We start from the raw sequence: 222,803 nt of genomic DNA on the forward strand, positions 1-222,803 counted from the left end.
CCGAGCATCGCGTTCTCATCGGCGGGTTCGCGGGTGCAGTCCCGCAGTGCCGATGACGCGGCGTCGACATCGATGCCGGTGCCGATCAGGACCAGTGTGGTGCCCCGCCCGGCCGCACCCCGCTTCTCGAAGCGCAGCGAGCTGCCCACCAGCTGAACGGAATAGCGGCCGCCGGCACCGAAATCCACGAAACCCTTTGCGCGATAGAGCCCCGCGGGCCGGTCGTGCAGGAACGCCAGGAAGCGGCGCGGGTTCACCGGCTCGTCGGCGCTGAACTCCACACTCTGATACTCGGGGTGGTCGTGGTGATGATCGTCGTCCAAGAGCAGCTCATCCAGTGACAGCTGCGCCGGACGCTCCCTTCGCTGCACGGGGGGGTCGATCAGCAGGGCGGGGTCCACCCGGGCGAAATCCGTGTACACCATGGGAACTCGGGGGTTCTCGGCGCGTACCGCGGCCGCCACCGCGTCGGCGTCACCATCGGAGGCCTTGTTGAGCACCACCAGGTCGGCCACCCGCACCCCGTGGCCCAGCTCGGCCGGCTGGGCGGTATCGACCACCAGCACCAGCCCGGCGTAGTGGAACCGGTCATCGCCCGCGCTGGCGATGGTGCGCGCCAGCACCGGCGGCTCGGCGATACCGCTGGCCTCCACCACGATCAGGTCCAGTGCGGGCCGGACCGCGGCGAGCCGGCCCAGCATCTCGGCGGCTTCGGATGCGTCGACCGCGCAGCAGATGCACCCGTTGGACAGCGAGGCCATCGCGTCGACCTGCCCCGCCACGAACATCGCATCGATGTTCACCGCGCCGAAATCGTTGACCAGCGCCCCGATCCGCACGCCGCGGCTGTTCCGCAGCAGGTGGTTGAGCAACGTCGTCTTGCCGGCCCCGAGGAAACCGGCAAGCGCCAGGACCGGAACGCTCACTACGACGCGTGCGGTTTGACCGCGGCGTGCAGCGCGACGATCCCACCCGTCAGGTTGCGCCACCGCACCGACTCCCAGCCGGCCTCGCGGATCCGGTCGGCGAGCTGCGGCTGCGTCGGCCAGGCCCGGATCGACTCCGCCAGATACACATAGGCGTCCGGATTACTCGACACCGTGCGCGCCATCATGGGCAGCGCCTGCATCAGGTACTCCTTGTAGACGGTGGCGAACAGAGCGTTGGTCGGCGTGGAGAACTCACACACCACCAGCCGCCCGCCCGGGCGCGTCACCCGGGCCATCTCCCGCAGCCCCGCCACATGGTCGACCACATTGCGCAGCCCGAAACTGATGGTCACCGCGTCGAACGAATCGTCGGCGAAGGGCAGCTTCGTCGCGTCGGCGCCCACCCTGGGGACGTTGCGGGAGGCACCGGCGGCCAACATGCCGACCGAGAAGTCCGCGGCGACGCACCACGCCCCCGAGGTCGCCAGTTCGACCGTCGACACCGCGGTACCGGCCGCCAGGTCCAGCACCGCGTCCCCGGGACCGATGCCCAGCGCCGAGCGGGTCTCGCGCCGCCAGAATCTGTCCTGCCCCAGCGACATCACCGTGTTGGTGATGTCGTAGCGGCGGGCCACGCCGTCGAACATCGACGCGACCTCGTGCGGGTCCTTCTCCAGCGATGCCCTACTCACCGAATTAAAACTACCTGTGAGTCCCGAGGTTCCGGGAATGGGGATTGCGTGATGTCGTTGGTAACGCAGGGACACGAGCCGACAAAGAGGAGAGCGACATGGCGCAGAAGGTCTGGTTCATCACCGGCACATCACGCGGCTTCGGCCGGGAGTGGGCGATCGCCGCCCTGCAGCGCGGCGACAAGGTGGCCGCCACCGCCCGCGACACCGCATCCCTGGACGACCTGGTGACCACCTACGGCGAGGCGATCCTGCCGCTGCAGCTCGACGTCACCGACCGGGACGCCGACTTCGCCGCCGTGCGCCAAGCCCACGAGCATTTCGGGCGGCTCGACGTCGTGGTCAACAACGCCGGGTACGGACAGTTCGGGTTCATCGAGGAACTTTCCGAGGCCGAGGCGCGCGACCAGATCGAGACGAATGTGTTCGGCGCGCTGTGGGTGACCCAGGCCGCGCTGCCCTACCTGCGGGCCCAGCGCAGCGGGCACATCATCCAGGTGTCCTCCATCGGGGGGATCACCGCGTTCCAGAACGTCGGCATTTACCACGCCTCCAAGTGGGCGCTGGAGGGCTTCTCGCAGTCGTTGGCCCAGGAGATCGCCGGATTCGGCATCCACGTCACGCTGATCGAGCCGGGCGGGTTCGACACCGACTGGGCCGGGTCCTCGGCCCGGCACGCGACACCCCTGCCGGAGTACGCCGACGCCCACGCCCAGGCCCAGGCGGCCAGGGCCAAGCGCACCGCGAAATCGGGCGACCCGCAGGCCTCGGCGGCCGCGGTGCTCAAGATCGTCGACGCCGAGCAGCCCCCGCTGCGGGTGTTCTTCGGGGAGATCCCGCTGCAGCTGGCCGAGGCCGATTACGCGCAGCGACTGGCGACCTGGCGGGAATGGCAGCCGGTGTCGATCGAGGCTCAGGGCTGATTCCCGCCGCCTCCCGCCGCGAGCAGACACAAAGGGCCGCCATATTGCCCTTTTTGGCGACCCTTTGTGTCTGCTCGCCGGAGATGGGTCAGGGGTTGCGCACGGCCAGGTAGTGCTCGGAGACGGGCACCCCGTCGGTGTAGCGCTCCACGGCCTGTTCGATCAGCAGGTCCTGGCCGGTGAGCCGGGTGTGGTGCTGGTGCATGTGCTCACCCCAGGACCGCACCACGAACGTCTCGACGTACGTCGATTCGCGTTCCACGCTGCGGAACAGCCGCCACTGCGACGCCCCGGTGCGTTGCCGGGACCGGCCCAGGACGTCCATCGCGGCGAGGAAGTCCCGCTCGTCCTCGGGCGCCACCCGGTAGGAGGTGAGCACCAGCACCGGTCCGTCCAGCGGAGCCGGATCGAAGACCACGTTCGGCTCGGGCCAGTGCGAGGACGGGGTGAGGTCGAGATCGCCGGTCCTGGCGTGCAACGGCCACCACAGCGAGGACAGTCCGCACACCACCAGAAACCCGGCGCTGATCAGCAGGCTGGTCACACTGCTGGTGGCGGCGGCCACCAGCCCCCACACCAGCGAACCCACCGCCTGCCCGCCCATGAACACCAGCTGATACACCGACAGGCCGCGGGCACGCACCCAGGCCGGCAGGCTCAGCTGCATCGACGCGTTGAGCGTCGACAGCGACAGCAGCCAGGACGCGCCGCCGACCAGCAGTGCCAGCAGCACCGCGACGAAGTTGGGCACCAACGCCAGCACCGCGGTGGTCAGCGCGAAACCCACGGCCGCGGTGGTCAGCAGCGCGTTCTGGCCGAACCGGGTCCGCAGCCGCGACAACAGGAAAGCGCCGAGCACCGCGCCGGCACCGAGTGCACCCAGCAGCAGCCCGTAGCCCGATGACGACAGGCCGAGCCGGTTACTCGCGATCACCGGCAGCAGCCCCCACAACGCGCTGGCCGGCGCCACGAACAGCGCCGCCCGCAGCAGGATCCGCCGCACGATCGGTGAGCTGCGGATGAAGCGCCCGCCCGCGCTCAGGGCGGCCAGGGCGCGCTCGGGCGGTTCGCTGCGTTCCACCGTGGCGGGACGCCAGACGAAGAGCACGATCACGATCCCGGCGAAGGACACGGCGTTGAGCGCGAAGACCAGGGTCGGCCCGGACAGCGACACCAGCACCCCGGCGACGGCGGGCCCGATCGCCCTGGCCAGGTTGATGCTCATGCTGCCCAGCGCCGCCGCGGCCGGGATCTGCTGGGCGGGAACGAGATCGGGCTGGATGGCCTGCCAGGCCGGCGCCACCAGCGCCTGCCCACACCCGATCATGAACAACAAGGTCAGCAGCACCGCCGGAGTCGTCAGCCCGGCGCCGGTGAGCGCGGCGAGCAGACCCACACCCGCGGCCATCGCGCCCTGGGTGGCAATCAGCAGCCGACGCCGGTCGATGAGGTCGGCCAGCGCGCCGGACGGCAGCGCCAGCAGCATCACCGGCAGTGTGGTCGCGGTCTGCACCAGGGGCACCAGCACCGCGGCACGCGGGTCGGCCACGAGCATCCACTGCGCGCCGACGGTCTGCATCCAGGTGCCGAGGTTGGACACCAGCTGCGCGATCCACAGCGCGCGGTAGACCGGGGATCGCAGCGGCGCCCACGTGGAGGTGGACGGTGCCGATCCCATCGTTGCCCCCCACCGTCTTTTTCGACCACTCTAGAGGGGCGGTCGGGCAGATTCGCTAGGCGGCCTTGCGGTGTCGCTGACCGATCACCGACTCGTAGTGTCCGAGCAGCTCGTCGCATACCGCCGGCCAGGTGCGGGCGAGCACGCTGCGCCGGGCGGCGGCCGAGTACCGGGCCCGCTCGGCGACCAGGTGATCGACGGCACCACAGAGCCGGGTCTCGAATTCACCGACACCCAACAGCAGACCGGTGTGCATCGGGGTGACCAGGTCGCGCGGCCCGCCGGCGTCGGGGGCGATCACCGGCAGGCCGGAGGCCATCGCCTCCTGCACGGCCTGGCAGAACGTCTCGTGTTCGCCGGGGTGCACGAAGACATCCATGCTGGCATATGCCGCGGCCAGTGCCGCGCCGCGCAGCTCCCCGGTGAAAACCGCTGCCGGCATCAACGATTCGAGTTTGCCCCGGTCGACCCCGTCGCCGACGATGACGACCTGCAGGTCGTCGCGGGCGGCCACGGTGGCCAGCCGCTCCACGTGCTTCTCCGGCGCAAGCCTGCCGACGAAACCGACCACCGGCTTCCCGGCCGGCGACCACGCCGCCCGCAGCGACTCGTCGCGCGCCGACGGCACGAAGCCGGTGATGTCGACACCGCGCCCCCACTTGTGCAGTCGCGGAATACCATGGGCAGCAAGATTTTCCATCGCCGAGGTGGACGGCGCCAGGGTACGGTCGGCCTTGCTGTGCAGCCGGCGAGTCCAGGCCCAAGACGCCCGCGACAACACGCCCACACCGTAACTCTCGGCGAACCCCGCGACATCGGTCTGAAACACCGCCACCGCGGGCACGCCGAGGTGACGGGCGGCGTGCACGCCACCCCAGCCCAGCAGCGCCGGCGAGGCCAGATGCACCACGTCGGGGTCGAAACCACGTAGCACGCCCACGATCCGAGGTAGGGGCACACCGAGCGGCAGCGAGGTCACCTTCGGGAACATGTGGGCGGGCACCCGGTGCACGCGCACACCGTCGTGCACGCGGTCCGCGGGCGGCTGGCCGCGCGGCGTGTCCGGCGCGATGACCAGAACTTCGTGGCCGGTGCGCCGGAGATGCTCGATCACCCGAAGCACCGAATTGGTCACGCCGTTGACGTTCGGGAGGAAGGACTCGGCAACGATTGCAACGCGCACAGGTGGACTGTCGCACCGCCGGTTAACAGCACGGTTGCGTGCGGGCATATGGCATGCGAACACCACGACAGCGGTACGGTGGCGTCGTGCATCGAATGTTGGCCTTGCTCACCGGTTTGACGCTGCTGACCGCGGTGGGCTGCACACGCCAGATCGAAGGTAGCGCCCAGTCCGATCCCAACAAGCCGTTGACGCAGGTGAGTGAGGACGGCTTCGGCATCCGAGCCGGATTCGACGACGCACCCGTGCAGATCGAGATCTTCGCCGAACCGCAATGCACGCACTGCGCGGACCTGCAGCACGACTTCGGGGAATCGATCCGGGGCCATCTCGCCGGCGGTCGGCTTGCCGTCACCTACCGGCCGATGACGTTCCTGGAGATGTCGGGCTCGCACTACTCCGAGCGGGTCAGCAACGCACTGTTCGTGGCGGCGCAGGACGGCCGCACCCCGGCGGTGGCGTTCCAGAAATTCGTCGAGGAACTCTGGGCCGACCAGGACCCCTCCGGCAAGGGCCCGACCGACGACGAGCTGGCCGACAAGGCCCGCACCGCCGGGATACCCGATGAGTTGGTGCAACGCATCGCCGACGGGGAGGCCGCGGTGGACGCCGTGGAGATGGATGAGACCAACTACGACTACCTGTACCTGGTCGACTCGGTCAACACCGGCACACCGACGGTGTTCGACCTGGTGAACGACGAAAAGGTCGACATCTACGACAAGGACTGGCTCGACAAACTGGTCGCGTCGTCCTGATCCTGGCCGTCGCCCTCCTCGATCCGCCGGGCGATCACCGCCACCACCAGCAGCGCCGTCCCGGCGATCAGCCAGCCCAGCACCGCGATCGATCCGGCCGGGATGATGGACAGCGCCGCGTTACGGTGCTGCACGCGCACCAGGTCGGGATCCGAGCGGTCGTACTCGACATAGATCCGCATCCCGGTGTCGAGTTCGGAGGGATAGAGCACACCCAGCTCCGGCCGGTAAGTGACCCGGTCGGGGGTGACGAACTCGATGGTCGAGCGCCGCGGGCCGGCGTCGAGCACCTCGGCGGCCGCCACACCCATATCGGCCTCGATCCGGCGGTCGTTCTCCCACGCGCCCAGCACCAGCAGCACCGACTGGAACGTCACCAGAGCTGCGCCCAGGATGATGCCGACCCGCACCCGCCGGATGACCCGCTGGGAGCGGGTTTCGGTGCCGTCCCCGAACATTCGCGGAACCCGGTGCCACCACCGGCTTTTCAGCGTGGCCAGCAGCTGCACTAGAGCGCCGCCCGGATGGACGCGTGCAGCGCGCGCAGCGAGGACCGATCGGCCTTGACTTCAAGCACCCGCATCCCGTCGAACGGTTCACCAAGGGCATCGGCCAAGCCGTCCACCTCGACCTGCCTGCTGTCCACGTGATAGGCCCGGCACAGCGCCGCGATATCCACATCGTGCGGGGTGCCGAAGATCCGCGAGGACACATCGGCGAACCGCGGGTCACCCTGCTCCAACAGCTCGAAGATGCCGCCGCCGTTGTCGTTGGACACCACGATGGTGAGGTTGCGCGGGCGCGGCTCGGTGGGGCCGATCAGCAGCCCCGAGCTGTCGTGCACGAAGGTCAGGTCCCCGATCAGCGCCACGGTGCGGCCACCGTCGGCACGTTCGTGGGCCAGCGCGGCACCGATCGCCGTCGACACCGTGCCGTCGATACCGGCGACCCCGCGGTTGGACCGCACCTTGACCCCCGGCGCGTTGAGGCCGACCAGGGCGATATCGCGCACCGGGTTGGAGGCGCCGAGCACCAGCTGGTCACCGTCGCGCAACCCGGCGGCCACCGCCGCCGCCACGTGCAGGCCGGTGGTGTGCGGATGCTGGTCGAGCTGGGTGCGCACGGCGGAGCGCGTCCGTTCGTTGAGTTCGGCACAGCGCCGCAGCCAGGCCGGGTCCGGCGTGCCGGAGACCACCGCACGGGTACCGGTGGCCTGCGAGTTACCGGACACATCGGGCCAGCGCGGCCCGGTGGTCAGCGCGAAGACCGGCACGGCCGGGTCGGCGAGCAGCGTGGAGACCGTGCGATGCAGGGTCGGGCGACCCGCCATGATGACCTGCTTCGGGTGCAGCAGCGGCAGCGCGAGCGGGTGCAGCGGGTTCACCGCCGCCGGTGCCGTCGGCTCGGAGACGGTGGGCAACCCGGCCAGGTTGGGATGCGGGCCGGCACCGTGACCGGCGATGACGACGGTGTCCGGGGTGAGGTCGATGTCCAGCGGCTGGTCGAAGCTGACCGGCGGGGTGTAGGTCCAGGACCGACCGTCGGGCCGGCCATCCGGCGTCTCGCCGTCGCTGTCGGCATCCGGGACCAGCGGCTCGCGCAGCGGGATGTCGAACTGCACCGGACCTGCATTCGCACTGCGAGATCCGGTGGCCGCCACCAATACCCGGCAGGTCGCCGATCGCCACTGCGCGTTGGCCGCGGCAAGATCGCGGTCCTCGGCCAGGCCCAGGCTGATACTGGCCCGCACCTGCCCGCCGAAGTAGCCGAGCTGCTCCATGGTCTGGTTGGCCCCGGTGCCCAGCAACTCATACGGTCGGTTCGCGCTCAGCACGATCAGCGGCACCCGCGCATAGTTGGCCTCGACCACGGCCGGACCCAGGTTGGCCACCGCGGTGCCGGAGGTCATCGCGATCGGCACGGGCGCCTGACCGGAAACCGCCAGTCCGATGGCCAGAAAGCCGGCGGTGCGCTCGTCGATACGCACGTGCAGGCGGATGCGTCCGGCCCGGTCCGCGTCGTGCAGGGCGAAGGCCAGCGGGGCATTGCGCGAGCCGGGGCACAACACCACGTCGCGGACCCCGCCGCGGATCAGTTCGTCGACGACGACGCGGGCCTGGGTCGTCGAGGGGTTCACCCGGACAGCCTAAAGCTTGGCTTCGGCGAAGAATTCCAGCATCGCCTCGTTGACCGCGTCGGGGTGCTCGATGAAGCCCAGGTGACCGGCGTCCGGGATCTCCAGGTAGCGCCCGCCCGGGATGGCCTCGGCCACCTCGCGGCTCAGGTGCGGGGCCATCAGCACGTCATCGCCGAAACCGATCACCAGCACCGGGACCTTGATGTGCGCATAAGCGGGCAGCCGGTTGCCTTCCGGGGCGACCGCGAGCTGGCTGCGCAGGCCGGGGGTGTATTTGGTGGGCCACATGGTGAACATCTCCCCCCAGTCCCGCACGGCCCGGTCGTCGTTCAGCGTCTTCGGTGAAAAGTTTTCCAGCAGACGGATTTTCGCGTCATAACTGGGCGGCAGCGTGATACCGGCATCGTGGAATTCACGTTCGGCCTTGTTGAAGAAGTCCCGCGCGCCGTCGTGCCGGCCCCGGGTAGCCATCAGTACCGCCTGGCTGACCAGTTCCGGGCGGGACACCATGAGTTCCTGGGCGATGAACGACCCCATCGACACCCCGACCACCCGGACCGGCCCGCCGACCACCTTTTCGATCAGGGACGCGGTGTCGGACACCACCTGCTCGGTGGTGAAGCCGCTGGCATTCTCGGTGGCGCCGACACCGCGATTGTCGAAGGTGATCACGCGGTAGCCGGCCCGCTGGAAGGCCGGCACCTGATGCAGGTGCCAGGTGCGGCCCGCGCCCCCGCGGCCGGCGATGAAGAGCACCGGTTCGCCGGTGCCGCCCTTGTCGACGTAAGCCAGATTCACCCGCTCGAGCCTACGTGCGGGCCCGCACCTTGCGGATCGCCTGGTCCCAGAGCAGCTGGGTGGTGGCCTTGAGCTGGGCGGGCTTGAGCAACTCCTTCGACATCAGTGCGGTCGCACTCGCCTTTGTCGCGGCCGACGCCTTCGACAGGTGGCCGGAGTCGAACGGCGGCTGCGGGTCGTACTCCATCGACAGCTGGATGGCCTTGGCCTTGGCCTCGCCGCCGATCTGGCCGGCCAGCCACAGCCCCAGGTCGATGCCCGCCGAGACGCCGGCGCAGGTCACGATGCGCTCATCGGCACGCACGATGCGCTCATCACCGACCGGCTGCGCACCGAAAGCGCGCAGGGCCTGCACGGCGGCCCAGTGCGAAGTGGCGCGTTTGCCCTCGAGCAGACCGGCAGCCGCCAGCAGCACCGAGCCCGAGCACACCGAGGCGGTCCAGGTGGTCGTCTCGTGGGTGCGGCGCAGCCAGTCGAGGAGTCGTTCGTCACGGGCATGCTCCATCGTCGAAAATCCGCCCGGCACCAGCACGATGTCCGGTGCCGGCGTCTCGTCGAATGAGTGCGTGGCGCCGATGACCAGCACACCCGAGTCTGCGGCAATCGGGCCCGGCTGATGCCACACGAAGCGCACCTCGGCGTCGGGCAGCCAACGCAGCACCTCGTAGGGACCGATGAAGTCCAGGGCGGTGAATCCGGGGTACAGCACGACGGCGATCTGCATGGTGTCTCCTTCAGGCGAACGTTCTGCGGTAGTGGTCCGGCGATACGCCGACGCGGCGAACAAAGTTGCGCCGCATGGTCTCTGCGGAGCCGAATCCGCACCGGGCGGCGATCACCGTGACGGTGTCGTCGGTCTCCTCCAGCTGACGGCGGGCGGCCTCGGTGCGGACCCGTTCGACATAACTGCCGGGCGCCTCGCCCACCTCGTGGGTGAACACCCTGGTGAAGTGCCGCGGGCTCATCGCCGCGCGACGCGCCAGGGCACCGATGCTGTGAGCGCCACCGGGCTCGGTCTCGATGAACTCCTGCACCTCCCGGATGGGTGCGCGTTTGGCGCGCGGAGCCCACACCGGGGCGGCGAACTGGGTCTGGCCGCCCGGGCGACGCAGATAGAGCACCAGCCAACGGGCCACCGTCTGCGCGAGTTCGGTGCCGTGATCGTCTTCGACCAGGCTCAGCGCCAGGTCGATACCCGCGGTGACCCCGGCCGCCGTCCACACGGTGTCCGAGCTGCGCACGAAGATCGGATCGGGATCGACTGTCACGTCCGGGAATTCGGCGGCCAGCCGGTCGGCGAAGGCCCAGTGGGTGGTGGCCCGGCAGCCGTCGAGCAGACCGGCCTCGGCCACCAGGAAGGCGCCGGTGCAGACGCTGACCACCCGCCGGGCGGTCGCCGCCGCACGCCGGATCCAGTCCAGCACATCGGCATCGCGGCGCAGCTCGTCGATCCCGGCGCCGCCGGGCACCAGGACGGTGTCCACCGGACCGCGCGGCAACGGCTGCGCGACGATCTGCAGACCGTTCCAGGTGCTGGCCGGGCCGCCGTCCGGGGACGCGATGCTGATCTCGTAGCCGTCGTGGTGGCTGCCCTGGCTTGCCAGGATCAGGGTGGCCGTGCTGAACACCTCGAACGGGCCCACCAGATCGAGCGCTTGCACACCCGGGTAGCCCAGCAACGTCACCGACCGCTTCACGTCTCCCATGGTGATCGCGATTCTCGATGGCGTCTACGCCGGGTATCCCACAGATCAGGACAGCCCGGCCGAGCGCCTCACCGGCACACCAACGGATAGCAGGCGCGAATCCGGTCGATCCACCATTGCCGCCGCGCCGCCGGCGCGGCCAGCGCGGCCAACCGGGCCGGGTCCGGGATCACCGGCCCCACCGGCAGAACGCCACCCACCGGGACAACCGGCGCCACCACGTCCTCGACGAACAGCCCGCCGGTACCCAGCCCGCAGGCGTAGGGCAACTCCGGCAGGCAGCCCGCGGCCAGCAGCCCGCGGGACATGCCGACGGCACTGTCCAACGCGCTCGACACCACCACCGGGATGCCGATCGCGGCGGCGATGCCCAGCAGCGGGTGCACCCCGCCCAGCGGCGCCACCTTCACCACGGCGATATCGGCGGCCCCCAGCGCGACCACCCGAAATGGATCCGCCGCCTTGCGAATCGATTCGTCGGCCGCGATCGGCACATCGATCCGGCGCCGTAGCGCCGCGAGTTCTTCGACTGTGGCACAGGGCTGTTCGATGTACTCCAGCTCCCCCAGCGCCTCGGCCGCGGCCACCGCTTCGGGCACGCTCCAGCCGCCGTTGGCGTCGACGCGCACCTTGGGCAGCACGGCGCGCACCGCCTCGACCCGCGCGACATCATCGGCCAGCGTCTGGCCGGGCTCGGCGACCTTCACCTTCGCGGTCTGCGCCCCCGGAAACCGCGCCAGCACCTCGGGCACCCGCTCCGGTGCGACGGCGGGAACGGTCGCGTTGACCGGGATGACATCGCGCAGCGGGTCGGGCGGCCGCCGGTAGGCGGCCTCGATGGCCGAGGCCAGCCAGTGTGCCGCTTCGGGCGGCTCGTACTCACCGAAGGCACCGAACTCCCCCCAGCCGGCCGGCCCGTCGAAGAGCGCCACCTCCCGCACCGTGATGCCGCGGAACCGCACCCGCATCGGCAGCGCGACGACGTGCAGGCGATCCAGCAGGTCGGCGCAGGGCGGACACTCAAACGGTGGCGCGATCGCGACCCTCCCAGTGCGGTTGCCGCAGGTCTTTCTTCAGGATCTTGCCGGTCGGGTTTCGCGGCAGGGCGTCCATGATATCGACGGTCTTGGGGCACTTGTAGGCGGCCAGATGCTCGCGCGCCCAGGCGATCAGCTCGGCCTCGGTCACCCCGTCGCCGTCGAGCGCCACCACCGCCTTGACCGCCTCACCCCATTTCTCGTCGGGCACACCGAACACCGCCACCTCGACGACCGCGGGATGCTCGGCCAGGATCCGCTCCACCTCGATCGAGTACACATTCTCGCCGCCGGTGATGATCATGTCCTTGATCCGGTCCTCGACGAACAGGTACCCGTCGGCGTCCAACCGGCCGATGTCACCGGTGCGGAACCAGCCGTCCGCGGTGATCGCCTCGGCGGTGGCTTCCGGCTTGTTCAGATAACCCTTCATCAACTGCGGTGTGCGGAACCATATTTCACCCTGGGTGCCGGCCGCAACGTCCTGCAGGCTCTCGGGATCGACGATGCGGACCTCGACACCCGGGATCGGCCTACCCGCACTCACCAGGCGCTCTTCGTCATCGCCGCGGTGATCCTCGGGTCCCAGCAGCGTGGCCACCCCGCACACCTCCGTCAACCCGTACACCTGGATGAAGTCGGTGTCCGGCCATGCCACCAGCGCCTCACGCAGCAGCGGCAACGGCATCGGCGACGCCCCATAGGCGAACGTCTTGAGCGCACCGAACAGCTTGACCGCGTCGGGCCCGGTCTGCAGCACCTTGGCCAGCACCGCGGGCACCAGGAACGTGCGGGAGGCGCCGGCCAGGATGCCGGCGGCCAGCGCCGCCCCGTCGACATCACGGGTCATGTACGTCGGGGCCCCGTTGTGCAGGCCGAACTGCATGTAGGAGGTGCCCCCGACGTGGAACAGCGGCATCGCCACCAGGTTCTTGTCACCCTCGTCGAAGGGCCAGTCGCCGAACGCGTGCACGGTGTGGGCGATGAGGTTGGCGTGACTGAGCGCCACCCCCTTGGGTCGCCCGGTGGTGCCCGACGAGTACATCACCACCACGGTGTCGCCGGGATCCACATCCGCTGAGCGGTGCACCGGGGTGGCCGCGGCCAGCATCGCCTCGTACTCGTCGTCCCCCTCGGGCGCGACCTCGATGACATCGGTGACCCCGGGCAACCGGTCCCGGATCGCGGTCACCGCGGGTAGCAGTTCGGACCCCACGAACAGCACCTTGGTACCGGAATCGTTGAGCACATAGTCGATTTCGTCACCGGCCAGCCGGAAGTTCACGATCGCGGTCGCCGCTCCCAGCGAGCCCGCCGCCAGGGTGACCTCCACACAGGCCGGGTGGTTCTTGTCCAGGAAGGCGACCACGTCACCGCGGCCGACGCCGCGGGCGGCCAGTGCGCCGGCGACCCGGCGGATCCGGTCGTCTAACTGCGACCACGTCCAGGTCCGGCTCAGGTAGGTGATCGCCTCGGCATCGGGTTTGACGGCCGCCCAGTGGGCGACGCGCTCGTCGAGAAACCGCGGGGTAGCCAGTTCAGACATGCCAGACAGCCTGCCACGACGGCTACCCGCTCATGCGGGTTTCGGATGAACCTGCCGGCCCGCCATGTAGGTGGCCAGGACCTGCAGTTCGGCGATCTTCTCGGGGTCGACCGCGCGTGGATCAGCAGACAGCACAACGAGATCGGCGTACTTGCCGACCTCGATCGAACCGATGCGGTCGTCGGCGAACAACTGGTAGGCGGCGTCGAGGGTCTGCGCCCGGATGGCCTGCTCCACCGTGAGGCGCTCCTGCGGTGCGAGCACGCGACCGCTGGGCGCGCGCCGCGTCGCGGCCACACTGATATTGCGCAGCGGCTCTTCGGGAGTCACCGGAGGGTCGTTGTGCAGCGAGATGCGCATCCCGGTCGCCGCCGCCGAACCGCACGGCATCCACCGCTCACCGTGCTCGGGTCCGAAGAGTCCGTCGACGATGACATCACCCCAGTAGTGCAGTTGGTCGACGAACAGGCTGCAGGTCACCCCGAGCGCGTGGGCACGGGCCAGCTGCGCATCGGTGATGGCGCCGACGTGCTCCAGGCGCAACCGGTGATCATCGCGCGGGTGGGCCCGCAGGGCGTCCTCGTAGACGTCGAGGATGGTGTCCACCCCGTTGTCACCGTGCACGTGGCAGGCCAGCTGCCAGCCCTGCGGGTAGAACGCGCCGACGATCTCGGCCAGCTGCTCGCGGGTGTAGTTCGCGTGCCCGCAGGACCCGGGCACCACCCCGATGGTGCGGGTGGCATCGGTGTCCAGATACGGGAAGCTCAGGTCGATGTTGCCGACCCACGGGGACCCGTCCACCCAGATCTTGATGCCCACCTGACGCACCACATCGTCCCCGTCGAAGGGTGCGGCGTCGGTGTGCAGCTGGGCGGTGGACATCTCGTAGGTGCGTAGCCGAACGGTCAACCGGTCGTGCAGGGCCGCCAGCATCGGCCGAAACATCGGATCGAAGGCCATCTCCGAGCAGGTGGTCAGGCCGGCCCGATTGAGGCGCTCGCACTCGGCCATCAACATCGCCGGGTAATCCGCCACCGAGATGGCGCCACCGATCAGGGGGAACACCGCGGCGGATTCCTCCGCGGTGCCGTCCAGATCGCCGTTGCCGTCGCGGCCGAAGCGCGCCCCCTTGGGGTCCGGCGTGTCCCGGGTGATGCCGGCCATCTCGGCGGCCGCCGAGTTGAAGAACGCCTTGTGCCCGGAGTTGTGAATGATGACCAGTGGGGTGTCGGCCAGCCCGTTCAGCCACTCCAGCGTCGGCTCGGGTAACCCTCTTTGCAGCAGCGGGTCCCACCCGTTCAGGTAGGCGCCCTGGGCGCCGCGGCGGGCTACCTCGGCGCGCACCGCCGCCACCACGTCGTCGGCGTCGGGAAGTGTCACCGGCCGGATGTCCACCATCCGGTCCGACAGCGCCACCGCCTCCATCAGCGGATGCCCGTGTGCCTCAACGAAACCGGGCAGCACGCAGCCGTCGCCCGCCGAGACCACCGCGGTATCGGGGCCGATCCAGTTGGCCAGCTCATCGTCAGGCAGGTCCACCGCCGCGATCCGCCCGAATGCGACGGCGAGGTTGCGCGCGGTGGGCAGCGCGTCGTCGACGGTGAGGATCGTGCCCGTGATGATCAGATCGGCCGGCTGCGCTGGGCTGCTCATGCCGGAAAGGCTAGATCGCGGCGGGGGTCGGACGTGCGCGATGAGAAAAGTTCGCGGCCCGTGTCGATTCTGGGTGGGTTCCGTTCGACGTGTGCATGAGGGCACGATGGACGTGCCCCTTCCCGTATCAGAAGGAGACACCGATATGTCGCGTTACATGCTCATCATGCGAGTTGCCGATCCCAGCGCCGCCGAGGCCGCCATGGCCGGGGTCGAGTTCGACCAGATCATCGAGTCGATGGGCCGCTACAACGAGGAACTCATCAAGGCCGGGGTGATGCTGGCCGGTGAGGGCCTGTGCCAGCCGGAGGACGGTTTCGTCGTCGACTTCGACTCCGATCCGCCGGTGGTGACCGACGGGCCGTACGTCGAGGCCAAGGAGTTGTTCAACGGGTTCTGGATCATCGAGACGTCCTCGGTCGAGGAGGCCAAGCAGTGGGCCCGCAAATGCCCCCTGGGCCCGGGCGTGAAACTCGAGGTGCGCCGCGTCAGTGAGATCGAGGACTTCGCCGCGGACAACCCGTGGGTGCAGAAGGAGATCCAGTGGAAGGCCGATCTCGCGGAGAAGGCCGCCAAGACGGCGCGGGCCGCCGCCGGCCGCTGAGCGCGACGAGGCGCGGATCCCGACGGGTCCGCGCCTCATCGTGGCCGATCTCGACATCGTCTTGAAAGTAAATCTGTAACACGTTCTAATCTGTAGCTATGAGTGACGAGCAGCTGCGCCATTTCCTGCACTCCGGCCACCTCACCGTCGGCGCGCTCAAGCGCCACAAGGACCGGCCGGTGCTGTTCCTCGGGGACACCACCCTGACCGGTGGCGAGCTCGCCGACCGCATCAGCCAGTACATTCAGGCCTTCGAGGCGCTGGGCGCCGGTACCGGGGCGGCCGTCGGGCTGCTCTCACTGAACCGCCCGGAGGTGCTGATGATCATCGGTGCCGGGCAGACCCAGGGTTTCCGGCGGACGGCACTACACCCTCTCGGCTCGCTGGATGACCATGCCTACGTGCTCTCCGACGCCGGGGTCACTTCGCTGATCATCGATCCCAACCCCATGTTCACCGAGCGCGCGCTGGGACTGCTGGAGAAGGTGCCCTCCCTCAAGCAGGTGCTGACCATCGGCCCGGTGCCCTCCGAGCTCGCCGATGTCGGGACGGATCTGAGCGCCGAGGCCGCCAAGTACGCCCCGCAGCCGCTGGTCGCCGCGGACCTGCCCGCCGACCACATCGGCGGCCTGACCTACACGGGCGGCACCACCGGCAAGCCCAAGGGCGTCATCGGCACGACCCAGTCGATCACCACGATGACGACGGTGCAGCTGGCCGAATGGGAGTGGCCGGAAAATCCCCGCTTCCTGATGTGCACACCGCTGAGCCACGCCGGCGCCGCGTTCTTCACCCCGGTCATCGTCAAGGGCGGCGAGCTGATCGTGCTGACGAAGTTCGACCCGGCCGAGGTGTTGCGGATCATCGAGGAACAGAAGATCACCGCGACCATGCTGGTGCCGTCGATGATCTATGCGCTGATGGACCATCCCGACAGTCACACCCGCGACCTGTCCTCACTGGAGACCGTCTACTACGGCGCCTCGGCGATGAACCCGGTGCGCCTGGCCGAGGCGATCCGGCGGTTCGGGCCGATCTTCGCGCAGTACTACGGGCAGTCCGAGGCGCCGATGGTGATCACCTACCTGTCCAAGAAGGACCACGACGAGAAGCGGCTGACATCGTGCGGGCGGCCCACCCTGTTCGCGAAGGTGGCGCTGCTGGGCGAGGACGGCCAGCCGGTTCCTCAGGGCGAGGTCGGCGAGATCTGCGTGGCCGGCCCACTGTTGTCCGGCGGCTACTGGAACCTGCCCGAGGCGACCGCCGAAACCTTCAAAGACGGCTGGATGCACACCGGGGACCTGGCCCGGGAGGACGAGGACGGCTTCTATTTCATCGTCGACCGCACCAAGGACATGATCGTCACCGGGGGGTTCAACGTGTTCCCCCGCGAGGTCGAAGACGTTGTGGCCGAACACCCGTCGGTCGCCCAGGTGTGTGTGATCGGCACCCCCGACGAGAAGTGGGGTGAGGCGGTGACGGCCGTGGTGGTGCTGCGGCCCGACGCCGACACCTCGGCGGCGGCGGTCGAGACGATGATCGCCGAGATCCAGGCGTCGGTGAAGGAACGCAAGGGGTCGGTGCAGGTGCCCAAGCAGGTCGTAGTCGCCGACTCGGTGCCGATCACCGCCCTGGGCAAGCCCGACAAGAAGGCCGTCCGCGCGCAGTTCTGGGCGGGTGCGGGACGTTCGGTGGGTTGATTCGCGGCGTAGCGGGGTACAGAAACGCTGACCCCGTAGCTTCGCCCGGATAGGACCCGCCGCCATGGACGACCGCACCGCCACGCCCGCCACCCGGTCCGAGGCGCTCAGCACCTGGGCGCTGTTCCTGAGCATGATCGCCATCGTCGGGTTCGCGATGTCCGTCGGCACCTTCGGGTTCGACAACATCGGGCTGTCGATGGGCGCCGGCCTGCTCTCCCTGACCAGCTTCGTGGCCAGCATGTTCTTCTTCCACGCGGACGCGCAGGATCACGACACCGTCTAGGGGTTAGCGTGGCGGGGTGCCGGACACCGATCTGCGTGACACCGTCGACGCGGTCTGGCGGATGGAAGCCGCCAAGATCGTCGGCACGTTGACCCGTGCGGTCGGTGACGTCGGACTGGCCGAGGACTTGGCGCAGGAAGCGCTGCTCGATGCCCTGACCCAGTGGCCGTCCACCGGCGTCCCCCGCAACCCGGGCGCCTGGCTGACCACCGTCGCCAAACGCAAGGCGGTGGATCTGTGGCGTCGGCGGGACAACCTGGATGCCAAGTACGCGGTGTTGGCGCGGGAACTCGAAACCGGCGTCGAGGACGCGTGGGATCCCGACCGCATCGACGACGATGTGCTGCGGCTGGTGTTCATCGCCGCCCACCCGGCGCTGTCCCGCGAATCGCAGATCGCGCTGACCCTGCGCGTCGTCGGCGGTTTGAGTGCCGACGAGATCGCCCGGGCCTTCCTGACGTCCCGCGTGACGGTCGCCGCGCGGATCACCCGGGCCAAGAAGGCACTGGCCGGGATGGCGTTCGAGGTGCCCGATCGCGCCGATTTCGGCGCCCGCCTGTCCGCGGTGCTGGCGGTGATCTACCTGATCTTCAACGAGGGCTATGCGGCGTCGGCGGGGCAACGCTGGATCCGGGACGAATTGTGCAGTGAGGCCCTGCGGCTGGGGCGGGTGCTGGCAGCCCTCGTCCCGGACGAGTCGGAGGTGCATGCCCTGGTGGCCCTGATGGAGTTCCAGGCGTCGCGGTTCGCCGCCCGCACCGATGCCGACGGGAACCCGGTCCTGTTGGAGGATCAGGACCGCACCCGGTGGGACCGCGCCCAGATCCGCCGCGGCGTCGCCGCACTGGAACGCAGCAGCGCCGCACGCGGGCAGCGGGGCTGGGGCCCGTATGCGCTACAGGCCGCGCTCGCCGAATGCCATGCCGTGGCGCCGACGGCGGCCGACACCGACTGGGACCGCATCGTCGCGCTCTACGACGCGCTGCGCCAGATCGCCGCATCCCCGGTCGTCGAACTCAACCGAGCGGTGGCCGTGGCGATGGCCAATGGCCCGGCGGTGGCCCTGCCGATCGTCGATGCCATCGGCGGACTCGAGGGCTCCTATCTGCTGCCCAGCGTGCGCGGTGAGCTGCTGGCGCGGCTCGGCCGCGACGACGAGGCCGCAGCCGAGTTCACCGCTGCTGCGGCGTTGGCCGCCAACGCTGCCGAACGCGCCGTGCTGCTGAAGAAGGCCGCGCGCGCCTCCGGTTCGGCACCGCGAGTCATCTGAACGCGGCTCGGTACCGAATACCTCTGGACAGGAAGGGAGCGTCGCCATGAACCGTGTCATCACGCTGGCCGGCCAGGTCGGGGAGTCCGTGCTCTCGATCGTCGGCATCCGCACCGTCGAGGAGCCGCACCACATCAGCCGGCCACTGACCGACAGCGTCGAGATCCGGCAGTACGGGGGCCGGATCGCCGCCGAAACCACGATCACCGGTGACCGGCAGGACGCCCTGTACCGGGGCTTCCGCAAGGTGGCCTCCTATATCTTCGGCGGCAACCACCGCAACACCGAGATCGCGATGACCGCGCCGGTCAGCCAGCAGCGCTCCGCCGAGAAAATCGCCATGACGGCGCCCGTGGCCCAGACCGGCAGCGCCGACGGCGGATGGACCGTCCGGTTCTTCATGCCGTCGACATGGTCGATGGAGACACTGCCGACACCCGATGACGAGGACGTCCGGCTGGTCAGGGTGCCGCCGGAGACCGTGGCGGTGGTCCGGTTCAGCGGGGACCGGAGCCCGTCGGCGGTCGCGCGGCGGACCGAGGAGCTGACGCGGACGCTACGGGACAACGGCATCGAGCCGGCAGGCGATGCGGTCGCGTGGTTCTACGATCCACCGTGGACACTGCCTTTTCGACGCCGCAACGAGGTCGCCATCCCGATCTAGCGCCGCCAAAAAAGGACGCGCATTCACGCGGGGCGGCACGGTAGACATGAGTATGTGGTTGAACTGATCCTGCGTACCGTCCGCGATGACGACGACTTCCGAGCGTTCAATGCTGCGTTGTATTCGGTGTTCCTGGAGGAGCCGCAGGACGACGAGACCGAATTATCGCGCAAGATCACCGATTTCGACCGCATGTTCGGCTTCCACGACGGGAACCGCTGGGTCGCCACCGCGGGTGATTACCGCAAGCAGGTGAACCTGCCCGGCGACGCGCAGGTCCCGGTGGCCGCCGTCACGGCGGTGACCGTATCGCCCGCGCACCGCCGTCGGGGTCTGCTGACCCGGATGATGCGCCATCAGCTCGACGGGATCCGGGACCGCGGCACCGAGGCGCTGGCCATGCTGTTCGCCTCGGAAACCGCGATCTACGGCCGGTTCGGGTACGGATCGGCCAGCCAGAATGTCGTGCTGTCCGGGCAGGTGCGGGACTTGGGTTTCCGTCCGGAGGTAGAGCTGGGCGACGGTTCGGTGTCCGAGACCGACGCCGAGACGCTGCTGTCCGTCGGCCCGGCGATCTATGACCGGGCCATCGCGGGGCTGCCCGGCCGGATGAACCGACCCGCCGCGTGGTGGAACTACCAGATCCATGACAACGATGAACGGCGCAAGGACAGCGGACGGATCCGGTTCGCGCTGCACCACGAGGCCGACGGCACCCCCAGCGGTTACGCGGTCTACCGCCCCAAGTCCGACTGGGCGGCGACCGGACCCAACGGCACCCTGCACATCGGGGAGGTGCGGGCCACCAATCCGCGTGCCTACGCCCGCATGTGGCGTTTTCTGCTGGAGATCGACCTAATTCGCAGTATCAAGTACGACGGGGCCGCGATCGACGAGCCGCTGCGCTACCTGGTCGCCGATCAACGGGCTCTGCAATGCGAGGTGGTCGACGGTATCTTCGTCCGGCTGGTCGAGGTGGACCGCGCCCTCGCACTGCGTCGCTACGGCGCACCCGTCGATATCGTGGTGGGCGTGCACGACGAATTCTGCCCCTGGAACACCGGCAGCTTCCGGCTGCGCGGCGACCTCGACGGCGCCGCGTGCGAAAGGACCACCGCACCCGCCGATCTCACGATGTCCGCACGTGACCTAGGCGCGGTGTACCTGGGCGGGACCAGCGTGGCCCAGTTGGTGGCGGCGGGGTTGGTCGATGAGCACACCCCGGGGTCGGCGCACCGGGCCGCCGCCGCCTTCGGCTGGCCCGTCGCCCCCGCGATCCCCGACCACTTCTAGTGAGGACGGATTCCGTGATCAAGGCAGTGCTCTTCGATTTCTCCGGCACCCTGTTCCGGCTCGAGGAGGACGACAGCTGGTTCGACGGCATCACCGTGGACGAGAAAGCGGTCGACGGCCTCGTGCAGGCCGAGCTGATGCGCCGGGTCACCGCGCCCACCGGCAGCTCGGTGCCGATGTCGGAAGAGCAGCAGCACAATTGGGCCAACCGCGATCTGGAGCCGCATCTGCACCGCGAGGCGTACCTACATGTGCTGCGCGAGTCCGGTCTGACCGGGGACGATGCCGCGGCGCTGTATCCCAAGCTGGTCGACCCGGCCTCCTGGACGCCGTACCCGGACACCGCCGCCACGCTGAACGGCTTGCGCGACGCCGGGATCAAGACCGCGGTGGTGTCGAATATCGCCTTCGATCTGCGGCCCGCGCTGGCCACCGCCGGTACCGCAGCCGACGAGTACGTGCTGTCCTTCGAGATCGGCGCGGTCAAGCCGGATCCGGTGATCTTCGAAACCGCGCTGGCGCGCCTCGGTGTCGAGCCCGCCGACGCGCTGATGGTCGGCGACAGCGAGGAGGCCGATGGCGGGGCACGGGCCGTCGGGTGCGCCTTCGCCCTGGTCGATCCGCTGCCCACGGCACAGCGCCTCGACGGCCTGATCGCGGCGCTGCGGGCACACGGACTGCATGTCTGACCGGAAAGTTGCACTGCGACAACGGATCAGCGCGACCTGGCCCGGGTGACTTAGTCTCGGGGAATGGCTGAGCAAAGGGTACGGCCACCGTGGTGGCTGAAGTACGTCAACAAGGTGTTCATCGGGCTGTCCAAGCTGGGCGTCGGCGGCGAAAAGGGTCCGGCGATCCTGACGGTCGCCGGCCGCAAGACGGGGAAGCCGCGGACCACGCCTGTCACGCCGATGACGGTGGACGGAGCCCGTTATGTGGTGGGCGGGTTGCCGGGCGCGGACTGGGTCGCCAATGCCCGTGCGGCCGGGACGGCGACCCTGCACCAGGGCCGTCGGACACAGCAGGTCCGGATGACCGAGATGCCCGCCGAGCAGGCGCGCCCGTTGCTTCGCCAATTCCCGACCCTGGTGCCCACCGGGGTGAGCTTCGTCCGCAACGCCGGCCTGGTCACCGAGGGCACCCCCGACGAGTTCGAGGCGCTGGCCGGCCGACTGCCGGTGTTCCGGTTCGACGAAATCTGATAACCGGCGGCCGTCTCGGTGCGGCGGGCCACCGTGCCGACACGGGTTGCGTCCGTTGAGCTTCAACCGGGGTCGATCGGTCGCCGCGGGTCCGGCGGGATGTTGTGCCGCCGGACCCGCTGTGCGGGACGGGTTTCACTGTCCAGTTGTCAAGGTGCCGTGCAAGTTTGGGTTATGCAGCCGTGGGTAGGTCGGTCATGGTGCGTCGGGCGTGCGAGCGCAGATGCGCCGGTTCGGGTCCGGTCGGGTCATGCGGTGGGATGAACCAGGGGTGGCGGTCGGGGCCGAGGTAGACCTGCCAGCCGCCGTGGTGGATGGCGGTGTGGTGGAGCCGACACAGCAGGACCCCGTTGTCGAGGCTGGTGGTGCCGCCATGCTCCCAGGGGGTGATGTGGTGGGCGTCGCACCAGGACACCGGCCGCCCGCAGCCGGGGTGCGCGCAGCCCCCGTCGCGGACCGCCAGGCCTTTGCGGATGGCCGGGGTGAAGAGCCGTTCGCTGCGCCCCACATCCAGCGGTGCGCCCGCACCATCGACGGTCACCGTCGTGAGGGTGCTGTCGCAGGCGATCAGCTCCGCGGTCGCGGTGGTGATGGGCCCGCCGAACCCGAGCGTGTCCACCGACCCGGCTGTGGTGGGGCGGATGAGGGTGACGTGCGGGAGCACCCCACCGCTCATCGGGCGCCCCGAACCAGACAGGTAGGTGCGCAGGATCTGCCCGAAGGCGTCGGCGCGGCGCCGCCCGACCGGGCGGGGATCCGGGGATCCGTCCGGCAGCGGGACCGGCCGGCACAGCGGGTCCAGGGCGGCGAGCAGTTCTTCGCCGGTGAGCACATCAAGATCCAGGGTCGCGCTGAGGCGCCCGTCACCGGTCGGCACCACGCTCATGTCGTTGAGGTCGGTGTTCTCCGCCACTGGCACCGCTGTGTCGTCGACCGGGTGGGATTTGACCTTCTCGATGGCGATCCCGCGGGCCGTCTTGTCCACCCCCGACGGAGTGGTCTGAACCATCAGCGCCCTGACAACCTCGGCGCGCTCGTCATCGGACAACGCGACACGGGATTCGATATGCGCGACGCCCTTGCCGACGGCGTCGGCGAACTCGATCCCGACCCCACCGAGACGCTGCTGCGCCGTCAACGCCGGCAGAGCCTCTGCCGCCCGCCCCACCCGCGCCGCCCGATACGCCGCACCCGGAGCCACCCCGATACTGGTGAGCAGATCGGCCCCCGTGCGCAGACGCTTACGCGCCGGGATCCCGGCCCGCTCCGCGGCCGCGACCGCCGAGGCGATCACATGGTCGGCCAGGTTGCGCAGGGTGACCGCGGCCGCCAGCACCGCCACCACCGCCTCGTCATCAAGAATCCGCCTGGGGCTGTCCAGCAGATGAAACAGGGTGCGATCCCCATCCCGCACGGCGGCAGGGGTGAGGTCATCGATCAACGCATCAACAAACGTATCGAGATCGGTGGCGTCCACAGTGGATACCGGCTTCCACAGAAGGTGCCCACACAAGGCACGATCAGTCAATACAGTCCGGCAGTCCCCGAAGGGGACGTCGAACCTGGCGGCGACCGAAGTCGCGGTCTGCAGCTCACCGAACCGCTATGTGGGAGCTACGTCGCATTCGAACTTATGTTCGATAGTACGCCGGACAACCGCGCCACGCAAGTGTTATGTCTCAAGACATCGGTGACAGTTCTGCATCAGGACATCGGTGACACTTTGAGGGGTCTTGGTGGTGACACTTCTGCCTCGAGGCTTAGGCGGTGGCTGTCAATGAACCCATCGATCCTCGTGTCCGCCTCGCGATCTCCCAAGGGCCCGACGCGCCTCGCAGAGCGGTCTCGATGTTCAGTGCCGAGCATCGCCTACACGAAACTCGTTCTACGAGTTACGCAAACGTGTCAAGGTGCTCGAAACCAGGTGGAGACGAGCAATGCTGCCCGCCGAAGGTCGGCGTCACGCAGTCGGGAGTCGGACACCGGGCAATACCTAACCGGTGCTGGGTAAATCCATCTCAGGCAAGCAGATGCGTGCGAGTTCATCCAGCGGGATCCCCAGCACCGTGGCGAGCGCCGCGACGGTGGCGAAACCCGGCGTGGCGAGGCGCCCGGTCTCGATCTTGCGCAGAGTCTCCGGCGAGATCGAGGCGGCGTGCGCCACCTCGGCCGGCTTCCGGTCGCCCCGACATTCACGCAGGAACGCACCCAGACGCTGGCCGGCGGCACGTTGCTGCGGAGTTAAGGGCGATCGGACCACGCCGACAACCATACGTCACGCGGTATGAAAATACCGCAGCCTCGGCTACTGTGGTATTTCTATACCGCTCCGCAGACGAGGATGCCGCATGCTGGAACTGAAGACGCCCGACGAGATCGAGAAGATGCGCACCACCGGCGCGTTCATCGCCGAACTGCTCGACGACCTGCAGGGTCGCGCCGCCGTCGGCGTCAATCTGCTCGACCTGGAGCTCCGGGCCCGCCAGCTGATCGACGAGCGCGGCGCGGTGTCCTGCTATTGGGATTACGCACCGGCATTCGGCCGTGGCCCGTTCCGCAACGTCATCTGTCTATCGGTCAATGATGCTGTGCTCCACGGTCTTCCGCACGACTACGCGCTGCGCGACGGGGACCTGCTGAGCATGGACATCGCCGTGTCGATCGACGGCTGGGTGGCCGATTCGGCCCGCAGCCTCGTCGTGGGGACACCCCGACCCGAGGACCTGCGCGTCATCGAGGCCACCGAGCGCGCCCTGGACGCGGCGATCGCCGCCGCTGTGCCCGGGAACCGGCTCGGCGACATCTCGGCCGCGATCGGCGCGGTCGCCGACGATTACGGCTACCCAGTCAACACCGACTTCGGCGGCCACGGCCTGGGGCGCACCATGCACGAGGACCCACACGTCTCCAACCGTGGCCGCGCCGGACGCGGACTGAAACTCAAACCGGGACTGACCCTGGCTCTGGAACCCTGGTTCGCCCAGGGCACCGACAGGATCGTCTACGACCGCGACGGTTGGACCATCCGGTCGGCCGACGGATCGCGCACCGCCCATTCCGAGCACACCATCGCCGTCACCGACGGACCACCCCTCGTGTTGACCCGCCGGTGACGGCCGAACCCGCTACAGGTGCGGGGCTTCCTTGATCTTCGACTCCGGGGTCCCCGCGGTCTGACACCAGGTCTGCACGGCCAACCGAGTCCCGGTGACCTCCAACTGGGCTGCGTCCGTGCCCTTTTCGTCCTTGAGCATCTTGGCAACCGCTTCGTTCTGGGTCTTCTCGTCCGAGCCGATGAAGTCCTCACACTTGGTGTCACCACCGGTCACCGACGGTGAGCAACCGACCAACGCGGCCCCGACGGCCAACCCTGCCAACACCACACTTGCCGAGCGCTTCATCGCGAACTCCTACCTCGTGCGTCCCATACGCATCGTCGCGAGGTTTGTACCCCGCCAGGCCGCGGCCCAATCATGGCCATCGTCACAGCCGATACAGTCTCCTCTGTGACCTCTGCGAACCCGTTCGATCCGTCCCGCTGGCAGCCCGTCGACGGCTTCGAACTGACCGACATCACCTACCACCGGCACGTCGTCGACGGAGTGCGCCAACCCACCGTCCGGATCGCCTTCGACCGCCCCGAGGTGCGCAACGCGTTCCGTCCGCACACCGTCGACGAGCTCTACCGCGTGCTCGACCACGCCCGGATGTCCCCCGACGTTGGTGTCATCCTGCTGACCGGCAACGGCCCGTCGGCCAAGGACGGCGGCTGGGCATTCTGCTCCGGTGGCGACCAGCGCATCCGGGGCCGCTCGGGCTACCAGTACGCCGAGGGCGAGACCGCCGAGACCGTCGACCCGGCGCGCGCCGGGCGGCTGCACATCCTGGAGGTGCAGCGGCTCATCCGGTTCATGCCCAAGGTGGTGATCTGCCTGGTCAACGGATGGGCGGCCGGCGGCGGGCACAGCCTGCACGTGACCTGCGACCTCACCCTGGCCAGCCGCGAACACGCCAGGTTCAAGCAGACCGATGCCGATGTCGGCAGCTTCGACGGCGGCTTCGGCAGCGCCTACCTCGCGCGGCAGACCGGGCAGAAATTCGCCCGTGAGATCTTCTTCCTCGGCCGGGCCTACGACGCACAGACCATGTGCCAGATGGGCGCCGTGAACGAGGTCGTCGATCATGCGGATCTGGAGACCACCGGGCTGCAATGGGCCGAGGAGATCAACGGCAAGTCCCCGCAGGCCATTCGAATGCTCAAGTTCGGTTTCAACCTGATCGACGACGGACTGGTCGGCCAGCAGGTGTTCGCCGGCGAGGCAACGCGTTTGGCGTACATGACCGATGAGGCCGTGGAAGGCCGGGACGCGTTCCTCGAAAAGCGCGACCCGGACTGGAGCGGTTTCCCCCGTTACTTCTGAGCTGTGAGGAATTGGGACATGAGCAAGAATCCGCTGCGCCGGCTGTCCGACGCCGTGCTGCTGACCAGCATGCGCCCGCCGCTGACCGAGTATCTCGGTCGCGGCCCCGAGGTGGAGCTGCGCGGTAAGCGCGTGCTGATCACGGGCGCCTCCTCCGGGATCGGCGCGGCGTCGGCGGTGAAGCTGGCCAAGCTGGGCGCCAGCGTCATCGTGGTGGCCCGCCGCGCGGACCTGCTCGACGGAGTGGCCGACCGGATCCGCGACAACGGCGGCATCGCCGAGGCCGTCACCGCAGATCTGTCCGATCTCGACGCCGTCGACGCCTTGGCCGCCCGGGTGATCGAAAGCCATGGGGGCGTGGACATCCTGGTCAACAATGCCGGCCGGTCGATCCGGCGGCCGTTGATCGAGTCACTGGAACGCTGGCATGACATCGAGCGCACGATGGCGCTGAACTATTACGCACCACTGCGCCTGATGCGTGCCCTGGTGCCCGGCATGGTCGCGCGCGGTGACGGGCACGTCATCAACGTGTCCACCTGGGGGGTGATGAACGAATCGTCGCCGCTGTTCGGTGCGTATCAGGCGTCCAAGGCGGCCCTCACCGCGGTGAGCCGGGTCGCCGAGACGGAATGGTCGGGCAAGGGCGTGCATTCGACCACGCTGTACTACCCGCTGGTGAAAACCCCGATGATCGAGCCCACCCAGGCATTCGTGGCGATGCCGGGGTTGTCGGCCGAGGAGGCCGCCGACTGGATGGTGACCGCGGCCCGCACCCGGCCGGTCCGCATCGCGCCGCGGATGGCGGTCACCGCCAAGGCGCTGGACAGCGTGGCCCCGGGACTGCTGGGCGTGATCATGAAGCGCGGCGTCGTGGAGTCCTCCTAAATTTCACAGCACGCCACCTACCATCGGCTCTCATGCTGACCCTGGACCGGATCCAGCAGCGCGACCCCGAACACGACGCGCTGCGGCGTGCCGCCAGGGCGGGCATCGTCCTGCCCGTCGCGGCCGCCGTCAGCTTCCTCGTCGCCGGCGACACCCAGGCTCCGATGTTCGCGATCTTCGGCTCGGTGGCGCTGCTGATCATCGCCGACTTCCCCGGCAACCGGTCGGCGCGCGCGCTGGCCTACGCCGGACTGGGATTCAACGGCGCGGTGCTGATCAGCATCGGCACCCTGGTCGCCCCCTACCCGTGGCTCAGTGTCGGGTTGATGTTCGTCCTCGGCGTGACGGTGATGTTCGCCGGGGTGCTCAGCGAGACGATCGCGGCGGGCCAGCGCGCCACCCTGCTGACCTTCGTACTGCCGGCCTGTACCCCACCGGGACCGATCGTCGAGCGGCTCTCGGGCTGGCTGATCGCACTCGCCGTGTGTGTGCCGGCGGCGCTGTTCCTGCTGCCGCCGCGCCATCACGACGAACTACGCCGGCACGCGGCCAGCGTCTGCCGGGCCCTCACGGATTGTCTGGAGGGCGTGGCGTCGACCAGGGATGTCACCCGGGCCATGAACGCGCTGTGGGCCAACTTCGTCAACGCCGATTTCCGCCCGGTCGCCCTGACCGCGGGCAGCCGGGCACTGGTCCGCGTGGTCGACGACCTCGGGTGGCTGTCCGACCGGATCACCGACCGGACCGGTGCCGCGCTCGGCGATATGAAACCCCCCATCGTCGCGGTGCTGCGCGACTGCACGGCGGTGCTGAGCATCGCCGACCCGCGGCTGCGCGCCGTCCGCGGCGCCGAACTCAGCGCCGCGTTGACCGATCTCCGGGCGGTGGCTCAGGGTCGCTACCGCGAGGACATCGAGCAGATCCTGGCCGTGCCCGATGACGGCACCGCCGTCCAGGTCGGCCGGATGCTGTTGGGACGCCGCACCTTCTCGGCCACCGTGGGGGTCACCGGACGCATCATCCGCAATGCCGCGCTGGCCGACGCCCGGCCGGTGTGGGCGCGGGTGCTCGGTCGCGGGCTGCCACCGACCGGCGCCGCGGACTGGGTGATGCCCGAGACGACGGCCGTCGCGGCCATCACGAAGGGCTTCCTGGCCACCCGGGCACTGGTGCTGCGCAACAGCCTTCGCACCGGTTTGGGCCTGGCCTTGGCCGTCGCCGTGACGCACGTGTTCCCGGTGGAACACGGGTTCTGGGTGGTCCTGGGCGCCTTGTCGGTCCTGCGCAGCAGTGCCCTGACCACCGGCACCCGGGTGCTGCGCGCGGTGGCCGGCACCGCCATCGGGTTCGGCTTGGGTGTCCTCGTCATCGAGTTGGTCGGCGTCGACCCGGTGGTCATGTGGCTCCTGCTGCCGGTGGTGGCCTTCGGGTCGGCCTTCGTCCCCGAGGTGGCCTCCTTCATCGCCGGGCAGGCGGCGTTCACGATGATGGTGCTGATCATCTTCAACCTCATCCAGCCCTCGGGCTGGGCGGTCGGACTGATCCGGGTCGAGGATGTCGTGGTCGGTGCGCTGGTCGGCGTCACGGTCTCGGTGTTGCTGTGGCCGCGGGGTGCATCGGCGTCGGTGGCGGTGGCGGTGGACCACGCCCACGCGGCGGGCGTCGCGCTGCTGCGGGCGGCGGTGCAGCGGGTCATCCGCGGGTCCTCCGAAGCCACCGACAACCAGGTCTTCTCACTCAGCCGCAGCGCACTGGAAGCCAGTCGAACTCTCGATGATGCTGTGCGGCAATATCTTTCGGAGAATGGCGGGCACACCGATGTGCGCGCCCCCATCGTTCGGGCCGCCAACCGGGCGGTGCGGGTGCGGGCCGCCGCGGAGTTGGTGGCCGACGTGGTGCCACCCCCGCTCGGGGTGTATCCGCGGGCGCGCGAGCTACTGGAACAGCACGCCGAGGCGGTGTGCGCCGAAAAAGGGGCGTCGGGACCACCCATCAGTGACGACTTCGTGCTGGCGCTGCGCGCCGAAGCCGGGCACAACACGCTCGCGGTGTCCGCGGCACTGCCGCTGCTCACCGTCGCGGCCCACCTCGGCGAACTCGAACTGCTGTATCCGGGCGGTTAGGGCCGGCCGACCCGTGATAGACACATCTGTATGGAGATCCTGGCCAGCCGCATGCTGATCCGGCCGGCCGGCTACCCGGAGTCCGTCGAGTTCTATCGCGACCGGATCGGGCTGGCCGTCGCCCGCGAATACGGCGGGGGCACCGTTTTCTACGCCGGGCAGTCGTTGATCGAGCTCGCCGCGCACGGCGGTCCGTCGGCCGGCGGCAGTCTGTGGTTGCAGGTGCGCGACGTCTATGCGACCGAGACGGAACTGACCGGCCGCGGAGTGACCATCGCCCGGTCCGCCGCCGAGGAACCGTGGGGGTTGCATGAGATGCACGTCGTGGATCCCGACGGTGTCACCCTGATCTTCGTCCAGGTTCCCGACGCCCACCCACTGCGCCGCGATACCAGAGACTAGCGCGCCGGTGCCGCCAGCGGCCAACCCACCGACGCCAACCGGGATGCGACCTGGTGCAGCTCTTCGGGATTGGGCTCCTTGTCGGTGATCAGCTGGATGGCGCCGCTGATCTCCGCCTCGGTGACAGGGGTGTCGCCGTCGCTGGTGCGCAGTACCGACTGGGCTGCCTTGATGACCTCTTCCTCGGTCAGCGAGCGCTTCAGCAGCGCCAGCAACGCGAAGTAGTCGGTCCGCGGCACCCCCTCGGGGTACCCCTGGTGCAACCAGTCCAGCACGTTTTCCAGAACGGACTTGCTCTCAGTCATGTGTCGTCTCACTTCTTGGGCAGGAACGGGAACAGGTCCACACCGGTGTGGTGAATGATCGTGGCCCTGGTGATCCACAGCACCGCGGTCACGATCACCCAGCCGACGAACACGAACGCGGCGATCCCGAGGACTTTCAGCGCGGGGTTCGGCGCAACCGCCGCGGAATCCGTGCCGTCGCCCCCCTCGCCGCGGGCGTAGGCCACCAGACCGAGCGCGAACACGGCGGGCAGACCCGCGCCCAGCAGCAGTCCGATGCCGAGCACCTTCAGAATGCTCTCCAGGTAAGCCATGTGAGTTCCTTGTCTCGTGCCGGATCAGACCGTCGCGGTGGGTTTGTTGTCCGTGGTGGTGGCGCGCACCTCGGCCGGGACAACGGAGTTCGTCGACGAATCCCAGTCGGCGTTGACGTTACTGTGGTCGACCTTCTGCTGCTGGGCGCGCCACCACAGGTAGAAGGACATCCCGACCAGGATCAGGAAGATCAGACCGTCACCGACCAGGGCCGAACCGGACAGCGTCTTCACACCGTCGGACAACCAGTAGGACAGCGCCCCGACGAGGCCGGCGGCGGGCAGCGTGATCAGCCAGGCCACGGCCATCCGGCCCGCCACCGCCCAGCGCACCTCGGCACCGGGCTTGCCCACACCGCTGCCCAGGATCGAACCGGTGGCCACATGCGTGGTGGACAACGCCATTCCGGCGGCACTGGAGCTCAGAATGATTGCGGCCGAAGATGCTTCGGCGGCGAAGCCCTGCGGCGACTCGATCTCGACGAGACCCTTGCCCAGCGTGCGGATGACGCGCCAGCCGCCCAGGTAGGTGCCGAGTCCGATCGCCACCGCACAGCTGAAGATGATCCAGAAGGGCAGACCCTGTTCCTTGACGTCGCCGGTCAGATGCCCGGTGGTGATGAGCGCGAGCGCGATGACTCCCATGGTCTTCTGGGCGTCATTGGTGCCGTGCGACAGGGCGACCAGCGAGGCCGTGGCGACCTGTCCCCAGCGGAAGCCCTCCCGCCGGCGCTTCTCGGCCACGTTGCGGGTCAGCCGGTAGACCATCCAGGTGCCGCACGCGGCGACCAGGCCGGCGATCGCGGGCGCGGCGATGGCCGGGATCAGCACCTTCTGGGTGACTCCGGACCAGTTGACCCCGACGGTGCCGAGCGCGGCCAGGCCGGCACCGATGAGCCCACCGAACAGGGCGTGTGAGGAGCTGGACGGAATGCCGAACAGCCAGGTGAGCAGGTTCCACAGAATCCCACCGACGAGACCGGCGAAGATGATGGTCAGACCGGTCGAGGCGTCGATCCCGGGCAACAGCGCACCCGATTTGGCGTCCTGGACCTTGAGCACCGATGTGGTGACCGTGACCGCGACCTCCACCGACAGGAACGCGCCCACCAGATTCAGCACACCGGCCAGCAGCACCGCGGTCTTCGGCTTGAGCGCTCCGGTGGCGATGGAGGTGGCCATCGCATTCCCGGTGTCGTGGAAGCCGTTGGTGAAGTCGAATGCCAACGCGGTGGCAATCAGCAGCACCAGGATGATCAGCTCAGCGCTCATGCCGCAATTCTGGGACATCTCACCGTGTTTCGCCCAATTTCGACCAACCCCATCGGACACCTCTCACCTGCAGGTTTGACCGGTCAACCAGAGGTGTTCGCCAAGCGTTCATCACTGCACACGCGATCGGATGGAAGTTGCCCATCACATCGGCGCAGGTGACACCCATCTGGCAGGCTGGCGCGGTGAACGCTTTCCTGGCACGGATCGCCGCCTGGCTGACCGCCGGCTATCCGGAGGGGGTCCCCGGACCGGACCGGGTGCCACTGCTGGCGCTGCTCACCCGGCGGCTGTCCAACGACGAAGTCACCACCGTCGTCCAGGACCTGATGGATCGTGGCGAGTTCGACCGGGTCGACATCGCGGTGCTGATCACCGGGATCACCGACGGACTGCCCCGCGACGAAGACGTCGAACGGGTACGAGCACGGCTGGCCGCCCGGGGTTGGCCGCTCGATGACCCGCGCGACCCCGATCCGGAGGGTCCGTCATCGCTGTCCTGACCACGGTGCCCGTTGCCACCGGCACCGCGGCGCTGGCCATCCTGCCGGAGCTGGAGGCTGCGCTCGGCGGGGCCGGAGCGCTGCTGCCGGTACCGGCGGCCGACGCCCGGCAGCGAAGACTGCTGGAGGTCACGCTGCGTACCGGCGAGCCCATCGACGAGGACATCGCCGTCGTGGTCTCCACCTCGGGCACCACCGGAAACCCCAAGGGCGCCATGCTGTCCGCGACAGCACTCACCGCGAGCGCCGACGCCACCCACCGCCGACTCGGCGGCACCGGCCGGTGGCTGCTGGCGCTGCCCGCCTATCACGTGGCCGGACTGCAGGTGCTGGTCCGCAGCGTGCTCGCGGGTTCGGCGCCGGTCGCGCTGGACGCCCGTTTCGAGCCCGCCGACCTGGTGGCGGCGGTGCACGCGCTGGGGCCCGGGCGGCGCTACACCTCACTGGTATCCAATCAGCTGGACAAGGCACTGGCCGACCCGGCCGCCGCCGCGGCGCTGGCCGAACTCGACGCCGTGCTGATCGGCGGCGGACCGATGCCCACCGGTCTGCGCGAAAGGGCTTCCGCCAAAGGGATTCCGGTGGTGCGGACGTACGGGATGAGTGAGACCTCGGGCGGCTGCGTATACGACGGCGTCCCGCTGGACGGCGTCGCGATTCGCCTCGACGAGGTGGCCGGCCCAACCGGTCGGGTGACGCTCGGCGGCGCGGTGGTGGCATCCGGGTACCGCAACCCGGTACAGCCCGATCCGTTCGCCGAACCTGGCTGGTTCCGCACCGACGACTTTGGCACCCTTGATGATTCGGGTGTGCTGAGCATTCTGGGCAGGGCGGATGACGCGGTCAGCACCGGCGGGCTCACGGTGCTGCCCCAACTGGTGGAGAACGCGCTGGCCGACCATCCCGCCGTCGCCGATTGCGCGGTCTTCGGCCTACCCGATGACCGGCTCGGCCAGCGCGTCGCCGCCGCGATCGTGCTGGTGGCCGGGCTACGCGAACCCACGCTCGCCGAACTGCGGGACCATATCGGCACGACGCTGGATCTCACGGCAGCACCCCGCGAACTGCATATCGTCGACGAACTGCCGCGGCGCGGCATCGGCAAGCTGGACCGGCGGGCCCTCATCCAGCGCTTCGGCGGGCATGATGGAGCGGGTGAGCGCAACTGAAGTGACGACCGTCGAGCAGCTCCGCGAGATCGTCGGGCACCCACACCCGGCCGTGGCCAACAAGGTGGCCGGAAAGCTCGCCGATGTGCACCGCACCTGGCTGCAGAACTCGCCGCTGTGTTTCGTGGCGACCACCGATGCCGACGGTCACCTCGACGTGTCCCCCAAGGGTGATCCGCCCGGATTCGTGCACATCATCGACGACTCGACGATCGCCATCCCGGAGCGTCCCGGGAACAAGCGCGTCGACGGTTACCTCAACGTGCTGGCCAACCCACACGTGGGCACACTGTTCGTCATACCCGGCCGCGGCGACACCGTCCGGATCAACGGAACCGCCCGAATCGTTTCGGACGCAGACTATTTCGACGCGCTCACGGTGCAGGGGAAGCGGCCCATCCTGGCGCTGGAGGTCAGCATCGAGGAAGTGTTCTTCCACTGCTCCAAGGCCTTTCTTCGCGCCGACGCCTGGAAGCCGGAAATATGGACCCCGGAGTCGGTGCCCAGCACCGCGCAGCTGGCCAAGTCCTTCAAGGCCGAGCAGACCCTCGAGGAGCTGGAGGCCTATTACAGCGAGGAGAACTACCGAACACAGCTCTACTGACCGGCCGCGCGCACCAGGATGGCCCGGGTGTAGAGCAGGTGGAAACCGCGTCGCTGCACATTGCGCTGCGAGAGCGATCCCGGCGCCGTGGTGACCACCGCGATATCGGCACCCGCCGCCTCGGCATCGTGCAGGCGGGCGGCCAGTAGCGCCCCCTGCACACCGCGCCGGCGGTCGGCCGGGGCGGTGGCCGCTCCGGTCAGCTGTGCCACGCCGTCGGTGACGCGCATGCTGCCGCCGCCGGCGATATGACCGTCGAGCACCGCCAGATAGGGGGTCACTCCGGCCCCGGCGAAATCGCGTTCGGCGCGGGCCACCACCTCGCGCGGGAACTCCTCGGGGCTGGGCACCCCCTCCCCGTCCGGGTGCGCGAACCCTTGCACCACCACATCGACCCAGGCGTCGAGTTCGTGCTCCGACGCGGGGCGTACCTCGATATCGGCGGGCGCCTGGCCGGCCGAGTGCCCGCCGAGGGTACGGCCGAGCACATCCTCGAAAGCCACCGCCCGGTATCCCCGGGCACCGAGCAGTTCGGCGATCCGCGGATCGGCGAGGGTGCTCAGTTCCACCGGTGTCGGCGATCCGCGTTCGGCGTAAGCCCGCTCGACCGCGTCGAATTCGGCCGCGGTGGGCACACCGCCGAATCCCAGACCCACCACCTTGTTGAAGGGCGCGCCCGGCTCGGCGAAGGCGGCCAGTCCGCCGGCCACCGGCAACGCGAACCCCTCGGTGCCGCGGTGCCGTGCCGCACCGACCGCCGCGCCGATGAGCGCGGCCTCGGCGTGCTCGATGCGCCGGCCCAGTGCGGTGCCGCAGAACAGGATGCTCACGGCGGCACACTCTGTCACCACAGTGACATCAGCGCCACATAAATTCCGGTGCCGACGAAGATGGACAGCAGCGCGTGTCGGCGCCACAGCTGCAGGCCCGCCGTCACCAGAACTGCGATGATCGCCCACAGTTGTTGTCGCCCAGCCGCTTCGGGGACATCTCGGACGGTGTAGAGCGCCAGCATGACCATCACCCCCAATGGCATGTGCAGGCTCAGGTAGCGCACCACGGCGCTGTGCCGCATGGGCGCCAACGCCGCGAACGGTACTGCACGCAGTGCCCAGGTGATCGCGGCGCTGACGGCGACGAGGATCGCGATGTACCCGGCGTCAGGCACCGCGGCGCTCCGCCAGCAAGCGTGCGAACAGCAGCGCGGTGAACGCCGTAAAGGCCCACACCAGCATCTGCCCCGGCGCCAGCAGCCCGGCCGCCACCGCACACGCCACCGCCAGCAGCGCGGTCAGCGGGTCCGGGTGCTGGGAGTAGGCGTCGATGGCCAGCACGATGAACAGGGCGGTGAGCGCGAACTCCAGGCCCTGTAGCCGCTCGATCGGCAGCGCCGCACCCAGCAAGGCACCCGCTGCCGCCGACACCGTCCAGGTCAGGTGCAGACCGGCCTGCATCGCCAGGATCTGTCCCGACGTCCAGGTGCGGGCGGCGGGGCTGACGCCCACCGCGAACGCCTCATCGGAGAGGACGTAGGTGCTGTACGTCTTGCCGGGCACACTGCGGACCCGGTGCAGCGGGAACGACAACGCGTAGAAGACATGCCGCGAGTTCACGATCAGGGTGGTCAGTGCGACCGTGGCGACGGGCGCCCCGGCCGCGGCCAGCCCGACCATCAGGAACTCCAGCGACCCGGCGTAGATGACGGCGGCGAACACCGGCGCCCACCACCACGCCAGGCCGGCGTGCACCACCAAGAACCCCAACGCCATGCCCAGGGGTAGAAAGGCCAGGCCAATGGGGGCTGCCAGGCGAAGAACGGACATCGGATCAGTTTGACAGTCCGGCAAACGGGTACCCCGACGCACCATGAGGACCGAGTTCCACGCTCAACTCGACCGGCTCACCGCCGAGCTCGGGGAGATGTGTGGAATCGCCGCGACGACGGCCGCCGACGCGACCGCGTCCGTGGTCGACGGTGACACCGCCGCGGCGGGGCGGGTGCGATCGCAGCTGCGCCACCTGGATGCACTCGAGCAGCAGGTGGAGCGGCGCGCGTTCGCGCTGCTCGCGCGGCACGCTCCGGTGGCCCACGACCTCCGTCTCGTCATGACGGCGTTCGGCATCGCGGCCAACGCCGACCGGATGGGCGCGCTGGCCATCAACATCGCCGGGATCGGTACGCGGGCACGCACCGGTATCGCCGTGCCCGCACGGACCCTAGGCCTGTTCGCCGATATGGGGCGCCACGCCGTCGAACTCGCCGAGCGCGCCCAGCGCGCGGTGGTGGCCGGTGACATGGCCGAGGCGGTGCGCGTCCAGGAAGGCGATGCGGCGATGAACGATCTCAACCGTGAGCTCTTGGGCACGGTGCTCAACGACCGCTGGCCCGACGGGGTGGCCGCGGCCACCGATGTGGCGCTGCTGGGTCGGTTCTACGAGCGGTTCGCCGACCATGCCGTCGACATCGCGCGCAAGGTGATGTTCCAGGTATCCGGCAGCACACCGCGCGCCGGCCAGATACCGCTCTGACCGACCCCGCTGGGCCTCCCAAGATTGCCATTGTCGGGGGCCTCAAGTGGGCAAACTCTCCGCCACCGCACTCTCGCGGGCCATCGCGGCCGACCGGTTCAGCCCGTCGGATCAAGGTCACAGAATTGGCACAGATGTTAATAGAGTGAATATTGTGAATAATGATGGGCATTGAAGGGGGCACGTAGCGGACCGAAACAGTCGAGGAGAACTAGAGAAATGGCCGCCCGAAGATTGGCCGTGCTCATGACGGCGGCACTGGCGCTCGGCCTGAGCCCGTGGACCGCACCGATCGCGGCGGCCGCGCCACAGTGCTCCGATATCGAGGTTGTCTTCGCCCGTGGGACCGATGAGCCGCCCGGCATCGGCAAGGTCGGCAAGGCCTTCGTCGAATCGCTCAAGCCGATGGTCAAGGGCAAGTCCGTCAGCACCTACGCGGTGAAGTACCCGGCCACCTGGGACTTCATGAAGGCGGCCATCGGCGCCAACGATATGAGCAAGCGGGTCCAGATGATCGCCGCGCAGTGCCCCAAAACCGATATCGTGCTCGGCGGCTACTCGCAGGGGGCCGCGGTGGTGGACATCGTCACCACCGCCCCGATCGCCGGACTCGGCTACACCGCACCGCTGCCGGCCTCTGCTGGTCCGCACATCACCTCCGTGGTGGTGTTCGGCAATCCGTCTGCCCGCATCGGTAACCCACTGACCCGGATGAGCACGGTGTTCGGGCCGCGCACTGCAGATCTGTGCGCACCGGCCGACCCGGTGTGCTCGCTGGGCCGGGACTGGGATTCCCACGTCCAGTACCCGGAGTCCGGTCTGGTCAAGCTCGGCGCGGAGTGGACCGCCAAGCTGATCAAGGCCGCCGACCAGAAGCCCGCAACCACCAAACCGATTCAGGGCACCTCAGCCTCGACGCCAGGTTGATCCGTCCACCGGATACAGCAGATGGGTGCCGCGCAGGCCCTTGAGTTCGACCTCGCGCGGCGCACCCAGCCGGATATCGTCGAGATCTTTGACGGCCGCACCAACAGCTGCGCTGAGCAGGATCTCGCCGCCGTCGGCCTGACCGGCGACCCGGGCCGCCATGGCGACATCGAGCCCGAACAGGTCCTCACCGCGACGCACCGAGGTACCCATGTGCACGCCGATGCGCACCTTGATGGACTCCCAGCGCTGCGGGTTCTCTTCCAGCGCGCCCTGCACCGCGGCGCTGCACCGCACCGCGTTCTCCGGATCGGCGAAGGCCATCATGAAGCCGTCACCCTGGTTCTTCACCACATGCCCGCCGTGTTTGACGACCAGCGACTCGATCAGCTTGTTGTGCTTGCCCAGCACCCGCACCCAGGCGCGGTCACCCATCGATTCGTTGAACTCGGTGGAGCCCTCGATATCGGAGAACACGATGACCACCCGGCCGTCGGCGGTGAGCCTGGCCAGGTCGGGCCGTTCGATCTGGGCCCAGCCCGCGAGGTCTTCGATCGAGTTGCGCACGGTGGCGCCGAGGCCCTTGTTGATCAGCATGTCCGCGGTTTGAAAGACCGTCTTGAGCGCCAGCGGGGCGACCCCGCGGCGCCGGCGCCGGCGCTGGTCGTCCTGCTCGGCCAGCAGCCGGGTGAGCTCGCGACGGACGGTGCCCAACTGGCGACGCACCACGAGGAAAAGCACCAGGAAGGTGATCAGCCCCGCGAGCAGTAGTCCGGCGGTGACCAACAGGAGCAGTTCGGTGCCGGTCACCCGCCGATTATGGCGGGTCGGCCGGCGCCGCGGTTCATTCAGGCAGCGAGTTGCTCAACCGCTCGGTGGCCGCCAGGTAATCCTCGATGAACTCCAGCACCACATCGCGGGCCGGTTTCACCTTGTTCATCAGGCCGACGCCCTGCCCGACGAAGTAGGTCGACAGCAGCTTCGCGCCCTCATGCCCCTGGTCGGCCAGCGCGTCGATGCGGCGCAGCACCGGCTCGGACAACATGTTCTGCAGCGGCAACGGAAGCGGCTGCTGTCCACCGGGATTGGGCGCCCAAGCGTCGGTCCAGTCCGAGCGCAGCTGCCGCGAGGGTTTGCCCGTGCGGCCGGCCGAGCGCACGGTGTCCCGCGAGCTCGCGGCCAGCATCTTGGTGACGGTGTGCGGCTCGGTCTCGGCCTCTTCGGTGGTCAGCCACACCGAACCGGTCCAGGCGCCCGCGGCGCCCATGGCCACCGCGGCGGCCATCTGGCGTCCGGTGACGATGCCGCCGGCGGCCAGCACCGGCACGGCATCGTCGATCGCGTCGATCACCTCCGGGACGACCACCAGGGTGGACACCTCACCGCAGTGCCCGCCGGCCTCGGTGCCCTGCGCCACGATCAGGTCAACCCCCGCGGCGACCTGCTTGACGGCGTGCTCCTTGGCCCCGACCAGTGCGGCGACCGGGATTCCGCGCTCGCGGCCCGCCTCGATCATGTAATTCGGCGGCACGCCGAGCGCATTGGCCATCATCTTGATCGGGTGACTCATCGCGACCTCGAGCAGTTCCTCGCCGTTCCCACCGGAGAGCACGGGCTTACCGGTACGGACCTTGGTGTCGGGTTCGATGCCGTGATCGGCCAGCAGCTTATTGACGAACTCGCGGTAGCTCTCCGGGATGCGGGAGGCCAGGTCATCGCTGGACAGCGCCTCACCCTTGCCCTCGAACTTTGCGGGCACGATGATGTCGATGCCGTAGGGCTTGCCGTTGACGTGCTGATCGATCCAGGTGAGCTCCTGATCGAGCCGCTCCGGTGAGTACGCGGCACCGCCCAGCACGCCGAACCCGCCGGCGTTGGAGACCGCGGCCACCACATCGCGGCAATGACTGAAGGCGAAGAGTGGGAAGTCGATGCCGTAACGCGCGCAGAAGTCCCCGGACGTAGTAGTCATCCGCTCATTATCGACACCCGTCAAGTTTCCTGTGACCCGGGGTCCGTCGATGAACACCCATAGTGTGGAGGACATGCCGATTCGAGGCCGGGAAGCGGCGGCGTTGTCCGTCGGGGTGGTCCTGCTGGTGGCGGCGTTCGCAGTGCCGCACCTGGGCCTGGGCACCCTCACCCCGATCATCAACAGCACACCGGAACGCGTCCGCGCCTTCGCCGACACCGCGCCGATCTTCGGATGGTGGGAGGCGCACGTCGGGTGGGGAACGGTGCCGGCCCTGCTGATCGCCGCGGCGGTGGTGCGGTGGGGCCCGGACGTCGCCGGGCGGTTGCGCTGGCGGTCCCTGGTGGGCCTCACCTGGGCCACATCGTTGCTGTGGGCGTTCTCGCTGGCGATGGTCGACGGGTGGGAGCGTGGCTTCGCCGGCCGGCTCACCGCGCGCCACGAGTACCTGCGTCAGGTCCCGACGATCACCGACATCCCCGAAGCGGTCCGCACGTTCTCCGCCAGGATCTTGGACTTCCAGCCGGATTCCTGGATCACCCACGTCTCGGGCCATCCGCCCGCAGCGCTGCTGAGCTTCGTCTGGCTGGACCGCATCGGACTCGGTGGCGGCGCGTGGGCCGGATTGTTCTGCCTGCTGGTCGGTTCCAGCGCGGCCGCGGCCATCATCATCGCCATCCGCGCGGTCGCCGACGAGGCCACCGCGCGACTGGCGGCGCCCTTCGTGGCGGTCGCCCCGGCGGCGATCTGGATCGCGGTCTCGGCCGACGGTTATTTCGCCGGGGTGGCGGCCTGGGGCATCGCCCTGCTGGCGCTGGCCGTGCACGGGCGGCCCCGCCGGGCGGTGCCGGCCGGCGCCGGCGCCGGACTGCTGCTGGGCTGGGGCATCTTCCTCAACTACGGAATCGGACTGATCGCGCTGCCCGCGGTGGCGGTGCTCCTGACCGCCACCGATCGGCGCTCGGCGCTGCGCGCCCTGGTACCCGCCGTCATTGCGGCACTGGCGGTGGTGGCTGCCTTCTATGCGGCGGGTTTCTGGTGGTTCGACGGCTATCACCTGGTGCAGGAACGCTATTGGCAGGGCATCGCCAACGACCGGCCATTCCAGTACTGGGTGTGGGCCAATCTGGCGTCTACGGTGTGCGCCATCGGTCTCGGCAGTGTGGCGGCACTGGGTCACGTCTTCGATGCGCGCGCGTTGCGTCGGCGTTCGGGACTGCATCTACTGCTGACCGGGGCGCTGCTGTCGATCATCCTCGCCGACCTGAGCATGCTCAGCAAAGCCGAGACCGAACGCATCTGGTTGCCGTTCACGGTGTGGCTCACCGCCGCCGGGGCGCTGCTGCCGCCGCGGTCACACCGTTGGTGGCTCGCGCTCAACGTCGTGGGCGCCCTGGCGATCAACCACCTGATTCTGACGAACTGGTAACCGCCGCAACAACAGGTAGACCGGTACACACAGCCACACCAGGGCCAGCGCGGACAACAGACCCAACGGATAGTCGCGATCCAGCACGGTCGGGTTGTCCGGGCGCAGTCCGGGTTTGCCGTACACCGGGACGGCCAACAGCACCAGCACCACGCTGCACAGCGCGGCCACCGCCAACGGCGACCGCCAGCGCGACGGGAGCAGGCGCCCGCCGGCCAGGCCCACCGCGGCACACAGCGGCGCGAACGCCAGGTCGTGGATCACCACGGCCACCACGGCCCATGTCAGGACCCGCACCACCGTCGCCGTCGGGAGTTCCAGCAACAGCACCGCGCCGTAGCAACCGACCCCGATACCGGCCAGCGCCAACAGGATCCGCGTCGCCGTCACGGCAGCACCTCGATACGGGACAACCATTTCGTCTGCAAGACGCCGGGCCGGCTCGGCGCGATCAGCCGACACGGATAGCCGTGGTCGAGATTCAACGTCTCCCCGTTGAGTTGCAGCGCGATCAGGGTCTGCGGATCGCGCGCATGCCGCGCCGGCAGCACCGTCCGCGAATAGGGGCCGGGCGCCTCCAAGGAGACCATCCGCACATCGGCATCCGGCGAACCGGCCACCGCGGCCAGCAGATCCACCAGCACCACCCCGGTCCACTCGGCCTCGGCGCTCCACCCCTCCACACATGCGATCGGTAACCGATACGTGGCCTGCGGGAGCGCCCGCAGGTCGTCGACGGTGAATGCCCGGCTACGTGCCCCGTTGGTCACGGTCAACCGGTACCGCGGCGAACGCGCCGTCGCGAGAACACCCGCGGCGATCGCGCTGCGGTTGACCGGAACACCTTGTGGCCCTTCACCGCTACGCGGCGCCAGCACAGAGACCCGGCGCAGCACCGGAACGGTCTGCCCCGCGGTCACCACCGTGGCCGCCGCGACCGCCAGCCAGGTGCCCCGCAGCACCGTGCGGCGGTTCGGTCCGACGTGGACACCGTCGGTGACATCGTCGACCGGTTCGCCGAGGGCCCGGCGGACGATCGGCAGTTTCACCGCCAGGTGCACCAGCACCGCACCCGCCGCGACGTAGGCCATCGCGTAATGCGCTGGGGGGAAATAGAACTCGAACACGTACCAGTGCGCGATGTTCAGCAGACCGGTGGTCAGCTCGAACAGGATCGAAGCGACGAGGACCAGGATCGATCCCCGCTCCAGCAGACGGACCGGCCCCCCGATGACCGGTCGCTGGAACAGCTTCGGCCACACCGACCAGAGCTTGACCACCACCAGCGGAATCGCGGCGATGCCGGAAGCGACGTGTAGCCCCTGGGTCACCCGATACAGCCAGACCGGCCGGGTCGGCCAGGCGAACCATGGCTGCGGGTGCTGGATGAAATGGCTGAGTAGTCCGGTGACAAAACACACCGCCACCGCGAGCCCCAGCGCGACGCCCACCCTGGCGGTCACGGCGGTGCCGCGCAGCGTGGTCACCGGACGGCCAGACTCGCGATCACGCGATCACCGATGGGATGCACCGACCGCAACACCAACCCGACGTCCGCGGCGATCCGCGCCGCGCAATCCAGGCCGACCGTGGCCCACCTGAACCACGGACCGATGGCCTGGTCGGACTCCAACCGCACCCACCGCGCCTCCACCCCGCTCGCCGCCGTATCGAATTCGGCCAGGCACTCGCCCCCGCGGCGCAGCAGCTCGCCGGCCCGCTGCAGCACCCGCCACGGGTCACCACCCAGCCCGACGTTGCCGTCGGCGAGCAGGGCGGTGTGCCAGCGGCCCACCCCGGGCAGCGGGCCGAACAGGTCGCGGCGCAGCACCGGCACTCCGCTGCTGCGCGCGAGCTCGACGGCACACGCCGACTGATCGACGCCCAGCGCCGGCACGCCGCGGCGCAGCAGGTCGGCAACCAAACGCCCGGGGCCACAACCCAGGTCGATGGTGGGACCGGTACACATGCCGACGATGGCGCGGTCGAACGGGTTGTCGGGCTGCGACCCGATCAGCCAGTCATGCACCGGCAACCGTTTCACCCGGCCGTCCTCCTGGCGGATCCAACATCGCTGCCCGTCCAGGGCCTGCTCGTAGAGATCCCCGTGCACGCCTACACCCCCGCCAGCCGGGTGGCCTGGGCGAATCGACCGCCGGGGGCGCACACGCAGCGCACCCCGTCGATATCGGCGACGGTGTCGACATCGGCCAGTTCGGTCACCAGGCGCACACCCAGACCCGCGTCGAACAACGCGAGCAGGGTGCGCGCTCCGGTGTCCGGTTGTGACATCGGCACCGTGCGCAGACACTCGGCCATCGAAGGTTTCCGCACGCCCAGCACCCACCAACCGCCGTCCGCGGCCAGGCCGAGCACCGCGTCGGTGTCGCGCAGCCCGCGGCAACACTCGTCGATCAGCTCGGGATTGACCTGCGGGGTGTCCATACCGATCTGCAGTACCGGCAGTCCGAACGCGGCGGCGTCCCGGTGGGCGTGTGCCAGCCGCTCGGCAAAGCCGTGGCCACGTTGCTCGATCACGGTGAAATCGGCGAGCCGGCGCTCGATCTCCCGATACCGGCAGGCCCGCGCCAGATCCCCGGTCATCGCGACGACCCGCCGCGACACCGGGACGGCGGCCACCGTGTCCAGTGTGTCCAGCAACGCCGCGGCCGCGATATCCGCGGCCACCTCGGCACCCAGATCGGCGGCCAGCCGGGTCTTGGCCAGCCCCGGCACCGGCGCCTTGGCAACCACCAGAACGGTGCAGGCCCACATCAGATGGCTCGCCAAAAGTCCAGCGCCGCAATGACGCTGCCCCGCACAGATCCGCTGACCTTGGACTTGCCGGCAGTCCTCGAACCGTAGCGGACGTCACGTTCGACCACCCGCCAATCCGCGCGCGCCGCCCGCACCAACAGCTCCAGCGGATAGCCCGACCGGCGGTCGGTCACGCCGAGACCCAACAACGCGTCCCGGCGGGCCACCCGCATCGGGGCGATGTCATGCACCGGCAGCCGGTAACGCCGGCGCAGCCGCCAGCACACCGCGGCGGTACCCAGCCGGGCGTGCCACGGCCAGCCGACCCCCGGCCCGGCGCGGCGCCGGCCGATCACCATATCGGCGCCATGATCGAGTTCGGCCACCATCGACGGCAACTCCGCGGGATCGAGCGACCCGTCCCCGTCCAGAACGGCGACGATGGGGGTCTGCGCCGCCACGACCCCGGCATGGACCGCCGACCCGTAACCCGGACGGGCCTCGTGCACCACCGTCGCCCCGTGCGCACGGGCCACCGCGGCGGTGTCGTCGGTGCTGTTGTTGTCGACCACCAGCGCGGTGTACCCGTTCGGGATCGCCGCCAACACACCCGGTAGCGAATGTTGCTCGTTGAGACACGGGAGGACGACCGTCACGGAAGCCGGCCGGCGATCGGTCATGGCAACGACGCTAGGCCGACTCCGCTCCGGGTGCCACGGCAAAATGGTGACAGAACCGTGACACCGCTGCCCGGCGGGCCGGTGGCGGCTAGCCTCGAAGGCTATGACCCGGGTGCTGATCGCCGACGACGACACCGTCGTGCGCGATGTGGTCCGGCGATATCTCGAACGCGACGGACTGGAAGTGGCGATCGCCCAGGACGGGGCCGAGGCACGGCGACTGCTCGGTTCCGTCGATATCGACGTCGCGGTGCTCGACGTGATGATGCCCGAGTCCGACGGCCTCACGCTGTGCCGCGATCTGCGCCGCGACGGCAATTTCAGCCTGCCGGTGATCCTGTTGACCGCCCTCGGCGAACAGGACGATCGGATCGCCGGTCTGGAAGCCGGCGCCGACGACTATCTGACGAAACCGTTCAGCCCTCGCGAGTTGGCGCTGCGTGTGCAATCGGTGCTGCGGCGCAGCGGTGCGATTCCGGTTGCCCCCATGGAACTTTCGTGCGGCGATCTCAGCGTGTCGACGGCGGCACGCTCGGTGACGGTGGCCGGACGCCCGATCAGCCTGACCAACCGGGAGTTCGATCTGCTGGTGTTCTTCCTGACCAATGGCGATACCGTGTTCTCCCGGTCCGACCTGCTCAAACGGGTATGGCACTGGGACTACGGCGATATGTCCACGGTCACGGTGCACGTCAAGCGGTTACGCGCGAAACTCGGGGACCAGCACCGCATCCAGACGGTGTGGGGCCGCGGCTATCTGTGGAGTGCGCGGTGACCGATCTGTGGGAGATCGCCGGCTGGGCGCTGGCCTGCTCGGTGCCGGTGGTGGCCGCCGGCGCCATCGCGATCCGGCTGGCGCGCTCGTGGTCGCTGGCGGTCAGCATGGTTGCGCTGGTGTTGATCCCGACGATCGCCACGTTCACCGGTGTGTTGGGAGCCAGCGGCTTCATGATCACCGAGACCTTCCAGCAGATCGCCGTGGTACTGGCGATCGTCTCGACGGTCACCATTCCCACCGCCGTGATGCTCGCCCGCTACCAGGCCCGGCGCACGGTGTGGGAGCGCCAGATCCGGGATTCCGAGCGGGCCGCCGAGCAGTCCCGGCGCCGACTCGTCGCGTTTGTCAGCCATGACCTGCGCACACCGCTGGCGGGGATTCGCGCCGTCTCGGAGGCCATCGCCGACGGTGTGGTCACCGACGACGATGTACGTTCGCACGCCAAACACATCGAGCAGGAATCCATCCGGCTTGCCGAGATGGTCGACGACCTGTTCGAGATGTCGAAGATCAACGCCGGCGCGGCGGCGCCCATCCACGAACTGGTCGCCCTCGACGAGGTGGTCGACGATGTCCTTGCCGCGCACCGGATCCCGGCGCGACGTGCCGGGGTGGCGTTGCATGCCGAGCTTCCCGATCGAGCGGTCCACGTCCTCGGCAGCGACCGGGCTCTGGTACGGGTGCTGTCGAATCTGGTCGCCAATGCCACCGCCCACACACCGGAGGGCGGCAGCGTCACCTTGACCGTCGGGTCCGAGGGACCCCAGGCCTGGGTTCGGGTGGACGACACCGGTGTCGGCATCGACGAGGACGACCTGCCGCGGGTCTTCGACGTCGCCTACCGCGGGTCCAATGGGCGTGTGCCACGGCCGGATTCGACGCTGCCCAACGGTTCGGGGCTGGGCCTGGCGATTGCCGCCGGGCTGGTGCAGGCACACGGCGGGTCGGTCACGGCGCAGAACCTGACGACCGGTGCCCGGTTCGAGGTGCGGCTGCCGCTGCCGTGCTGACCCTGGGTCAGTCCCGCAGTGGCGCGAAGGCGAACTCGCCGAGGCCCGCCCGTGGATCCACCTGGGCGCGGAAGCCGAGCAACTCGGCGGCGCGTGCCGGGTCGGCGACGATGTGGCGGACGTCGCCGTGCCGGTACTGGCCGGTGACCACGGGGGCCGGGGCGTCCCGGGCCTCGCTGAGCCGGGTGGCCACGTCCAGGATCGACACCGGGCGGCCCGAGCAGACGTTGACCGCGGTGAAACCACCGAGATCGGCTTCGATGGCCGCCACGTTGGCCGCGGCCACGTCGTCGACGTGCACGAAGTCGCGCATCTGGCCGCCGTCCTCGTACACCTTCGGCGCCTGCCCGGATTGCAGCTGCGAGCGGAAGATCGCCGCGACCCCCGAGTAGGGGGTGTCCCGGGGCATCCCCGGGCCGTACACGTTGTGATAGCGCAGCGCGACCACCGATCCGCCGACCGAATCGTTGAACGCGACGGCGTAATGCTCCTGCGCGGTCTTGCTGGCCGCGTACAGGCTGCGGGGTCGCAGGGGCGCGTCCTCGCCGACCAACCGCCACCGCAAGGGTTCACCGCCGACCGGGCAGCGGTGCTCGAACACGCCGCTGTCGAGGTCCTCGCGCGTCCGCGGCAACGGTTCGACCGGTCCGTGTACGGGGCAGTCGTACCCGCCCTGCCCGTACACCACCATCGAGGAGGCCAATACCAGCCGCGAGATGCCCGCGGCGAACATCGCGGCCAGCAGCACCGTCGTGCCGTAGTCGTTGTGGCTGCCGTAGGCCGGTGCGTCCGCGGCGTTGACGCCGGCGCCGACGACGGCGGCCTGATGGCAGACCACGTCGACACCCGTGAGCGCCTCGCCCACCGCGGCGGCGTCGCGGATGTCGAGCAGCCGGCACTGCGGCGGCGGCTGGGCACCGTCACGATGAGCGGCCCCCAGCATGGCGTCGACGGCCACCACCTCGTGTCCGGCCTGTGCCAGCCGCGCCCAGATCCGGGCGCCGATGAAACCGGCCGCACCGGTGAGCAACACCCTCACGGGAGGTCGAACGGCAGGGTGACGCCCTCATGTGCCAGGCAATGCGTGCAGGTGCGCTCGGGTGTCACCCCGGCGATGGCCTCGTGCACGAGTTGCTTGAAGCCTGCGATGTTGCGTTCGAACTCGGCGAAGACGTCCACCGCCCGCACCCCGGCACCGGCCTCGATGCCTGCATCCAAATCGGTTACCAAAGCGATTGCGGCATAACACATTTCCAGTTCTCTGGCGAGCACCGCCTCCGGATAGCCGGTCATGTTGACCAGGGTGAAGCCCTGGCCCGCGAACCACTGGCTCTCGGCGCGGGTCGAGAACCGGGGCCCCTGGATCACGACCATCGTGCCGCCGTCGGACACCGCGGGCAGACCTGCGGCCGCGGCTCGCAGTGTCGGACAGTACGGATCGGCGAACCCGACGTGGATCCCGCCGGAATCGAAGTAGGTGTCCGACCGCCCGCTGGTGCGGTCCACCAGCTGATCGGGGACCACGATGGCGCCCGGTCCCAGCGCCGGGCTCAGGCTGCCCACCGCACACGGCGCGAAGATGCGTCGCACCCCGAGCGCGCGCAGCGCCCACATGTTCGCCCGGTAGGGCACATTGTGCGGGGAGTACTCGTGGTTGAGCCCGTGCCGCGGCAGGAACGCCACCTCGTGGCCCGCGACGTTCCCCACGGTGAGGGCGGCACTCGGCGCTCCGTATGGGGTGTCCAGGCTGATCGTGCGGGCGTCCGGACCGAAGAACGTGTAGAAACCACTACCGCCGATGACACCGAGCATCAGGCGTCGGGCTGCTCGTCCAGTTCGGCGCGTTCGGCGGCCTGACGGGCCGCGTCGCGGATCGCAAAGGCGTCGGTGGCCAGCCCGCCGATCGCATTGGCCACATCCTTGACCGCTGTGGTGATGATGGTCGCGACCTCGCCCACCGTCGATGCCACGGTCTCCACACCCTCCTGCAGGGCGTCCTTGGCGATTTCACTCTTGCTGAGTCGGTCAGTCATTGGATCAGTCTCACGCCGGCCCGGCGATGTGACAAGGTGTGCCGAGTCACCCCTGCTCAGGCGGGGCGCTCGCCCCCTCGCCGGACTCGCTGCCCGGCGTGCAACGATGGCGCACGTGGCCAGCTTTGCGCAATGGATCGAGGGAGCCCGTCCCCGCACGCTCCCGAACGCGGTGGCGCCGGTGATCGCCGGCACCGGCGCGGCGGCCTGGCTCGGGCAGGCCGTGTGGTGGAAGGCACTGCTCGCGCTGGTGGTCGCGCTGGCCCTGATCGTCGGGGTGAACTACGCCAACGATTACTCCGACGGGATCCGCGGCACCGATGACGTGCGCAGCGGACCGCTGCGGCTGGTCGGCTCCAAGGTGGCCTCCCCCCGTGCGGTGCTGGCCGCGGCGGTGGCGAGCCTACTGCTGGGAGCCGGTGCGGGACTGGCGCTGGCGCTGGTCAGTCAGCCCTGGCTGATCGCCGTCGGCGCCGCCTGCATCGCCGGGGCCTGGCTCTACACCGGCGGGTCCAAACCGTACGGCTACCGCGGACTCGGAGAGGTCGCGGTGTTCGTGTTCTTCGGGCTGGTCGCGGTGCTGGGCACGCAGTACACCCAGGCGCTGCGGGTGGACTGGGTGGGTCTGGCGATGGCGGTCGCGATGGGCTCACTGTCCTCGGCGGTGTTGGTGGCCAACAACTTGCGCGATATCCCCACCGACACCGACTCCGGCAAGATCACCCTGGCGGTACGGCTGGGCGATGCGCGCACCCGCATCCTCTATGTCGTGCTGCTGGTGGTGGCCTTCGCGCTGACGCTGGTGCTCATGGCGGCCACCCCGTGGACCGCGGTCGGGCTGGTGGCGCTGCCGCTGGCGGTGCGCGCGGCGGCCCCGGTGCGCCGCGGGCTCGGTGGGCGCGAGCTCATTCCGGTGCTGCGCGACACCGGGTTGACCATGCTGGTGTGGGCCGTCGCGGTCGCGCTGGCGTTGACGTTGGGATGAGGCGCGCTCAGCCGGTGCGCCCCGCGGTGGCGACATCGTCGCCGAACCACTTCTCCTTGATCAGGTTGTAGGTACCGTCCTCGCGCATCTGGAACAGCATCTGGTTGACCGGCTTACGCAGCGGGCTGTCGATGGGAAAGACGAACCCCTGATCCTCTTCCTGGAACACCGGGCCGGCCATCACGGCGACACCTTCTCCGCGGTGCGCGACGTAATACCGCAGCACCGGCGCATCGAAGACGACGGCGTCGTACCCGTCGTTGCGCATCAGGTCATAGGAGTCCTCGACGGTGCCGGTCTCGGTCGCGTCGATGCCCATGCTGCGCAGAAAACTCGCCGCGGTGGTGCCCGCCACGGTGGCCACGGACTTGCCGTACAGATCGGCCGGGCCGGTGACCTTGGCCGCGAGTTTGGTCACCGTCAGGGTGGCGCTGAGGTTGGCCGAATAGAACGAGACGAACACGATCCCGGCGAATCCCCACAGAATCGCCAGCGCCTTGGTGAGGGCTCTGGTCGCCCCGGTGGTCTGTCGCCCCACCAGCGAACCGACACCCCAACCGAAGGCCTGCAGGATGCCGGGCCAATACGAGCTCGACACCACCGGCGTTGCACCGGATTTCGCCCGGCGGCGCTCGATCAGCCAGAAGATGTGTGCCGGCACGATGCTCACCACGAGTGCCGCGCTGAGCCAGATCAGCATCGTCCGCGACAGCAACAGCTCCAGGTACCCGCCCAGGCCGGGCACCGAGGGCCGGGTGTCCTCGACCGGGACGATGATCTGCAGGCCGGCGTCCAGTGTCGGCTGCGAGAAATCGAAGAACTGCTCGCGCTCGGAGGTCAGCGAGACGGCGCCGAGGGCAACGTCGGCGCGGCCGTCGTTCACCGCCCCCAGCTGCCCGGCCACATCGGCGGTGTCGACGAATTCGGTACTCCAGTCGAGACGTTTGGCGATCTCGTTCCACAGGTCGATGCTGAAGCCGGTGAGCTCACCGTGGCTGGTGCGCATCACGAACGGTTCGATGGTGTGCACCGCCACGGTCACCGGCGCGGGATCGGCCGCAGGCGCCGGGGCAGGTTCGGAGTTCGGGTCCGCGGCGGCGATCGCGGCGAACGCGAACGGGGTACACAGCACCGCCAGCAACACCGCAAGACATCGTCGAACACTCAGCGCAGACGACGCGGCAATCGACGACACAACCGACTGGAGTCTGCGGAGCACTGGCCGGGCAGGGTCGATACCCACAGCCCCGGTCCGCACGTCTGCCACCCTACGACAGTCACCCGCCGGCGGGTCGGTCACCCACTGTCAGCTAACCGTCCTCACCGCGTAGCCGCGCCTGCAAGGTCTCCTTGTCCAGGCGGCGGCGCTCGTCGAATGCGGCGATGCTGGCGGTGGCCCGTCGGCGCAGCGGCGCGAAAATCCAGATCCCCAACGGCAAAGCCAGCACGAGGGCGAACAACACCGCCACCACCACCGGGAACTCGCGCAGTCCGACCAGATGCCCGGCACCGACGATCACACCGGTGAGGACGGCCGCCAACGCCAGCCGCGCGAGCATATAAGCACCGACATCACGCACCATCCGGGGACCCGGCCGAGATTCAGACACGGCCCGAGCCTACCGAGGGGACGCGTATATTCAGAGTAAGGAGGTTATTCGCTTGCAGTACTTACTCCTGGCTCTGATCGTGGCCGGGCTCGTATACGCGACATACCGATTGCTGCGCGCATCGGCGGCTCGCCCGCGGCCGCGCGTCATCGGACCGGATGACGATCCCGACTTCCTGCGCCGACTCCGCGACGGCGACAACCCGCGCAGCACATAGTCAACTCGCGCTGGGGAACCCCGCGGCGACCACCGCTGCCAGGCGCAGCAACGCGTCCCGGGTCGACGGCTTCAGACGCTCCAGGCTGATCTCGGCGCCCTCCTCCAGGTGCGGGTCGAAGGGCACCTGCAGCACCGCGCGACACCGTCGGGAGAAGTGGTCGACCACCTTGTGCAGGTCGACCTTGCCCGAGCGCGGCCGCACCGCATTGACCACCGCGACGGCGTTGCGCACCAGATCCTGGTGGCCGTGGGCATCCAGCCAGTCCAGCGTCGCCGATGCCGAGCGGGCACCGTCCACCGAACCCGAACTGACGACGATCAGCACATCGGCCTTCGACAACACCGCCGCCATCGCCGAGTGCAGCATCCCGGTGCCGCAATCGGTCAGCACCAGGCTGTAGTAGCGCTCCAGCAGCTCGACCGTCCGCGCGTAGTCCTGTGAGCTGTACGCCTCGGAGACCGCCGGATCGGATTCCGACGCCAGCACCTCCAGCCGGCTGGGCCCCTGCGAGGTGTAGCGACGGACATCGCTGTAGCTGGCGATCCCCTCGGCATCGCGCAGCAGATGCCGCACGGTCGCCGGAGTCTCCAGGGGCACCTTCTGGCTCAGGGTCCCGCGGTCGGGGTTGGCATCGACGGCGATCACCCGGTCACCCCGGTTGGAGGCGAAGGTGGCACCCAACGTGGCGGTGACCGTGGTCTTGCCGACACCGCCCTTGAGCGACAGCACCGCGATGCGGTAGCAGCCCCGCAGCGGCCTGCCGACCTCCTCGAGCAGGCTCATCTGGTTGGTGACCTTGGGGCTCTCCCCCACGTTGAGCGTCTTGAACGACGCCAGATACACCCAGCGGCGCCAACCACCCGAGGGTGCCTGCTTGGGCCGGCCGAGCAGCGCGACCGTGGACAGATCGAGATACGGGGCCGGGAGCGGGACCGGGCTGGTCTGCGGCGGCACCACGTCCTGCACCACCGGGAACCCGCGCGGCGGCGTCGGCGCCGTCCACTCCGGCGGCACCTCTTGAGCGGGGTCGACGAAGCGCTGCTGGTCCCGAAAGCTCGACACGGCTCAGACTCCCGCGTACGAATGCAGTCCGACCGTCACCAGGTTGATGAAGAACAGGTTGAAGATCATCGCGATGAAGCCGACCACGTTGATCCAGGCGGCCTTCTTGTCCCGCCAGCCCGCCGTCGAGCGGGCGTGCAGGTAGGCGGCGTACACCACCCACGCGATGAACGAGACGGTCTCCTTGGGATCCCAGCCCCAATACCGGCCCCACGCCTCCTCGGCCCAGATGGCGCCGAAGATGACACCGAAACCGAACACCGGGAAGGCGAAGATGGTGGTCCGGTAGGCGATCCGGTCGAGCAGCTGCGCGTCCGGCAGGCGCGCCAACATCCGCCCGAAACCGTTGTCCCGCTGGGCAAGCGGGGACATCTTCAGCAGGAACAGCACGCTGGCCACCCCGCCGACCAGGAAGACACCCGAGCCCAGGCTGACCACCGAGACGTGGATCGGCAACCAGTAGGACTGCAGCGCAGGCATCACCGGCGCGGCATGGGTGTAGAGCCACTTGCCCGACACCGTCAGCAGGACCAGCACCGGCGGCAGCACGAACACCCACAGCCCGCGGTATTGCGGGCGGCGCAACACCACAGCCGCGGCGACCAGCCCGGAGAAGCAGGTCAGGTTGATGAACTCGTACATGTTGCCCCACGGCACCCGCGAGGTGGCCACCCCGCGCAGCACGATGCACGCCGCGAGCAGGGCGATGCCGACGTAGGTCAGGGCCACCCCGGCACGCCCGATGCGTTCGTCGACGGTGCGGGTGTCGGCGGTGGTCACGATGCCGGGGGTGGCGCTGTCGGCCCCCACCCCGACGAGCTCGCGCGCCTCGACCTTGCGGCCGCGCGAATATGCCAGCTCGACGGCCAGCAGCAGCAGCGCGAGCACCAGCACCACCACCGACGAGGTGAAGGCCCAGTCCGAATACCTGGCCAGCTCGATATCGATATCGGTGCTGTTCACGAGTGTCTACCTCCGTCGGTGAGCAGCCGGTCGGTCAACCGCTCGAACTCGTCGCCCCACCCGGAGTTGTCGGTGCGGGCCAATCCCCCGAGCTCGACGCTCACGGTACCCGCCGGCGCAGGGGTCATCCGAACCCAGATGCGGCGGCGACGCACCACCAGCGACACCACCAGGCCGGCCATCATGGTCAGCGAGAAGACCAGCACCCAGATCTGGGCGGGGTCGTGGGACACCTGCAGGTTGATGAACGGGACGGCGCCGTCGAAACGGATGGTGGTCCCGTCCTCGAGCCGTTTCTCCTCGCCGACGCCCAGGTTGACCCGGGCTTCCTTGTTGAGCCTGCCCTGCCCGATCAACCGGGGGTCGAGATCGAAGATGGATTGCGGGCGGCCGGTGTCCAGGCCCGCATCGCCGCGGTAGATGTCGACGGCCACGGCGGGCTTGTTCAGCGCCGGGAAGCTGGAGGACAGCAGGGTGCCCTCCAGAAACTCGGTCGGCGCGAACAGACCCTGGATCGCGATCTGCTGGCGGCGGCGTTCATCGGGATCGGGGTAGGTACCCGCCGGCGGGTCCACTCGGATCACCCCGGAGGACAGCAGGGTCAGCGGGTCGTCAGGACGCCACTGCACCGTGCTGGTCCGGGTCTGGCCGTCGGGGAAGATGACCGTGAACGTCGGCGCGTACCCGTGGCCCTGCAGGTAGACTCGGTCCCCACCGACACGCAGCGGGTGGTTGACCTCGAGCCGGTAGTCGTTCCAGGAGTTGCGCTCCAGGTCGGCGCCGGCCTGGTACTCGATGTTCGCGGCGAACGTGACGGCCTGCCCGCTCGGCAGGTAGTCGGCGTCGAAATCGTTGACCTTCACGCAGATCGGGTACAGCGAGGTGCCGTCCACGGTGTTGCCGGCGCGGAACGAGTCGAAGGCGGCCGGGGACGCCGAACAGAACCCGGGGCCGCCGTCGGCGATCACGATGACATTGCCCTCGTACCCGAACAGCTTGCCGGCGGCGATCGCCACCAGCAGGCCGAGCAGCGAGAAGTGGAAGACGATATTGCCGAATTCGCGCAGGTAGCCCTTCTCCGCCGATATTTCGGTGACATCGCCGTCGGTACGGATGGTGCGCCGCCAACCCTTGAGCCGCCCGTCGATGGACGCGGCCAGCTCACCCGGTTCGCCCGCCACCTCGGCCTCGTGGTGTTTCGGCAGCCGGGACAGGTTGCGCGGCGCGGGGACCGGCACCGCACGCAGGCTCTTGATGTGTTCGGCCAGGCGCGGGGTGAGGCACCCGACCAGCGAGATGAACAGCAGCATGTAGATGGAGGTGAACCAGAAGCTGGAGAAGACGTCGAAGGCCTGCACGCGGTCCAGCCAGGGACCGAGGGTGGGATGTTCGACGAGGTATTCGTCGACCTTGGCGGCGTTGAGGCTGCGCTGCGGCAACAGCGCGCCGGGGATGGCGGCCAACGCGAGCAGGAACAGCAACACCAACGCGGTGCCCATGGAGGTCAGGGTGCGCCAGGTGTTGCGGATCAGCGCCCACGTTTTGGTGAACACACTCATATCGGCAGCCTCACGTCGGACACGAACGCGTCGCGCACCCAGGCCACGAAATCGCCCCACAGTCCGGTCACCAACGCGATGCCGACCGCGATCATCAGCACCCCGCCGAAGATCTGGATCCCGCGGGTGTGCGCGCGCAGCCAGCCCAGGCCGCGCACCGCCCGGGCGGACCCGAAGGCCAGCAGCACGAACGGCAGACCCAGACCGAGACAGTAGGCGATCACCAGGGTGATCCCGCGGGCCACCGCCGACCCCTCCGTCGCCGAGGACACCGCGATCACCGCGGTCAGGGTCGGGCCCAGGCACGGCGTCCAGCCCAGCGCGAACACCGCGCCCAGCAGCGGCGCGCCACCCAGCGTCGAGAGCTGCCGCGGCGCGAACCGGGCATCACGCTGCAGCAGCGGGACGAAGCCGATGAACACCAACCCCATCGCGATGGTCACCACACCGCCGATGCGTTGCAGCAGTTCCTGATTGGTGATCAACGCCGTCGTCATACCGAGCACCGCGACGCTGCCGAGCACGAACACCGCGGTGAAGCCGGCGACGAACAGGCCGGCCGCGCCGGCCACCCGGAAACGGCTGTCCCCGCCGGAGATCGCGGCCAGATACGACAGATAACCAGGCACCAGCGGCACCACGCACGGCGAGGCGAAGGACACCAGGCCGGCCAGCATGCTCAGCCCGACGGCGAGCAGCAACGGCCCACCGGTGATCAGATCGGTCACTTCGCCATCACTTTTCGGAAGCCAGCCGTTCGACCACCGGCTTGAGGTCGGTGCTGAGCAGTTCACGGAGGAACACCGCCGCCACCCGGTGCTGGCGGTCCAGCACCAGCGTCGACGGGATGACGGTGGTCGGATACTTGCCGCCGAACGCGATCATGGTGCGCATCGACGGGTCATAGATCGACGGGAAGCTGACATTGCGGTCGGTGACGAAATCGACTGCGGCGTCCCGGTTGTTGTCGCGTACGTCGATCCCGAGGAACTGCACACCCAGGTCTCGGGTTTGTTCGTAGACACGCTGCAGTTCGCCGATCTCGGCGCGGCAGGGTCCGCACCACTGCCCCCACACGTTGATCACCACGACCTTGCCGGCGAAATCCGAGAGCGACAGCGTTTTGTCCGGGTCCAGCAGGTCGGGTCCCGACAGTTTCCCCGGGGTGCCCCGGGTATCGGGCGGGTCGTAGAAGATGTCGGTCTTGCCACCGGGCGCGACGAACTCGAACGTGCCCCCCTGGGCGACCGCGTCGTCACCCGTACTGCAGCCCGACACCAGGACCGCCAGCGACATCGCCAGGGCGACAAACCATTTCACTAGATGCCCCAGGGCTCCGTGTAACCCCACCGGATCAGGCAGTCGTCGTCGAAGGTGAACGAGGTGATCGACGCCAGGTTGCACAGCCGGCTGTGCGGCAGCGGCAGGTGCGGAAGCTTGCGCCCGGTCATCGCCCGGCGCAGCGTCTCCACCGGGAGCTGATGGCTGACGCAGACCGCCTCGTGGCCGGCCGCGGTCTCCCTGGCCCGGTGCAGCGCCGCGATCATCCGCGGGGCGATCTCGGCGTAGGGCTCGCCCCACGACGGTTTGGCCGGGTTGCGCAGCCGGGGCCAGTTCCGCGGGTCGCGCAGCGCACCGTCCCCCGGTGCGACGCGTTCACCCTCGAAGTCGTTCCAGGACTCGATCAGATCGGTGTCTGTATCGATGTCCAGCCCGTGCACGGCGGCGATCGGCGCCGCGGTCTGCTGGGCGCGCTCCAACGGCGAAGCCACCACGTAGGTGACATCCCGGGGCGCCAACCAGTCCGCGGCGGCCTGCGCCTGCAGGCGGCCACGGTCGGAGAGGTTATAGCCGGGCAACCGGCCGTAGAGCACCTTCTCCGGGTTGTACACCTCGCCGTGGCGCATCACGTGCACCGTGGTACGTGTGGTCACGGCGTGGCCTCGGCGGCCGCACGCGCCGCATGCGGCAGCGCCGCGGCGATGTGAGAGAAGGCGTCGTCATCCAGAGCTGTTGAGACGAACCAGGTTTCGAAGGCGCTGCAGGGCGGGTAGATACCGGCATCCAGCAGCGCGTGGAAGAACGCGGGGTAGCGCCAGGTCTCGGTGGCCTTGGCCGAGGCGAAGTCGGTGGGCAGGGTGTCGCCGAAGAACACCGTCAGGAAGTTCCCGGCGCGCGAGACCCGGTGCGCCACGGAGGCCCCGGTGAGTGCGTCGGTGATCAGCGCGCCGAGCCGGTCGGCGTTGGCGTCCAGGGCGGCGTAGACGCTGTCGTCGGCGGCACGCAGGGTGGCCAGACCGGCCGCCATGGCGACCGGATTGCCCGACAGCGTGCCCGCCTGATACACCGGGCCGAGCGGCGCAAGCCGCTCCATGACCTCGGCCCGGCCACCGAACGCCGCGGCGGGCAGTCCGCCGCTCATCACCTTGCCGAAGGTGAACAGATCCGCGTCGACGGGATCGAGCCCGTACCAGCCGGACCGGCTGACCCGGAACCCGGTCATCACCTCGTCGATGATCAGCAGGGCCTCGTGCTCGGCGGTGATCCGGCGCAGTGCGGCGTTGTAGCCCGGCAGCGGCGCGACGGTGCCCATGTTGCCGGGGCTGGCCTCGGTGATGACGCAAGCGATGTGCTCGCCGTGCGCGGCGAACACCTCCTCGACGGCGGCGACATCGTTGTACGGCAGCACGATGGTGTCCGCGGCGGCGGCGCCGGTCACCCCGGGCGAGGACGGCAGGCCCAGGGTTGCCACACCGGATCCGGCGTCGGCGAGCAGGGCGTCACTGTGGCCGTGGTAACAGCCGGAGAATTTGACGATCTTGGGGCGCCCGGTGAAACCGCGCGCCAACCGGATCGCGCTCATGGTGGCTTCGGTGCCGGAGTTGACGAACCGGATGCGCTGCACCGGCGCGACCCGGTCGATGATCTCGCGGGCCAGTTCGGTTTCGGCCGGCGTCGGCGCGCCGAACGACAGCCCGTCGGCGGCGACACGCTGTACGGCCTCGACCACGTCGGGGTGGGCATGGCCGAGGATCATCGGGCCCCAGGAGCACACCAGGTCCACGTAGCGGTTGCCGTCGGCATCGGTGAGCCGGTGGCCGTCGGCCTTGGTGATGAACCGCGGGGTTCCGCCGACGGCGCTGAACGCCCGGACCGGCGAGTTCACCCCGCCCGGGATCACCGAGGACGCCTCGGCGAACAATTTCGCGGATGCCGAAACGGAGGAACCGGTACTGCGCATGTCCCCAGTGTCCCAGTCGCGCCGAGCGCGTCAACTACAGGGTGTAGTGGTGCGGAGCGCGTTACGGTCCGGGGAACAGGGCACGGCTCTAGAATCTGCGACATGCTGTTCGCCCGCCAACGTGCCCGGTTCAACCGCAAGTACGTCAACCCGGTGGTCGAGCCGCTGGCCGGATACCTCCCGCTGTGGTCGGCCGTCGACCATGTCGGGCGCAGGTCCGGTAAGGACTACCGCACCCCGGTGACGGCCTTCCCGACCGCCGACGGCGTGGCGGTCCTGCTGCCGTATGGCACCGATACCGACTGGGTACGCAACCTGCAGGCCTCGGGGACCGGGCGGGTGCAGATCGACGGCCGCAGTCTGCTCGTCGAGAATCCCCGCGTGGTACCCCTGGATTCCGCGCTGAGCGTGGTCAAGGGGCCGTGGCGGCACGTATTGAAGTTCGCCCCAATCGAATCCGCGTTGCTGCTCACGCGCTCCAGCTGAGCACCTGACCGCGCGCCGCGGTCATCACGGTGCCGGGCATGACCCGCAGCCGATACGGTGCCAGCCGTAGCACGGCGAACGTCGGCGAGGTGGGCGAGTCCCAGCCCGGGATGATCTTGGGGTCGTAGCCGAGCGGCTCGGGCGCGTCGATGAACTTGTCCCACACCGCGGTTCGGGTCTCATCGTCGAAATACCATTCGACCAGACAGTCGGAGCTGCAAGTGTCGTGGCTGGGGGCCCAATAGTTGACCGAGACATAAGGATGCACGGCGAGGTGCTCGTGCTTGACCGGCGAGGGAACCGTCGCCACCCATCCGAGCAGATCAGTGCCGTCCCACTCCCAGATCGGGTGCAGGATCCGGCTGCGCGGCCGGCTGTCGGCATCCACGGTGGCCACCGAGGCCCACACGATGGAATGAGCCATCTCGACGAAGGCGGGGGCGACCTGCTCCAGTGGGCTCACCCCACCAGCCTATTCTTTCGAGTTCTCGTTGTAGATCGGTTTTCCGTCGTCGTCCAGCCAGTCGGTCACCGCGGTACCCGAGACCGTGCCGTCGCTGCCGGGCAGCACGGAGGTCGGGCGGTTGTCCTCATAGCTGCCGGCCACCTGGTCGGGATCTGGTTTGTCAGTCATGGCTCACGGCTGCCCAAATATGTGAGCCACCAAACAATCAAGCCGGTACCGTGCGCAAGGCCGCAGGCAGGCTGGGCAGGAAGTGCCGGGTCGCGAAGGCACGCACCTCGTCGGCGGTCTGCAGTGGCTGCACGCTGGGCAGCAGCAGCACCATCGCCGCGTATCGCAGGATGGTGTCGGCCAGATCGTTGACGACCGCGGCACCGATCCGTTCGGCGAAGCCGTCCGGGAAGATCACCCGTAGCGCCGCAGCCATCCGCTCGACGGCCGCCCCGTAGTGCCGGTGCAGCATCTCCTGAGCCAGCGCGGGATCGTCGACGATCATCTGGTTGAGCACCCGGTGCCTGCGGAACCGCATGATCGACAGGGTGAACGCCTCGACATAGTAATTCGCCTGCGGCTTGGCGTCTTTCGCCTGGTTCAGCTCCCTGGCGATATCGGTGAACAGCGCCACGTTCTCGCGTTCGATGACCGCGCCGACGAGATCGTCGCGGTTGGCGAAACGCCGGTAGATGGTGGTCCGGCTGACCCCGGCGCGGCGCGCCACATCGTCGAGGGCGACCTTGCGGAAGCCATGGCGCTCCAACTCGACGAGCGCGGCGTCGAGGATGACCTCCCCGGCATCAGCCCCTGGCATAGCCGACTTGGGCGAACTTGCTGTACCGCACCGACATCGGCAGTCGGTCCCAGGCCCAGTTGACCGGGCGCGACCGGCAGAAGGCGGCGAACCGCTGATAGTTGCGTTCCTGGCGCTCGGACCACGGCAGGCCCAACAGGTCGCGGGCCCGCGGTGGCAGCCCGCCGGTGGTGAGGAACGCGGCGACCGGGTCGAACACCTTGGCAACGGCCTTCCAGACCAGCGGGTTGACACCCTTCGGGCACGGAAATCCCTTGGTGACGTAGCCGACTCCGTAGCGGGCGGATTTGTGCGGGACGGCGACCTCGGTGAGCATCCGGTCCCAGTACTGCACGAACTCCGCGTAGGTCGCCGGCTGCGGTCGGTCGCTGACACCGTAGCGGCGGTACCAGGTTTTGGACTCCAGGAAGATCTGTTCCTTCTCGGCCTCGGTGAGGCGCTTGACGAAGGTGTCGGCGAAGTAGATGACCTGTTCGACGAAGGTGGCGTGCGCCCAGTAGTAGGTCTCGGGATCGAGGGCGTGGTAACGCCCGACCGGTGTGCCGTCCGGGCCGGGCAGATCGCCCTTGATGTTGTGGTGGAAGTCGCGGACCTGGGTGCCCGCGTTGTCCTGCTCGGACCCGTAGACCGTCTTGAAGATCGGCGGGATGGTGCGTTTGAGCCGCTCGGCGGTATCGGAGAAGAACGTCGAATGGTCCAGCACGCCCTGGCCGAGTTCGGCGAGCATGTTCTGCAGCACCGCGGGGCGCGGCCCGATGAGGTACATCCGGTTTTCGCCGAAGTACTTCCACACCAGGGAGCCCGGTCCGAGCGGCAGTGCGTCATCGAGGGCTTCGGGTGCGTTCTCCGCCAGTTCGGTCATGCGGAACAGTGTTACAGATTCTGAACTTTGTTCCAATTGGCTGTGGCGAGCGTCATACTCTTCCGGTAGTATCGAACACATGTTCGAAGGATGGGATCGGCCGGGGCTCGCCGGGTTGAGCGATGAGGCGCTCGTCTGCGCGCTGACGGCCGCGACCCAGGATGAGGCCAAAGTGGCTGCCCGGCGGTGGGCGTTGATCGGTGAGGTGATCGCCCGCCAGTGCGATGGCGAGGACGACGATCACGCTCATCAGGTCATTGATGGGTGGGCGTGGGCGCAGGCCGCGGTGGCCGCGGCCTGCAACCTGAATCCGCATGCGGCGTCCAAGCAGATGCGCATCGCCCAAGCACTGCGTGACCGGCTGCCCCGCACCGCCGCCCTGCTCGCCGACGGTGTGGTGTCGGCGACGGTGATCGATGCCATCACCTGGCGCACCCACCTCGTCGAGGACCCCGACGCGCTCGGGTTGATCGACACCGCGATCGCCGCCGAAGCCGGCGAGTACGGGACGCATTCGGAAAAGGCGCTGATCGGCGCGGTGGATCTGTGGGTGGAGAAATTCGACCCCGACGCCGTGGTGCGGTCTCGTCGGGCCGCCAAGGACCTGTATGTGGAGTTCGGCGATAAGGACGACCCGAACGGGGTCGCCTCGTTCTGGGGACGGCTGCGCATCACCGACACGAAGATCCTCGAACAACGCCTCAATGCCCTGGCCGACACCGTCTGCTCCAACGATCCCCGCCGCCGCGGGGAACTGCGCGCCGCGGCGCTGGCGGCGTTGGGTGCGGTCGGCCCGGCGCTGGAACGCCTGGCATGCGAATGCGGGGATCCCGGGTGTGCGGGCAGCGGGAAAGATCCGCGTGCGGGAGCGGTCGCCATCTACGCGCTCACCGACCACTCGCCCGCCGCCGGTGAAGACGCCCCGCGGCAAACCAGGCCCGGTGCTGCGGGCACCCCGGACTCCGAGCCCGCCGCGACCGGGGCTGCGCCAGAGAACCAGGAGCAGACACCGGCCGCAGAGTCCGAACCCGCTGAACCATCCGAGCCTGCCGCGCCGGCTGCCCATACCGAATCGGCTGCCAGCTCCGAGCCCGCTGAGCCTGCGGCCAGCACCGAACCAGCCGCGCCCGTGGCCGGCGCCCCACCCGCGGCGTGCAATCCCAGTCCGGCGGTGATGCTCGACGGGGCCATCATCCCCGCCCACCTGCTCGCCGAACTCGTCGCCGGCGGTGCCAAGGTGCAGCCGCTCGCCGAGATTGCTGCCCTGCCCGCCGAACCCCGATACCGGCCGTCGACCGCGCTAACCGCGTTCGTTCGGATGCGGGCCATGACGTGTAGCTTCCCCGGCTGTAGCCGGGCTGCGCACCGCTGCGACCTCGACCATCTGCTCCCGTGGCCGGCCGGGGCGACGCATCCGGGCAATCTCGGACCGCTCTGCCGCCTGCACCATCTGCTCAAGACCTTCGCCGGCTGGACGCCCACCGCCAAACCCGACGGCACCATCCACTGGACCGCACCCACCGGGCACACCTACAACAAGGCCCCCGGGGCGGCAATCCTGTTCCCACACTGGAACATCCAGACACCCATCCCGCGAAAACGGGCGATCACCCTCATCAACGACACCGACCGCGACACCACCGGGCCCCGTCGAAAAGCCATGCCGGTCCGCACCCGCACCCGCGCACAAGACCGCGCCCAACGCATCAAAGCCGAACGAGCACGCAACGCCACCGCCCGCGCCCTCACCCACAGCGACAGCGACCCACCCTTCTAACGGGAGCGGCGCCATCCCGCGATGCCCAGCACCGCCAGCACACCGGCCGCGGCGAGCAGCACCAGCGCCAGCACCACCAGCGGCGGGTCATAGACCACCGTCGACAGCGAGGGCTGCCCGTCCATGATCGGCGGCACCTGCTCCGGGGACCCCGCGGCAAGCCAGCTCGCCACCGCACCGGCCAGCGCCAGGCCGGCTGCCACGAGTTGGACCAGCACGGTGCGTCTCACGAGGCCGGCTCCCCGACCAACGACTCCAGCGCGGCACGCAGAGTGCGGTGCCTACGTGCCCAGGCCTGCCCGGAGCGGCCGTCGGTGAGTTTCATGCCGATCCCGGTGCGGCCCCTCGGGATGCCGCTGAGCTCACCGAACGCGCGGTAGGACTGCCACTTCTCGGTCTCGTGACGCTTGGGTTCGGGGTAGATCTTCACGATGTCGGCGATGGTGACGAACTCGGTACCTTGGCGCAACGTGGTCGGTGTCAGCTCCACCGACGTGTGGATGCGGGCGGCCTTGATCTGGATCCACAGGAAGCCGCTGACCAGGATGGTGAACGCCGCGGGCACTCCGAATTGGATGCCGGCACCACCGGACAGCTGGATGAACATCATCGCCGCCCCGGCCGCCGGACCTGCGAGCAGCCACCACCAGGTGCCGCCCGGCTCGTGGAACAGCACCTCCTGCTCGGCCGCCTCCCGATCGGTCACTGCACGTCCAGGAACCAGTCGGAGGCGGCCGGGCGCATGAACAGCGTCGCGCCGATGGCCACCGGCACCACCCCGAACAGCGCAAGCGGCGTGACGGAGAACGGCGCCAGCAGGGTCAGCAGGAACACCAGCGCCACCAACACCACCGACAGCCACACCATGGAGCGGCGGTACCGCAGATCCCCGTTGCGAGCGCGGCCGGCCAGGAAGCTCAGCACCACCCCGGTGATCAGCAGCAGTGCGCTGACACCGCCGCGCATGACGACGATGCTGCGTACCTCGCTGTCGGACAGGTCGGCGGAGAAGGCCTCGCGCGGGGTGCCGATGGCACTGCTCAACCCGAGCAGACCACCGGCCAGCAGTAACACCGAACCGGCCAGGACCAGCCAGAACGCAATGTTGACGAGGGCCGGACGCGGCGCGGATGTGGGTTTGGTCATAGCCGGGTCAGCCTAGCGGGTGAGGTAGTCGTGAGCGTCCTTGCGGTGCAGCAACACCACACCCCCGAGGATTGCTACCGAACCGATGATCGTGCACGCGGCGAACCCGAAGGCGGCGGCCTCGGGGCGGTCCACGGTGAACAGGCTGGAGACCGAATACACCACCGCGGTCAGCCCGCCGGCGGTCAGCAGCGTGCGCGCCCAGCGATAGCCCAGCCGCATCAGCACCGCGAAGGTCGCGACAACGGCGACGGTCACCACGAGGAAGAGACCCAAGACGGCATAGACATAGGGCCCGGCCGCCGGCAGCCGCGCGGTGGCCAGATCGATGACGTACCCGATCACCATGAGCGGCAAGGCGGTGATCCACAGCCAGAACCCGGTGTCGACATCTTCGGGGCGGCCGCCGGGAAGCTTCGCGGGGCCTGCGGTCGACGGCTCGGTCACGCCAGCCATCCGGCAGCCTCGGCCGCCCAGTAGGTCAACACGATATCGGCGCCGGCCCGCCGGATGCTGATCAACGATTCCAGCGCCGATGCCCGCAGGTCGATCCAGCCGTTGGCGGCCGCGGCGCTGATCATCGAGTACTCCCCCGAGATCTGGTAGGCGGCCACCGGTACCGGCGAGATGTCTGCGGCCGCTGCCACCACATCGAGATAGCTCATCGCGGGCTTGACCATCACCATGTCCGCGCCCTCGTCGATGTCGAGCTGGATCTCGTGCACGGCCTCACGGGCATTGCCCGGATCCTGTTGATAGGTGCGCCGATCGCCGGACAGGCTGGAGCCCACGGCCTCCCGGAACGGGCCGTAGAACGCCGAGGCGAACTTCGCCGCGTAGGCCAGGATCGCGACATCCTCATGTCCGGCCGCGTCCAGGCCGTCCCGGATGGCTGCCACCTGACCATCCATCATCCCGCTCGGACCGACCACATGTGCGCCCGAATGTGCCTGAGCCACCGCAAGTTTCACATACTGCTCATTGGTCGCATCGTTGTCGACGCGGCCGTGCGCGTCCAGCACGCCGCAGTGCCCGTGATCGGTGAACTCGTCGAGGCAGGTGTCGGCCATCAGAACGGTGGCATCACCCACATCGGCGGCCAGGTCCCGCAGCGCAACATTGAGAATGCCGTCCATGTCCAGACCGGCGCTACCGGCGGCGTCCTTGGATTCCTCGCGGGGCACACCGAACAGCATCAGCCCGCCCACCCCGGCGGCTACCGCGTCGGCGGCGGCTCGGCGCAACGAATCCCGGGTGTGCTGCACGACGCCCGGCATCGAGGTGATGGGCCGCGGCTCGGAAAGCCCGTCCGCGACGAACATCGGCAACACCAGATGCCGTGGCTCCAGCGAGGTCTGCGCGACCAGTCGGCGCATCGCCGGCGTGGAGCGCAGCCTACGGGGACGGATCCGCATCTATTCTTCGCCTCGCATCGCTCGCCCGGGTCTAGCGCCGGCGGCTCTTCTTGCGCGGCGGGGGCAGTGCGCCCTCGGCCCGCAGTCGCGCAGCATGCTCGGCGAGCGCCTCGACCAGCGGCCCGACCGCGGCCGTCTCCGGCTGCACATCGACGCGCAGGCCGAATTCCACGGCCGTTTCCGCCGTCTTGGGACCGATGCACGCGACGATGGTCCGTGCGTGCGGCTTCCCCGCGATACCGACCAGGTTGCGCACCGTGGAGCTCGAGGTGAAGCAGACCGCGTCGAATCCGCCGGTCTTGATCATCTCGCGGGTATGCGCCGGCGGCGGTGCGGCCCGAACGGTGCGGTAGGCGGTGACATCCTCGATTTCCCAACCACGTTCACGCAGGCCCTCGGCCAGCGTCTCGGTCGCGATATCGGCGCGCGGCAGCAGCACGCGGTTCACCGGATCGAAAATCTCGTCATAGGGCGGGAACTCGTCGAGCAGGCCGAGCGAGGACTGCTCACCGGTGGGCACCAGCTCCGGATTGATACCGAAGGCGCGGACCCGGTCGGCGGTTGCCTGACCGACGCAGGCGATCTTCACGCCGGAGAATGCGCGCGCGTCCAAGCCGAACTCGTTGAACTTCTCCCACACCGCACGCACCGCGTTGGTCGAGGTGAACACCACCCACTGGAACCGGCCGTCCACCAAACCCTTTACGGCCCTTTCCATCTGGGCAGGGCTGCGCGGGGGCTCGACGGCGATGGTGGGCACCTCGACGGGCAGTGCGCCGTGGGTGACCAGGCGATCGCTCATCTCGCCGGCCTGATCCTTGGTGCGCGGCACCAGCACGGTCCAGCCGTACAGCGCGCGGCTCTCCCACCAGTTCAGCTTGGCCCGGTTGGCAACGGTCTTGCCGATCGTCACCACCAACGGACCCGCCAGCGGACCGGGGGTACCGCCGGTGGACTCGGCCGCGGTCAGAATGGCCTTGTCCCCCAGGCCGGACAGCGTGGTCTCCACCGAATGCTGCTGGCAGGTGGTGCCGTGCGCGGTGACGACGGCGGGAGTGTTCTCGGCCAGGCCGAACTCCACCAGGGTGCGCGCCGCGTCGGCCAGATGCGAGGCGGTGGCGTGCAGGATCAGCGGCCCGGGTGCGGCGGCCAGCGCGGCCCAGTCCACGTTCGGGTCACGGACATCGGCCACCGTGTGCGAGGACCCCAGCGGCAGGCCGGCATAGGTCGGCACGGCCGTGGTATCCGGCAGCCCGGGCACGATCTCGAAGTTCAGGTGGGTTCGCGCCAGCGTGTTGACCTCGGTGATGACCGCGTCGACCGACAGCGGATCGCCCGCCACCAGCCGAACCACGTCCACACCGTGGCGAGCCTCGGCGGCCAGCGTCTTGGCGACCTCGGCCGGGTCGCCCAGCGCGGGACGCACATCGGCGCCACCGGGCAGCACCGCGGGCGCCTCGCCGCCATCGGAGTCCGACGCGGGAGCGTGCGGTGCGGGCCCGGAGGTGGGCGGCAACTCGGAACCGACCAGCGCCAGCACCGCCTCGGGTACATCGGGGTCGGTGAACACCGTCGCGGCGTTGGCGAGTACCGTCCGCGCACGTGTCGTCAGCAGGCCTGGATCGCCCGGGCCGGAGCCTACGAACGTGATACGGCCGGGCCGGATCTTTCGGCCCCGGCTACCTGCGTGCCCAGTCATCTGTCACTCCCAGCATCTGCCAACACGTCGCGCGCACCCAGTTCGAACAGCTCCGCGGCCACCGAGAGCCCTAGCTCCCGTGCCCGTTCCGGAGTCCCGATACCGGACGCACGGATCACGTCGGATCCGTCCAGCGCCGCCACGCAGGCGCGCAACGACAGCTCTTCGAAGACCCGGCCGTCCTCATCGATGGACTCGACCACCTCAGCGATGGCACCCACCGGCGCGGAACAGCCCGCCTCCAGTTCGGCGAGCAGGACACGTTCGGCGGTGACCGCGGCTCGAGTGTCGGCGTCATCCAACTCCGCCAGCACCGCGACAAGCGCACTGTCCCCGGCGCGACACTCCACTGCCAAAGCCCCCTGAGCCGGTGCCGGCAACATCTGCACCGGTTCGAGCGACTCGGTGACAGCGTCGAGTCGTCCGATGCGTGCAAGACCCGCCCGGGCGACGACGACTCCGTCGAGATCACCGCTACTTACCCTGTTCAACCTGGTGTCTAGGTTGCCTCGTAGGGGGCGAATTTCCAAACCGAGACCCAGTGCTCTAAGCTGCGCGGCCCGTCGCGGGCTCGACGTGCCGATCGTGGACCCGGCCGGCAACTCCCCCAGCACCATGCCGTCACGGGCCACCAGTGCATCCCTGGCGTCCTCACGGGGCGGGATGGCGGCGATGGCGAACCTCGGGTCCGCGGCGGTCGGCAAATCCTTGTAGGAGTGCACGGCCATGTCGACGACGCCGTCGAGCACGGCCTCGCGCAGGGCCGCGGTGAAGACTCCGACACCGATCTCGGCGATGGGTGCGCTGGATTGGTCCCCGGCCGTGGCGATGATGACCAACTCTGCCGGATGGCCGTTGGCGATCAGGGCGTCACGAATCAAACCGGCCTGAGTCGTCGCGAGCAGGCTGCCCCGGGTGCCGATCCGGATCACTCGGGCTTGTCGTTATCTGTTGTGATCAAAGGCAATTCGCCACCGGAGACGGCGTCGACGGCCTGCGGGTCGAGTTCGAAGAGTTCGCGCAGCGCCTCGGCGTAGCTGTCTCCGCCGGGGGCACCGGCCAGCTGCTTCACCCGCACCGTGGGAGCGTGCAGCAGCTTGTCGACGACGCGACGGACCGTGCGGGCCACCTCGTCGCGGTGGGTGGAGTCCAGCCCGGGCAGCCGGTTGTCCAGGCGCAGCAACTCGGCCTCGACCACATCGGCGGCGCGCTGGCGCAGGGCCGTCACGGTCGGCGTCACCTCGGCCATCCGCTGCCCGGTCAGGTAGTTGGCCACCTCGGCGGCCACGATCGCGCGGGCGGCGTCGGCATCGGAGGTGGCCGCGCGGGCGGCGGGCTCACGCTGGATGCGGTCCATATCGATGACGTGCACGCCGGGCAGGCCGGCCACCGCGAGATCGATATCGCGCGGCATGCCCAGGTCGCACATCACCAACGGCCGGTCGCCGTCCCGCGCCGCCAGACCGTGGTGCACATCGGCCAGCGACATCACCGGACGCACCGCACCGGTGCTGCTGACCACCACATCGGCGGTGGCCAGCACCGCCGAAATGTCGTCGAGCAGGTGGGCGTGCGCGTCGACGCCCAGTTCGGTGATGTTCTCGGCAAGCCGGACGGCCCGGGGCAGCGAGCGGTTGACCACCTCGACGCGCTCGACGCCGGCGCGAACCAGGTGCTTGGCGGCCAGCGCGCCCATGGCACCGGCACCGACCACGACCGCGGTCTTACCGACCAGGCCCTGATCGAGGCGCTTCTGCGCCATGTCCAGCGAGACGGACACCACCGACGCGCCCGCGGAATCGATACCGGTCTCGGTGTGCACCCGCTTGCCGACGCTCAGCGCCCGCTGGGCCAGTTCATGCAGGGTGCGTCCGACGGTGTGGTTGGCCTCGGCCGAGGCGTAGGCACGCCGAACCTGGCCGAGCACCTGCTGCTCGCCCATGACCACCGAATCCAGCCCGCTGGTGACGGCGAAGAGATGCTCGACGGCGGCTTCCGCATAACGCACATAGGCGTACTTGGTGAGATCGCCCAGACCCATACCGGAATGCTCGGAAAGCACCTGACCGATGACCGACAGGCCGCCGTGGAAGGCCTCGACCACGGCGTACACCTCGACCCGGTTGCAGGTCGAGAGCACCATGGCCTCGGTGACCAGCGAGGACTGCAGCACCTCGTCGATGATCTTGGCCTGATCGGATTCGTCAGTGCTCAGTTGCTCCAGAACGGACACCGGCGCACTGCGATGCGAAACCCCGAATAGCAGCACGCTCACGGCATCATCACCTTCGACACTTCCCGTCGCTTCGCTCGCCCAGGACGGCTATTTCCGTCGCTCCGATCGCCCCGGTCAGGGTCCAAAGTAGCCGTTCACCAGCGCGCTACCAAATTAACTGACATCCGCGCGCAACCGGGGTTCGTCGACCTCCCAGTAGCTGTGTTCGGCGCCGTCGAGCAGCACCACCGGCAGCCGGTCTCCGTACTCGGCGCGCAGAGCGGGCTGCCCGGCGGCAGCCGCCGCGTCGACGTCGGTCGTGCTCAGCGCGAAGCCGAGTTCGTCGGCTAGCGCGGCCAGCGTCTCGGCCGCGCGGGCACACATGCTGCAGCCGGCTCGTGTGAGCAACACCACCTGATGGTCCACACATCCAGTATCGCCCCTGCGTGACTTAGGGTTGAGAGGTGTCCGAGACGCCCCCGCCGCCGCCGCCGGACCTGACCGCGGCCGCGTTCTTCGACGTCGACAACACGCTGGTGCACGGGTCCTCGCTGGTGCACTTCGCCCGCGGACTGGCTGCCCGCAAGTACTTCACCTACGGCGACATCCTCGGAATCGTCTACGCGCAGGCCAAGTTTCAGTTCACCGGCAAGGAGAACAGCGACGACGTCGCCGAGGGCAAGCAGAAGGCGCTCGCGTTCATCGAGGGCCGCTCCACCGCCGAACTGGTCGAGCTCGGTGAACAGATCTACGACGAGATCATCGCCGACAAGATCTGGCCGGGCACCCGGGCGCTGGCCCAGATGCACCTCGACGCCGGCCAGCAGGTGTGGCTGGTGACCGCCACCCCGTTCGAGCTCGCCGACACCATCGCCCGGCGCCTCGGCCTGACCGGGGCGTTGGGCACCATCGCCGAGTCGGTCGACGGTGTGTTCACCGGCCGGCTGGTCGGCGACATCCTGCACGGGGCGGGCAAGGCGCATGCGGTCCGGTCGCTGGCCATCCGCGAGGGCCTCAACCTGCGCCGATGCACCGCATACTCGGACAGCTTCAACGATGTGCCGATGTTGTCACTGGTCGGCACCGCGGTGGCGATCAATCCGGATGCCGCGCTGCGCGATGTCGCGCGCGAGCGCGGGTGGGAGATCCGCGACTTCCGTACCGCGCGCAGGGCGGCCCGGATCGGGGTCCCGTCGGCGCTGGCACTGGGCGCGGTGGGCGGTGCGCTGGCCGCGGTGGCCTCTCGCCGCGACGGGGGCGGCTGACCCTCGCGCTGATAGGCTGACCCGCCATGGGAATCGCAGATGAAATCGTCGGAACCCACTTCCGCTACCCCGACTATTTCGAGGTCGGCCGGGAGAAGGTCCGCGAGTTCGCGAACGCGGTGCAGGACGAGCATCCCGCGCATCACTCCGAAGAGGGCGCCGCCGAGCACGGGCACGACGCCATCATCGCGTCCCTGACGTTCATCGCGGTGGCCGGCCGGCGTGTCCAGTTGGAGATCTTCAACCAGTTCGATGTGCCGGTGAACATGGAGCGCGTGCTGCACCGCGACCAGAAGCTGATCTTCCACCGCCCCATCAAGGTCGGCGACAAGCTGTGGTTCGACTCGTATCTGGACTCCGTCATCGAATCGCACGGCGCCATCCTCACCGAGGTGCGCGGCGAGGTCACCGATGACGACGGAAACCCGGTGATGACCACGGTCGTCACCATTCTGGGCGAAGCCGAGCACGAGGGCGAAGCCGATGAGGTGACCGCGCAGATCGCAGCGGCCCGTGATGCCGCGATCGCGAAGATGGTCGCCGGCCAGAACGCCTGATTGCGGCGCCGAAATCGGCGTTTTCGCGGCGAGAAACTAGCCCAGGAAGGTGTTCCGGCGGCTGGCCAGCAACTGATACAGCGTGTGCTGGATGGTCTCGCGGACGTGGTCGGTCAGTTCGAAGGTCACCATCGGATCGTCGGCGGCGGTCTCGTCGTAGCCCTCGGTCGAGATCGGCTCACCGAACCGGATGTGCCACTTGGACGGCAGCGGCACCAGCCCGAGCGGGCCGGCCAGCGGGAACAGCGGGGTCACCGGGAAGTAGGGCAGGCCCAGCACCCGTGCCAGCACCTTGATATCGCCGATCTTGGGATAGATCTCCTCGGAGCCCACGATCGAGCACGGCACGATGGGCACCTGGGCGCGCAGGGCGGCCGAGACGAACCCGCCGCGGCCGAACCGCTGCAGCTTGTAGCGGTCCTTGAACGGCTTGCCCAGGCCCTTGTAGCCCTCGGGGAACACCGCGGTGAGCTCACCGGCGGCGAGCAGGCGGTGCGCATCGGCGGTGCAGGCCACGGTGTGCCCGGCCTTGCGAGCGGCCTGACCGAGGACGGGCATATCGAACACCAGGTCGGCGGCGAGCATGCGAAGCGCCCGATGGCGCGGATGGTGGTCATGCACGGCGACCGAGGCCATCAGACCGTCGAACGGCAGCACGCCGGCGTGGTTGGCCACCACCAGTGCGGCCCCGTCCAGCGGCAGGTTCTCGATACCGCTGACCTCGACCCGGAACCAGGAGTTGAACAGCCCGCGCAGCATCGGCAACACGACAGCGTCGTTGAGGTGGGCGTCGAACCCGAATTCGTCGACGGTGTAGTCGCCGGTCATCCGCTTGGTGACGAACTCGGCGATGCCGGAGATCGCGCGGGCCAGCTCGTTGGGGGTGTCCTCGACGGGCGAACCACCGGCCGCGCCGTTGCGATGCTGATCGATCTCGCGAACGACGGCGGCGATCTGCTCGGCGGACGCCCGGTCATCGGGATCGGTGAGCAATGACGGGTGCCTGCGCGCACTGTCGTTCCGCTGCGAGGCTCGGCGCTGCGCCGAGGACCGACCCGAATTGGAGTGCAGCGGAATCACTTTCGCCCTGGGTTCACCCACCACGCGTCACCCTCTCCCCGGCCCGTTCTCAAGTCCGCCTAGCCTCCGACGCGTTGCGCCAACGCCACCGCACGACTCTCCATCGAGCGTACCCATTTCGGGTCGATGATCGGAGTCAGACCACGTCCCCGCACGTAATCGTCAAAAGCCTCCGCTGTCGTCCACTTAGGGTTATACCCTAAGTCGTTACGCATGCGCGCGGTGTCCATCACCCGGCCGTAGCTCAGATAATTCAGCTGCTCGCGATCGAGTTCGGTGTAACTCGTTGCGCGCCTGAGGGAATCGACCGCGGCCAGGGCCGAACGCGGCACCGGCAACGCCACCCGGCCGGATCGACGGATGGCCTGGCTCATCATGATGATGCCGGACGCGCCGATGTTGAAGGTGCCGGCGCGGCCGACGACAGTGGCACGTTCCAGCGCGCCAAGGGCGTCCTGTTCGTGCAGCAGTTGCAGCCGCGCGTCATGGCCCAGCACCGAGGGCACCACCGGGCCGGCCAGATACCGCGACAGCGCCGTGTCCATTGCGGGCCCGATCATGTTGGCCAGCCGCAGGATGGTCACGGCGATATCGGGACGCCGGCGGGCCAGGCCGCGGGCATACCCCTCGATATCGATGCTGTCGCGGGCGAAACCGTCGGCGGGCGGCCGGCGCGCGCCGCCGTCCTCGGTGAACATCACCGGGTCCCGCGAGCTCGCCCCGTACACCTCGGAGGTGGATTTGAGGACGACCCGGCGTACCGACGGCGCCTTCTGACAGGCCGCGAACAGCTGGATCGCACCCATCACGTTGAGCTCTTTGAGGGTGGCCCGTCCGCCGGCCCGCGGTGCGTAGGACGCCGCCGCGGCATGGACGACGGTGTCGACGTCACCGTTTCGGATGACCTTGGCGATGAACGGGTTGCGGATGTCGGCGCGCACGAATTCCGCGCGCCCCATCCGGCGTAAGAGATCCTTGCTCGGTGCGATGGCGTCGACCGCGATGACGTGGTCGATCGCCGGATTCTGCGCGAGCCGGGCGGTCAGATAGCCCCCGAGGAAACGGCAGGCGCCGGTGACCAGCACCACTTTCGGTTCGGTCGCCTGCTCGTCCATCGGGCCAGCCTATCGGGATGCGCTACTTACCCAGTTTTCTACGCTGAACCCGAGTACGACGAAGCAGCTTCCGGTGCTTCTTCTTGGACATGCGCTTACGCCGCTTCTTGATAACTGAACCCATGAACTCCGCTACCTACCAATGAGTGAACTGACCGCGTCACCTTACCTGGGTGGCCCGGTCAAGAGGAAAACGCGTGCTATCCGGCGTCGAAGTACGACGTCTCGAGCAGGTCGTGGACCGCCTTGGCGTGCACGCGAAACGACCGTCCGACGCGCACCGCGGGCAGTTCGCCGTTGTGCACCAGTCGGTAGACGGTCATCTTGCTCACCCGCATCAGGCTTGCCACTTCCGCGACGGTGAGAAATTGAGCCTTCGGCTGGCCGTCCCCGGCGGAATCCCGCGCCGATGGCCCGTTCAATGACGTCATCGCAACCCAATCCATAAGGCACGGCCGTTCCAGCGGCTTCCCCACCGCTGGCACGTACGCGTGCATACACGAGGAGAATAGCGTGGCCACTGGGGTTATTGCGACGGGTGTGGGCTAATCCGTCCGAAATTGGTGAACTACTCGGATGTAATTCCGAGCTGCTCAGAGCGTGTTTTTGCCGCGGCGATGGCATCGGAGACGGCGCTGCGCAGGCCACCACGTTCGAGTTCCCGCAGACCAGCGGCGGTGGTGCCGCCCGGGGATGTCACCACGGCCCGCAACGCGGCCGCCGAGGTGTCCATCGCACCGGCGGGGGTGTTGTCCCGGCGGTCCAGCAGCATCGCCGCCGATCCCGCCATGGTGTGCACCACGAGTTCGGTGGCCACGTCCCGGCTCAACCCGACGTCCACCCCGGCGTCGATGAGCGCCTCGACCATCAGGAAGAAGTAGGCCGGCCCGGAGCCGGAGACCGCGGTCACCGCGTCCAGCTGCGCTTCGGCGACGGTGAGCACATCGCCGACCGTGTCGAAGATGGCCGTCACCTCCTTGACCTGCTCCGGTGTCGCGAACCTGCCGGCGGCCACCGCGCTGACCCCGCCGCCGACGACCATCGGCGCGTTCGGCATCACCCGGATCACCGGCGCCCCCGCGGGCAGCTTGGCCTCGAAGAACGTCGTGCTCACGCCGGCGGCCACGCTGACGAAGACCTGCTCCTCGCTGCTGCCCTCGGCCCCGGCAACCGCCGCGGCGATCTCACCGGTCACCGCCTCCACATCGGCCGGTTTGACGGCGATGATGATGTAGGCGGCGCTCTCGGCGGCGTCGGCCACCGAGGTCACCAACACCGAATGGGTTTCCGCCAGCTGTTTGGCGCGGTCGGGATGCTTCTCGGCGACGACCAGGTCCTTGACCTGACGTCCCGCCCTCAGGAGCCCCGAGAGCAGCGCTTCGCCGATACTTCCTCCGCCGATGATCGCGATTCTTGACACGGGTGCAGTTTCCCATGACCCGTGCCAGGGCGAGCGAAGCGACGGGGGAAAGTCCCAGGGCGAGCGAAGCGACGGGGGGAAAGTCCCTCCTAGGGCGGCGGCACCAGCGCGAGCTGACGGCTCTGCACCACGATGCGCCCCGCCGAGTCCACCACGACATGGTCCTCGTCGAACCACTCCTGGCCGATCTGGGTCGTCGTGCACAGCACCCGCAGCCAGCCATCGGCCGGGCGGGCCCGCAGGAAGGCCGTCAGCTGCACGGTGGGCGCCCAGCCGAACCGGTTGACCCCGAAGGTCACCGGGGCCGACACGTCGCCACACAGCAGGGCGAAGAGCACGTCCGGGGATTCGCCGCGCGGCCGGACCCAGTACTCGATGACCGGCGGGCCGCCGTCCGAGCGCGGAGCCATCGTCGTCAGCGACGGCCGGATGTCGCAGCCGTGCGCCAGGTGCACGATGTCGGCCATCCGGTGGCCCGGCCCGATCGGCTCCAGCCCGGGCGGCGGTTCGGGTGTCATCAGCGCCACCACGGGGTTGGTGGACAGCAGCGGTGCCGCGTCGTGCTCCGGCACGCCCAAGGTGATCGCCGCGCGGACCGCCACCCGATCGCCCTGCCTCAGCTCGACGTCGACCAGGCTGATCCGACGCCCGCGCTTGCGCACCGTGGTGTGCACCTGCAGCGCACCGGGATCGGGTGCCCACAGGAAGTTTCCGGACACCACGATCGGCTCGATGTCGTCGACTCTCACTTCGGTGCGTGCCGCGTTCGCGCACAACGCCAGCATCGCCCCGCCGTGCACCTTCGGCCCGATGGTCCAGTGCTCGTCGAGCACACCGTCGTAGACGCCGCCGCCGGCCGGCTGAAGGCGCATGGCATCGCTGAACAGCACGCTCATCGCAGCAGATGCTCTCGGGCGAACTGCAGGGACTCGGTCAACAGGGCCTCCCGTTCGGCGGCGGTACGGGCACCCGAAGTGGTGACCTCGAGGATGACGTGGCCGGTGAAATCGCTCGCGGCCAGCAGCCTGCAGACCTCGGCGGCCGGCTGGCTGCCCCGGCCGGGCACCAGATGCTCGTCGGTGGAGGCGCCGCTGCCATCGCACAGGTGCAGGTGCGCCAGGCCGTCGCCCATCCGCGCCGCCATCTCCAGTGCATCGGTGCCGGCGGTGGCGCTGTGCGACAGGTCCAGCGTGTAGTGGGCGTGCCCACCGTCGAGCGGGTCGTAGGACGGTGCGAACGCCGAGATGGCCGGCCCCGGCCGGCCGCCGCGTTTGCGCATCCGCTCGATCGAGGGCGCTCCGGTGCCCCAGAATCTGTCCGCCCGGAACGGGAACATGTTCTCCACCGCGACCAGCACGTCGCTGCCGGCTTCCAGTTCGGCCACCTGGGCGCTGAATCCCTCGGCGTAGCGGCGCTGCCAGCGGAACGGCGGATGCACCACCACGGTCTGGGCGCCCAACTGCTCGGCGGCCCGCACGCTGCGTTCCAGCTTGGCGATCGGATTGGCGCCCCACACGCGCTGCGAGATCAGCAGACACGGCGCGTGCACCGAGAGCACCGGGATGCCGTAGGTCTGCGACATGGCCTCGACGGCCGAGATGTCCTGGCTGGCCGGTTCGGCCCAGACCATCAGCTCGACACCGTCGTAGCCCAGCCGCGCGGCGTAGTCGAAGGCGGCGTCGGTCCGCAGCGGGTACACCGAGGCCGTCGACAGGCCGACCTTGATCGCGGGACGCACTTAGGTGGACTGCAGCAGGGCCAGCGGCCCGAGCGTCACCATGGCACCCACCGCCACCGCGATCAGGGTGCTGGCGATGTCTTCGGTCTTGCGCACCACCCGCACACCGACCACCAGACCCAGGATCACCAGCACCGACAGCGCCAACGCGACGATGTTGTTCCACTTCCACAGCTGGTCGAAGGCGATGAACAGACCGGCACCGAGTGCGACCGCGAGGATGCTCTGCACCACGATCCACACGCCGTGCATGAACGGCGACGGCGCATCGGGTTCGGTGAGATCCAGGGCGGCCAGTGGCTCGTCGAAATCGATGGCCACCTTCTGCGTATCGGGAAGGTCGCCGTCCAGATCGATGTCCTCGGGACCCGATGTCCGGCCGCGGCGGGCCACATCGTCGGCCACGGAATCGCCACCGAACAGTGCGTCGGCGGGCGACCTCAGATACGACGGGCGGGTCTTGACGCCCGCGCCGTCCTCGTCCTCGTCCTGGACCGTGTCATCGTGCAGCGGATCGAAGCTCATCTGCTCGGCGCCGCCGGCCGGAGCATGCGGGTGCTTTTTCAGCAGGTGCGCGTGCCGGCGCGGGGTGAACTCCAGTGGTGCGGGGTCGGCATCGCGCTGCTGCAGATGGTCGGAATAGTCGGCTTCGGCCTGCGCTTCGGGTTCCGTCCCGGCCTCGGATTCGGCCTCGGGCTCCAGCTCGGCCTCGGGCTCGGTTTCGGTTTCGGGTTCGGGTTCCGGCGCGGCTTCGGGCTCGGGCTCGGCCTCGGCGGCCGGCGCCTCGTCCTCGACATCGGCCGGGACCGGGATTTCCTCGGCCGTCGGCGGTTCCTCGAGCGCGACGATCGGGATCTCACCGGTCAATTCGGCGACGGTCACCGCGTCGGCATTGCCGCGGCGACGTCGGCGCCGGCCGCCCGGGGCCGGGGAACCGATCGAGCCGTTCTTGGCGAGCAGTTCCGCCACCGATATCGGGCGAGTGGCTGTGGTATCGCTCGGTTCTGTCATCGTGTGTTGCCCTTGGGAGTGGCTGGGGTGGTCTCGACCAGGGCGGTTCCGTCCGCTTCACTGTCGAGTTTGCGCAGAATCAGTCCCTCCCGCAATGCCCAGGGACAGATCTGTACCGTTTCGACACCCAGCGCTCGCATGCTCGCCTCAGCTACCAATGCGCCCGCCACGATCTGTGGCGCCCGTTCGGCACTCACCCCTTCCAACTCTGCTCTGTCGGCCGTAGTCATCCTAGAGATGAATGCGATCACCTGCCGTAGCCCGGCCGCGGTCAAGGTCCGCTTCACCCGCGGACCGGCCGCCGAGGGGGCCGCACCGGTGAGCCGGGCCAGCGAACGGAACGTCTTGGATGTGGCCACCGTCAGGTCCGGGGTGCCCGCGGCCTGGATCACCGCGCCGGCCTCCGACATCTCGTTGGCCAGCCAGTCCCGCAGCACGGCCACCCGGCGGCGCCCCGGCGGATCCTCGGACAGCCATTCCCTGGTCATCCGGCCGGCGCCGAGCGGCAGCGACATCGCCACCTCGGGCTCCTCGTCGACCCCGCTGGAGAGCTCCAACGATCCGCCGCCGATGTCGATGTTGACGATCCGCCCGGCGCTCCAGCCGTACCAGCGGCGCACCGCCAGGAAGGTCAGCCGGGACTCGTCGACCCCGCTGAGCACCCGCAGCGCCACACCGGTCTCGGCCTGCACACGCGCGAGCACCGCCTCGGAGTTCTTGGCATCGCGCACCGCGGAGGTCGCAAAGGCCATCATTTCCGCGCACCCCGAGTTGGTGGCGATCTTGGCGAACTCGTCGATGGTGGCGACGAGGGCGTCGGAACCCTTTCGGGTCAGCTTCCCGCTGGCGTCGATGGCCTCGGCAAGGCGCAGCGCCGCCTTCGTGGAACTCATCGGTGTCGGGTGCCCGCCGCGATGGGCGTCGACAACCAACAGATGCACCGTATTGCTGCCCACATCCAGCACGCCCAATCGCACGCGACCCACGTTAGTGGGTTTACCGTTGACGGCTGTGGGCACATCACATGTCGGCGGTATCGGTGGCGAGGTCGAACTGGACTTTGCCCGCGAGTGGGTGGAGTTCTACGACCCCGAGGATCCCAAACATCTGATCAAGGCCGATATGACCTGGCTGCTGTCCAGATGGACCTGTGTGTTCGGCACGCCCGCCTGCCAGGGCACCGTGGAAGATCGCCCCGATGACGGGTGCTGCTCGCATGGGGCCTTCCTGTCCGACGACGACGACCGCGCCCTGCTCGATGACGCGGTCAAGACGCTGACCGACGAGGACTGGCATTTCCGCTCCAAGGGGCTGGGCCGCAAGGGCTACCTGGAGGAGGACGAGTATGACGGCAAACCCAACCTGCGTACCCGAAAGTACAAGGGCGCGTGCATCTTCCTGAACCGGCCCGGTTTCGCGGGCGGTATCGGATGCGCCCTGCACTCCAAGGCGCTCAAGCTGGGTGTGGAGCCGCTGACGATGAAACCCGAGGTGTGCTGGCAGCTACCGATCCGCCGCACCCAGGACTGGGTGACCCGACCGGACGGCTCCGATGTGCTGGTCACCGTCGTCACCGAGTACGACCGGCGCGGCTGGGGCGAGGGCGGCCTGGACCTGCACTGGTACTGCACCGGCGACCCGGCCACCCATGTCGGTGAACGGCCGGTCTGGCAGTCCTACCGGCCGGAGCTCACCGCACTGCTCGGTGACAAGGCGTACGCCGAACTGGCCGCCATGTGCAAGCGCCGCGGACAGCTCGGCCTGATCGCCGTGCATCCGGCCACCCGCGCCGCGGAGTCTCAGCCCTCCAACTTGTAGCCCAGCCCGCGCACCGTCACCAGATGCACCGGGCTGGCCGGATCGGCTTCGATCTTGGACCGCAGCCGTTTGACGTGCACGTCGAGGGTCTTGGTGTCCCCGACATAATCCGCACCCCACACCCGGTCGATCAGCTGCCCGCGGGTCAGCACCCGCCCGCTGTTGCGCATCAGGTACTCCAGCAGGTCGAATTCCTTGAGCGGCAGGGTGATCGGTTCCCCGTTGACGCTCACCACGTGGCGCTCCACGTCCATCCGCACCGGGCCGGCCTCCAGCACGCCGTCGGCGATACCGGCATCGTCGCTGTCGGCGCCGCGGCGTAGCACCGCGCGGATCCTGGCGATCAGCTCGCGCGCCGAGTAGGGCTTGGTCACGTAGTCGTCGGCGCCGAGTTCCAGCCCGACCACCTTGTCGATCTCGCTGTCGCGGGCGGTGACCATGATGACGGGCACGCTGGAGCGCGACCGCAACTGTTTGCACACATCGGTCCCGCTCATCCCGGGCAGCATCAGATCCAGCAGGACGATATCGGCACCGGCCCGCTCGAACTCGGCCAGCGCGGCCGGGCCGTCCCCGACAACGGTGGCCTCGAAGCCCTCCTTGCGCAGCAGGAAGGCCAGTGGGTCGGCCAGGGATTCCTCGTCCTCAACGATCAGCACGCTCGTCATGGGGTTGGTCCTCTCTTAGTACGCTTCAACCGATCAGTCCTCATCGACCGATCTGTCGTCCGGGATGGCCGGTATGGCAAGGGTGAACGTCGAGCCGGTGCCCGGCTGACTCCATAACCGGATGGATCCGTTGTGGTTGGCGGCCACGTGTTTGACGATCGCCAGGCCCAGCCCGGTGCCGCCGGTGGCCCGGGAACGGGCCTTGTCGACCCGGAAGAAACGCTCGAACACCCGCTCCTGGTCGGCCCGTGCGATGCCGATACCGCGGTCGGTCACCGCGATCTCGATATCGTTGCCGCGACGGCGCCGGCTGATCGACACCGCGGAACCGTCTGGCGAGTACGCGATGGCATTGGAGACCAGGTTCGCGATGGCGGTCACCAGCAGCCGCTCATCGCCGAGCACCCGGTAACCGGTCGGGGCGTCGGTGGTGATGGCGATATCGGCGTTGTCGGCGGCCACCTTGTAGCGTGACAGCGCCTCGGCGACGACGGTGTCGACATCGACGGCTTCCAGCTGGGGCAGCGGTTCGGCGCCCTGCAACCGGGACAGCTCGATCAGTTCACCGATCATGCTGGCCAGCCGGTTCGATTCGACCACCATCTTCTCGGCGAAACGCCGCACGTTGTCGGGGTCGTCGGTGGAGGCCAGCAGCGCCTCGGCGAGCACACCCATCGCGCCCACCGGTGTCTTCAGTTCATGGCTGACGTTGGCCACGAAATCGCGCCGGGTCGCTTCCATACGCGCCTGCTCGGATTGATCGCCGACGAAGACCACCGCGAACTGGTGGTCCTCCTCGACCAGCAGCCGCACATGCCCGCGCACCGAAAGCCCCGACCGTCCCGACTTCTGCCGTTTGCGCGGGGACAGGTCGATATCGACGTCCTGTCCGGTGGACAGGCAGCGCTGAACCGCCTGCCAGGCGCGATCGTCGAGCAGCCGGTCACGCACCAGGCCCAGTTCGGCGGCCTGGTCGTTCATGTAGACCACGTCGCGGAACCGGTCGACCACCACGATCCCCATCGGGGACATCGCCGCGATGTGGCTCAGCATCTGCGAGATGGTGATACCGCGGCCCTCGTCGGCCATCCGGCGGGCCCGGCGCTGCGCAATTCGCGAGGACACCACCATCCCCGCCGCCACGCCGCCCCCCAGCGCAAGCAATGCCAACGCTGCCGCCAACAGCAACGCGGAACCGACACTCACGCGAAAAGCGTACGCATCAGGTGAACGTCATCCCAGCAGCGTGCGGCCAATCCGGGAGAAGTCACACGATCAAACACAGGAGTTCGGTCGCTGTTTACCTGTGTTCACCTGACGTTGGCCTGTTCAGCGCCCGGCGCGGGGTCTACTTCGCGCCCTGCGCAGGTTCTACTTCGCGCCCTGCGCAGGTTCTACTTCGCGCCCTGCGCAGGTTCTACTTCGCGCCCTGCGCGGCGACCGCGGCGGCACCTGCCGCGGCGGCCTCCGGGTCCAGGTACCGCCCGCCGGGCACCGTGGGCTTGAGTTCGCCGTCCAGCTCGTAGAGCAGCGGGATACCGGTGGGGATGTTAAGGCTGACGATGGCCTCATCGGACATGCCGTCCAGGTACTTCACCAGAGCGCGCAGCGAGTTGCCGTGCGCGGCGATGAGCACCGTCTTGCCGGCCTTGAGGTCGGGCACGATCGTCTGCTCGAAGTAGGGCACGAACCGGGCCACCACGTCGGCGAGGCATTCGGTCAGCGGGCCGCCGTCGATATCGGCGTAGCGCGGGTCCGCGTCCTGGCTGAACTCGCTGCCCTTCTCGATGGGCGGCGGCGGCGTGTCATAGCTGCGCCGCCAGGCCATGAACTGCTCGTCGCCGTACTTCTCCTTGGTGGCGGCCTTGTCCAGACCCTGCAGCGCACCGTAGTGCCGTTCGTTGAGCCGCCAGTCGCGGTGCACCGGAATCCAGAGTCGATCGGCGGCCTCCAGCGCCAGGTTGGCGGTGATGATCGCCCGGCGCAACAGCGAGGTGTAGAGCACATCGGGCAGCACGCCCTGCTCGGCGAGCAGCTCGCCGCCGCGCACCGCCTGGGCCCGGCCCTTCTCGGTGAGGTCGACATCGACCCAACCGGTGAACAGGTTCTTCTCGTTCCACACGCTCTCGCCGTGACGCAGCAGGATCAGATTCGCCATGGCTGGCATTCTGTCACGAAGGCTCGTCGTCGATGAGATGCGCGAAGGCGGCGAGGTTCTTCAGCGACTCGCCGCGGGCCACCCGCCACTCCCATTCCTTCTGGATGGACGAACGAAAACCCAACTCCAGCAAGGTGTTGAAGTCCGAATCGACGGCTTCGAGCACCTGCCCGAGGATCCGGTCGAGTTCGTCGGCGTCGACCGATCTGTTCGCCATCCAGCCCACCAGGTAGATGTCGCCGAGGTTGTCCAGCGTGTAGGCGACCCCGTAGAGCCGGCGGTTGCGCTTGAGCAGGAACTTGTAGACGGCCTCGAAATTCTCGTCGGGGCGCCGGCAGACGAAGGCCTCCACCCGTACCGAGTGCTCGCCGAGGCTCAGGATGGTGTTGGTCTTGAGCCTGCGTTCACCCGGCAACGCCACCACGATGCCGGGCAGCCCGCCGTGGGCGCCCTTGTGATGCTCGTATTCGAGATCGTTGGCCTGCAGCGTGTTCTCGATGATGGCCTGGACCGCATCGCTCATGCCCGCACTCCCCTGCGCAGCGCGAACCGCCTGCCGTTGCGGCGCCCGGCGGGTTCACGGCGCGGATGCCGGGCGCGGTAGTCGGTGATGGCGTGGGTGTAGCTGTCCAGCAGCGCGTCCACGGTATGGGCCCAGGAGAAGGTCGCGGCGTGCGCCAGCGCGGCGTCGCGCATCGTCTCCGGGCCGCGCTGCAGCAGCGCGCCGATCGCCTGCGACCAGTCCTGCGCGTCGTGCCCGTCGACCAATGTGCCGCTCACCCCGTCGCGCACCGCGACCGGCAACCCGCCGACCGCCGCGGCCACCACCGGGGTGCCACAGGCCTGCGCCTCGACGGCGACCAGACCGAAGGATTCCGAGTAGCTGGGCACGGCGACGATGTCGGCGGCGCGGTAGACGTTCACCAACGCTTCGCGGGACTGCGGCGGCAGGAAGCTCACCCGCGAACCGATACCCAGTTCCTCGGCGAGCCGAACCAACGAGTCGGGAGCGGCCAGACCGCTGCCCGAGGGCCCGCCGGCGATCACCACCCGCAGGTCCGGAAGCTTCGCCGCGGCGCGCAGCAGCACATCGGGAGCCTTCAACGGCTGGATACGTCCGATGAAGGCGACCACCTTCTCGTGCGGATCGAGCCCGAGCGCCGCCCGCGCGTCACGCTTGGAGCCCGGCGTGAACACCTGCAGGTCGACCCCGGGGTGCACCACGTCGATATCCCGGCGGTCCGCGCGGTGCAGCGAAACCAGTTGCTGCGCTTCGATTTCGGTGTTGACGATCAGGCGGTCGGCCTCGTCGACCACCTGTTGTTCGCCGACCGAGCGCAGCATGGGCTCGGGAGAATCGCCGTGGGCCAGCGCGGAATTCTTCACCGCGGCCAGGGTATGGGCGGTGTGCACCAGCGGCACCGCCCAGCGATCGGCCGCCAGCCAGCCGACCTGCCCGGACAGCCAATAATGCGAATGCACGATGTCGTAGTAGCCCGGCTCGTGAGTGGCCTCGGCCCGCAGCACCCCGGCGGTGAACGCGCACAGCTGGGTGGGCAGATCGTGCTTGTCGAGCCCCTCGAAGGGCCCGGCCACCACATTGCGCACCAGCACGCCGGGCACCACCTGCACCACCGGCTCATCCGCCGACGACGTGGCCCGGGTGAAGATCTCCACCTCGACACCGCGGCGGGCCAGTTCCAGCGCGGTCTGCAGCACGTAGACGTTCATGCCGCCGGCGTCGCCGGTGCCCGGTTGGGCCAGCGGGGAGGTGTGCACCGAGAGCACCGCTACGCGGCGGGGGGTGTCCGACAGGGCGGACTCTGGCACGGCGCGCACAAACACATGTCTACACCTGCGTGATCACGACGCTCCGAGCACACCGGCTTCACCGCGGCGCAGCTGGGCGCGGCGCATGGCGGCGATCGGGTCGGCGTAGAGCCCGCCGAGGGACACCACCCCCGCACCGGCCTCCTGGACGCGGTTACCGAACGCGGTGACCCGGATATCGCGGGGTCCCAGCACGGTGCGCGCCGCGAACGCCCGCTGCACCAACTCGATCCCTTCCGGGTACTCGGTGAACGCCTGACCACCGACCACCAGATCGTCGGGGTTGAGCATGTCGCGCAGCAGCGCCACGGCCGCACCGAGCACCCGGGCCCGTTCGGCCAGCAATGCACCGGCACCGGCATGGCCGGCCCGGGCGGCACGCAATACCGCGGGCAGTGTCGACGCCGGGCCCTCCGACGGCACGATGCGCTGGGCGCGGGCCGCGGTGAGCACCGCTTCGTCACTCACTGTTGATTCCAGTTTTCCTGTGCCACCCAGTAATTCGGAGTCGACCGGCAGCGCGGCGATGGTGCCCGGGCCGCCGGACGGGGAGTGCACCCGGCCGCCGATGGACAGCGCATACCCGACGGTCTCGCGGGCATAGACGTACAGGCTGGTGCCGGCCTGCGCGCCGGGACGACGCACCCCGAGCAGCAGTTCGGCACCGGCCATCGCGTCCACGTGGGAGGCCACCGAAACCGGTAGCCCCAGGGTCTCGGCCAGGACGGGGCCGACCGGCGCCGCCGACCAACCCAGCCGGGCATGGTCCAGATGGCCCGACACGCTGTCCACGACGCCACCGGCAGCAACGCCCACCCACAGCGGGCGACGGCGATGCCAGCGGCTCAAGTAGCGTCGCGCGCTGCCGGCCAATGCGGCCAGCGCCGCGTCCTGCGGGCCGCGCGGGGTCGGGGTCTCCACGACGTCGAGGGTGCGCCCGAACAGGTCGGTGGCCACGATGCTGGTGGTCTTCGCACCGATGTGCAGGCCCAGCGTCAGATACGGCTCATGGTTGACCTCCACCGGGACCCGCGGGCGACCGATGGCGCCGGACACCGCGAGATCCGCGCGCTCGCGCAGCACGCCCGCGTCGATCAGCGCGCTCACCTGGCGATTCACGGTGGCGATACTCAGCCCCGTCACCCGGGCGATGGCGTCCCGGGCGATCGGGCCGCGCTGGCGGGCGGCACCGAACACCGACGCGGCGGCCGCGTCGGCCACCTTCAGCGACGGCGCCACGATGTGGTGCCGGGCCAACAGGGCACGCTTGGCGTGCACGGCGGGGGTCTGGCGAGCCGGGGCGGCAGATGTAGCGATGGTGGTCATGGGAGTCCTCTGGCCTGAGTCGGGTGGTGGGCTTCTGCCACACCGGCGACTCAGCGGGACGAAATGGTCCTCGGGGTCAGCAGGGCGCGGCGGGTGCGCAACAACAACACGCACGCCGCGCGGCGAAACCGCTGATCGAGGACATGGCGTCAACCTAGCACGACCATCGGCACTCGCGCGAAGGTCGCCATGGCGGGCCTAATGTTGGGACCATGACGACCTCAACAGATTCCCGGCGCGTCGCGGTGGTCACCGGAGCCGGCGCCGGAATCGGTGAAGCGACCGCGAAAACCCTTGCCGCACAGGGCTTTCATGTGATCTGCGTGGCACGCCGGCCGGGGCCCATCGAGGCGCTGGCCGCCGCCATCGACGGCACCGCGATTGTGGCCGATGTCACCGACCCGGACGCCGTGGCGGCGCTCGCGCAGCGCCTGGACCGGGTGGATGTGCTCGTCAACAACGCCGGCGGGGCGCGCGGGCTGGAGTCGGTGGCCGACGCCGATATCGAGAAATGGCGCTGGATGTGGGAAGCCAACGTGCTCGGCACGCTGTACGTCACGAAGGCGCTGCTGCCCAAGCTGATCGACTCCGGGGACGGGCTCATCGTCACCGTCACCTCGATCGCCGCGCTGGAGACCTACGACAACGGCGCCGGCTACACGACGGCCAAGCACGCCCAGGGGGTGCTGCATCGCACGCTGCGCAGTGAGCTGTTCGGTAAACCGGTGCGGCTCACCGAGGTGGCACCGGGCATGGTCAAGACCGACTTCTCGCTGAACCGTTTCGACGGTGACGCCGAACGCGCCGAGAAGGTGTACGCCGGCGTCGAACCGCTGGTGGCCGAGGACATCGCCGAGGTCATCGGATTCGTGGCGAGCCGACCCGCACACGTCGACCTGGACCTCATCGTGGTCCGCCCGCGCGATCAGGTCACCGGCGCGACCGGATCCCGCATCAACCGCCGGGCGTAGCAGCCGGCGTCGTGGTGGGTGTGCCCGACAGCGTCGGCGCATCGCTCGGCGTCACCGGCGCGGTGACCGGGATGTTCGACGGCTTCTGCGCCGAGAGCGCCGACATCGCCGTCCACTCGCTCCACGGCACGGCCCAGTCCCAGATGTCGCCGTCGGCGTAGGACAGGTCGATGCGGGTGCCGGTCACCTCGACCGGATCGCCGTACAGCGCGGTGTTGAAGTACTGCTCGGCGTCCTCGAGGGACAGGTTGATGCAGCCGTTGGTGACATTGCTGTTGCCCTGTGCCCCCGAGCTCGCCGGGTTGGCGTGGATGAACTCGCCGTTGTTGGAGATCCGCACCGCGAACCGCTCCCGCACATTGGCGTAGCCGGCGGCCGGGTTGGTCATGTAGAAGTCCTCGTACTTCTCGGTGACCACGTGGATACCGCTGCGCGTGACGTTGCGGTCCAGGTCGCCCTCGCCGTAGCTGCACGGGAAGTCCATGATCACCGCACCGGCGCCGTCGAGCACCTGGATGCGATGGCTGGACGCCTCGGCCTTGACCACCTGGCGCCGGCCAATGGTGAAGTCCAGCGTGGAATCGGCGGCACCGTAGGCATCCGGCCCGAACGGCACCCCGTAGAGCTTGGCGTCCACGTGCACGGTGGTGCCGCTCGGGTAGTAGTCCTTGGTGCGCCAGTGCACCCGGGAGCCGCCGACCTCATCGGGTAGCCACGCCCAGCTGCCCTCCACCTCCGGGGTGGTGGTGACCCGCAACGCCTTCTCCACCTCGGCGCGGTCGCTCTCGGCGATCGCCGCGTCGAACTGCAGGATGATCGGCGCGGCCACCCCGACGGTCTGGTGATCGGCGAGCTGGAACACACCGTTGACGGTGGTCTGCGGGTTGACGGTGCTGAACCCGCCGGCCACCGGCACCGCCTTACCGTCGCGGCCCACCACCGAGCCGGCCCAGGTGTAGTCACCGCCGAAGCCCAGCGGCTCGGTGACGGTGAATTCGGTGCGATCGCGGTTGAGTTTGCCGTCCACCGGTTCGCCGGCGGCATTGGTCAGCGCGATGCGCTGGAACCATCCGTCTGTGACGGTGACCCCGGCCGCGGCGGTCGGCAGCACGTCGGCGGACCCGTCTTCGGGGCTCAACGTGATGGTCGGTGCCGATGCCTGCTCGGTGGGCTCCGGGGCACCGGTTCCGGTACCGGAGGTGCGGCTGCAGGCGGCCGCCAGGACGCCGGCTCCGCCGAGGCCGAGGATGGTCAGTGCACGACGGCGGCTCAGCTGAGCGTCGTCACGTCCACCGGGAGGTCTCACGTGGACCCAGCGTACCTAGAGTGCGCACCCGATCAGTACCGGCTCGGGTGTGAGTTCGATCCCGAACCGGCTGCGCACACCGTCGCGCACCGTCCTGGCCAGTGCGATCAGATCCGCGCTGGTCGCCGCGCCGCGATTGGTCAGGGCCAGCGCGTGTTTGGTGGACAGCCGGGCCGGTCCCGCGGGGCCGGGATAACCCTTGCCGAAACCGGACTGCTCGACGAGCCAGCCGGCGGCCAGTTTCACCCCGTCGGGGGCGGGATAGTGCGGGACTGCTCCCTCGGTGTCGGCGCGGAGGCGTTCGAAGACCTCGGGTTCCACCACCGGATTGGTGAAGAAGGAGCCCACGCTCCAGGTGTCGTGATCGGCCGCGTCCAAGACCATGCCCTTGGCGGCCCGCAGGGCCAGCACCGCCTCGCGCACCCGCACCGGGTCGGCGCTCTGCCCCGCCGGGACGCCCAACTTGGTGGCCAGTTCGCCGTAGCGCAGCGGCGCGCTACGCCCGCCCGGGTCGAGGGTGAACTCCACTTCCAGCACGACGATCGCGGACTGGTACTTGAGCACGCTGTGCCGATACCCGAACCCCAGCCGGTCCGGCCCCACCCATTCGTCGGTGCCGGTGGTGCGGTCCAGCAGCCTGACCCGGGAGATGGTGTCGGCGACCTCGGCCCCGTACGCGCCGACGTTCTGGATCGGTGTGGCACCCGCCGAGCCGGGGATACCGGACAGGCATTCCAACCCGCCGAGCCCGTGCGCAAGCGCGGCCGCCACCACGTCATCCCAGCGTGCACCGGCCTCCGCACGCAGCACCGCGCCGTCGACGGTGATCGCGGTGTTGCCGACCGCGACCACCGTCAATCCGGTCAGGTCGTCGGCCAACACCACGTTCGAGCCGCCGGCCAGCACCAGCACGTCGTCACCCACCGGCAGGGCCGACAACACGGCGGCCAGCGTATCGGTGGTGTCGCAGGTGATCAGGCGCTGCGCGACCGGGCCGATGCGCAATGTCGTCCGCGTAGCGAGCGATACGTTCTCGGCGACCGCCGCACCCGCGAATTTCGTTCCGGCCACGGACGCTAACGGTAGCGTGACGGGCATGCCGCGTTCGTATGACATGGCGGCCGAGTACGCGTGCAGCGTGGCCGAGGTGCACGGGGCGTTCGCCGACGAGGCGTACTGGCTGGCGCGGCTGGCGAAGTCGGGCTGCGATGACGTCTCGCTGGACGCCCTGAGAAACGACGACGACGGCCTCACCATCGCCACCACCCAAACCATCGGGTTCACCCGGCTGCCCGGATTCGTCAGGCACCTGCACAGCGGCGACCTCACCCTGGTCCGCGAGGAGACCTGGACCCCGGTCCGCGACGGCCGGGCCACCGGCACCATCAGGGGCGTCGTGCCGGGCGCCCCGGTCAGCGTCACCGGTACCGCCCGGATGAGCACCATCGACACCGGCGCCCGGGTGGACGTGCACGCCATCGTCGAGGTCCGGATCCCGCTGGTGGGCGGCAAGGTGGAGGGCTTCATCGGCGGCCAACTTGCGGAGATGGTCCGGCTGGAAGAACAGTTCACCTCGACATGGATCACCGAACGGGCCTGAAGAAACCGCTGGGCCAGGCGACGCGCGGCACCACCGGGTACAACCGGCTGCGTCGCAGCGACCGCTGGTTGGTGCACTCCCCGCGGGTGCGCGCGGCGCTGCAGTCCACCGCCGATCCGCTGGTGGTGGATCTGGGTTACGGTGCGCTACCCATCACCACCCTGGAATTGGCATCGCGGCTGCAGACGGTGCGCGCCCAGGTGCGGGTGATCGGGCTGGAGATCCATCCCGAGCGGGTCCGCACCGCCCGGCAGGCCGCCACCGACGGTGTCGAGTTCGCGCTCGGCGGTTTCGAGCTGGCCGGGCTGACACCGGTGCTGGTGCGGGCGTTCAACGTGTTGCGGCAGTACCCGGTGACCGAGGTGGCCGACGCGTGGGCGCAGCTGTGCGCGCGGCTGGCCCCGGGCGGGCTGCTGATCGACGGGACGTGCGACGAACTGGGACGGCTGTGCTGCTGGGTGCTGCTGGACGCCGACGGTCCGGTGAGCCTGACCATGGCCTGTGACCCGTTCGCCATCGAACGCCCCTCCGACCTGGCCGAGCGGCTGCCGAAGGTGCTGATCCACCACAACGTGGCGGGCCAGCCGGTGCACACCCTGCTCCAGGCCGCGGACCGGGCCTGGGCGGCCGCGGCCGGGCACGGTGTGTTCGGCCCGCGGGTGCGCTGGCGGGCGATGCTGGCGCAGTTGCACGGGGAGGGTTTTCCGGTCGATCCGCCGCGCCGGAGGCTGCGGGACGGGGTGCTCACCGTGCCGTGGGCGGCCGTCGCGCCGCCGACCTAGGCTGGCGACATGCGGATTGCGCTCGCTCAGATCCGGTCCGGCACCGACCCGGCGGCAAACCTGGACCTCGTCGACTCCCACAGCCGTGCCGCCGCCGAGGCCGGCGCCACGCTGGTGCTGTTTCCCGAGGCCACCATGTGCCGGTTCGGGGTGCCGCTGGCCCCGGTCGCCGAACCGCGCGACGGCCGCTGGGCCGACGGGGTGCGCTCGGTCGCGCAGCGCACCGGGATCACCGTCGTGGCGGGCATGTTCTGCCCGTCGGATGACGGCCGGGTGACCAACACGCTGATCGCGGCCGGCCCCGGCACCGATGCGCACTACGACAAGATCCACCTTTACGACGCGTTCGGATTCGCCGAGTCCAAGACCGTGGCGCCCGGTGACCAGCCGACGGTCATCGATGTCGGCGGGGTGCGGGTCGGGCTGACCCTCTGCTACGACATCCGCTTCCCCGCGCTGTACACCGAACTGGCCGATCGCGGCGCTCAACTCATCACGGTGCACGCCTCCTGGGGGACCGGCCCCGGCAAGCTCGACCAGTGGACGTTGCTGGCCCGCGCGCGTGCCATCGACACCACCGCGGTGGTGGCCGCGGTCGATCAGGCCTACCCCGGCGACGAGGTCGCCGCGCTCGGCCCGACCGGTGTGGGCGGCAGCCTGGTGGCCTCGGCGACCGGCGATGTCATCGCGGTCGCCGGAGCCGACGAACAGCTGCTGGTGACCGATATCGACCTGACCGCCGCGGCCCGGGCCCGCGAGACGATCGCGGTGCTGCGTAACCGCACTCACTTCGCTAGGGCACAATCGACGGCGTGACCGATCCCTGGGCCCGCCCCGCCGACGAGGTGCCCCCGCACCCGCCCGTGCCGCAGCCACCGCCGCCGCCCCAGCCGGAGCCGACGGCGGAGTCCACGCCGGAGCCCGAGCCGCGGAGCAAGCTCAAGCGCTTCTTCCGTGACCCGCTGTCCATCGTCCTGGTGGTGGTCATCGTCGCGGCCCTGGTGGTCGCCGGTGTCATCGGCACCGAGTTGGTGGCCCGCCGGATCGCCGACTCCACGGTCACCCGCGTCACCTCGTGTGTGGTGCAGGACAACGTCGAGGTGTCCTTCGGCCCGCGCCCGGTCGTGCTCCAATATCTGAGCGACAACTACAACAACATCACCGTGACCACCGGCGGCGAGCGTATCCGCGAGGCCGAGGGCATGAAGGCCGAGATCGTCATCAACGACGTCCGGGTCACCAACAATCCGGCCGCCCCGGGCACCGTCGGCGCGCTGGACGCCAAGATCACCTGGTCGGCCGACGGCATCAAGCGGACCATCCAGAACGCGATCCCGCTGATCGGCAGTTTCGTCAACGGCGTGACCACCAACCCCAGCGACGGCACCATCGAACTGCAGGGCATGCTCGGCAGCATCGTCACCAAGCCCGAGGTCCGCAACAACGAGCTGACGCTGACGGTGGAGGCGCTGACCGGCCTGGGCTTCGTGCTGCCGCGGGAGACCGTGCAGCCCGCGCTGGACGCATTCTTGAAGCAGATGACCGAGAACTACCCGCTGGGCATCAAGGCCGACAGCGTCGAGGTGACCGACTCCGGGGTGATCGCGAAGTTCTTCACCCGCAACGCGACGATGCCGGCCAGCACCGGGCAGAACTCCGACCCGTGCTTCGCGGGGCTCTGACTAGAACGGCTCTTCGGTGCCGCCCGGGTTACACCCGGCGGCGACCAGTTCGGCGTCGCTGACCACGGGGCGCCACGGCTCCAGATTCCAGCTGGTCTTGCCCGGCTCGATGAACTCGGCGAACTGCCAGTGGCAGTTGAACTGGGCCTGCATGCCCGGGATATCGGCCTCCGGCGAGAGGGTCAGCACCTCGGCCCAGGCCTGGTCCTGCTGGGCCTGAGTGCCCGGTGTCGCGGCCTGCGCCCGACCCGCGGGCGTCGGATACACCCGCAGGCTCTTCAGGTCGCCCCACTGCACCCAGGAGGTGTGGTCGATGTAGCCGACGGGCTCGGCGGCGGCAACCGGCGCGCTCAGCAGCACGCCTGCCGCGCACAGCGCGGCACTGACGAGGCGCATCGGGTCAGCGCGACTTTCCCTGGATTTCCAGGATCTTCGGTCGCACATCGACCAGGTAGACACCCGTCGCGCAGGCGCAGATGGCGGCGCCGAACGCGTCGCGCAGCAGCAACGCCAGCAGTACACCGCCGCCCAGGATCAACAACCAGACCGGCTTGGTGAGCTTCCCGGCCGCGGTGTACGCGTCAGGCCGTTGCATCGCGGCGTGCACAAAGGAGTACACGCCGGCCAGGACCACGATCCCGACCAGCACAAGAAGAATGGCACCCGCCAGGTTTGCAAGCATCACGCCTGCAGCCTATGCGGGTGCCATTCCCTTGGCGAATGAAACTACTTCTGGGTGACCTTCTTGGCCGGCGCCGCCTTCTTGGCCGGGGCGGCCTTCTTGGCGGCCGGGGTGGCGGCGGCCTTCTTGGCCGGAGCCTTCTTCGCCGGGGTGGCCGGGGTGGACTTCTCGGCCTTCTTCGGCAGTTCCACGCCGACCAGCTTGGCGGCCCGCTCGCCGACCGCGCGGGTCTGGCTGGCGACGGTGCCCAGCGCATCCTGGGTCAGCTCGACGGCCTGGTCGGTGACCTCTTCCACGCGCGAGGCGGCCTCTTCCAGGGCGGGCTGGTTACGCAGCCGCTCCAGGGCGGCCTCGCCGCGCTCGACCAGCTTGTTGTACTGGCTCTGCGCCTCGTCGGCGTACTTCTCGGCGACCTTGCGCAGTTCCTCGGGGGTCAGCTTGTCGCGCAGCTCGTCGAACTGGGTGGGCAGATCTTCCTGAAGCTTGGTCAGCCGCGCGCGGCCTTCCTCGACGCGGGTCTTGCCGTCGGTGCGGGCTTCGCCGGCACGGTCACGCAGGGTGTCGACGATCTCGTTGACCTTGGCCAGGGCCAGGTCGGCAGCGCCGACCGCCGCCAGCAACGGCGCCTTGAGGTCTTCGACAGTCGGCTGGGTCTTCTCGCTCATGGTGCTTCCTCTCAGATGGTGGTCGGTTGTGCAGCGGGTTGTTCGGATTCGACTGCTGCGGCATCGATTTCGGCCTCGGCCTCGTTCTGCAGACAGAACGTGTTGTAGATGTCGAGCAGAACCTGCTTCTGCCGTTCGGTGATCGCGGTATCGGTGATGATCGCGTCGCGCACCAAGCTGGCCTCGCTGGGTTCGAGCATCCCAGCCTGGATGTAGAGCACCTCGGCGGAAACACGCAATGCCTTGGCGATCTGGTTGAGCACATCAGCCGACGGTTTCCGAAGCCCACGCTCGATCTGGCTGAGGTAGGGATTGCTGACCCCGGCCTTCTCGGCAAGTTGGCGCACCGATACCTGCGCCGCCTCGCGTTGGGTTCGAATGAAGCTGCCGATGTCCTGCGCGGCATTGCTCACCACAGCGGCAAGATTTTCGTCCTGCGTCATGTTGAGGCCTCGATCCGTCGGTTTATGGCTGACAGAGACCACGGTAGGCACGAGTGCTAACAATTGCAAGCACTCTGCTAGCACTCAGAACAGCAGCTGCGCGACGGTGTAGATCACCAGCCCGGCCAACGACCCGACCACCGTGCCGTTGATTCGGATGAACTGCAGGTCACGGCCCACGTGGAGCTCGATCCGACGACTCGCCTCGTCGGCATCCCAGCGTTCGATCGTCTCGGTGATGATCGCTGTGATCTCCGTCCCATACTGGGCCACGAGGTGGTGCGCGGCCCGCACGATCCAGTTGTCGACCTTGTCGCGCAACTCCGGGTCATCGCACAGCGATTCACCGATGCGCACCACGGTGTCACTCACCCGGGTCCGCAGCGTCGAGGACGGATCGTCGACGGATTCGAGCACGATCCGCTTGGCCGCGGCCCAGGCCGTCTCGGCCGCCCGCGCCACCTCGTCGCGCGCCATGATCTGTTCCTTCACGTTCTCGGCACGCTGGATGGTGGCGTCATCGCTCTGCAGATCGGAGGCGAACTCGAAGAGGAACTTCGTGGCCGAGCGGCGCAGTTCGTGGTTCGGGTCGCGGCGCACCTTATCGGTGAAATCCATCAGTTCCCGGTGGATCCGATCGCCGACCAGGTGATCCACCCAGCGCGGCGACCAGGTCGGGGAATCGCGCTCGATCACCCGCTCGATCACCTCGCCGGAGTTCAGCGACCACTGGAAGGCCCGGTCCGCCAGCAGCTGCAGCAGCGCCTCCTGTCGGCCCTCTTCGAGCAGGCTGGAGAGCACCCTGCCGATCGGCGGGCCCCACTGCGGTTCGGCGATGCGCTTGATGATCATCCGGTCCAGTACCTGCTGGACATCCTCGTCACGCAGCATCTCGACCAGCACGCGCAGCACCGTGGACACCTCCGCGGCGACCCGGTCGGCGTTGCGCTTGTCCGCCAGCCATTTGCCGGTCCGGCCGGCCACTTCGGCGTCGCGCAACTTCGTGGCGACCACCTCGGGCGACATGAAGTTCTCCCGCACGAAGTTGCCCAGCCCCTCGCCGAGCTGATCCTTCTTGCGTTTGATGATCGCAGTGTGCGGGATGGGGATGCCCAGCGGATGCTTGAACAGGGCGGTCACCGCGAACCAGTCCGCGAGCGCGCCGATCATGCCCGCCTCGGCGGCGGCCCGTACATAGCCGACCCACGGCCCCGCGCCACCGCGCGATTGCAGCCAGGTGCAGACCAGGAAGATCACCGTCGCGCCGAGCAGGAAGCCCAGCGCCACGGCCTTCATCCGCCGCAACCCGCGCAGCCGTTCCCGATCTGCCTCCGAGTCGGCACCGGCCAGCGACTCCGCGAAACTCGTGTGTACCACTCCCCCATCATCCGCTACCGCGAAGGCGGCCCGTCCACCGTAGTATCGAGTAGACCTAGTGATTGGATTATCACGACTGTGGCACAGCAGAGCGCGGCAGCGGTGAAGACCGACGGCCGGAAACGACGCTGGCACCAGCACAAAGTCGAACGACGCAATGAGCTGGTGGATGGCACGCTGGAGGCTATCCGGCAGCGTGGCGCGAACGTGAGCATGGACGAGATCGCGGCCGAGATCGGCGTGTCCAAGACGGTGCTCTATCGCTATTTCGTGGACAAGAACGATCTCACCACCGCGGTGATGATGCGGTTCGCCCAAGTCACCCTGATTCCCAACATGGCGTCGGCGCTGTCGTCGAACCTGGACGGCTACACCCTGGTCCGGGAGATCATCCGGGTGTACGTGGATACGGTGGCCTCCGAGCCGGAGCCGTACCGGTTCGTCATGTCCAACACCAGCTCCAGCCGCACCAAGGCCATCAACGACTCCGAGCAGATCATCGCCCGGATGCTGGCGGTCATGCTGCGCCGTCGCATGCAGGCCGCAGGGATGGACACCTCGGGGGTGGAGCCGTGGGCCTTCATGATCGTCGGCGGTGTGCAGCTGGCGACGCACTCGTGGATGTCGAATCCGCGGATGAGCACCGCCGACCTCATCGATTACCTGACGATGCTGTCGTGGAGCTCGCTGTGCGGCATCGTCGAGGTGGGCGGCTCGCTGGAGAAGTTCAACTCGCAGCCTCATCCATCACCCGTTCTGCCCTCGCACCTGCTTGACTAGCGAGTTGTGAGCCCAGAGAGCATTTCGGAACTGCCCGCGTTGTGGAGCCACGAGCCCCACAACCACCTCCGGTTCGAGCCCGGGGACAAGGTTTCCGAGATCGACGCCGAGGCCACCCCCGGATTCACCGGTTCCAAACAGGACGCCCCCGCGCTGCAGGCCGAACGCAATGAGCGCTTCGCCGGCCTGCAGGAGATGCTCTACGCCAACAGCCGCAGCGGCGATCACCGTTCGGTGCTGCTGGTGTTGCAGGGCATGGACACTGCGGGCAAGGGTGGCATCGTCAAACACGTTGTCGGGGCGGGTAATCCGCAGGGCATTCAGTACCGTAGCTTCGGCAAGCCGACGCCGGAGGAGCTGGCACACCACTACCTGTGGCGCATCAACAAGGCGCTGCCGGCCGCCGGTCACATCGGCGTCTTCGACCGGTCGCACTATGAGGACGTCCTGATCGTGCGGGTGCACAATCTGGTGCCGCCGGATGTCTGGGGCGCCCGCTACGACGAGATCAACGCGTTCGAGCGCGAACTCGTCGACACCGGGACCACGATCGTCAAGGTGGCGATGTTCGTCTCGCTCGAGGAACAGAAGAAGCGCCTCGCCGAACGACTGGACCGGCCGGACAAGTACTGGAAGTACAACCCTGCCGATATCGATGAGCGACTGAAATGGCCGCTCTACCAGGAGGCCTATCAGGCCATGCTGGACAAGACGTCGACCGAGTACGCGCCGTGGTACATCGTGCCGTGCAACCGCAAGTGGTACAGCAGGCTCGCGGTGCTGGAACTGATGATCGAGGCGCTCAAGGGCCTCGATCTGCAGTGGCCCCCAGCCGGTTTCGACGTCGAGGCGGAAAAGCAGCGACTCAAGGACGCCTGACGGTGCCGTCTGGCTACGGCTTGACCAGGGTGAACTGCCCGATGTTGGTGATGCCGCGGCGGAAGAAGTCCGCGCATCCGGTCAGGTACTTCATGTAGCGGTCATAGACTTCCTGGCCCTGCATGGCGATGGCCTCGTCCTTGGCCGCCTCCAGGTTGGCCGCCCACATGTCCAGCGTGCGCGCGTAGTGCGGCTGCAACAGGTGGATGCGTTGCAGGTCGAAACCCGAGTCCGCGGCCAGCTTCTCGATGTCCTCGACCGCGGGCAGCTGCCCACCCGGGAAGATCTCCTCACCGATGAACTTCATGAACTTGAGGTCGCTGAGGGTGACCTTGATGCCGTTGGTGCGGAAGAACTCCTGGGTGTGCGCCAGGATGGTGTGCAGCAGCATGGTCCCACCCTCGGGCAGGATGCTGTAGGCGCGCTCGAAGAACAGCGGGTACCGCTCGGCCTTGAACGCTTCGAAGGCCCCGATCGACACGATCCGATCGACCGGTTCGTTGAACTCCTCCCACCCCTGCAGGCGGATTTCGATGGACCGCTCGGTGTCCAACTTCGCCAGTCGCTCGCGAGCCCATTCGGACTGGGCCTTGCTCAGCGTGATGCCGATGACGTTCACATCGAACTTCTCGACCGCCCGTTCCAGCGCGCCGCCCCACCCGCAGCCGATGTCGAGCAGGGTCATCCCGGGCTCGAGTCCGAGCTTGCCGAGCGCCAGGTCGAACTTGGCGTTCTGGGACTCCTCCAGGTTCATGTCATCGCGCTCGTAGTACCCACAGGTGTAGCCCATCGTGGGCCCGAGGAACAGCGCGAAGAAGTCGTTCGAGATGTCGTAGATCGACTGTGACTCCTCGTAGAACGGCTCCAGCTCGGACTCAACTTTTGACATACGAAAGCAACCCTCTGTGTTTCTCGAATTGTTGCGGCTTCTGTACCCGCTTCTGCAGACCCCCACACCCGCAAATCAAGAACTCTACCTCACATTAGCCTGGCTAACTTTTGGCGGAATTCAGTAGGTGTAGAAGCCCTGCCCCGACTTCTTGCCCAACTGACCCGCTTCCACCATGCGCAACAGAAGCGGCGGCGGACCGTAAAGCGGTTCCTTGAACTCCTCATACATCTTGTCGGCGATCAACTTGAGTGTGTCAAGACCGACCAGATCAGACAACCTCAACGGGCCCATCGGATGCGACAGTCCGCCCACCACGGCCTTGTCCACGTCCTCGACCGTGGCAAAGCCGGCCTCGACCATCCGCACCGCCGACAGCAGGTAGGGCACCAGCAGCGCGTTGACCACGAAGCCGGACCGGTCCGAGCAGCGCACGACCTGCTTGCCCAGCGCGTTGGCCGCGAAATCCTCGGTCCGCGTGAGGGCCCCGTCGGAGGTGACCAGCGTGGAGATCAGTTCGACCAGCGGCAGCACCGGGACGGGGTTGAAGAAGTGCAGTCCCAGCACGCGCTGTGGATTCTGGGTGGCTGCCGCGATCCGCATGATCGGGATGCTCGACGTGTTGGACGCCAGCACGGCATCCGGGTCGGTGATGACACGATCCAGTTCGGCGAAGACCTTCGATTTGACGGTGTCGTCCTCGACGATCGCCTCGATGGTGAGCTGCCGGTCGGCCATATCGGCCAGGCTGGTGGTGAAGGTCAGGCGCGCCAGGGTCGCGTCGCGGTCGGCCTCGCTCAGCTTGCCCTTGGCGGCCGCGCGGTCCAGCGAGGCGGTGATCCGCTTGCTGCCCGCACTGATCAGATCGTCGGTGGGTTCGAACACCAGCACCTGCGCCCCGGCCTTCGCGCACACCTCGGCGATCCCGCCGCCCATCTGTCCGGCGCCGATGACGCCAACCCGCTCAATGCTCACTCACATCTCCCTAAACATGGCGTCAGGCCCCGCCCGCATGATGCGGACGAGGCCTGACGTTATCAACCCTTGGCGATCCAACTTCTAGTGACCGAATCCCATCGGTTTCACTTCGCTTCGCTCAGTGAAACTGACCCTCTTCGGTCGATCCCGCCAGCGCGGTGGTCGACGAGGTGGGATCCACGGTGGTGGCGATCCGGTCGAAGTACCCGGCGCCGACCTCACGCTGGTGCTTGGTGGCGGTGTAGCCGCGCTCCTCGGCGGCGAACTCGCGCTCCTGCAGTTCGACGTACGCGCTCATCTGGTTGCGGGCGTAGCCGTGGGCCAGATCGAACATCGAGTAGTTCAGGGCGTGGAAGCCGGCCAGCGTGATGAACTGGAACTTGAAGCCCATGGCGCCCAGCTCGTTCTGGAACTTCGCGATGGTCGCGTCGTCCAGGTGCTGCTTCCAGTTGAACGACGGGCTGCAGTTGTAGGCCAGCATCTGATCCGGGAAGTCGGCCTTGACGGCCTCGGCGAACTTCTTGGCCAGCTCCAGGTCCGGGGTACCGGTCTCCATCCAGATCAGATCGGAGTACGGGGCGTAGGCCTTGGCGCGGGCGATGCAGGGCTCCACGCCGTTCTTGACGTGGTAGAAGCCTTCCTTGGTGCGCTCACCGGTGATGAACGGCTGGTCGCGCTCGTCCACGTCGGAGGTCAGCAGGGTGGCGGCCTCGGCGTCGGTGCGGGCGATGACCAGGGTCGGCACGTCGGCCACGTCGGCGGCCAGACGCGCCGAGGTCAGGGTGCGGATGTGCTGCTGGGTGGGGATCAGCACCTTGCCACCGAGGTGGCCGCACTTCTTCTCCGAGGCCAGCTGGTCCTCCCAGTGCGACCCGGCGACACCGGCGGCGATCATCGCCTTCTGCAGCTCGTAGACGTTCAGCGCGCCACCGAAGCCGGCCTCACCGTCGGCGACGATCGGGGCCAGCCAGTTCTCCACCGAGGTGTCCCCCTCGACCTTGGCGATCTGGTCGGCACGCAGCAGCGCGTTGTTGATCCGGCGGATGACCTGCGGCACCGAGTTGGCCGGGTACAGGCTCTGGTCGGGGTAGGTGTGGCCGGAGAGGTTCGCGTCGCCGGCGACCTGCCAACCGGACAGGTAGATGGCCTTCAGGCCCGCGCGCACCTGCTGCACGGCCTGGTTACCGGTCAATGCGCCCAGCGAGTTGACGTAGTCCATGGTGTGCAGCTGGTCCCACAGCACCTCCGCACCGCGGCGGGCCAGGGTGTTCTCCTCGACGACGTGGCCCTGCAGGGCGACGACATCCTCGGCGGAGTAGGTGCGCTCGATGCCCTTCCAGCGGGGGTTGGTGTTCCAGTCGTGCTGGATCTGCTCCGGGCTCTTCGGCGTGCCAACGGTGGACATGAGGGCTCCTATCGGTAAGGCAAACTTCAGCTTCTTGTTAACGCTGCAGTGAACTTCGCTGCGTTGCTATACCGAGGATGCCCTACTGCATATCCGCAGGTCCACCCGTTTCAGTTGCCAATTTTCTCCAATCATCCGATGGATTTTGCGAAGCTTGTTAATTGCGTTCCGGCTTGACCGGTTCAGAAACTACTCGCCGGTAAGTGGTTTTCGCTGGTCAGTACGCCCGTACTGTTAAAACCCGCGCGCTCACCGTGCGAACAGTGCGGCGACCGCCCTGGTCTCGTCGCCGACGGCATATGTGAGCGTTGTAACAGTGCGATCGGTGAGCTCCGGACCGAACTTGTCGGTCGAGCCGGCCGGATACACGTGCGAGATGATCTCCAGGTCCTCACCGAGCGCCACCGCCGAGTCGTGCTCGATGGTCACCCGCAACGGCGCCGCAAGCAGCTCGGGCGCCTCGTGCAGATACTCCTCGACCACACTCCAGTAGACCGAGTTGTTCATGTGGTCGAACAGATCGATATCGCTGACCCGCACGGGGTACTTGCGGATGGCCACCGCGGTCTCACGGGGCCCGGGCTTGAGGTAGGCCTTCCAGCGCAGCCGGTCCACATCGGTGGTGCGCCGCAGCCCGGCCAGGAAGTCGTCGGAGATCCGGGACGGCGCCTGGGTCTCCTGGCTGAAGTTGATCCAGAACGCCTCCGACTCCATCAGGCCGCCCCGCCTGCCCTCGATGCGCACCCGCATCTCACACCACCGGTTCGACGTCCCCGAGCACCAGCGACGCAGCCGCAGGGTGTCCTTGAAGGTGATCGGCTCGATCAGGTCGATCATGGTGCGCCGCACGATCCACGCCGGATGGGTTTCCTCGTAGCCCATTTCGCGCAACTGATCCGACCCGATGTCCTGAATGTGCCGGGTGGCGGCGTCGAATTTGAGCCGGCCCGCCCGATCGATATCGGCCACCCGCAACGGCCATTGCACATCGAACACATCGGGATGCGGGTCCGGCACGGGCATCAGGGTCTTGGCCAAGGTCATGGATTCCAATATGGTCTGCGAAGAATGCAAAGCCAACCTTTGCATCCTTGACTAGGCTGTCTTGGTGTCCAAGACCTACGTCGGATCACGGGTACGCCAGCTCCGCCGGGAGCGCGGCTTCAGCCAGGCCGCGCTGGCGCAGATGCTGGACATCTCGCCGAGCTATCTCAACCAGATCGAGCACGATGTGCGTCCCCTGACGGTCGCCGTGCTGTTGCGCATCACCGAGGTCTTCGGGGTCGACGCCACCTTCTTCGCCTCCCAGGACGACACCAGGCTGGTGGCCGAATTGCGTGAGGTGACCCTGGACCGCGATCTCGACATCGCCGTCGACCCGGCCGAACTCGCCGATATCGTCAGCGCCCACCCGGCGATCGCGCGCGCCATGGTCAGCCTGCACCAGCGCTACCGGCTGACCACCACCCAGCTCGCCGCCGTCTCCGAGGGCCGATTCGGGGCGTCCGAATCCGGGTCCGGCGCGATCACCATGCCGCACGAGGAGGTCCGCGACTACTTCTACCAGCGGCAGAACTATCTGCACGAACTCGACACCGCCGCCGAGGACCTCACCATCAGGATGCGCATGCACCGCGCCGAACTGACCCGCGAGCTGTCCGACCGTCTGACCCGGGTGCACGGGGTGCGCATCGTCCGCCGCACCGATCTGGGCGATCCGGTGTTGCACCGGTTCGACACCGCGACCCGCACGCTGGAGATCGGCGGTCACCTCGCCAGCGGCCAGTACGTCTTCAAGCTGGCCGCCGAGCTGGGCTACCTGGAGTTCGGCGACCTGATCGACAAGCTCGTCGACGAGGGCAAGTTCACCAGCGAGGAATCCCGCACGCTGGCCAAGCTGGGGCTGGCCAACTACGTCGCCGCGGCCACCGTGCTGCCCTACCGCCAGTTCCACGACGTCGCCGAGAACTTCCGCTACGACGTCGAACGGCTCTCGGCGTTCTACGCGGTGTCCTACGAGACGATCGCGCATCGGCTGTCCACCCTGCAGCGGCCGTCCATGCGCGGGGTGCCCCTGTCCTTCGTCCGGGTCGACCGAGCCGGAAACATGTCGAAACGGCAGTCCGCCACCGGATTTCACTTCTCCTCGTCCGGCGGCACCTGCCCGCTGTGGAACGTCTACGAGACGTTCGCCAACCCCGGCAAGATCCTGGTGCAGATCGCCCAGATGCCCGACGGCCGCGACTACATGTGGGTGGCGCGCACGGTGGAGCGCCGCCCGTCGCGCTACGGCCAGCCGGGCAAGACCTTCGCGATCGGCCTGGGCTGTGAGCTCCGGCATGCCCACCGACTGGTGTACTCCGAGGGACTGGACCTCTCCGGCGGTCCGAACGCGACGACCGCGACCCCGATCGGTGCCGGTTGCCGGGTGTGCGAACGGGACAACTGCCCGCAGCGCGCGTTCCCGGCCCTGGGCAAAGCGCTCGACCTCGACGAGCACCGCAGCACGGTGTCTCCGTATCTGGTGAAGAACAGCTGAGCGGTTCGGCGCAACCGCCCAGCGGGGGTTGCCACCTAGACTCGTGCGGGTGAGCGCAGACGAGACGACGGCCCCGCCACGCATCCCGCCCGGCGGTCTCCGCGAACTGGGCCCACTCAACTGGGCCATCGCCAAGATCGGCGCCAACCGGATCAGGGCCCCGAAGTTCCACCTGATGAATGTGCTGGGCCAGCACCGGCTGCTGTTCTTGGCCTGGTTGCCGTTCTCCGGATATCTGCTCTATGCGGGCAAGCTGAGCCGCCAGGACGCCGAGCTGGTGATCCTGCGCGTCGGGCATCTGCGGGGCAGCGAGTACGAACTGCAGCAGCACCGCAGGCTGGCCCGCAGCCGCGGGCTCGACGCCGACGTCCAGGCAGCCATCTTCGAGGGCCCCGACGCGCCGGGCCTGGCGCCGCACCAGCGGACTCTGGTCACCGCGACCGACGAGTTCGTCATCACCCGGTCCATGTCGGCCGAGACGTGGGCCGCCCTGTCCAAGCTCTACAACCGCGCTCAGATCATCGAATTCTGCACCCTCGCTGGGCAATACGATGCGCTGGCGGCCACCATGGCGACGCTGCGCATCCCCCTGGACTTCCCGGACTAGCCGGGGATGCGCGGGTCCCTGCGCACCCGCGGGTTGGCGTCGTCGATGAGCACACCCGGCTCGGCGTCACACACCGGGCCGATCGCATCGATGACGGCACGCACCGACATCATGGTGACGGGATTGTGTAGCTCCAGCAGTTCGTATTCGAGCTGGGTCCGCAATTTCGACGCCGTGCCGGTGACCTCGATCGTGTAGGTGACCAGGCCCTGGTTCCAGTTCCCGAAAGGTAGGTCGTCACCGTGGAACGCGTTGGGGGCGCCCAGGAACCACACCTCTTCGTTGGTCGCGACGCATGCCGCACCGACGAAAGCCTTAGTCACCAGATGCAACGCGGCCACCGTTCCCGCGTCGATGGTGATCGACGGTAGCTCCAGCCGCGCGGCGGCCGGGCGGGCGAACACCTGGTTCTCGATCCGCACGTCGTCACTGCCGGTGAGCGAGAATGCGAGGTTGGCGACGGTGTCGCCGTAGTACATGTCGCCGTAGCGCGCCAACATGTTTTCCGCCGAGATCGCGTCGGGGTCACTGCCGAAGCCGATCGCGGCCAGTCCGCCCCACATGTCGGCGGGTGCCCCGGAGAAGTCCAGCGCCTCGATCGTTCTGATGTGCTGCGCATCGCCGAGGCCGGCAGCCAGCGTCATCGCGACTCGCTCGGTCAAATAGGAGGGGTGCACGCCGCCGCCGTACAGCGACGACCTTCCGGCCAGTGCCGCCTGCTGCAGCCGCTGCGCCGATTGCCGTTTCTCCGACGCCGAGTTCGATCGGGCGACATGGTGATAGCCGACCGTGGCGATCACGTTCTTCCCGGACTCCAGCATTGCGATCACGTCGTCATCGAGACCTGCGGTCAGCGCAGAGACCGCACACGTCAGAACGACGACATCCGCGTCGAGGGCGAGCAGATCCACACTCGAGCACGTCGCCAAGACACCGCACGGCCCGACGCCGGCCAACTCACCGGCGTCGCGACCCTCCTTGTCGGGGTTGAACACTTTCACCCCGACGAGCTCGAGGTCCTTGTCGGCGAGCACGCCGGCTATCACCGATGCCCCGACCTCACCCGGACCCCACACGATCACGCGACGACGTTCCACTTGCAGCCTCCATATAATTGTTTGTGTTCGAACAACTATATGGAGGATGTCGGGTCGTGGGAAGTAGTTGTTCGCGCGGCTACGGTGCGAGCGTTGCTCTCAACCTGCCCATCCAGGCCATCAAGGTGCCCGGCAGATCGAAGTTCTCCGGATCGACCGTCCAGAGGTAGGCGAACCCGATGACGGTGGCCAGCATCTCGCGGCTCTGCCCGATCGGGTCCACATCGGCGGCGACGGTCGCATCCCGCTTACCCGCCTCGACCGCGGAGCGGATCTGGGCCACCGATTCGTCAAGCCACCGATTGACTCGCTGCCGCAGAAGATCATCGGCCTGCGCGGCCTCGAAATTCAGCGCAAACATCGCACGCAGCAACACTGGATCCTCGACAGCGAAGGTGTGCAGCAGTCTCGCCACGGCCAGGACGCGGTCCAGCCCCGACGCCTCAGGCTCGTCGATGCCCCGCAGCCGGGTCTCGTACAGCGTGGACAGGATCGAGTCGACCAGTGCCTCTTTGGTGCCGTACCGCACCCTGACCATGTCCCGGCTGTAGCCGGCCCGCAGGCCGATCTCCTGAGCGGTGGTGGCGGCATACCCCTTTTCGGCGATCAAGGCGACGGCGGCGTCCGCCAGCCGACGCGCCGACTCTTCAACCCGCTGCTTCTGCGTCCGTCGCTGCTTGTCCATCAGTCAGTCACGCCAACAGACCCGCAGGTCAGAGGTAGGTCACGCCCAGCACGATGACCGTGAACAACAACGGCGCGACCGGTAGCGACCACAGGAATGCCGTCCATACCTGATCCTTGCGCTGGTACGCCCGCCACCCGAGCCAGGCGATGACACCGGCGGACACGGTGATCACGGCGGAGGTGATGAGCACCCAGAAGCTCACCTCGCTGGTGTTGATCGCCAACGAGATGGCCAGCAACCACAGCATGTGCCCGACCACCAGCCCGCCGATGGCGGCGACGATCACTGCCCGCGACGGCACGTGCGTCAGAAGTTGATCATGTGGCCGGCCAGGCCGTGAATGGCTTCCTGCAGCGCCTCGGACAGCGTCGGGTGGGTGTGCACGTTGCGCGTCAACTCGTTGACCGTCAGGTCCCACTTCTGCGCCAGCGTCAGCTCGGGCAGCAGCTCCGAAACGTCGGGACCGATCAGGTGCCCGCCGAGCAACTCGCCGTACTTGGTGTCGGCGATCAGCTTGACGAAGCCGACCGGATCGGCCAGGCCGTGCGCCTTCCCGTTCGCGGTGAACGGGAACTTGGCGACCTTGATGTCATGGCCTTCGGCCTTGGCCTGCTCCTCGGTCAGCCCGAAGCTGGCCACCTGCGGCTGGCAGAAGGTGGCGCGCGGCATCATCCGGTAGTCGCCCAGGGTCAGCGTCTCGGCACCGGCGATCGTCTCGGCGGCCACCACGCCCATCGCCTCGGCCACGTGGGCCAGCTGCAGCTTGCTGGTCACATCGCCGATGGCATAGATGTGCGGCACGTTGGTGCGCATATGGTCGTCGATCTCGATGGCCTTGCGCTCGGTCAGCGCCACGCCGGTCTTCTCCAGGCCGAAGCCCTCGATGTTGGGGGCGAAACCGATGGCCTGCATCACCTTGTCGGCCTTGAGCTCTTCGGTCTTGCCGTCCTTGCTCACCACCACGGTGACCTCGGACCCGCCGTCGGTGATCGACTCGACCTTGGTGCCGGTGAGGATCTTCACGCCCAACTTCTTGTACTGCTTCTCGATCTCCTTGGAGACCTCGGCGTCCTCGTTGGGCAGGGCGCGCGGCAGGAACTCGACGATGGTGACGTCCACCCCGTAGTTCTTCAGCACGTAGGCGAACTCCATGCCGATCGCGCCCGCCCCGGCGATGATGATCGATCCCGGCAGGTCCCGCGACATGATCTGCTTCTCGTAGGTGACCACGTTCTCGCTCAGCGACGTGCCGGGCACCAGACGCGTCGACGACCCGGTCGCGATGATCGCGTTGTCGAAGGTGAGCTCCTCGGTGCCACCCTCGTTGAGGTCGACGGACACCGCGTTGGGCCCGGTGAAGGTGCCGTAGCCGTGGACCTCGGTGATCTTGTTCTTCTTCATCAGGAAGTGCACACCGGCGACGCGTCCGTCGGCGACCTTGCGGCTGCGATCGAAGGCGGCACCGAAGTCGAAGGTGGCCTCCCCGCTGATACCGAAGGTCTTGGCTTCCTTGGCGAAGATGTGCGCGAGTTCGGCGTTGCGCAACAGCGCTTTAGAAGGGATACACCCGACGTTCAGGCAGACGCCGCCCCAGTACTTGGGTTCGACGATCGCGGTGTTCAGACCGAGTTGGGCAGCGCGGATGGCCGCCACATATCCGCCGGGGCCGGCTCCGAGTACGACGAGGTCATAGTGGGTCACGAACACCACCCTATCGGGGCGCGCGTTTGACTGCGGACCGGTCCGGGTAACCGCATCCGGGCATTCCGGACCTATCCGTACCGGCACCGGCTACGAATGCCTGGCGATGTGTCGCGCCGCGACAAAACGAGGGGGACCGAGCATGCCGAACAAACTCACACCGCATTTCGACGACGTCCAGGCTCACTATGACCTGTCCGATGACTTCTTCCGGCTTTTCCTCGACCCCACCCAGACCTACAGCTGCGCCTACTTCGAACGCGATGACATGACGTTGGAACAAGCGCAGCTGGCCAAGATCGACCTGGCGTTGGGCAAGCTGGGACTGCAGCCGGGAATGACGCTGCTGGACGTCGGCTGCGGCTGGGGGGCGACCATGCGCCGGGCGGTCGAACGCTACGACGTCAACGTCGTCGGCCTGACACTGTCGAAGAACCAGGCCGCCCACGTGCAGCGCAGCTTCGAGGCGATGGACAGCCCACGCGAGCGCCGCGTCCTGCTTCAGGGGTGGGAGCAGTTCAGCGAACCCGTCGACCGGATCGTGTCCATCGGAGCCTTCGAGCACTTCGGCTTCGACCGCTACCCGGATTTCTTCCGGATGGCGTACGACGCGCTGCCCGATGACGGCGTCATGCTGCTGCACACCATCTGCGCGTTCAATCCCGCCAAGGCCAAGGAAGCCGGCATCCCGGTCACCTTCGAGCTGGCCCGGTTTGTGAAGTTCATCATCACCGAGATCTTCCCCGGCGGCCGGTTGCCGTCGGTGGAGATGGTCAGGGAGAAGTCCGCCGAGGGCGGCTTCACGTTGACCCGCGAGCAGTCGCTGCAGCTGCACTACGCCCGGACGCTCGACCTGTGGGCCGAAGCCCTGCAGGCCCACCGCGACGAGGCCATCAAGGTGCAGTCCGAAGAGGTCTACGAGCGCTACATGAAGTACCTCACCGGCTGCGCGAAACTGTTCCGGGCGCGTCAGACCGATGTCGTGCAGTTCACCCTGGCGAAAGGCTGAGCCGGCTACCGTTGCAGCAGTGCCGAATCCAGGCCGACGTGCTCGGCAACGGTATCGGGACGACGAGAACCCCTCGGGGGTCTGACCGAACCACGCGGGGAAGATCTTCAGCCCACGCGCGGTGGAACCGGGCAAGCCTCTTCCGCTTCGGCGACGATGCAGGTCTGGGTGGCCTCCGGCCGGGTCCCGGCCTCGTACTGCGCACCGGTGATCGGTGCCGCCAGTTCGGCGGTCTCCTGGTCGGTGAACACCCGGCCGCGACTCAGGAACCGCATTCCTTCGGGGGATTCCAGGCTGAACCCACCCCCGCGGCCCGGCACCACATCGATCACCAACTGGGTGTGCTTCCAGGCGTCGAACTGCGGGCCGGAGATCCACACCGGCACCCCGTCGCCGACGTCGAGCACACCGAGCAGGATGTCGCGGTCACCGACGATGAAGTCGCCGGCCGGGTAACACATCGGCGAGGAGCCGTCGCAGCAGCCACCGGACTGATGAAACATCAAGGCCCCGTGTCGGTTCTGCAGCGTGCGCAACAGGTCCGCGGCAGCCGCGGTGATCAGGGCTCGGCTGGTCATGTGCCCAGGCTACGCGCACGGTATGAATGAGTTCATGAGTTCCATTGACCCCGTCGCTTCGCTCGCCCCCGAAGACCCCACCGACCCGTACCTCTGGCTCGAAGACGTCACCGGCGACGACGCACTGGACTGGGTGCGCCGGCACAACGAGCCGACGCTGGCCGATCTCGGTGACGACGAGTTCGAGGCCATGCGGGCCGAGGCGCTGGAGGTACTCGACACCGACGCCCGCATCCCCTACGTGCGCCGGCGCGGGGAGTATCTCTACAACTTCTGGCGCGACGAGACTCACCCACGCGGTCTGTGGCGGCGCACCTCGCTGGACAGTTACCGGAGCGACTCCCCCGAGTGGGATGTGGTCATCGATGTCGACGCCCTGGCGGCCGCCGACGACGAGAACTGGGTGTGGGCCGGCGCCGATGTCATCGAGCCCGACCACACGCTGGCCCTGATCAGTCTGTCCCGCGGTGGCGCCGACGCCGTCGTGGTGCGCGAATTCGACATGCGTACACGCGAATTCGTGTTCGGCGGCTTTGAACTTCCCGAGGCCAAGACGCAGATCACCTGGGCCGACGAGAACACCGTGCTCCTCGGCACCGACTTCGGCGCGGACTCGCTGACCGAGTCCGGTTATGCCCGGCTGGTCAAACGGTGGCGGCGCGGGCAACCCCTTGCCGATGCCGCCACCGTCTACGCCGGTGAGCGGGCCGATGTCATCGTGGCGGCCTCGGTGGACCGCACCCCCGGCTACGAACGGACGATGATCAGCCGTGCCGTCGATTTCTTCAACGACGAGATCTACGAGCTGCGCGGGGAGGAACTCCTGCGCATCGACGCGCCGACCGACGCCACCGTGTCGGTGCATCACGACTGGCTGCTGATCGAGCTGCGCACCGACTGGGACGGGCACGCCGCCGGGTCCCTGCTGGCGAGCAGTTACGCCGACTTCATGTCGGGTGAGAAGAATCTGGTCACGGTGTTTCGGCCGGACGAGGGCACCAGCCTGCATCAGTACTCCTGGACACGGGACAAGCTCGTCATCGTCACCCTCGCCGACGTCGTCAGCCGCGTCCAGATCGTCACCCCCGGCGCGTGGACGACCACCGACCTGCCCGGCGTCCCGCCCAACTCCAACACCGTGATCGCCGCCGCCGACTCCTACGGTGACGAGATCTTCCTGGATTCAAGCGGTTTCGTCACACCGTCACAACTGCTGCACGGCACCCCCGACGGCCCGGTCAGCCCGATCAAAGCGGCACCCGGTTTCTTCGACACCACCGGCATCGAGGTCTCCCAGCACTTCGCCACCTCGGCCGACGGCACCCGGATCCCGTATTTCACGGTCGGCAGGCCGGGCTCGACCGGACCGACGCTGCTGGGCGGCTACGGCGGGTTCGAGGTGTCCCGGACGCCGGGCTATGATGGCGTGCTGGGCCGGCTGTGGCTGGCCCGCGGCGGCACCTATGTGCTGGCCAACATCCGCGGCGGCGGCGAGTACGGGCCGGGCTGGCACACCCAGGCGATGCGCGCGGGTCGGCACCTCGTCGACGAGGATTTCGCCGCAGTGGCAAGGGATCTGGTGACGCGCGGGGTGACCACGGTGGCCCGGCTGGGCGCTCAGGGCGGCAGCAACGGCGGCCTGCTGATGGGGATCATGCTGACCCGCTATCCGGACCTGTTCGGCGCGTTGGTGTGCAGCGTGCCGCTGCTGGACATGAAGCGGTTCCACCTGCTGCTGGCGGGGGCGTCCTGGGTGGCCGAGTACGGCAACCCCGATGATCCGGACGACTGGGAGTTCATCTCGAAATACTCTCCATATCAGAATATTTCGAGCGATCGGCGCTATCCACCGATCCTGATCACCACCTCCACCCGCGATGACCGGGTGCATCCCGGGCACGCCAGGAAGATGACGGCCGCGTTGGAGGAGGCCGGGCACCCGGTGAGCTACTACGAGAACATCGAGGGCGGCCACGGCGGCGCGGCGGACAACGCGCAGGCGGCGTTCCGGGCGGCACTCATCTACCGCTACCTGTGGCGGACCATCGGCGTTTAGTCGGCCTGGTCCGCCCGGGCGAGGGCATCGCTGTACTCGTCGAGGTCGAGTTCCTCGGCGGTCACCGTCTTGGTGCCGTTGTAGACGTCGCGGTCGATCTCGTCGTCGGCATTGGCCACCAGCATCGCCACGAAGGTGTCCCCGTTGACGTTGAGGAAGGTGCGGAAGATCCCGGCGAACCAGTCCACGGCGATCAGCAGACCGACGGCCTCGAAGGGCAGTCCCAGTGAGGTCGCCAGGAACATCGCGACGACCGGGAACCCACCGGGGACGGTGATGGTGCCCATGTTGAGCAGGATGGCCAGTGCCATCCCGAGCGCGATCTGGCCGAAGCTGAGCTGGATATCGCCGGCCTGGGCCAAGAACATCACCACGATCATGTAATTCAGTACGGCCCCATAGGAACCCATCGTCAGCCCGATGGACAGGGTGAAGTTGGCGACCTTCTGACTGACGCCGACCTTCTCGACGGCGTTGCGCAGCACCGTCGGAAAGGTCACCGCCGAACTGGTGGTGGTGATGGCGATCGCGGTCTGCTCGGCGAGCTTGTCCGGCAGCTTCCACGGACTCAACCGGGTACGCGCCGTGACCACCACGACGAACAGGGTGAACAGGATCAGTACTCCGAGCAGCGTGGTCCCGAGGTACTTCAGCGCCGTGGTCACCACCGCGAAGCCCACATCGCCGGCCAGGGCGGCCAGCAGGCAGAAGACGCCGAGCGGCGCGATGTACATCACCAGACGGATCATGGTCAACACGATCTGCTGAATCTGGTCGATGAAACCGAGCACGGAATCATCGCCGCGGGCGTTGATATGGCTGCGCAAGGCGATGCCGAACAACAGCGAGAACACGATGATGGGCACCATGGTCGCGGTCGACATGGCGTTGAAGATGTTGGTGGAGACGAAGTTGAGCAGCGTCTCCTGCCAGCCCAGCGCCTCACCCGCGGATTCCTGCAGGGCGGGATCGAGTTCCTGGGTGAAGACCATGCCGGCGCCGGGCCGGATCACCGTGCTGAGCAGCCATGCCAGCACGGCGGCGACGAACGAGAATCCGAGCATCCACTTGAACGTCCGGAAGGCGATTCGGCCGGTACCCGCGCCCGTCATCGATGCCGTCGCCACGATGACCGAGGCCACCACGAGCGGCACGATGGACATCTGGATGAGCCGGATGAACATGTCCCCGATGAACTTCAGATTGCCCGCCCATTCGCCGACGATCAGGCCGAAGGCGATGCCCCCGACCGCGGCGATACCGATCTGCACAGCGGGACTGGAGAGAGTCTTCATCGCCACGAAGGTAGTTCGGGCCCGCTACCCCGGGATGTCAGCGCGATGTCACCCGGGTTACCCGCACGGACGCCGCTAAGCTGACGCCGATGTCCGGTCTGTCACTGTTCAAGCGCTATCTCGCCATTCAGGCGATGACGTTGGTGTGTGGCATCGTCGGGCCGATCTTCCTGTTCGTGTACTTCGCCGCCCAGCCGGACGCCACCATCAAATGGATGTACTGGGCGGGCCTGTTCGTCACCACCGCCGACGTGCTGATCGCGCTGGCGATCACCTCGGCCAGCGCGAAGGCCGAGCGAGCAGCGCTGGAAGCCAAGGCCGCCAAGATGGCCGGATAGCCGAGTCCCGCCGCGTACGCTCCCCCCATGAACCGGCTTTCCAGCGTGGACGCAGCTTTCTGGTTCGCCGAGACCGGTGGCTGGCACATGCATATCGGGGCCTGTGCGATCTGCGACCCGTCCGAGGCGCCGGACTTCAGTTTCGAGCGCGTCCGCGAACTCGTGGCCAGCCGGCTACCCGAACTTCCCCAGTTGCGCTGGCGCGTGACCGGTGCGCCGATGGGGATGGACCGGCCGTGGTTCGTCGAGGACGACGATCTGGACATCGATTTCCACATCCGCCGCATCGCCGTGCCGGCGCCGGGCGGGCGCAAGGAGTTCGACGAGCTGGCCGGCCGGCTGATGTCCTACAAACTCGACCGGTCCAAACCGCTGTGGGAACTGTGGTGGATCGAGGGCCTGCGGGGCGGTCGCGTCGCGGTCATCACGAAGATGCACCACGCCGTCGTCGACGGAGTCTCCGGCGCCGGCCTCACCGAGATCCTCTTCGATGTGACCCCCGAACCGCGCCCACCGGCGGTCGACGTGGATCGCTCCCTGGTCGGGCGGAGTCTGCCCCGTCCGGAGGTGCGCTTCGTCAACGCGCTGATCAACGTCGGCGTCAAGACGCCGTACCGGATCGCCCGGCTCCTCGAACAGACGGTGCGCCAGCAGATCGCGGTGCGCGGGATCGACAACAAACCGCCGCGCTACTTCGACTCCCCGACGGTGCGTTTCAACGCACCGATCTCTCCGCACCGCCGAGTGGCGGGGGCCCGGGTGCCGCTCGATCGGGTCAAGGCGGTCAAAGAGGCCTTCGGGGTCAAACTCAACGATGTGGTACTCGCGCTGGTGTCCGGCGCCATGCGCGACTACCTCAAGGAACGCAACGAGCTGCCGGACAAGTCTCTGGTCTCCCAGGTGCCGGTGTCCACCCGCTCGGAAGCCGACAACGCGGTGGGCAACCAGGTCTCGGCCATGACGGTCGTGCTCGCCAGCGATATCGCCGACCCGGCCAAACGCATCAGGGCCATCTACGCCTACACCCAAGGCGCTAAGGAGATGGCCAAGGCGCTCACCGCGAACCAGATCATGGGTTATACCGAGACCACGCCGCCCGGACTGCTCGCCCTGGCGTCACGCGCCTATGCGGCCAGCGGGATCGGCAGTTCGATCGCTCCGATGAACGTGGTGATCAGCAATGTGCCCGGCCCGGACTTTCCGCTGTATCTCGCCGGCGCGAGGGTGGAGAGCCTGATGCCGCTGGGCCCGCTGCTGTTCGACGTGGCGCTCAACGTGACGTGCTTCAGCTACTGCGGTTCGGTCGATTTCGGTTTCATCACGACCCCCGAGGTGGCCGCCGACATCCACAAGATGGCCGATCTGATCGAACCGGCGCTGTTCGACCTCGAGGTGGCCGCGGGCCTCGCGCAACGCACCGGCAAGCGGGTGCCGCCGCGGGGCCGCCGGTGAACCTCAGCGCTTGCGAGTGGCGGGGACGTCGTCCTGACGGGACCCGCCCAGGCCGCTGAGCAGCGAGACGATCACCCCGATGATCACCATTCCGCCGCCGACGGTCAGGGTGAGGTTCAACCACATGTGCATGCTGCCGACGGCGTGCGTGACCATCACATCGGCGATCGCGTGCACATTGTCGGTGGTCCGGTTCAGCGCGTCGTCGACGTAGCGGCCGCCGATCTCGATACCCGCCCAACCGGCCGCACCGACCAGCAGCGCCGAAACCCCCAGCGCGGCAAACATTCTGCCCCGCCTGCGGGAGGCCGTGAGGGCCAGCAGGGCGAACACGACCGTCAGCACCGCCACCCCGACACTGGCCCACGGGCCCCACAGCGCCACCGGGCGCAGCTGCCCCGGCCGCAGACCGCCGGAGGCGTCCTCGGTCACCGGCACCTGCAGGCTCGTCGGCACCTGGACCCCGAACCCGTCCAGGGTCTGCCGGATGGAACTGTCGGCCAGCATCGGTGACAGGTCGACCACCCACTGGCCCTGCGCGTCGTTGGTGAACAGCCACCGGTGCGCCACCCGGTTGGCCGCCGCGAACTGCCCGGGAAAGACCGCACTGGAGGTGTAGGCATTGGCCGCCGCACCGATCAGCGTGGCCTGCGTGCCGGAGGTACCGGTGGCCGCGGTGATCTGTGCGGTCAGCTCGGCGGCCATCGGCTGCTGCAACGCCGGGTTGCGGGCCGCACCGGCCGCCAGATCGGAGTACCCGTCCACGCTGACGATGTGGTGCTGGGTCCACAGCGCGGGAACGGTCACCGCGAGCAGCGCCGTGGTCACCAACCAGAGCAGGAGCGCCAGCAGCGAACGCATGGCACCCCTCTCCGTATCAGTCCATCGCCTCGTGGTCCGAGTTGTCGTAGTCGAACATACTCAGCAGATGGCGCATCGCGTCGATGCCGTGCCGACGCCGCAAAATTGGTGCTCAGATCACAGAACTCGCCGCAGTATGCTGAATTTCGACGAGTGAGGGGGTCTCGGTGATCGTCGATACTGATTTGCTGCGCATGGGCGCAGACTTTTCTCAAAGTGCCGGTGCGATCGCGCAGCGCGGTGCCGACAAGTTCGCTTCGTCCTCGTTGAAGGCCGGCATCTTCGGAGATTTTGACGCCGCGCACGGATTTCACCAGGCACTTTCACGCGCACGAAGCGCACGTCTCCACTATGCGGGGGCACCACTCAGCATTCGAAGCGTTGGCCGGCGATGCGAACGCGGCGGCACGCATCTTCGTGCACCAAGACGAGGCGAGCGGTTCTGCGATAGATGCAGCGGCGGGCGATCTTCGCTGACGTCTGATGAGTGTTTCCCTGCGGCATCTCGACGTCTTCACACTGGCTGATTCCGCCGGGGGTGACCCGTGGCTCCTGAACAAGACCATCCAGAGCGGTTCGCCGGGCGAGATCAGCGAGTTGGCCAATTCGTTCTACGAAGCCGGCGTATGCACGCAGGAGACGGGCGAGGAGTTCAACGCTGCGAAACAGCGTTTCGAATCGGCTTGGGATCGGCAGGATAGCGGGGACCACCCGATCAACGACTCGGCGGAAGTACAGCGCGCGACCGAATCGCTGCGTCTGAGCAAGGAGCAGCTGAGCCGGGTCGCGGCCGACCTGCAGAGTATCTCCGCGTCCTTGGCTGAAGCCCAACGAAGTGCAGACATCTCCGTCAGCAACCTCGAGATTCGCCTGCAGATGATCGACAATCAGATTGACCTCGAGATCGTCGTAGCCGCCGCGAGCGGCCACGACGCCGATGTATCGGAACTCGAGCAGGCGGCTGTCGACGCGACTGCGCGAGCACTACAAGAGGTGCAGCAGTCAGGGATGCCTACGCGGAGAACCTCGACGCATCGAGACTGCAAATGGCGGCCGAGGGGTACGGCCCGGGCGCCACCACGGACGTGGACGGAGCCGCGGACGGAGCCGTAAACACTGAGGCTCGTGCTGCAGCGGACAGGTACGGAGCCGGGAATCGCGCCGCCGACGAAGCGCTTGTGAACTCCGCCGGGCCTTGGACACCGGAGAAAACCGCAGCCGCGGCAAGACTGCGCGATTTCGCCACAATCAACAATCGAACCGCCGGGGTCGACGAGGTGCAGTACGCCGGCCAGCGGCTCAACGACCACTTCATGTCGCAGTTCTCGGGTCCGCTACCCAAGGACACTGTGATCGGAGGCGACGCACGCACCCGAGCGCAGGCCAGGTTGCAGATGCAGCAGGTGCTGGAGTCTCAGGCCTACTTTGCCGACAGACCCCCGATGACGCCGGACCAAGCAACTCATATGCTCAACGTGTGGGAGGCGGAAGGTCGCGCCATGGTGCTCCAACAGTTCGCCACTCAGCTTCAGGAAGCAGGCGTATCCCCGCAAGGAGCCGCAGCGGCGGTCAACCAGGTACAGAACGGTGCCTCGCCCAGCCAGGTGATCAGAGACGCCACGTCGGGTCTCGCTACGCAGGCCAGCGCGCTCGGTGAAGGCGCCAAGGCCCATGCCGGCGCCATGCCGAGCGGCGCGCATTGGGGCACGGCCCCGGTGTGGTCACCCGCCGACGTCGAGGCACTGAAGGGTTTCGGGTCGAAACTGGGGACGGCCGGTACAGCCGTCGATCTCGTGCTCACCGGCGTCGATATCTACCACGGCGCTTCCACGGGAGAAGAACTCGCGCAGTTCGGTGGCCGGACGCTGGGAACGATTGGTGGTGGTTGGGCAGCTGGGGCTGCATGGGGAACATTGGTGGGTCCGCAAGGCACACTCGTTGTCGGCTTCCTTGGTGCGATCGCAGGCGGAGTTGGAGGAGAGAAAGTGGTCAACTGGATGATGGGCAAATAGGTATGTCGGATCTATTCATCGCCATCTTTGCTCTGTGCATCGGGGTGGCTGTCATCCAGCTGTTCTTGAAGCACAGCCGAGCATCGCAGCGCAGGATGTACTGGAGTTCCACAGGGTTGGCCTCGATTTCGGGATTCGTCGCGGGTTATCCAGATTGGCAGCGAGCCGTCGGCCTCTCGGCACTGGCCGTGATCGGGCTGACCGTCGTCGCCTACGCTTACACGCCCTACATCAAAATCGGCGGCAAGATCCGCTCGCTGGGGCTGCAGACCCCGGACCCGGAGGATGTTCCCGCCGAACCACATGCGGACCAACAGGATCCGGCACCCGATGCATACAGCGGAGTGCTCAGCGCCCCGAAAATGTGGTGGCTGATGGTCCCGCTCATGCTCATCTCGACAGGAAACACCTATGCGTTCATGATCGGTGAGGGCGAATGGTGGGTGGCGGCGATCGGGATCGCCTTCCTGATCTTCCTGGCCGTCATCGTCGGCTACGGCGATGCCAGTTGGGGCTACCCGATCGCTCGCGGCCAGACGATCCAGTTCGCCATTCTGGCGGTGGTCACCATCAGCACGTTCACCGTGCTCTACCTGGCGGCCTACGCCATGGCGCAACGCCGTCCGCTGCGGTCGAAACACTCGCTCAACTACCGGTCGCATCCCCACCTTCGCGACAAGTATCCAGAGCCATGACCCGCCGACTCGCGGTACTTGTCGTCGCTTTGGCGGTGGCATGCGGTTGCGCACCCACCATTGAGGGCAATCCACGGGCGGCGGACGACGCACCAGCGACCACGTCGGCACCGCCGGGTGCCACCTGGATCGCATCGGTGATACCGGATATCACCGAACTGTCGCAGGTTTTCACCACCTCCGCCGACGACATCGATCCCCTCGTCGGCGATGCATCAGACCTGCGCGACACGATGATCGGCGACAAGGTATCCGATGACCAGTGCATCAGTGCGATAGCACCGTTGGAACGGCGCACCTTCGATCGCGCGCCCGTGGACGAGGTCGCTTACGCGACACTGCCGGATGCCACGTTCGGCGCGGTAGCGCTGCCGTCCGCACAACGAGCCCGTTCCCTGTTCGACACCCTCGTCGAGCAGTGGCGCGCATGTGACGGCCGCGCTGTCGTACGCGCGAGCCGCAACTTCACCCACATCGACGCAGTCAGTTCCGTCGATGCTAAACCTGACTTTGTCTCGGCGGTTGTCGTCATGACCGCGGAATCAACGGGAATGCGGATACAAACAGCCCGGGCTCTCGGGGTGGCCGAGAACTGCATCATCGACGTCGAGTTGCGAACGCCCATCTCGGCTCTGGCTGTCGCACTCACGCAAATGATGATGGCCAAAGTACCTGCACTGCAATAGGGTTCGTCAGTCCGAAAGCGCGCGTCCCACGATCAGCGGATCGGGCTGGCCGATCACCTCGTGGTCCTTGTTGTCGTAGTCGAACTTACTCAGCACATGGCGCATCGCGTTGATCCGGGCGCGTTTCTTGTCGTTGCTTTTCACGACAGTCCAGGGCGCTGTCTCGGTATCGGTCCAGGCGAACATGTCTTCCTTGGCCGCGGTGTAGTCCTCCCATTTGTCCAGCGACGCGAGATCGGTGGGTGAGAGCTTCCACTGCCGGACCGGGTCGACCTGACGGATGGTGAAGCGGGTGCGCTGCTCGTTCTGGGTCACCGAGAACCACAGTTTGGTCAGGCTGATGCCGTCGTTGACCAGCATCTGCTCGAACAGCGGGGCCTGGCGGATGAACTCGGCGTGCTGCTTGGGTGTGCAGTACCCCATCACCCGCTCGACGCCGGCCCGGTTGTACCAGGACCGGTCGAACAGCACGACCTCACCGGAGGCGGGCAGGTGCTGCACGTAGCGCTGGAAATACCACTGGGTGCGTTCCTTCTCGGTCGGCTTCTCCAGCGCAACGACCCGGGCACCGCGCGGGTTGAGATGCTCCATGAACCGCTTGATGGTCCCGCCCTTGCCGGCGGCGTCGCGGCCCTCGAAGACGATGACGTGCCGCAGCCCGTTGGCCTGGCTCCACTTCTGCAGCTTGAGCAGTTCGATCTGCAGCAACCGCTTCTGCTCCTCGTACTCGGTGCGCTTCATCCGCTCGTCGTACGGATAGTTCTCCCGCCAGGTGTCCACGACCTCGCCGCCGGGCATCAACAGCAGTTCGGGATCGTCGTCGTCATCGTCACGGACGGCATAGCGGGAGAGGTCCGGGGCGGAGAGATCCAAGGTCACCGGCGAAAGCTATCCACCCGGGCGTACGGGACGGTGACGCCCGGGTGAACAGCGGGTGGTCTACTTCGCTTCGCGCTTGGGCCGCGACAGCGCCATCTTGGTCATCATCTTGTTCATCCGGGCAAGCGCCTTGAGCGAGTTGTTGTAGTAGTTGCCGCCGGCACCGACGGACAGCCGCGGCACCACTACGGTCTCCTGCCGGCAGTACTTGCGCACCCCGTCGACACCGCCGAAGCGGGCACCGATACCGGAGGTCTTCCAGCCGCCCATCGGCGCGGTGGTGCACATCAAATTGGAGATCACGTCGTTCACGTTGACCGCACCACAGTCCAGTTGCAGCGCGATGTCCTTGGCTCGCTCGACATCCTTGGAGAACACCGCCGCGCTCAGCCCGTACGGGCTGTCGTTGGCCAGCCGGACGGCCTCACCGACGGAGGACACCTTCATGATGGGCAGCGTGGGCCCGAAGGTCTCCTCGGTCATGCAGGCCATCGAATGGTCGACGTCGACCAGGACGGTGGGCGGGTAGAAGCTGCCCGCACCGTCGGGGCGCTTGCCGCCAGTCAGCGCCTTGGCGCCCTTGGCCAGCGCGTCGTCGACGTGCTTGGCGGTGACCGCCACCTGGGACTCGTCGATGAGGGCGCCGAAGTCGTAACCCTCACCGGAACCCACCTTCAGGTTCTGCACGGCCTTCACCACGGCGGCGACGAACTGGTCATACACCTGCTCCATCACGTAGACCCGCTCGACGGACACACAGGTCTGGCCCGCGTTGAACATCGCGCCCCACACCGCGGCGTTGGCGGCGAGTTCCACATCGGCATCGTCGAGCACGATCATCGGGTCTTTGCCGCCCAGCTCCAGGCTGACCGGAGTGAGCCGGCGCGCGGCACGCTCCATCACCTTCACACCGGTGGCCGACGACCCGGTGAACTGGATATAGTCGGAGTTGTCGATGACGGCCTCGGAGACCTCGCGGGCCCCTTGGGCCAGTGCCAGCACCTCCGGCGCACCGGAATCCAGCCAGCCACGCAGCAGCACCTCGGCGGTCAGCGGGGTGCGCTCGGAGGGTTTGAGCAGAACCGCCGCTCCCGCGGCGAGCGCACCGATGGCGTCCATCATCGCGTTGGCGACGGGGTAGTTCCACGGCGCGATGATCCCGACGACGGCGCGCGGCCGGTAGTGCACGGCGATCTTCTTGATCGACAGGAACGGCAGTGGGGCCGGCCGGCTGTCCGGCGCCATCGCCTTCTCGACCGTCTTGATGTAGTAGGACAGGATCATGATGAGCAGCGGCACTTCCTGCGCCGCGTCGGTTGCCGATTTGCCGGTTTCGGCGATCAGCAACCGCTCGATCTCGTCGCGGTGCTCACCGAGCCAGACGGCGTAGCGGGCCAGCACCTTGGCGCGGCCTTTCGCCCCGCGCGCCTCCCACCCGCGCTGCGCTTCGCGCAGGCCGGCAGCGATCTGCGGGACATCGGCGGGGTTGGTCCAGCGCACCTCGCCGGCCACCTCGCCGGTGGCGGGATTCAGGATCGTCGACACGTCGGAACGGTCTGCAGTGGCAGTCATAGGCCCATGCTAAACCCGGGCTGTGACGCAGCTCGCACCGGGGTTGACACCTGTCAAGTGCCGGCCAGGGTGCCCCTGATGTACGCGGCCTGCCCGAGGTGCTGAGCGCAGTCGTCGATGATGCTGACCAGCCGCGCACTCGCCGTCACCGGCGGGTCCCAGTTCTCGTCCACGACCCGCTCGAGCTCGCGCTCGTCGATCGAGGCGACGTACTCCAAGGTCACCTTGTGCACGGCGCGGTAGTACCCGCTCAGCAGGTCCGCCGAGGCGCGCACCTTGGCCACCTCGTCCGGGCCGTGGCCATAGCCGATGTCATCGGGCGGCAGGCCGAGGCCGAACCGGTCCACCCACCCGTCGCGGGTCCAGACCTGCTCGGTGCCCGCGATATCGCACAGTTGCAGATCCTGGCAGCGCGCGCTGTGCCAGATCAGCCAGGCGATGCTGTTGGCGCCGGGCGCCGGCTGCCATGCCGACACCTCCTCGGTGAGGCCATCGGTCAGCGCGTCGACATGCTCGATGAGCCGGGTGAAGCAATCCCGCAGCAATTCCTGCGCCTGGTTCATCGCTGCACTCCCACCAGCGACGTCATGCCGGTGCCGCCCCGTGGAACACGGCCTCCACATTGTTGCCGTCCGGGTCGCGGACGAAGGCTCCGAAGTACCCGGGGTGATATTCCGGCCAGAGCCGCGGCGCGTGCAGCGACTCCGCGCCCACGGCGAGCGCCGCGTCGTAGAACGCCTGCACCGCGTCGACGTCGGCGGCCTGGAACGCAAAATGCGTCTCGCGGTTCGGGCCCGCGGCCTCACCGGCGCTCATGTCCGCGATCCAGAAGTCGGGTTTGCCGCCGGTGCCGTAACCGATGGCGACCTGGTAGTCCATCTGCCGGGTGAACCCCAGTACGCCGAGGACCTTGTCGTAGAAGGCCTTCGACCGCTCCCAATCCGCACAGTTGATTCCGAAGTGATCTATCACACCGTGACCGTACATTCGGGGTATGACAATTTCGGGCGAGCGAAGCGATGGGAGATTGTTTTCGGGCGAGCGAAGCGACGGGAGAATGTTCGACCTCGTCATCCGGGGCGGCACCATCGTCGACGGACTCGGTGGCGATCCGTACATCGGGGACGTCGCGATCTCCGACGGGGTGATCGCGGCGATCGGCACGGTCGGACCCGGTGTCCGCGAGATCGACGCCACCGGACGGGTCGTGACCCCTGGCTTCGTGGACCTGCACACCCACTATGACGGTCAGGCCATCTGGAGCGATCGGATGACCCCGTCCTCGGCACACGGCGTGACCACCGCCCTGATGGGCAACTGCGGGGTCGGCTTCGCCCCGTGCCGGCCCGAGGACCACGACACGCTCGTCGACGTGATGGCCGGCGTCGAGGACATCCCCGGGGTGGTGATGGTCGACGGTCTGCCGTGGACCTGGGAGACCTTCCCCGAGTTCCTCGATGCCCTGGACAGCCGCCACCGGGATATCGATGTGGCCGCGTTCCTGCCGCACTCGCCGCTGCGGGTCTACGTGATGGGACAACGCGGCGTCGACCGCGAACTGCCCACCGGCGAGGACCTCGCGCTGATGCGCAAGCTCGCCGAGGAGGCCGTCCGGGCGGGTGCGCTCGGCTTCGCGTCGTCACGGCTGACGCTGCACAAAACCGCTGGCGGGCAGCCCATCCCGAGTTACGAAGCCGAATACGCCGAGATCGAGGCCATCGCCCGCGGCGTCGACGACGCCGGCGGTGGGCTGCTGCAGTTCGTGCCCGACCTGATGGCCGGTGACTACGAGGGGGCACTGAAGGCCGTGTTCGACGTCGCCGCGGACGTGGGCCTGCCGGTCACCTTCACGCTGGCGATCGGCAACGCCGGCCCGCCCATCCATCTCGACGCGCTGCGCATGGTCGAGAAGGCCAACGCCAACGGTGGTGACGTCACCGGGCAGATCTTCCCGCGCCCGATCGGACTGGTCCTCGGCCTGGAGCTGTCGGGCAACCCGTTCGTGATGTACCCCTCCTACCGGGAGATCGCCGATCTGCCGCTGGCCGAGCGGGTGGCGCAGATGCGCAAACCGGAGGTACGCGAGCGGATCCTGACCGACAAGCCGGCGAGCGACGGGCACCCGCTGATGTTCGCCGCCCAGGCCTGGGATTACATGTACCCGCTCGGCGATCCACCGAATTATGAACCTGCAGAGCAGGATTCGATCGGCGCGCGGGCCCGCGCCGGCAACATCAGTCCACTGGAGGAGGCGTATGACCGTCTCCTCGACGATGACGGCCACGCCATGCTGTTGGTCACCCTGGCCAACTTCCGCGACCACTCGCTGGACACGGTGGCCGAACTGATCCAGCGCGACGATGTCGTGCTGGGACTCGGCGACGGCGGCGCACACTACGGAATGATCTGCGATGCAAGCTTTCCCACCTACATGCTCACCCACTGGGTGCGCGACCGCCCGACCGGGCGGCTGCCGCTGCCGCGGGTCATCCAGGAGCTGACATCGGTGCCGGCCCGGATCGCGGGGCTGGCCGATCGAGGCCAGCTGACCTTCGGTTACAAGGCCGACCTCAACATCATCGACGCCGAGACCATGCGGCTGCACCGGCCCACGGTGCGCGCCGACCTGCCCGCCGGGGGACGCCGACTGGACCAGGGCGCCGACGGCTACGTGGCCACCGTGGTCTCCGGGCAGATCATCGCCGAGAACGGGGTGCCCACCGAGGCGCGGCCCGGGCGACTGGTGCGCGGACGCCGGAAGGCGCCGACCACATGAGCGTGAAGGTCGATCTGGACAAGCTCGCCGAGACCCTTGCCGATTTTCCGTTCGGCTATCTGATTACCGTCGGCGACGATTTCCGCGCACACACGGTGGCCGTCACGCCGATCCTTGCCGACGGCGTCTTCACCATCGGGCCGCTGGGCAACACCACCCGCCGCAATGCGCTGTCGCACGAGGCCGTCACCGTGTTGTGGCCGCCGCGGGAGCCGACCGGATACTCGCTGATCGTCGACGGCACCACCGAGGTGACCGAGGACGGTGTGCACCTGACGCCCACCCGCGCGGTGCTGCACCGCAGCGCGATCGAGCCCGGCGCCGGCACCGACCCCGACGGGCTGCACGACTGCGTCCCGCTCAAGCACTGAGTTATCCACAGGGCGACCGCCGGGGGCTGTCGTGCGGCTTCGGTGTGAGCTGAGATCGGAGTGTGGCCGGAATCGAGCGTGCCCTCGCGGCGAACGGCGGGGTGCTCTCGGCGGCGCAATTGCGTGCGGCGGGTGTAGCGCAACCGCCGACCTGGATGCGGCTCCGGCGCGGTTGGTACGCCAGCCCGTCCGCGGATCCGCAGGTGGTTCGCGCCGTATCGGCCGGCGGCGTCCTCGGGTGCACCTCGGCGCTGCGCCTGGGCCGAGTCTGGATTCTCGATCCTGCGCTACACGTGCGCTATTCGAAACGCGCGCGCCGCCCGGGCGTGCGGTCCTGCCACCCCTACCGCCTCGACCCACCGATCGTCGCTGCCGTCGACCCGGTCGACATCGCAGTGGCCTCGGCGGCCAACTGCCTCGACGCCGAGCAGCTCGTCATCGTTTTGGACTCGATGCTGAACAAGCGAATGATCGAGATGGCCGACGCGCGGTCGATCGTGGCGGCCTCCCCTTTCGCGCGCCTGAACCTCGCCGAGCGATGTGATGCCAGGAGCGAGTCGGGAACCGAGACGATCATCCGATTACGGCTGCGGGCCCTCGGAATCCGGCTCCGGACCCAAGTGGACATACCCGGCGTCGGGCGGGTCGACTTTCTGGTGGGCCGTCGACTCATCATCGAAGCGGACAGCCGCGAGCACCATCTCCCGAAGTACCAGAACGACCGAACCAGGGACAGGGTCGCAACGAGCCTGGGGTTCTTGGTGATTCGACTGACGTATGAGGATGTTGTCTACCGCTGGGACGTGGTCCTGGCCGATATTCTGGCCGTCATCCGCCGCCGCGCGCATCGTGGCACGACGCAATGTTCCGCTGACAGCGCCGTCGTGGATATATAGGCACGACGACACTGTCAAGCGAACATTACGAAAGCCCGGCCCCGCGAACGGGACCGGGCTTTCCGAAAACAGGACTTAGAAGTCCATACCGCCCATGCCACCGGTCGGGTCGCCCGCAGGTGCGGCGGCCTTCTCCGGCTTGTCGGCGACGACGGCCTCGGTGGTGAGGAACAGCGCCGCGATGGACGCCGCGTTCTGCAGCGCCGAGCGGGTGACCTTGACCGGGTCGGCAACGCCGGCGGCCAGCAGGTCCTCGTACACGTTGGTCGCGGCGTTCAGGCCGTGACCGTCGGGCAGGTTCGACACCTTCTCGGCGACGACACCGGGCTCCAGACCACCGTTGAAGGCGATCTGCTTCAGCGGAGCCGACAGCGCGACACGCACGATGTTCGCGCCGGTCGCCTCGTCACCCTCGAGCTTGAGCTCGTCGAGCGCCGGGGACGACTGCAGCAGAGCCACGCCACCACCGGCGACGATGCCCTCTTCGACGGCAGCCTTCGCGTTGCGGACGGCGTCCTCGATGCGGTGCTTGCGCTCCTTGAGCTCCACCTCGGTGGCAGCTCCGGCCTTGATGACGGCAACGCCACCGGCCAGCTTGGCCAGGCGCTCCTGCAGCTTCTCGCGGTCGTAGTCGGAGTCGCTGTTCTCGATCTCGGCGCGGATCTGGGCCACCCGGCCGGCGATGGCGTCGGAGTCGCCCGAGCCCTCGACGATGGTGGTCTCGTCCTTGGTGATGACGACCTTGCGGGCGGTGCCCAGCAGGGTGATGTCCGCGGTCTCCAGCGACAGGCCGACCTCTTCGCTGACAACCTGGCCACCGGTCAGGATCGCGATGTCCTGCAGCATGGCCTTACGGCGGTCACCGAAGCCCGGGGCCTTGACGGCCACAGACTTGAAGGTGCCACGGATCTTGTTGACCACCAGGGTGGACAGGGCTTCGCCCTCGACGTCCTCGGCGATGATCAGCAACGGCTTGCCGGACTGGATGACCTTCTCCAGCAGGGGCAGCAGGTCCTTGACGGTCGACACCTTGCCGGAGACCAGCAGGATGTAGGGATCCTCCAGGACGGCTTCCTGGCGCTCGGCGTCGGTCACGAAGTAACCCGAGATGTAGCCCTTGTCGAAGCGCATGCCCTCGGTGAGCTCCAGCTGCAGGCCGAAGGTGTTGGACTCCTCGACGGTGATGACACCCTCGTTGCCGACCTTGTCCAGCGCCTCGGCGATCAGGTCACCGATGGACTGGTCACCGGCGGAGATGCCGGCGGTGGCAGCGATCTGCTCCTTGGTCTCGACCTCTTTGGCGGTCGAGAGCAGGCGAGCGGTGACGGCCTCGACGGCCTTCTCGATGCCGCGCTTCAGGCCGAGCGGGTTGGCGCCGGCCGCGACGTTGCGCAGGCCTTCGCGAACCAGGGCCTGGGCCAGCACGGTGGCGGTGGTGGTGCCGTCGCCCGCGACGTCATCGGTCTTCTTGGCGACCTCTTTGACCAGCTCAGCGCCGATCTTCTCGTACGGGTCCTCCAGCTCGATCTCCTTGGCGATGGACACACCATCGTTGGTGATCGTGGGGGCGCCCCACTTCTTCTCCAGGACGACGTTGCGACCCTTGGGGCCGAGCGTCACCTTTACGGCGTCGGCGAGGGCGTTGAGGCCCCGCTCGAGGCCGCGACGGGCCTCTTCGTCATACGCAATTGTCTTGGCCATTGCGAGGTGATTCCTCCGGTTGGGAATTGCACGTCTGTTGGCCGGGCGCAGTGCCCGCGACGGACGGCTGGGGTGTGCTCCCTAGCCTCACCGTCCCGACCTAGCACTCACGTATCGAGAGTGCCAACGTCAGTTTTAGCACTCACCCCTGGCGAGTGCAAGGTCGATCAGCGCCTGTTCACTTGGCGCGAAGCCCGTCGAACACCACCGTCAGCCCCGCCTCGGCGACCGCCGGGTTGTAGGACTGCATGGCCTGCAGGCCTACGACGAGACCCTTGACCTCGGGCACGGTGACATCGGCGCGCACGGTGCCGGCCGCCTGGGCGGCCGCCAGCAGGTCGCCGACCATCCCGAGGAACTCCGCCTCGGCGTGCGGCACCGCGCGGTTGACGTCGATCCCGGCACCGGACAGCGCCTCGACCAGGCCGCGGTCGGTGGCACCCCAGTCCAGCACCATGGCCCGCATCAAGGTGAAGATCCCGCCGGCCGGATCGGAGTCACACAGGGCGCGCCCCTCATCGACGATGTGCCGCATCCGATCCTCGATCACGGCGCGGAAGAGATCCTCCTTGGCCGGGAAATGCCGATACACGGTGCCGGCACCGACGCCCGCTCGCCGGGCGATCTCATCGATGGGCACCCCGAGACCGTCGGCGGCAAACGTCTCATAGGCCACCTCGAGCACCCGCGCGCGGTTCCGTGCCGCATCGGCGCGCATCTTTTTCTCGGCCTCCCGGGAACGAAACAAACGGGGCGTGCGTTCCGTATATACGGAACCATCCCTCCACTTCAGACAGGATATCCCTCATGACCACATGGACCACCGCACACATCCCGGACCAGACCGGTCGCACCGCGGTCATCACCGGCGCCAACACCGGGCTGGGCTTCGAGACCGCCAAGGCGCTGGCGGCCAAGGGCGCCCATGTCGTCATCGCGGTGCGCGACACCGGCAAGGGCAAGCAGGCCGCCGCGCAGATGCCCGGCGATGTCACCGTCCAGGAACTCGACCTCACCTCGTTGGCGTCCATCCGCGAGGCGGCCGAGGCGCTGCGGACCGGAAACGACAAGATCGACCTGCTGATCAACAACGCCGGCGTCATGACGACCCCGAAGGGCACCACGAAAGACGGTTTCGAGCTGCAATTCGGCACCAACCACCTCGGCCACTTCGCGCTGACCGGTCTACTGCTCGACGCCATCCTGGACGTCCCGGGCTCCCGCATCGTGACCGTCAGCAGCAACGGACACAAGATGGGCGGCGCGATCCACTTCGACGATCTGCAGTGGGAGCGCAGCTACAGCCGGATGGGCGCCTACACCCAGTCGAAGTTGGCCAACCTGCTGTTCACCTACGAGCTGCAGCGCCGGCTCGCCCCGCGCGGTAAGACCATCGCGGTGGCCGCCCACCCCGGCACCTCCAGCACCGAGCTGGCGCGCAACGTACCGACCGTGCTGCAACGTGCCTTCCAGGTGGTCAGCCCGCTGATCGCCCAGAGCCCCGCCGGCGGTGCGCTGCCCTCACTGCGGGCGGCCACCGATCCCGGTGTGCTGGGCGGCCAGTACTACGGACCCGACGGAATCGGGCAGCAGAAGGGCGCCCCCGTCGTGGTCGCCTCCAGCGACCAGTCCTACGACATCGGCCTGCAACGCCGACTGTGGGCGGTCTCCGAAGAACTCACCGGAGTGACGTTCGCCGTCTAGCGTGGGAGCGTGTCGTTCTGGGACCCGAAGAATGTGCCCGCCTATCCGCCGCCGCGCTACACCGCGGCCGAGCCGGAAGTCAGCGCCACGGTGCGCCGCGGCGACACGCCCGCGGACTACGACTCCTTCGGCCTGGTCCAGTACCACTATCTGGCCAACCAACAACTGACCGGTGGGGACTACGGCCTGTACCGGATCGAGTTGGCCGCCGCGGCCGGCGGGCCCGGCCCGCACTACCACCGGGCCATGTCGGAGGCCTTCTTCGTGCTGTCGGGATCGGTGGAGATCTACGACGGCGCGCAGTGGTCGACGACGGGGACGAACGACTTCTTGTACGTGCCGCCCGGGGGCATCCACGGTTTCCGCAACACGGCCGACGCACCGGCCTCCATGCTGATGCTGTTTGCTCCCGGCGCGCCGCGCGAGCACTACTTCGAGGGCCTGGCCCACCTGGGCGAGCTGACCGACGAAGAACGCGCCCAGTGGTTCGTCGACAACGACAACTTCTTCGTCTGACACGCCGCTGGCCGGGACACTCCCGGCGCGGATATGCGAACCCGTAACCCCTTGCCCTAGACTGCCCTTCGACCAGATAGGAGTCTCGGGTGCGGGCATACGTAGCGCCCAGCGCCCAGGATTTGCGGAGCTGGCAGCGTCGGGCATTGGTGAAGTACCTGGCCGCCAAGCCGAGGGACTTCCTGGCTGTCGCAACCCCGGGCGCCGGTAAGACGACCTTCGCGCTGCGCATCGCCGCGGAGTTGCTGGGCGACGGCACCGTGACGCAGGTCGTGGTGGTGGTGCCCACCGAGCACCTCAAAACCCAGTGGGCCCAGGCCGCGGCTCGGTTCGGGATGGCACTGGACCCCAAGTTCAGCAACTCGGCGGCGCAGACCTCCAGCGACTACCACGGCATCGTCGTCACCTACGCCCAGGTGGCCAGCCACCCGACCCGGCACCGGGTGCGCACCGAGAACTACAAGACGCTGGTGATCTTCGACGAGATCCACCACGGCGGTGACGCCAAGTCCTGGGGTGACGCCATCCGGGAGGCCTATGACGACGCGACCCGGCGGCTGGCGCTGACCGGGACACCGTTCCGCTCCGATGACAGCCCCATCCCGTTCGTCACCTACGAGACCGACGCCGCGGGGTTCCAGCGGTCCAAGGCCGACCACGTCTACGGCTACTCCGAAGCGCTGGCCGACGGGGTCGTGCGCCCGGTGGTGTTCATGGCCTACTCCGGTGAGGCGCGCTGGCGCGACAGCGCCGGTGACGAGCACGCCGCCCGCCTCGGTGAACCGCTGACCGCGGAGCAGACCGCGCGGGCCTGGCGCACCGCGCTCAACCCCGAGGGTCAGTGGATGCCCGCGGTCATCGCGGCCGCCAACCGGCGGCTGCAGCAGAAGCGCGCACACGTGCCCGACGCCGGCGGCATGATCATCGCCTCCGACCAGACCACCGCGCGGGCCTACGCGAAGCTGCTGACCACCATCACCGGCACCGCCCCCACCGTGGTGCTCTCCGACGATCCGACGGCGTCGAACCGCATCTCGGAGTTCTCCGACTCCTCCGACCCCTGGATGGTCGCGGTGCGCATGGTGTCCGAGGGCGTGGACGTGCCGCGGCTCGCGGTCGGCGTGTACGCCACCAGCGCGTCCACTCCGTTGTTCTTCGCCCAGGCCATCGGCCGCTTCGTGCGCAGCCGTCGCCCGGGCGAGACGGCCAGCATCTTTCTGCCCTCGGTGCCCAACCTGTTGCAGCTCGCCAGCGAGCTGGAGGCCCAGCGCAACCATGTCCTGGGCAAGCCGCACCGCGAGTCCGACGGCCTCGACGACGAGCTGATCGAGGACGCGAACAAGACCAAGGACGAGAAGACGGACCAGGACCGGGGATTCGAATCCCTGGGCGCCGACGCCGAACTCGACCAGGTGATCTTCGACGGGTCGTCCTTCGGCACCGCGGCCGCGGCGGGCAGCGAGGAGGAGGCCGACTACCTCGGCATCCCCGGACTGCTCGACGCCAGCCAGATGCGCGATCTGCTGAGCCGCCGCCAGGACGAGCAGCTGCAGAAGCGGACCGCGGCCGCCGCGGCGGCCGGGATGCCCGCACCCCGCACGACGCACGGCCAGCTGCAAGAACTCCGGCGCGAGCTCAACACCCTGGTATCGATCGCGCATCATCGAACCGGCAAGACACACGGCCAGATCCACAACGAGCTGCGCCAGATGTGCGGCGGGCCGCCGCTGGCGGCGGCCACCGGCGAGCAGATCAAGGCGCGCATCGACGCGGTGCGCAGCCTCTCGTCGGCGCGGTCGGGCAACGGCTGACGCCCGATCCACCGCACCGGCGAGGGACCTTCGCCTCTAGACCCCGCGGCGGCGCCCCGCGCAGACTGTGACCGTGGTCACACCTATTGCGGCGTTCCACCACCTCGGCGGGGTAGAGCTGCACGCGCAGCCCTGCCAGGGCACGGCGTGCTTCGTGGCCCGACATCGCGATCGAGACCGCTGGTCATCGGCCGAACGGTCCGATCCGCGGGTGTACTGCCTGGGCCGCTGCTACGACGCACCGGCCGCCGCCGACGACACGACCGCACCGCGCGTCGAAATCGCCTGTGCGACGTCGATCCTGCTGGGCCGATGCGTGGATGGCGGCGCTGCGGACCTGACCGCCTACCGCCGCAGCGGCGGCTATGAGGGCCTGCGCCGTGCGCGCTCGATCGGCGTGGGGGCGACTCTGACGGAGGTCGAGGCGTCCGGGCTTCGCGGCCGCGGGGGAGCCGGTTATCGCACCGCCGACAAATGGCGAACCGCCCGATCCCAGCCCGCGGGTGCCCGCGTCGTCGTGGTGAACGCCGACGAGGGCGACGCCGGCGCCTACATCGACCGGGTCCTGCTGGAGAGAGATCCGCACGCGGTGCTGGAAGGCGCGGCGATCGCCGCGTTCGCGGTGGGCGCCGAGCGTGCCTACGTGTACGTGCGGCGGGAATACCCCGCCGCATCGGCCGCGCTGCGGGCTGCGGTGACCGAGGCCGAGCACGCCGGCATTCTCGGCGGGCCGGGCCTGACGGTGACCGTCGTCGAGGGCGGGGGCAGCTATGTGTGCGGAGAGGAGACCGCTCTTCTCAACGCGATCGAAGGACGGCGGCCGATGGCTCGCGCCCGGCCGCCCTATCCCGCCGAACGGGGCCTGTTCGGGCAACCGACGGTCGTCAACAACGTCGAGACACTGGCCAATGTGCCGTGGATCCTCCGGTACGGCGGCGCCGCGTACGCGGCGCTGGGATCGGGCACCAGCCGGGGCACCAAGGCGGTATCGCTGAACTCCTTGTTCGCCCGGCCCGGGCTCTACGAAGTCGAATTCGGGATCCCCCTGCGCGAGATCGTCGAGGACATCGGAGGTGGGGTGGCCGGGGAACTCCGGGGCGTCATGGTCGGCGGTCCGCTGGCGGGCGTCGTGCACCCGAGCCTGCTCGACGTCCCTTTCGCCTTCGACGCGTTGCGCGATATCGGCGCCACCGTCGGGCATGGCGGCATCCTCGCGTTCGACGCTTCCACCGCCATCGTGGATCTGGTACGCCACGTGTTCCGGTTCGGCGCCTACGAGTCGTGCGGAGCCTGCACGCCGTGCCGGGTCGGGGCGGCCCGGATCGAGCGGCTCTTCGAGGCACCGCTGAGCGCGCAGGCTCGCACCGAGTGGGAGTCCATCGTCGCGGCGTTGGCCGCCACCAGCCTGTGTGGGCACGGGACCGGTTTGGCCGACTTTGCGCGCAGCATCATCACCCACTACGGCGCGGAACTCACCGGATGCCCCGCCTGAGGATCGACGGCCTGGCGGTGTCCTGCCCAGCGGGCACCTCGCTGCTCACCGCGGCCGTCGGCGCCGGGATCGACATCCCCGCGCTGTGCCACGATCCCCGGCTCAACCCCGCGGGCCACTGCCGACTGTGTGTGGTCGAGATCGACGGAGCAGCCCGGCCGGCCGCCGCCTGCACGACGCCCGCGGCGGACGGCGCGGTGGTGCGCACGGACACCACCGAGATCCGCGATCTGCGCAAAGGCCTGCTGGAGATGCTGGTGGCCCACTATCCGGCCGATGCGCCGGGGCGCGCGCCGGACCTGCGCTTTCACCGGCTGCTCACCGAGTACGGCGTCCGGCCGACCGCCACCGCGCAGTCGTCGCGGGTCGATGACTCCCATCCCGCGATCCGCGTCGACCTCAACACCTGCATCTCGTGTTGGCGCTGCGTGCGGATCTGCGACGAGGTCCAAGGCCAGTTCACCTGGCGCATCGCGGGTCGCGGAGCCGACTCCCGGATCGTGCCGGACTCGGGGGACACGTTGGCCGCGAGTTCGTGCGTCTCATGCGGCGCCTGTGTCGACACCTGCCCCACCGGTGCGCTCTCCGATACCAGCGTGCTCACCCTCGGTCGCCCCACCGAGTGGACCCGCACGACGTGTCCGTACTGCGCGGTGGGATGTGAGATGACGGTCGGCACCCGCGAGGGCCGGATCACCGATATCCGTCCGGTTCTGGATGCGCCCGTCAACCGTGGCCAGTTGTGCGCGAAGGGGCGCTACGGGTTCGGCTTCACCGCGGCGCCCGACCGGATCACCACACCCCTGCTGCGCGGCGCCGACGGTCAGTGGCGTGCCGCCGGCTGGGATGAAGCGATCAGCGTCGCGGTCACCGGTATGCGGACCCTGATCGACCGGGGCGGCCCGGCCTCGGTGGGGGTGCTGGGTTCGGCGCGGGCGACCAACGAGGAAAACTATCTGGCACAGAAGTTCGCCCGGGTGGTGCTGGGCACCAACAACATCGACTGCTGCGCCAGGGTGTGCCACGCGCCCAGCGCGGCGGGTCTGGCCGCGGTGTTCGGCACCGGCGCTGCGACGAACTCCTTCGACGATATCGACCTCGCGCGGACCATCGTGGTGTGCGGGTCGAACACCACCGAGGCGCACCCGGTCGTCGGTGCCCGCATCAAACAGGCGGCGCTGCGCGGCGCCGGTCTGATCGTCATCGACCCGCGCCGCATCGAACTCGCCCGCTTTGCCGACATCCATCTCCGCCCGCACCCCGGAACCAATGTCGCCGTGCTCAATTCGATCGCGGCCGCGATCGTGGACGAGAACATGGTGGACACCGGTTTCCTCGCCCGCCGGGTCAGCGGGTTCGACGATTTCGGGTCGTTCATCGGCGCCTACACCCCCGAACGGGCCGCCGCGATCACCGGACTCGACCCGGTCGATGTGCGGCGGGCCGCCCGGCGCTATGCCCGGCACGGTCCGTCGATGCTCTTTCACGGGCTGGGCATCACCGAGCACGTGCAGGGCACCGATGCCGTCATGTGCCTGGCCAATCTCGCGCTGCTCACCGGCAATGTGGGTACGCCGGGCGCCGGCTGCAATCCGCTGCGCGGACAGAACAACGTGCAGGGTGCGGCCGTGATGGGCTGCGAACCGCACCACCTGACGGGCTCGGCGCCGATCGCCGAATCCGCCGCGCCGACCGCCGCGGTCTGGGGCGCACCCGTACCCGAGGCCCGCGGGCTGGACGCCATGGAGATGCTGGACGCAGCCGCTGCCGGTGCGGTGCACGGACTCTGGGTCATCGGCTGGGACATCCTGCAGACCCAACCGCGGACGCCGTCGGTGGCCGACGCGCTGGCCGGGCTCGACGTGCTGGTGGTGCAGGACCTGTTCCTCAACGAGACCGCCCGGCGCTACGGCACGGTGTTCCTTCCGGCCGCCGCCGCCTTCGAGAAGGACGGCACCTTCATGAACTCCGAGCGCCGGGTCCAGCGGGTCCGCGCCGCGCTGGCCCCGCCGGGTCTGGCCAAGACCGATACCGACATACTCTGCCTGGCCGCCGCAGCAGGCGGCCGGCGCGCGTCGTTCACCTACCGCGACGCCGAGGATGTGTGGGACGAGGTGCGCCGGGTCTGGCCCGCCGGCGCCGGCATGTCCTACGCGCGCCTGCAGCAACCCGGCGGCCTGCAGTGGCCGTGCCCCGACCTCGACCACCCGGGTACCGCACTGCTGCACCAACACAGCTTCCCCGGGATCGGGCAGCGCGCCGCACTGCGGAGTGTCCGATTCCGTCCCAGCGCCGAGTTGGCGGACACCGCCTTCCCGTTCGTGCTGATCACCGGCCGCGAACTGTTCGCCTTCAATTCCGGCACCATGACCAGCCGATCAACAACCGCCGCGCTGACCGGTGTTACGGCACTGGATATCTCACCCGATGACGCGGCAACGATCGGGGTCGGTGAAGGAGATGCGGTGCGGGTCGCCAGCCGCCACGGCGAGATGGTGCTGCCGTGTCATCTCAGCGACAGCATGCTTGCGGGCACGGTGTTCGCCACCTTCAGTTCCCCGGACATCCCGGTCAACACCGTCGTCGGGCCCGGCCGTGACCACGTGACGCACACCCCGGAGTACAAGGTGACGGCGGTCAACCTCCAACCCGCGGTGGACAATTGTGGGGTCAAAGCCCCAACAGCTCCGGCAGGTCGGCCACCGAGTCGATGACGTGACTGGGCTGCATGGCGAATTCATCTGCGGCCCAACGGTCCAACGTGTCCTGACGGAACTTCCCGGTGCGCACCAGCACGCCCGTCATGCCGACCACCTGACCGGCCAGCACGTCGTTGTTCAGGTCGTCTCCGACCATGTACATCTCATCGGTGTCCACCCCGAGCCGTCCCGCGGCGGACAGGAATCCCTCGGGTGCCGGCTTACCGACGGCGGTCGCCTTGCGCCCCGAACACTCCTCCATACCGTGCAGGTACATTCCGGTGTCGATGCGCAACCCGTCGGTGGTCGTCCACGACATGCTGCGGTGCATGGCGACCACCGGCACCCCCTGGGCCATCCAGTCGTACACCCAGGACAGGGTGAGGTGGCTGTACTCCGGGCCCGCACCGCCCAGCAACACCACATCGGGCGCCTCCGGTGCGCCCGGCCCGCTGTATTGGCTGGAGTAGACGATGTCGATACCGGGCATGTCCTCGGCGATCTGCCCGCTGTTGACCAGAAAACACCGCGCCCCCGGGTACCGGTCCCGGACGTAGTCGGCGGTCAGCGCGGCGGCGGTGATGACCTCATCGGGGCTCACCGACATCCCAGCCTCGGTCAGCAACTCGGCGATCTGGGTGCGGGTGCGGGTGGTGGTATTGGTCAGGTAGGACCGGGCGATCTGGTTATCCGCCAACACCTGCAGCGTCCGGGCGGCACCCTCGATCGGCTGCCACGACGTCACCAGCACCCCGTCGATATCGAAGAGCACTCCACCGATTGCCATGCAGCGAGACTAGGCGTACCACTGACTGTCTGCGACCCACGGGGAGGCGTTCGCCGCCACCGCCCACGCGATCTCGGCCGGCACATCGATCAGCATGTAGCGTTTGGTGCCCGCCGCGGTGGCCGCGACCAGGGTCGCCACCTTCGCGCGGCGCTGAAACCAGGTCTGCCGCACGGTCCACCCGATGATGCCCGCGGTCTGCACACAGTCGCGCCGGCGCTCCAGGCTGCCGGCGCTCGCCACCAGCCACCGGGCATCCACCCGGTGCCCCAGCGCCCGCACCCGGTCGTAGGCCAGCCCCGCGGCGAGCACCGTGCCCGCCGCCCACAGTCCCCATGACCAGCCGGGCAGCGGCGCGAAGACGAGCACCATCGCCGCCGCCACCGGGACGGCCAGTGCCCGGACCCAGCGACGCCGCGCCGCCGCGGACCCGTGCGGTGTCAGCGGGCCGTGCACGACCTCCGCATCCCCCACCAGGTCGGTCAGCACCCCCGTTGCGGTGGACGACGGGCACGGCGGCAGCAGCAGCGAGGACTCCCCCACCCCGGCCACCCCGGTCATCACGGCATCGAGGCGGGCCCCGCCGAGGGCTCGTAGCAGCAGTGGTTGGCGCAGCGTGCCGCCGCGCAGCCGACGCAGGTCGAAGGTGTGCTCCTGAATCCGCAGCAACCCGTGCACCAGGTGCAGGGTGTCCACGCGCCGGGTGAGCACGAGGTTGCCGTAGGTCAGCAGCGACCGCCCGACGGCGAGTGCCACCCCGGCCAGCAGGATGCCGGCCGCCAGCGCCGGACCGCCGAACGCCTGGACCCACCTGCCCGGCACATGACCGAAACCGGCCTGCTGGGCGATACCGGTCGCGGCCCCGATCATCAGCAGCCCGGACCAGCTCAGCGGGCTGTATCGCAGCCAGGACGGTCTCCAGGTGGCCAGCACGCGGCCCGGTGCAGCGGCGCCGGGCTGTTCGCCCAATAGCATTGCCCGCAGCCCGGCGACCTGTTCGGCCGATACGGCGTCGAGCTCGAAGGTGTTGTCGCCCTTGGCCTCCTGACCGGTGCCGACCCGCAGCACGGTCAGCCCCAGCAGCCGGTGCAGCAGCCGCGCATCGGTCTGCACCGAGCGGATCCGGTTGCGCGGCAACGACAGTTCGTTACGCCGCAGAAGCCCGGTGCGCAGCGTGATGTCCCGGTCGTCGATCCGGTAGCTGGTGGTGAACCATCGCGCCACACCCATCAGCACGATGAAACCCACGCCGACCAACGACCACACCGGATTCTGGGTGGCCGACCCCAGCACGATCGCCCCGACCAGCAGCGGCAACTGGTTGAGCACCTCATGCACCGGGTGCACCAGCAACATACGCGGGGAAAGTCGTTGCCATGCAGCGCTGTTCATGTCGCGTCGGGTCCGCCGAGTGCGGCGATGTCGGTCAGTTGGGCGACCACCCGATCCGCAACGGCCACGTCGAGGGCGACGATGCGCACCGCACCCGCGGACGACGCGGTCGTCACCGTCACGTTGGCCAGGCCGAACAGCCGGTCCAGCGGGCCACGGTAGGTGTCGACGGTCTGCACCCGCGAGATCGGTGCGATGCGGCGTTCCTGCACCAGCCATCCGGTGCGGGTGAACACCGCCCGCGCGCCGATCTCCCAACGGTGCACCCGGTAGCGCCAGATCGGGGCGATCACCACCGATACCAGCACCCCCAGCGCGGTGGCGGCCGCCGCACCCACATGCAGCCACGGCGCCCGGGCATCCAGCACGAACCACACGACCTGGCCGAAGGCGATGAACAGCCACGGAATCGCGGCGCCCAGCGCCCACACCAGCGGCGCGCTGCGACTGGGCGGATTTGCGGGGTCGGCCATCAGCACAGGTGCACCCATCGCTCGAGCATGGCGGTCGCAGACCGTATGTTCTAGGCATGAGCCAGAAATGGACCGAATCCCATGTTCCCGACCAGTCCGGGCGGGTCGCCATCGTCACGGGTTCCAATACCGGCCTCGGCTATGAGACGGCCCGGGTGCTCGCCGACCGCGGCGCCCACGTGGTCATCGCGGTCCGCGACACCGCCAAGGGCGAGCGGGCCGCGGCCGATATCCGCGCCACCGCGCCGGCTGCCGACCTCACCGTGGTCGCCCTCGACCTGGGCTCGCTGGAGTCGGTGCGCACCGCGGCCGACCAGCTGAGGACCGACTACCCGCGCATCGATCTGCTGATCAACAACGCCGGTGTGATGTACCCGCCGAAGCAGACCACCGCCGACGGTTTCGAGTTGCAGTTCGGCACCAACCATCTCGGCCACTTCGCCCTCACCGGTCTGCTGCTGGAGAACCTTCTGCCGGTGGAGAACTCGCGCGTGGTGACGGTCGCCAGCATCGCTCACCGCAATCAGGCCAAGATCGATTTCGACGATCTGCAGTGGGAACGCAGGAAGTACAACCGGGTCGCCGCCTACGGCCAGTCCAAGCTGGCCAACCTGATGTTCAGCTACGAGCTGAACCGTCGGCTCGCGGGTAAGAACACCCTGTCGGTGGCTGCGCATCCCGGTGTCTCCAACACCGAGTTGATGCGCCACACCCCGGGTAACACCCTGCCCGGTTTCAACACACTGGCCGGACTGGTCACCAACTCCCCGCTCGTCGGGGCGCTGGCCACGCTGCGCGCCGCCACCGCCGCGGATGTCCGCGGTGGGCAGTACTACGGGCCGGCTTTCCCGGTCGCCGCCATGGGACTGGTCGGTCACCCGCAGCTGGTCACCTCGAGCGCACAGTCGCACGACACCGCCATCGCGCGGCGGCTGTGGACGGTGTCCGAGGAACTGACCGGCGTGACATTCCCGCTCTGATGCGTTCGGTCGAAGAACACCAGCAGGTCATCGCCGACCTGGTGCAGGCCCGCCCCGCCGTCACGGTGGCCCCGGGCGATGCGCTCGGGCTGGTACTGGCCACCGACATCGTGGCGGCTGCATCGCTGCCGGGTTTCGACAATTCGGCGATGGACGGTTTCGCGGTGCTCGCCACCGATATCGCCCGGGCCAGTGCCGAGCATCCGGTCACGCTGCCGGTCGCCGACGACATCCCGGCCGGACGTACCGACACCCGGGCGTTGGAACCCGGTACCGCACAACGCATCATGACCGGCGCCCCGCTGCCGCCGGGTGCCACCACCGTCGTCCCGGTGGAATCCACGGATGCTGATTTCGCCGCCCCCTTCGTCCCCGGCGCCGCGCGGGTGCAGATCCGCGCCGCCAGCACGGAAGGCCAGCACATCCGGCGCGCCGGTGAGGACGTCGCGGCGGGCACCACGGTGCTACGCGCCGGTCAGCGGCTCACCCCGGCCGCGCTGGGGCTGGTCGCCGCGCTGGGGCTGGCCGAGGTGAGCGTGCTGCCGCCGCCCCGGGTGCTGGTGATGTCGACGGGGTCGGAGCTGGTCGCACCCGGAACCCCGCTTCGCCCGGGCCAGATCTACGAGTCCAACGCGGTGATGCTGGCCGCCGCCGTCCGCGACGCGGGGGCCGACGTGATCGCCTCCGCCACGGTCGGTGACGACATCGGCGCGTTCCGCGCGGCGCTGCAGGCCCATGCGGGGCAGGCCGATCTGATCATCTCCACCGGTGGGGTGAGCGCCGGCGCCTACGAGGTCGTCAAGGACGCACTCGGCGGACAGGTCGAGTTCGTCAAGGTGTCCATGCAGCCCGGGATGCCACAGGGCTGCGGGCGGGTCGACGGCGTCCCGATCGTCACGCTGCCCGGCAACCCGGTCAGCGCGCTGGTCTCCTTCGAGGTGTTCCTGCGGCCGCCGCTGCGCGCCGCGATGGGTCTGCGCCCCGATCGCCCCCGCGTCACCGCCACCCTCGCCGAGGACCTGAGCTCGCCACCGGGCAAGCGCCAGTTCCGTCGTGGGGTGCTCACCGTGTCGGCCGGGCAGGCCACCGTCACCAGCTACGGACCGCCCGCTTCGCACCACCTGCGCTGGCTGGCGTCCGCCAATTGCCTGCTGGACATTCCCGTCGGTGTCGGCACGGTGGCCGCCGGGTCACAGGTCGACGTGTGGGATCTGACAGGCTGCTGATCCCGGCAGAATTCCACGTAGACTCGGGAGCCAACATGGCCAGACCTGCGCGTTCACCCGAAGACGACAGCTCAGAAGCGCAACGCTTCGTCGAGCTCGTGCGTTCCACCGTCCCTCCGCTGCATCCCGCCGGGCTGCCCTTCATCGCCGGTGGGCTGGGGTTGGCGGCCGTCGGCCGCAACCACCGCTGGTTGCGTAACACCGGGGTCGGCCTGGCGAGCTTCTCCGCGCTGTTCTTCCGGCATCCGCCCCGGACACCACCGACCCGCCCCGGTGTCATCGTGGCGCCTGCCGACGGGCTGGTGACCCTGCTGGACACCGCGGTCCCGCCGGCGGAGCTCGGGTTGGGTGACGCCCCGATGAAGCGGATCAGCATCTTCCTGTCGGTCTTCGACGCGCACGTGCAGCGCGCGCCGATCGCCGGCCAGGTGATGGGTGTGGTGCACCGGCCGGGCAAGTTCCTGTCCGCGGACAAGGACGCCGCCAGCGCGGACAACGAGCGCAACAGCCTGTGGATCCGCACCCCTGAGGGGGTGGACGTCGTGGCCGTACAGATCGCCGGCCTGATCGCCCGGCGCATCGTGTGCACCGCCCGCACCGGTGACACGCTCGCCCTCGGCGCGACCTACGGGCTGATCCGGTTCGGCTCCCGACTGGACACCTATTTCCCGACCGATGCCCGCGTGCTGGTGGAGACCGGCCAACGGGCAATCGGCGGCGAAACCGTCCTGGCCGAGCTGCCCTGATGCAACGGACGAAGCCGCGTCCGGCGGCGATGCGGATCCTGCCGAGCGCGACGACCGTACTGGCGATCTGTTGCGGCTTGACCTCCATCAAATTCGCGCTCGACGGCCAGCCCCATATTGCGCTCGCGCTCATCGGTGCGGCCGCGGTCCTCGACGGTATCGACGGCGGTATCGCCCGCGCGCTGGATGCCCAGTCGCGGATGGGCGCCGAGATCGACTCGCTGGCCGATGCGGTGAACTTCGGGGTGGCACCCGCGCTGGTGGTCTACGTGACGTTGCTGCCCACGTCCCCGGTGGGCTGGATCTTCGCGCTGCTCTACGCGGTGTGCATCGTGCTGCGACTGGCGCGTTTCAATGCACTGCTCGACGACACCACCAAGCCGGCCTACACCCGGCAGTACTTCACCGGTATGCCCGCGCCGTGCGGTGCGGTCGGCGTGATCGGGCCGCTGGCGGCGATGCTGCAGTTCGGCGACGGGTGGTGGACCTCGCCGTGGTTCATCTGCCTGTGGTTCGCCGCCAATGCCGCGCTGTTGGTCAGCCGGGTTCCGACGCTGGCGCTGAAATCGGTCTCGATGCCGCCCAACGCGGCACCGTTCCTGCTGATCGCCATCGCCGCGGCGGCCGCTGCCCTGCTGCTCTTCCCCTACGTGCTGGTGCTGCTGATCATCATCGGCTACGTGCTGATCATCCCGTTCACCGTGCGCAGTCAGCGCTGGGTCGCCGCACGCCCGGAGGCATGGGACGCCAAGCCCAAGGAACGGCGTGCGCAGCGCCGCGAAATCCGCCGCGCGCAGCCGCACCGCCGCTCGGTGTCCCGGCTGGGCCTGCGCAAGCCGCAGAGCCGCAAATGAGCCAGACCGAGTACGCCGAAGAGACACCGCTGAACCACCTTCGGCTGACCGCCCGGCTCAACACCTCCGCCCTGGACAGCCGACGCGGGGTGGTGCGCCTGCACCCGGAGGCCATCGCCGCCCTCGGTCTGCGCGAATGGGATGCGGTGTCGCTGCTGGGATCGCGTAGCACCGCCGCTGTCGTCGCGATCGCGCCCGCCGGCACCCCCGCCGGGGTGGCCCTGCTCGACGACGTGACGTTGTCCAACGCCGGCCTGCGCGAGAACACCGCCGTGGTGGTGGCCCCGGTGACGGTCAACGGGGCCCGCTCGGTCACGCTGACCGGTTCCCGGCTGGCCACCCAGTCGGTGTCACCGGCCACCCTGCGGATGGCGCTGCTCGGCAAGGTCATGACCGTCGGTGACACCGTGTCGCTGCTGCCGCGCGACCTGGGGCCGGGCACCTCGACGTCGGCGGCGACCACGGCACTGACCACCTCGGTGGGCATCACCTGGACCTCGGAGCTGCTGACCGTCACCGGCGTCGACCCGGCCGGCACGGTGAGTGTGCAACCGAACTCGAATGTCTGCTGGGGCGACGGAGCGACCGTCGCCGCCCCGGCCGACGCCGGGGCGGCACCGGCGGTTCCCGCGATCCCGCTCGATGATCTCAAGGGTGCCCATGTCCAGGCCGGCAAGCTCGCCGAATGGCTCAAGCTGGCCCTCGACGAGCCGCAGTTGCTGGAAAGCCTGGGCGCCACAGCACATCTCGGCGTGCTGGTGTCCGGGCCCGCCGGGGTGGGCAAATCCACACTGGTGCGGGCGGTCTGCGCGCAGCGCCGGCTGGTCGAACTCGATGGGCCCGAGGTCGGGGCGCTCCGCGCCGAGGATCGGCTGTCCACCGTGGCCTCCGCGGTCACCGCGGTGTGCGCCCCCGATCCGGCCGGCAGCGTGCTGCTGATCACCGATATCGATGCGCTGCTGCCGTCCACACCAGAGCCGGCGGCCACCCTGATCCTTGCCGAGCTGCGTAAAGCGTTGTCCACCAAGGGCGTTGCGTTCATCGCCACCTCGGCGCTGCCCGACAACGTCGACGCCCGGCTGCGGGCACCCGAGCTGTGCGACCGCGAACTGGGTTTGAGCCTGCCCGACGCCGCCACCCGCACGGCGCTGCTGGAGGTGCTGCTACGTGGTGTGCCGGCCGCCGAACTGGACCTGCAGAAGGTCGCCGAACGCACACCGGGTTTCGTCGTCGCCGATCTGGCCGCCCTGGTCCGGGAGGCGGCGCTGCGCGCGGCGGCCCGTGCCAGCGCCGACGGCGAGGCACCGGCGCTGACCCAGGACGATTTCACCGGGGCGCTCTCGGTGATCCGCCCGCTGTCCCGCTCGGCCACCGAGGAGGTGGCCGTCGGTGCGGTGACCCTCGAGGACGTCGGCGATATGGTCGAAACGAAGCAGGCCCTGACCGAGGCGGTGCTGTGGCCGCTGCAACATCCCGACACGTTCGCCCGGCTCGGCGTGCAACCGCCGCGCGGCGTGCTGCTCTACGGACCGCCGGGCTGCGGTAAGACGTTCGTGGTGCGCGCGCTGGCCAGCTCGGGCCGGCTGTCCGTGCACGCCGTCAAGGGTGCCGAACTGATGGACAAGTGGGTCGGCTCCTCGGAGAAGGCGGTGCGTGAATTGTTCCGCCGCGCCCGGGATTCGGCACCGTCGCTGGTGTTCCTCGACGAGATCGACGCGCTCGCGCCGCGCCGCGGGCAGAGCCATGATTCCGGGGTGACCGACCGCGTGGTCGCCGCGCTGCTGACCGAACTCGACGGTATCGACCCGCTGCGCGACGTCGTGGTGCTGGGCGCGACCAACCGTCCCGATCTGATCGACCCGGCGCTGCTGCGCCCGGGACGATTGGAGAAGCTGGTGTTCGTCGAGCCACCGGATGCCCAGGCGCGCAAGGACATTCTGCGCACCGCGGGCAAGTCCGTCCCGCTGGCCGCCGATGTGGAGCTCGACGCGCTCGCCGAGGACCTGGACGGCTACAGCGCCGCGGATTGCGTCGCGCTGCTCCGCGAGGCTGCCCTGACGGCGATGCGACGCTCCATCGACGCGGCCGATGTCACCGCCGAGGATGTGGCGAAGGCCCGCGAAAACATCCGCCCGTCACTGGATCCGGCGCAGGTCGAGGCGTTACGCGCCTTCGCTGAGGATCGCTAGCCGTTCGATCGAGGCGGCCAGCTTGTCCGCGGTGGTGGCCCGGGCACGCACCAGGCGCTTCTCTTCGGTCAGGTTCGTCCAGTCATAGGTGTGGGTCACCGTCGATCTGCCCGCGTCGATCGGCTCGATCTCCCAGCGCCACAGGTGCCCGGGCGGCGCCTTGCCCTCCTCGGAGGGCAGCCAGGCGATCCGGCGGCCTTCCTCGAATTCGACGATGCGGTTTTCCCGGACGGCGCCGTTGCCCAACGTCATCGCGAACACGTCACCGACGGCGTGCACCCGCTGCCCGGCGGCCGCCTCGGCGAGGTTGCCGTTGCCGTCCCAGCGCGGCTGCTGGGCCGGGTCGGCGATCAGTTCGAAGATGACATCGGGGGCCGCGGCGATCTCTCGGCTGGCGCTCACAATCCGGCTCACCCCGAGCAGAATACCTATCTTGACGGTGGCAAGTTCCGGTGGGATAGTCGAATCTAGTCAATGACAAGTTGCAGGTATCAGACCCACGGGAGGCCCGCCATGCCCGATATCCGCGCCGGAGACCGCGAGCGGGAACGGACCGCCACCGATCTGGGACAGGCCCTGGCCCAGGGCTACCTGCCCATGGCGGAATATGAGGACCGGTTGGGCCGGGCATTCGCCGCGAACAGCACCGGCGAACTGGACACCCTCGTCGCCGACCTACCGGTCGCCCGGCTACGGCACCACGATCCGCGCCGGCGTACCGCACAGCTGCGGGCGGCGCGGCTCAGCGCGCGCATCCACCTCGTCGCCTACCTTGCCGGCAGCCTGCTGATGCTCGGCATCTGGCTGGCCGTCGGACTCGGCGGCGGCGCCTGGTACTTCTGGCCGGTCTGGCCGATCTTGGGCTGGGGTATCGGTGTTGTCGGACACGTCATTCCGGTCATGGCTCATGTCAGGTCGTAAAACGGCCCAGGTAGAATGGCTTTAGCCCTCGCGGCTGACACCCCGACCCCAATCCGATCGGAGTGCCATGCTCACCGTTCTCCTCGCCCATGCGATCGCCACCGCGTTGGCGCCGCTTCTGGTCGCCAGATGGGGCCGGCTGGCGTTCTATCCCTTGGCGTTGGTCCCGCTGGGATCCCTGCTGTGGGTGGGGATGAACTGGCCAGGCGAGGACGACCCCCCGACGGTTCACATCCCCTGGGTGCCGGAACTGTCCATGGACATCACGCTGCGCTTCGACTCGCTGGCCGCCATCATGAGCGTGCTGGTACTGGGCATCGGCGCGCTCGTGCTGTTCTATTGCGCCGAGTACTTCCACCATCACGAGGGCCGTATCGAGAAGCGGCTGCCCAGTTTCGCCGCCGAGCTCGTCGCCTTCTCCGGCGCGATGTTCGGGCTGGTGGTCAGCGACAACATGCTGTTGCTCTACGTGTTCTGGGAAACCACCACCGTGCTGTCCTTCCTGCTGGTGGGTCACTACGCCGAACGTGCCACCAGCCGTCGCGCAGCCACCCAGGCGCTGCTGGTGACGACCTTCGGTGGCCTGGCGATGCTGGTCGGCATCATCGTGCTCGGCAACCTCTCGGGTACCTATCTGCTCTCCGAGCTCATCGCCGCGCCCCCGTCCGGTACGGCGGCCACCATCGGCATCGCGTTGGTCCTGGTCGGCGCGCTGTCCAAATCGGCGATCGTGCCGCTGCACTTCTGGCTGCCCGGCGCGATGGCCGCCCCCACACCGGTCAGCGCCTACCTGCACGCCGCCGCGATGGTGAAGGCCGGCGTGTACCTGGTCGCCCGGATGACCCCGGGGTTCGCCGATACCCCGCTATGGCGACCCATGGTGGTGGGGCTCGGCCTGCTCACCATGCTGATGGCGGGCTGGCGCGCCGTCCGCGAATACGATCTCAAACTCATCCTGGCCTTCGGCACCGTCAGCCAACTGGGATTGATCACCATCATGGTCGGCGCGGGCGGGCCGGACATGATGCTGGCCGGACTGGCCATGCTCTGCGCGCACGCCATGTTCAAGGCCGCGTTGTTCATGGTGGTCGGTGTGATCGACCACGCCACCGGCACCCGCGACATCCGCAAGCTGGCCGGTCTCGGCAGGCAGCACCGGCCGCTGTTGATCATCGCAGTCGGGGCCACCGCCAGCATGGCCGCGTTGCCGCCGTTCTTCGGGTTCGTGGCCAAGGAAGCCGATCTGGAGACCGTGCTGCACAGCCCGGCCCTGGCCGCCGCGGCCCCGTTCGTGCTCGCCGGCATCGTGATCGGCTCGGTGTTCACCACCATCTACAGCCTGCGGTTCCTGTGGGGTGCCTTCGCCGACAAGGGACTCGACGCGCCCAGCGTGCGCGTCGCCGAGATGCACCGCCCGCCGGTCACCTTCCTGCTGCCGCCGGCCATTCTCGCGGCCGCCGGTCTGGTGTTCGGCCTGTGGCCCGCCGGGGTGGATGCGGCGCTGGACGACTACGCCGGGACCGTGCCCGGCCCATCGGACTACCACCTGGCTCTGTGGCACGGATTCGGCGTCCCGCTGCTGTTGTCGGTGCTGATCCTCGGCGTCGGCACGGGCCTGTTCTTCGGCCGTAACCGATTGCCGCGTACGAAGCTCAAGTACACCCCGCTGGGCAATGCCGACCGGATCTACGACGAGGTGATGCGCGGCCTGGACGTGGCGGCGGTGCGCTTGACCGCGCAGACCCAGCGCGGTTCGCTGCCCGCCACCCAGTCGGTCATTCTCTGCACACTGGTACTGCTGCCGGTCGGCGCACTCGTGATGGGTGCCCGTACCCGCGCGGACCTCGCCCCGAAAATGGAGCTGTGGGAGTCCCCACTGCAGGTGGTGATCGGCCTGGTGATCCTGGCCGCCGCGGTGGGCGCGACGGTGATGCGCAACCGGCTGGCCGCGGTCCTGCTGGTCGGTGTCACCGGCTACGGCTGCGGCGTCATCTTCGCCTTCCACGGCGCACCCGACCTCGCCCTGACCCAATTCCTGGTCGAGACACTGCTGTTGGTGATCTTCGTGCTGGTGTTGCGCACGCTGCCCGCCGAGGCCGACCGTTCGAACGTCAACCGCAGCCGACTGCCTCGGGCGGCGCTGTCGCTGGCGGTCGGCGCGGCGGTGACCGCGCTGGCGGTGTTCGCGATGTCCGCCCGCGACACCCGCCCGATCGCCGAACTGCTGCCCGACGCGGCCTACTTCCGCGGGCACGGCGCCAACACCGTCAACGTGTTGTTGGTCGACATCCGCGCCTGGGACACCATGGGTGAGATCTCGGTGCTGGTCGTCGCTGCAACCGGAGTGGCATCCATGGTGTTCCGCAACAGGCGTTTCGGATCCGCACCGCGCGTCTCGCAGGCCACACCGGGCGCCGTCGGGCAGCCCGATATCGGACTGGTCGGGGCGTACAGCCCGGCGGCCGGTGATGTCACCTGGCTGCGCGGCAGCGAACTGCGCGACCCGCGGCACCGCTCGCTGGTGCTCGAGGTGGCCACCCGGGTCATCTTCCCGCTCATCATGGTGCTGTCGGCATACCTGTTCTTCACCGGCCACAACACACCGGGCGGGGGCTTTGCCGGTGGGCTGACGGCCGGGCTGGCGCTGGTGCTGCGGTATCTCGCCGGTGGCCGCTACGAACTCGGCGAGACGCTGCCGCTGGACGCGGGCAAAATACTCGGCGCTGGGCTCTTGCTGTCGGCGGGCACCGCACTCACGTCGCTGTTCCTCGGGGCACCGGTGCTGTCCTCGGCGGTGCTGCATCTCGACGTGCCGGTCCTCGGCGACATCAAACTGGTCACCGCGCTGTTTTTCGATCTCGGCGTGTATCTGATCGTGGTCGGACTTGTCCTCGACATCCTGCGCAGCCTGGGTGCCCGCGTCGATGTGGAGATGAAACGGTGAGCGCAGCTTGCGGAGCGATTGGACAGACATGATCACCTACCTGGTTCCGCTCGTCCTGATCGGCGCCCTCACCAGCGCCGGGGTGTATCTGCTGCTGGAACGCACCCTGACCCGAATGTTGTTGGGGCTGTTGTTGATCGGCAATGCCGTGAACCTGCTGATCCTCAACGTCGGCGGACCGTCCGGGAATCCGCCGGTGTATGGCCGGTCCAGCAACGGCGCGCAGACCGATGCCGACCCGCTGGCGCAGGGCATGATCTTGACCGCGATCGTGATCGCAATGGGCATCGCCGCCTTCGTGCTGGCGCTGGCCTACCGGTCCTATCAGCTGACCACGATCGAAGAGGTCAGCAACGATCCCGAGGACACCAGGGTGGCCGAACGGGCGGACGACGACGCCGTCGACCGCGACGTCCCCGACGTGGTGCCCGCACGCGACACCGACGCCCCCGACGAACTCGACGCCCTGCCGGGCGCGGAGGGCTCACGCTGATGACCCTCGCCACGATTCTCACGCCACTGCCTGTGCTGATCCCCACTATCGCCGCCGCCACCACCCTGGTCGCCGGCCGCAGTCCGCGTCTGCAGCAGTTGATTTCGCTGACGGCGTTGACCACGGTGGTGGCGGTGTGCGCGGCGCTGCTGTACTTGGTCGACCGCGACGGCACGGTCGCCGTACAGGTCGGCGGCTGGGGACAGAGCGAACCCGGGATGGGCCCGCTCGGCATCACCCTGGTCGCAGACCGGCTCTCGGTGCTGATGCTGGTGGTGTCCTCGATAGTGCTGCTGGCGGTGGTCTTCTACGCCATCGGACAGGGCATCAGCGACGGCGACGAACGTCAACCGGTCTCGATCTTCCAGCCCACCTATCTCATCCTGTCCGCGGGTGTCTGCACCGCGTTCCTGGCAGGCGATCTGTTCAACCTGTTCGTCGGTTTCGAGGTGCTGCTGGCCGCCAGCTTCGTGCTGCTGACCATCGGTGGCAGCGCCGAGCGGGTCCGGGCCGGCATCTCCTACGTGATGGTGTCGATGGTGTCCTCGCTGATCTTCCTGATCGGCATCGCGATGGTCTACGCGGCCACCGGCACGCTCAACATGGCCGAGGTCGCGGTGCGCCTCGCCGACGTGCCCGACGGCACCCGCACCGCGCTGTTCGCGGTGCTGCTCGTCGCCTTCGGGATCAAGGCCGCGGTCTTCCCGCTGTCGGCCTGGCTACCCGACTCCTATCCGACCGCGCCGGCGCCCGTGACGGCCGTATTCGCCGGCCTGCTGACCAAGGTCGGTGTGTACGCGATCATCCGCACCCATTCGCTGTTGTTCCCCGGAGGCCGACTCGACGATGTGTTGATGGTGGCGGCACTGCTGACCATGGTGATCGGCATCCTGGGTGCCATCGCGCAGAACGACATCAAGCGATTGTTGTCGTTCACCTTGGTCAGCCACATCGGCTACATGATCTTCGGTATCGCGCTGGGCAACCACCTCGGCATGTCCGGTGCCGTCTACTACGTGGCGCACCACATCGTCGTGCAGACCACGCTCTTTTTGGTGGTGGGCCTGATCGAACGCCAGGCCGGAGCATCGACCCTGCAACGCCTGGGCGGGTTGGCCGCGGCCAGCCCACTGCTGGCATTCGTCTTTGTCATCCCGGCGCTGAATCTCGGTGGCATCCCGCCGTTCTCCGGGTTCATCGGGAAGGTTGCCCTGGTCGAAGCCGGGGCACAGTCGGGCTCCTCGCTGGCGTGGGTGCTGGTGGGCGGCAGCGTGACGACAAGCCTGCTCACGCTCTACGCCGTCACCCGGGTGTGGACCAAGGCGTTCTGGCGGGCGCGCGCGGATGCCCCGGAGGGGGCACTGTCCAACACGGTGCCCGCCGCGCTCATCGACGATGACGACGATATCGCCTTCGCAGATCGCAGCGATGTGGGCAGGATGCCGGTCGGGATGCTGTTGCCCACCGGCGCGCTCATCACGGTCGGGTTGGCGCTGACGGTATTTGCGGGACCCATCTACGGCTACAGTGAGCGCGCCGCCGATGAGATACTCGACCGCAGCCAGTACATCTCGGCGGTGTTGGCGCCATGAGGAAGATCACGTTACGCATCTGGACGCTGTGCTGGCTCATGCTGGTGTGGGTTCTGTTGTGGGGCACCTTCTCTGCGGCCAACATCGTCAGCGGCCTGCTGGTGGCGCTGGTCATCACGCTGCTGCTGCCACTGCCCCGGGTGCCGGTCGAAGGCAAGGTCCGGCCGCTGGCGTTGCTGCGCCTGATCCTCTATGTCGCAGTCAAACTGGTGGTGTCGTCGTTCCAGGTGGCCTGGCTGGCGATCAAGCCCGGGCCGCCGCCGCTCACCGCGGTGCTGCGCGCGCACCTGGCCGTCAAGTCCGATCTGGTGCTGGCCCTGGCGGCCGGTGTATTGACCCTGATTCCGGGATCGGTGGTGCTGGAGATCGATCAGCGACGGCGGCTCCTCTACCTACACGTGCTCGACGTCGGGTCCGAGGAGAACGTCGACCGGTTCTACCGCCAGGTCAAAACGGTCGAACGGCTGATGGTGGCGGCGTTCGAGCGGGACGCCGACTGGCGACCGGCAGCCGAGAAGGAGGCCCTCTGATGCACCTGGTATGGATCGCCGCGGCGGTGATGCTCTCGGCTGCCGCCGCCATCACCGTGTACCGACTGCTGGCCGGGCCCAGCACCCTGGACCGGCTGGTGGCATTGGATGCCTTTGTGGCGGTGTCGATGTGCGGTATCGGGACGTGGGCGGCGTTCAGTCTGGACAGCACCGTCACCTACACGCTGACCGCGCTGGCATTGATCAGCTTCGTGGGCTCGGTGAGCGTCGCCCGGTTCCGGGTGCCCGACCGCGAGCACAACGATGGGAGCCTGCGATGACCGTCGTCGAGATCATCACCTCGGTGCTCGTGCTCGGTGGGTCCGCGCTCGCCCTGACCGCCGCGATCGGTGTGGTGCGCTTCCCGGATACATTGTCGCGCATGCACGCTGCCAGCAAGCCTCAGGTGCTGGGGCTGCTGCTGGTGCTGGCCGGAGCGGCGATCCGGCTCAGCGGTCATCCCGATGTCGGCATGATCATCCTGGCCGGGCTGTTCACCATCTTCACCGCACCGGTGGTGGCCAACCGGGTCGGGCAGCTCGCCTACCGGGAACAGACGATCGGCGACGATGTGGTCACCGATGATCTGGCCGACAACCCGTTCCCCGATCCGAGCCGTCACTCCGAGAGCTGAAACTCCACCATCGCCGCGACGGTCTCCACGGCCTCGCGCAGCGCCTCCAGTCGGGCCTGCGCATTCGGTGCGGCCAGCACGGCGTACCGGTCGGCCTGGCCGATGGGGATGCGGGCGGCCAACGCGTACAGCCGATCTCCGGCCTGCTGGCCCGGCTCCGGACCGCCGAGCAGGTCCTCACGCGGCGGTAGTGTCGCGTCACGGGCCGCGGCGATCCGCTCGAAGAGCGCCATCACGATGTCCTCCACGGCGGCGATGTCCGCGCCGGTCACCGACGGGCCGGCTTCATCCGGCCACGGCACGGTCGTCGCCCGCGGATACGGTGCGTCCGTAAGCCATTCGGTCACCCTGATCCGCTGGCCGAGGATGCAGCGCAGCCGGTAGCGTCCCTCACCCAGGTCGGCGTGTTCGACGATCCGGGCCAGCACACCGACGTCATGGCGAGCCTCACCTCCGCCCACTTCGCGGCCGGCGGCGATCATCACCACACCGAACATGGGCTCACCGGCCAGGCATTGCGAAATCATCGCGCTGTAGCGGGGCTCGAAGATCCGCAGCGGTAGCTCCTCGCCGGGCAGCATGGCCATCTCCAGCGGGAACATCGGCGTCACGGACGTCACAGGACCAGCTCGCCGATCAGTGCATCGACGACCGCGCGCAGGTCCCCGTCGTTCTCCTCGGCCACCCGCCGCTGGCGTTGATAGGACCCTCCGCCTCGGTAGATGCCGGACACCCGCGCCAACTCGTCGGCGCAGCCCAGTGACACCGCCACCGGTTCGAGCCGGGTGAGCAGGTCGTCGAGATCATCGGTGACCAACCGCTCGTTGCTGTCCGCGTCGAGGATGATCTCGGCATCCAAGCCGTAACGCGCTGCGCGCCACTTGTTCTCCTGCACATGCCAGGGCGGCATGGTGGGCAGCTGCTCACCGGCATCGAGGCGGCGGTCGAGGTCGACGATCAGACAGTGGGTCAACGCGACCAGCGCCCCCAACTCGTCGATATTGGACACCCCGTCGAAGATCCGCACCTCGATGGTCCCCAGATGTGGCGAAGGCCTTATATCCCAACGAATTTCGTTCATGTGGTCGATGATGCCGGTCTTCTTCTGATCATGGACGAAGCCTTCGAACTGCGACCACTCCTGGAACTGGAACGGCAGTCCGGCGGTCGGCAGCTGTTGGAACATCATCGCCCGGTTGCTGGCGTAACCGGTGTCGTCACCATCCCAGTACGGCGATGACGCCGACAGCGCCAACAGGTGCGGGTACTGGTTGAGCAGCGAGGTGATGATGGGCATGACCTTGTGCGCCGAGGAGATCCCGACGTGCACGTGCACACCCCAGATCAGCATCTGGCGGCCCCACCACTGGGTGCGTTTGATCAACTCGGCGTACCGGGGGCCCTCGGTGAGCTGCTGGTTGGACCACTCCGCGAACGGATGAGTGCCCGCGCAGAACAGTTCCATCCCGCGTTCCCGCGCGATCCGGCGCACCGGGACCAGCGTGTCGTGCAGATCGGTCATCGCCTCCGGGACGGTCTCGCAGATCCCGGTGACGATCTCGACGGTATTGCGCAGCAATTCCTTGTGCACATGCGGAGTTTCGCCGATCTCGGCGATCACCGCCGCGGCCTCGTTGGACAGGTCGCGGGTATCTGGGTCGACGAGCGCGAACTCCCATTCGACACCGACCGTCGGCCGGGGTGACCCGGCGAAATCGATACGGCTCGGATTAATCCGCGGAGATGACACCGCAGGCCACTCGGCCGCCGGCGTCACCGGTGGCCAGCGTCTGCTGGTCGGGACCGGGGGTGCCATTGACCTGCTGGTACTTCTCGGCGGGGATATTGCCGAAGTTGTCGGCCTTCTCGTGGATGACGATCGCGGTCTTGGTGCCGGCGAGCAGTTCCTCGGCGGTGAAGGCGTCGGTGGTGGTCACCAACTTCGCCGAACCGTCGCTGCGCACCTGCAACGAGCTGAGGTCACCGCTGGAGGGATGCCCGGAATGCCCCTCGGCCTGGAAGTGCCCGCCGGCACTGGTGAAATCACCCTCACAGGTGCCGACCTGGTGGATGTGCAAACCGTGGAAGCCCGGCGTCAGTTCACCGGCGGTGGTGGTCTCGACGGTGACGGTCGCGAAGCCGTCGGTGAACTCGATGGTGGCGGTGGCCACCTCGGTGCCGTCCGCGGTCTTGAGGTCCGCGGTCAGCGTCTCCCCGGAGCCCTGCGCCGCACCCGAGCCATGACCACCCGCGGCGGCCGGCGCCGAGGGCGAGGGCGATCCGGTCCACACCGGCGGCGTGGTCCCCGGCTCAGTGGCGACCGGCTCGTTGGGCGAGCATGCGGCGGCGATCGGGACGATGACGGCGGCAGCGGCGAGAAGGCGAATCGTGGCTGAGATCGGCATGTCGGAGAGCCTAGCCGGTGACCACCACGATGACGCCCGGTGGTTGCTCCACGAGTTCGGGGCGTCGCGGCTCGACCGGCGCCTCCAACAGCCTGCCGACGTCCTCGGCGGCCTCCCGCTCGCCCGGGGCCTCACCGAAGTAGACCGTGGTCACCGGTACGCCCTCCAGCACCAGGTTCCCGGTCTCGGTGACGTTCCAGTCGGCGTCGCGCAGCCGGGTCGCCGTCCCCTCGGCCGCACCCGGCACCTCGGAGATGTTGAACACCCGGACATCGGTCTTGGCCTGTTCGGGTCCCGGGGTGGGTTTGGCGCTGGTGGTGGCGCTGCTGGTCGTGGTGCTCACCACGGCGGCGTCATCGTCGGCATCGTCGTCGGGGCCCAGGTACTGGAGCGCAACCAGCAGGAACACCACCCCGAGAAAGAGCAGCACCATGACCATGGCGCGCAGCGGCAGCCCGGAAGAATCTCGCTGGTTCATCGGGGGCAAGCCTAACGGCTCAGGTGATGTCGAAGCCCAACCGCCGCGCGGCCTTGGCCTTCTGCCGGCTCGCTCGCACCCGCCGCAGCCGCTTGACCAGCATCGGGTCGGCAGCCAGGGCTTCCGGTCGGTCCACCAATGCGTTGAGCACCTGGTAGTACCGCGTCGCCGACATCGAGAAAAGCTCCTTGATGGCGTCTTCCTTGGACCCCGCGTATTTCCACCACTGGCGTTCGAACGCCAGGATGTCGTGTTCGCGGCGGGTCAACCCGTCCGCGGGTTCGGAGTCGTCCCCGGATTGGCCGGTCCGCGCGATGGCGCCATCCATATCGCTCTTTGGACCCTTCCGATAACTCGCAAATGACATGTGTGTGGTTCGGCGATCATTCAATCACGGCGCCGGTAGTTGAGGCGTGATCGTTACCCGCGCGTCGGCTGACTTAAGCTAGCCAACCGTGGCTGTCGTACCAATCCGCATTGTGGGAGATCCCGTCCTGCACACTCCGACCACTCCGGTGCCTGTCGCCGCCGACGGAACGCTACCGGCCGAACTGGCCGCGCTGATCGCCGACATGTACGACACCATGGACGCAGCAAACGGTGTCGGCCTGGCCGCCAACCAGATCGGTCGCACCGAGCGCGTCTTCGTCTACGACTGCGCAGAGGACCGTGGCAAGACCGCGCGCCGCCGCGGGGTGGTCATCAACCCGGTGCTGGAGACCTCCGAGGTCCCCGAGACCATGCCCGACCCCGACGACGATGACGAGGGATGCCTGTCGGTGCCCGGCGAGTCGTTCCCGACCGGGCGTGCGGAGTGGGCCCGGGTCACCGGCCTGGACGCCGACGGCTCCGCGATCACACTGGAGGGCACCGGGCTGTTCGCCCGGATGCTGCAACACGAGACCGGCCACCTGGACGGGTTCACCTATCTGGATCGTCTGATCGGCCGGCACGCCCGCGCCGCGAAGCGGATGGTGAAATCGAACAAGTGGGGGGTCCCGGGATTGAGCTGGTTGCCCGGCGAGGATCCCGACCCGTTCGGCCACTAGCCGTGCCTTTCGCGGCATCCCTCGGCGCCCGGGTGTCCCTGCGTTACCGAATGTCCGATGGCCTGACCGATGTGGTCGGCCATCTGGAGGCACTCGCCCCGATGGTGATCGTCCGTCCGAAATCCGGTGACGACGTCGAGATCGATCCCGCCGATGTGGTGTCGGTGCGCGAGCTGTCGCACCGCCCGGTGCGCAACTCAGAGATCCGGGCACTGGAACACGCCGCCGCCCTGGCCTGGCCGGGCACCGAGCAACACTGGCATGACGGCTGGTTGCTGCGCGCCGGTTCCGGGCATACCAGCCGGGCCAACTCGGCTGTCCCACTGCTGTTCTCGTCATCGACGGAGGTGCTGTCGGAGATCGTGTCGTGGTACGCCGAGCGTGGCCTGGCACCGTGGCTGGCCCTGCCGGAACGGCTGCTGCCGATCAAGGCCCCCGGGGTCAAACCGACCCGTGTGCTCGTGCGCGATCTCTCCCCCGCGCCGTCCGTCCCGGGCGTCGCGCTGGCAGAGGTGCCCGACGAGCAGTGGCTGCGGGTCTACGCGCGCGACGTGCCGCCCGAGATCCTCACCGCCGTGCTGGATGGCGCGCTGACGTTCGCGACCGCAGGCGCCGCCGTCGGGCGCGGCGCGGTGACCACCGCACCGGACGGTGTCCGGTGGCTCGGCGTGTCGTGCGTGCGTGTCGCGGAATCGGCGCGGCGCACCGGACTGGCCCGCATGGTCTGCTCGGCGTTGCAGAACTGGGGCGCCGAACAGGGCGCGACCCGCGCGTATGTTCAGGTGCTCGACGAGAACCTGCCGGCGTTGCGGCTCTACGAATCGCTGGGCTTCCGGCTGCACCACCGTCACCGCTACGTGCGCGCAGATAGCCTCGTGGCCCATGCGTGAGTTACTCGATGCCAACCGTGAGGTGCAGGGGTCGCGCGCCATGCGGCTGCTGGCCACCTCCAACCTGGCCGTGTACGCCACGCTGATGGAGCGCCACCTGTTCGACGGACTGGTCGGTGAGACCGAACTGGTGGTCCGGCTGGAACGCGACCTGGAGGCGCTGGGCGAGACCGGCGAGCCGTCCGGTCTGGCGCTGATCAAGACCTGGGCCAGCCAAGGCTGGCTGCACCGCGTCGCGAGCGGGGACCGCAACGTCTGCTACCTGACCCAGGACGCGCGCCGCGCGCTGGACTTCGTGCGCGGTATGCGCCGCAACGACACCATCGCCACCGGCGGATCCATCAACGGTATCGCCTCCCGGCTCAAGCAGGTCGCCATCCGCGTCGGCGATGACCCGGACCGGATCCGGGCCGGTATCGAGGCCGAGATCGCGGCGCTGCATGCCGAATTGGACGAACTCGACGCCGGCACCCGCCCCGAGCCCGATGTCACCGCCATGTACGACGAGGCCCGCGCCATCGCGATGCAGATGGAGCGGCTGATCACCGACATCGGCCTGTACGGCACCATGATCGAGCAGGCGACCGCGGCGCTGGATGACCCGATCGACACCAACGTCGAATACCGCGACCGGCAGCGTCAGATGTACGCCGACTATCAGGCGGCCTGGGATTCGGCCGGCCGCGACTCTCATCGCGCGTTCCTGCGGATGATCAACGACCCCGATCAGCGCGCCGAGTTCGAGGCCGATATCGCCACCGTCGCTGCCACCCTGCCCGAACTGGATCCGGCACTGCGCAAGGTGATGGCCGGGTTCTTCGAACTGGTCGGCCACCAGATCGACGAGGTCGAGCGCATCCAGCAGCGCTGCGCGCAGCGGGTCAAGAGGTTCACCGCGTTCGGCACCCTGGAGCAGACCCGTGGGGTGGCCCGCCAGCTCAACGAGGCCATCGGCGCGGCGCGGGCCCTGCTCAAGGAGTCCCTGACGGACTCCCGGCTGGCCATCGAGGTCCCGCTGGCCCGGCATGCGATCAGCTCGGTCGGTGCGCTGAGCTTCCGGATCAACGACCTGTCCGCACCCAAACCCGCCGAGCCGGCCGACGGCATGGTGGACCTGACCACGTTCTCCGCACTGGCCACCCAGGTCGACGCACCCGCCTTGTCGCAGCTGCTGAATTCATCACTGCCCGTTTCCCTTCCGGAGGCCCTGGGCATGCTGGAGGCACCGTATCTGGGTCATGTGATCGTGCTGTGGTCGTGGGCGCTCAAGCAACCGTCCACCACGGACGCAGAACCGGTCACGGTCCGATTCCACTCGCTGGACGGCCATGACCGCGAGATGGAGGTCCCGCACCTGATGTTCACCGAGCCCGTCCTGGATGGCGCGTCATGACCGACACCGCCACATCGAAACCGGAAATCGATTTCGCGTCCCTGCCCGAGGTGGACCAGTCCGGCCGGGCCCCCCAGCAGCGGCGCCCCCGGTTCGACGGTGATGTCAGCGCCATGCCCGACCGGGCCTGCTGGGCGCTGCAACACCTGCTGACCCGGCGCTATGTCAGCAGCGAGTCCGACCCGGACATCTACAGTTGGATCCTGGAATACCGCACCGACCTGTCGGTCCGGTTGTCGGAGTTGGACCTGCAACTGCGCATCACCGAACAGGTCGACATCGCCTACATCGAGCAGGCGCGCTACGAACCCACCCGGGGCGCCAAGCTGCTGCGCCGCGAGCCGTTGGGCACCTACGACTCCATCTTGGCGCTGCACCTGGCCCAGATGATGCGCGCCGGTGGGGATTCCAGCTTCCTGATCACCCGCGACGAGATACACGGACTGTTCTCCGGTGTGCTCAATGACACCGACCGCGACACCGTCACCTTCACCGCCCGCATCGACGCCGCGATCGCCCGCCTCGCCGGGCTCGACATCCTGCGCAAGACCCGCGATGACGAGGACAGCTACACCGTCAGCCCGGTGATCACCGCGATCATGACGGCCTCGGTGATCACCGAACTGCAGCAGCAGTTCGAGCTGTTGAAGGGCGGTTCGGAATGAGTGAGCAGTTCCACCTCTCCCGGCTGCAGGTGATCAACTGGGGCGTCTTCGACGGCTACCACTCGGTGCCGATCAGTGCCGGCGGAGCGCTGATCGCCGGGGCCTCCGGAAGCGGTAAATCGTCACTGCTGGATGCCATTTCGCTCGGATTCCTGCCGTTCAACCGGCGCAACTTCAACGCCTCCGGCGACAACACGGCCGCCGGCTCCAGCGCCGGCCGACGCACCGTCGACAAGTACGTACGCGGGGCCTGGGGCCAGCGCAGCGATGCCGGGGTCAGCCAGGTGATGTACCTGCGCGGTGACGGCACCACCTGGTCGGCGGTCGCGGTGACCTACACCAGCAACACCGGCCGGTCGATCACCGGGCTGGTGCTCAAATGGCTCACCGGTGAGTCACGTTCGGACTCGTCGAGCAGATTCGTGCTCGGTGACGGTGATCTCGACATCGAAGAGGTGTGCAACCGTTGGGCCGCCGGACGTTTCGACGCCGGGGCGTTCAAAGACCAGTGGCGGTTCTCCACCAAGGTGGAGTCCCAGTACCTGGCCCAGTTGTACGCCTCCATCGGGATCCGCGCCTCCGAAGCCGCCCAACAGCTGCTCGGCAAGGCCAAGTCACTCAAGAGCGTCGGCGGTCTGGAACAGTTCGTCCGCGATTTCATGCTCGACGAGCCCGACAGCCTGGCCCGGCTCCCCGAGGCCCTCAAGCAGATCGACCCGTTGGTGGAGGCGCGCGAACTGCTCGCGGTCGCGCAACGCAAACGCAGGATCCTCGGCGATATCGAGACCATCCAGGCCCGCTATGCCTCGGAATCCTCGGATCTGGGCATCATCGACCTCGTCGACGCGCAGATGGTGCGCGCCTATACCGATCACGTCCGGCTGCAGCAGTGCCCGGCCGAGGTCGAGAATCTGGACGGCACCATCGACCAGCTGGAGAACGAGTATGCCGATCTGACCAGGCAGCTCAATCTCGCCAAGGCCGAAGGCGATTCGCTGAACGCCCAGATCAGCGGCGCCAGCACCAATGTCGGTCCGCTGCAGTCCCAGGTTGCCGCCGCCGAGGCCCAGGCCGAGGAGATCGCCCGGCGCCACGGGGCCTATGCGGAGATGGTGACCGCGCAGGGTTTGCCCGTGCCCGACAGTGCCGACGAATTCTGGAACCTGCGTGAGGATCTCAGCAAGCAGGCCGCCGGGCTCGCGGTCAAACTGGAACGCGGCCGGGAAGCCTCGACCGATGCCGAATACGCCCAGAAGGCGGCGCGCATCGCCCGCGATCACGCAGCCAAGGAGCTCAAGCGTGTCGAACAGGTCGGCTCGGCGTTGCCGGAGTTCGCGGTCACCATGCGCGAACACATCTGCACCGCGGTGGGTGTGGACCCGTCAGCGCTGCCCTATGTCGCCGAGTTGATGGATCTGCGCCCCGAGGAGACCAGATGGCGGGCCGCGGTGGAGAAGGTGCTGCGGTCGGTCGGGTTGCGGCTGCTGGTTCCCGATGAGCACTACGCCAAGGTGCTGCGCTTCGTCAACGAGACCAACATGCGCGGGCGGCTGGCGCTACACCATGTGCGGATCAACGCCCCCGACCGCCGCCCCGAGCCGAACACGTTGGCCGGCAAGTTGTTCGCCGTCAAATCAGAGCATCCGTGCGCGGCCGAGGCGCTGGACATCCTCAGCGCCGCCGGCGATCACATCTGCGTGGACACCCCGGACCTGTTCGCCCGGTACCGCCGTGCCGTCACCGATACCGGGTTGTACAAGGATTCCGACCGGCTGGCGATCAAGGACGACCGCCGGGCGCTGAAACCCTCCGAGTACATCTACCAGGGCGACATCACCGCCAAGTTGGATGCGCTGACCGCCGAATTGGCCGAGGCTGAACAGGTTTTCGAGCAGGCCCGCCAGGCCGCCGACGACATTGCCGCCGGTCGGCAGCAGTGGCGCGACCGGGCGGCGGCCTGTAAGGCGATCTGTGAGCAGTTCCCGCAGTGGAGCCAGATCGACACCGAGACCGCCGAGGGTCATGCCGACCGGCTGCGTGAGCAGTTCGATCTGCTGATGGCCGACAATCCCGATGTCGAGGCGCTCAGCGCCCGCGCCGAGGAATGCTGGATCGACATCCAGACCCTGATGACGCGCCGTGGCGCCATCGCGACCCGGCGTGACGATCTGGACGGACGTCGCACCCGGCTGATGGATCTGCAGGACCGCCTCGCGCCGGCCGAGATCACCGATGCCGCCACCGACCTGCTGCGCCGCTACTCCGCGCAGGTCCCGATCGCCCTGGAGCTGCTCAATCCGGAGCCGCACCGCGAGGCACTGCTGGCCGCGATCCGCCGCGAGCGCGACCAGCTCACCGAGAGCCGCAGGCGCTCCCACGAGGAGCTGGCCCGCATCATCGCCACGTTCGACACATCGTTCCCCGATGCGATTCCGAACGACTCCGAGGATTTCGACGAGCGGGTCCACGATTACGTGGCGGTCTGCCGCCACATCGACGAGCGGGAGCTACCGGACGCCTACGACCGGATGATGCGCCTGATCACCGAGCAGGCCCCCGACGCCATCCTGACCTTGCACCGGGTAGCCGAACAGGAGACCAGGCGGATCAGCGACCAGATCGCCAGGGTGAACACGGGTCTGGGCGCGGTGGAGTTCAACCGCGGCACCCGGCTCACGCTGCGTGCCACCCCGCGTAATCTGGTCGCCGTCGCCGAGCTGACCGATATCGTCAAGTCCATCTCGCGGCGTATCGCCGAGGTCGGCCTCGGTGACAAAAAGGCGATCCTCGACCAGTACGCCGACATCCTGCGGCTGCGGAACCGGCTGGCCGGCAACACTCCCGAGGATCGGGCCTGGACCCGCGACGCCCTCGATGTGCGCAACCGTTTCACCTTCGACTGCGCCGAGTGGGATGTGCACAACGAGGAGCTGATCCGGACGCACAGCAATGCCGGCGACAACTCCGGTGGTGAGCAGGAAAAGCTGATGGCGTTCTGCCTGGCCGGCGCGCTCAGCTTCAACCTGGCCAGCCCCGAAAGCGGGGACAACAAGCCGGTTTTCGCGCAGTTGATGCTCGACGAGGCATTCTCGAAATCCGATCCGCAGTTCGCCCAGCAGGCCCTGCAGGCGTTCCGCAAATTCGGGTTCCAGCTCGTCATCGTCGCAACGGTGCAGAACGCCACCACCATCCAGCCCTATATCGACGGGGTGGTCATGGTGTCCAAGACCGAGGCCAGCGGCCGCAACGCACGCCCGGTGGCCTCGGTCACCACCAAGACCATCAGCGATTTCACCGCGCTGCGCAAAGAACTCAAGATCCCGGAGCCCGTCTGATGCGTATTGCCACCTGGAACGTCAACTCCATCCGGACCCGGGTGGACCGGGTGACCGACTGGCTGTCGCGCGCTGACGTCGACGTGCTGGCCATGCAGGAGACCAAGTGCACCGACGCACAGTTCCCGGCGATGCCGTTCGCGGCGCTGGGGTACGAGATCGCGCACGTCGGGCTGAACCAGTGGAACGGTGTGGCGATCGCGTCGCGGGTCGGTCTGGACAATGTCGAGATCGGCTTCGACGGCCAGCCCGAGTGGCAGGCACTGGTGGAGGCCCGGGCGATCGGTGCGACGTGCGGCGGGATCCGGGTGTGGAGCCTGTATGTCCCCAACGGCAGGACCCTGGCCGATCCACACTATCCGTACAAGTTGAGTTGGCTTGGCGCACTGCGTGATACCGCGTCACGCTGGATCACCGAGGATCCCTCGCTGCCGGTGGCACTGGTCGGCGACTGGAACATCGCCCCCACCGACGAGGACGTCTGGGATCCCGCGTTCTTCGAGGGCTCCACCCACGTCTCCGCACCGGAGCGGGCCGCCTTCCAGGCCATGGTCGACGCCGGCTTCACCGACGTGGTGCGCCCGTTCACGCCGGGGCCGGGGGTCTACACCTACTGGGATTACACCCAGTTGCGGTTCCCGAAGAAGCAGGGCATGCGTATCGACTTCATCCTCGGCTCCCCCGCGCTGGGTGAGCGGGTGACGCACGCCGAGATCGTGCGTGAGGAGCGAAAAGGTAAGTCGCCCAGTGACCACGCACCGGTACTGATCGAGGTGAACTGATGGATCTGCTCCCCAAGGTCGAGTTGTCCGACAATGACGTCGCCGAGGTGCTGGCCCGCGCGGCGGCGCTGTCCGGGCTCATCCTGGACGTGCTGGCACAGTTCGATCCGCTCGGGGTTCGCCGGCACCTGGAGATCCTCGAGGTGCCCGGGACGCAGGCCTGGGAGGCCAAGGATCGCGCCGCACGGATCAGGTGGTGGATCCGGCGGGTGGGTGCGCTGGACACCGTCGCGGTGGCCTGGCCCGGCGCCCTCGGCGCGATCGCGAGCCGGTTGCCGGTCCAGGATCTCCTGGGGTTCTCCAGTCAGACACTCATCCTGTGCGCCGTGGCGCGCGAGTACGGGTTGACCGACCGGCGGGACCAGGTGCGGATGCTGGCCTCGGTGTTGTGCGGCCGGGAGATCCCGGACCCTCCGCTGCCGGAGATCGACGAGCCGTGGCCGGATAACGTCGTACAGAAACTGTGGCACCTGACCGGGATTCTCAACGCCATCGGCGACGAGCTCGGCAGGCGGCCGCACCCGCGGCGGATCTTCCGCTATCTCGGCATGGTCCCGGTGGCCGGGGCGCTCGCCGCCTATCTCGGTGAGTTCGGCGCGCTGCACCGCGCCGCCGAGGCGGCCGAGTTGTGGATCACGCGGGTTTGACGCCGACGGTGATCAGGTCCGACACCGGCGTCCACACCGGGCGGCGCACCCGGTGCTGGTCCTCGACCTGAAAACCCGCTTCCACGAAGAGCTTCCGCATCGCCTCCGCGGTCGGTGCGTGTGCCGGAGCGCCCAGACCCGCCGACAGCGCGTGCAGAACCGGCAGCGAATGGCGCGGGCTCATGGTGGTGACGGCGACGATACCGCCGGGGGTGAGCACCCGGTGGAACTCCGCCAGCGCCGCCGGCTGGTCGAAGAAGTGAAAGGCCGAGGTGGTCACCACGGCGTCCAGGAAGCCGTCCTCGAAGGGCAGCTGCTCGGCCGGCGCCGACATCCAGCGCACCCGGTCGCAGCGCTGCCGGGCCTGGGCGAGCATGCCGTCGGACATGTCCAGGCCGTACACCTCGTCGGGTCGCAGCTCCTGCTGGATTCGGGTGGCCAGGATGCCGGTTCCGCAGGCGACGTCGGCGATCTGCTTGCAGCCGTGCCGGCGGAGCTGCTCGACGACCTCGTCCTGGGCCGGCTTGTACACCAAGCGCTGCAGGCAGCCGGTGTCGTAGGCCGGTGCGGCGAAGCTCCAGAACCGGGTGATCGCGTCGTTGAAGGCCCTGCGCTGAATGGTCGTCACCGAGCCGAGTGTAGGCGCGGGCTACCCCGACGGATTTCCATGGGACCGCGGCCCGGAGATGTCGGCACCCCGCGGCGCGTTCACCCCCTGGAATCCCGGCTCCCAGTCCGTGTCGACGAATTTCACCCGGAGCCCGAAGGGCAGTTCGATCACCTGCCCGCTGAAATCAAACGGCGTTCTGGGATCCGGATCATCGATCTGCGGGAGCGCGTGAGCCGGTGCAGCTACGCCGATGGACGCTGCAGCCAACGCCGCGGCGACCACCCCCAAGATTGTCTTCTGCATTTGCTATTCCCCCTCCGAACCATTCGAAGCGCTGACCTCCGGTGCGCGGACGTGCGAGCCATGCCTCACCAGGTTATCCCCGCCTGTAAGGCTTCGAACAGGCCGAGATCGCCGTTCACGATCAAGAACTTGCCTGCGCAAAGGTACGATCTTGAAGCCCGGCGAAGTTAGCCAGCACCGGCTTCCCGGTGGGGGCCCCGTTGAGCGCGGAGCTGCGGCTGTGAACAGGCATTATCGGCGGATCACCGACTCGGCGCCGCGCCACGCGCTGTTCCCGGCTTACACGGCCGTCAGCAAATACCTGACAAGAACTGCCAAGTCCCGTCCATTACGCGTCGACCCCGTAGCGGCCCGCACTGAACATCGACGCCACCGCGCCGATGAGCATCATCACCGCGGCGGCCACGAACACCACCGTGAGCCCGGAGTGGAACGGTTCGGTGATCAGTTCCGGGAAGAACGTCTTGCCGGTCAGCACGTCGGCATTCACGCCCGGCGCGTCCAGCGCGCCCGAGGGGGCGAGGAGTTCACCGATCGGGTTGTAGCCCAGGAACGCGGCGAACAAGCTGCCCACCGGCGGCGTGTTCGCCACCTCGTGCGCGACCGAGGACGAAACACCCTGCGCCTGAAGGCCGCTGCTCAGCGCCGCCGGTAACGAGTTGGCCAGCCCGACGATCATCAGCGAGAAGAAGATGCCGATCGACAACGACGATCCGGCGTTGAAGAAGGTCGCCCGCACACCCGATGCCGCGCCACGTTGGGCGGCCGGCACGCTCGACATGATGGCCGCGGTGTTGGGCGCGGTGAAGATGCCTCCGCCCAGGCCGTTGAGGAAGACCAGGAGCGCGAAGATCCAGTAGTCGAAGTTCACCGGAATCATCAGCAGCGCTACGAAGGACGCCGCCATCAGCAGCATGCCGCCGACCGTCAGGGGTCGCGCGCCGAACCGATCGGCCAGCGTCCCGGCCACCGGCGCGGCCACCAGGAATCCGACGGTGACCGGCAGCAGGTAGATGCCCGCCCACAGCGGCGTCGATTCGAAGCTGTAACCGTGCAACGGAAGCCAGATCCCCTGCAGCCAGATGATCAGCATGAACTGCAGGCCGCCGCGGCCCACCGAGGACATCAGCCCGGCCAGGTTCCCCATTCCGAACGCGGCAGATCCGAACAGCCGGATGTCCACCATCGGCTGCGGCACGCGCAGTTCGATGAGGCAGAACGCCACCAGGATCGCCAGCCCGGCGATGATCGATCCGAGCACCCAAGGGCTGGTCCACCCGGTGCTGGCATCGCCGTAGGGCTGGATGCCGTAGGTGATCCCGACCAGCAGCACCGTCAGCCCGATACCGAAGGTCAGCGTGCCCGCCCAGTCCAGTCGCCCGGGGGTGCGCACCCCGAGCTCGCGCAGCGAGCGCATGCTCCACACGGTGCCGAGCACACCGATCGGCACGCCCACCCAGAAGATCGCCTGCCAGTGCCACTCGGAGAGCACACCGCCGATGAGCAGACCCAGGAATGACCCGGCCACCGCCGCGACCATGTTCACCCCGAGCGCCATCCCGCGCTGATTCGCCGGGAACGCATCGGTGAGGATGGCCGACGACGAGGCCATCAGCATGGCGCCGCCGACGCCCTGGATGACTCGCCAGGCGATCAGCCACACCGCGCCGCCCCCGAGGTGGAACGGGTCGAAGGACAGCGCCACCGCCGCCACCGTGAAGACCACGAAACCCAGGTTGTAGATCCGCACCCGCCCGAACATGTCCCCGAGCCGGCCGAACGGGACGACCAGCACGGCCGTCACCACCAGGTATCCCATGATCATCCAGAGCAGATAACTGACATTGCCCGGCGCGAGCGGGTTCAGCCCGATACCGCGGAAGATCGCCGGCAGCGAGATCAGCACGATGGAGGCGTTGATCGCGGCCAGCAGGATGCCCAACGTCGTGTTGGACAGCACGATCCACTTGTAGCGGGGATGGTCGTGATCCAGCCGGGCACGGGTGCGTTCAAGCTCAGTGGTCATCAGGTCTCGATCTTCCAATCGGCAAAAAACATATATTAGCTATTCAAACGATCTCTCGGCAATCCGGCCGCAGATGCGCTACGTTGGACCCGTCCACACGGGAGCGCGCACCAGCGCGCTGAGAGGACGGCTAGGGCCGTCGACCGTACGAACCTGACCGGATAATGCCGGCGTAGGGAGATGTGTTGATGAATGTTGCTGTTGACGCCACCGTGACGACAGGCCCGATTGCGGGCAGCTCGAAGTTCTACTCCCCCACCGGGGTGCCGTTCCGGCGGGTGCACCTGAGCACCGGCGAGCACTTCGACCTGTACGACACCTCCGGTCCGTATACCGACGCGAACGCCGTCATCGACCTGCAGAAGGGGTTGCCGCCCCGCGCCGGCATCGTCCGCGACAGCGGCACCCAGCTGCAGCGGGCGCGCAACTGCGAGATCACCGCCGAGATGGCCTTCATCGCCGAACGTGAAGGCGTACCAGCCGAATTGGTGCGCAGCGAGGTCGCCAGAGGCCGCGCAGTGATACCGGCCAACCACAACCACCCCGAGAGCGAGCCGATGATCATCGGCAAGGCCTTCGGGGTGAAAGTCAATGCCAATATCGGCAATTCGGCGGTGACGAGCTCGATCGCCGAAGAAGTCGACAAGATGGTGTGGGCGACCCGCTGGGGTGCGGACACCATCATGGACCTGTCCACCGGCAAGGACATCCACCTGACCCGGGAGTGGATCCTGCGCAACTCCCCGGTGCCGGTCGGCACCGTGCCGATGTACCAGGCCCTGGAGAAGGTCGGCGGCGACCCCACCAAGATGACCTGGGAGTCTTACCGCGACACCGTGATCGAACAGTGCGAGCAAGGTGTGGACTACATGACGGTGCACGCCGGGGTGAAGCTCGCATACATCCCGCTCACCGTCCGGCGGGTCACCGGCATCGTGTCCCGCGGCGGGTCGATCATGGCGGCCTGGATGCTCGCCCACCACCGGGAATCGTTCCTATATGAGAACTTCGAGGAACTCTGCGAGATCCTGGCCCGCTACGATGTGACCTTCTCCCTCGGCGACGGGCTGCGCCCCGGATCGATCGCCGACGCCAACGACGAGGCCCAATTCGCCGAGCTGCGCACCCTCGGCGAGCTCACCACCATCGCCAAATCCCATGGTGTACAGGTGATGATCGAAGGTCCCGGCCACGTCCCGATGCACAAGATCGTGGAAAACGTGCGCTTGGAGGAAGAACTCTGCGAAGAGGCGCCGTTCTACACCCTCGGCCCGCTCGCCACCGATATCGCGCCGGCCTATGACCACATCACCAGCGCGATCGGCGCGGCCATCATCGCCCAGGCCGGCACCGCCATGCTCTGCTATGTCACCCCCAAGGAACACCTCGGCCTGCCCGACCGCAAGGACGTCAAGGACGGGGTGATCGCCTACCGGATCGCCGCGCACGCCGCCGACCTGGCCAAGGGGCATCCCCGGGCCCAACAGCGCGACGACGCACTGTCGCTGGCCCGCTTCGAGTTCCGCTGGCACGACCAGTTCGCGCTCTCGCTGGACCCCGACACCGCCCGCGAATACCACGACGAGACGCTGCCCGCCGAGCCCGCCAAGACCGCGCACTTCTGCTCGATGTGCGGACCCAAGTTCTGCTCGATGCGCATCACGCAGGACATTCGGGATGCCATGGCGGAGAAATCGCAGGAGTTCGCCGAACACGGCAACCGCGTGTATCTACCCTTGACCTCATGACCGAGTTCCTCCCACTGCCTGCACCCGGGCAGACCCCCACCCGGGTGCTGACCATCGCCGGGTCCGACTCCGGCGGCGGAGCGGGCATCCAGGCCGATATGCGCACCTTCGCCATGCTCGGTGTGCACGGCTGCGTCGCGGTCACGGCTGTGACGGTGCAGAACTCGGTGGGCGTCAAGGGCTTCCACGAGATACCGCTCGATGTGGTGGCCGGTCAGATCACCGCCGTCGTCGACGATATCGGCGTGCAGGCCGCCAAGACCGGCATGCTGGCCTCCTCGGAGATCATCGCCACCATCGCCGAAACCTGGCGCGGCCTGGACACCGGCGCCCCGCTGGTCGTCGACCCGGTGTGCGCGTCGATGCACGGGGATCCGCTCCTGCATCCATCCGCGCTGAACTCGGTTCGCACCGAACTGTTTCCGCTGGCCACCCTGGTCACCCCGAACCTCGACGAGGTGCGCCTACTGGTCGACATCGAGGTCGTCGACGCCGCCACCCAGAAGGAGGCCGCCAGGGCCCTGCACGCGCTCGGCGCGCAGTGGGCACTGGTCAAGGGCGGGCACCTGCGGTCCTCCGGCGCCAGCCCGGACCTGCTGTTCGACGGCACCGAGTTCCACGAGTTCGACGGGCCACGGATCGACACCGGACACGATCACGGAGCCGGTGACACCCTGGCCGCGGCCATCACCACCGCGCTCGCGCACGGATACACCGTGCCCGACGCGGTCGCCTTCGGCAAACGCTGGGTGACCGAATGTCTGCGCGCTGCATACCCGTTGGGCCACGGCCACGGGCCGGTCAACGCGTTGTTCCGGTTGCAGCATGAGTCTTGAGGACATCGCGGGGATAGCGCACGAACCCGAAACGACACCCGCCGGCACGGTGGTGCTCACCCACGGTGCGGGCGGCAACCGCGATTCGGCGATGCTGGTCCGGGTCTGCGACGAATGGGCACGCCGCGGATATCTCGCGGTCCGCTACAACCTGCCCTACCGGCGCCGCCGCCCCAAGGGACCGCCGTCCAACTCGGCCGCCTCCGATCAGGAGGGCATCGTCGAGGCGATCGCCTGGGCCCGCGCCCAAGACCACGGCCCGGTGATCGCCGGCGGACATTCCTACGGCGGCCGGATGACCTCGATGGTGGCAGCCGCCCACACCGCGCCACCCGATGTCCTCACCCTGTTCTCCTACCCGCTGCACCCGCCCGGCAAGCCCGAGCGCGCCCGCACCGAGCACCTGCCCGCGATCACCACGGCGACGGTGTTCACCCACGGCACCGCCGATCCGTTCGGCACCATCGACGAGATCCGCGCCGCGGCCGCCCTGCTGTCCGGACCCACCCAGATCGTCGAGGTCACCGGAGCCCGCCACGATCTGGGATCCAAGACTTTGGACGTCCCCATGCTCGCGGTGAACGCCGCGGCTATCTTTCTTGCATGAGCGTGCCGCCGCCCGGGGAATTCCCACCACCGCAACCCGGGAACTACCCACCGCCCGGGAACTACCCCCCACCCCCAGCCGGGAACTACCCGCCGCCCCCAGCCGGGAACTTCCCGCCGCCCCCGCCCCTGCCGTATGCCGATCCCTACGGGCAGGCCTACCCGCCGCGGCCGGCGGGCACCAACTGGTGGGCCGTCATCGCGCTGATCTTCGGACTCCTCGGCGGCGTGCTGATCAGCGTGATCTGCGGGTTCGTCGGGCTCAAGAAGGCCAAGGAGGGCCAGGGCGGGCGCGGGATGGCGATCGCCGGCCTGGTGTTGTCTGCGCTGTGGGTTCTGGTCGGCATCGCGGCCGTCGCGCTGATCGTCGCCAACTCCGACGAGATCAAGAACAGCGAGCTCGCCGACATCTTCGACCCGAACGCCGTCAACGCCGCCGATGTCGCGGTGGGCGACTGTCTGTCGGAGATCCCATCCGACGCCAGCCTGGTGGCCTCGGTGAAGACCGTGGCGTGCACCGAACCGCACAAGGGTGAGGTCTACTACGTTGCCACCGTGCCGGGCGACGAGTTCCCCGGCGAGACCGCGATCATCGACTACCAGGACAAATGCCAGCCCGCCCTGGAGGAGTTCTCACCGGCGGCGATGGCCGACCCCGAGGTCGGCATGTTCGTGCTGTACCCGACCGCGGACTCCTGGAAGCGCGGTGACCGCGCCGTGACGTGCATCGCCACCACCGATGTGCCGCGCACGGGATCGCTGCAGGGGTAGGGGTACCGTTTCACCCATGTTTGACGCCGTCATCGTGGGTGCCGGTTTCGCCGGTATCGGCGCAGCCATCCAGCTCAAACGGCTGGGGATCGAGAACTTCGTGATCCTCGACCGCGAGGACGACCTCGGCGGCACCTGGTATGTGAATCACTATCCCGGACTTGCCGTCGACGTCCCCACCACCACCTATTCCTATTTCTTCGAGCCGAACCCGAACTGGTCGCGGCTGTTCTCCACCGGCACCGAGATCAAGCAGTACGCCGACGACGTCGCCGACAAGTACGACGTGCGCCGCCACATCCGGCTGAGCACCGTGGTCGAGGGTGCGCGCTGGGACGAAGAGACCAGCCAGTGGCAGGTGAGCCTGGCCGACGGTGAGGTGTTGAGCACCCGCTACCTGATCACCGCGACCGGATTCCTGTCCCAGCCGAAGATCCCAGACATCCCCGGCATCGACAGCTTCGCGGGCCGCATCATCCACACCACGGACTGGCAGGACGATTACGACCCCGCCGGGAAGCGGATCGCGGTCATCGGCACCGGCGCCACCGCCGTGCAGCTCATCCCCGAACTGGCCAAGAAGGCCGCCGACCTGACCGTCTACCAGCGCACGCCGATCTGGGTGGTGCCCAAGATCGACCTCCGATTCGGGCCACTGGCGAAGAAGCTGTTCGCGCGCGTCCCGGCAACCCAACGGGTGCTGCGCTGGTTCACCGACTCGGTCTACGAGGTCATGGTGTCGATCGGTGTGGTGCACTACAAGACGTGCCGCGGGCGGGGCAACATCTCCGCGGCGGACCTGTCCAAGCTGCACCGGTTCATCACCATCCGAGACAAGGAACTGCGTCGCAGGCTCACCCCCGACTACGACTTCGGGTGCAAGCGACCGACGTTCAGCAACAGCTACTACCGGGCGTTCACCCGGGACAACGTCCACCTGCAGGACGTCGGCATCGACCACGTGCAGACCGACGGCATCGTCGGAAAGGACGGCGCCAAGAACGAGATCGACACCCTGGTGCTGGCCACCGGCTTCGACCTCTGGGAAGCGAATTTCCCCGCCATCGAGGTGATCGGACGTGACGGCCGTAACCTCGGAAAGTGGTGGCGCGAAACACGTTTCCAGGCCTATCAAGGCGTGTCCATGCCGTACTTCCCGAACTATCTCAGCCTGGCCAGCCCGTACGCCTTCCTGGGTCTGAACTTCTTCAATACGATGGAGTACCAGATGCGGCTGATGGAACGGCTGTTCGGCGAGGTGAAGCGCCGGGGTGCCACCACGTTCGAAGTCACCGAAGAAGCCAACACCCGCTACCTGGACCGGATGACCGAACTGCTCGGCGATTCGCTGTTCACCCTGGGCAACTGCGCCAGCGCGCGGTCCTACTACTACAACCCGGCCGGCGAACCCACACTGCTGCGGCCCACCACCACCGAAACCGCCATCCGGGAAGCCTCCGAATTCCCGTTGAGCGATTACGCCATCAACTGAGAGGGATTGCCTTGGCCGAGAAGAAGAGTTCGAGGGGCGCCACCCTGGCCGGCCTGTCGCTGGTCGGTGCCGGCCTGGCGCATTTCGTCGCCCCGCAGGTGTTCGAACCGATCACCAAACCCGCCTTCCCCCGCGACACCGCCCGCCACATCAAGACCAACGGCACCATCGAGACCGCCCTCGGCGCCGGCCTGCTTTTCCCGCAGACCCGCAAGCTGGCGGTCCTCGGCGCCCTGGGCTACGGCGCCTATCTGGGCGTCAACGCCGCGAGAAACCGCTGATCGACACCCTCGCGCTCGCGGCACCGGGCCGCACGCCCCGACGCATCCTGACGATCGCCGGATCGGACTCCGGCGGTGCCGCCGGACTGCAGGCCGATATGCGGACCTTTGCCATGCTCGGCGTGCACGGCTGCGCCGCGGTGACGGCCGTCACCGTACAGAACTCATTGGGCGTCAAGGCGTTCCACGAGATCCCCGTCGACGTGGTGGCCAGGCAGATCAGCGCAGTGGCCTCCGATATCGGTATCGAGGCGGCCAAGACCGGCATGTTGGCCTCCACCGGCATCATCGAGACGATCGTCGCCACCTGGCGAGCGGAACAACTGGTCGGTAGTGTCCCGCTCGTGGTGGATCCGGTGTGCGCCTCCAATGTCGGTGAGCCACTGCTACATCCGAGCGCACTCGACAGCATGCGCAATGCGCTGATCCCGCTGGCGACGTTGGTCACGCCGAACCTCGACGAGGTGCGCCTGCTGGTCGGCATCGACGTCGTCGACGACCGCAGTCAGCGGGACGCCGCCCGCGCCCTGCACGCACTGGGACCGCGCTGGGCGCTGGTCAAGGGCGGCCATCTGCGCACCTCTGCGGTCAGCACCGATCTGCTCTTCGACGGCTCGGAGTTCCACCAGTTCGCCGCGGCCCGCATCGGCACCCCCCACGATCACGGCGCCGGTGACACGCTCGCCGCGGCCATCGCCGCCGCGCTGGCGCACGGCCATCCGGTGCCCGCCGCGGTGAGCTTCGCCAAATCCTGGGTCACCGAATGCATCCGGGCCGCCTACCCGATAGGACGGGGCCACGGACCGGTGAATGGGATGGCCCGGCTGCTGTGAAGCGCACGCTGGGCGTCTTCGATGCCGTGGTGATCGGGTTGGGCTCGATGATCGGCGCCGGCATCTTCGCGGCCCTCGGCCCGGCGGCGGCCGCGGCGGGTTCGGGCCTGCTCATCGGCCTGGCACTGGCAGCGGTGGTGGCGTACTGCAATGCGACGTCCTCGGCGCGGCTGGCGGCGCTGTACCCGCAGTCCGGTGGCACCTACGTCTACGGCCGGGAACGACTCGGCGACTTCTGGGGGTACACCGCCGGCTGGAGTTTCATCGTCGGCAAGACCGCCTCCTGCGCGGCGATGGCACTCACCGTCGGCGCCTACGTCTGGCCGCAGTACGCCCACGGGGTTGCGGTCGGCGCGGTGCTGGCGTTGACCGCCGTCAACTATGCGGGCGTGCAGAAGTCGGCGCTGCTCACCAGGATCATCGTCGCGACCGTGCTGGGCGTATTGGCCGCCGTGGTGGTGACCCTCGCCGGCGCGGGCGAGGCGGACCGGCTCAGCATCGGCGCAGACGCCGACGCATGGGGTGTGTTGCAGGCCGCCGGCCTGTTGTTCTTCGCGTTCGCCGGCTACGCGCGCATCGCCACCCTGGGCGAGGAGGTCCGCGACCCGGCCCGCACCATCGTGCGCGCGATTCCCATCGCGCTCGGGATCACCCTGGTGGTCTACGCGGTGGTGGCGGTCGCGGTGCTCTCGGTGCTCGGCGGCACCGGATTGGCCACGGCGACCGCGCCGCTGGCCGATGCCGTGACGGCGGCCGGCCATCCGGAACTGGCTCCGGTGGTTCGCGTGGGGGCGTCGGTGGCCGCGCTGGGTTCACTGCTGGCGCTGATTCTCGGGGTCTCGCGCACCACCCTGGCGATGGCCCGGGACCGGCACCTGCCCGCCGCGCTGGCTGCCGTGCATCCGCGGTTCGGCAGCCCCCATCGCGCCGAGGTGGCGGTCGGGATCATCGTCGCCACACTGGCCGCGTTCGTGGATATCCGTGGTGCCATCGGCTTCTCGTCGTTTGCGGTCCTGGTGTACTACGCGATCGCCAATGCCAGCGCCTGGACGCTGGCGCCGCGACGCCGGATCATCCCGGCGCTGGGGCTGGCCGGGTGTCTGCTACTGGCGTTCACGCTGCCCGTGAGCTCGGTGTCATGGGGCGCCGCGGTGGTGGCACTCGGGGCGATCAGATACCTGTTCCGATGAACGGTGCCGAATCCCGGCATCTTCGAGATACACCGCAGCCCAGATCATTTCGGTCAACGCGATGGCCAGCCTGTCATCTGCGGCCCCCGGGGGCTCACGCAACATCTGCGCGCAGCACCGCTCGACCATCCAGGTGATCACGCGAGCGGTCTGCTCCAGGTCGATATCACGCACCCGGCCCTGCGCCTGTTCTCGCTCCAGGAACTCACGCGTGTACTCCGCGTTGCGCTCGATCTGGCCACGGAAAGCCTCGTCGATCTCGGCGGTATAGCCGGCCACCTCCGCGATGGCGGCCAGCACGAGCTGGTGCCGACGGAAGGCGGCGATCACGTCACGCACCGCGTCCAGCATCTGCAGTGCATCGATCGGAGCGGCTCCCTGCTGCCACAACCGACCGAGCGCTCCGGCCACATCGGCAAGGACCTGCTCGGCGAACTCCGCGAGCAGCTCGGTCTTGCCCTTGAAGTACACGTAGAACGTCGGGCGCGAGCTGCCCGCAGCCACCGCGAGCCGTTCGACCCCCAGCTCGGTGAACGAGGCACCGCCCCGCAACAACTCCTCGGTGGCCTCCAGTAGACGCCGCCGGAATTCGACCCGGCGTTCTTGGCGGAGGCGCTCTGCCGACGTCATCGGTGCAGCTTAACAGGCCCGCACCCCGCACGAGACAGTATGTCTTAGACAATGCGTCTTGACATATCGTCAAGGTCCGGCCTACCGTCCTCAGCACCGTCGGCTGTGGCGCCGATCACGATCGACGGCCTCCGTGACAGCGTCGACCGTGAGGAATCACCGTGCCCATCTCCACCGTCACCGTCCCCGGCAAGCCGGACTTCGACGGGCTCGACGTCTCGGCTCGCGAGTTCTGGTCGCAGACCGCCCCGGAACGCGAGACAACCTTCGCCGAACTGCGCCGCCGGCGTCCCGTGTCCTGGCAGCGCCCGGTCGAGTCGAGCCTGATGCCGCTGCCGCCGGAGCCGGGGTACTGGGCGGTGGTCCGGCATGCCGATATCACCGAGGTGAGCCGCAACAGCGAGGTGTTCATCTCCAGCAGGGGTGTGCACATGGAACCGGTGCCTGAGGACCTCATCGAGGCCAGCTTCTCGTTTCTGGGCATGGACGGGCAGAAGCACGCCAAGATCCGCGGTCTGGTGCGGGCGGCCTTCACCCCGCGCGCGGTGAACCGACTCATCGACAGCATCGAGGCCAACGCCATCCGGATCGTGCGCGAACTCGCCGAATCGGGCAGCGGCAGCGACTTCGTGCGCACCTGCGCCGTCAAGCTTCCGCTGGTGACGATCTCGGACATGATGGGCGTTCCCGACTCACAGCGCGACGCGGTTCGCGACGCCGCCGACGCGATGGTCTCGGTCACCGACCCGACGTTCCTCGGCGATCGGAATCCCCTTGAGGTCATGGTGAGCAACCAGATGTTCCTGCATGCCATCGCCGTGAAAATGGCTCAGGACCGGCGGCGATCTCCTCAGGACGACATCATGACCAACCTGGTCCAGGCCGAGGTCAACGGCGAACGCCTGACCGACGCCGAAATCGGGGCGTTCATGATTCTGATGGCCGTCGCCGGCAATGACACGACCCGCCAGACCACCAGCCTGACCATGCGCGCTCTCACCGAGTTTCCCGACCAAAGTGCTTGGCTCACTGCCGATTTCGATGCACGGATCGGCAGCGCGATCGAGGAGTTCGTCCGCTGGTCCACACCGGTGATGACCTTCAGCAGAATCGCCGCGCGCGACTACGAGCTGGCGGGACAACAGATCGCCGCGGGCGACAAGGTCGTGATGATGTACTCCTCGGGCAATCGGGACGAGACGGTCTTCGACAATCCCGGCGTATTCGACCTGGCGCGGCACCCCAACCCGCACATCGCATTCGGCGGCGGTGGCGCACACTACTGCCTGGGCGCCAACCTCGCCCGGGCGCAGCTGCGTGCCTTGTTCGGGCAACTTATGAGCACCCTGCCCGACATCCAGGCCGAGGAGCCGACTTTCCTCGGCGGCAACTTCATCCACGGCGTGGCCGCCATGCCGTGTCACTTTCGAGGGGAACTCCATTGTCTGGCAAAGGCATTAGATACGAACAACCCGATCCGCGGATCGCCAGGATCGTGCTGGCCCGCCCCGATACCCGCAACGCGCAAGACACCGACCTGCTCTATGCGCTCAACGCTGCGTTCGACCGAGCCGCCCGCGACGACGAGGTCAAGGTGATCATCCTGGCGGCCGACGGCCCGCATTTCTCCTCCGGTCACGATATGCGCGAGGATCTCGACGGCGCGATGGACGGACGTACCACGGTGGGTACCTGGTGTGGCTTCGGATGCGATGGCGCCGAGGGTTACATGGCACGCGAGAAGGAGATCTATCTCGGCTTTTCGGAGCGGTGGCGCAATATTCCCAAGCCCACCATCGCCGAGGTCCAGGGCAAGGTGGTCGCCGGCGGGCTGATGCTGGTGTGGCCGTGCGATATCGTCATCGCGGCCGAGGACGCCGTCTTCGCCGACAACACGGTGGCCATGGGCATCGCCGGAGCGGAATTCTTCAACCACCCATGGGAACTGGGTGTCCGCAAGGCCAAGGAGATGTTGTTCACCTCCGATGCTGTCAGCGCCGCCGACGCCCACCGGCTCGGCATGGTCAACCATGTCGTCCCCAACGATGAGCTCAGCGAGTTCACCCTCACCCTGGCCCGACGGATTGCCGAACAACCGATGTTCGCGCTGAAGTTGGCCAAGGAGTCGGTGAACACCGCCCAGGACAACCAGGGGCGCGTCAATGCCATGCAGACATCCTTTGCCGCGCATCAGCTTTGCCACACGCACAACAGGATCGTCGGTGGTCACATCATCGACACGTCTTTCCTGACCCGCCAGCGCGAGATCGCCCGTCGCTGGTGACCCACCCCTGGCGAACCTCAGTCATCGCCACGTTGCGCCTCAAGGAGATAAGTGTTTCCCGGAACTCACGCCGCCGCTGATCCGCAGCGCCCGGCGGTCATCATGGCCGGCAGCGGTGACACCCTGACCTACGGCGACCTGGACACCCGCTCGGCACAGGTCGCCGCTGCGCTGCACGCCGCCGGCCTGCGCCGCGGTGACGCCATCGCCATCTTGGCCGACAACACCGCCGAGGTCTTCGTCATCTACTGGGCCGCAATGCGTTCCGGTCTGTACGTGACGGCGGTCAACCACCACCTGAGCGCGCCGGAAGCGGGTTACATCGTCACCGACAGCGGAGCGCAGGCATTCTTCGTCTCGGGTGCACTGGCCGATCTCGGTCGCCAGGTGCTCGACGAGATACCGGCCGACGTGGCGCGCTACGCCTTCGGCGCCGATATCGACGGATACCGTCCCTACCGCGAACTGCTCGACGCGGTGGTTCCCCCGCTCACCGACCAACCGCGCGGTGCGGACATGTTGTATTCGTCGGGAACCACCGGCCGCCCCAAGGGCATCAAACCGCACCTGCTGCCCATCCAGGTCGACGAGCCGGGGGACCCGGTTCTGGCGGTACTGCAGAACGCCTTCGACATCGGACCGGACGCCGTCTACCTCTCCCCCGCACCGATCTACCACGCCGCGCCGCTGAAGTACTGCGCCGGCATGCAGGCGCTCGGCGCGACCGTGATCCTGATGGAAAAGTTCGACGCCGAGCAGACATTGGCGGCCATCGAGACCCACCGCGTCACCATGACGCAGATGGTCCCGACGATGTTCGTCAGACTGTTGCAACTGCCCCAAGACATCCGATCGCGGTATGACCTGTCCTCGCTGCGCACCGTCGTCCACGCCGGCGCCCCCTGCCCACCGGAGGTCAAGGACGCCATGCTCGACTGGTGGGGACCGATCCTGGTGGAGTACTACAGCGCCACCGAGGCACACGGGATGACGATGATGAACTCCGCGCAGTGGCGCACCAAACGCGGGTCGGTGGGACGTGCGGTGCTGGGTACCATCCACATCTGCGATGACGCGGGTGCCGAACTCCCGGCCGGCGAGGTCGGCACCGTCTACTTCGAGCGTGACGCCATGCCCTTCGTGTACCACAACGATGCGGCCAAGACCCGCGAGGCCCAGCATCCCCATTACGAAAACTGGACCACCGTTGGGGATCTCGGCTACCTCGACGAAGACGGCTACCTGTTCCTGACCGATCGCAAGTCGTTCATGATCATCTCCGGCGGGGTGAACATCTATCCCCAGGAGACCGAGAACGTGTTGACCCTGCACCCCGCGGTGTTCGACGTGGCGGTGATCGGCGTCCCCGATCCGGTCATGGGTGAACAGGTCAAGGCCGTCGTCGCGCTGCGCCCCGGGTTCACCGCCGGGGATGACCTCGCCGCCGACCTCATCGACTACGTCCGTGACCGCGTCGCCCACTACAAGGCCCCCCGCACCGTCGACTTCGTCGACGCGCTACCACGTACACCCACCGGAAAACTGGTCAAGGGCACGCTCAAAGCCCGCTACATCGACACCACGAGGAGCCAGGCATGACCGCCACATCCACCAAGCGCTACATCGTCACCGGCGCCGCATCCGGCATCGGGCACGCGGTCGCCGAGCGACTGGTCACCGCGGGCGCGGAGGTGATCAGCTTGGACCGCAACACCCCGTCGGTGTCGGTCAAGCACCATATCGCGGTCGATCTGGCGGACCCGCAGAGCATCGACGCGGGGGTGAACCGGCTCGACGGCACGTTCGACGCGCTGATCAACGTCGCGGGCGTACCCGGGACCGCACCCGCGGCCACGGTGATCGCGGTGAACGTGCTGGCGGTGCGCCACCTCACCGAGGCCCTGATCGGCCGGCTGCGCGACGGCGGCTCCGTGGTCGTGGTGTCCTCGATCGCCGGATTCGGTTGGCCGGCAAGGATGCCCGCCATCCAGGCGTTACTGGCCACCGACGGGTATGCCGAGGGCGCACGCTGGTTCGCCGACAACCCGCAGGCCGGCAACGCCTACAACTTCTCCAAGGAGGTCGCCACGGTCTACACGATGGCCAAGGCACTGGAATTCGCGCAACGCGGGCTGCGGATCAACGCCGTCCTGCCCGGCCCGGTGGAAACCCCGATCCTGGCCGACTTCGAGGAGACGATGGGCAAGGACACCCTCGACGGCGCCAAGGCGCTGCTCGGCCGGCATGCCACCCCCGAGGACATCGCCGGCGCCGTCGCCTATCTGATCTCCACGGACGCCGGCTGGGTCAACGGCCAGACACTGGCCGTTGACGGTGGCGGCATGGCGGCGGTGGCCGCCGGCGTCATCCCCGCACCGGAAATGCGCTAGGACACACGATGAACCCTCAGACCCGAACCCCGCACGCGCGCACCGTCTTCGACACCGGACGCACCCGCCCCGCCGCATGGCGCATCGCACAGTTGCGTGCCATCGAGCGCATGTGCGACGAACAGGAACAGGCCATCGCGGCCGCTCTGCTCTCCGACCTCGGCCGCCCGGCCATGGAGGCGTGGATGGGTGACGTGCAGCCCACCAAGGCCGAAGCAGCGTTCGCGCGCAAGAGAATCCGCAAGTGGATGCGCAGGCGACGGGTATCGGTGCCGGTCAGCCAGCAGCCGGCTCGCGCCTGGATCCAGTACGACCCCAAGGGCGCGGTCCTGGTGATCGGTCCGTGGAACTACCCGTTCTACCTGGCGATGGCGCCGGTGGTGTCGGCAGTCGCGGCGGGCAACACCGTGGTGATCAAGCCATCGGAACTCGCCCCGGCCACCTCGGCGCTGATCGCCCGGCTGGTGCCGCGCTATCTGGATACCGAGGCGATCACCGTCGTCGAGGGTGATGCCCAGGTGACCCAGGATCTGCTGGCACAGGGATTCGATCACGTGCTGTTCACCGGCGGCACCGAGGTCGGGCGAAAGATCATGGCCGCCGCCGCGCCGACCCTGACACCGGTCACCCTGGAGCTGGGCGGCAAGAGCCCGGCCATCGTGGCCGCCGACGCAGACATCGCGGTGACGGCCCGCCGGCTGGCGCACACGAAGCTGGTGAACTCGGGACAGACCTGCATCGCGCCCGATTACGTGCTGGTGGAGCGAGCCGTCGCCGCCGAGTTGGTCACCGCGCTGTGCGCCACCATCGCCGAGTTCAGCACCACACCCGACCTGCCCATCGTCAACCAGCGCCAGTTCGATCGGTTGACGGCGTTGATCGCCGGCACCAGCGGCGAGGTGGTCGCCGGCGGCCGGTCCGATCCGGCGTCCCTGCGGATCGAACCGACCGTGATCCTCGATCCCGGACCGAGCGATGCGGTGATGTCCGACGAGATCTTCGGTCCCATCCTGCCGATCATCACCGTCGACTCGGTCGCCGAGGCCGTCGGCTTCGTCCGGCACCGGCCGCGGCCGCTGGCCCTCTACGTGTTCACCGAGACACCGGAGCGTGCCGAGGACGTGATCAATCGGACCGAATCCGGTGGCGCGGTGGTCAATCACGCGATCATGCACTGCCTGGTGCCGCAGCTGCCCTTCGGCGGTATCGGCCCCAGCGGCATGGGTGCCTATCACGGCTGGTGGGGATTCGAGGCGCTGTCGCACCGGCGTGCGGTGCTGACCAAGTCCACTCGCCCCGATCCCCGGCTGGTCTATCCCCCCTACACCGCGCTGTCCCGGAGGATCATTCGTCTGCTGCAGTAACAGTCCGCCCGGGGATCGGCGCCCGCACGGTGCGCCACGTCATCGGTTCGCGCGGTCCCGGAACGCCTGCACCGCGGTAGGCAGCGTGGGGAAGATCCGGTTCGGGCCCAGCTCGTCGTAGAACCCCGAGGCCACCAGATCGTCGAGGAGGTCCTGCTTGACGCGCGCCATGGCAAAGACGATGCCGCGCCGGGTGAGATCGATTCGCAGCTGCTCGAGGGCGTCGATCGCGGTCAGGTCCGGGTCCACGTTGGCCTCGGCGTTGTAGACGAACCATTCGACCCGATACCGTGCCTGCTCGACCGCCGCCATGGCGCGCAGCCGGAAGTTCTCGGCGTTGGCGAAGAACAGCGGTGCGTCGTAGCGGTACACCACCAGTCCGGGCACCTCTTCGGCCTGCGGGTAGTCGTCGATATCGTGCATTCCGGACAGGCCGGGCACGTAGCCGAGCACCCCGTCGTGTGGCCGCGCGATGCGCCGCAGGGTGTCCAGCGCGGACAGTGCGATGGCGACCAGGACGCCGTAGAGCATGCCGATCCCGAGGACGGCCACCGTGGTCGCGATCGCCAGGACCAGTTCGCTGCGACGGAATCGAGCCAGCCGCCGGAACGCGTCGATATCGATCAGTCGCAGCGCGGCGTAGACCACCAGCGCACCCAGCGCCGCGGTGGGGAAACCCGCCAGCAGATCGCCGCCCAGCACCAGCACCGCGACGACGACGGCCAGCATGACCAGGGAGTACAGCTGGGTGCGGCTACCGGCGGCGTCCCCGAGAGCGGTCCGGCTTCCGCTCGAGCTGACCGGAAAGCCCTGCGTGACACCGGTTGCCAGATTGCAGACTCCCAGGGCACGCAGTTCGGCGTTGGGGTCGATGGTCTCGTTCTTGCGCGAGCCGAAGGTGCGCGCGGTCAACACGTTGTCGGAGAAGGCGACCACCGAGATGCCCAGCGCGGCCACGCCCAGGCTGAGCAGATCGGCCGCCGACACCGCCGGCACGCCGAGCGTGGCGAATCCGGCCGGGATCTCGCCGATCACCGTGATCCCGTACCGCTGGAGGTCCAGGAGCCAGACGGCGGCGGTGGCCGCCAGCACCGCCACCAGAGCACCGGGCGAGGATGGGAAGAACCGGAACAACGCCAGCAGCAGGGCCAACACCGACACCGACATCGCCAAAGTGGGCCAGTTGGTCTCACCGATGTGGGCTGCGAAAGACGTTATCTGCGGCACGAATTGGTCGCCGTCGACGTCGATACCGGTGACCTTGCCGAGTTGACTGCCGATCATGAGCACGGCCACCCCGGTCATGTAGCCGATCAGGACCGGGCGCGACAACATCTCGGCCAGAAATCCCAGTCTGCACAGCGCGGCCAGCAGGCAGACGATGCCGACGAGAATGGCCAGCGCCGCCGCCAGCGCGGCGTATCGGGTGGGGTCGCCGATGGCCAGCGGGGCCAGCGCCGCGGCCGTCATCAGCGCTGTCGTCGACTCCGGTCCGACCGACAGCTGGCTGGAGGAACCCACAATCGCGTAGACGGCCATCGGAACCAGCGCCGCCCACAGCCCGGCGACCGGAGGCAGGCCGGCCAATGTCGCATACGCCATCACCTGCGGTATCAGGTAGGCCGCCACGGTCAGGCCGGCGATCACGTCACCGCGCAACCAGGCGCGCCGGTAGTGCCGAAGGTCGGCCGCGCCGGGCAGCCAAGCCATCACCAGTTGTGCTGCGCGACGATCCCTCATGGTGTGTAGTCAACACTCGTGACACGATTTGGTTGGAATTATGTCGGGCCCGATGCCGATGTCGTCGCACCCGACGAACGGTTGAGTTGGCCGCGCACCCTGGGCATCGGCGCCCAGCACGTGGTCGCGATGTTCGGTGCGACGTTCCTGGTGCCGGTGCTCACCGGATTTCCGCCCGCCACCACCCTGCTGTTCTCCGGGGTCGGCACGATTGCGTTCCTGCTGATCACCGGGAACCGGCTGCCGAGTTACCTGGGTTCGAGCTTCGCGGTCATCGCACCGGTCACCGCGGCGGTGACCGCACAGGGCACCGGCAGCGCGCTGGGTGGCCTGATCGCCGTGGGGCTGCTCCTCATCCTCATCGGCGGGGTCGTGCACCTGATCGGCACCCGCTGGCTGGATCTGGTCCTGCCACCGGTGGTGACCGGCGCGATCGTCGCGCTGATCGGGTTCAACCTGGCCCCGGCGGCCAAGACCAACTTCGAACAGGGCCCGCTGGTCGGGATGGTGACGCTGGTGCTGCTGGTCGGGGCGCTGGCGTTCTTCAAGGGCCTGGTCGGCCGGCTGGCGATATTCCTGGCGGTGGTCATCGGCTATCTGTTGGCGCTGGCGCTGGGCGAGGTGGACACCGCCGCGATCGCCGGCGCGGCCTGGATCGGGCTGCCCGAATTCCAGACGCCGACGTTCAGCCTTGCCGTACTGCCGTTGTTCCTACCGGCGGTGATCGCGCTGGTCGCGGAGAACATCGGGCACGTGAAATCGGTGGGTCAGATGACCGGCACCGACCTGGACCCGTTGATGGGCAGGGCGCTGGCCGCCGACGGGGTGGCCACCGTACTTGCCGGTGCCGGCGGAGGTTCGGCCACCACCACCTACGCCGAGAACATCGGCGTGATGGCCGCCACCCGCATCTACTCGACTGCCGCCTACTGGGTGGCCGCCGTGGTGTCCATCGCATTGTCGTTGTGCCCCAAGGTGGGTGCGACGATCTCGGCGATTCCGCCCGGCGTGCTCGGCGGAGCCACCATCGTGCTCTACGGCCTGGTCGGGGTGCTCGGCATCCGGATCTGGCTGACCAATCAGGTGGACTTCTCCAAGCCGGTCAACCAGATGACGGCCGCCATCCCGTTGATCATCGGGATCGCCGACTTCACCTGGCAGGCAGGGTCGTTGACGTTCACCGGTATCTCGCTGGGCGCCATCGCCGCACTGGTCGTCTACCACGGGATGACCGGACTGGGCGCTATTCGCCGAGCGCGTTGACCACCCGGGTGAACACCGTGGGCAGCGCCGCGGACGCCGGGGTGATAGCCGCCCGCACCGGGGGTATCCCGGTGGCGTGCAACAACCCCGCGGTCAGGAGTCGGTACCGCCGCGTCAGCGCGCGCCAGCGACGGTCGTAGTCCGCGGTACGGTCGGTCGCGACGCAGTCCACCAGCACTTCGGCTGCGCCGAACGCCAATCCCAGGCCCTCACCGGTCAACGCGTCCACGTAGCCGGCGGCGTCACCGACCAGCAGCACCCGCCCGGCCGCGCGATGCCGGACCTTCTGCCGCAGCGGTCCGGCGGCACGGTCCTGGCCGTGCGGCACACCGTTCAGACGGTCCTGCAGGGCCGGGAACTGCCGCAGGTGTTCCTCGAATCCTCCGCGGGTCGATGTGAGGATCGCGACGCCCACGCAGTCGTCGGCGACCGGGGTCACATACGCCTCCCCGGCTGCTGGGCTCGCACCCCAGTGCACCTCCACACAGTCCGACCACGGTGCGATCTGGACGTGGCGCCGGATACCCCACCTGCGACGCTTCGGTTCCTCGGCCGCCAGTCCCAGCGACCGGCGGATCGGCGAGTGCAGCCCGTCCGCCGCGGCCAGGTAGCGAGCCCGCAAACCCGCGGCGCGCACGCAGGTCTGGTCCTGGATCACCGCACCGACCTCCCCCGACACCACCTGCACCCCGGCGTCGGCGACGGCCTTGGACAGCGCGTCGTGCAGCACCGTGCGGCGGACCCCGCGGCCCGGGCCACCGGCGAACCGGGCCTCCGCGGTGCGGCGGCCGTCGAGGTAACGGATGCCGTAGAAGTTCCGGTGCGGGTGTCCGGCGAGATCCACACCGAGGCGGTCGAGGTGAGCCAGCGAATGCGGCATGAGGCCCTCACCGCAGGCCTTGTCGATCGGCCCGCGCCGCTGCTCGACGACGACGACCTGCAGCCCCGCCCGCGCGGCGTGCGCGGCGGTGACCAGCCCGGCCGGCCCACCCCCGGCCACCAGCAGGTCGATCACGATGGACTCGTCAGACTTTTGAGTGCGTCGTTCTCGACCCGGATCCGGGTGCGCAGCAGCAACGCGTTGGCCACCGAGAACACCGCCGCGGTGATCCAGGCGCCGCCGACCAGCGGCAGTGCCGCGCCTTCCAGGATCACGGCCAGGTAATTGGGATGCGGGACAAAGCGATACGGCCCGCCCGCAACGCGCGGGGCGCCCGGCACCACGACCACCCTGGTGTTCCACTGCGTGCCGAGGGTGCTGATGCACCACCAGCGCAACGCCTGGGCGGCCAGCACCACCCAGAACGCCGGCCAGATCCACCGTCTGCGGGCCCTCGCCTCGTACACCGCCCCGGCGAGCAGGCCGGTGTGCAACGCCACCATCACCGGATAGTGCCCGGCGCCGAACTCCCGGCCTCCGTGGGCCGTACTCCATTGCAGATTGCGCTTGGACACCACGAGTTCGGCCAGCCGCTCCACGGCGACCAGCAGGATCAGTGCGATATAGCCCCGCATCGGTTCAGCGCCACCGCAACAGCACGAGTTCGGAACAGAAACCCGGGCCCATCGCCATCAGCACACCCGGGGTTCCGGCGGCCGGCCGTTTTCGGATGGTGTCGCGCAGTACGTGCAGCACCGACGAGGAGGACAGGTTGCCGATCTCGGCGAGCGACTGCCAGGTGAGGTCCAGCGCATCCGCCGGCAGCGACAGCGTGTCGATGATGGCCTCGATCACCTTCGGGCCACCGGGGTGGCTGACCCAGGTGCCGATATCGGGAACCGTGAGGTCGTGTGCATCGAGGAACTCGGTGACGTCGTCACCGAGGTAACGACCGACGAAGGACGGCACCTCGGCGCTGAGCACGATTTCGAAGCCGTCGGTGCCGATGTCCCAGCCCATCGCGTGCAACGAATCCGGGTACAGGTGGCTGCGCGAGTCCAGCACATCCGGGCCGGCCGGGTTCAGCCGCTCGGCCCGCTGCGCGCCGACCGCCACCACCGCCGAGGCGCCGTCCCCGAACAGCGCACCCGCCACCAGTGTCGGCATGGACGGATGGTGTTTGCGGGTCAGCGAACACAGTTCCACCGACACCAGCACCGCGACCTTGTCCGGCGCGCCACGCAGGTAATCGTGCAACCGGGCGATACCGGCGGCTCCGGCCACACAACCCAGACCGAAGATCGGGATCCGGCGCACATCCGCACGCAGCCCCAGTTGCCCGGCGATGCGGGCGTCCAGCGACGGGACCGCCGCACCGGTCACCGTGGTGGTCACGATCAGGTCGACGTCTTCGGGCCGCAGCCCCGCTTCATCCAATGCGCCCGCCAGCGCGGCACACCCGAGTTCGGTCGCATGCTCGATGAACAGATTGTTCGCCGCTCCGAAATCGGTCAACGCGGCATACTCCTCCAGCGGCCGCACAAGGTAGCGGCTGTTCACCTTGGCGCTCTTGTGCAGGCCGCGGACGGCGTCTTCGAGACCGTCGTATCCGGGCAACGCGAGCAGCGCTTCGGTGATCTCGTCCTGGGTGTACCGGTGCGGGGGCAGCACCCCGTGCACCCCGGCAATGGTGCTGTGAGTGGGCATTCCGGCGAGATTAGTGGCCATACCGTCATTACGGGGCGCTACACCGTTTGGTTCAACGCCGTTCGGACCACACTTTCAGTGATTCAGTCCGATCCGGTCATGCAGCCGGGCCAGCGGCGCGGGCGCCCACCAGTTCCACCGGCCCATCAGCTGCATGAACGCCGGCACCAGGACCATGCGCACCAGCGTGGCATCCATCAACACCGCCAGGGTCAGACCCAGACCGAACATCCGCATGAACGACACATTGGCCGCGATCAGTGCGGCGAACGAGATCGACATCACCAGCGCGGCAGCGGTAACCACGCGACCGGTACGGGCCAGACCGAGCGCCACACTCTCTCCGACATCGACCGAGGTGCGATCCGAGGCCAACCAGTATTCGCGGATCCGTGCGAGCAGGAACACCTCGTAATCCATCGACAACCCGAAGGCGATACAGAACAGCAGCACCGGGATGTTCGCGACCAGGGTGCCGGTGGCCGTCGTGCCCAGTGCGTCCAGGTGCCCGTCCTGGAAGATCCACACCATCGCGCCGAAAGTGGCAGTCAGCGACAAGATGTTGAGCACCAGCGCTTTCAGCGGCAACACCACACTGCCGGTGAGCAGGAACAGCAAACAGAACGTGATGGCCGCGATCAGGGCCAGCACCAATGGCAGCGTCGCGGCGATCGCCTGCACGCTGTCGCGGTCGGTCTGCGCCACCCCGCCGAGTAACACCTGCCGGCCCCCCGGGCCGGCCACCTCGTGCAACCGATCCAGCTGCGCCGAGGAGGCCTCGGAGAACAACGGTGCAGAACTGGACACCCGCAGGAATATGCTGCCGTCACGTTCCACCGGCGGCGCGACCCCCGAAACGTCGGCCACCGCCGACAATTCGGCCGTATAGCGGTCCAGCTCGGAGGGCGCCAGCCCGGCCGCGTCGGGGATGACCACGGCGATATCGGTCGCCGAGTTGTGCGCGAAGTCCTGGCGCAGCTGCTCACCCACCTGATGTGCCGACGCGGTCACCGGCAACACCCGGTCATCGGGGAAGCCCCACTTGACCCCGGCGAACGGCAGGCCCAGCAACACCAGCAGCACCACCACCGCCACACCGATCGGGACCGCCCGACGCAAGACGAATGTGGTTGAGCGGTACCAGAACTGTTGTTCCACCGGACGCGGTGTGCGCGCCGGCCCGCGCATCCGGTCGCCGAGCAGCACGACGGCCGCCGGGGTGAGCACCAACGCCGCGATCGCCGCGAACACCACGGTGGCCACCCCGGCGTAGGCGAAAGACTTCAGGAAGTACATCGGAAACAGCACCAGCGTGGACATCGGCAACGCCACCGTCGTCGCCGAGAACACCACGGTGCGCCCCGCCGTCACCATCATCCGCACCAGGGCGTCCTCGCGGCCCGCTCCGTCGGCGAGTTCGTCGCGGTAGCGGCTGATCATCAGCAACGTGTAGTCGATGGCCAGCGCCAGACCCATTGCCATGCAGAGATTCAGAGCGAACACCGACACATCGGCGGCCATCGTGATCAGCCGCAGCACCGCCAGCGAACCGAGGATCGCCATCACGCCGACCACCACCGGCACCGCGGCGGCGAGCAACCCACCGAACACCCACACCAGGACCAGGAAGCTGAACGGGATGGCAATCGACTCCATCACCAGCAGGTCGCGCTGTGACTGCTCGGTGATCTGGGTGTTCACCATGGCCAGGCCACCGGCCTGCACGCGCACGCCGTCCCGGTCGTGGACCAGGGTGTCGACGAGCTCCTTGGCATGATTCTGGGCGTACTTCTCACCCCCGGTGATACCGGCGACGATCAATCCCGCGGTGCCGTCCCGGCTGAGCAGTTCGGCGGCGGCGGGTTGCGGCACGGTCCACGCCGAACTCACCTCGGCCACCTGCTCGGAGTCCCGCAGCGCCGACACGATCTCGGTCCCCACCCGGCGGGCGTCGGGGCTCATGGCGCCCGACGGGTCCGACACCACGAGCAGCAACTGCATATCACCCTGGTTGAACCTGCCGGTCAGCAGTTCGGCCGCCTGGCTGGATTCCGCGCCGGGATCCTGGAATCCGCCGGCGGTCAACTTCTGGGTGACCGGGACACCGAAGATCGCCGCCGCGACCGCGAGCAGTGCGGCGACGACGAGGATCCGTCGGGGCGCGGCGATGGCAAGACGCGCGAGGCGTTCGAAAACGCCGGGTTTTTCCACCGGCTCATGGTGCCCGATGGCTACCCGTCCTGGGTCTCCACGTGGGCGCGGATGCGGCCCTCGTCGTCGAGCCAGCCCTTGGACTCGGCGTAGGAGACCATCCCCGCCAGCTTCTGCTGCCAGTCGGGGTCGCCGGCGCGCCCGGCGAGTGCGGTCAGGTCAGCGGGATCCACCCAGGAGTGCGCCGCGGTGACCACCACGACCTTGAAGGAGGTGAAATCCTCGGGTTCGACGACCTCGACGTGCGGCGGGGTGGTGCGGGGATCGATGCGCAGATACATGTGTCCTCATCCTTGGCGGTGTCGGCGGTCCCGGGCCGGGACACCGTTGACGCCCTCGATCGAATGCGCGTAGGTGCCGATGGCGAAAGCCAGCGCCGGTCCGGTGATCGACAGCGCACGGTGGTCGACGTTCTCGATGTCATCGCGGGCGGTGCCGTGGTTGGGGTCGAAGGCGGCCCCGGCGCGCCCACCCCAGAGTCGGGCCTGCACGGCGCTCTTGCGCTGGTTCGATCCGGTGGTCAGTCCACCGACGGGCACGCCCGCGGTCAGGAACGGGCCGGAGTCGCCGGCGCTGTCCAGCGGGATGTCGGCCGGCCGGACGCCGGCAAGGTTGAGGTAGCCGGCCAGGGTGCGCTCGATCCCGGCCGAACCCTCGGGTGCCTCGTTGGTCGCGGCGGACTGGTCACCGTCATATGTGAAGAAGCCGGCGTTCTGCGAGCCGAGCATGTCCGCATCCAGGTAGATGGCGATGTCGTCGAGCTGGCCCGCGTCCAGACCGGAGACGTATTTGCCTGCCGCGCCCAGACTCTCGGACCCCCAGAAGGCGAATCGGACGGCGTTGCCATCCGCGGGCGCCGGCCCCAGCGCGGCGGCGATGCTCAGCAACGCCGCCACCCCGGTGCCGTTGTCGTTGATCCCGGGGCTGCGGGGCGCGCTGTCCAGGTTGGCGCCGGCCATCACCACATTGGTGGTGTCGCCGGTGGTGGTCTGGGCGAGGACATTGCGTGATTTCGCCACGGAGGCCTGCGCGTCGAGGGTCAGCCGGACCGGTGCGGTGGTGCGGCGCAACGCAGCATCGGTGGTGCGGTCGATGACGGCGACCGGCAGCGTGAGCTTCTGGTAGTAGCCGGGCTCGAACAGCCCCTTGGTACCGCCGGCGCTCACCACCAGCAGGCCCACCGCGCCCTTGGCGACGGCGGCGTTCTGTTTGACGACCACCGAACACCCGGTGTCGTCGACGATCGCCAGCGCTCCGCGCACATCGCCGTAGTCCGCGGCGGCGCACCCGGCGGGTTTGCGGGGCCGCAGGGACGGGCCGCTGACTCCGCCGCGCGGGGTGCCCGCGAGTGGGGATGCCTGCGTGACGGGGTAGCTGCGGCCGCCGATCTGCAGGGTCGGCTTCCCCGGGTCGCCCATCTTGAGCCATTCGAATTCCGGTGTGCTGACCTCGAATCCGCCGTCACGCAGCACACCGACGACATACTCGACCGTGGCCTCGTACCCGGGTGTGCCGACCGCCCGGTTGCCCCGGTTGGCGGCGGCGATACCGTTGAGCTCCTCGAGGTGGCCGAAGATGGCGTCGGCGTTCACCTTGCCCGCGAGGTCACGGGCCGGGTCGGCGGGCGCGGGTTCCGGTGCCGCCGCACACGATGTCAGCATCAGCGCAGCGGCCGCCACCGCCAGCGCTCGTCTCATGAGTCGGACTGTGCGTGCCGGGTGCGGTCCTCGCGCACCGGCACTCCGTTGCGGCCGCTGATGTCCTGTGCGTAGAAGGCCGTCGAGTAGCCGACTCCACGGCCCAGGATCTCAAGTGCCGTGCGGTCGATGTGGTCGAGGGTGTCGGTGGCCTTGTGATAGTTGGGATCGAACGGCTGGTCGGCGTTCCCGCCCCAGAGCTCGGCCTGCTCGGCGGTCATGTTCTCCTCGGCGCCGGAGAACAGTCCACCGGAGGGGATTCCGGCCTGGGTGAAGGCGTCGTAATCGGAGCGCCCGTCAAAGCTGGTGTCCCTGCCCGGCTTACCCGCACCGTCGAGGTACCCGATCAGTAGGCGTTCGATCCCGGCGGAGCCCTCCGGTACCCGGGGGACGCTGCCGTCGGCCGCCGGTGGCGCGGACTGGTTTCCGTCATAGGTGAAGTAGCCCGGATTCGGCGAACCCACCATGTCGAAGTTCAGGTAGAGCGCGATGTCCTTGAGCGCCTCGGCATCCAGCCTGCCGACGTAGTCCGCCGAGCCCCGCAGGCCGAGTTCCTCGGCGCCCCAGAATCCGAAGCGGACCGCGTTCTGGACGTCCGGCGAGCTGCCCATCTGCAGCGCGGTCTCCAACACCGCGGCCACCCCCGAGCCGTTGTCGTTGATCCCCGGCCCCTCGGGCACGCTGTCCAGGTGGGCACCCACCATGACGACGTTCTCGGTGGATCCGGTCGTGGTCTGGGCGATCACGTTGCTGGTCTTCTTGACGTCGACACCGGCCGTGAGTTTGACGGTGGCCTCGCCGGGGTTGGCGCGCAAGCGGGCGCCCTCGGCCTCGGTGATCGCCAGGACCGGGATCTTGACCGTGGTCTTACTGCCGAGGGTGCCGCCGAATTCCTCGACCTTGCGGTCCTCGTTGTCGGCGATGAGCAGTGCGACCGCTCCCCGTTTGGCGGCGATGCCGGCCTTCTCGCCGAACTGACAGGTCCCGCGGTCCACCAGCACCACCGCCCCCTGTACCGGCAGGCCCTCGTAGTCGGCGTCGGCGCAGCCCGGGCTCTCGTCGGCGGGCGCGGCGACCAGAGGGCCGGACACACCCTGCGGATCGGTGCCGACCGTGAAGGACATGCCCTTGGCGCTGACCTTGCTGCCCGCCACCGTCACGTCGGGCTCCTCGGCGAACGGCTGCCGCACCTCGAACTCTTCGGTCTTGGCATCGAACCCCTTGTCACGCAACAGGTTCACCACGTAGTCGACACTGGCCTGATAGCCCGGCGTGCCCATGGCGCGGTTACCGCCGTGCTGATCGGCGATCTCCTGCAGCCGGGTCAGGTGTCCCATCATGGCGTCGATATGCAGGCTCTGAGCGATCTTCTCGGCGTACTCCGCCGGTGCCCGCGATGCCGCGTCCTCGGCGTCCCTGGCGCAGCCGCCGATCCCGACGGCGAGGGCGGCCACGGACAGCATGGCCACCAGGGACCGTGATCTGAACTGCATGTGCCCCACGGTAGCCGACTCACGGGTCCCGACGGGCCACGACGCCGACAGCCGCGGCGAACACCACCGCCGCCACCGCGGCGAAGTAGGCGGCCGAGCCCAGCGGGCCCCACCACATTGAAAAGGTCTGCAACCACGGTATTTCGGTGAACGCATTGGCGTTGGCGAACGGCAGCAGCGGGCCGACTCGGGACCCGACGCCCGGGATGGCCCCGAGCAGCGGTTCCAGCACGAACGGCATCAGCAGCAGGATCGCGATGACGGCGGCGCTGTGCCGCAGCAGGGCGCCCAGTCCGACGGCCAGCAACGCGGCCAGCACGGCGTACAGCGTCACCGCCCCGACGGTGCGCCACGGTGCCAGGCCGGTGAGCGCCAGTTGCGCGCCCTGGCGCTCGTCGAGCATCGCCCGCACCAGCAGCAGCGATCCCAGCGACATCGCCGCGGCCAGAAACCCGGAGAACACCATGGTGACAACGGCTTTGGCGATCAGTACCCGAGAGCGCCGCGGGGTCGCCATGAATGTCGTACGGATCATCCCGGTCCGGTACTCCCCCGTCACGGTCAGCGCGGACAGGATCATCAGCACCGGGACGCCGAACATCGCCACCCCGAGTACCGCCCGGTCTGGGCTCACGAGGCTGTAGGGCAGCGCCGCGGCGGCCTGCACGGCGGCCAGACCCAGGCTGATTACGACCACGGTGAGCGTCAGCCACAGCGGTGACCGGGTGCTGGTGAGTTTGATGCGCTCGGCGGCGACGGTGCTCATGATGAGCCCGCCCGATACTGCACGGCGCCGTCGGTGAGGTTCAGGTAGGCCTCCTCCAGCGACGCCCCCTGCGCGGTGAGTTCGTGCAACACGATGCCGTGCGCCGCGGCCAGCTCACCGACCTGTTCGGTGCTGCTGTCGTCGACCAGCAGCGCCGCACCGTCGCGGCGGGCACCGGGGAGCAGGGCGACCAACCGGTCGAGCTGCGGGCTGCGCACCCGCACGGTGCCGCCCTGATTGACGAAGTCGGCCATCGTGGTGGCGGCGATCAGCCGACCCCGCCCGATCACCAGCACCCGGTCGGCGGTGTTGGCCATCTCGGCCAGCAGATGGCTGGACACGAACACGGTCCGGCCCTCGGCGGCGAGACCCCGCATCAGGGTCCTGATCCAGCGGATACCCTCGGGGTCCAGCCCGTTGACCGGTTCGTCGAACAGCAGCACCGACGGGTCGCCGAGCAGCGCCGCCGCGATGCCGAGGCGCTGCAGCATGCCCAGCGAGTACGTGCCGGCCTGTTTACCGGCGGCGTCGGTCAGCCCGACCTCGGCGAGCACCTCGTCGACCCTGCGTAGCGGGATCCGGTTGGTCGCGGCGATCCACCGCAGGTGCGCCCGCGCGGTCCGGTTCGGGTGCACCTGCCGGGCGTCGAGCAGCGCGCCGACGGTGCGTAACGGGTGCTTGTGTTCGCGATAGGGCCGCCCGGCGACGGTCACGGTACCGGCGCTGGGCCGGTCCAGCCCGACGATCATCCGCATGGTGGTGGACTTGCCCGCGCCGTTGGGCCCGAGGAACCCGGTCACCACACCGGGCTCGACGCTGCAGGTCAGTTCGTCGACGGCGCGCACCTGGCCGAAAGTTTTTGTCAGACCGGTCAGTTCGATCATGTCCCGGGCCGTTCCTCGACGTGAGCCACGACCAGATTGGCCACCGCACGCATGCCCTCGGCGTTGGGGTGCAACGGCGCGGTGTGGCCGGGGATGGGCACCGGGAACCTGCTCGGCAGGTTCGTCCAGGGCTGCGCCGACCACGGGTGGTGCTCGCGGCTGGCCTGCCCGGCGCACACCACCGCGGCTCCGGTGCCTTCGGCCGCGGCGGCGGTGAGACGTTCCAGTTCGGCGGCGATGCGCCGGCCCAGGTCGGTGTCCCCCGCGGACAACGGAGGCGCCGAACCCTGCGGCGGCAGCAGGGTCAGGTAGTCGACGAACAGCACCCGCGCCAGGGGCGCACGTGCCCGCACCACCCGGCCGACCTCAATTAGTTTCGGGGCCACCGCGGCCAACTCGCGTTCCCGCGCGCCGGCGTCCCGCATACCCCGCAGCGGCGGGAGCCACCGCAGCGGCGCGGGCAGCGCCGCGGCGCACAGCATCGGAACGTAGCCGACGTCGTTACCGCCGATGGTCACCGTGACCAGCGACTCCGACCCGTCCAACGCGTCGACCTGCGGCGGTTCCCCGTGCTGCGACTCGCCGAGCACATGCGCGGTGGTCGCCCCGGAATAGGTGACGTCGACCAGGTCCAGGCCGAGCCGCTGGGCCACCAGGTGGGGATAGTTGCGCTGCGAACGCATCGCCAGCAGCGGCGACCCCGGAGCCGTCGGCGGGATGCCGGGGCCCGCCGCCATCGACGAACCCAGCGCCACGTATCGGGTCACAGCAGGGCGGGGCTCGACGCCTGCGCCCAGAAGCGTTTCGGGATCCGCCCGGCGTGCCGGGCCAGATGCCCGGCGGTGACGGCGGCCGCCATCGCGGCGGCCATCGCGGCCGGATCGGCGGCGCGGGTCACCGCGGTGGCCAACAGCACGGCGTCGCAGCCCAGTTCCATGGCCAGCGCGGCGTCGCTGGCGGTGCCGATACCCGCGTCCAGGATCACCGGGACGTTCGCCGCGTCGACGATCATCTCGATGTGATGCGGGTTCGCGATGCCCAGACCGGTGCCGATGGGTGAGCCCAGCGGCATGACGGCCGCGCAGCCGGTGTCCTCCAGGCGCCGGGCCAGTACCGGATCGTCGTTGGTGTAGGGCAGCACGATGAAGCCGTCGTCCACCAATTGTTCTGCGGCCTTGACCAACTCGATCGCGTCGGGCAACAGCGTGCGCTCGTCGGCGATCACCTCGAGCTTGACCCATTCGGTGCCGAGCGCTTCGCGGGCGAGCTGTGCGGTGAGCACCGCCTCGGCCGCGCCCCGGCAACCCGCGGTGTTCGGCAGCGCCGAGATGCCCAGTCTGTCGAGCAGGTCCAGTACCCCGGTGCCGGCGTCCGCATCGACGCGGCGCATGGCCACGGTGGTCAGCTCGGTGCCCGACGCGATCAGCGCCTCCTCCAGCACCGCCAGGTTCGCCGCACCCCCGGTGCCCATGATGAGCCGCGAGCCGAACTCGCGGCCCGCGATCGTCAGCGTGTCAGCCACCTTGCACCGCCGTCACCACTTCCACCCGGGCACCGCCGGCCAGCGCGGTGTGCCACGAGGACCGCGGCAGCACCTCCCAGTCCACCGCCACCGCGATGCCCTTGTCGCCGAACCCGAGATGATTCACCAGTTCCTCGACCGTGGTGCCCTCCGGTACCTCGGTTTCCTCACCGTTGACCAGCAAGATCATGTCGCCCCTCAATGTGTCGCCAGTGCTGCAAGTTCGGTGGCGATCCGCTCCGCCGTCCAGGGCGCCAGCAGGAAACCGTTACGTCCGTGACCGGTGGCTGCCAGCGTCCGCTCGTCGAGCCTACCGACCAGCGGCAGACCATCCGGTGTCATCGGCCGTAGCCCGGCCGCACATTCGGCCAGTTCGTACTCCCCCAGTGCGGGGATCACCGCACAGGCATCGTCGAGCAGGTCCCGCACGCCGCGGACCACCGGGGCAGTGTCCCGGCCGTGCTCGTATTGGGTGGCGCCCACCACCACGCCGTCACCGCGCGGCACCAGATATACCGGCCGCCCGTGCACACGTGCACGGATGACTCTCTGCGGCAACGGCATACACCCCTTGCGCCAACGCAGCCGCAGCACCTCGCCCTTGACCGGGTGCACCGCGAGACCGGGCCAGAGGGCGGGCGCGTCGATACCGTTAGCGATCACCCGCTGATCGGTGTCCACCGCGGCGAGTTCGGTCACCGGCGGCGCCCACTGCACACCGAGCTCTGCACAGGCCCGCTCCAGGGCGCTCACCAGCGCCCGGTTGTCCACGGCCAGTTCGGTTTCGGCGCAGAACCCGTGCCGGATCCCCTGGGCCAGCAGCGGCTCCACATCGCGGGCAGCGGTCGTGACCGTCACCGGGTGCCCCTGCTCGGACAACCAGTCGGCCACCGTCTTGAGGTCCGCGACATCGGCCCGGTCGACCGCCACCACCAGTGACTCATGGGCGGTCACCACGTCGGCGGGCAGCCCGTCCAGGAACCCGGTATGCCAGAGCTTGAGCGATTCCAGGCCCATCGCCAGCAGGGCCTCTTCCCCCGGCCAGCCCTCGCTGTGCGGGGCCAGCATGCCGCCGGCCACCCAGGAGGCGCCACGCGCCTCGGTCCGGTGCACGCGCACCGACCACCCGTCCTGGGCGGCGCGCCGAGCCACGGACAGGCCGATGACACCACCGCCGATCACGGCAAGAGTTCCCGCCACCATGTCCTCTCCCTTCGCCGGCATGACCCGGATCAGGTACGACGGTCAGGGCCGGTCGTAGGCCCACTCTCAGTCCCCGGTCCCGGGACTCCCGTGTTCAGCTGAAACAATACGCCGGTGCCCGGCCCTCTCGAACGACTGACCACCGCCTCGCTCTACCTGTGCACCGATGCCCGGCGTGAGCGCGGCGACCTGGCCGAATTCGCGGACGCGGCGCTGGCCGGCGGGGTGGACATCATCCAGCTGCGCGACAAGGGCTCGGCCGGCGAACGGCAGTTCGGCCCGTTGGAGGCCCGCCAGGAACTCGACGCGCTGGCGGTGCTTGCCGACGCGGCCCAGCGGCACGGCGCCTTGCTGGCGGTCAACGACCGTGCCGATATCGCACGGGCGGCCGCGGCCGATGTGCTGCACCTCGGTCAGGACGATCTGCCACTCGACATCGCCCGCGAGATCATCGGCGGGCGTCCGGTGATCGGGCGCTCCACCCACGACGCCGCCCAGGTCGCCGCGGCGATCGACGAGCCGGTGGACTACTTCTGTGTCGGGCCGTGCTGGCCGACCCCGACCAAACCGGGGCGCACCGCGCCCGGGCTGGATCTGGTCCGCCAGGCTGCCGCGCTGGCTCCGGACAAGCCATGGTTCGCCATCGGCGGGATCGACGAGCAGCGACTGCCGATGGTCGTGGCGGCCGGCGCCCGCCGGGTGGTGGTGGTTCGCGCGATCACCGCAGCCGAGGATCCACAGGCCGCGGCCCTGGCCCTCAAGAAAGCAATGGGATCCCGGCCGTAACGACGCGCAGCCGCTCCCAGCTGGCGGCGAAACCGGGATGCAACGGCAGGTCGGCGACCTCGTGCTCGGCGACCCAGCGCAGCTCCGAGCTCTCCCGGTTCGGGACGGTGCGCAGCTGTTCGGTGGCATCGGCGATCACGGTGGTGTAGCTCCAGCCCGGCACCTCATGGGTGACGACGGTCGTTCGCACCGTCATGAGGTCGGCCTGCACTCCGGTTTCTTCCAAGGCCTCCCGCACCGCGGCTTCCTCGACGGACTCGTGGCTGTCACGCGCCCCACCCGGTAGTGCCCAGGTGCCGCCCTGGTGGCTCCACGGCGCTCGATGCTGAAGCAGCACGGCGAAGGTACCGTCGGGACCGGGCGCGCGCAGCAGCAGTCCGGCTGCCCCGTGACGTCCCCAGAAATGGCCGCCACCCTCCGATATCACCCAACCGTCACCGTCACCGCGCACGACTTCAGAATAGGGGCTCGCGAATTCCCACACGTCACTCCAATGTCTCTTAGACTTCTTAGAAACACCGAGGAGGTCGCCAACACGTGACCGTGGAGTTGGCACACCCGTCGACCGAACCGCTGGCATCACGTTCGCCGACCAATCCCGTGCACCCGCGCTGGTCGTTCCTGTGGACCACCCCCGGGCGCATCCTGACCATCGGTGTCGTGCTGTCGGCCCTCGTGATCGCGTGTGCCTTCGCGACGTCGACCACGATCAACGACCGTCAGGAAGCACTCACCACGGTGCTCGACCACAGCGAGCCGCTGGCCTTCGCGGCCGGTCAGCTCTACACCACGTTGTCGGTGGCCGACGCGGCCGCCGCCACCGCGTTCATCGCCGGTGCCGAACCGCAGGATGTCCGGCAGCGCTACGAGCAGGCCATCACCGACGCGTCGGTCGCAGTCACCCGCGCCTCCGCCGGACTGACCACCGAACCGATGATCGAGCTGCTGGGCCGGGTCAACGCCGAACTGGCGGTCTACACCGGGCTGGTGGAGACCGCCCGCACCAACAACCGCGCCGGTAATCCGGTGGGCTCGTCCTATCTGTCCGAGGCTTCGGCGTTGATGCAATCCCAGATCCTGCCTGACGCCCAACGGCTCTACGAGGCAACCTCGGCGCGGGTGGACGCCGAGACGACGGCGTCGACCCGTATCCCGGCGCCGGTCATCCTGGTGGTGCTGGCCACCGTGATGTTCGGGCTGTTCGCCAACAGATGGCTGACCAAGCGGACCCGGCGGCGGATCAACATCGGCTTCGTGGCCGGCGGACTGGCCGTCCTGATTATGGTGGTGTGGGTGGGCACCGCACTCGTCATCTCCACCTCGGACAGCCGCAGTGCCAAAAACACTGCGGCACAATCGCTCAAGACGGTGACCACGATGGCCATCACCGCGCAGCAGGCGCGCGCCGACGAGACGCTGGCGCTGGTCCGCCGTGGCGACGAGGACGTGCGCAAGCAGTCCTACTACCAGCGCATGGACAGCATGCAGCAGCAGCTGGACACGTTCTTGAGGGCCGACAACGGTATCGACAAGGACGATCTGAGCGGGGCCGGAGACCTGCTGCGCAAGTGGCGGGCATCCAATGACCGGATCAACGCCTACATCGCCGTCGGCGACTATCAGGCCGCCACCCAGGTGGCGCTGGGCACCGGCGAGGACAACTCCACGCCGGCGTTCAGCAGCCTCGACGCCGCGCTGGCCAAGGCCATCGAGGAGAGCCGCGGCCAGCTGCGCACCGATATCGTCAACGCCCGCCGGGTGCTGTCGGGGGCGACCGTCGGCGCCGCGGTGCTCAGCATCATCGCGGCACTCGCGGTGGCGCTCGGGCTGTGGCCGCGGCTCAGCGAGTACCGGTGATGAAGACACGGGTGGCCGCCCTGTTGGCAGCGGCGGCGGTGCTCGCCGGCTGCCAGCAGTCCCCGCCGCTGGAACCGATTCCCGAGGTGACGCTGGCGCCGCCCACCCCGGCCGGAATGGAGCAGGCCCCACCGGACGAGGCCGCGCAGGCCCTGCCCGACAACTCCACCTGTGACCGGACCGCCAGTCTGCGGCCCTTCCCGAACCAGGCCCAGGCCGACGAGGCGGTGGAGAACATCCGCAACCGCGGCCGGCTGATCGTCGGCCTCGACATCGGCAGCAACCTGTTCTCCTTCCGCGATCCGATCACCGGTCAGATCACCGGATTCGACGTCGATATCGCCGGCGAGGTGGCCCGCGACATCTTCGGCACCCCGTCCCAGGTGGAATACCGCATCCTGTCCTCGGCCGACCGGATCGAGGCGCTGGAGAAAAACCAGGTCGACATCGTGGTCAAGACGATGAGCATCACCTGCGAACGCCGCAAGCAGGTCGACTTCTCCACCGAGTACCTGTCGGCGAACCAGCGCATCCTGGCCCCGCGCGACTCGGCGATCCGCCAGGCCAGCGATCTGTCCGGCAAGCGGGTGTGCGCGGTGAAGGGCACCACCTCGCGCAAGCGCATCCAGCAGATCCAGCCGCCGGTACAACTGGTGGACGTGGTGACATGGGCGGACTGCCTGGTCGCCCTGCAGCAGCGGCAGGTCGACGCGGTCAGCACCGATGACTCGATCCTCGCCGGCCTGGTCAGCCAGGACCCGTATCTGCATATCGTCGGCCCCAGCATGAATCAGGAGCCCTACGGGATCGGGGTCAACAAGAACAACCCCGGCCTGGTCCGGTTCGTCAACGGGACCTTGGAGCGGATCCGCCGCGACGGGACCTGGAATACCTTGTACCGCAAGTGGTTGACGGTACTGGGGCCGACGCCGGCACCCCCGGTTGCGAGGTACTCCGACTGATGAGCCGCTCCCGATGAACGACGACGACCCCGGCACCCAGCCCGCCTCGCTGGCCGAGCTCGACGCCCTCGCCGAGCCTGAGGACGGCGAGGATTCGGTCGCCACGATGCGCCCGATGGCCACCCAGGCGGTGTACCGGCCCGATTTCGACGACACCGACCGGGCGTCCACGGTGTCCACCGAGCCCTCCGAGAACATCACGACGTGGACCCGGCCGCGCTCGCCCATCCGCCGCCTCGGCGGCGGGCTGGTCGAGGTGCCCCGCGTCTACGAGCGTGATCCGTTGACCGCGTTGATGACCAATCCGGTGGTCGCCGAGGCCAAACGGTTCTGCTGGAACTGCAACCGGCCGGTCGGGCGTGCCTCTAAGAAGGATGCGGACGGGCCGGCCCGCGCAGGGCTTTCCGAGGGGTTCTGCCCGCGCTGCGGCAGCCCGTTCTCGTTTTTGCCCCAACTCAGTCCCGGCGACACCGTCGCCGACCAGTACCGGATCAAGGGCTGCATCGCCCACGGTGGTCTCGGCTGGGTGTATCTGGCCTTCGACACCAATGTCAACGGACGCCCGGTGGTGCTCAAGGGCCTGGTGCATTCCGGTGACGCCGAAGCGCAGGCCACGGCGATGGCCGAGCGACAGTTCCTCGCCGCCGTCACGCATCCGGCCATCGTGAAGATCTTCAACTTCGTCGAACATGCCGACAAGCACGGTGAGCCGGTGGGCTACATCGTGATGGAGTACGTCGGCGGTACCTCGCTGAAGCAGCCCAAGGGCGTCAAACTGCCGGTGGCACAGGCGATCGCCTACATGCTGGAGATCCTGCCCGCGCTCGGATACCTGCACTCGCTCGGTTTGGTCTACAACGATCTGAAACCCGAGAACATCATGGTCACCGCCGAGCAACTCAAGCTCATCGACCTCGGCGCGGTGTCCCGGATCAACTCGTTCGGATACCTCTACGGCACACCGGGCTACCAGGCACCCGAGATCGTGCGCACCGGACCGACGGTGCAGACCGACATCTACACCGTCGGGCGCACCCTGGCCGCCCTCACCCTGAAACTGCGCACCCGTAAGGGCCGTTACGTCGACGGTCTGCCCGAGGACGACCCGGTGCTGGCCAAGTACGACTCGTTCGGCAGGCTGCTGCGCCGGGCCATCGATCCGGATCCCAACCGCCGCTTCGCCAGTGCCGACGAGATGTCCAGCCAGTTGATGGGTGTGCTGCGCGAGGTGGTGGCACAGGATTCCGGCGTGCCGCGCCCGGGCCTGTCGACGGTGTTCAGCCCGCCGCGGTCCACCTTCGGGGTGGACCTCCTGGTCGCGCACACCGATGTCTATCTGGACGGGCAGGTGCATTCGGAGAAGCTGACCGCACCGGAGATCGTCAAAGCCCTGCAGGTACCGCTGGTCGATCCGGCCGATGTCGGTGCGCCCATCCTGTCGGCCACCGTGCTCAGTCAGCCTGTGCAGACCCTGGATTCGCTGCGCGCGGCGCGGCACGGCACGCTGGACTCCGAGGGTATCGACCTGTCCGAATCGGTGGAGCTTCCGCTCATGGAGGCGCGCGCCCTGCTGGATCTGGGCGACGTCGCCAAGGCCACCCGTAAACTCGACGATCTGGTGGAACGGGTCGGCTGGCGGTGGCGGATCGCCTGGTTCCGCGGCGTCGCGGCCCTGTTGACCGCCGACTACGACACCGCGACCAAGTATTTCACCGAGGTGCTGGACACCTTGCCCGGTGAGCTGGCACCCAAGCTGGCCCTGGCCGCCACCGCCGAGCTGGCCGGCAGCTCGGACGAGCGCCGGTTCTATCAGACGGTGTGGCGCACCGACAACGGGATCATCTCCGCCGGATTCGGTCTGGCCCGGGCCCAGTCCGCGGAGGGTGAGCGCGATGACGCCGTCCGCACACTCGACCAGGTTCCGCCTACTTCACGGCATTTCACCGTGGCCCGGCTGACCAGTTCGGTGACGTTGTTGTCCGGACGCTCGATCAACGAGGTTTCCGAACAGCAGATCCGAAGCGCCGCACGGCGCGTGGAGGCACTGCCCGAGAGTGAACCGCGGGTACTGCAGATCCGGGCGCTGGTCCTGGGTACCGCGATGGACTGGCTGGCCGACAACACGGCGAGCACCAACCACATTCTCGGATTCCCCTTCACCCAGCACGGTCTGCAACTCGGCGTGGAGGCAGCGCTGCGTGGTCTGGCGCGGGTCGCCCCCACCCAGGAGCACCGCTATGCACTGGTTGACCTGGCCAACAGCGTTCGGCCGACGAGCACCTTCTAGCGGGCACCGGCGAGCAGGTCGACGCAGGCCCTCGCGATGGCCAGTTCCTCGTTGGTCGGAATGACCAGCACCGCCACCGGCGAACCGACGGCTGAGATACGGCGCGCGCCGCGGTCTGCGCCGCTGTTGAGGTCCTCGTCGAGTTCGATGCCCAGCGCCGCCAGGCCGGCCAGCGCGTCGCGGCGCACCGCGGCATCGTTCTCCCCCACCCCGGCGGTGAAGGTGATGACGTCGGTGCGGCACAGCACGGCCAGGTAGGCGCCGACGTACTTGCGCAACCGGTGGATGTAGACGTCATAGGCCAATTGCGCAGCCTCATCGCCGGTTTCGATGCGCTTGTGCAGTTCCCGGAAGTCCACCTCACCGCCGAGCCCGAACACACCGGAGCGCCGGTTGAGCATGGTCTCGATGTCCTCCACCGACATTCCTGCGGTGCGCCACAGGTACATGATGATGCCCGGGTCGATGTCCCCGGCTCGGGTTCCCATCACCAGACCCTCCATCGGGGTCAGGCCCATCGAGGTGTCCACGGCACGTCCACCGCGGATGGCCGATGCCGAAGCGCCGTTACCCAGATGCAGCACAATCTGATTCAGCTCACTGAACGGCTGTTTCAAGAACAGCGCGGCCTGCTCGCTGACGTAACGATGCGAGGTGCCGTGGAATCCGTACCGACGAATGTGCCACTGCTCGGCGATATCCCGGTCGATGGCGTACTCCGCGGCCGCCGCCGGCAGATCGTGGAAGAAGGCGGTGTCGAACACCGCGATATGGGGTAGATCGGGAAGCATCTTGCGTGCCTCGGCGATACCCAACAAGGCCGGCGGATTATGCAGCGGGGCAAGAGGTGCCAGCTCGTCAAGCTTGGTGACCAGCGCATCGTCGATGACAGTCGGCCGGTAGAAGCTCCGTCCGCCGTGCACCACCCGGTGCCCGACGGCCACCAACCCGTCAAGGCTCGGCAACGCGGCGAACACCGCGGCCAGCGCCTGGCCATAGTCCGCCACCCGCTCGATGATGCCGTCGGCCAGCGCGGTTCCCGAATCAGGATCCAGCAGCTCGTATTTGACCGACGAGGAGCCAGAATTGAGCACCAGCACCGAGCGCGCGGTCACTGCCGGGCCGCCTGGATCGCGGTGATCGCCACCGTGTTCACGATGTCCTCCACCAGGGCTCCCCGGGACAGGTCGTTGACCGGCTTGTTCAGTCCCTGCAACACCGGTCCGATCGCGATGGCACCGGCGCTGCGCTGCACCGCCTTGTAGGTGTTGTTGCCCGTGTTGAGGTCCGGGAAGATCAGCACGGTGGCCCGGCCCGCCACCTCCGAACCCGGCATCTTGGTCTGTGCGGTCGACGGATCCACCGCCGCGTCGTACTGGATCGGTCCTTCCACCAGAAGTTCCGGTTGCCGCTCGCGCACCAGTTCGGTTGCCGCTCTGACCTTGTCGACGTCTGCACCGGTACCGGAGCTGCCCGTCGAATACGACAGCATGGCAACCCGCGGATCGATGCCGAACTGGGCGGCGGTGCGCGCCGACGAGATGGCGATGTCGGCGAGTTGTTCGGCCGTCGGGTCCGGCACGATCGCGCAGTCGCCGTAGGCCAGCACCCGGTCCGCCAGACACATCAGGAAGATGCTGGAGACCGTGCTGACACCGGGTGCGGTCTTGATGATCTCGAAGGCCGGGCGGACGGTGTGCGCGGTGGTGTGCCTGGCCCCGGAGACCATCCCGTCGACCATGTCGTTGTGGACCAGCATCGTGCCGAAATAGGAGACGTCGGAGATGATCTCGCGGGCCTGGTCGACGGTGACACCCTTGTGGCTGCGCAGCTGCGCATACTGTTCGGCAAACCCGTCGCACAGGTCGCTGGTGCGGGGGTCGAGCACGGTGGCGGCGGCCAGGTCCACGCCCAGTTCGGCGGCCCGGGCGCGGACCGTCTTCTCCTCGCCCAGAATGGTCAAGTCGGCCACCCGGCGCGCCAGCAGACGTCCGGCCGCACGCAGGATCCGGTCGTCGTCGCCTTCGGGCAGCACGATCCGCTGCACGTCGGCGCGGGCCTGGTCGATCAGCTGATAGGTGAACATCTGTGGCGTGGTGACCGTGGGGATCGGAATCGACAGCGTGTCAAGCAGATCCGCGGTATCGACATAGCGCTCCATCAACGCCAGCGCGGTGTCGACCTTGCGATGGGAATCGACGGTCACCCGCCCGCGGGCGGAGGCGACGGCACGCGCGGTGTCATAGGTACCCAGTTCGGTACTGATGATCGGCAGCCGCGTGCCCAGGCCCTCCACCAGCCGGGCAACCTCCGGGTGCAGCGGCAACCCACCGTTGAGGATGACACAGGACAGGGACGGGAACCCCGCCGCCGCATGCGCACCCATCACTGCCATCACCACGTCGGAACGATCGCCGGGGGTGATGACGGCCATGCCGTCGTGCAGCCGTTCCAGTACATGCTCGGCGGTCATCCCCGCCACCAGGACGCTCATCGCCTCGCGGATCAGCGACTGCTCGTCACCGCCGGTGAGCTCGCCGTGCACGGCCGCCCGCAACTCCGCCACCGAGGGTGCCACCAACAGCGGTTCCTCGGGCAGTACGTAGCTCGCGGGCACCAGCTCCGAGAGCTGCGCCAGCGCCTCGGCCACCGCGGTCAATTGATCGGGATCGCAGCGGTTGGCCACCACGGCCGCGGTGTGCGCATGCTGGCCGGCCAGTTCCGCCAGGCAGACCTCGACGGCCTGCGCGACCTCGGCGGGGGTGCGGTCCTTGGCCTTCACCGCGAGCACCACGGGTGCGCCGAGGTTGACCGCTATCCGCGCGTTCATGCTCAGCTCACTGGGTGCCGCCACGTCGGTGTAGTCGCTGCCGACGATGAGCACCGCATCGCTGCGGTCGGCGACGCGATGGAACCGCTCGACGATCTCGGCGATGGCCGCCTCGGGATCCTCGTGCAGCTGCCGATAGCTGACGCCGGCGCACTCCTGATAGGTGAGCCCGGCGGTCGCCTGCGACAACAGCAGCTCCAGGATGTAGTCGCGCTCCCCCTCGGCGTCACCGGGTGAGCCCGGCGAGGGGGCAGCCTCACGATGTTCGAGCCGGGTGATCGGCCGGAACACCGCGACCCTGGCGACGGTGGCCGTCAGCTTGTGCAGGATCCCCAGGGCGATGGTGGACTTTCCGGTGTCACCCTCGGGCGACGCGATGTAGATGGCCGAAGCGGTCACTCGGCCAAGCTTGCCAGCACCTCACCGAATTCGGCAACGAAGCGGTCCACGTCGGACATCGAGAACACCAACGGCGGCCTGACCTTGAGCACATTGCCGTGCGCCCCGCACACCGATATCAGCACCCGGCGCTCGCGCATGGCGTTGACGATCCAGCGGGCCGCCGCGCGGTCGGGATGGCCGTCGGCGTCGAGCACCTCCACACCGAGGTACAGCCCGGCACCGCGCACCTCTCCGATGCGCGGATTCTCGGCGGTCAGTCGGGTCACCTCGGCGCGCAGATCACCGCCCACCGCGGCCGCGTTGGCGATCAGCTGTTCACCCTCGATGACGTCCAAGACGGCGGCCGCGGCCGCCATCGACACCGGGTTGCCGCCGAAGGTATTGAAATAGGGCACCTCGTTGGCAAAGCCGGCCAACACATCGCCGCGCGCCACCATCGCCGCGACCGGCATCCCGTTGGCCATCGGCTTACCCATCGTCACGAGCTCGGGCACCACCCCGTGGCGGGAGAAACCCCACATCCCCGCCCCGGTGCGCCCGAAGCCCGGCTGCACTTCGTCGGCGATCAGCACACCGCCGGCGGCACGCACCGCGGACACCGCCGGCGCCAGCACCAACGGGTCGGGGTAGATGCCGTCGGAGGAGAAGATGGTGTCCACGATCAACGCGCTCACGCCGAAACCGTTCTCCCGCAGGTCGGCGATGGCCGCGGCGATCTCGGCCGGCTCCAGCTGCGGCGACACCGTGCGTACATGTGGCCCCAGGCTGGTGCGACCTCCGATGGACGGCGAAATGGCATTCACCGCAGCCGTATTGCCGTGATAGGCCTCCTCGGTGACGATGATGCCGGTGGCCCCGGTGTGCATGGCCGCCACCCGCAGGGCCAGATCGTTGACTTCAGATCCGGTGCAGGCGTACATGATCTGGTAGGAGCCGCCGGGGCCCGGATCGGGGAAGGTCGCCAGCAGGCGCTGGGAGTAGTCCACGATCCCTTCGTGCAGATACCGGGTGTGGGTGTTGAGGGTGCTCAACTGTCTCGTCACGGCGTCGATCACGTGCGGATGGCAGTGCCCGACGCTGGCGACGTTGTTGTAGGCGTCAAGATAGTCATTGCCGTCTGCGTCGAACAGCTTCGTCCCCGAGGCCCGGACCAGATGAACGGGCTTCTCGTAGAACAACCGGTAGGCGGGCCCGAGGACTCGGTTCCGAGCAGCTATCAGGGGGTCGTCCAGCTGACCACCCTGATAGCTGTTGGAATCCATGATGTTGGAAAAGGACATGATTCGTCGTCAGCGCTCGTGGGCTTCTTCCAGAACGGTGCGCCCCAATTCGGCGTACCGTGCTGGATCTTTGTACTTCAGGAACAGGGCCAGCAGCACGCCCCCGATACCGACGATACCGACCACCCACGGGATGGCGGCGAAGATCCAGTCCGTGGCCGCGGTGCCCGCCGCGAAGGACGCGTTCTTGGCCAGCAGGTAGACCACATAGATCATGCCGAGCCCGCCCAGGAGCGGGGCCAGGAACGTGCTGAACCAGTTGGCGGTTTCCGGATGCCGCTTGTGCACATGGAAATACGAGATCACCGAGAACGCTGCCAGGGCTTGCACGATCATGATCGCGGTGGTACCCAGCAGAGCCATCAGGCCGTACAGACCGGTGTAGGGATCACGATCGGTGAACTGGAAGAACAGCACGATCAGCGTGGCGAAACCGGTCTGCACGAACCCCGCGATATGCGGGGAGCCGTGCACCCGGTGGGTGGCACCGATGGTCTTGCGCATACCCGGGATGACGTTCTCCCGACCCAGCGCGTAGAGGTAGCGGGCCGCACAGTTGTGGAACGCCATACCGCACGCGAACGAGCCCGTCATCAGCAGGATCTTGAACAGATCGACGGCCCATTGGCCCAGATTGTCGTGCACCGGGTTGAAGAAGATGTTGCCCGCGGTGGCCGAATCCTGGGCCAGCGCAACGGCGTTCTCCGGGCCGGTACCGACGATGGCCAGCCAGGACACGATCACGTAGAACGCGCCGATACCGACGACCGAACAGATCACCGCGATGGGGATGATCTTCTTGGGGTTGCGTGATTCCTCGCCGTACATGGCGCTGGACTCGAACCCGACCCAGGACCAGAACGCGAAGAACAGTCCGACACCCGCGGACCCGGCCACCGCGATCATGGAGCCGTCGGGGCCCTCGACGGCCCCAGACAAGCTCTGAAAACCGTTGAGCGGGTTCAACGATCCCCACGACCAGCCCTGCGGACCGCCACCGGCCACCAACACCGAGACAGCCAGGGCGCCCAGCATCACGATCTCGGTGACCAGGAAGACACCGAGTACCTTTGCGGCCAAGTTGATGTCGAAGTAGGTCAGCAGGGTGTTCACGCCCAGCATCACCAGCGCGAACACGATCCAGGGCACGTCGACACCGAACAGTGAGGTGAACAGGTCGGTGCCGAAGAACGAGAAGATGCCGATCAGGGAGGCCTCGAACACCATGTACGCCAGTGCGGTGAGGAATCCGGCGCCCAGCCCGACGATGCGCCCGAGGCCGTGCGAGATGTACCCGTAGAAGGCCCCGGTGGCGGTGATGTGCTTGCTCATGGCGGCGTAGCCGATGGCGAACAGCGTGAGCACGATGGTGGCCACGAAGTAGCCGGCGGGCGCGAAGGCCCCGTTGCCGTAGCCGACCGCGATCGGAACGTTGCCGACCATGGCGGTGATGGGTGCGGCGGTCGCGACCGCCATGAACAGCACGCCCACCAGCCCGACGGCGTTCGGCTTGAGGCGTTGAATGGGGTTGGTGCCCGTAGGGGCGGGTGGATCGATGATTTCGCTCATTGAATCCCAATCTGAGGGCCAAACCAGACAGTTATTTGGTCTGGTTTTGAAGAGTCACCGGCTTCGGTACCGGTGACGGAATGCGACGTCGGCAATTGTTACCCCGCTCAGATTCGTTGGTCAACTGGAGATTTTAACTGTGAGCTTGCTGTGTTTCGGCGGTGTTTCGCACCGGAGCATATTGCAACGCTGACGTAAAAATCGGCGATTTGGTCTGTTTTGGCCCTCTCTTTGGTACACACTGGTCGGCATGCCGGGATTACCTTCTGACCACGAGAGCTTCGCCCGCGCGGCGCTACCCGCCTACGGTCGCGCCGCGGACACCGAGCTCCGGCTGCTGAGCCTGTCGGAAAATGCCACCTACCTGGTCGGCGGCGACGAACCGTTCGTGCTGCGGGTGCACCGGCCCGACTACCACTCCAGGCAGGCGATCGAGTCCGAGCTCGCCTGGATGTCCGCCCTGCGCCACCAGACGTCGGTCCGCACCCCCGAGCTGGTGACCGCGCGTAGCGGGGAGAAGGTCGTCACCGCCGCGGTCGGAGACCGGACGCTGCATGTCGACGCCGTCAGCCATATCGCCGGGTGCACCGCCGAGGATGCCACCGATATCGTCGGGTTCGCCGACCTCGGTGAACTCGCCGCCCAGATGCACGAACATGCGTTGGCATGGCCGCAGCCGAGCGGGTTCACCCGATTCCGGTGGGATGTGGACACCATGGTCGGCCCCGCCGGACGATGGGGAGACTGGCGTGCGGCGGCGGGCTTGACCCGCACCGAGCAGGAGACGATCGAGCGGGCACTGTCCGTCCTCGCGCAGCGGCTCGACGAGTTCGGCACCGGCCCGGACCGATTCGGGTTGGTGCACGCCGACCTGCGACTGGCCAACCTGATGGTCGATCCGAACACCCCCGGCTCCGGTATCACCGTGATCGACTTCGACGACTGCGGCTGGTCCTGGCACCTGGCCGATCTCGGCGCCGTGGTGTCCTTCATCGAGGACACCCCGGTGGCCGAGACCATCGTCGAACAATGGTTGCGCGGGTATCAGAACGTGCGCACCCTGCCGGGCGACCACCAGGCCCTGATATCGACCTTCGTGATGCTGCGCCGCATCCAGCTGACGGCCTGGATCGCCTCGCACGCCGACGCCGACGCCGCAACCACCATAGGACCCGAATTTGTCAGTGGCACAGCCCAACTGGCGCAGCGCTACCTTACCGACGCATCGTGGATGAGCTGAGAGGAACACCAATGTTCGACCTAGTGGGACGTTCGGTCCTGGTGACCGGCGGGAGCAAGGGAATCGGGCGGGGCATCGCCTCGGTGTTCGCCCGCGCGGGAGCCAATGTCGCGATCGCCGCGCGCTCGGCAGGCAGTCTGGACGAGGCCGTCGCCGAGGTGGACGATCTCGGCGACGGCACGGTGATCGGGGTACGGGTCGATGTCAGCGACCGCGGGTCCTGCGACGAGATGGCCGCCGCCGCCGTCGAGGCCTTCGGCGGGCTGGATGTGTTGTGCGCCAATGCCGGCATCTTCCCCGACGCACCGCTGGCCACCATGACACCCGCGCAGCTCGACGAAATCATGGGCATCAACGTGCACGGGACGTTCTTCGCGGTGCAGGCCTGCCTGGACGCGTTGACCGCGTCGGGGACGGGACGGATCGTGCTGACCTCCTCGATCACCGGACCCATCACCGGTTACCCCGGGTGGTCGCATTACGGCGCCACCAAGGCCGCCCAACTGGGTTTCATGCGGACCGCCGCGATCGAGCTGGCACCTCACGGGATCACCGTCAATGCCATCCTGCCGGGCAACATCCTGACCGAGGGCCTGCTCGACAACGGCGAGGACTACCTCGCGAGCATGGCCCGATCGATTCCCGCCGGCGCGCTGGGCACCCCGGAGGACATCGGCCATCTCGCGGCATTCCTGGCCACCAGGGAGGCCGCCTACATCACCGGTCAGGCCATCGCGGTGGACGGTGGCCAGGTGCTACCCGAGTCCCTGGATGCGATCATCACCTGATCATGGAGGAAACACCGGGGGGTGCGGTCGCAGAGGATGTACGCCGGCGGATTCTGTCCATGCTGTCCAGCGGTGCGCTGCGCCCGGGCTCCCGGCTGGGCACCGAACGGGAGATGGCCGAGCAGTTCGCGGTGTCCCGCGCGACGCTGCGCAGCGCACTGCTGCCGTTGAGTCAGGCCGGCGTGCTGGAGCGACGCACCGGTCGGGCCGGAGGAACCTTCATCCGTGCAGATGTGGTGCAGCGCAACGCCGCCGAGCGGGCCGGACTGCCGGCACTACTGCAGGACGGCGGTCACACCAGCCATACCAAGGTACTGGCCACCGACACCAGACCGGCGACCGACGCGGAATCCACCGCACTGAGCATCCCCGAGAACGCGCCGGTCGTCGTGATCCGTCGGCTGCGCTACGCCGACGGGGTGCCGCTGTCGGTCGACATGTCCTGTTTCAGCGCCGACCAGGTCGGCGATCTGCTCGAGCAGCCGCTGGGCGGGTCGCTCTACGAGCTGCTGCGGATCCGCTACGGACTGGTGCCCGCCGAGACCGACGAGACCATTGAGGTCGTCAGCGCCAGCCCGCGGGAGGCGCAATGGCTGGGCATCGCCCAGCGCAAACCGTTGCTCGCCATCACCCGGGTGGCCCGCTGCGAAGCGGGCAGACCGTTCGAGTACGCCTACGACCTGTTCCGCGCGGACCGGGTCCGACTCACCGCGTCCAGCAGCACCGGGATCACGCTAGCGTGCGCAACCGTGGCTCCAGATCCCGTTTGAACAGCTCCAGGAATCGGCGCTGGTCATGGCCGGGCGCGTGGAACACCAGATGATTGAGGCCCCAGTCGACATAGTCCTTGACCTTGGCGACCGCCTCGTCGGGATCGGAGGCGACGATCCAACGCTTGGCCACCTGCTCGATGGGCAACGCGTCGGCGGCCTTCTCCATCTCGATCGGGTCGTCGATGGAATGCTTCTGCTCGGCCGTCAATGACAGCGGTGCCCAGAACCGGGTGTTCTCCAACGCCAGTTCGGGATCGGTGTCGTAGGAGATCTTGATCTCGATCATCCGGTCGACATCGTCGGGGTTCTTGCCGGCGGCTTCGGCGCCCTCGCGCATGGCCGGGATGAGCTTGTCCTTGTAGAGCTCTTCGCCCTTACCGGAGGTGCAGATGAACCCGTCGCCGGCGCGGCCGGCGTACTTGGCCACCTGCGGTCCGCCCGCGGCGATATAGATCGGGATCCCGCCCTCGGGAACGTCGTAGATCGACGCGCCCTTGGTCTTGTAGTACTCGCCGTCGAAGTCGACCCGGTCGCCCAGCCACAGCTCGCGCATCAGCCGCACCGATTCGCGCAGCCGCGCGTAACGCTCCTTGAACTCCGGCCACTCGCCCTCGTAGCCGGTGGCGATCTCGTTGAGCGCCTCACCGGTCCCGACACCGAGGAAGATCCGACCCGGGTACAGGCACCCCATGGTGGCGAACGCCTGGGCGATGACCGCCGGGTTGTACCGGAAGGTCGGGGTGAGCACCGAGGTGCCCAACTGCAGCCGCTGGGTGCGCTCGCCGACGGCGGTCATCCAGGCCAGTGAGAACGGGGCATGGCCGCCCTCGTGGCGCCACGGCTGGAAATGATCACTGACGGTCGCACTGTCCATCCCGTGTGCCTCGGCCGCCACGGCCAATTCGACGAGCTCGCGCGGGGCGAACTGTTCCGCCGACGCCTTGTATCCCAGTTTGAGTTCAGCCACGGTTCCTTTCTACTCCCCCTTATAGGCTCGTGATCATGGCCCCAGCGCTCACCCGCATCACCGACAGCGTCTATTTCGCCCAGACCGATTTGGTGAACTGGACGCTGGTGTCCGGTGACGACGGCGTGCTGCTGATCGACGCCGGGTACCCCGGCAGCCGCACCGAGGTCCTCGACTCGGTGCGCGAGCTGGGCTTCGGGCCGGCCGACGTGCGTGCCATCCTGCTCACCCACGCCCACGTGGATCACCTAGGCTCGGCCATCTGGTTCGCGAAAACCCATGGCACGCCGGTGTATACGCACTCCGCCGAGGTTGGGCATGCCCAACGGCAATACCTGGAGCAGGCGTCCCCGGTGGATGTGCTGACCCGCGCGTGGCAACCGCGCTACCTCGCCTGGTCGCTGGCCCTGGTGCGCAAGGGCGGACTGACCCACGAGGGCATCCCGACCACGCAGGCCTTCGACGAGAACATCGCCGGCGCGCTGCCCGGCAACCCGGTGGCCATACCCACGCCGGGGCACACCGGTGGTCACTGTTCCTATCTGGTGGATGGGGTGCTGGTGGCCGGCGACGCCCTGATCACCGCCCACCCGGTCAGCACCCGCCGCGGCCCGCAGCTGCTGCCGGCGCTGTTCAACCACGACCAGGACGGGTGCGTGCGCAGCCTGGCCGCCCTGGGCATGCTGGACACCGAGGTGCTGCTGCCTGGACACGGGCCGGCCTGGCGCGGACCGATCCGCGAGGCCGCCGAGCAGGCCGCGCCATGACCGGCGGGCAGCCATTGCACCGCGACCGGGCGCGCGCCACCTCCTTCGGATCGGCGGCCGCGCGCTACGACCGCTTCCGGCCCCGCTACCCCGGCGCGCTGATCGCCGACCTGGTGCCCCGGCCCGGTATCCGGGTGCTCGACGTGGGCGCCGGGACCGGTATCGCGACCGCCCAGCTGCGCGCGGCCGGTGCCGACGTGCTGGCGGTGGAACCGGATCCGGCGATGGCCGAGGTCGCCGCGGGCAAGGGCCTGCCGGTCGAGGTGGCCACGTTCGCCGAGTGGGATCCGCGCGGACGCTCCTTCGATCTGGTCGTGTTCGCCCAGTCCTTCCATTGGGTGGACCCGCAACCCGCGCTGCGCAAGGTGGGCGCGGTCTTGGCCGGCGACGGTCGGCTGGCGCTGCTGTGGAACCGGATCGTCGCGGACCGCCCGAGTCCGGACGAACTCGCCGCCGTGTATGCGGATGTGGGTGCCGAGCCGCAACGGCCGTCGGTCCTCGTCGAAGGCGACGATCTGGAGCCGCTGCTGGCCGCGGCGGGCTTCACCTCGCAGCGCCGGCACTACACCGAGCACCCGCACTACGGCGGTACCGCGTGGGTACAGATGGTGAGCACCTACTCCGCGGTGTTGCAGCTGCCGGCGGCCGATCAGGACCTGCTGCGCAACCGCCTGGCAGCCACCATCGGCGAGGCCGGTGTGCAGGCGACCAACGACGCGCTCGCCGTGCTGTGCACGATCACCCGATGAGCGCCGTGCACGATCACGCGATGAGCGCGTAACCGAACACGAAGACCGCGGTCACCACCAGCCCGCACACCACCACGATGGTGGGCAACAGGATCATCTGGTCGAGTTCCTCGCTGTCGAGGGCGTCGTTCTCCGACGGGCCGAACAGCACCCGGCCTGCCGCGTTGCCACGCAGCCGGGTCACCGTGCGGCGTACCGCGGGCACCTCGGCGTTGCGGCCGACCAGGGTGCGCACCGCGATCCCCAACAGCGCCGCAACCAGGGCGGCGGCCAGGATCAGCAGACCCACGGTGGCAAGTGACACCGCCTCAGCCTACGAAAGGCTCTGCGGTTTCGGGCTGTCCGCTCACCATCTTCTCGAAGGCGATCGGGAAGATGTCCCCCTCGGCGGGCAGCGGTTCGACCAACCGGGAGTAACCGGCCGATTCATAGAGTGCCTCCGCCTCGGGCTGGCGATCCCCGGTGGTCAGGTAGATGCGCCGGTAGCCCCGCCCGGCGATCATCGCCTCGAGTTCGACCAGCAGAGCCTTGGCGTAACCGCGCTGGCGGTACCCGCTGGCGGTCCAGATCCGTTTCAGTTCGGCGGTCTCGTCGTCGAAACGCTGAAACGCTCCACCGGTGACCGGACGCCCGCCGAGCAGACCGATGAGCAGCGCCCCGTGCGGTGCGGCGAAGTCCGCGGCCGGATGCCCGCGCAGCCAGGCGCTCACACCCGCCTCGGAGCCGCCGTAACGCTGCGCGTACTCGACGGCCAGCTCGGCCAGCAACGGCTCGGCCAGCGGATCCGTCTGGGCCACGGCGACGAAACGCAGAGAGTCCGACACCGCTCCTGCATACCGTGGCCCCCCTTCCCGCACAAACTTGACACGTGTAAAGTTCGCCGCCATGGACAACATCAGCGGCAAGACCATCGCGATCACCGGCGCGGCCCGCGGTATCGGTTATGCCACCGCCAAGGCCCTGCTGGCCCGCGGGGCCCGGGTCGTCATCGGCGACCGTGACGTCGCCCTGCAGGAATCCGCCGTCGTCGAGCTCACCAAGCTCGGCCAGGTCTCCGGTTACCCCCTCGACGTCACCGACCGGGAATCCTTCGAGACCTTCCTGGACAAGGCCCGCACCGACGGCGGCGGTCACATCGACGTGCTGATCAACAATGCCGGTGTCATGCCGGTCGGCCCGTTCCTCGAGGAGACCGAGCAGTCGGTCCGCTCGTCGCTGGAGGTCAACGTCTACGGTGTGCTCACCGGCTGCCAGCTCGCGCTGCCGCAGATGGTCAAGCGCCGCAGCGGCCACATCATCAACATCGCCTCGCTGTCGGGGTTGATCCCGTTGCCGGGCCAGGTGGTCTACGTGGGCGCCAAGTACGCCGTGGTCGGGCTGACCACGGCGCTGGCCGATGAGATGGCGCCGCACGGCGTGAACGTCTCGGTGATCATGCCGCCGTTCACCAACACCGAACTGATCTCCGGCACCAAGTCCGGCGGCGCGATCAAGCCCGTCGAGCCGGAGGATATCGCCGCCGCGATCGTCAAGACGCTCGACAAGCCCAAAACCCATGTGTCGGTGCCGCCGCCGCTGCGGTTCACCGCGCAGGCCGCCCAGATGCTGCCACCGAAGGGCCGTCGCGCGATGAACAAGGCACTGGGCCTGGACAAGGTGTTCCTGGAGTTCGACAAGAGCAAGCGCAAGGCCTACGAGGACCGGGCCCGTGCCGCCCAGGGTGTCATCGAATCCGAAGGCAAGTAGCGGCGGCGTCCGGCCCGCCTCAGTACTGAATGGCCTCGATCAACGGCGAGGGCTCATCCATCAACGCCCAGAACCGGTCCCGGATGGCAACCGTCATCGGGCCGGGCTCGCCGTTGCCGATCGGTTCACCGTCGAGCGAGTTGATCGGGGTGACACCGCCGGCGGTGGTGACCGCCATCAGCTCGTCGGCGTCGTAGAGCTCATGGCTGGTCACATCCCGAAGGGTGGCCTCGATGCCCATCTGATCGGCGAGCTCGAACACCGTCTTACGGGTGATGCCGGGCAAGGCATTTCGTGACGGCGAGGCCAGCTTGCCGTCCTTGACGATGCAGACGTTGAAACCGGGCCCCTCGGCCACGCAATTGTCGGCATCCAACAGGATCGCGGTGCGGGCACCGCGGTCCTTGGCCTCGAAGCTGGCCGCGGTCAGATCGCCCCACTGGTAGTTCTTGATGGTCGGGTCGACGGTGTTGCGCCCGGCCCGGCGCACGTGGCGCGGCACGATCGCGGTGGTGCCGAAGATCTGCTCGGCCGGCGGGAAGGCCCACAGGTACGGGATGGCGTAGATGTACACCTGGTGGGTCAGCTTGGACAGGTCCTTCTCGCCCTTGCGCTTTCCGTATCCCCTCGTCACGGTGAGGTTGACGAACGATTCGCGCAGCTGGGACAGCGACACGCACTTTTTGGTGATCTCGGCGAGTTCGTCTTTGCCCATGCCGGCATCGAGGCGCAGCTTGGCCGCGCCGTCGAGCAGCCGGTCCAGGTGATCACCCAGCCGGAAGATGTTGCCGTGCCACACATGTGCCACCGTGTAGGTCAGATCGGAATGTCCGAACCCGGTGTCGAAGATCGAGATCTTGGCCTCTTCGGCGGGCATGTACTCGCCCTCGATCCAGGCGACACCGCCGGCAAAGGGGCTGGAGGTGTCCAGTTCGTAGTCGCTGTACTGGATCACCGAGCCTTCCGGAGTGGCTTCGCGAATGGCGGCGCCGGGCTCGACGGCGACCAGGTTGGAGGTGCCTGCGTCTGCAATGGTCATCTGTGTTGGGTCCTTTCAGGAGGTGTGGGTCTTGGCGTATGCCACGCCGGCCTCGCCGGCGGCCAGTCGGGTCTTCAGGCCGGTGGCCCACCAGATCGCGGCGATCAGCACGACACCGAGGAACACCCATTTGTTGTTGGTGAACTGCGGCAGGAACAGCAATGTCACGGCGACGCTGAGGAAGACGACCAGCGCGGTGAGGTAGATCGGCAACCGGAACCGGCCCAGGTCGAAGGTGCCGGGGTCACCGACCGGGATGGTGCCCTTGCGGTACCCGACCAGCAGCCCGATGGTCTGCAGGATGTAGACGAAGAAGAACAGCAGCGACGCGATGCCGATGATGTAGTTGAACGCCTTCTCGTTGACGATGGCCGACAGCAGCAACAGTGTCGACAGGCAGCCCAGACCGATGATCGAGTACGTGGGTGTCTTGCGGGTCGGCGAAACATGGCGCCACACATGGGAGAACGGCAGCATGTTGTCACGAGCCATCGAGTAGGTCAGCCGGGTGGCGACCAGAATGTTGGCGAGCAGGCAGGCCAGGATGTTGGTCAGGGCAATGGCGACGATGATCTTGGTGACCACCGGGCCGGCCTGCTGGGTGATGATCTCCTCGATCGGGGCGCCCGAATTAGCCTGCACGGCAGCGGGATCCTTGATCGCGAGCACGTACACGATGTACATCAGCAGCTCGATGACGATCGAGGTGATCAGCGCGTAGAACATCGTCTTGGGCACCACGCGGCGGGCGTCCTTGGTCTCCTCGGCGACGTCGGCGCCGGATTCCACGCCGATGAGCCCGAAGAACGGGCCGAGCGCGGCGGCCAGCCAGGCCAGCAGGTAGGAGTCCTTGTCACCGGCTTCGCCACCGGTGAACAGCACCGAGATCGGTTGGTGGTTCTCGGGCGCGGAGAATGCGATGACGGCGATGAGCGCGGTGGCCCCGACGGTGATGACGAGTTCCAGGCTGACGCCGATGTTGTTGACCATGGTGGCGAAGCGGACGCCGTAGATGTTGATGAGCACGCAGACGAACACCACGGCGATGGCCAGCAGGATCTGCGTGGTCTGGGTCATGCTCCAGCCGAACAGCCCGCCCAGATAGCCGGACAGGATGAATCCGACGCCGGTCATCCCGCAGACCCATCCCATCAGCGCGATGAACCCGGTGAACCAGGCCAGGTTCGGCCCGTTGATCCGGCTGATCCACTGGTAGGAGTAGCCGGCCAGCGGCAGCTTCGCGGTGAGATCCGCGGCGATGAAGGTCCACAGCGCGAAGACCGCGCCGGCGAGCAGCAGCGTCCAGACGAACGGCGCCCCGGCGGTGAAATAGCCGGCGCCGAAGCCGGTGAAGACCGCGGTGGTGGCGCTGATGGTCGCGAAGCCGATGGCAAACGATGCCAGCGTGCCCACCGAGCGGTCCAGCTTCTGGGTGTAACCCAGTTCGGCGAGCTTGGAATCCTCGGCGTTCAACACGGGCGTCGATGGATCAGTGGGTCGTACGGGGGTGTCGGTCATGGGATCTCCAGGTCGGAGCAGGGGTGAGATGACTGATGACAGACAATCGCCCCCGGGCGGTCACCGGAAGTTCCATCTTTTGATCTATTGATAACCCACGTTTATCAGCGCTGACCAGCGGTCGTCTCATCGCCGCCATCGAAACCCCAATTCTGCTGAACGTGCCTGATCAGCGCGTCGGCCTGCGGGCTCAGCGTGCCCGGGTGCCAGGCCAGCGCCACCTGGCTGGGCGGGCGATCGACGATCGGGACGTAGACGATGCCCGGGCGGTCATAGAAGCGGGCCACCGAGGAGGTGGTGAAGCTGATCCCCAAGCCGCGGGCGATGGACGTGGTCTCCGCCTCGTAGGTGGCGGCGACCGCGGCAATGGTGGGTGGCCGGTTGCCGCGGGCATCCATGGCCAGCCAGTAGTCCCGCCACGGCCCCGCGGTCACCGGCGCGCAGACGATCGGGTCGTCGAGCAGTTCACCGATCTCGACCTCGTGCCGGCCGGCCAGCGGATGGTCCCTGGGCAGGCAGGCCACCCAGGATTCGGAGTCCAGCACCAACATCCGGTGCTCGGGCAGATCCACCGGCGGACGGATCAGCGCCACCTCGGTGGCGCCGCTGGACAATCCGGCGGTGGGGTCGGCGAAATCGAACTCGATGGGCTCGACGCGGACATCCGGATACGCGGCCTCGAAGTGCCGCACCAGACGGAACAGCAGGTCGGCGCCGGTGCCGATGAGGTACCCGAGGCGCAGCCGGCCCTGGCGGGTGCCCGAGAGCGTCACGAGGTTGGACACCACCGCGTCCACCCCGGACAGCGCCTGCTGCACCTGCGGTAGCCACGCCGCACCGAGATCGGTCAGGGCGACCTCGCGGGTGTTGCGGTTGAACAGCACCACCCCGAAGGACTGCTCCAGTTGCTTGATCGCGGTGGACAGCGCCGGCTGGGTGATGAACAGGCGTTCGGCCGCGCGGCGGTAGTTCAGCTCCTCGCCCAGGACCGCGAAGTAGCGCAGTTGCCGCAGCGTCAGGTCACTCACGGCCCTAGCCGAACTCCGGGACCGGGTCACCGTTCCGGTAGGTCTCGATGGCCTCCAGATGCTCGAACAACTGGGCGTGGGTGAACGGGTGCGGCGTGGTGGTGCCGACCAGGACCACCCGCACGATCGCCCCGTCCTCGGCGGCGTCCAGCCACAGCGAGGTCACCGGCAGACCGTCGTCGACCTGTGCGCCGGAGGGTTCGAAAAACCACACCGCGTAGTCGTCATCGGATTGCTCTTCGTCGAACGTCCAGTCCCGGGCAGTGATCCGCTCGTCGAACTCGGCGAGGTCGGCGACGATACCGTCCGGGATGGCGGACAGCTGCGCGACGATCGCGTCGGGAACCCGCCGGGTGCCACCCAGACGCTTACGGCGCCGCGCCTTCTTCGCGTCCCCTCGCTTGGACACGGGTCAGCTCAACGCCCGGTCCAGGTCGGCGAGCAGGTCCTCGGTGCCCTCCAGGCCGACCGAGATCCGCACCACACCGTCGCCCAGCCCGATCGCCGCACGGCCCTCCGGCCCCATCGCCCGGTGAGTGGTGGTGGCCGGGTGGGTGATCAGGGATTTGGCATCGCCGAGATTGTTGGAGATGTCGATGACCTGCAACTTGTCCAGCACTTCGAAGGCGCGGTCCTTGCCTCCCGCCAGCTCGAAGGTCACCACCGTTCCGCCACCGCGCATCTGCCGCTTGGCCAGGTCGAACTGCGGATGTGATTCCAGGAAGGGGTATTTCACCCAGTTCACGCCGGCCTGCTGCTCCAGGAACTCGGCGATGCGGTGCGCCGAACGGTTCGAGTAGTCCACCCGGACCGCCAGCGTCTCAAGGCCTTTGAGCAATGTCCAGGCGTTGAACGCACTGATCGCCGGACCGGTGTGGCGCATCAGCTTCTGCACCGGCCCGTCGATGTACTCCTTGTCGCCGAGGATCGCGCCACCGAGCACACGCCCCTGACCGTCGATGTGCTTGGTGCCCGAGTAGACCACCACGTCGGCACCGAGCGGCATTCCCTGCTGCAGCAGCGGAGTGGCGAAGACGTTGTCCAGCACCACCTTTGCACCGGCAGCGTGGGCCAGCTCGGACACCGCGGCGATATCGACGAGCGATTGCATGGGGTTGGACGGTGTCTCGAAGAACACCGCCTGGGTCGGCGTGCTGAGCGCCTCCTCCCACTGGGACAGGTCATCGCCGTCGACGAAGACGGTCTCCACACCCCAGCGCGGCAGAATCTCGTTGCACACCACGAAGCACGAACCGAACAGGCTGCGGGCCGCGACCAGCCGGTCGCCGGCGCCCAGCAGAGCACCGAGTGCGGTGAACACCGCGGCCATCCCGCTGGCGGTGGCGAAGGCGGCGGGCGCGTCCTCGATGAGGCGCAACCGCTCCTCGAACATGGAGATGGTCGGGTTGCCGTAGCGGGAGTAGACATACCGGTCGATGTCGCCGGTGAAGGCCTTCTCCGCATCGGCCGCCGAGGAGTACACGTAGCCGGAGGTGAGGTACAAGGCTTCGGAGGTCTCCTCGAAGCCGGATCTCAGCAGCCCGCCGCGTACCCCGATGGTGGCCTGGCTGACACCGTCGGGCAGCGGCGCGGGGATCCGGACCGACGGCACCTGATGTTCTTCGGGACTGCTCATGACTGCGTCCAAGGCAGGCCGACCGCTTTCCAGCCCGTCGTGCCGCGGTGGCCGTCGGCGTCGAGATTGCCTTCGAACCCGTCCAGCACGTTGTAGGACGGCCCGATGCCGGCCTCGGTGGCCGCGATCGCCGAACCGATGGAGCGGTTGCCCGACCTGCACAGGAAGACCACCGCACGCTGTCCGGGCGCGATCCCCGCCTTGCCGAGATCGTCGACGAAGTTGTCATTGTGGGAGCCGTCGGTCCTGGTCCACTCCACGTAGACGACGTCGCGGCGCAGCGAGCTCAGGTCGGGGACACCCACGAAGCGCCATTCGGCTTCGGTACGGCAATCGACGAGCACAGCTTCGGGGTTGGCGGACAGCAGCTCCCATGCCTGCTCGGGCGTGATGTCTCCGGCGTAGCCCGGACTCTCGGATGTGGACACCCCCATACCGTAACGGCTAGGCCGGTCCAACCGAGCACACCTTCCAGGTGCCGTCCTCGCGCACGAAGGACATGTCGGCGCTGGCCTCGGACTCCTGGTTCGCACCGAAGTGGTAGCGCACGGTGGCCGTCGCGGTATCGCCGTCGACGACGATATTGCCCGCTCCGTCGACGTACCGTTCGCCGCGCTTGGCCACGGAATCGCGCTGCCGGGTGAGCACCTCGTCCTCGGTGCCGTGCTGGGCGGCGCAGGTGCTGGCCACGAAGGCCTGGTAATCCTGTCGCTGCAGGGCGTCGTTCTGGGCGACCACGGCCCGGCCGATCTGCTCGGGATCGCCGTCGCCGTCACCGCGGTTCAGCAGAAGAATCGCGGTGATCACAACCACGATGACGACCAGCGCGAGCAGAAACGGTGTCGCGGTCGGGCGATCCTCGGGTGCGCTGTCGTTGGTGTCGCTGCTCACGACTGCCAGAGCCTACGCAGCGAGACCGCGGTGCGCTGCGCGCGGTCCCGGGCCACCGTCACATCGGGTGCCGTCGCGATCGCGGCACCCAACCGGTGCCTGCCGTCGGTCTCGTCGAGGCGGTCGAACAGCAGCACATCGCTCTCGGCCACGGCAAGCGCCTCCGACAGCACCCCGACGATGTCGGATTCGGCGGCAACCGAGGTGTCGCCGCCGGCGTAGCCGATCTGCGCGGCGCCCGGGGAGATCATGATGGTGTCGACGGACAACCCGAGGATGGCGCGGGCGTGCAGATCGAATTCGGAGAGCCGCTGGGTGCGCAACGTCAGCAGCCCGGTGTCGTCGGGCCGGGGCCGCACGCCGGCGAAGTACACCTCGTCTCCGCGAACCAGGAGTTGCACGGCGAACACCCCCCGCCCGCCGAGCGAGTTGACGATGCGGGCGGCGATGGACTTGGCGGCGTCCAGGGCGGCCGGGCTGAGCCGGTGCGGCTGCCAGGTGGCCAGCGCGCCGTCTTCGGCGACCCGGTGACCGATCGGCTCGCAGAAGTGCACGGCCGGTCCCGTCGTCCCGGTGGTGCGCACGGTCAGCAGGGTGATCTCGTCGTCGACGTCGACGACGGTTTCGGCCATCACCCGGTTGGGGGTGGTGAGGTGGCCCGCCGCGATGGCCCGGTTCCACGCCGGCTCCACATCCTCGGGGCGCAGCAGCACCGACCGGCCTTCGCCGGGAACGCCGGCGACCGGGGTGACCGCCAGCGGAAATCCGGCGTGCTCGGCGACGGCGGCCAGTTCGGCCGCCGATCCGGCGAACCAGAACGGCGCGGTGGGCAGACCCAGTTCGTCGGCGGCCAGCCGGCGCAGCCCCTCGCGGTCCAGGCTGAGCCGGGTGGCGCGCGGTACGGGGAACACCTCGATGCGTTCGGCCAGCGCGTCCAGCGCATCGGTGGCGACCACACCCGCCTCGACAACCACGTAGTCGGGGCGCTCCCGCTCGACCGCGGCGGACAGCGCTTCGGGATCGTTCATCCGGACCACCGCGCTGCGATCCGCGACGCGGTGCGCGGGCGCATCGGCGTAGCGGTCCACCGCGACGACGGTCGCGCCGAGGCGCTGAAAGGACAGCGTCAGTTCACGACTCACCTCGCCGGACCCGAGCAACATCACCACAGGCCTCGCGCGCTCGTCAGCATGTCTGGTCATCGCTCACCCAGCCTGCCAGATCCTCAGCCGATCCGGCTGTCGACATAGCACCATCGCCACGACTCGCCGGGCTCAGCCGAACGCATCACCGCGTGGCCGGTCTCCCGGAAATGCCGGGTGGCGTGCTGATGTGGGCTGGAATCGCAGCAGCCGACATGCCCGCAGGACAGGCACATCCGCAGATGCGCCCAGGCGCCCTCGCCGTCACGTGCGCATTCCTGGCAGCGACCCGGGGTCAGCGGGTCCGGATCTACGATGCCTACCGCGGCATGAAGGTGCTCGCAGCGATCCTCGGCCGTAGCGCGCGCTTTCTCGGGCCGGCGGGATCTCTTACGCATGTTGATCAAGGATAGGTTGATGCCGTGGCAGCAACACTGCTGGCAGTGCTGGTGGCCGCGATCCTGCTGGCAGCGGTGAGCCGCCGGCTGGACATCTCGGCGCCGCTGGCGCTGGTGGTCGCCGGCCTGGTGGCCAGCACCATCCCCGGCCTCGACGAGGTCGAGCTCGACCCTGAACTGGTGCTGTTCGTCCTCCTCCCGCCGCTGTTGTGGTCGGCGGGCCTGGAGAGCAGCTATGTCACCATGCGCCGGCATGTCCGCCCCATCGGATCCCTGGCGGTCGGGCTGCCGCTGATCACCACGCTGGCGGTCGGTTTCGTGGCCTACCACGTGGTGCCCGATTTCACGTTGGCCGCCGCGCTGGTGCTGGGCGCCATCGTCGCGCCGCCGGACGCGGTGTCGGCGACGGCGGTGGGCCGGCGGCTCGGGCTGCCGCGGCGCATCATGACGCTGTTGGGCGGCGAGAGCCTGCTCAACGATGCGACCGCGCTGACCGCATACCGCGTCGCGTTGGCCGCCGCGATCGGGGCCTCGGCGGGATGGGTGTCCGGGCTGGGCACCTTCGTGCTGGCCGCCGCCGGTGGGGTGATCGTCGGTGCGCTGGCCGGGACGGCGATCACCTTCGTCCGGTCCCGGCTGGATGATCCACTGGTGGAGAGCGCCATCGGCCTGGTCGCGCCCTTCGTGATCTACCTGCTGGCCGAGGAGGCACACGCCTCGGGGGTGCTGGCCGTCGTCGTCGCCGCACTGATGCTCGGTCAGCGCTCCACGCATGCCGGATACGCCACCCGGCTGCAGGACGACGCGGTGTGGAAGGCCCTGCAACTCATCCTGGAGTCGTTCGCGTTCCTGCTGATCGGGCTACAGCTGCCCGGGGTGGTCGGTCAGCTGTCCGGGTTGTCCGCCGTCGCGATGACGGTCTCGTCGGTGGCGGTGCTGACCACCGTCATCGCCGTCCGGATGGCCTGGGTGTACGCGACCACCTCGCTGCGCCGCCCGCGCCCCGCGGCCGGCGAGGTTTTCGTGGTGGCGTGGGCCGGCATGCGGGGCGTGGTGTCGCTGGCCGCCGCATTCGGTGTGCCGTTGACGACGCTGAGCGGTGCGCCGTTCCCGGGCCGGCCGCAGTTGGTGTTCCTGACCTTTGTCGTGGTGGTGGGCACACTGTTGCTGCATGGTCTGACGCTGCCGTGGGTGATCCGGCGATTCGGCATCCGGGGCGACGATGCGCAGCGCGATGCGCTGGCGCACGCCGCAGCACAGGACAAGGCGGCCCGGGCCGCCGCCGCGCGGCTCGATGAACTGCTCGAGGAGCACCGCACCGAGGGCACCGGCGTCCGGCCCGCCGCGGTCACCGACGATGCCGCCGAGGTGCTACGCCGGTGGAACACCGCGCGGCGCAACTCGGCGTGGGAACGACTGGGGCGCAGCGAGGACGAGATCGGCGAGAGCCCAGCATCGGCGTTCCGCCGGCTCCGGCTGGAAATGCTTGCCGCCGAGCGCGATACGTTCATCGCCGAGTGTGACGCCGGGAACATCGACGACGAGGTGTTGCGCGAGGTGCTGCGCGGCCTGGACCTCGAAGAGGCGACCCTCAACCGTCGTTGACGGTCCGGAACTCGCGCATCGCGCCGGTGATGGCGGTGAACACGCGGTGCGCGGCGTCGAGGTCGGCGTCGGGCAGGTCGGCCAGCGCCTGGGAGTTGATCTGGGCCAACGGGGTGAAGAAGTCGGTGGCCACGGCGAGACCGTGATCGTCGTAGCGCAGGATCACCTTGCGCCGGTCGCCGGGATGGGCCTCCCGACGCAGATGCCCGGACTCGATCATCCGCTCCACCAGGTAGGTGATGGCTGCGGCGGAGGTCCCCATCAGCTTGCGCAACTCCCCCGCAGTCAGCGGGGCGCCCGCAGCCTCGGCCACCATGATGTGCAACAGTGCCCGAAAATCATTGGAGGAAAGGTTATTTCGGCTCGCAAACTCCCGGCCGATCTGATCGGACTCGGCCGTCAGGGCGCGCACATCGGCAGCGATCAGCCGCACGAGTTCCTCTCGCTGCATGACGTCATCATAACGTTCATTTGATTAATGGTTAAGTATCTGAAATATTTGGGGCATGTCCCGTCGCGTCTCCTGGCTCGTCGCACTGCTCGTGATCCTGATCTCCGGCGCGGGCCTGGGCCTGATCAGCGGCTCCGATGCCGCGTCCCAGTCACCCGTGGCGGTTCCGGCCGAGTCCGAATCGGCACGCGTCGACGCGCTACGAGCCGAGTTCCCCGGTGGCGATACCGCACCGGCGATCATCGTGTTCACCAGAACCGACGGTGCGCCGTTGAGCCCGGCGGATGTGGCGGCGGCCGGGCCCGGCGCCCAGGTGTCCGAGGACGGACTGGCTGCCGTGTCGGTCTCCTCATTGTCGGCCGATCTGTCCGGGTTCGCGCTCAACGACGCCGTTGTGGATCTGCGCACCCAGACCGCCGAACGCCTGCCCGACGGGCTGCAAGCGGAGGTCACCGGGGGCCCCGCATTCGGTGCCGACATCGCGAATTCCTTTGCCGGAGCCAATGTCACACTGCTCGCGGTGACGGCGACGGTGGTGGCACTGCTGCTCATCATCACCTACCGCTCCCCCGTGTTGTGGCTGGTGCCGCTGCTGGTGATCGCCTTCGCCGACCGGGTAGGCGCCGTGGTGGGCACCGCGGTGGCCTCCGGGCTGGGTCTCAATCCCGACGGGTCGACCAGCGGTATCACCAGCGTGCTGGTATTCGGTGCGGGCACCAACTATGCGTTGCTGCTCATCTCGCGATACCGCGAAGAGTTGGGCCGCCGCGCCGATCACCGCGAGGCGCTACAGGTGGCGACCCGTGCGGCCGGCCCGGCGATCCTTGCCAGCAACG

At 68.2% G+C, this 222,803-nt stretch carries 238 protein-coding genes, 1 pseudogene and 1 riboswitch (2 of these 240 running past the window's edge); of the genes and pseudogenes, 102 read left to right on the forward strand and 137 right to left on the reverse strand.

Annotated elements, in window-relative coordinates; translation table 11 throughout:
- Positions 1-926 carry the 5' portion of a CobW family GTP-binding protein gene (locus A7U43_RS26035; protein ID WP_068000809.1) on the reverse strand. Its footprint begins 22 nt before the window's first position, so 926 of the gene's 948 nt are visible here — the first part of the coding sequence; it begins with the start codon at positions 924-926; its stop codon lies off the left edge, out of view.
- Positions 926-1,621, reverse strand: coding sequence for a demethylmenaquinone methyltransferase (locus tag A7U43_RS26040; RefSeq protein ID WP_068000811.1), 696 nt, complete (start codon positions 1,619-1,621; stop codon positions 926-928). The genes A7U43_RS26035 and A7U43_RS26040 overlap by 1 nt, the downstream gene beginning before the upstream one ends.
- Positions 1,622-1,719: 98 nt before the next feature.
- Between A7U43_RS26040 and A7U43_RS26045 the strand changes: the two genes are divergently transcribed.
- Positions 1,720-2,544, forward strand: coding sequence for an SDR family oxidoreductase (locus A7U43_RS26045; protein WP_068000814.1), 825 nt, complete (start codon positions 1,720-1,722; stop codon positions 2,542-2,544).
- An 88-nt stretch (positions 2,545-2,632) separates the two neighbouring features.
- On the opposite strand, the gene A7U43_RS26050 is transcribed toward A7U43_RS26045, so the two are convergent.
- Together A7U43_RS26050 and A7U43_RS26055 are read right to left on the reverse strand one after the other, a co-directional pair.
- Positions 2,633-4,222: an MFS transporter gene (locus A7U43_RS26050; protein WP_068000817.1), complete on the reverse strand. Its 1,590-nt coding sequence runs from the start codon at positions 4,220-4,222 to the stop codon at positions 2,633-2,635.
- Positions 4,223-4,277: 55 nt separating this feature from the next.
- Entirely contained in the window at positions 4,278-5,405 is a 1,128-nt protein-coding gene (locus tag A7U43_RS26055; RefSeq protein WP_068000821.1) for a glycosyltransferase family 4 protein, read from the reverse strand.
- A gap of 95 nt (positions 5,406-5,500) precedes the next feature.
- Here A7U43_RS26055 and A7U43_RS26060 point away from each other — a divergent pair, with 95 nt between their 5' ends.
- The gene (locus A7U43_RS26060; RefSeq protein ID WP_068000824.1) at positions 5,501-6,163 is read left to right on the forward strand and encodes a DsbA family protein; all 663 of its coding nucleotides are present in this window, start codon (positions 5,501-5,503) and stop codon (positions 6,161-6,163) included.
- Here the strand turns inward: A7U43_RS26060 and A7U43_RS26065 are convergent.
- The 8 genes from A7U43_RS26065 to A7U43_RS26100 form a co-directional block, all read right to left on the reverse strand.
- Positions 6,121-6,621 carry a DUF3592 domain-containing protein gene (locus A7U43_RS26065; RefSeq protein WP_068003810.1) on the reverse strand — a complete coding sequence of 167 codons (501 nt, stop codon included), beginning with the start codon at positions 6,619-6,621 and terminating at the stop codon, positions 6,121-6,123. The two genes, A7U43_RS26060 and A7U43_RS26065, sit on opposite strands and share 43 nt — an antisense overlap.
- Positions 6,622-6,671: 50 nt before the next feature.
- A complete protein-coding gene (gene menD / locus A7U43_RS26070; RefSeq protein WP_068000827.1) occupies positions 6,672-8,300 on the reverse strand; it encodes a 2-succinyl-5-enolpyruvyl-6-hydroxy-3-cyclohexene-1-carboxylic-acid synthase in 1,629 nt (542 codons plus the stop codon).
- 9 nt (positions 8,301-8,309) lie between these two features.
- Positions 8,310-9,098 (reverse strand): alpha/beta fold hydrolase, encoded by a 789-nt coding sequence (locus tag A7U43_RS26075; protein WP_068000830.1) that lies wholly within the window; start codon positions 9,096-9,098, stop codon positions 8,310-8,312.
- Positions 9,099-9,108: 10 nt separating this feature from the next.
- Positions 9,109-9,822 carry a DJ-1/PfpI family protein gene (locus A7U43_RS26080; RefSeq protein ID WP_068000833.1) on the reverse strand — a complete coding sequence of 238 codons (714 nt, stop codon included), beginning with the start codon at positions 9,820-9,822 and terminating at the stop codon, positions 9,109-9,111.
- Between the two features lie 10 nt (positions 9,823-9,832).
- Entirely contained in the window at positions 9,833-10,795 is a 963-nt protein-coding gene (locus tag A7U43_RS26085; RefSeq protein WP_197500099.1) for a GlxA family transcriptional regulator, read from the reverse strand.
- Positions 10,796-10,872: 77 nt separating this feature from the next.
- Positions 10,873-11,772 carry an o-succinylbenzoate synthase gene (locus tag A7U43_RS26090; protein WP_068000836.1) on the reverse strand — a complete coding sequence of 300 codons (900 nt, stop codon included), beginning with the start codon at positions 11,770-11,772 and terminating at the stop codon, positions 10,873-10,875.
- A 52-nt stretch (positions 11,773-11,824) separates the two neighbouring features.
- Positions 11,825-13,387: a long-chain-fatty-acid--CoA ligase gene (locus tag A7U43_RS26095; RefSeq protein ID WP_068000839.1), complete on the reverse strand. Its 1,563-nt coding sequence runs from the start codon at positions 13,385-13,387 to the stop codon at positions 11,825-11,827.
- A gap of 30 nt (positions 13,388-13,417) precedes the next feature.
- On the reverse strand, positions 13,418-15,040 hold the full coding sequence (locus A7U43_RS26100) for an amidohydrolase (protein WP_068000842.1): 1,623 nt from the start codon (positions 15,038-15,040) through the stop codon (positions 13,418-13,420).
- 145 nt (positions 15,041-15,185) lie between these two features.
- Here A7U43_RS26100 and A7U43_RS26105 point away from each other — a divergent pair, with 145 nt between their 5' ends.
- From A7U43_RS26105 to A7U43_RS26140, 8 genes are all read left to right on the forward strand, one after another.
- Positions 15,186-15,644 carry a YciI family protein gene (locus A7U43_RS26105; protein ID WP_068000846.1) on the forward strand — a complete coding sequence of 153 codons (459 nt, stop codon included), beginning with the start codon at positions 15,186-15,188 and terminating at the stop codon, positions 15,642-15,644.
- Between the two features lie 98 nt (positions 15,645-15,742).
- Positions 15,743-17,344, forward strand: a complete 1,602-nt coding sequence (fadD8, locus tag A7U43_RS26110) for a fatty-acid--CoA ligase FadD8 (RefSeq protein ID WP_068000849.1) — start codon at positions 15,743-15,745, stop codon at positions 17,342-17,344.
- Positions 17,345-17,408: 64 nt separating this feature from the next.
- Positions 17,409-17,630 (forward strand): hypothetical protein, encoded by a 222-nt coding sequence (locus A7U43_RS26115; RefSeq protein ID WP_068000853.1) that lies wholly within the window; start codon positions 17,409-17,411, stop codon positions 17,628-17,630.
- Between the two features lie 61 nt (positions 17,631-17,691).
- A complete protein-coding gene (locus tag A7U43_RS26120; protein WP_068003815.1) occupies positions 17,692-18,900 on the forward strand; it encodes an RNA polymerase sigma factor in 1,209 nt (402 codons plus the stop codon).
- A gap of 46 nt (positions 18,901-18,946) precedes the next feature.
- Complete coding sequence (locus A7U43_RS26125) at positions 18,947-19,564, forward strand: SOUL family heme-binding protein (RefSeq protein WP_068000856.1); 618 nt, start codon at positions 18,947-18,949, stop codon at positions 19,562-19,564.
- 54 nt (positions 19,565-19,618) lie between these two features.
- A complete protein-coding gene (locus A7U43_RS26130; RefSeq protein WP_068000859.1) occupies positions 19,619-20,857 on the forward strand; it encodes a GNAT family N-acetyltransferase in 1,239 nt (412 codons plus the stop codon).
- A 14-nt stretch (positions 20,858-20,871) separates the two neighbouring features.
- Entirely contained in the window at positions 20,872-21,546 is a 675-nt protein-coding gene (locus A7U43_RS26135) for an HAD family hydrolase (RefSeq protein ID WP_082902485.1), read from the forward strand.
- Between the two features lie 63 nt (positions 21,547-21,609).
- Positions 21,610-22,059: a nitroreductase family deazaflavin-dependent oxidoreductase gene (locus A7U43_RS26140; RefSeq protein WP_068000864.1), complete on the forward strand. Its 450-nt coding sequence runs from the start codon at positions 21,610-21,612 to the stop codon at positions 22,057-22,059.
- Positions 22,060-22,231: 172 nt separating this feature from the next.
- Here A7U43_RS26140 and A7U43_RS26145 read toward each other — a convergent pair whose 3' ends face one another.
- A complete protein-coding gene (locus A7U43_RS26145; RefSeq protein ID WP_068000867.1) occupies positions 22,232-23,536 on the reverse strand; it encodes an HNH endonuclease signature motif containing protein in 1,305 nt (434 codons plus the stop codon).
- A gap of 290 nt (positions 23,537-23,826) precedes the next feature.
- Between A7U43_RS26145 and A7U43_RS30745 the strand changes: the two are divergent.
- A pseudogene (locus A7U43_RS30745) lies at positions 23,827-23,993 on the forward strand (IS481 family transposase); the annotation flags it as partial.
- A 59-nt stretch (positions 23,994-24,052) separates the two neighbouring features.
- On the opposite strand, the gene A7U43_RS26150 reads toward A7U43_RS30745, so the two are convergent.
- Positions 24,053-24,319, reverse strand: a complete 267-nt coding sequence (locus A7U43_RS26150) for a helix-turn-helix domain-containing protein (RefSeq protein WP_068003817.1) — start codon at positions 24,317-24,319, stop codon at positions 24,053-24,055.
- Positions 24,320-24,407: 88 nt separating this feature from the next.
- Between A7U43_RS26150 and map the strand changes: the two genes are divergently transcribed.
- Positions 24,408-25,172: a type I methionyl aminopeptidase gene (gene map, locus A7U43_RS26155; RefSeq protein WP_068000869.1), complete on the forward strand. Its 765-nt coding sequence runs from the start codon at positions 24,408-24,410 to the stop codon at positions 25,170-25,172.
- 12 nt (positions 25,173-25,184) lie between these two features.
- Here map and A7U43_RS26160 read toward each other — a convergent pair whose 3' ends face one another.
- A complete protein-coding gene (locus A7U43_RS26160) occupies positions 25,185-25,460 on the reverse strand; it encodes a hypothetical protein (RefSeq protein WP_068000871.1) in 276 nt (91 codons plus the stop codon).
- 72 nt (positions 25,461-25,532) lie between these two features.
- Between A7U43_RS26160 and A7U43_RS26165 the strand changes: the two genes are divergently transcribed.
- From A7U43_RS26165 to A7U43_RS26180, 4 genes are read left to right on the forward strand one after another with little or no spacing between them, the layout of a single operon-like run.
- A complete protein-coding gene (locus tag A7U43_RS26165; protein ID WP_068000875.1) occupies positions 25,533-26,480 on the forward strand; it encodes a 1,4-dihydroxy-2-naphthoyl-CoA synthase in 948 nt (315 codons plus the stop codon).
- A gap of 18 nt (positions 26,481-26,498) precedes the next feature.
- Positions 26,499-27,368 carry an SDR family oxidoreductase gene (locus tag A7U43_RS26170; RefSeq protein ID WP_068000877.1) on the forward strand — a complete coding sequence of 290 codons (870 nt, stop codon included), beginning with the start codon at positions 26,499-26,501 and terminating at the stop codon, positions 27,366-27,368.
- Positions 27,369-27,400: 32 nt separating this feature from the next.
- Entirely contained in the window at positions 27,401-29,491 is a 2,091-nt protein-coding gene (locus tag A7U43_RS26175; protein WP_068000880.1) for an FUSC family protein, read from the forward strand.
- A gap of 30 nt (positions 29,492-29,521) precedes the next feature.
- A complete protein-coding gene (locus tag A7U43_RS26180) occupies positions 29,522-29,893 on the forward strand; it encodes a VOC family protein (RefSeq protein ID WP_068000883.1) in 372 nt (123 codons plus the stop codon).
- Here the strand turns inward: A7U43_RS26180 and A7U43_RS26185 are convergent.
- The 3 genes from A7U43_RS26185 to A7U43_RS26195 are packed head-to-tail and all read right to left on the reverse strand — an operon-like array spanning position 29,890 to position 31,763.
- Positions 29,890-30,198, reverse strand: a complete 309-nt coding sequence (locus tag A7U43_RS26185) for a DUF3349 domain-containing protein (RefSeq protein ID WP_068000885.1) — start codon at positions 30,196-30,198, stop codon at positions 29,890-29,892. The genes A7U43_RS26180 and A7U43_RS26185 overlap by 4 nt on opposite strands.
- Positions 30,199-30,206: 8 nt before the next feature.
- The gene (locus tag A7U43_RS26190; protein ID WP_068000889.1) at positions 30,207-30,491 is read right to left on the reverse strand and encodes a hypothetical protein; all 285 of its coding nucleotides are present in this window, start codon (positions 30,489-30,491) and stop codon (positions 30,207-30,209) included.
- A gap of 24 nt (positions 30,492-30,515) precedes the next feature.
- Positions 30,516-31,763, reverse strand: coding sequence for an inorganic phosphate transporter (locus tag A7U43_RS26195; RefSeq protein ID WP_068003819.1), 1,248 nt, complete (start codon positions 31,761-31,763; stop codon positions 30,516-30,518).
- 185 nt (positions 31,764-31,948) lie between these two features.
- On the opposite strand from A7U43_RS26195, the gene A7U43_RS26200 reads away from it, so the two are divergent.
- From A7U43_RS26200 to A7U43_RS26210, 3 genes are read left to right on the forward strand one after another with little or no spacing between them, the layout of a single operon-like run.
- Positions 31,949-32,266 (forward strand): DUF3349 domain-containing protein, encoded by a 318-nt coding sequence (locus A7U43_RS26200; protein WP_068003823.1) that lies wholly within the window; start codon positions 31,949-31,951, stop codon positions 32,264-32,266.
- A 5-nt stretch (positions 32,267-32,271) separates the two neighbouring features.
- Positions 32,272-33,435 carry an o-succinylbenzoate--CoA ligase gene (gene menE / locus A7U43_RS26205; protein ID WP_231963472.1) on the forward strand — a complete coding sequence of 388 codons (1,164 nt, stop codon included), beginning with the start codon at positions 32,272-32,274 and terminating at the stop codon, positions 33,433-33,435.
- Positions 33,413-34,039, forward strand: a complete 627-nt coding sequence (locus A7U43_RS26210; RefSeq protein ID WP_068000892.1) for a pyridoxamine 5'-phosphate oxidase family protein — start codon at positions 33,413-33,415, stop codon at positions 34,037-34,039. The genes menE and A7U43_RS26210 overlap by 23 nt, the downstream gene beginning before the upstream one ends.
- On the opposite strand, the gene A7U43_RS26215 is transcribed toward A7U43_RS26210, so the two are convergent.
- Genes A7U43_RS26215 through A7U43_RS26225 form a run of 3 tightly spaced genes read right to left on the reverse strand, consistent with a single transcriptional unit; the run spans position 34,033 to position 35,862 of the window.
- The gene (locus A7U43_RS26215) at positions 34,033-34,860 is read right to left on the reverse strand and encodes a GNAT family N-acetyltransferase (RefSeq protein ID WP_197500100.1); all 828 of its coding nucleotides are present in this window, start codon (positions 34,858-34,860) and stop codon (positions 34,033-34,035) included. The two genes, A7U43_RS26210 and A7U43_RS26215, sit on opposite strands and share 7 nt — an antisense overlap.
- Positions 34,861-34,883: 23 nt before the next feature.
- On the reverse strand, positions 34,884-35,207 hold the full coding sequence (locus A7U43_RS26220) for a branched-chain amino acid transporter permease (protein ID WP_068000896.1): 324 nt from the start codon (positions 35,205-35,207) through the stop codon (positions 34,884-34,886).
- Positions 35,200-35,862: an AzlC family ABC transporter permease gene (locus A7U43_RS26225; RefSeq protein WP_068000899.1), complete on the reverse strand. Its 663-nt coding sequence runs from the start codon at positions 35,860-35,862 to the stop codon at positions 35,200-35,202. The genes A7U43_RS26220 and A7U43_RS26225 overlap by 8 nt, the downstream gene beginning before the upstream one ends.
- Before the next feature lie 43 nt (positions 35,863-35,905).
- Between A7U43_RS26225 and phoU the strand changes: the two genes are divergently transcribed.
- A complete protein-coding gene (phoU, locus tag A7U43_RS26230) occupies positions 35,906-36,568 on the forward strand; it encodes a phosphate signaling complex protein PhoU (protein ID WP_068000902.1) in 663 nt (220 codons plus the stop codon).
- Positions 36,569-36,787: 219 nt separating this feature from the next.
- On the forward strand, positions 36,788-37,495 hold the full coding sequence (locus A7U43_RS26235) for a cutinase family protein (protein ID WP_082902323.1): 708 nt from the start codon (positions 36,788-36,790) through the stop codon (positions 37,493-37,495).
- On the opposite strand, the gene A7U43_RS26240 is transcribed toward A7U43_RS26235, so the two are convergent.
- Together A7U43_RS26240 and A7U43_RS26245 are read right to left on the reverse strand one after the other, a co-directional pair.
- Positions 37,475-38,305, reverse strand: a complete 831-nt coding sequence (locus A7U43_RS26240) for an adenylate/guanylate cyclase domain-containing protein (protein ID WP_068000906.1) — start codon at positions 38,303-38,305, stop codon at positions 37,475-37,477. The genes A7U43_RS26235 and A7U43_RS26240 overlap by 21 nt on opposite strands.
- Positions 38,306-38,339: 34 nt before the next feature.
- Positions 38,340-39,467, reverse strand: coding sequence for a nitronate monooxygenase (locus A7U43_RS26245; RefSeq protein ID WP_068000909.1), 1,128 nt, complete (start codon positions 39,465-39,467; stop codon positions 38,340-38,342).
- Positions 39,468-39,540: 73 nt separating this feature from the next.
- Between A7U43_RS26245 and A7U43_RS26250 the strand changes: the two genes are divergently transcribed.
- Positions 39,541-40,896 carry a hypothetical protein gene (locus A7U43_RS26250; protein WP_068003830.1) on the forward strand — a complete coding sequence of 452 codons (1,356 nt, stop codon included), beginning with the start codon at positions 39,541-39,543 and terminating at the stop codon, positions 40,894-40,896.
- On the opposite strand, the gene A7U43_RS26255 is transcribed toward A7U43_RS26250, so the two are convergent.
- Genes A7U43_RS26255 through A7U43_RS26275 form a run of 5 tightly spaced genes read right to left on the reverse strand, consistent with a single transcriptional unit; the run spans position 40,822 to position 44,333 of the window.
- Positions 40,822-41,286 (reverse strand): hypothetical protein, encoded by a 465-nt coding sequence (locus A7U43_RS26255; protein ID WP_068000914.1) that lies wholly within the window; start codon positions 41,284-41,286, stop codon positions 40,822-40,824. The genes A7U43_RS26250 and A7U43_RS26255 overlap by 75 nt on opposite strands.
- Positions 41,283-42,374 carry a molybdopterin-dependent oxidoreductase gene (locus A7U43_RS26260; protein WP_156526186.1) on the reverse strand — a complete coding sequence of 364 codons (1,092 nt, stop codon included), beginning with the start codon at positions 42,372-42,374 and terminating at the stop codon, positions 41,283-41,285. The genes A7U43_RS26255 and A7U43_RS26260 overlap by 4 nt, the downstream gene beginning before the upstream one ends.
- Positions 42,375-42,379: 5 nt before the next feature.
- The gene (locus A7U43_RS26265) at positions 42,380-43,009 is read right to left on the reverse strand and encodes a class I SAM-dependent methyltransferase (protein ID WP_068000921.1); all 630 of its coding nucleotides are present in this window, start codon (positions 43,007-43,009) and stop codon (positions 42,380-42,382) included.
- 2 nt (positions 43,010-43,011) lie between these two features.
- On the reverse strand, positions 43,012-43,671 hold the full coding sequence (locus tag A7U43_RS26270) for a TIGR04282 family arsenosugar biosynthesis glycosyltransferase (protein ID WP_068000922.1): 660 nt from the start codon (positions 43,669-43,671) through the stop codon (positions 43,012-43,014).
- The gene (locus A7U43_RS26275) at positions 43,671-44,333 is read right to left on the reverse strand and encodes a glycosyltransferase family 2 protein (protein ID WP_068000925.1); all 663 of its coding nucleotides are present in this window, start codon (positions 44,331-44,333) and stop codon (positions 43,671-43,673) included. Before A7U43_RS26275 ends, A7U43_RS26270 begins: the two co-directional genes overlap by 1 nt.
- 103 nt (positions 44,334-44,436) lie before the next feature.
- Here A7U43_RS26275 and A7U43_RS26280 point away from each other — a divergent pair, with 103 nt between their 5' ends.
- A complete protein-coding gene (locus A7U43_RS26280) occupies positions 44,437-45,108 on the forward strand; it encodes a response regulator transcription factor (RefSeq protein WP_068000928.1) in 672 nt (223 codons plus the stop codon).
- The gene (locus tag A7U43_RS26285) at positions 45,105-46,121 is read left to right on the forward strand and encodes a sensor histidine kinase (protein ID WP_068003832.1); all 1,017 of its coding nucleotides are present in this window, start codon (positions 45,105-45,107) and stop codon (positions 46,119-46,121) included. Before A7U43_RS26280 ends, A7U43_RS26285 begins: the two co-directional genes overlap by 4 nt.
- 7 nt (positions 46,122-46,128) lie before the next feature.
- On the opposite strand, the gene A7U43_RS26290 is transcribed toward A7U43_RS26285, so the two are convergent.
- Genes A7U43_RS26290 through A7U43_RS26300 form a run of 3 tightly spaced genes read right to left on the reverse strand, consistent with a single transcriptional unit; the run spans position 46,129 to position 48,154 of the window.
- Complete coding sequence (locus tag A7U43_RS26290) at positions 46,129-47,160, reverse strand: NAD-dependent epimerase/dehydratase family protein (RefSeq protein WP_068000930.1); 1,032 nt, start codon at positions 47,158-47,160, stop codon at positions 46,129-46,131.
- Positions 47,157-47,936, reverse strand: a complete 780-nt coding sequence (locus tag A7U43_RS26295; RefSeq protein ID WP_197500101.1) for an S-methyl-5'-thioadenosine phosphorylase — start codon at positions 47,934-47,936, stop codon at positions 47,157-47,159. The genes A7U43_RS26290 and A7U43_RS26295 overlap by 4 nt, the downstream gene beginning before the upstream one ends.
- Positions 47,933-48,154 (reverse strand): hypothetical protein, encoded by a 222-nt coding sequence (locus A7U43_RS26300; protein ID WP_068000937.1) that lies wholly within the window; start codon positions 48,152-48,154, stop codon positions 47,933-47,935. Before A7U43_RS26300 ends, A7U43_RS26295 begins: the two co-directional genes overlap by 4 nt.
- Before the next feature lie 115 nt (positions 48,155-48,269).
- Between A7U43_RS26300 and A7U43_RS26305 the strand changes: the two genes are divergently transcribed.
- Positions 48,270-49,139 (forward strand): 1,4-dihydroxy-2-naphthoate polyprenyltransferase, encoded by an 870-nt coding sequence (locus tag A7U43_RS26305; protein WP_068000938.1) that lies wholly within the window; start codon positions 48,270-48,272, stop codon positions 49,137-49,139.
- A 7-nt stretch (positions 49,140-49,146) separates the two neighbouring features.
- Here the strand turns inward: A7U43_RS26305 and A7U43_RS26310 are convergent, their stop codons facing one another.
- The gene (locus A7U43_RS26310; RefSeq protein ID WP_068000941.1) at positions 49,147-50,283 is read right to left on the reverse strand and encodes a transporter substrate-binding domain-containing protein; all 1,137 of its coding nucleotides are present in this window, start codon (positions 50,281-50,283) and stop codon (positions 49,147-49,149) included.
- A gap of 166 nt (positions 50,284-50,449) precedes the next feature.
- A complete protein-coding gene (locus A7U43_RS26315) occupies positions 50,450-50,722 on the reverse strand; it encodes a DUF4229 domain-containing protein (protein ID WP_197500103.1) in 273 nt (90 codons plus the stop codon).
- A gap of 79 nt (positions 50,723-50,801) precedes the next feature.
- Between A7U43_RS26315 and A7U43_RS30145 the strand changes: the two genes are divergently transcribed.
- On the forward strand, positions 50,802-50,966 hold the full coding sequence (locus tag A7U43_RS30145) for a hypothetical protein (protein WP_197499921.1): 165 nt from the start codon (positions 50,802-50,804) through the stop codon (positions 50,964-50,966).
- Here A7U43_RS30145 and A7U43_RS26320 read toward each other — a convergent pair whose 3' ends face one another.
- From A7U43_RS26320 to hemL, 7 genes are read right to left on the reverse strand one after another with little or no spacing between them, the layout of a single operon-like run.
- Positions 50,967-52,031, reverse strand: a complete 1,065-nt coding sequence (locus tag A7U43_RS26320) for a MinD/ParA family ATP-binding protein (RefSeq protein WP_068000947.1) — start codon at positions 52,029-52,031, stop codon at positions 50,967-50,969.
- A 3-nt stretch (positions 52,032-52,034) separates the two neighbouring features.
- Positions 52,035-52,994, reverse strand: coding sequence for a c-type cytochrome biogenesis protein CcsB (gene ccsB, locus A7U43_RS26325; protein WP_068000950.1), 960 nt, complete (start codon positions 52,992-52,994; stop codon positions 52,035-52,037).
- Positions 52,991-54,553: a cytochrome c biogenesis protein ResB gene (gene resB, locus A7U43_RS26330; RefSeq protein WP_068000953.1), complete on the reverse strand. Its 1,563-nt coding sequence runs from the start codon at positions 54,551-54,553 to the stop codon at positions 52,991-52,993. Before resB ends, ccsB begins: the two co-directional genes overlap by 4 nt.
- Entirely contained in the window at positions 54,550-55,230 is a 681-nt protein-coding gene (locus tag A7U43_RS26335) for a cytochrome c biogenesis CcdA family protein (protein ID WP_156526188.1), read from the reverse strand. The genes resB and A7U43_RS26335 overlap by 4 nt, the downstream gene beginning before the upstream one ends.
- Positions 55,231-55,288: 58 nt before the next feature.
- Positions 55,289-55,849 (reverse strand): TlpA disulfide reductase family protein, encoded by a 561-nt coding sequence (locus A7U43_RS26340; RefSeq protein WP_068003838.1) that lies wholly within the window; start codon positions 55,847-55,849, stop codon positions 55,289-55,291.
- Positions 55,850-55,872: 23 nt separating this feature from the next.
- Positions 55,873-56,487, reverse strand: coding sequence for a histidine phosphatase family protein (locus tag A7U43_RS26345; protein ID WP_418287663.1), 615 nt, complete (start codon positions 56,485-56,487; stop codon positions 55,873-55,875).
- Entirely contained in the window at positions 56,484-57,794 is a 1,311-nt protein-coding gene (gene hemL / locus A7U43_RS26350; protein ID WP_068000959.1) for a glutamate-1-semialdehyde 2,1-aminomutase, read from the reverse strand. Before hemL ends, A7U43_RS26345 begins: the two co-directional genes overlap by 4 nt.
- 102 nt (positions 57,795-57,896) lie before the next feature.
- Between hemL and A7U43_RS26355 the strand changes: the two genes are divergently transcribed.
- On the forward strand, positions 57,897-58,280 hold the full coding sequence (locus A7U43_RS26355; RefSeq protein WP_068000961.1) for a nitroreductase family deazaflavin-dependent oxidoreductase: 384 nt from the start codon (positions 57,897-57,899) through the stop codon (positions 58,278-58,280).
- Here the strand turns inward: A7U43_RS26355 and A7U43_RS26360 are convergent.
- From A7U43_RS26360 to A7U43_RS26370, 4 genes are read right to left on the reverse strand one after another with little or no spacing between them, the layout of a single operon-like run.
- Positions 58,264-58,743 (reverse strand): pyridoxamine 5'-phosphate oxidase family protein, encoded by a 480-nt coding sequence (locus A7U43_RS26360; RefSeq protein ID WP_068000964.1) that lies wholly within the window; start codon positions 58,741-58,743, stop codon positions 58,264-58,266. The genes A7U43_RS26355 and A7U43_RS26360 overlap by 17 nt on opposite strands.
- A 9-nt stretch (positions 58,744-58,752) precedes the next feature.
- Positions 58,753-58,914, reverse strand: coding sequence for a hypothetical protein (locus A7U43_RS30150; protein WP_197499922.1), 162 nt, complete (start codon positions 58,912-58,914; stop codon positions 58,753-58,755).
- Positions 58,915-58,951: 37 nt separating this feature from the next.
- On the reverse strand, positions 58,952-59,551 hold the full coding sequence (locus A7U43_RS26365) for a TetR/AcrR family transcriptional regulator (protein WP_068000967.1): 600 nt from the start codon (positions 59,549-59,551) through the stop codon (positions 58,952-58,954).
- A complete protein-coding gene (locus A7U43_RS26370) occupies positions 59,538-60,413 on the reverse strand; it encodes an oxygenase MpaB family protein (RefSeq protein WP_068000970.1) in 876 nt (291 codons plus the stop codon). The genes A7U43_RS26365 and A7U43_RS26370 overlap by 14 nt, the downstream gene beginning before the upstream one ends.
- Before the next feature lie 79 nt (positions 60,414-60,492).
- Between A7U43_RS26370 and A7U43_RS26375 the strand changes: the two genes are divergently transcribed.
- Entirely contained in the window at positions 60,493-62,190 is a 1,698-nt protein-coding gene (locus A7U43_RS26375) for an HNH endonuclease signature motif containing protein (RefSeq protein WP_068000973.1), read from the forward strand.
- Here A7U43_RS26375 and A7U43_RS26380 read toward each other — a convergent pair.
- The 9 genes from A7U43_RS26380 to A7U43_RS26420 form a co-directional block, all read right to left on the reverse strand.
- Positions 62,187-62,420, reverse strand: a complete 234-nt coding sequence (locus A7U43_RS26380) for a hypothetical protein (RefSeq protein WP_068000976.1) — start codon at positions 62,418-62,420, stop codon at positions 62,187-62,189. The genes A7U43_RS26375 and A7U43_RS26380 overlap by 4 nt on opposite strands.
- Complete coding sequence (locus tag A7U43_RS26385; RefSeq protein ID WP_068000978.1) at positions 62,417-62,896, reverse strand: DUF3093 domain-containing protein; 480 nt, start codon at positions 62,894-62,896, stop codon at positions 62,417-62,419. Before A7U43_RS26385 ends, A7U43_RS26380 begins: the two co-directional genes overlap by 4 nt.
- Positions 62,893-63,336 carry a hypothetical protein gene (locus A7U43_RS26390; protein WP_068000982.1) on the reverse strand — a complete coding sequence of 148 codons (444 nt, stop codon included), beginning with the start codon at positions 63,334-63,336 and terminating at the stop codon, positions 62,893-62,895. The genes A7U43_RS26385 and A7U43_RS26390 overlap by 4 nt, the downstream gene beginning before the upstream one ends.
- A gap of 12 nt (positions 63,337-63,348) precedes the next feature.
- Positions 63,349-63,792 (reverse strand): hypothetical protein, encoded by a 444-nt coding sequence (locus A7U43_RS26395; protein WP_068000985.1) that lies wholly within the window; start codon positions 63,790-63,792, stop codon positions 63,349-63,351.
- A complete protein-coding gene (gene hemB, locus A7U43_RS26400) occupies positions 63,780-64,751 on the reverse strand; it encodes a porphobilinogen synthase (protein ID WP_068000987.1) in 972 nt (323 codons plus the stop codon). The genes A7U43_RS26395 and hemB overlap by 13 nt, the downstream gene beginning before the upstream one ends.
- 31 nt (positions 64,752-64,782) lie before the next feature.
- On the reverse strand, positions 64,783-66,450 hold the full coding sequence (locus A7U43_RS26405; RefSeq protein WP_068000991.1) for a bifunctional uroporphyrinogen-III C-methyltransferase/uroporphyrinogen-III synthase: 1,668 nt from the start codon (positions 66,448-66,450) through the stop codon (positions 64,783-64,785).
- Complete coding sequence (gene hemC / locus A7U43_RS26410) at positions 66,447-67,382, reverse strand: hydroxymethylbilane synthase (protein ID WP_068000993.1); 936 nt, start codon at positions 67,380-67,382, stop codon at positions 66,447-66,449. Before hemC ends, A7U43_RS26405 begins: the two co-directional genes overlap by 4 nt.
- The gene (locus tag A7U43_RS26415) at positions 67,379-68,725 is read right to left on the reverse strand and encodes a glutamyl-tRNA reductase (protein ID WP_068000996.1); all 1,347 of its coding nucleotides are present in this window, start codon (positions 68,723-68,725) and stop codon (positions 67,379-67,381) included. Before A7U43_RS26415 ends, hemC begins: the two co-directional genes overlap by 4 nt.
- A gap of 114 nt (positions 68,726-68,839) precedes the next feature.
- Complete coding sequence (locus A7U43_RS26420; protein WP_418287701.1) at positions 68,840-69,049, reverse strand: glutaredoxin family protein; 210 nt, start codon at positions 69,047-69,049, stop codon at positions 68,840-68,842.
- Positions 69,050-69,129: 80 nt separating this feature from the next.
- On the opposite strand from A7U43_RS26420, the gene A7U43_RS26425 reads away from it, so the two are divergent.
- Positions 69,130-69,930: an HAD family hydrolase gene (locus A7U43_RS26425; RefSeq protein WP_197499923.1), complete on the forward strand. Its 801-nt coding sequence runs from the start codon at positions 69,130-69,132 to the stop codon at positions 69,928-69,930.
- 26 nt (positions 69,931-69,956) lie between these two features.
- Positions 69,957-70,487 (forward strand): FAS1-like dehydratase domain-containing protein, encoded by a 531-nt coding sequence (locus tag A7U43_RS26430; RefSeq protein ID WP_068001002.1) that lies wholly within the window; start codon positions 69,957-69,959, stop codon positions 70,485-70,487.
- 36 nt (positions 70,488-70,523) lie between these two features.
- Here A7U43_RS26430 and A7U43_RS26435 read toward each other — a convergent pair whose 3' ends face one another.
- From A7U43_RS26435 to A7U43_RS26470, 9 genes are all read right to left on the reverse strand, one after another.
- Positions 70,524-71,591 (reverse strand): lysophospholipid acyltransferase family protein, encoded by a 1,068-nt coding sequence (locus A7U43_RS26435; RefSeq protein WP_068001005.1) that lies wholly within the window; start codon positions 71,589-71,591, stop codon positions 70,524-70,526.
- A gap of 35 nt (positions 71,592-71,626) precedes the next feature.
- A complete protein-coding gene (locus tag A7U43_RS26440; RefSeq protein ID WP_068001008.1) occupies positions 71,627-72,682 on the reverse strand; it encodes an SDR family oxidoreductase in 1,056 nt (351 codons plus the stop codon).
- A 22-nt stretch (positions 72,683-72,704) separates the two neighbouring features.
- On the reverse strand, positions 72,705-72,806 hold the full coding sequence (locus A7U43_RS29405) for a 30S ribosomal protein bS22 (RefSeq protein ID WP_003402602.1): 102 nt from the start codon (positions 72,804-72,806) through the stop codon (positions 72,705-72,707).
- 76 nt (positions 72,807-72,882) lie between these two features.
- Positions 72,883-73,113, reverse strand: a complete 231-nt coding sequence (locus A7U43_RS26445) for a cell division/environmental response transcriptional regulator (protein ID WP_057170115.1) — start codon at positions 73,111-73,113, stop codon at positions 72,883-72,885.
- Between the two features lie 137 nt (positions 73,114-73,250).
- The gene (gene proC, locus A7U43_RS26450; protein ID WP_068001011.1) at positions 73,251-74,102 is read right to left on the reverse strand and encodes a pyrroline-5-carboxylate reductase; all 852 of its coding nucleotides are present in this window, start codon (positions 74,100-74,102) and stop codon (positions 73,251-73,253) included.
- Positions 74,103-74,191: 89 nt separating this feature from the next.
- Complete coding sequence (locus A7U43_RS26455) at positions 74,192-74,998, reverse strand: thioesterase family protein (RefSeq protein ID WP_068001013.1); 807 nt, start codon at positions 74,996-74,998, stop codon at positions 74,192-74,194.
- The gene (locus A7U43_RS26460) at positions 74,995-75,840 is read right to left on the reverse strand and encodes a sugar phosphate isomerase/epimerase family protein (RefSeq protein WP_068001016.1); all 846 of its coding nucleotides are present in this window, start codon (positions 75,838-75,840) and stop codon (positions 74,995-74,997) included. Before A7U43_RS26460 ends, A7U43_RS26455 begins: the two co-directional genes overlap by 4 nt.
- Positions 75,841-76,851: a hypothetical protein gene (locus tag A7U43_RS26465; protein WP_068001020.1), complete on the reverse strand. Its 1,011-nt coding sequence runs from the start codon at positions 76,849-76,851 to the stop codon at positions 75,841-75,843.
- Positions 76,848-77,828 carry a Ppx/GppA family phosphatase gene (locus A7U43_RS26470; protein WP_068003841.1) on the reverse strand — a complete coding sequence of 327 codons (981 nt, stop codon included), beginning with the start codon at positions 77,826-77,828 and terminating at the stop codon, positions 76,848-76,850. The genes A7U43_RS26465 and A7U43_RS26470 overlap by 4 nt, the downstream gene beginning before the upstream one ends.
- 34 nt (positions 77,829-77,862) lie before the next feature.
- On the opposite strand from A7U43_RS26470, the gene A7U43_RS26475 reads away from it, so the two are divergent.
- Positions 77,863-78,669, forward strand: a complete 807-nt coding sequence (locus A7U43_RS26475; RefSeq protein ID WP_231963473.1) for a DUF3109 family protein — start codon at positions 77,863-77,865, stop codon at positions 78,667-78,669.
- On the opposite strand, the gene regX is transcribed toward A7U43_RS26475, so the two are convergent.
- The 6 genes from regX to A7U43_RS26505 form a co-directional block, all read right to left on the reverse strand.
- Positions 78,651-79,337, reverse strand: a complete 687-nt coding sequence (gene regX / locus A7U43_RS26480; RefSeq protein ID WP_068001024.1) for a two-component sensory transduction protein RegX — start codon at positions 79,335-79,337, stop codon at positions 78,651-78,653. The two genes, A7U43_RS26475 and regX, sit on opposite strands and share 19 nt — an antisense overlap.
- A 33-nt stretch (positions 79,338-79,370) precedes the next feature.
- Positions 79,371-80,543: a sensor histidine kinase gene (locus A7U43_RS26485; protein WP_068001028.1), complete on the reverse strand. Its 1,173-nt coding sequence runs from the start codon at positions 80,541-80,543 to the stop codon at positions 79,371-79,373.
- 211 nt (positions 80,544-80,754) lie between these two features.
- The gene (locus A7U43_RS26490) at positions 80,755-81,504 is read right to left on the reverse strand and encodes a phosphoglyceromutase (protein ID WP_197499924.1); all 750 of its coding nucleotides are present in this window, start codon (positions 81,502-81,504) and stop codon (positions 80,755-80,757) included.
- A 4-nt stretch (positions 81,505-81,508) separates the two neighbouring features.
- Entirely contained in the window at positions 81,509-82,018 is a 510-nt protein-coding gene (locus A7U43_RS26495) for a type III secretion system chaperone family protein (protein ID WP_068001033.1), read from the reverse strand.
- Entirely contained in the window at positions 82,015-83,334 is a 1,320-nt protein-coding gene (gene mshA, locus A7U43_RS26500) for a D-inositol-3-phosphate glycosyltransferase (RefSeq protein ID WP_418287664.1), read from the reverse strand. Before mshA ends, A7U43_RS26495 begins: the two co-directional genes overlap by 4 nt.
- Before the next feature lie 24 nt (positions 83,335-83,358).
- The gene (locus A7U43_RS26505) at positions 83,359-84,651 is read right to left on the reverse strand and encodes an ROK family transcriptional regulator (RefSeq protein ID WP_068001037.1); all 1,293 of its coding nucleotides are present in this window, start codon (positions 84,649-84,651) and stop codon (positions 83,359-83,361) included.
- Positions 84,652-84,863: 212 nt separating this feature from the next.
- Here A7U43_RS26505 and A7U43_RS26510 point away from each other — a divergent pair, with 212 nt between their 5' ends.
- Positions 84,864-85,622, forward strand: a complete 759-nt coding sequence (locus tag A7U43_RS26510) for an SDR family oxidoreductase (protein ID WP_068001041.1) — start codon at positions 84,864-84,866, stop codon at positions 85,620-85,622.
- On the opposite strand, the gene A7U43_RS26515 is transcribed toward A7U43_RS26510, so the two are convergent.
- Both A7U43_RS26515 and A7U43_RS26520 read right to left on the reverse strand, forming a co-directional pair.
- Positions 85,606-86,928, reverse strand: a complete 1,323-nt coding sequence (locus tag A7U43_RS26515; RefSeq protein ID WP_068001046.1) for a L,D-transpeptidase — start codon at positions 86,926-86,928, stop codon at positions 85,606-85,608. The two genes, A7U43_RS26510 and A7U43_RS26515, sit on opposite strands and share 17 nt — an antisense overlap.
- 15 nt (positions 86,929-86,943) lie before the next feature.
- The gene (locus A7U43_RS26520) at positions 86,944-88,026 is read right to left on the reverse strand and encodes a UDP-N-acetylmuramate dehydrogenase (protein WP_197499926.1); all 1,083 of its coding nucleotides are present in this window, start codon (positions 88,024-88,026) and stop codon (positions 86,944-86,946) included.
- Here A7U43_RS26520 and A7U43_RS26525 point away from each other — a divergent pair.
- The 4 genes from A7U43_RS26525 to A7U43_RS26540 are packed head-to-tail and all read left to right on the forward strand — an operon-like array spanning position 88,025 to position 90,992.
- Positions 88,025-88,528, forward strand: a complete 504-nt coding sequence (locus tag A7U43_RS26525) for a DUF2505 domain-containing protein (RefSeq protein ID WP_068001054.1) — start codon at positions 88,025-88,027, stop codon at positions 88,526-88,528. The genes A7U43_RS26520 and A7U43_RS26525 overlap by 2 nt on opposite strands.
- Positions 88,507-89,310 carry a methyltransferase domain-containing protein gene (locus A7U43_RS26530; protein ID WP_068001057.1) on the forward strand — a complete coding sequence of 268 codons (804 nt, stop codon included), beginning with the start codon at positions 88,507-88,509 and terminating at the stop codon, positions 89,308-89,310. The genes A7U43_RS26525 and A7U43_RS26530 overlap by 22 nt, the downstream gene beginning before the upstream one ends.
- Positions 89,311-89,319: 9 nt before the next feature.
- Positions 89,320-90,126 (forward strand): carbon-nitrogen hydrolase family protein, encoded by an 807-nt coding sequence (locus A7U43_RS26535; RefSeq protein ID WP_068001060.1) that lies wholly within the window; start codon positions 89,320-89,322, stop codon positions 90,124-90,126.
- Positions 90,123-90,992, forward strand: a complete 870-nt coding sequence (locus tag A7U43_RS26540) for an LmeA family phospholipid-binding protein (protein ID WP_068001064.1) — start codon at positions 90,123-90,125, stop codon at positions 90,990-90,992. Before A7U43_RS26535 ends, A7U43_RS26540 begins: the two co-directional genes overlap by 4 nt.
- Here the strand turns inward: A7U43_RS26540 and A7U43_RS26545 are convergent, their stop codons facing one another.
- The 5 genes from A7U43_RS26545 to A7U43_RS26565 form a co-directional block, all read right to left on the reverse strand.
- Positions 90,993-91,388, reverse strand: coding sequence for a DUF2599 domain-containing protein (locus tag A7U43_RS26545; RefSeq protein WP_068001067.1), 396 nt, complete (start codon positions 91,386-91,388; stop codon positions 90,993-90,995).
- A 4-nt stretch (positions 91,389-91,392) separates the two neighbouring features.
- Entirely contained in the window at positions 91,393-91,674 is a 282-nt protein-coding gene (locus A7U43_RS26550) for a DUF2516 family protein (protein WP_197500105.1), read from the reverse strand.
- A 44-nt stretch (positions 91,675-91,718) separates the two neighbouring features.
- Positions 91,719-92,339 (reverse strand): heparin-binding hemagglutinin, encoded by a 621-nt coding sequence (locus A7U43_RS26555; RefSeq protein WP_068001072.1) that lies wholly within the window; start codon positions 92,337-92,339, stop codon positions 91,719-91,721.
- An 11-nt stretch (positions 92,340-92,350) separates the two neighbouring features.
- Positions 92,351-92,782 (reverse strand): helix-turn-helix domain-containing protein, encoded by a 432-nt coding sequence (locus A7U43_RS26560; protein WP_068001074.1) that lies wholly within the window; start codon positions 92,780-92,782, stop codon positions 92,351-92,353.
- Between the two features lie 84 nt (positions 92,783-92,866).
- Positions 92,867-94,159: a DUF445 domain-containing protein gene (locus A7U43_RS26565; RefSeq protein WP_068001077.1), complete on the reverse strand. Its 1,293-nt coding sequence runs from the start codon at positions 94,157-94,159 to the stop codon at positions 92,867-92,869.
- Between the two features lie 78 nt (positions 94,160-94,237).
- On the opposite strand from A7U43_RS26565, the gene A7U43_RS26570 reads away from it, so the two are divergent.
- Together A7U43_RS26570 and A7U43_RS26575 are read left to right on the forward strand one after the other, a co-directional pair.
- Positions 94,238-94,939 carry a TetR/AcrR family transcriptional regulator gene (locus A7U43_RS26570; protein WP_068001080.1) on the forward strand — a complete coding sequence of 234 codons (702 nt, stop codon included), beginning with the start codon at positions 94,238-94,240 and terminating at the stop codon, positions 94,937-94,939.
- Positions 94,940-94,945: 6 nt separating this feature from the next.
- Entirely contained in the window at positions 94,946-95,818 is an 873-nt protein-coding gene (locus tag A7U43_RS26575; RefSeq protein WP_068001082.1) for a polyphosphate kinase 2 family protein, read from the forward strand.
- Between the two features lie 13 nt (positions 95,819-95,831).
- Here the strand turns inward: A7U43_RS26575 and A7U43_RS26580 are convergent, their stop codons facing one another.
- The 4 genes from A7U43_RS26580 to A7U43_RS26595 all read right to left on the reverse strand — a co-directional run bounded on the left by A7U43_RS26580 (position 95,832) and on the right by A7U43_RS26595 (position 100,134).
- A complete protein-coding gene (locus tag A7U43_RS26580) occupies positions 95,832-96,707 on the reverse strand; it encodes a cyclopropane mycolic acid synthase family methyltransferase (protein ID WP_068001086.1) in 876 nt (291 codons plus the stop codon).
- 120 nt (positions 96,708-96,827) lie between these two features.
- Entirely contained in the window at positions 96,828-97,643 is an 816-nt protein-coding gene (locus A7U43_RS26585; RefSeq protein ID WP_068001090.1) for a 3-hydroxybutyryl-CoA dehydrogenase, read from the reverse strand.
- A 160-nt stretch (positions 97,644-97,803) separates the two neighbouring features.
- Entirely contained in the window at positions 97,804-99,090 is a 1,287-nt protein-coding gene (aceA, locus tag A7U43_RS26590; RefSeq protein WP_068001092.1) for an isocitrate lyase, read from the reverse strand.
- Positions 99,091-99,339: 249 nt separating this feature from the next.
- Positions 99,340-100,134 carry an acyl-[acyl-carrier-protein] thioesterase gene (locus A7U43_RS26595; RefSeq protein ID WP_197499927.1) on the reverse strand — a complete coding sequence of 265 codons (795 nt, stop codon included), beginning with the start codon at positions 100,132-100,134 and terminating at the stop codon, positions 99,340-99,342.
- A gap of 64 nt (positions 100,135-100,198) precedes the next feature.
- Between A7U43_RS26595 and ramB the strand changes: the two genes are divergently transcribed.
- Positions 100,199-101,629: an acetate metabolism transcriptional regulator RamB gene (ramB, locus tag A7U43_RS26600; RefSeq protein ID WP_068001098.1), complete on the forward strand. Its 1,431-nt coding sequence runs from the start codon at positions 100,199-100,201 to the stop codon at positions 101,627-101,629.
- Positions 101,630-101,678: 49 nt separating this feature from the next.
- A complete protein-coding gene (locus tag A7U43_RS26605; protein ID WP_068003847.1) occupies positions 101,679-102,236 on the forward strand; it encodes a carboxymuconolactone decarboxylase family protein in 558 nt (185 codons plus the stop codon).
- On the opposite strand, the gene A7U43_RS26610 is transcribed toward A7U43_RS26605, so the two are convergent.
- The 4 genes from A7U43_RS26610 to lpdA form a co-directional block, all read right to left on the reverse strand.
- Positions 102,233-103,333, reverse strand: coding sequence for a hypothetical protein (locus A7U43_RS26610; protein ID WP_231963474.1), 1,101 nt, complete (start codon positions 103,331-103,333; stop codon positions 102,233-102,235). The two genes, A7U43_RS26605 and A7U43_RS26610, sit on opposite strands and share 4 nt — an antisense overlap.
- 79 nt (positions 103,334-103,412) lie before the next feature.
- Positions 103,413-104,018, reverse strand: a complete 606-nt coding sequence (locus A7U43_RS26615) for a TetR/AcrR family transcriptional regulator (protein ID WP_068001104.1) — start codon at positions 104,016-104,018, stop codon at positions 103,413-103,415.
- A gap of 28 nt (positions 104,019-104,046) precedes the next feature.
- A complete protein-coding gene (locus A7U43_RS26620) occupies positions 104,047-104,322 on the reverse strand; it encodes a hypothetical protein (RefSeq protein WP_411289587.1) in 276 nt (91 codons plus the stop codon).
- Between the two features lie 5 nt (positions 104,323-104,327).
- Positions 104,328-105,722, reverse strand: coding sequence for a dihydrolipoyl dehydrogenase (gene lpdA, locus A7U43_RS26625; RefSeq protein WP_068003848.1), 1,395 nt, complete (start codon positions 105,720-105,722; stop codon positions 104,328-104,330).
- 142 nt (positions 105,723-105,864) lie between these two features.
- Between lpdA and A7U43_RS26630 the strand changes: the two genes are divergently transcribed.
- Positions 105,865-106,731, forward strand: a complete 867-nt coding sequence (locus tag A7U43_RS26630; protein WP_068001107.1) for a cyclopropane mycolic acid synthase family methyltransferase — start codon at positions 105,865-105,867, stop codon at positions 106,729-106,731.
- A 107-nt stretch (positions 106,732-106,838) separates the two neighbouring features.
- Here the strand turns inward: A7U43_RS26630 and A7U43_RS26635 are convergent, their stop codons facing one another.
- The gene (locus tag A7U43_RS26635) at positions 106,839-107,309 is read right to left on the reverse strand and encodes a DUF779 domain-containing protein (RefSeq protein WP_068001109.1); all 471 of its coding nucleotides are present in this window, start codon (positions 107,307-107,309) and stop codon (positions 106,839-106,841) included.
- Positions 107,310-107,343: 34 nt separating this feature from the next.
- Between A7U43_RS26635 and A7U43_RS26640 the strand changes: the two genes are divergently transcribed.
- Positions 107,344-109,365 carry a prolyl oligopeptidase family serine peptidase gene (locus A7U43_RS26640; protein WP_156526038.1) on the forward strand — a complete coding sequence of 674 codons (2,022 nt, stop codon included), beginning with the start codon at positions 107,344-107,346 and terminating at the stop codon, positions 109,363-109,365.
- Here the strand turns inward: A7U43_RS26640 and A7U43_RS26645 are convergent.
- Positions 109,362-110,660 carry a dicarboxylate/amino acid:cation symporter gene (locus tag A7U43_RS26645; RefSeq protein ID WP_068003852.1) on the reverse strand — a complete coding sequence of 433 codons (1,299 nt, stop codon included), beginning with the start codon at positions 110,658-110,660 and terminating at the stop codon, positions 109,362-109,364. The genes A7U43_RS26640 and A7U43_RS26645 overlap by 4 nt on opposite strands.
- An 89-nt stretch (positions 110,661-110,749) precedes the next feature.
- Here A7U43_RS26645 and A7U43_RS26650 point away from each other — a divergent pair, with 89 nt between their 5' ends.
- A complete protein-coding gene (locus A7U43_RS26650) occupies positions 110,750-110,998 on the forward strand; it encodes a hypothetical protein (protein ID WP_068001113.1) in 249 nt (82 codons plus the stop codon).
- Between the two features lie 27 nt (positions 110,999-111,025).
- On the forward strand, positions 111,026-112,450 hold the full coding sequence (locus A7U43_RS26655; protein WP_068001116.1) for a WS/DGAT/MGAT family O-acyltransferase: 1,425 nt from the start codon (positions 111,026-111,028) through the stop codon (positions 112,448-112,450).
- 3 nt (positions 112,451-112,453) lie between these two features.
- Here A7U43_RS26655 and A7U43_RS26660 read toward each other — a convergent pair whose 3' ends face one another.
- Entirely contained in the window at positions 112,454-113,311 is an 858-nt protein-coding gene (locus A7U43_RS26660; protein WP_068001118.1) for a hypothetical protein, read from the reverse strand.
- 194 nt (positions 113,312-113,505) lie between these two features.
- Here A7U43_RS26660 and A7U43_RS30695 point away from each other — a divergent pair, with 194 nt between their 5' ends.
- The 5 genes from A7U43_RS30695 (at position 113,506) to A7U43_RS26680 (ending at position 116,704) form a co-directional block, all read left to right on the forward strand.
- On the forward strand, positions 113,506-113,838 hold the full coding sequence (locus A7U43_RS30695; protein WP_418287702.1) for a DUF2563 family protein: 333 nt from the start codon (positions 113,506-113,508) through the stop codon (positions 113,836-113,838).
- Positions 113,795-114,424 (forward strand): putative alpha/beta hydrolase, encoded by a 630-nt coding sequence (locus A7U43_RS26665; RefSeq protein WP_068001121.1) that lies wholly within the window; start codon positions 113,795-113,797, stop codon positions 114,422-114,424. The genes A7U43_RS30695 and A7U43_RS26665 overlap by 44 nt, the downstream gene beginning before the upstream one ends.
- Before the next feature lie 65 nt (positions 114,425-114,489).
- Positions 114,490-115,323 carry a hypothetical protein gene (locus tag A7U43_RS26670; protein ID WP_156526039.1) on the forward strand — a complete coding sequence of 278 codons (834 nt, stop codon included), beginning with the start codon at positions 114,490-114,492 and terminating at the stop codon, positions 115,321-115,323.
- Positions 115,324-115,325: 2 nt separating this feature from the next.
- Positions 115,326-116,018: a hypothetical protein gene (locus A7U43_RS30155; RefSeq protein ID WP_197499928.1), complete on the forward strand. Its 693-nt coding sequence runs from the start codon at positions 115,326-115,328 to the stop codon at positions 116,016-116,018.
- On the forward strand, positions 116,015-116,704 hold the full coding sequence (locus A7U43_RS26680; RefSeq protein ID WP_068001127.1) for a sensor domain-containing protein: 690 nt from the start codon (positions 116,015-116,017) through the stop codon (positions 116,702-116,704). Before A7U43_RS30155 ends, A7U43_RS26680 begins: the two co-directional genes overlap by 4 nt.
- A gap of 6 nt (positions 116,705-116,710) precedes the next feature.
- Here A7U43_RS26680 and ppk2 read toward each other — a convergent pair whose 3' ends face one another.
- The 4 genes from ppk2 to A7U43_RS26700 form a co-directional block, all read right to left on the reverse strand.
- A complete protein-coding gene (ppk2, locus tag A7U43_RS26685) occupies positions 116,711-117,577 on the reverse strand; it encodes a polyphosphate kinase 2 (RefSeq protein WP_156526194.1) in 867 nt (288 codons plus the stop codon).
- Positions 117,578-117,643: 66 nt separating this feature from the next.
- Positions 117,644-119,155, reverse strand: coding sequence for an aldehyde dehydrogenase family protein (locus A7U43_RS26690; protein ID WP_068001135.1), 1,512 nt, complete (start codon positions 119,153-119,155; stop codon positions 117,644-117,646).
- Between the two features lie 53 nt (positions 119,156-119,208).
- A complete protein-coding gene (locus A7U43_RS26695) occupies positions 119,209-119,718 on the reverse strand; it encodes a mycothiol transferase (protein ID WP_068001138.1) in 510 nt (169 codons plus the stop codon).
- Positions 119,719-119,740: 22 nt separating this feature from the next.
- A complete protein-coding gene (locus A7U43_RS26700; protein ID WP_068003858.1) occupies positions 119,741-120,127 on the reverse strand; it encodes a VOC family protein in 387 nt (128 codons plus the stop codon).
- An 85-nt stretch (positions 120,128-120,212) separates the two neighbouring features.
- Here A7U43_RS26700 and A7U43_RS26705 point away from each other — a divergent pair, with 85 nt between their 5' ends.
- The 3 genes from A7U43_RS26705 to A7U43_RS26715 all read left to right on the forward strand — a co-directional run bounded on the left by A7U43_RS26705 (position 120,213) and on the right by A7U43_RS26715 (position 123,198).
- A complete protein-coding gene (locus A7U43_RS26705) occupies positions 120,213-121,931 on the forward strand; it encodes an N-acyl-D-amino-acid deacylase family protein (protein WP_068001141.1) in 1,719 nt (572 codons plus the stop codon).
- Positions 121,928-122,302 carry a hypothetical protein gene (locus A7U43_RS26710; RefSeq protein ID WP_068001144.1) on the forward strand — a complete coding sequence of 125 codons (375 nt, stop codon included), beginning with the start codon at positions 121,928-121,930 and terminating at the stop codon, positions 122,300-122,302. Before A7U43_RS26705 ends, A7U43_RS26710 begins: the two co-directional genes overlap by 4 nt.
- Before the next feature lie 62 nt (positions 122,303-122,364).
- Positions 122,365-123,198 carry an endonuclease domain-containing protein gene (locus A7U43_RS26715; RefSeq protein ID WP_068001147.1) on the forward strand — a complete coding sequence of 278 codons (834 nt, stop codon included), beginning with the start codon at positions 122,365-122,367 and terminating at the stop codon, positions 123,196-123,198.
- Positions 123,199-123,273: 75 nt separating this feature from the next.
- Here the strand turns inward: A7U43_RS26715 and groL are convergent, their stop codons facing one another.
- Both groL and A7U43_RS26725 read right to left on the reverse strand, forming a co-directional pair.
- The gene (groL, locus tag A7U43_RS26720) at positions 123,274-124,899 is read right to left on the reverse strand and encodes a chaperonin GroEL (protein ID WP_068001150.1); all 1,626 of its coding nucleotides are present in this window, start codon (positions 124,897-124,899) and stop codon (positions 123,274-123,276) included.
- Between the two features lie 178 nt (positions 124,900-125,077).
- Complete coding sequence (locus A7U43_RS26725) at positions 125,078-125,617, reverse strand: TetR/AcrR family transcriptional regulator (protein ID WP_068001153.1); 540 nt, start codon at positions 125,615-125,617, stop codon at positions 125,078-125,080.
- Between the two features lie 89 nt (positions 125,618-125,706).
- On the opposite strand from A7U43_RS26725, the gene A7U43_RS26730 reads away from it, so the two are divergent.
- The 5 genes from A7U43_RS26730 (at position 125,707) to fdhF (ending at position 133,136) form a co-directional block, all read left to right on the forward strand.
- A complete protein-coding gene (locus tag A7U43_RS26730; RefSeq protein WP_068001156.1) occupies positions 125,707-126,603 on the forward strand; it encodes an SDR family NAD(P)-dependent oxidoreductase in 897 nt (298 codons plus the stop codon).
- Positions 126,604-126,612: 9 nt separating this feature from the next.
- Positions 126,613-127,119: a cupin domain-containing protein gene (locus tag A7U43_RS26735; protein ID WP_068001161.1), complete on the forward strand. Its 507-nt coding sequence runs from the start codon at positions 126,613-126,615 to the stop codon at positions 127,117-127,119.
- Positions 127,120-127,208: 89 nt separating this feature from the next.
- On the forward strand, positions 127,209-128,930 hold the full coding sequence (locus A7U43_RS26740) for a DEAD/DEAH box helicase (protein WP_068001165.1): 1,722 nt from the start codon (positions 127,209-127,211) through the stop codon (positions 128,928-128,930).
- A gap of 73 nt (positions 128,931-129,003) precedes the next feature.
- Complete coding sequence (locus A7U43_RS26745) at positions 129,004-130,422, forward strand: NADH-ubiquinone oxidoreductase-F iron-sulfur binding region domain-containing protein (RefSeq protein WP_231963475.1); 1,419 nt, start codon at positions 129,004-129,006, stop codon at positions 130,420-130,422.
- A complete protein-coding gene (gene fdhF / locus A7U43_RS26750) occupies positions 130,410-133,136 on the forward strand; it encodes a formate dehydrogenase subunit alpha (RefSeq protein ID WP_068001169.1) in 2,727 nt (908 codons plus the stop codon). Before A7U43_RS26745 ends, fdhF begins: the two co-directional genes overlap by 13 nt.
- Here fdhF and A7U43_RS26755 read toward each other — a convergent pair.
- Genes A7U43_RS26755 through A7U43_RS26765 form a run of 3 tightly spaced genes read right to left on the reverse strand, consistent with a single transcriptional unit; the run spans position 133,093 to position 135,791 of the window.
- Positions 133,093-133,908 (reverse strand): HAD-IIA family hydrolase, encoded by an 816-nt coding sequence (locus tag A7U43_RS26755; RefSeq protein WP_068001172.1) that lies wholly within the window; start codon positions 133,906-133,908, stop codon positions 133,093-133,095. The two genes, fdhF and A7U43_RS26755, sit on opposite strands and share 44 nt — an antisense overlap.
- Before the next feature lie 9 nt (positions 133,909-133,917).
- On the reverse strand, positions 133,918-135,264 hold the full coding sequence (locus tag A7U43_RS26760; RefSeq protein WP_231963476.1) for a PH domain-containing protein: 1,347 nt from the start codon (positions 135,262-135,264) through the stop codon (positions 133,918-133,920).
- A gap of 32 nt (positions 135,265-135,296) precedes the next feature.
- A complete protein-coding gene (locus A7U43_RS26765) occupies positions 135,297-135,791 on the reverse strand; it encodes a PH domain-containing protein (RefSeq protein WP_231963477.1) in 495 nt (164 codons plus the stop codon).
- 38 nt (positions 135,792-135,829) lie between these two features.
- Here A7U43_RS26765 and A7U43_RS26770 point away from each other — a divergent pair, with 38 nt between their 5' ends.
- The 5 genes from A7U43_RS26770 to A7U43_RS26790 are packed head-to-tail and all read left to right on the forward strand — an operon-like array spanning position 135,830 to position 141,768.
- On the forward strand, positions 135,830-136,753 hold the full coding sequence (locus A7U43_RS26770) for an SDR family NAD(P)-dependent oxidoreductase (RefSeq protein WP_068001182.1): 924 nt from the start codon (positions 135,830-135,832) through the stop codon (positions 136,751-136,753).
- Positions 136,753-137,979 (forward strand): molybdopterin molybdotransferase MoeA, encoded by a 1,227-nt coding sequence (moeA, locus tag A7U43_RS26775; protein ID WP_068001185.1) that lies wholly within the window; start codon positions 136,753-136,755, stop codon positions 137,977-137,979. Before A7U43_RS26770 ends, moeA begins: the two co-directional genes overlap by 1 nt.
- Before the next feature lie 35 nt (positions 137,980-138,014).
- On the forward strand, positions 138,015-138,725 hold the full coding sequence (locus A7U43_RS26780) for a phosphatidylserine decarboxylase (RefSeq protein WP_068001188.1): 711 nt from the start codon (positions 138,015-138,017) through the stop codon (positions 138,723-138,725).
- On the forward strand, positions 138,725-139,579 hold the full coding sequence (locus A7U43_RS26785; protein ID WP_068001191.1) for a CDP-alcohol phosphatidyltransferase family protein: 855 nt from the start codon (positions 138,725-138,727) through the stop codon (positions 139,577-139,579). Before A7U43_RS26780 ends, A7U43_RS26785 begins: the two co-directional genes overlap by 1 nt.
- Entirely contained in the window at positions 139,576-141,768 is a 2,193-nt protein-coding gene (locus A7U43_RS26790) for an AAA family ATPase (RefSeq protein ID WP_068001195.1), read from the forward strand. The genes A7U43_RS26785 and A7U43_RS26790 overlap by 4 nt, the downstream gene beginning before the upstream one ends.
- Here the strand turns inward: A7U43_RS26790 and A7U43_RS26795 are convergent.
- On the reverse strand, positions 141,742-142,173 hold the full coding sequence (locus A7U43_RS26795; RefSeq protein WP_068003862.1) for an SRPBCC family protein: 432 nt from the start codon (positions 142,171-142,173) through the stop codon (positions 141,742-141,744). The two genes, A7U43_RS26790 and A7U43_RS26795, sit on opposite strands and share 27 nt — an antisense overlap.
- A gap of 108 nt (positions 142,174-142,281) precedes the next feature.
- On the opposite strand from A7U43_RS26795, the gene A7U43_RS26800 reads away from it, so the two are divergent.
- The 7 genes from A7U43_RS26800 (at position 142,282) to A7U43_RS26830 (ending at position 148,882) form a co-directional block, all read left to right on the forward strand.
- Positions 142,282-142,689 carry a DUF1707 domain-containing protein gene (locus tag A7U43_RS26800; protein WP_068001198.1) on the forward strand — a complete coding sequence of 136 codons (408 nt, stop codon included), beginning with the start codon at positions 142,282-142,284 and terminating at the stop codon, positions 142,687-142,689.
- Positions 142,690-142,756: 67 nt separating this feature from the next.
- Entirely contained in the window at positions 142,757-145,633 is a 2,877-nt protein-coding gene (locus tag A7U43_RS26805) for a Na+/H+ antiporter subunit A (protein ID WP_068001200.1), read from the forward strand.
- Between the two features lie 28 nt (positions 145,634-145,661).
- Positions 145,662-146,126, forward strand: coding sequence for a Na(+)/H(+) antiporter subunit C (locus A7U43_RS26810; protein WP_068001205.1), 465 nt, complete (start codon positions 145,662-145,664; stop codon positions 146,124-146,126).
- Positions 146,126-147,718: a Na+/H+ antiporter subunit D gene (locus A7U43_RS26815; protein ID WP_068001209.1), complete on the forward strand. Its 1,593-nt coding sequence runs from the start codon at positions 146,126-146,128 to the stop codon at positions 147,716-147,718. Before A7U43_RS26810 ends, A7U43_RS26815 begins: the two co-directional genes overlap by 1 nt.
- On the forward strand, positions 147,715-148,248 hold the full coding sequence (locus A7U43_RS26820) for a Na+/H+ antiporter subunit E (RefSeq protein ID WP_068001212.1): 534 nt from the start codon (positions 147,715-147,717) through the stop codon (positions 148,246-148,248). Before A7U43_RS26815 ends, A7U43_RS26820 begins: the two co-directional genes overlap by 4 nt.
- Entirely contained in the window at positions 148,248-148,529 is a 282-nt protein-coding gene (locus A7U43_RS26825) for a monovalent cation/H+ antiporter complex subunit F (RefSeq protein ID WP_068001216.1), read from the forward strand. The genes A7U43_RS26820 and A7U43_RS26825 overlap by 1 nt, the downstream gene beginning before the upstream one ends.
- Positions 148,526-148,882, forward strand: a complete 357-nt coding sequence (locus tag A7U43_RS26830) for a monovalent cation/H(+) antiporter subunit G (RefSeq protein ID WP_068001218.1) — start codon at positions 148,526-148,528, stop codon at positions 148,880-148,882. Before A7U43_RS26825 ends, A7U43_RS26830 begins: the two co-directional genes overlap by 4 nt.
- Here A7U43_RS26830 and A7U43_RS26835 read toward each other — a convergent pair.
- Genes A7U43_RS26835 through A7U43_RS26855 form a run of 5 tightly spaced genes read right to left on the reverse strand, consistent with a single transcriptional unit; the run spans position 148,867 to position 152,093 of the window.
- The gene (locus A7U43_RS26835; protein WP_068003875.1) at positions 148,867-149,484 is read right to left on the reverse strand and encodes an LON peptidase substrate-binding domain-containing protein; all 618 of its coding nucleotides are present in this window, start codon (positions 149,482-149,484) and stop codon (positions 148,867-148,869) included. The genes A7U43_RS26830 and A7U43_RS26835 overlap by 16 nt on opposite strands.
- A 14-nt stretch (positions 149,485-149,498) precedes the next feature.
- Entirely contained in the window at positions 149,499-150,698 is a 1,200-nt protein-coding gene (locus A7U43_RS26840; protein ID WP_231963478.1) for a glutamate--cysteine ligase, read from the reverse strand.
- Complete coding sequence (gene sodC, locus A7U43_RS26845) at positions 150,613-151,287, reverse strand: superoxide dismutase[Cu-Zn] (protein ID WP_068001220.1); 675 nt, start codon at positions 151,285-151,287, stop codon at positions 150,613-150,615. Before sodC ends, A7U43_RS26840 begins: the two co-directional genes overlap by 86 nt.
- Before the next feature lie 10 nt (positions 151,288-151,297).
- Complete coding sequence (locus tag A7U43_RS26850; RefSeq protein WP_068001223.1) at positions 151,298-151,765, reverse strand: LytR C-terminal domain-containing protein; 468 nt, start codon at positions 151,763-151,765, stop codon at positions 151,298-151,300.
- 19 nt (positions 151,766-151,784) lie between these two features.
- Positions 151,785-152,093, reverse strand: coding sequence for a DUF3263 domain-containing protein (locus A7U43_RS26855; RefSeq protein ID WP_019513723.1), 309 nt, complete (start codon positions 152,091-152,093; stop codon positions 151,785-151,787).
- Positions 152,094-152,220: 127 nt separating this feature from the next.
- On the opposite strand from A7U43_RS26855, the gene A7U43_RS26860 reads away from it, so the two are divergent.
- From A7U43_RS26860 to A7U43_RS26890, 7 genes are read left to right on the forward strand one after another with little or no spacing between them, the layout of a single operon-like run.
- Positions 152,221-152,814: a peptide deformylase gene (locus A7U43_RS26860; RefSeq protein ID WP_068001226.1), complete on the forward strand. Its 594-nt coding sequence runs from the start codon at positions 152,221-152,223 to the stop codon at positions 152,812-152,814.
- A 50-nt stretch (positions 152,815-152,864) separates the two neighbouring features.
- Positions 152,865-153,704, forward strand: coding sequence for an N-acetylglutamate synthase, CG3035 family (locus A7U43_RS26865; RefSeq protein WP_068001227.1), 840 nt, complete (start codon positions 152,865-152,867; stop codon positions 153,702-153,704).
- Positions 153,697-155,097 (forward strand): DUF3375 domain-containing protein, encoded by a 1,401-nt coding sequence (locus A7U43_RS26870; protein WP_068001230.1) that lies wholly within the window; start codon positions 153,697-153,699, stop codon positions 155,095-155,097. Before A7U43_RS26865 ends, A7U43_RS26870 begins: the two co-directional genes overlap by 8 nt.
- Positions 155,094-155,762 carry a DUF4194 domain-containing protein gene (locus A7U43_RS26875; protein WP_068001233.1) on the forward strand — a complete coding sequence of 223 codons (669 nt, stop codon included), beginning with the start codon at positions 155,094-155,096 and terminating at the stop codon, positions 155,760-155,762. The genes A7U43_RS26870 and A7U43_RS26875 overlap by 4 nt, the downstream gene beginning before the upstream one ends.
- Entirely contained in the window at positions 155,759-159,097 is a 3,339-nt protein-coding gene (locus A7U43_RS26880; RefSeq protein ID WP_068001236.1) for an ATP-binding protein, read from the forward strand. Before A7U43_RS26875 ends, A7U43_RS26880 begins: the two co-directional genes overlap by 4 nt.
- The gene (locus A7U43_RS26885; RefSeq protein ID WP_068001239.1) at positions 159,097-159,879 is read left to right on the forward strand and encodes an exodeoxyribonuclease III; all 783 of its coding nucleotides are present in this window, start codon (positions 159,097-159,099) and stop codon (positions 159,877-159,879) included. The genes A7U43_RS26880 and A7U43_RS26885 overlap by 1 nt, the downstream gene beginning before the upstream one ends.
- A complete protein-coding gene (locus A7U43_RS26890; protein WP_068001242.1) occupies positions 159,879-160,526 on the forward strand; it encodes a hypothetical protein in 648 nt (215 codons plus the stop codon). The genes A7U43_RS26885 and A7U43_RS26890 overlap by 1 nt, the downstream gene beginning before the upstream one ends.
- Here the strand turns inward: A7U43_RS26890 and A7U43_RS26895 are convergent.
- The 3 genes from A7U43_RS26895 to A7U43_RS26905 form a co-directional block, all read right to left on the reverse strand.
- Positions 160,513-161,154: a class I SAM-dependent methyltransferase gene (locus A7U43_RS26895; RefSeq protein ID WP_068001245.1), complete on the reverse strand. Its 642-nt coding sequence runs from the start codon at positions 161,152-161,154 to the stop codon at positions 160,513-160,515. The two genes, A7U43_RS26890 and A7U43_RS26895, sit on opposite strands and share 14 nt — an antisense overlap.
- 21 nt (positions 161,155-161,175) lie before the next feature.
- On the reverse strand, positions 161,176-161,439 hold the full coding sequence (locus tag A7U43_RS26900; protein ID WP_068001247.1) for a hypothetical protein: 264 nt from the start codon (positions 161,437-161,439) through the stop codon (positions 161,176-161,178).
- 328 nt (positions 161,440-161,767) lie between these two features.
- Complete coding sequence (locus tag A7U43_RS26905; RefSeq protein ID WP_068001250.1) at positions 161,768-163,465, reverse strand: MFS transporter; 1,698 nt, start codon at positions 163,463-163,465, stop codon at positions 161,768-161,770.
- Positions 163,466-163,552: 87 nt separating this feature from the next.
- A riboswitch (TPP riboswitch) is annotated at positions 163,553-163,661 on the forward strand.
- Between A7U43_RS26905 and thiC the strand changes: the two genes are divergently transcribed.
- The 8 genes from thiC (at position 163,654) to A7U43_RS26945 (ending at position 171,222) form a co-directional block, all read left to right on the forward strand.
- On the forward strand, positions 163,654-165,213 hold the full coding sequence (thiC, locus tag A7U43_RS26910) for a phosphomethylpyrimidine synthase ThiC (RefSeq protein ID WP_068001252.1): 1,560 nt from the start codon (positions 163,654-163,656) through the stop codon (positions 165,211-165,213). Its footprint overlaps the riboswitch before it by 8 nt.
- On the forward strand, positions 165,210-166,049 hold the full coding sequence (gene thiD, locus A7U43_RS26915) for a bifunctional hydroxymethylpyrimidine kinase/phosphomethylpyrimidine kinase (protein WP_068001254.1): 840 nt from the start codon (positions 165,210-165,212) through the stop codon (positions 166,047-166,049). The genes thiC and thiD (A7U43_RS26915) overlap by 4 nt, the downstream gene beginning before the upstream one ends.
- Positions 166,039-166,656: an alpha/beta hydrolase family protein gene (locus tag A7U43_RS26920; RefSeq protein ID WP_068001257.1), complete on the forward strand. Its 618-nt coding sequence runs from the start codon at positions 166,039-166,041 to the stop codon at positions 166,654-166,656. The genes thiD (A7U43_RS26915) and A7U43_RS26920 overlap by 11 nt, the downstream gene beginning before the upstream one ends.
- The gene (locus tag A7U43_RS26925) at positions 166,653-167,426 is read left to right on the forward strand and encodes a DUF4190 domain-containing protein (protein ID WP_068001261.1); all 774 of its coding nucleotides are present in this window, start codon (positions 166,653-166,655) and stop codon (positions 167,424-167,426) included. Before A7U43_RS26920 ends, A7U43_RS26925 begins: the two co-directional genes overlap by 4 nt.
- Positions 167,427-167,442: 16 nt before the next feature.
- A complete protein-coding gene (locus A7U43_RS26930) occupies positions 167,443-168,918 on the forward strand; it encodes a flavin-containing monooxygenase (RefSeq protein ID WP_068001264.1) in 1,476 nt (491 codons plus the stop codon).
- Positions 168,919-168,929: 11 nt separating this feature from the next.
- A complete protein-coding gene (locus A7U43_RS26935) occupies positions 168,930-169,199 on the forward strand; it encodes a hypothetical protein (RefSeq protein WP_068001266.1) in 270 nt (89 codons plus the stop codon).
- Positions 169,196-170,032 carry a bifunctional hydroxymethylpyrimidine kinase/phosphomethylpyrimidine kinase gene (gene thiD, locus A7U43_RS26940; protein ID WP_068001269.1) on the forward strand — a complete coding sequence of 279 codons (837 nt, stop codon included), beginning with the start codon at positions 169,196-169,198 and terminating at the stop codon, positions 170,030-170,032. The genes A7U43_RS26935 and thiD (A7U43_RS26940) overlap by 4 nt, the downstream gene beginning before the upstream one ends.
- Before the next feature lie 47 nt (positions 170,033-170,079).
- Positions 170,080-171,222, forward strand: coding sequence for an APC family permease (locus A7U43_RS26945; protein ID WP_231963743.1), 1,143 nt, complete (start codon positions 170,080-170,082; stop codon positions 171,220-171,222).
- On the opposite strand, the gene A7U43_RS26950 is transcribed toward A7U43_RS26945, so the two are convergent.
- On the reverse strand, positions 171,169-171,852 hold the full coding sequence (locus tag A7U43_RS26950) for a TetR/AcrR family transcriptional regulator (RefSeq protein WP_068001274.1): 684 nt from the start codon (positions 171,850-171,852) through the stop codon (positions 171,169-171,171). The genes A7U43_RS26945 and A7U43_RS26950 overlap by 54 nt on opposite strands.
- 167 nt (positions 171,853-172,019) lie before the next feature.
- On the opposite strand from A7U43_RS26950, the gene A7U43_RS29415 reads away from it, so the two are divergent.
- The 5 genes from A7U43_RS29415 to A7U43_RS26970 are packed head-to-tail and all read left to right on the forward strand — an operon-like array spanning position 172,020 to position 177,890.
- Entirely contained in the window at positions 172,020-173,450 is a 1,431-nt protein-coding gene (locus A7U43_RS29415; protein WP_231963745.1) for a cytochrome P450, read from the forward strand.
- On the forward strand, positions 173,348-174,136 hold the full coding sequence (locus A7U43_RS26955) for an enoyl-CoA hydratase (protein WP_231963479.1): 789 nt from the start codon (positions 173,348-173,350) through the stop codon (positions 174,134-174,136). The genes A7U43_RS29415 and A7U43_RS26955 overlap by 103 nt, the downstream gene beginning before the upstream one ends.
- A 51-nt stretch (positions 174,137-174,187) precedes the next feature.
- Positions 174,188-175,735, forward strand: a complete 1,548-nt coding sequence (locus tag A7U43_RS26960; RefSeq protein ID WP_082902330.1) for an acyl-CoA synthetase — start codon at positions 174,188-174,190, stop codon at positions 175,733-175,735.
- On the forward strand, positions 175,732-176,526 hold the full coding sequence (locus A7U43_RS26965) for a coniferyl-alcohol dehydrogenase (RefSeq protein WP_068001283.1): 795 nt from the start codon (positions 175,732-175,734) through the stop codon (positions 176,524-176,526). Before A7U43_RS26960 ends, A7U43_RS26965 begins: the two co-directional genes overlap by 4 nt.
- An 8-nt stretch (positions 176,527-176,534) precedes the next feature.
- A complete protein-coding gene (locus tag A7U43_RS26970; protein ID WP_068001286.1) occupies positions 176,535-177,890 on the forward strand; it encodes an aldehyde dehydrogenase family protein in 1,356 nt (451 codons plus the stop codon).
- A gap of 39 nt (positions 177,891-177,929) precedes the next feature.
- Here the strand turns inward: A7U43_RS26970 and A7U43_RS26975 are convergent, their stop codons facing one another.
- Positions 177,930-179,630, reverse strand: a complete 1,701-nt coding sequence (locus A7U43_RS26975; protein WP_411289545.1) for a SulP family inorganic anion transporter — start codon at positions 179,628-179,630, stop codon at positions 177,930-177,932.
- A gap of 18 nt (positions 179,631-179,648) precedes the next feature.
- Here A7U43_RS26975 and A7U43_RS26980 point away from each other — a divergent pair, with 18 nt between their 5' ends.
- Complete coding sequence (locus A7U43_RS26980) at positions 179,649-180,893, forward strand: uracil-xanthine permease family protein (RefSeq protein WP_068001292.1); 1,245 nt, start codon at positions 179,649-179,651, stop codon at positions 180,891-180,893.
- Here A7U43_RS26980 and A7U43_RS26985 read toward each other — a convergent pair.
- The 13 genes from A7U43_RS26985 to thiO all read right to left on the reverse strand — a co-directional run bounded on the left by A7U43_RS26985 (position 180,874) and on the right by thiO (position 193,277).
- Positions 180,874-181,908 (reverse strand): NAD(P)/FAD-dependent oxidoreductase, encoded by a 1,035-nt coding sequence (locus A7U43_RS26985; protein ID WP_068001295.1) that lies wholly within the window; start codon positions 181,906-181,908, stop codon positions 180,874-180,876. The two genes, A7U43_RS26980 and A7U43_RS26985, sit on opposite strands and share 20 nt — an antisense overlap.
- Positions 181,905-182,408 (reverse strand): isoprenylcysteine carboxyl methyltransferase family protein, encoded by a 504-nt coding sequence (locus A7U43_RS26990; protein ID WP_068001297.1) that lies wholly within the window; start codon positions 182,406-182,408, stop codon positions 181,905-181,907. Before A7U43_RS26990 ends, A7U43_RS26985 begins: the two co-directional genes overlap by 4 nt.
- A gap of 4 nt (positions 182,409-182,412) precedes the next feature.
- On the reverse strand, positions 182,413-183,480 hold the full coding sequence (locus tag A7U43_RS26995; RefSeq protein WP_156526042.1) for a type III polyketide synthase: 1,068 nt from the start codon (positions 183,478-183,480) through the stop codon (positions 182,413-182,415).
- Positions 183,481-183,555: 75 nt separating this feature from the next.
- Entirely contained in the window at positions 183,556-185,691 is a 2,136-nt protein-coding gene (locus A7U43_RS27000; RefSeq protein ID WP_068001303.1) for an MMPL family transporter, read from the reverse strand.
- Positions 185,692-185,711: 20 nt separating this feature from the next.
- Positions 185,712-185,972: a hypothetical protein gene (locus A7U43_RS27005; protein WP_068001305.1), complete on the reverse strand. Its 261-nt coding sequence runs from the start codon at positions 185,970-185,972 to the stop codon at positions 185,712-185,714.
- Between the two features lie 6 nt (positions 185,973-185,978).
- A complete protein-coding gene (locus tag A7U43_RS27010; RefSeq protein WP_068001308.1) occupies positions 185,979-187,388 on the reverse strand; it encodes a M28 family peptidase in 1,410 nt (469 codons plus the stop codon).
- On the reverse strand, positions 187,385-188,881 hold the full coding sequence (locus A7U43_RS27015) for a M28 family metallopeptidase (RefSeq protein ID WP_068001310.1): 1,497 nt from the start codon (positions 188,879-188,881) through the stop codon (positions 187,385-187,387). Before A7U43_RS27015 ends, A7U43_RS27010 begins: the two co-directional genes overlap by 4 nt.
- A 19-nt stretch (positions 188,882-188,900) precedes the next feature.
- Positions 188,901-189,647: an ABC transporter permease gene (locus A7U43_RS27020; RefSeq protein ID WP_068001314.1), complete on the reverse strand. Its 747-nt coding sequence runs from the start codon at positions 189,645-189,647 to the stop codon at positions 188,901-188,903.
- A complete protein-coding gene (locus tag A7U43_RS27025; RefSeq protein WP_068001317.1) occupies positions 189,644-190,531 on the reverse strand; it encodes an ABC transporter ATP-binding protein in 888 nt (295 codons plus the stop codon). Before A7U43_RS27025 ends, A7U43_RS27020 begins: the two co-directional genes overlap by 4 nt.
- On the reverse strand, positions 190,528-191,298 hold the full coding sequence (locus A7U43_RS27030) for an SGNH/GDSL hydrolase family protein (protein WP_068001319.1): 771 nt from the start codon (positions 191,296-191,298) through the stop codon (positions 190,528-190,530). The genes A7U43_RS27025 and A7U43_RS27030 overlap by 4 nt, the downstream gene beginning before the upstream one ends.
- Positions 191,295-192,002: a thiazole synthase gene (thiG, locus tag A7U43_RS27035; RefSeq protein WP_231963747.1), complete on the reverse strand. Its 708-nt coding sequence runs from the start codon at positions 192,000-192,002 to the stop codon at positions 191,295-191,297. Before thiG ends, A7U43_RS27030 begins: the two co-directional genes overlap by 4 nt.
- A 43-nt stretch (positions 192,003-192,045) precedes the next feature.
- Entirely contained in the window at positions 192,046-192,243 is a 198-nt protein-coding gene (thiS, locus tag A7U43_RS27040) for a sulfur carrier protein ThiS (RefSeq protein ID WP_068001325.1), read from the reverse strand.
- 8 nt (positions 192,244-192,251) lie between these two features.
- Positions 192,252-193,277, reverse strand: coding sequence for a glycine oxidase ThiO (gene thiO, locus A7U43_RS27045; RefSeq protein WP_156526043.1), 1,026 nt, complete (start codon positions 193,275-193,277; stop codon positions 192,252-192,254).
- A 93-nt stretch (positions 193,278-193,370) separates the two neighbouring features.
- Between thiO and thiE the strand changes: the two genes are divergently transcribed.
- On the forward strand, positions 193,371-194,042 hold the full coding sequence (thiE, locus tag A7U43_RS27050; RefSeq protein ID WP_068001330.1) for a thiamine phosphate synthase: 672 nt from the start codon (positions 193,371-193,373) through the stop codon (positions 194,040-194,042).
- On the opposite strand, the gene A7U43_RS27055 is transcribed toward thiE, so the two are convergent.
- Entirely contained in the window at positions 194,014-194,493 is a 480-nt protein-coding gene (locus A7U43_RS27055; protein WP_068001333.1) for an NUDIX hydrolase, read from the reverse strand. The genes thiE and A7U43_RS27055 overlap by 29 nt on opposite strands.
- Before the next feature lie 86 nt (positions 194,494-194,579).
- Here A7U43_RS27055 and glnX point away from each other — a divergent pair, with 86 nt between their 5' ends.
- From glnX to A7U43_RS27070, 3 genes are read left to right on the forward strand one after another with little or no spacing between them, the layout of a single operon-like run.
- On the forward strand, positions 194,580-195,899 hold the full coding sequence (gene glnX, locus A7U43_RS27060; RefSeq protein ID WP_068001335.1) for a protein kinase G-activating protein GlnX: 1,320 nt from the start codon (positions 194,580-194,582) through the stop codon (positions 195,897-195,899).
- Positions 195,899-196,861, forward strand: a complete 963-nt coding sequence (locus A7U43_RS27065) for a glutamate ABC transporter substrate-binding protein (protein WP_068001338.1) — start codon at positions 195,899-195,901, stop codon at positions 196,859-196,861. Before glnX ends, A7U43_RS27065 begins: the two co-directional genes overlap by 1 nt.
- Positions 196,862-196,874: 13 nt before the next feature.
- Positions 196,875-199,148, forward strand: coding sequence for a serine/threonine-protein kinase PknG (locus tag A7U43_RS27070; protein ID WP_068001340.1), 2,274 nt, complete (start codon positions 196,875-196,877; stop codon positions 199,146-199,148).
- On the opposite strand, the gene A7U43_RS27075 is transcribed toward A7U43_RS27070, so the two are convergent.
- From A7U43_RS27075 to A7U43_RS27090, 4 genes are read right to left on the reverse strand one after another with little or no spacing between them, the layout of a single operon-like run.
- Positions 199,145-200,263, reverse strand: coding sequence for an acetate kinase (locus A7U43_RS27075; RefSeq protein WP_068001345.1), 1,119 nt, complete (start codon positions 200,261-200,263; stop codon positions 199,145-199,147). The two genes, A7U43_RS27070 and A7U43_RS27075, sit on opposite strands and share 4 nt — an antisense overlap.
- Positions 200,260-202,377: a phosphate acetyltransferase gene (gene pta, locus A7U43_RS27080; protein WP_068001347.1), complete on the reverse strand. Its 2,118-nt coding sequence runs from the start codon at positions 202,375-202,377 to the stop codon at positions 200,260-200,262. The genes A7U43_RS27075 and pta overlap by 4 nt, the downstream gene beginning before the upstream one ends.
- The gene (locus A7U43_RS27085; RefSeq protein WP_068001350.1) at positions 202,374-203,660 is read right to left on the reverse strand and encodes an aspartate aminotransferase family protein; all 1,287 of its coding nucleotides are present in this window, start codon (positions 203,658-203,660) and stop codon (positions 202,374-202,376) included. Before A7U43_RS27085 ends, pta begins: the two co-directional genes overlap by 4 nt.
- Before the next feature lie 9 nt (positions 203,661-203,669).
- Positions 203,670-205,229, reverse strand: coding sequence for an APC family permease (locus A7U43_RS27090; protein WP_068001353.1), 1,560 nt, complete (start codon positions 205,227-205,229; stop codon positions 203,670-203,672).
- A gap of 250 nt (positions 205,230-205,479) precedes the next feature.
- Between A7U43_RS27090 and A7U43_RS27095 the strand changes: the two genes are divergently transcribed.
- Genes A7U43_RS27095 through A7U43_RS27105 form a run of 3 tightly spaced genes read left to right on the forward strand, consistent with a single transcriptional unit; the run spans position 205,480 to position 208,027 of the window.
- Positions 205,480-206,469, forward strand: a complete 990-nt coding sequence (locus A7U43_RS27095; RefSeq protein ID WP_068001356.1) for a phosphotransferase enzyme family protein — start codon at positions 205,480-205,482, stop codon at positions 206,467-206,469.
- Between the two features lie 11 nt (positions 206,470-206,480).
- Positions 206,481-207,257, forward strand: a complete 777-nt coding sequence (fabG, locus tag A7U43_RS27100) for a 3-oxoacyl-ACP reductase FabG (protein WP_068001361.1) — start codon at positions 206,481-206,483, stop codon at positions 207,255-207,257.
- A gap of 2 nt (positions 207,258-207,259) precedes the next feature.
- Positions 207,260-208,027 (forward strand): GntR family transcriptional regulator, encoded by a 768-nt coding sequence (locus tag A7U43_RS27105; RefSeq protein WP_068001363.1) that lies wholly within the window; start codon positions 207,260-207,262, stop codon positions 208,025-208,027.
- Here the strand turns inward: A7U43_RS27105 and fgd are convergent.
- Positions 207,987-208,997, reverse strand: a complete 1,011-nt coding sequence (fgd, locus tag A7U43_RS27110) for a glucose-6-phosphate dehydrogenase (coenzyme-F420) (protein WP_068001366.1) — start codon at positions 208,995-208,997, stop codon at positions 207,987-207,989. The genes A7U43_RS27105 and fgd overlap by 41 nt on opposite strands.
- A gap of 35 nt (positions 208,998-209,032) precedes the next feature.
- Between fgd and A7U43_RS27115 the strand changes: the two genes are divergently transcribed.
- Together A7U43_RS27115 and A7U43_RS27120 are read left to right on the forward strand one after the other, a co-directional pair.
- Complete coding sequence (locus tag A7U43_RS27115) at positions 209,033-209,764, forward strand: MBL fold metallo-hydrolase (RefSeq protein WP_068003879.1); 732 nt, start codon at positions 209,033-209,035, stop codon at positions 209,762-209,764.
- Entirely contained in the window at positions 209,761-210,513 is a 753-nt protein-coding gene (locus tag A7U43_RS27120) for a class I SAM-dependent methyltransferase (RefSeq protein WP_068001371.1), read from the forward strand. The genes A7U43_RS27115 and A7U43_RS27120 overlap by 4 nt, the downstream gene beginning before the upstream one ends.
- Positions 210,514-210,526: 13 nt before the next feature.
- On the opposite strand, the gene A7U43_RS27125 is transcribed toward A7U43_RS27120, so the two are convergent.
- Positions 210,527-210,817: a hypothetical protein gene (locus A7U43_RS27125; protein ID WP_068001374.1), complete on the reverse strand. Its 291-nt coding sequence runs from the start codon at positions 210,815-210,817 to the stop codon at positions 210,527-210,529.
- 4 nt (positions 210,818-210,821) lie between these two features.
- The gene (locus A7U43_RS27130; protein WP_068001378.1) at positions 210,822-211,337 is read right to left on the reverse strand and encodes a GNAT family N-acetyltransferase; all 516 of its coding nucleotides are present in this window, start codon (positions 211,335-211,337) and stop codon (positions 210,822-210,824) included.
- 61 nt (positions 211,338-211,398) lie between these two features.
- Here A7U43_RS27130 and A7U43_RS27135 point away from each other — a divergent pair, with 61 nt between their 5' ends.
- Complete coding sequence (locus tag A7U43_RS27135) at positions 211,399-212,259, forward strand: SDR family oxidoreductase (protein ID WP_068001380.1); 861 nt, start codon at positions 211,399-211,401, stop codon at positions 212,257-212,259.
- Positions 212,260-212,278: 19 nt separating this feature from the next.
- Here A7U43_RS27135 and A7U43_RS27140 read toward each other — a convergent pair whose 3' ends face one another.
- The 9 genes from A7U43_RS27140 to A7U43_RS29420 form a co-directional block, all read right to left on the reverse strand.
- Complete coding sequence (locus A7U43_RS27140) at positions 212,279-213,298, reverse strand: aminotransferase class IV (RefSeq protein WP_068001383.1); 1,020 nt, start codon at positions 213,296-213,298, stop codon at positions 212,279-212,281.
- 15 nt (positions 213,299-213,313) lie between these two features.
- Positions 213,314-214,816, reverse strand: a complete 1,503-nt coding sequence (locus tag A7U43_RS27145; RefSeq protein WP_068001387.1) for an APC family permease — start codon at positions 214,814-214,816, stop codon at positions 213,314-213,316.
- A 104-nt stretch (positions 214,817-214,920) separates the two neighbouring features.
- The gene (locus tag A7U43_RS27150; protein ID WP_231963480.1) at positions 214,921-215,844 is read right to left on the reverse strand and encodes a LysR family transcriptional regulator; all 924 of its coding nucleotides are present in this window, start codon (positions 215,842-215,844) and stop codon (positions 214,921-214,923) included.
- A 4-nt stretch (positions 215,845-215,848) separates the two neighbouring features.
- Positions 215,849-216,253 (reverse strand): hypothetical protein, encoded by a 405-nt coding sequence (locus A7U43_RS27155; protein WP_068001390.1) that lies wholly within the window; start codon positions 216,251-216,253, stop codon positions 215,849-215,851.
- 3 nt (positions 216,254-216,256) lie between these two features.
- Entirely contained in the window at positions 216,257-217,480 is a 1,224-nt protein-coding gene (locus A7U43_RS27160; protein ID WP_068001394.1) for an O-succinylhomoserine sulfhydrylase, read from the reverse strand.
- The gene (locus tag A7U43_RS27165) at positions 217,477-217,908 is read right to left on the reverse strand and encodes a rhodanese-like domain-containing protein (protein WP_231963481.1); all 432 of its coding nucleotides are present in this window, start codon (positions 217,906-217,908) and stop codon (positions 217,477-217,479) included. Before A7U43_RS27165 ends, A7U43_RS27160 begins: the two co-directional genes overlap by 4 nt.
- Before the next feature lie 16 nt (positions 217,909-217,924).
- Positions 217,925-218,371, reverse strand: a complete 447-nt coding sequence (locus A7U43_RS27170; protein ID WP_068001399.1) for an Rv0361 family membrane protein — start codon at positions 218,369-218,371, stop codon at positions 217,925-217,927.
- Positions 218,368-219,573 (reverse strand): formate-dependent phosphoribosylglycinamide formyltransferase, encoded by a 1,206-nt coding sequence (gene purT / locus A7U43_RS27175; protein ID WP_068001403.1) that lies wholly within the window; start codon positions 219,571-219,573, stop codon positions 218,368-218,370. Before purT ends, A7U43_RS27170 begins: the two co-directional genes overlap by 4 nt.
- A gap of 23 nt (positions 219,574-219,596) precedes the next feature.
- A complete protein-coding gene (locus A7U43_RS29420; protein WP_082902331.1) occupies positions 219,597-219,911 on the reverse strand; it encodes a UBP-type zinc finger domain-containing protein in 315 nt (104 codons plus the stop codon).
- A gap of 24 nt (positions 219,912-219,935) precedes the next feature.
- Between A7U43_RS29420 and A7U43_RS27180 the strand changes: the two genes are divergently transcribed.
- Positions 219,936-221,516, forward strand: a complete 1,581-nt coding sequence (locus A7U43_RS27180; RefSeq protein WP_068001406.1) for a Na+/H+ antiporter — start codon at positions 219,936-219,938, stop codon at positions 221,514-221,516.
- Here the strand turns inward: A7U43_RS27180 and A7U43_RS27185 are convergent.
- Positions 221,503-221,967: a MarR family winged helix-turn-helix transcriptional regulator gene (locus A7U43_RS27185; RefSeq protein ID WP_068001408.1), complete on the reverse strand. Its 465-nt coding sequence runs from the start codon at positions 221,965-221,967 to the stop codon at positions 221,503-221,505. The two genes, A7U43_RS27180 and A7U43_RS27185, sit on opposite strands and share 14 nt — an antisense overlap.
- Before the next feature lie 55 nt (positions 221,968-222,022).
- On the opposite strand from A7U43_RS27185, the gene A7U43_RS27190 reads away from it, so the two are divergent.
- Positions 222,023-222,803, forward strand: the start of a protein-coding gene (locus tag A7U43_RS27190) for an MMPL family transporter (RefSeq protein ID WP_068001409.1). 1,196 nt of this gene lie beyond the right edge of the window; 781 of the gene's 1,977 nt are visible here — the first part of the coding sequence; the start codon lies at positions 222,023-222,025; its stop codon lies off the right edge, out of view.

This window comes from Mycobacterium adipatum, from assembly GCF_001644575.1.
Taxonomy (GTDB): Bacteria; Actinomycetota; Actinomycetes; order Mycobacteriales; family Mycobacteriaceae; genus Mycobacterium; species Mycobacterium adipatum.

Excerpts from the sequence above, each read along its gene's own strand:
- A7U43_RS26315 (WP_197500103.1), bottom strand. The coding sequence starts at position 50,722 with ATGGTGCGTGATGTCGGTGCTTATATGCTCGCGCGGCTGGCGTTGGCG.
- A7U43_RS26050 (WP_068000817.1), bottom strand. The coding sequence starts at position 4,222 with ATGGGATCGGCACCGTCCACCTCCACGTGGGCGCCGCTGCGATCCCCG.
- A7U43_RS26080 (WP_068000833.1), bottom strand. The coding sequence starts at position 9,822 with ATGCAGATCGCCGTCGTGCTGTACCCCGGATTCACCGCCCTGGACTTC.
- A7U43_RS26660 (WP_068001118.1), bottom strand. The coding sequence starts at position 113,311 with ATGCGTTCGCTGCTGGCGCTCCTGCTCTGGTTGGTGACCACGGCGCTG.
- A7U43_RS26815 (WP_068001209.1), top strand. The coding sequence starts at position 146,126 with ATGACCCTCGCCACGATTCTCACGCCACTGCCTGTGCTGATCCCCACT.
- A7U43_RS26340 (WP_068003838.1), bottom strand. The coding sequence starts at position 55,849 with ATGTCGCTGGCGGTCCTGGTGTCGGGCTGCAGTACGGGTGACGACGCG.
- A7U43_RS27145 (WP_068001387.1), bottom strand. The coding sequence starts at position 214,816 with ATGACCGACACCCCCGTACGACCCACTGATCCATCGACGCCCGTGTTG.
- A7U43_RS26390 (WP_068000982.1), bottom strand. The coding sequence starts at position 63,336 with ATGACCAAACCCACATCCGCGCCGCGTCCGGCCCTCGTCAACATTGCG.
- A7U43_RS26275 (WP_068000925.1), bottom strand. The coding sequence starts at position 44,333 with ATGACCGATCGCCGGCCGGCTTCCGTGACGGTCGTCCTCCCGTGTCTC.
- A7U43_RS30695 (WP_418287702.1), top strand. The coding sequence starts at position 113,506 with ATGGGCGCAGACTTTTCTCAAAGTGCCGGTGCGATCGCGCAGCGCGGT.
- A7U43_RS26830 (WP_068001218.1), top strand. The coding sequence starts at position 148,526 with ATGACCGTCGTCGAGATCATCACCTCGGTGCTCGTGCTCGGTGGGTCC.
- A7U43_RS26045 (WP_068000814.1), top strand. The coding sequence starts at position 1,720 with ATGGCGCAGAAGGTCTGGTTCATCACCGGCACATCACGCGGCTTCGGC.
- A7U43_RS30150 (WP_197499922.1), bottom strand. The coding sequence starts at position 58,914 with ATGACTGACAAACCAGATCCCGACCAGGTGGCCGGCAGCTATGAGGAC.
- A7U43_RS26615 (WP_068001104.1), bottom strand. The coding sequence starts at position 104,018 with ATGGACAAGCAGCGACGGACGCAGAAGCAGCGGGTTGAAGAGTCGGCG.
- A7U43_RS26755 (WP_068001172.1), bottom strand. The coding sequence starts at position 133,908 with ATGGCAATCGGTGGAGTGCTCTTCGATATCGACGGGGTGCTGGTGACG.
- A7U43_RS26995 (WP_156526042.1), bottom strand. The coding sequence starts at position 183,480 with ATGCCCACTCACAGCACCATTGCCGGGGTGCACGGGGTGCTGCCCCCG.
- A7U43_RS27010 (WP_068001308.1), bottom strand. The coding sequence starts at position 187,388 with ATGAGACGAGCGCTGGCGGTGGCGGCCGCTGCGCTGATGCTGACATCG.
- A7U43_RS26760 (WP_231963476.1), bottom strand. The coding sequence starts at position 135,264 with ATGTTGCTGGTGCACCCGGTGCATGAGGTGCTCAACCAGTTGCCGCTG.
- A7U43_RS26665 (WP_068001121.1), top strand. The coding sequence starts at position 113,795 with ATGAGTGTTTCCCTGCGGCATCTCGACGTCTTCACACTGGCTGATTCC.
- A7U43_RS26545 (WP_068001067.1), bottom strand. The coding sequence starts at position 91,388 with ATGCGCCTCGTCAGTGCCGCGCTGTGCGCGGCAGGCGTGCTGCTGAGC.
- A7U43_RS26300 (WP_068000937.1), bottom strand. The coding sequence starts at position 48,154 with ATGACTGACCGACTCAGCAAGAGTGAAATCGCCAAGGACGCCCTGCAG.
- moeA (WP_068001185.1), top strand. The coding sequence starts at position 136,753 with ATGCGTTCGGTCGAAGAACACCAGCAGGTCATCGCCGACCTGGTGCAG.
- phoU (WP_068000902.1), top strand. The coding sequence starts at position 35,906 with ATGAGGACCGAGTTCCACGCTCAACTCGACCGGCTCACCGCCGAGCTC.
- A7U43_RS26585 (WP_068001090.1), bottom strand. The coding sequence starts at position 97,643 with ATGGGCGGCGGGATCGCCGAGGTGTGCGCGAAGGCCGGGGCGCAGGTG.
- A7U43_RS26105 (WP_068000846.1), top strand. The coding sequence starts at position 15,186 with ATGTCGCGTTACATGCTCATCATGCGAGTTGCCGATCCCAGCGCCGCC.
- A7U43_RS26630 (WP_068001107.1), top strand. The coding sequence starts at position 105,865 with ATGCCGAACAAACTCACACCGCATTTCGACGACGTCCAGGCTCACTAT.
- A7U43_RS26710 (WP_068001144.1), top strand. The coding sequence starts at position 121,928 with ATGAGCGTGAAGGTCGATCTGGACAAGCTCGCCGAGACCCTTGCCGAT.
- A7U43_RS26185 (WP_068000885.1), bottom strand. The coding sequence starts at position 30,198 with ATGACTGAGAGCAAGTCCGTTCTGGAAAACGTGCTGGACTGGTTGCAC.
- A7U43_RS26095 (WP_068000839.1), bottom strand. The coding sequence starts at position 13,387 with ATGTCTGAACTGGCTACCCCGCGGTTTCTCGACGAGCGCGTCGCCCAC.
- A7U43_RS26965 (WP_068001283.1), top strand. The coding sequence starts at position 175,732 with ATGACCGCCACATCCACCAAGCGCTACATCGTCACCGGCGCCGCATCC.
- A7U43_RS27020 (WP_068001314.1), bottom strand. The coding sequence starts at position 189,647 with ATGAGCACCGTCGCCGCCGAGCGCATCAAACTCACCAGCACCCGGTCA.
- A7U43_RS26705 (WP_068001141.1), top strand. The coding sequence starts at position 120,213 with ATGTTCGACCTCGTCATCCGGGGCGGCACCATCGTCGACGGACTCGGT.
- A7U43_RS26800 (WP_068001198.1), top strand. The coding sequence starts at position 142,282 with ATGCCCGATATCCGCGCCGGAGACCGCGAGCGGGAACGGACCGCCACC.
- groL (WP_068001150.1), bottom strand. The coding sequence starts at position 124,899 with ATGGCCAAGACAATTGCGTATGACGAAGAGGCCCGTCGCGGCCTCGAG.
- A7U43_RS27115 (WP_068003879.1), top strand. The coding sequence starts at position 209,033 with ATGGCCCCAGCGCTCACCCGCATCACCGACAGCGTCTATTTCGCCCAG.
- A7U43_RS26505 (WP_068001037.1), bottom strand. The coding sequence starts at position 84,651 with ATGACCACCATCGCTACATCTGCCGCCCCGGCTCGCCAGACCCCCGCC.
- fdhF (WP_068001169.1), top strand. The coding sequence starts at position 130,410 with ATGCCCCGCCTGAGGATCGACGGCCTGGCGGTGTCCTGCCCAGCGGGC.
- A7U43_RS26945 (WP_231963743.1), top strand. The coding sequence starts at position 170,080 with ATGATCGGCGCCGGCATCTTCGCGGCCCTCGGCCCGGCGGCGGCCGCG.
- A7U43_RS26580 (WP_068001086.1), bottom strand. The coding sequence starts at position 96,707 with ATGTCAAAAGTTGAGTCCGAGCTGGAGCCGTTCTACGAGGAGTCACAG.
- A7U43_RS26190 (WP_068000889.1), bottom strand. The coding sequence starts at position 30,491 with ATGGCTTACCTGGAGAGCATTCTGAAGGTGCTCGGCATCGGACTGCTG.
- A7U43_RS26490 (WP_197499924.1), bottom strand. The coding sequence starts at position 81,504 with ATGCCAGCCATGGCGAATCTGATCCTGCTGCGTCACGGCGAGAGCGTG.
- A7U43_RS26440 (WP_068001008.1), bottom strand. The coding sequence starts at position 72,682 with ATGGACGAGCAGGCGACCGAACCGAAAGTGGTGCTGGTCACCGGCGCC.
- A7U43_RS26090 (WP_068000836.1), bottom strand. The coding sequence starts at position 11,772 with ATGCGGGTGCGGTTCCGCGGCATCACGGTGCGGGAGGTGGCGCTCTTC.
- A7U43_RS26650 (WP_068001113.1), top strand. The coding sequence starts at position 110,750 with ATGTCCGGTCTGTCACTGTTCAAGCGCTATCTCGCCATTCAGGCGATG.
- A7U43_RS27090 (WP_068001353.1), bottom strand. The coding sequence starts at position 205,229 with ATGAGCGAAATCATCGATCCACCCGCCCCTACGGGCACCAACCCCATT.
- A7U43_RS26465 (WP_068001020.1), bottom strand. The coding sequence starts at position 76,851 with ATGACAGAACCGAGCGATACCACAGCCACTCGCCCGATATCGGTGGCG.
- A7U43_RS26530 (WP_068001057.1), top strand. The coding sequence starts at position 88,507 with ATGGATCACCGAACGGGCCTGAAGAAACCGCTGGGCCAGGCGACGCGC.
- thiS (WP_068001325.1), bottom strand. The coding sequence starts at position 192,243 with ATGATCTTGCTGGTCAACGGTGAGGAAACCGAGGTACCGGAGGGCACC.
- A7U43_RS26520 (WP_197499926.1), bottom strand. The coding sequence starts at position 88,026 with ATGCCCGTCACGCTACCGTTAGCGTCCGTGGCCGGAACGAAATTCGCG.
- A7U43_RS26805 (WP_068001200.1), top strand. The coding sequence starts at position 142,757 with ATGCTCACCGTTCTCCTCGCCCATGCGATCGCCACCGCGTTGGCGCCG.
- A7U43_RS29405 (WP_003402602.1), bottom strand. The coding sequence starts at position 72,806 with ATGGGTTCAGTTATCAAGAAGCGGCGTAAGCGCATGTCCAAGAAGAAG.
- A7U43_RS26950 (WP_068001274.1), bottom strand. The coding sequence starts at position 171,852 with ATGACGTCGGCAGAGCGCCTCCGCCAAGAACGCCGGGTCGAATTCCGG.
- A7U43_RS26790 (WP_068001195.1), top strand. The coding sequence starts at position 139,576 with ATGAGCCAGACCGAGTACGCCGAAGAGACACCGCTGAACCACCTTCGG.
- A7U43_RS26835 (WP_068003875.1), bottom strand. The coding sequence starts at position 149,484 with ATGTTCCCGCTGGAGATGGCCATGCTGCCCGGCGAGGAGCTACCGCTG.
- A7U43_RS26925 (WP_068001261.1), top strand. The coding sequence starts at position 166,653 with ATGAGCGTGCCGCCGCCCGGGGAATTCCCACCACCGCAACCCGGGAAC.
- A7U43_RS27120 (WP_068001371.1), top strand. The coding sequence starts at position 209,761 with ATGACCGGCGGGCAGCCATTGCACCGCGACCGGGCGCGCGCCACCTCC.
- A7U43_RS26495 (WP_068001033.1), bottom strand. The coding sequence starts at position 82,018 with ATGAGCGATGCGGTCCAGGCCATCATCGAGAACACGCTGCAGGCCAAC.
- A7U43_RS26370 (WP_068000970.1), bottom strand. The coding sequence starts at position 60,413 with ATGACCGAACTGGCGGAGAACGCACCCGAAGCCCTCGATGACGCACTG.
- A7U43_RS26510 (WP_068001041.1), top strand. The coding sequence starts at position 84,864 with ATGACGACCTCAACAGATTCCCGGCGCGTCGCGGTGGTCACCGGAGCC.
- thiD (WP_068001254.1), top strand. The coding sequence starts at position 165,210 with ATGACCGAGTTCCTCCCACTGCCTGCACCCGGGCAGACCCCCACCCGG.
- A7U43_RS26730 (WP_068001156.1), top strand. The coding sequence starts at position 125,707 with ATGACCACATGGACCACCGCACACATCCCGGACCAGACCGGTCGCACC.
- A7U43_RS26445 (WP_057170115.1), bottom strand. The coding sequence starts at position 73,113 with ATGACGTCATTGAACGGGCCATCGGCGCGGGATTCCGCCGGGGACGGC.
- A7U43_RS26875 (WP_068001233.1), top strand. The coding sequence starts at position 155,094 with ATGACCGACACCGCCACATCGAAACCGGAAATCGATTTCGCGTCCCTG.
- resB (WP_068000953.1), bottom strand. The coding sequence starts at position 54,553 with ATGAGTGTGTTCACCAAAACGTGGGCGCTGATCCGCAACACCTGGCGC.
- A7U43_RS26120 (WP_068003815.1), top strand. The coding sequence starts at position 17,692 with ATGGAAGCCGCCAAGATCGTCGGCACGTTGACCCGTGCGGTCGGTGAC.
- purT (WP_068001403.1), bottom strand. The coding sequence starts at position 219,573 with ATGACCAGACATGCTGACGAGCGCGCGAGGCCTGTGGTGATGTTGCTC.
- A7U43_RS27140 (WP_068001383.1), bottom strand. The coding sequence starts at position 213,298 with ATGACCATTGCAGACGCAGGCACCTCCAACCTGGTCGCCGTCGAGCCC.
- A7U43_RS27070 (WP_068001340.1), top strand. The coding sequence starts at position 196,875 with ATGAACGACGACGACCCCGGCACCCAGCCCGCCTCGCTGGCCGAGCTC.
- thiC (WP_068001252.1), top strand. The coding sequence starts at position 163,654 with ATGAATGTTGCTGTTGACGCCACCGTGACGACAGGCCCGATTGCGGGC.
- A7U43_RS26560 (WP_068001074.1), bottom strand. The coding sequence starts at position 92,782 with ATGACGCAGGACGAAAATCTTGCCGCTGTGGTGAGCAATGCCGCGCAG.
- A7U43_RS26850 (WP_068001223.1), bottom strand. The coding sequence starts at position 151,765 with ATGAACCAGCGAGATTCTTCCGGGCTGCCGCTGCGCGCCATGGTCATG.
- A7U43_RS26975 (WP_411289545.1), bottom strand. The coding sequence starts at position 179,630 with ATGAGGGATCGTCGCGCAGCACAACTGGTGATGGCTTGGCTGCCCGGC.
- A7U43_RS26680 (WP_068001127.1), top strand. The coding sequence starts at position 116,015 with ATGACCCGCCGACTCGCGGTACTTGTCGTCGCTTTGGCGGTGGCATGC.
- A7U43_RS26655 (WP_068001116.1), top strand. The coding sequence starts at position 111,026 with ATGAACCGGCTTTCCAGCGTGGACGCAGCTTTCTGGTTCGCCGAGACC.
- A7U43_RS26060 (WP_068000824.1), top strand. The coding sequence starts at position 5,501 with ATGTTGGCCTTGCTCACCGGTTTGACGCTGCTGACCGCGGTGGGCTGC.
- A7U43_RS26885 (WP_068001239.1), top strand. The coding sequence starts at position 159,097 with ATGCGTATTGCCACCTGGAACGTCAACTCCATCCGGACCCGGGTGGAC.
- A7U43_RS26210 (WP_068000892.1), top strand. The coding sequence starts at position 33,413 with ATGGAGCGGGTGAGCGCAACTGAAGTGACGACCGTCGAGCAGCTCCGC.
- A7U43_RS26855 (WP_019513723.1), bottom strand. The coding sequence starts at position 152,093 with ATGGATGGCGCCATCGCGCGGACCGGCCAATCCGGGGACGACTCCGAA.
- A7U43_RS26125 (WP_068000856.1), top strand. The coding sequence starts at position 18,947 with ATGAACCGTGTCATCACGCTGGCCGGCCAGGTCGGGGAGTCCGTGCTC.
- A7U43_RS26695 (WP_068001138.1), bottom strand. The coding sequence starts at position 119,718 with ATGAACCAGGCGCAGGAATTGCTGCGGGATTGCTTCACCCGGCTCATC.
- A7U43_RS26250 (WP_068003830.1), top strand. The coding sequence starts at position 39,541 with ATGCCGATTCGAGGCCGGGAAGCGGCGGCGTTGTCCGTCGGGGTGGTC.
- A7U43_RS27135 (WP_068001380.1), top strand. The coding sequence starts at position 211,399 with ATGGACAACATCAGCGGCAAGACCATCGCGATCACCGGCGCGGCCCGC.
- A7U43_RS26335 (WP_156526188.1), bottom strand. The coding sequence starts at position 55,230 with ATGCTGGCCGGCCTGGTGTCCTTCGCCTCGCCGTGCGTGGTGCCGCTG.
- A7U43_RS26890 (WP_068001242.1), top strand. The coding sequence starts at position 159,879 with ATGGATCTGCTCCCCAAGGTCGAGTTGTCCGACAATGACGTCGCCGAG.
- fabG (WP_068001361.1), top strand. The coding sequence starts at position 206,481 with ATGTTCGACCTAGTGGGACGTTCGGTCCTGGTGACCGGCGGGAGCAAG.
- A7U43_RS26725 (WP_068001153.1), bottom strand. The coding sequence starts at position 125,617 with ATGCGCGCCGATGCGGCACGGAACCGCGCGCGGGTGCTCGAGGTGGCC.
- A7U43_RS27085 (WP_068001350.1), bottom strand. The coding sequence starts at position 203,660 with ATGTCCTTTTCCAACATCATGGATTCCAACAGCTATCAGGGTGGTCAG.
- A7U43_RS26235 (WP_082902323.1), top strand. The coding sequence starts at position 36,788 with ATGGCCGCCCGAAGATTGGCCGTGCTCATGACGGCGGCACTGGCGCTC.
- A7U43_RS26810 (WP_068001205.1), top strand. The coding sequence starts at position 145,662 with ATGATCACCTACCTGGTTCCGCTCGTCCTGATCGGCGCCCTCACCAGC.
- A7U43_RS26555 (WP_068001072.1), bottom strand. The coding sequence starts at position 92,339 with ATGAGCGAGAAGACCCAGCCGACTGTCGAAGACCTCAAGGCGCCGTTG.
- A7U43_RS26900 (WP_068001247.1), bottom strand. The coding sequence starts at position 161,439 with ATGCAGAAGACAATCTTGGGGGTGGTCGCCGCGGCGTTGGCTGCAGCG.
- A7U43_RS26635 (WP_068001109.1), bottom strand. The coding sequence starts at position 107,309 with ATGACCAGCCGAGCCCTGATCACCGCGGCTGCCGCGGACCTGTTGCGC.
- A7U43_RS27095 (WP_068001356.1), top strand. The coding sequence starts at position 205,480 with ATGCCGGGATTACCTTCTGACCACGAGAGCTTCGCCCGCGCGGCGCTA.
- A7U43_RS26270 (WP_068000922.1), bottom strand. The coding sequence starts at position 43,671 with ATGTGGGCCTGCACCGTTCTGGTGGTTGCCAAGGCGCCGGTGCCGGGG.
- A7U43_RS26765 (WP_231963477.1), bottom strand. The coding sequence starts at position 135,791 with ATGGGTGCACCTGTGCTGATGGCCGACCCCGCAAATCCGCCCAGTCGC.
- A7U43_RS30155 (WP_197499928.1), top strand. The coding sequence starts at position 115,326 with ATGTCGGATCTATTCATCGCCATCTTTGCTCTGTGCATCGGGGTGGCT.
- A7U43_RS26225 (WP_068000899.1), bottom strand. The coding sequence starts at position 35,862 with ATGTCCGTTCTTCGCCTGGCAGCCCCCATTGGCCTGGCCTTTCTACCC.
- sodC (WP_068001220.1), bottom strand. The coding sequence starts at position 151,287 with ATGCCGATCTCAGCCACGATTCGCCTTCTCGCCGCTGCCGCCGTCATC.
- A7U43_RS27185 (WP_068001408.1), bottom strand. The coding sequence starts at position 221,967 with ATGCAGCGAGAGGAACTCGTGCGGCTGATCGCTGCCGATGTGCGCGCC.
- A7U43_RS27105 (WP_068001363.1), top strand. The coding sequence starts at position 207,260 with ATGGAGGAAACACCGGGGGGTGCGGTCGCAGAGGATGTACGCCGGCGG.
- A7U43_RS27015 (WP_068001310.1), bottom strand. The coding sequence starts at position 188,881 with ATGCAGTTCAGATCACGGTCCCTGGTGGCCATGCTGTCCGTGGCCGCC.
- A7U43_RS26195 (WP_068003819.1), bottom strand. The coding sequence starts at position 31,763 with ATGAGCGCTGAGCTGATCATCCTGGTGCTGCTGATTGCCACCGCGTTG.
- A7U43_RS26880 (WP_068001236.1), top strand. The coding sequence starts at position 155,759 with ATGAGTGAGCAGTTCCACCTCTCCCGGCTGCAGGTGATCAACTGGGGC.
- A7U43_RS26785 (WP_068001191.1), top strand. The coding sequence starts at position 138,725 with ATGCAACGGACGAAGCCGCGTCCGGCGGCGATGCGGATCCTGCCGAGC.
- A7U43_RS26170 (WP_068000877.1), top strand. The coding sequence starts at position 26,499 with ATGAGCAAGAATCCGCTGCGCCGGCTGTCCGACGCCGTGCTGCTGACC.
- aceA (WP_068001092.1), bottom strand. The coding sequence starts at position 99,090 with ATGTCCACCGTTGGCACGCCGAAGAGCCCGGAGCAGATCCAGCACGAC.
- A7U43_RS26840 (WP_231963478.1), bottom strand. The coding sequence starts at position 150,698 with ATGGCACCCCCGGTCCCGACCAGCAGACGCTGGCCACCGGTGACGCCG.
- A7U43_RS27005 (WP_068001305.1), bottom strand. The coding sequence starts at position 185,972 with ATGTATCTGCGCATCGATCCCCGCACCACCCCGCCGCACGTCGAGGTC.
- A7U43_RS26865 (WP_068001227.1), top strand. The coding sequence starts at position 152,865 with ATGTCCGATGGCCTGACCGATGTGGTCGGCCATCTGGAGGCACTCGCC.
- A7U43_RS26365 (WP_068000967.1), bottom strand. The coding sequence starts at position 59,551 with ATGCCAGGGGCTGATGCCGGGGAGGTCATCCTCGACGCCGCGCTCGTC.
- A7U43_RS26930 (WP_068001264.1), top strand. The coding sequence starts at position 167,443 with ATGTTTGACGCCGTCATCGTGGGTGCCGGTTTCGCCGGTATCGGCGCA.
- A7U43_RS26455 (WP_068001013.1), bottom strand. The coding sequence starts at position 74,998 with ATGAGCGTGCTGTTCAGCGATGCCATGCGCCTTCAGCCGGCCGGCGGC.
- A7U43_RS26280 (WP_068000928.1), top strand. The coding sequence starts at position 44,437 with ATGACCCGGGTGCTGATCGCCGACGACGACACCGTCGTGCGCGATGTG.
- A7U43_RS26065 (WP_068003810.1), bottom strand. The coding sequence starts at position 6,621 with ATGTTCGGGGACGGCACCGAAACCCGCTCCCAGCGGGTCATCCGGCGG.
- A7U43_RS26535 (WP_068001060.1), top strand. The coding sequence starts at position 89,320 with ATGCGGATTGCGCTCGCTCAGATCCGGTCCGGCACCGACCCGGCGGCA.
- A7U43_RS26175 (WP_068000880.1), top strand. The coding sequence starts at position 27,401 with ATGCTGACCCTGGACCGGATCCAGCAGCGCGACCCCGAACACGACGCG.
- A7U43_RS26245 (WP_068000909.1), bottom strand. The coding sequence starts at position 39,467 with ATGACTACTACGTCCGGGGACTTCTGCGCGCGTTACGGCATCGACTTC.
- A7U43_RS26355 (WP_068000961.1), top strand. The coding sequence starts at position 57,897 with ATGCTGTTCGCCCGCCAACGTGCCCGGTTCAACCGCAAGTACGTCAAC.
- A7U43_RS26595 (WP_197499927.1), bottom strand. The coding sequence starts at position 100,134 with ATGACCTTGGCCAAGACCCTGATGCCCGTGCCGGACCCGCATCCCGAT.
- thiO (WP_156526043.1), bottom strand. The coding sequence starts at position 193,277 with ATGCCGGCGAAGGGAGAGGACATGGTGGCGGGAACTCTTGCCGTGATC.
- A7U43_RS26165 (WP_068000875.1), top strand. The coding sequence starts at position 25,533 with ATGGCCATCGTCACAGCCGATACAGTCTCCTCTGTGACCTCTGCGAAC.
- A7U43_RS26430 (WP_068001002.1), top strand. The coding sequence starts at position 69,957 with ATGGGAATCGCAGATGAAATCGTCGGAACCCACTTCCGCTACCCCGAC.
- A7U43_RS26825 (WP_068001216.1), top strand. The coding sequence starts at position 148,248 with ATGCACCTGGTATGGATCGCCGCGGCGGTGATGCTCTCGGCTGCCGCC.
- A7U43_RS29420 (WP_082902331.1), bottom strand. The coding sequence starts at position 219,911 with ATGCGTAAGAGATCCCGCCGGCCCGAGAAAGCGCGCGCTACGGCCGAG.
- A7U43_RS26525 (WP_068001054.1), top strand. The coding sequence starts at position 88,025 with ATGCCGCGTTCGTATGACATGGCGGCCGAGTACGCGTGCAGCGTGGCC.
- A7U43_RS26140 (WP_068000864.1), top strand. The coding sequence starts at position 21,610 with ATGGCTGAGCAAAGGGTACGGCCACCGTGGTGGCTGAAGTACGTCAAC.
- A7U43_RS26970 (WP_068001286.1), top strand. The coding sequence starts at position 176,535 with ATGAACCCTCAGACCCGAACCCCGCACGCGCGCACCGTCTTCGACACC.
- A7U43_RS27065 (WP_068001338.1), top strand. The coding sequence starts at position 195,899 with ATGAAGACACGGGTGGCCGCCCTGTTGGCAGCGGCGGCGGTGCTCGCC.
- A7U43_RS26820 (WP_068001212.1), top strand. The coding sequence starts at position 147,715 with ATGAGGAAGATCACGTTACGCATCTGGACGCTGTGCTGGCTCATGCTG.
- A7U43_RS26905 (WP_068001250.1), bottom strand. The coding sequence starts at position 163,465 with ATGACCACTGAGCTTGAACGCACCCGTGCCCGGCTGGATCACGACCAT.
- thiG (WP_231963747.1), bottom strand. The coding sequence starts at position 192,002 with ATGGGCACCGGGGGTGCGGCGAACCTGGCGGTGCTGGAGGAGGCGCTG.
- regX (WP_068001024.1), bottom strand. The coding sequence starts at position 79,337 with ATGACGAGCGTGCTGATCGTTGAGGACGAGGAATCCCTGGCCGACCCA.
- A7U43_RS27025 (WP_068001317.1), bottom strand. The coding sequence starts at position 190,531 with ATGATCGAACTGACCGGTCTGACAAAAACTTTCGGCCAGGTGCGCGCC.
- A7U43_RS26115 (WP_068000853.1), top strand. The coding sequence starts at position 17,409 with ATGGACGACCGCACCGCCACGCCCGCCACCCGGTCCGAGGCGCTCAGC.
- A7U43_RS26780 (WP_068001188.1), top strand. The coding sequence starts at position 138,015 with ATGGCCAGACCTGCGCGTTCACCCGAAGACGACAGCTCAGAAGCGCAA.
- A7U43_RS26870 (WP_068001230.1), top strand. The coding sequence starts at position 153,697 with ATGCGTGAGTTACTCGATGCCAACCGTGAGGTGCAGGGGTCGCGCGCC.
- hemL (WP_068000959.1), bottom strand. The coding sequence starts at position 57,794 with ATGCGCAGTACCGGTTCCTCCGTTTCGGCATCCGCGAAATTGTTCGCC.
- A7U43_RS26770 (WP_068001182.1), top strand. The coding sequence starts at position 135,830 with ATGAGCCAGAAATGGACCGAATCCCATGTTCCCGACCAGTCCGGGCGG.
- A7U43_RS26920 (WP_068001257.1), top strand. The coding sequence starts at position 166,039 with ATGAGTCTTGAGGACATCGCGGGGATAGCGCACGAACCCGAAACGACA.
- A7U43_RS26405 (WP_068000991.1), bottom strand. The coding sequence starts at position 66,450 with ATGACTGGGCACGCAGGTAGCCGGGGCCGAAAGATCCGGCCCGGCCGT.
- map (WP_068000869.1), top strand. The coding sequence starts at position 24,408 with ATGCTGGAACTGAAGACGCCCGACGAGATCGAGAAGATGCGCACCACC.
- A7U43_RS26420 (WP_418287701.1), bottom strand. The coding sequence starts at position 69,049 with ATGTGTGCCCGCGCGGCCGAGACGCTGGCCGCGCTAGCCGACGAACTC.
- A7U43_RS26395 (WP_068000985.1), bottom strand. The coding sequence starts at position 63,792 with ATGGCTGGCGTGACCGAGCCGTCGACCGCAGGCCCCGCGAAGCTTCCC.
- A7U43_RS26645 (WP_068003852.1), bottom strand. The coding sequence starts at position 110,660 with ATGAAGACTCTCTCCAGTCCCGCTGTGCAGATCGGTATCGCCGCGGTC.
- A7U43_RS26160 (WP_068000871.1), bottom strand. The coding sequence starts at position 25,460 with ATGAAGCGCTCGGCAAGTGTGGTGTTGGCAGGGTTGGCCGTCGGGGCC.
- hemB (WP_068000987.1), bottom strand. The coding sequence starts at position 64,751 with ATGCGGATCCGTCCCCGTAGGCTGCGCTCCACGCCGGCGATGCGCCGA.
- A7U43_RS26180 (WP_068000883.1), top strand. The coding sequence starts at position 29,522 with ATGGAGATCCTGGCCAGCCGCATGCTGATCCGGCCGGCCGGCTACCCG.
- fadD8 (WP_068000849.1), top strand. The coding sequence starts at position 15,743 with ATGAGTGACGAGCAGCTGCGCCATTTCCTGCACTCCGGCCACCTCACC.
- A7U43_RS26690 (WP_068001135.1), bottom strand. The coding sequence starts at position 119,155 with ATGACTGCCACTGCAGACCGTTCCGACGTGTCGACGATCCTGAATCCC.
- A7U43_RS26640 (WP_156526038.1), top strand. The coding sequence starts at position 107,344 with ATGAGTTCCATTGACCCCGTCGCTTCGCTCGCCCCCGAAGACCCCACC.
- A7U43_RS26375 (WP_068000973.1), top strand. The coding sequence starts at position 60,493 with ATGTTCGAAGGATGGGATCGGCCGGGGCTCGCCGGGTTGAGCGATGAG.
- A7U43_RS27160 (WP_068001394.1), bottom strand. The coding sequence starts at position 217,480 with ATGAGCAGTCCCGAAGAACATCAGGTGCCGTCGGTCCGGATCCCCGCG.
- A7U43_RS26550 (WP_197500105.1), bottom strand. The coding sequence starts at position 91,674 with ATGCTTGCAAACCTGGCGGGTGCCATTCTTCTTGTGCTGGTCGGGATC.
- A7U43_RS26100 (WP_068000842.1), bottom strand. The coding sequence starts at position 15,040 with ATGAGCAGCCCAGCGCAGCCGGCCGATCTGATCATCACGGGCACGATC.
- A7U43_RS26990 (WP_068001297.1), bottom strand. The coding sequence starts at position 182,408 with ATGCGGGGCTATATCGCACTGATCCTGCTGGTCGCCGTGGAGCGGCTG.